Genomic DNA, 230,686 nt, shown 5'->3' with positions numbered 1-230,686 from the left:
AGGTGCCACCATTACGACATCCCAGCCATTCTTTACTTCTTCCTCTACCTCATTCGTTCCAATTGCATGCACTTCCATGTTCAAACCATTTTTCTCCGCTTCTTTTTTTAAAGCGTTTACAACAATTGCACTGGACATTCCTCCAGAACAGACAAACAAAACTTTCATTTATTAATCCTCCTATACTTATAATTTATTACCCTTCAAATGAAAGGAAGTTTCACTTTACTAACAAGCATATGAAGTAGTAAATGAATTTAGTTATAATGAAAGTAAATTTCATTAAAAATATTTTTCCTATTAAATTAATGTTTCAATGTGTAATTTTCTCTATTGCAAGGCCAACCTCACCTCAGATATTATTTTAAATAATCATATGATAGGGAGGCGTATAAATGATCGTTAAACGTTTATTAATGATATGTTGTATCGTCATCTTGTTCATCCCTTTCTCTTTCATTTCCCCTCACTCTACTTATGCTAAAGTAAATACTACGTACAAAAAACATGAATTACGTGCTGTATGGATCGCATCAGTTCTGAATATTGATTGGCCCACAAAAACTGGCTTACCTATTGAAAAGCAGAAACAAGAATTTATAAGATTATTAGACGATGTAAAAAGCACTGGTATGAATGCAGTTGTTGTACAAATTAAACCAACAGCTGATGCTTTCTATCCCTCAAATTACGGTCCTTGGTCTGAATACATTACGGGTACACAAGGAAAAGACCCCGGATACGATCCACTTGCATTTATGATTGAAGAAGCACACAAAAGAAATATAGAATTCCACGCATGGATTAATCCATACCGAATAACGATGAATCACACTGATATAAATCGATTATCAAATAATCACCCTGCAAGGCAACACCCCAATTGGGTTGTACCTTATGGCGGAAAGTTATATTACAATCCCGGTATTCCAGAAGTGAAAAAATTTATAACAGAAGGTGCTTTAGAAATCGTACAAAATTACGATATTGATGCGCTGCATATGGATGATTATTTTTACCCATATAAAGTAGCCGGTGAAGAATTTCCAGATCAGAAAACATACGAAACATATAATAACGGTAAATTTACAAATATAGAAGATTGGCGACGTAACAATGTAAATGAACTTGTAAAAGATTTAAATACTGCTATAAAACAAGAAAAATCATACGTAAAGTTTGGCATTAGTCCGTTCGGTGTATGGCGAAATATAGCTGACGATCCGACTGGTTCTAACACAACCGCAGGCCAAAGAAACTATGATGACCTTTATGCTGACACACGTGAGTGGATACAAAAAGGATATATTGACTACATTACACCGCAAATATATTGGAATATAGGTTTCACCCCAGCTGCATATGACATATTAGTAGATTGGTGGGTTAAAGAAACAAATAACAAACCGATTCACCTATACATCGGTCAAGCGGCCTATAAAATTAATAATAACTCCGTCCCTGCTTGGTCTGATCCAGAAGAATATCCAAGACAAATTACATTAAACCGGCTATATCCTGAAATAAAAGGTAGTATGCATTTTAGCTTAAAAGATATTAATAACAATCCACTTGGAGTTAAAGATAGACTCTCAAAAGACATATATATACATCCTGCATTAATCCCGCCTATGCCTTGGATTGATCATGATCCACCAAAACAACCGACATTAAAAGGTGCCATTCCAAGAAATGAAGGTATTGCAATCGGTATCATTGATAATAGAGATAATGATTCTGCTTATTACGCTATTTACCGCGCGAATGGGCAAAATGAAGTGGATATACAAAATCCTAAAAATTTACTTACTACTGTAAGAAAAACAAAACTTGGAGAAATTTATGTAGATAAAACCGTTATTTCTGGAGAAATGTATACGTATGTCGTAACTGCAGTTGATCGATTGCATAATGAAAGTGTGGCTTCTATTCATACTACCGTTAGAGCAAAATAAAATCTCATAACAAAAAGCGCCTTAAAGCTGTGATACTTAGCTTTTAAGGCGCTTTTTGTTATTTATTCTTAAACTTCTCAGTCGCTGCTCTCATCTTCACATTTAAATCGTGATCAATTGAGTCGCGAATATCTCGCTCTACTACTTCCATTTCTTTTTTGAAATTTTCCAAGTAGATTTTCAATTCTTCTTCCTTCTCTGGTCTTTGTGAAGGTGGTAATTGTACTACCAACGATAACATGGCCGTTAAATCTTTCATTAAGAACGTTTCAAGTTTATGTTGTTGTTCAAACATGCGTTGCTCTTGATAGTACGGAAGTGCATTTAATACTGAAATTGTAATATCATCAACCGTTCTTTGTAATGAAGGATTTATTGAGCGTTTATACGCTTGAATTGTATTTAATGCGTCTGGATAACGGTCATAAAAATACAATTTATAAAATGATAAGTCTGTCGGTTTTACTGTTTGCTGCGTTTCTTGTCTTAAGAAATCTTTCACTTTCATCGCAGCCACATCAATATCTTCATTCGTAAGCTTTTTCGTTGTTTTTGCCATTACATGCACTTTTTTCTGCTTTTCTTTCGGTAACATCGAGAAGACTTGTTCTCTCGTACGTTGACCAGATGTACAAAATAGAGTATTTAATGTATTTTGTTCTTTCTTCCCTTCGGTGCGAATCCAGCGATAAAACAGTGGGTGTTGTGTAAATTCTTGTAGAAACGGTATTGATTTATTTGATAACTTATCTAAAGAATCTTGCGCTTTTTTATATGGCTTCGTCCATGAAAAATACAGTTTCCGTCCGAAATATACGACTAAAACAACAACAGTAAATGCTATTAAAAGCAATGTACCGAGTAGTAATAGCACTGTTTGAATGAAACTCATTTGTTCACCTCCTCTAATAATCCGTTATTTCCTTGGACGCTGAATGAGTTTCTGCTTCATCTCATCATTAAATGTGTCTAGTTCAATAACAAACTTCTTACTTGACTCAATAATACGTTCTGACGATTTTTCAGATGCCTCAATTGCAGCGAACACATTTTGGAATGATTCACGTAATTTATCCATGCTAATAGCAGGATTCTCAAGCAATTTCGTCGTTTCTTCTGTATTTTGTTTTAACGCTTGAGAATTACTTAACACCATCGATTCAATTGCTTCATTCGTCGCATTTACGGCATCAATTGTTTTACGTTGATTCGTTAATGCTAGCTGAATAGCAGCTGAAACTGTTACAACGTTTTGCGTCATCGTAATGGCATTACGTATTGCCTCTGTTAATTTTTCATTATTTTTCTTAATGATGTCTACAGAAGCTATAGATTGTAATAATACACTTTTCGCTTGCTGCATATTACGTGTACGTACAAGTATCTTTTCTAATGCATCGTTAATTAACGGAATATCCCTTTGACGCTCTGGGTTTTGTTTTTCAGCTTCAAGCATGCCAGCAAGCTTTTTCCCTAAGTATACTTGTTTATCAAGAGCATGAATTTTATCGTGCGATTGTTCTTTTAACATTTCAAGACCAACTGTATCCTCTTGTAAGTTATCACGACCAATTAGGAGGGATCTAATAATTTCCTCGATTTGTTTATCTATAGATTGGTATTTATGCACGTATGTTTCAAGTGGATTTTTCTTGAATACTTTAAACATTATTTTCTTCATACCACTTGCTTTAAGTGAATTGGGATCAAGCTCTGATACCACTTTTCGTAATTCTAATAATGTATTTGGAATTTCTTCATTTTTCCCATTCATCATCGCTGTTACAGGGCGTTTTAAAGCTGATAACGTTTGTCCTGCTGCTTGTTGCTCTTTATCCCCTAAATCTCCTAGCTGAGACAATACTTTTGATAAATCAGTATTTTGCTCGCTATTTAACTTTTGTACATAAAGATCAGCTTCTTTATTTAGTTCCTCTAATTCTTCATCTTTTATAACTGTATCAACTACTACTTCTACATTATTATCTTTCACAATGGATACAGGTTCTTTTTTCTCGAGTTCAGTCAACAAAATCGCTCCTTTATTTATATGTGCGAATTTATATGCACTATATTTCATCAATTATATCGTATTTCATATACATTCTGACTGCTTGAAATCGATTTTTTTAGAAATGTCTGTTAATGCAGTCATTCCCTGTTTCTTACTATAAGTATACCTGTAATCAACATAATTTTCCTCAGACTTAAGACCTAGAGAACTACATGCTGAAGGCGGATTCTTCATATATTTCCTAAATAATTTACGTTCTTTCAATCGTGCTACACTCAATCTTTTGACATTCACCCGTTTTCAATGTGATAATTCTATTACGCTCACTTTTATTTATTTTTGCGAGCTACAAATGCTCCCTTTTGAAACGCTAATAACAACGTTTCAAACGTATCATCTTCTTCAATCATTTTTATAAACTCACCTAATTCACTCGCATGAGAAGTTGCATTATCAACAACAAGAAAACCTTTTGGTTGTAACATACGTTTTATATGCTCAAACCACCACATGTATTGCGTACGCTCTGAATCTAGGAAAATAAAATCAAATGAATGATCTAATTGCGAATCTAAAAATGCCCCGGCTTCTTGATTATGAATATCGATTCTTTGTAACAGGTTTGCCTTTTCAAAATTGACAAGTGCCTCTCCAACTCGTTCTGAAGAAAGCTCTACAGTCGTTACATTTCCATTTGTTTCTTCTACCGCATTAGCTAGCCACAATGTAGAATAACCATTAGAAGTTCCAATTTCTAAGATGTTTTTTGCATTACACCCTTTTACTAAAATTGATAAAAATTGCCCCATCTCACGAGAAACATTCCGTAATTTTTCTTCCCTTGTTTTTTTATTTCGATCATGCTCTTCTCCATATTGTTCAAGTTGCAATAATAATGAATCTACTGTATCCATTCTTTTCATCGCCTTTCCAAGCAATATGATGAAAAAGCTCTTGCTGCCCGTCTACTTTTTATTATATGCGAAACAAAAACCTTTTTCCTGTTATATGACAAAGATTTATAATTTTTTATAGCATATTGTTTCGTTTTTTGGTAAAGTTAATTTCTACGTGCAATTATTCCATTCATATTATTTCATATTAAAATTGCAGTTATTAAATTATATAAACCCCATTTAAATGAATCGGTATTTCAAATTCAATTAAGCGCCCTTTTCGGACGCATTTTCTTTGTTTATATATTTCCAGAAGAAAGGATGCTTACAAATGAACGTGATTAGCTTAGATGCTGCTCGAAAACGAAAGCAGCATAAAAAATTAATGATTACTATACCGATTATTACACGTATTTATGAAGAAGACGGGGAAATTAAATTTGAGGTAGCTGGCGAAAAAGATGTACCTCTTGAAATGTTAGAAAAATAATAAAAAACGCATTTCTGAAGAAATGCGCTTTTTTATATTTTTACATTTAAATGCATAAGTTTTTCAGGATTAACCATCATATAAAGATTTGAAATTTTCTCATCCTCAAATGCAAACGAAAGAACATAAGTTACTTTATTATTTATTGTAACTATAACTCCCGGTATACCATTTACCATTTTGAAATCAACGGTGTACTCTTCTGTCAATCGTTGTGCAATCCCAAAGAACAAACGTATAATTCGATCCGCAGAATAAATCGGATTAATCGCAGTCGTAACTTTACCACCACCATCAGCTTTGAGTATAGCATCTGTTTTTAATACTTCTAACATACCTTCCGCATCCCCACACTGTAATGATGATACAAACTTTTCAACATAAGAAGCCATTTTCTCCCTGCTTAATTTTGATTGCTTCGGTTTCTCCAAAATGCTTTTTCGTGCACGTTGAAAGATCTTCCTGCAGTTCACACTACTCTTATCAACAATTGAAGCTATTTCTTCGTATTCATAACTGAAAACCTCTCTTAATATGAAAACAATCCTTTCCACCTCAGATAGTTGTTGTAAAAGTAATAAATATGCGGTGGAAAGGGATTCTTTCATTATAAATGACTTTGATGGCTCATTACTCTCTTCTACAAGTGGCTCTGGTAACCACATCCCTACATACACGTTACGTTTATGCACTGCCGATCGTAATTTATCAATTGAACGATTTGTCGCCATCTTACATAAATATGCTTTCATATTTTCTATAGATTGAGGATTTTCTATATTATTTAGCGAGATGAATACATCCTGAACGATATCCTCAGCATCCATAACACTCCCAAGGATTCTGTATGCTAACGAAAATAATAATGGTTGATACGCTTCATATAACTGCTCCGTTTCCATGATGAACTGCCTCACTTTCATGTTGCTTTAAAATGTGTAACGCTGCACGTTTCCCGCTTACTACCGCAGCATCAGCTAATATTTCATCATGCCCTGCCCAATCTCCTGCAACATAAACACCTGGCATTTCAGGTATATTTGGGCCCGGTTTTTCAACACGGTCAATATGAGGAAAATCATGTACTACTATTATTTTCGGTAAATATTGCTGTGCAACAATTTCTCTTTTCCAATTTGGATGTAACAACTCCATCGTACTTTCCAACTGTTCTTTATCTTCATGAATATGATTCATCGCTAGCACTGGATTATGGTACTTAATTAGACTCACTGCAATTGATCCATCTTCACTTAACTTAGCTGCTCTTGATTGATTTGTGAAAAATATAGGTTGATCTAATCCTAATACAAATTGATGTGTAGGATTGGGTAATTGTCTCAAGCCAATATCTAATGCAGCAACAGTAACCGGTACCGATTGTTCACTCCATCTATGCAAACTTGTTCCTTCTGCACCTTTTATTATTTTACAAGCTTCTTTCGGCGGAGTCGTCACGATGACTGTATCTACTTCAAAAACCTCATCATCAACACAATGTATTCTTTGTTTATCTTCGTAATGCTCTATTTCCAAAACATGCTTTTTAGCCAAAAATTGCACCCCGACATCATTCGCTAAATCTCTTAATTTTGTTATTATCGTTTCCCAACCACCATCTACATAAAGCACTCCTTCTTTTATAGAAAGCTGTATTTGCTTTAGTACAGATGATGCTAATTGTATTGTAGGAGCAAACGTATATGTTGTTGTCCGGCATAGCGCATAAAATATATTGCGAACCATTGGATCTTTTATTTCATTTTCTGCCCATGTAGTTAGACTCATTTTTGGAACTTCTCCTACATCTAAATTTCCTAAACGAATCATAAGACGTGAGAATTGTACTTTTGCAGACCACGAAAGTAGTGGCGTTGATAAAATTGAGCGAAAATCTGTTGGGATGGTGAATATATCCCCTTTCCATATACCATGTGCTTTTGTAGATGGTATTCCACCTGGAAGATTCATACCGAGCTCATTAAAAGTTATAAACGCTGCCCCGCCTCTATATAAAGCATGTGCACCAAGATTCATGCAGATTCCATTTTTATTTATAGTCATCCCTCGGCCACCGAATTGACTGGACTTTTCTAATACAATTACTTTCCTTCCAGCTTTCGCTAAATATATAGATGCTGTTAATCCAGCAAGCCCACCGCCAACAATTGCTATATCAAATGTATTCATAATAAAATCCCTCCTTATCGTTCTACATACAAGACGAACGATTAAGGAGGGATGTGACATGAAAATAAATTTTTATTACCCTACTATATTTCATTACTTTTTAATTCGGTCATATTGCATACGAAATAACTCAATTGCAAACGGAATATCCTCTTCACTCTTTATATAATAACTAATCCATCCTGATTCAGGTAATACGTGATGTGGTTTTACCAATCCCTGCTTCACTAATTCATCTCGCTTTAACTTCGGAAATGGTAAATCAGCTAATTTATCACCATGAAGATGGCCAAGTTCTTTCTTACCATAATTTATTTCAATACCACCAAATCGATGCGGTTTTTCAGAAACACCCGCCCAGCTGAGTACTTCATTTCTAATCATTTCACTAAATGACATGAACATTCACTCCTTATAAATGATTGATGTAATTTTAAGTTAACATTTTCATTACTTTTTTCCATCAATCCAAAGTATGAATGGGAATACGAATATAGTTTAATCTTAATACCTTATTCTTTATGGAATAAGTGAATTTATTAAGCTATCGACAACAGCACAAAACAAAGACTAGACACATATCCTAATTTTGTAACCTAACTTACCTATAGAAAGGCGGGTAATACAATTGACTGCCAACATCGACTATACCTCCCCCTCAACTAATTTTACTTATGATGTAAATAAAAGTAATTTTTTTCGGAAAGATGCCCAAAATTATATAAATGTACTTGGCATTAAACAATTAAATACTTTAGAAAATACTTCTTTATTAGATATTTATTTAAGTACAGGAAATGTTGTAGAACCACATATTCATCAAAATGCAGCTGAACTTGTTTATTGTATTTCAGGGTCTGCTGTTGTTTCTTTACTTAATCCATTTACGAATCAAATATTAAACTTACCGATAAAACCGGGGCAAGTTGCCAACATTCCACAAGCGTGGTGGCATTATGAAATTGCTACAGCAGATAATACTCATTTATTAGCTATTTTCAATGCCCCAGCGCCAGAAGTTATTTTCGGTTCTGACATTTTAAGATTAACTCCGGCTCATATGATGGCCCATACTTACTGCCTCAATGAACAGCAATGGAAACAAGCGGTTTCTCCTATTCAATCAACTACTGTAATTGGTCCTCCGGCAAACTGCAATCAAAACCGTGAAATGAAAAATTATCCAACCCACCCCCTCACTCAACAGCCTAATCCCTATCGCCAAGATTCTTATTACTTTCCTCTGTACTGGGGTTATTAATTTGTGAATTTTCAAAACATTAATCATTTATCTCCTAGGAAAATACCGAGGAGATTTTTTTATTGTATCTTCTCTTCCTATTAATAATAGTAACAATTGATAGTGTACATACATATAATATTTATATATTAAATTGGAGGTGATAGTACTATGAGTAATTATAACTATCGAAAAAACTACTCTTATAATAAAAATAGTAGCTCTTCAGCATCCTCTCAATCTTCCAATTCCCAATCTTCCAATTCCCAATCGCAAAGAGACTTAGCCGAGCAAGGCTATGTAAAGAAAAAAGGATGTAACTGCAATAAAAATAAATAGTTTATTTTATGGATGAATTCTTTAAAGAATTCATCTTTTTTTGCTGATCAGGAATTTTTTAAATTACATAACTTATTCTTTAAATTAAGAAAGGGTACATTATACTTTTTTATACGAACTTAACAAAGAGTAATTTTTCAATTAATTTATTACTTATTTCCCCAAAAAATATAGTCCTTCCTAAATTTATTAGGAAGGACTATATACAAACCCCTGTTTAATTTCCTACTAAACATTGTAACAAATTAAACGATATTAATACCTGCACTTACAAATCCAGCAACTGCAGCTATTGGACTTGCTGCTGTTAATGAAACGTATAATAATACTTTATCCCCGGCTGCTACTGGAATAGCTTCAGCTATGATCCCTGATGCTGTAGAACCAATCGCTATTGCGGCAAATGCTGGTGTTAATAATAGAGGTGCGCCTTGTACTGTAAACGTATTACTTGCTGCAGGTGCAGTTAATATTTGTATCTGCACTTGAACAGGTGATAGTGGAGCTAATGCAGCTGTTGCACTAAAGAAACCTGCTAATGAAGTAATAGTTCCTGCTCGTGGTGCTACAAATGCATAATCACCTATACCTAATGCTAATGTGATACTTGTTCCACCAGTTAAAGCTACACCAGGCTGACTAAATCCAAATCCAAGAAGAGTTCCTGTATTAGCTATTAACGCGTTAACTAACGCAGATGGTGTTGTACCGGAAGCAAACGGAATAATAGCTCCGCCACCAGTCGCACCAGTTGCTCCTGTTAAGCCCGTTGCTCCTGTTGGGCCTGTTGCTCCTGTTGGACCTGTTGGACCTGTTGCTCCTGTTGGACCTGTCGCTCCTGTTGGACCTGTCGCTCCTGTTAAACCTGTTGCTCCTGTTAAACCTGTTGCTCCTGTTAAACCTGTTGCTCCTGTTAAACCTGTTAAACCTGTTGCTCCCGTTGGGCCTGTTGCTCCCGTTGGGCCTGTTGCTCCTGTTACTCCACCAGTACCTGCTGGACCTGTCGCTCCTGTTGGGCCTGTTGCTCCTGTTGCTCCCGTTGCTCCCGTTGCTCCCGTTGGACCTGCTCCGGTTCCTGCTGGACCTGTTGGACCTGTTGGACCTGTTGGACCTGTCGCCCCTGGAGTAGCATTGATTAATTGAATTAATAAATTAAAAGAAGTTGTAAAGTTGCAGAATCAACATTTGAGTTGCAGGATATAGGGATAAGATCTAAAGCGAAGAAGAATTGTGCAAGGGCGCTATAAAATTGTTGCAATAATGTTGACAATTGTCCTAAATTAGGTGCTGGAGATTGTAATAAAACTATAATACTTTGAGTTAATTGTTTCAAAAAATTAACTTCTGGAGAAGGTAATAAGGAATTTAAGAAAATTAAAAATTGATTAAATAAATCGAGTAACACTAATCTGTTTGCATTACTTGGATTTGCAAAAAATGCTGAAATAGCTGATACTAATGAATTTAGTAAAGTAATTAATTGACTTAATTGTTCTCTAGTAATAGGAACTGACTGTGGATTTTTACAACAATCTGCTGAAAAAACAATCGGATTGCAGTTATTATGATCAAAACAATCATTATGTTTCATTTATTTCCTCCTTACTTTTCTTATAGTTGAGTGTTTTCCTATTCTAAGTACTATAAAAGATGCGATTGAAAAAAGTAGTTAAGTTATATGTTTCTCTTAAAATAGGAAACATGAATTATAATCAAACTTGAAAACGTAATTTAATTATGTTCATGACTCACATATTAATTATATGTTTTTAATAATTGACTGCTTAGATTAAATACCTAAACTTAAGAGTTTATTTTATTTTTCCACGTTTATCTCTTAGGTCCAAAGACACATTTTAATTTGAATACAAAAACCGAATTTACGATTAACATATACTCCCCAAGTAACAACATCATTTTTTCATATAAATAAAGAACATTTCTTTACTAAAATTGGGCTCACCTTATAAAGGTGAAGCCGTTTCTATTATAAAAAACTCTCATACAATATAGTGGACAAGTTATTTTATACTTCGTTCTAATAAAATATTGTAAGGAGTGAAAATTAATTGCCTATCATTCAACCATTTATGGCATCTAGAAGATTTACATCTACACTAGGAGCCGGCACAGGTACAGGTGCAGCTTTTGCAATTGCTGCCACAGCTTGTTTAAACGATGCGGGTACTACTGCAACCGCTTTTCCGACTTTCACGTATTACAACTTATATGTGAACGGTATTCTTCAACCAAGCGTGAACTCCAGTGTTACTACTGGTCCTACTGGTGCTATTACAATTCCTGGTGGGGATGCATTAGACGGCGGAATTCCAATTACAATTGAATTTATCGTCACTTAATGTTAAACAATGTAATTCAGAACAAAAAAGACAGATTCCTTTTTTCATTAAGAATCTGTCTTTTTTAATTAATAATAATAAATTGTAAAATAATTGAAGAACCTTGCGATGGTGGTTGGTTATCCAATAAAGTTAGTTTACCAGTACTAACTTCATAGAGTGGTTGTGGTTGCAAAATTCCATTGATAAACAAATTTATATATGAAACCTCACTAGGTGATAGTATATTCGTTGTACCATATTGAGCTATGCCATCTGCATCTGTATATATAAGTTTCTCTCCATCTGAAAAAGTGTAATATAACAAATTAGTTGTAGTTATGGGGCCAATCCCCCCAGTAGGACCTGTTGCTCCCGTTTCTCCTGTTGCTCCCGTTGCTCCCGTTACACCCGTTTCTCCTGTTGCTCCCGTTGCTCCCGTTTCTCCTGTTGCTCCCGTTGTTCCTATTGCTCCCGTTGCTCCCGTTGCTCCTGTTGCTCCTGTTGCTCCTGTTGCTCCTGTTGTTCCTGTTGTTCCTGTTGTTCCTGTTGTTCCTGTTGTTCCTGTTGGAATATATATTGGTGGAAGAGCTGGAAATGTAGGACCAATATTCTCAGGTTCTATCTTACCTTTATTTATTGATAATTTATCATTCCGCTTCAATTTAATACCTCATTCCACATATTTTTAATTAACTTACATAAGTATGAGTCTATTATTAAGGAATACTTTCATAACTATTCTTTTTTCTTTCCAAATGATTCATACATTTATTAAACATTTTACCGTTGCTTTAACTACTACTATTAATATAATAAAATGATAGTTCCATTCCAAAAACACGAAACTTATTGCACTCTAATTTAAAAATGAGGTGATTTAAATTCAAGATAAAAATGAAAAAAGAATAGAAGAACTAGTATCAATGGCTCTTGAAATTATTCTTCCATACAGACTTACTGGACCTACCGGAAGTACTGGGTCAATAGTTACAACAAACTCTATGTTCGCTAATAATACATTAGGTGGTCCCATCTCTGTGATATTAGGTGTAACTAATATTCCTCTTTCTAATAACCAAAGCCTCGGTAATTTTACAGTTAACGCCTCAAACGATATATTTACAATCCCTGTAACCGGAAGATATTATTTAACCTATCAAGTTAATACGACCACTGCTCTACTCGCTGGAACAAGACTACTATTAAACGCTTCTACTCCACTTCCTGGTTCTATTTTTTCTCCCGCTATATCAACTTCAAATTATAACAATAATTTAATTACTAATTTAATTGCCGGTAATACAATTTCACTTCAATTATTCGGCGTATTATCCATCGTTAATTTGGTTGGAAGTGGTTCAACAGGTGCCTCTCTAACAATTATACGAATCGATTAAAAAATGATTCATTCTTTTTCTAATAAACATTATTAAATACTAAGTCTGTCATAATAAGAACCTCCCCATTATTTCATAAAAGTGATGGTGCATTAAAGAACAAATTGCACTATATTTATAGTAGAAACTATCTATACTAAATTTTCCGTATATATATTATCAATTTACACTGACTTCCACCGATGTTACATTAAATATGAAGATAGTTTCTCTTTTACGAACCATCTCAATACGTATTTGAGAAACATACTCCAATCCTATACGCGAGAGCAATACTATGTTGACACTCAGATGAGTGTCTTTTTTTGTGAGTGATAAAAAATAAAAACCATCTCTTATAGATGGTTTTATCTTTTATTACTATAAATGCACACTTATGCAGTTGGATAATAAATTGTCATGCTTAATCGAGTCAAAGATTCCCCTAAATTATGATAAGAGTGTGATCTATCGGCCTTAAAACGAATTGAATCTCCACTATTTAATGTATATTGACAGTTATTCACTTCTACTGTCAATTCACCTTCAAATACCGTAATAAATTCTTCTGCGCCTTCTTTATGCCCTTCTGAACTTAATTTCCCTTCTGTTTCTATTTCTACTGTATACATTTCAAAATGTCTATCATCTTGAAAAGGAAAAGAAGGATACACTTTATATTTTCCATTGTCTTCAGACAATGCTTGAATATCTTTTCTTAAGATCACTTTCGTATCAGGCTGAGGATTGTTGATTAAAGAGGTAAAAGAAACTTTCAAACCATTTGCAATCTTCCATATTGTTGTTAGTGTCGGGCTTGATTCTCCTCTTTCAATTTGTCCAATCATCGTTTTACTCACACCTGTTAATTGGGAAACTTTTTCCAAACTTATTTTTTCTTTTTCTCGTATAGTTTTTAAATTTTTCGCCAGTATAAGTTGAATTTCTTCCATAAAAAACACTCCCACACTATATACAATATAACGACCGTTATGTATAATAAAAAGCACTCGTTATATTGTTCTTTTCGGTCATTATAACACACACAAATAATTAGGGGGTTTTCAAATGCCTATATTTTCTTTTTTATTATTTGTTTTTATAAGTAGCTTCACACCCGGCCCTAACAATTTTTTAGCGATGACATACGCAAATCAACACGGATTAAAAAGGAGCATGAAGTTTTGCTTCGGAGTAGCTTTTGGTTTTTTCATCCTCACTTCTTTATGTAGTTTCTTTAATGTTGTACTACTTAATATCTTACCCATAATCGAATTCCCTTTAAAAATTTTAGGTGTAGCGTATATGTTATATTTAGCTATTAAAATACTTACTAGTAAAAGCAGTACGAATCCCGTTGAAAAAGATAATAAAAACTTATTCACTGTGGGGATTTCTCTTCAATTCGTTAATCCTAAAGGGATATTATTCGGACTGACTGTAGTATCGACTTTCATAATCCCTTACTACAATTCATATTCAAGTTTTATACTTTTTTCATTATTTTTAGGTGTAGTCGGTTTAATGAGTACATTTAGTTGGAGTTTATTTGGTTCAATATTCCAAAAATTATTAGTGAAACATAACCAATTATTTAACATCATTATGGCCGTTTTATTAGTTTTCAGTGCCGTTTCAATCGTTATACACTAATTCGATGCTCATTTTAGATTTTGCACTTTTTAATACCACTCTTCATCAATCAGACTACTTTATATACTAATCCATCCACATACCCTATATGTTTTAAAACTTTTAAGAGGAAACCTTCTAACAATAGGTTTCCTTCCATATCATATTAAATAAGAAGCAGGTTAAATACGGAGGTGATTTTGATTAAGACTACTTTAATTTCTCATTTTTACAATGAAGAATATTTACTTCCATGGTGGTTAATGCACCATACAAAGCTATTTGATCACGGCATTCTTATTAACCGTGGATCCACTGATCGGTCAGTTGAAATCTGTAAAATATTCGCTCCTAATTGGGAAATACGAAACTCAAAATCACTCGAATTTGATGCTTATTTAGTTGATCAAGAAGTTATGGAAATTGAAAGAGAACTTACAGGATGGAAAATGGTATTAAATACGACAGAATTCCTATGCTGTTATAATAAAGAACAATTTTTCAAATCACTTAACACTATGGGCGGCAATATGTTTTCAATAAGAATGATTATGATGATTGATGAACCGACTCATGGCTACACTAATCCAAGATATAGTTCTCCGCTTGTTAAACAACGTTATCACGGCATAATAATTCAACCTAATCCAAATCAACTATATCTTAACGGTAGATTAATTCACAATAATTCGCACGGGAACTATAGAGTCGGGAGACATGGTTCGCATTATCCTTATAGCATTTACATAGGACCTGCTTTTATTTTTAAATTTTTTTATAGTCCATGGAACGATGCAATGAAAAAACGAAAATTACAAATTGGGCCAACTCTTTCTCAACATAGTGTACGACGCGGATTAGGTTCTCATCACTTAACAACAATTGAAAAATTAGAAACAAAATACAAATTCTATGCAACTTTAACTACGGACCTCCGGTTATTCCCAGAATACCAAATTATATTTCCCGACCTTTATCCTTAATGTCATGAATATTTAGTTTCCACATCCATCCGTTTTTTTAATCTACCTACCCCAACTAACTACTTTTCTCTAGTAGAAATCTGAGCTGGGACTCTTGCTGCACGCAGATTCCTCTTATTTAATCTCGTATCACCAGCCTATAATCTTTCATACCATTTCATTAAGCACCTGATGTTGGATCAGAAATAAAAAATGGTAATTCCTTTGGGGAATTTTCAACTCTAGATTATATACCTTCTAAAACAAAGAACTCAAATAATAGAACCAAAACAAATGTTTTAAGTTATGGTTATGGTTATGGTTTTATTTTTACTTATTATTCACTTTAAAATCTTCTTATAATAATATTGAAAAATACGGTATAATATAAGTTACTGTTCTTCGGGAGGGTTATAATGTCTGATAAGTATAAAATTTTCATTCTTATTGTTGCCATATTTTTTTCTTTCTTTTCCTTAATAAAAGATTTCCGCAACACTTCAAAAAGTTTCTTTTGGGGTAGCTTTGTAATTCTTACAAGCTTCATAATACTTTTAACACTCGCTTTAGATTCAACTCAAATACTCCTATATTCAACGCAAATAGTGCTTGAGATTATTACAATACCACGTAAACTCTTTCTACCATCTGTCACTGAAGCCGCTAGTATTTACTAACAAAGCATTTTAATTTTCTTATGCATGCCAAAATATATTTTGGCAAATTTGACACACATTTATATCAAACAAGCATATTTTATTGTATAGTGACTATCTAATAATACAAATTTTTATAAGATTTTTTTATTTCCAATTAAAAATCTACAACATTCTAAAATAGTATGCACATAATATCCTCGATTCCTTTTTTCAACATGAAACTTGTCTCAGAGCGCCATTAACAGCGCTCTTTATCTTTAAATAAGGGCTATATTAAAAATTAACCCCTACAGTCACGATAGCAATTTATTATTCCCAAAATAAATTGCATTAATAATATAGAAATGAAATACCTATAAAAATTATTACTTTACTATTTCTTTAAACATGCTAGTGAGGTGATTTTGATAGATTATCCAAACAAAGATATGTTCATTAACTTTTCACTTTTAGATATTAACCGTATTATTCTCCCACATTCTCCTACTGGAGCTACGGGCGCTACTGGCTCCACTGGTTCTACCGGTTCCACTGGCGCTACTGGCTCTACTGGTCCCACTGGCTCTACCGGGCCTACTGGCTCTACCGGTTCTACTGGCTCTACCGGCCCTACTGCCTCCACTGGCTCTACCGGGCCTACTGGTCCCACTGGCTCTACCGGTTCCACTGGTTCTACCGGTTCCACTGGACCTACTGGCTCTACCGGTTCCACTGGACCTACTGGTTCTACCGGTTCCACTGGACCTACTGGTTCTACCGGTTCCACTGGACCTACTGGTTCTACTGGACATACCGGCTCTACCGGGCCTACCGGGGCGGCTAGTGTAGGATTAACAAACTATCTATATGTTTTTGATACTACTAACCAATCAATCGCAGTGGGAAGTAGTGTTACTTTTAACACAAATGGACCTATAACAGGAACTGCCCTTAGTCACATCACAGGTACTGGAAATATTATAATTAATACACTAGGAACATATGTAGCAGAGTTTCAATTACAAGCTTCTCGCGAAAACCAATACTCCTTTGCACTTAATGGTACACCAATTCCAGGTGGACGTTTTGGTACGGGGTCACCCCATACAATCAATCAAGGTACTGCTGCTTTTACCGTAACAATTGTTCCTTCAACATTGACTTTAATAAATAACACCTCTTCAGCAGGTACTATCACTCTCTCAAATAGTGATGGTGGCTCTTTAACAAATGTATCTGCAAGTATAAGTATTTTTCAGGTCGGATAATTAATTTGGTTAGAAAAGTGATTCATAAAATTTACAAATATAAAAAATGAGGCTTCTCTTTTCTAGAGAAACCTCATTTTTTATATTAAATTTTAAACTGACTCGTATACAAATCAAAATAAAACCCTTTATCTTCCATGAGAGATTCATGATTCCCTCTTTCTAAAATTCTTCCATCCTTTATAACAAGGATTTGATCTGCTTTTTCAATTGTTTTAAGTCGATGAGCGATCACAAAACTTGTGCGACCTCTCATTAAATTATTTAGTCCTGCTTGTATTTGTAATTCTGTTCTTGTGTCAATATTAGATGTCGCTTCATCGAGAATTAATATATCTGCATCTGCTAAGATTGCTCGTGCAATCGCAAGAAGTTGTTTTTGTCCTTGACTTAAATTCGATCCTTCTGAAGCAATTTCTGTTTCATATTGATTTGGCAAATGCTTAATAAAAGAATGTGCAGATGCTGCCTTAGCTGCAGTGATGACTTCTTCATCACTAGCATCTAAGCGTCCATAACGTATATTATCCATAATCGAACCTGCAAATAAATACGTATCCTGTAAAACTACTCCTATTTTACTTCGTAAAGAATTAATATCATAATCTTTTATATCTTTTCCATCAATATGAATTTGTCCTTGCTGTATATCGTAAAAACGAGTTAACAAATTAATGATTGTTGTTTTCCCTGATCCAGTCGGACCAACTAAAGCAATTGTCTCTCCTGGCTGCGCTTTAAGACTTACTTCTTTTAAAATCGTTTTATTTTCTGCGTAGCCAAATGAAACATTCTCAAGTACAACATGCCCTTGTAAATTTTGTACAACAAATGCGTCTTTTTTATTTTGAATTTCTGGTACCTCATCCATAATCTCAAAAACACGTTCTCCACCAGCAACTGCCGCTTGAATTGTATTCATTAAAGTCGCAAATTGACTTAGCGGTCTTGAGAATTGACGAGAATAATTAATAAAAGCCGCAATAACTCCTACTGTTGTCATTCCGTTTAAGACCATAACTGATCCAGTCCCAATGACAAGCCCCATACCTAAGTTATTAATAAAGTTCATACTTGGAAAAATAAAAGCTGAAAATGTATCAGCCTTCGTAGCTGAAACTCTTAGCTGTTCATTAATTTTATTGAAATTTTGTACAGTTTCTTTTTCTTTTCCGTACAACGTTGTAACATCCGCACCTGTAATTGCTTCCTCAATAAATCCATTTAATTCACCTAAATCTTTTTGACGCTTCGCAAAGTTTTTCCCACTATATGCAACTAGTTTTTTTGTAACGTAAAACATAATAGGTACTGTAATTAAAGTTACAATTGCTAAAATCCAATTTAAGGCGAACATCGCAATCGTTACACCTATAAAAGTTAATGCTGATGAAATAATTTGTACAACACTTTGTGTCAAAGCTTGGTTCAAATTATCTATATCATTTGTCACACGGCTCATTAAATCACCTTGAGAACGTACATCAAAGAAACGTAAAGAAAGCGTTTGGATTTTCTCAAAAATATCTTGTCGTATTTTTTGAATTGTTTTTAATGCAACGTTAATCATGACAAACGTTTGTAACCATGTTAAAAGTACCGTTACACCATAAATCGCGATAAGTAACATACACATTCTTGCTGTACCACTTAAATCTTTCGGTACAATATATTGATCTATAATGACTCCCATAAAATATGGACCTAATAATCCAAGTAATGTAGTAACAACTACTAGAAATATAACAAACATAAGAGCAGCTTTTTGATAGCCCATATAATTCCATATCCGCATTACAGTTCCTTGAGCATTTTTAGTTTTCCCCATCTTTGGCGTGTTTCTTCCACCTTTATTAGCAAATTGTCCTTGAAAATTACGCATGTTCTTCCCCACCTTCTTTATACAAATTACCACCTTGGGAAAGATAAATTTCCTGATAAACTTCACTTTGTTCTAACAATTGTTCATGTGTACCATTGCCAACTAATTCACCATTATCTAATACAAGTATTTTATCCGCATCCATTATGGAAGAAATTTTGGACGCAATTAATAAAGTCGTTGTGCCTTTATATTTTGTTTTTAAAGCTGTTTGAATGGTAGCCTCTGATTTCGCATCAACTGCTGATGTAGAATCATCTAATATTAGAATCGGTGGTTTTCTCACAAGTGCTCTTGCAATTGATACACGTTGTTTTTGTCCACCTGATAGATTTGTTGCACCTTGTGTTAAATTATATTGATAAGATTCTTCCAGCTTATTGATAAACTCAGTCGCACAAGCTGATGCAGCTGCTACTTCCAGCTCATCATGTGTTGCATCTTCTTTACCATACCGTAAATTCTCTTCTATACTACCTGAGAACAACAACGCCTTCTGAGGTACAAAGCCTATTGAAGCACGGAGTTTTTGCAAATCATATGTTTTAACATCTATTCCATCTATACATATTTCACCTTGATCCACATCATATAGACGTGGTAACAGTTTCGCTAAGGTTGATTTACCACTTCCAGTCGATCCAATAATCCCTACTTTTTCACCTTTTTGTATGCTAAACGAAATATCTTTCAAAACGTATTCATTATTTTTCGTATAGCTATAACTAACATTTTTAAATTCTATATTCCCCTCGATTTTCTCAGGTTCAATCGCATTCGCTTCGCTTATAATATCAACTTCAGTATTTAACACTTGCTTTACACGATCCGCAGATGGAAAAGCTCGCGCAATTTGAATAAATACCATGCTAATCGACATAAGTGACATTAAAATGATATTCAAGTAATTAATAAATGCCAAAATCGCTCCTACTTGAAGTGTTCCATTGAATACTTTTTCTCCACCAATCCATAATGTTGCGACAATCCCACCACTTACAACTAGCATAATGATTGGCATCATTAAAGAAATAAGTTGCACAGCTCGAATATTTATCTTCGTTAAATTTGTATTTACATTTCCAAATTGAGCGATTTCATATTTTTGTCTTACATACGCTTTTATAACACGCACACCAGATAAATTTTCTTGTAACTTTGTATTCACTTTATCTAATGCCTCTTGCACCTTTTTAAATGTACCACTTGCTTTACTTGCAATTAAAATAATTGCAAGTAATAAAATTGGAACAACTACAAGTAATATTGGAAATAACTCTCGCGCTGTTACAAAAACAATAATTATACTTCCGATAAATAAAAGTGGACCACGAACGAGAACACGTAATGTCATCGTCATTGCCGATTGAATAGAAGTGATATCATTCGTCACAATCGTTAATAATTTACCTGTTCCAAATGAATCACGATTATTACTAGAAAATGTTTCTATTTTCGCAAACACATCTTTTCTTATGTCTGTAGCGAAATTAACAGCTGCTTTTGTAGAATACATCATACACCCAAGCCCTCCAACTAAACCGAGTGCTGCTGCCCCTATCATAAGAAGCCCCATTTTTATTACATAATTTAAATCCCGATTTGCAATCCCAACATCAATGATATGTTGCATAATAGTCGGTTGAATTAAGTCCATCGCAACCTCAAGTACCATAAATAGCGGTCCAATAATAGCGAAGAACATGTATGGTTTTAAATACTGTAATAACTTACGAAATGATTTCATACATAATCTCCTTTTCCCATGAAATTACCACTGAATAATTCATATCCCTCCTTATTTAAGCGATATATTTTGTAATTTCTTCATTACTTCTATTATATTATGTAAATTAATATTTAACATCATTAAATGATAAGCATTAATGACTTTCTGGTCAATAAATGTGCTTTATAGTATGTAAATACAAAAACCGCATTCTTAATGAAAAGAATACGGTTTTTTATCTATATTTCTTCAATTGTAAATTCTAAAAACTCAGTCTCAAATCCCTTATTTTTAGAAGGACTACACGTGTAAAAACCTATTTTAACAGGCTCATTCCCTATATCCTCCATTAAATGAGTGATTCTTATTTGTTCCCATTGATGGCTCTTTTTCACATATATTGTATAATCACCACGTTTTCGAATAATTCGAAAACGAATTTGTTGCTTAGCTTCTTCAGTTGGATAATCTTGCGTTGACCAGTCAGAATATCCATTATTCGTTACGACAGCACCTAAGTGAGATGGCCCTTCAGGGATATATTCTAAAGATGTTTTTAGCCAACAGTTCTCCGAAATCATAACAAAAAGACTTGCTTGATTGAATTTTGAATTTGGATTCATACGTAACTGAACTTCAGCTTGAAAGTCTGTCATCATCTCATTATAAAATACATGACCATTCATTACTTCAAAACCATAATGTGTTTTAAGCCAAAAATCAGTTTCTGCTTTCGAACGGACAATAAACGCATGATTATCATTAATCTTATAGTATTCAGGTACATTCATTATAGTGAGTTGCTCAATACGTTCTGGTATATACGATATATTCATAGCTCCTCCATAATAAAGCATTTATATAGACATTTAAAACTCCGCTAATACTGGGAATTTATAACCTTTAAAATCTAACTCTTTATCACTTCGAACCATTAAATACTTACTAGACTGTAATTCTGTAAACTGTACATCCTCAATCCCTAATTGATCTGGAGAAAAATAAAATTCGATTTCCGTAAACCTTTCATTGATTTCTCCACATATTTCATCTAAAACCGGAAGTACTGGCGCAAATACTCCAAATAATTTCAACTTTTCATTGTCTACTTCATAAACGATTAAAGCATCTAGTTTCTCTGAATAATACAATTTCTCATTCCATTCCGAGTCATACATATTCAAATAAAATGAAGGATGGAAGTTTAAAGTTGAAAAATTATTTGAAAGTCTTTGGCCACTATCAATAGTTTCATGTATTAACTGTCTATTCTCTACATTATAGTAATCTAATTTTTTAAGTAGTGAATCGTTATTATTGTTTTTATCGTATGGTATAGTCATCAAATATTCCTGCACAACTTTAAATCCAAACGCTGTATATAGTTCCGGTTTTTCCGTAAACAATAATGCACATTCACATTTCTTATCGATTTCTTCTATCATTTTACCCATTAATTGTGTCATTAGCCCTTGTCTACGGAAATTAGGATGTGTCATTACTGATTGAATACCCGCCGCATTTATTTTTTCTCCATTAATTAATAATGGGAGTGAAAATGCCGCAACATTTGCAATCACTTTATCTTCTTGTAAAAATGATAAAGCTTTATATGTATCATCCCAATACCCTTTATCCGAAAAATCATTCAATGTTTGAGTTGTAATTTCAAACACTTCTTCAAATAAAGGAAATAACTGCTCTCTTTTCGGTTCTTCTATTAGAAGACTTGCCAATTTTTCAACATTCCCCATGTTGTACCTCCAAATGTTAAATTCCATTAAATTAGATATACTTATATGACCTACTCTTAAAAATAGAGGTCTTACCAATCAATATACTATCATAAAACATAAAAAAAAGTCTAATTAATTTTATGTTTTGACTATTTGAAAATAAGTCGAATAAAACAATATTAAGATTTTTGGATATTAATTAGTTTATTATATAAAAATAGCGCTTTCTAATTAGCTTTTACTAATAGAAATACACTATTTATAATAAAATATTTTTAGTCTTTTATCCCTTCAAGTCTTTCCTTCGTATTAATTTCTTCTCCACTTATACGCTTTTCAAAAGACTTTCTCCAACTACTTGAAAGTGCATTTACTTCTAATATCCTTTTTATCCCTTCAATATTTTGTTTTTCCTTGTGCATGATACGGTTAGCAAACGCTACTGAAACACCTTTTGGATCAGACTGTAGTCTTTTTAATGTATCGACTGATGATACCCATCCTTCTTTTAATACACGAAAATAAAATCCTGTATATCCTGTTTCTTGAAAATACAGTGGTAACTTTGGAATATTATATTTTTTTGCTAATTTAAAACAAGGTTGCCTTGGTTGTGTTACCTGTACGATTGCCTGTCCTAGCTCAAACGTATCACCAATACAAACATCCTCTTCGCGCATACCACTAACTGTTATATTTTCTCCGAAAGCCCCATATACAAGATCTTGATTCAATTCTTTTTCCCAGTATGGATAGTGATCACCAGTATAAACACAAACTGCTTTATCTACTCCTCCATGATGAACTAAGTCAGCTTGTCCATCCCCATTAAATTTTACAAAGGATAAATATACCGGTTCCTTTACTTGTTTCTTATTTATGCCTGTATGAATTACTTTTCCGCCGTATGTAACCTCTTTTGGTAATCCTATATTTAAAGATAATAATTGATATTTATTAGCCATTCTATTTCCTCCTTTAAAGGTGTTACATGTATTTTCTCTCGATTAATTTTTACAACCCTCTCTGTTATATAAAGATGATTATAAAACCTCTAAAATCATTGTTCAATTCAATTATTTATATAATAATGATAGGTATAACCTATCATTATACTTGAGGTGATTCCAATCGAATTACGACAACTTGAATACTTTTTAGCTGTTTCAAAACAATTACATTTCACAAAAGCAGCTTGAGAAATTAAATATTTCACAGCCTTCACTAAGTCAACAAATACGTGCATTAGAGCATGAAGTAGGAATGCCACTTTTCGATCGAATTGGTAAAAAAATATCTTTAACTGAAGCAGGGAAAATTTTATTATCACATTGTAAAACTATTTTTCATGAAGTCGAACAAGCTCGTTCAGCCATTCAAGACCTAAACGGATTACAGCAAGGTTCCTTAACAATAGGGGCTTTGTTAACCGTCGTAAATTATTTACTACCACCAGCTATTTTAAATTTCAATAATTTATATCCCAATATAGAGCTTTCTGTATTAGGGCTTCGTACAGGAGATATTCGTGAAAAATTATTACAAAACGAACTAGATATCGGAATTACATTTCTCCCGGTGCAAGATAAAGAAATCATCTCTATCCCTCTATACAAAAGCGACCTTACATTGGTCGTGCCCACTGGTCATCGATTAGCTGAACGTAATCATGTATCTATTGCTGAATTACAGAACTACTCTTTAATTCTTTTGCCTAAAAATTTCTTTTTAACCGAACTAATTACTTCTCATTGTCAAAAATTAAACTTTAAACCAAGACCAATTTTAGAAATTAGTACGATGGAATCTTTAATCCAAATGGTTTCCAAAGGAATGGGAATTACAGTGTTACCCAAACCATATATAGACTTTTTACAAAATAAAAACATTCAAGCTATTAGAATAGAAAACCCTACTCCAATAATTGAAATAGGGCTTATTTATAGAAAAGATAAATATATGTGTGCTGCCACTCGAGAATTTATTGAGCAACTAAAAAGTACAGTACGTTCTTTCCAAAACTAAACAAAAGAGATTATCCTATGAAACCGTTTCACAACGATCTAGTAGAATAATCTCTTTTCAAAACAAAGTAAACATTATATTAAACTCTTATAGATTTTAATGTACCTTTTTAGATATTGGAATATATTTTGTAAAATATGCACCAACTAGCAATAATACAATTGAAAATAACCAAGTAAAAGCACCGCCAAAATGAAACCAATATGCAAACATATTTAAGATTGCGAGTGAAAAAAAGCAAATAGAAGTTAACGCACTTTTCAATCCTTTTATCCCGGATTTTTTCTCTTTTGATAAGCAATATACATCGTAATGACAAGAAAAAAGATAAGAACAAATGGTAACATAACTTTTAGCATTGGTAATCCCTCCAGTGTAAATGTACTCTTTACATTACCATCTTATCCCATTTATCTTTTAGGCATCAATTTATTCTTATCTTCCCCCAAAAAGTCAGTATAAGTTTTATTTTTAAAGTTCACATTCACCTCAGAAAACGGCATACTTCCTCCAACTTTCAATGAGTACCAGTCGTTTAAAAGTGGTGATCCGAAACAAATCTTCATTGTACGATCATGTAAATCGAATAATACAGAATGTAAAGTTCCAAACCATTCTTCATAGTTATGTACAGTTAGTCCAACAGGATATTCTTCTTCTACTAACTCTTTTAAAGACTCTATGCTCACTTGTTCATATCTATTTAAATGCTCATGTAAAACGTGATATCTCTTTGTAGATTGTTCTAATCTCCTATTATTTAATTTCTGAATTGATGAACTAACTGCATGGTTTGTTGATACAATAAAAGCTTGATTGTCACCATCAATCGTTGTTGTGGATTTATGACCGTCAAATATTTCAATATGTGCTGCGTTTAAAGGATCAGCTACTATTAAATTAATATTACTAGCAATTGGTATTTCTTCTATTAGTGACTTAGCTTCCTGCACATTTTTACATTTCTCCAACAACAATCGAATTACCGCAAAACACTGTAAACCATTTACCATTGGCTTTCTTAAACCTGCAATGTTTCCTACTGGTTGACCACATGCTAAAAATGTAACAGATAATCCATGTTCGTTAACCCCTTCTGTTCGACCAAAATATTGAGTAGAAAAGCCACTATGTGCATACGCACCTTCAACATGCGTCGAGCAAAAACGCATATCATCTATTACTGGTGACAAATCATAATTTCTTAATACATAAGTGTGAGTTGAATCTGTCTTTTTAGGTAATACTACACAATGACTACAACCTGCTTTCAATAGTGTTTAATAGTAATACATCATATTTTTTGAAGGAATTTTTAATACTTCACAAAAACCTTCAATTTCTTCATTAATTCCAGAACAATATTGATTTAATATATTTCTAGATTCTGTCCAATGGTTATGCGATATTAAGTTTTCTTACTCTATAAATTGCGGAATAAGATAAGAATGTTGTTTCACAAATTCACCTTGTTGCTTACCAATTTCATAATGACTTCCTTTGAGCGATGAAAAATACCCCTTTACTTAATACATCAAATTCCCCCTCTTATTAAACATATCCATATCGTACCAAATGAATCCCATTCATTCTTGATGTTTTTACTACCTTACCTTAACTCCATGCCACTTTAAAACCTCCACTAATAATTATTTACTAAATAATTATTTTTTTGTTAATATTGCTACAGAAGCTTTATTTCAAAATAAAATAGTTTAATATCAAATGAGCAAAATACTATATTGAACTTACTCGTAAGCAATCATCTAATTTTTGAGATTAAGAAACTTATTTATCAAAGCAAAAGGAGAATTTATGTATGAGCAATTGCAAACCAATTGATGAATTAACTATTGAAGACCTAAAACAAAACCCCATTTGGGAATGGGCAATAGATGAAGAGGAAAACGAAGAACATGACGAAACATGGGTAAAACCAGCAGCAACTACTAATTTTACAGAGGAGTTAAACGGTTCAATCGTACTAGGCGAACTATTCTTACATAATGGTAAAAAATTCCCTATGATGTGTGAAATTGACATTGAAAATAACGAGGCAGTAATTCGTTCTGTTGTTTATTATAACGAAGCAGAAAATGAGTATATTGCTATAGAAGATATTGTGAAAACGGTCGAAATGCCGTTATCGATTATTATTAACCTTACAATTAATGCAGAATCCAAAACCTTACGCTTTGCTGCGCATAAAGTGGATATTTATAAAAATTCAATAACGACTAATTTAAATTAAAGTTGGTCGGAATATAGAAAAACATTATGAAATAAAAACAGGGAAATCATTAACGATTTCCCAATACTTTAAATTATATTAAAGTATCCCCTTTTCCACTAAAGTCTCTGCGATTTGAACTAAATTCCAAGCCGCACCTTTTAATAAATTATCGGAAACAATCCAGAGGTGGAATCCGTTTGGCGTATCAGGATCTTTACGTATTCTTCCGACAAATGTATCTATTTTCCCTTCTGCATATAATGGCATTGGATACAGCTGTTCACCAGGGTTATCCTGCAAAATAACACCTGGCGCATCCATTAATACTTCCTTAATTTCCGCAACGGTTGCTTCTTTTTCCAGTTCTATATAAACCGATTCTGAATGCCCTGATACGACTGGAACACGTACACAAGTAGCTGCCATTTTCAAGTTTTCATCTTCTAATATTTTCTTCGTTTCTTGAATCATCTTTACTTCTTCAAAAGTAAAATCATTGTCTGTAAATATATCTACTTGAGGCAGTACATTAAACGCTATTGGATAATGTTTTTTATCTTTTTTCGCCGGTAATATATCACTTTTCACTTCTTTACCAGCAAGCATAGACTTAGCCTGCTCTTGTAATTCATGAATCGCATGAATGCCAGAACCCGATACAGCTTGATATGTTGAAACGATAATTCTTTCTAAACCGAATGATTTTCGAATCGGCTGAAGTGCTGTTACCATCTGTAATGCTGAACAATTTGGAACTGCAATAATACCTTTATGCCGCTTTAAAGTGTGCGCATTCACTTCCGGAACAACGAGCGGTACACCTTGTGCCATTCGGTACTCACTTGTGTTATCAATTACAATCGCACCACTAGAAACTGCATGAGTTACAAATTGTCTAGATACTTCTCCCCCAGCACTAAAAAAGGCAATATCTACACCTTCAAAGCTAGTTGTTTTTGCCTCTTGTATAATTATCTCTCGTCCTTTGAATCTTACTTTCTTACCGGCGGATCGTTTTGATGAAAGCAATGTAACTTCAACTATATTAAACTTCATTTCATTCTCTAGCAGTTCAATAATTTTTTGCCCTACCGCACCTGTAGCCCCAACAACAGCTACATGATAGCCCTTTTTGATCATCTTTTCTCCTCCAATATCACTTGAATGAATATTTCCACAATTTTATTTTATACAGAATTTAATCATTTGGAAAATTAAAATACATGATATAATCATTCACAAATCATGATAATAAAAGAGGGATCGCTTATGGAAATGAGACATGTTAAAACATTTTGCGCCATTGTGAAGTATGGTAATTTTTCTAAAGCTGCTCATGCGCTAGGTTATGCGCAATCTACTGTTACAGCACATATGAAAGCTTTAGAGAACGATTTACATATTCCTCTTTTCGATCGGTTAGGGAAAAAAGTGCTACTTACAAAAGCAGGTAATCAATTTCATCCTTACGCATTAGAATTACTTGCAATATATGAAAAAGCGCAAGAAATCCCCCAAAATACAGATTATTTAAAAGGTACATTGAGTATTACATCAAACGAATCATTAGCAGTGTATCGTTTACCACAATTATTACGTACTTACAAACAGAAAAATCCGAAAGTAAATATCGTACTTGAAACAAACACAAATGAACAAGCATTACAAAAATTACGTGAAGGAGAAACAGACGCTATCTTCATAATTGGAGAAAGTATAGAACATAATGATTTTATTACGCGTACTTTTAGTAATGAAACATTTGGATGGATTTTACCAACTTATTCCGCTGCACATACAAAGCCATTCCAATTATTACAGGACACCCAGTTTATTTTTACAGAACAAAGCTGCGGCTATAGGCCAATGGTAGATCGTTTTTTACGTCAAAGTGGAAATATTCCAGCTAAAACATTTGAAACTTCCAGTGTTGAAGTAATTAAACAATCCGTTATGTGTGAGTTAGGCATTTCAATTCTTCCTTATATCGTTGTACAAGAAAGTTGCCAAAAAGAACAACTATGTTTTCAGCCTATCGAAACTCCAACCATTATTCAAAGTCATGTAATCTATCATAAATCTAGATGGATTTCCCCGGTATTACAGTCGTTCCTTTCCTTACTTGAACGAGACTAAAATATTAAGACGTACATATAAAAAGAGTAATTGCCTAATAAGCAATTACTCTCTTTCATTAATTAGTATACTATTTATTAGTCTGTCCCCCACCTGCAATTAATTTACTACCTGAATATGTACCTTTGTTCATAAACACTTGATTAATTAATTCTTTTTGCTCAGCTTCCGACATTACTCCTTTTCCTTCTCCTAAATTCCCACTTTGTAATTTCCAAATCTTATTGTGATCTGCATCAACTTTTTCATATTTTCCTTGTTTCCATCGTTCTAAAATTTCTACATATGTACTTCCCTGTACAAGATCATTACTCTTTACAATATCAATTAAGCTTTCAATCCGCTCTTGTGTAATAAAAATATAGCCCCACTTTTGATCAGCTTTCGCTTTTTGATGTGCCATTTCATGTAATGCTGTCTGTATGTTCTCATCTGTCCATTTAAAATTTTTATTAAAACCACTATTCGGCAATGAATAATTGCCATTTTCTAAAAGCTTTGCATCTTCTGCTTTTACGTTACTATCAGCTAATACTTCTACTGCTGGAGCAGCTGGTGATGCCTTTTTCGCAGCTGGTTTACTATTATTTAAATAATGCAGCATACCATACGTTAAACCTACTCCGATTACCGCCATACCAGCTAGAATACCTATTATTTTAAATAGTGTTTTCATCGCGCTTGTTTCCTCCCAAACATCTCTGTTCTTACTACCTAATTACTTCTTATATAAAAACTGTTACTTCATTCAAAATATCGCATCCCATCCCCTATCATATTATTTATATATACTTCCTCATATTGTATTTCTTTTTCTTTAAAATTGAAAGATTATTCTGTAAAGTGACGAAAATATTCTACAAATTTTTCCTTTATATTTATAAAAAAACAACGAGCGCGTTCTACAACACTCGTTGTTTTTACTTTATGCACGATTTTCTTTTAACCACTTCGTAATAGCATCTAACCTCGAAACATCAAAACGTCTTTCTTCACAAACATTTAAACTGTTTAAATTCTTTACAATTTCTATTTCATTCGATTTTACACTTTTCGCCTCAATTAATTTACAATACCCATCTGTAACAGAATTTAAATTTTCATAATAACACTGAAACGATTTTGATATATGTAAATGTTTTTCAAAGTTTCTCCTTCTTTTCGTTTCATCAGATACTTTCCGCTTTCTAAGTTCTTCATCGTTCGTATATAAATAAAAATATTGATCCGGAAAACCAATTTCCCTATTTATCATCTTTTTTTATAAAATTTTTCTATTAAAGATAATGGCTGATTAAATAGATCAAAATGAAAACACCAATTATAACTAAGTGCCTGATATATATCGCCATCAAGTATTACTAATTCATATTGCTCTGACTTCTGAACAGCTATATTCCAGCGCTCAACTTGTTTTTCAAAGTACCATGTTCTATGTTCGTTTTTTGGTCTTTCAAATAAAAAATTCACTTCAGGTATTATATAAGCACCATAATTCTTTTCTAATTCACGGCACGTGGTACTTTTACCAACAGCGCTTGCTCCCTCAAATGCTATTATCCCCATAGTTTCTCCCTCTTTCATTAACTAAAACTTCGTTGTTTCACTTTTCTTCCCCATAAATGTCTCCATAAAACAATCGAAGCGATAGTGAGCATAATTGTTGTAATGATACTACCTTCAATTCCGAACGAACCTCCATGGATGAATTCGGGGCCATTTGTTGTAGGTTTAAATAGCGGCGTTGAATATATGGTCATCCCGCTAACTGCAAAACCGTAGACGTTATATTGTGCCCAATTCCAAATGGAATGCCATGCGCAAATCCCCCACAGACTACTGTCTTTTAATACGTAAAAAGCTGCAAATATACCAACTAATATTATATTCGATATTGAAAGAATTGTAATACCTGGATTTAATAAATGAAGAAAACCAAATAAAAAAGAAGTCACAACAATCCCGATCCATATACGGCTTCTAACAGAAAAGACCGGAAATAACCACCCTCTAACAATAATTTCTTCTGTTGCACCTTGTATTAAAAAAGCAACTAAAGAACCTACAATCCCCAATATAGTGGTTACTGTAATTTGTTGTATTTGTAGTGTTATAACTCCTGCTAATAGGAGTAAACTTACTGGTATTGAAATGAAAACAAATCCTATTAATGCACCCCTCAAATATTTTCTTATCCATTGATTTCCCCAAAAACCAATGGATGAAAATGATCTTTTCTCTACAAATCTAATCCATAAAAACACAAAAAATATTGCGCTGCCAAACGTTAATATCATCTCAATGTCGCTATAGATCGCCTTCATAAAAGTTGTTTCTGCTTTCGGTAAAATCAGCATAAACAACATAAATAATTCACCTAAAGTTAAAAATATAATCGCGAGTATGACAGCAAAAACAGGATGAACTTTTCTTCTTCCTTCTTTTGCTGCTTCAATTATTTTAAATTGTTTATTTTGCAATATTCTATCCTCCTAATTATGTTACTCATTAGCAATATTAAAATAATATTTAGCCTTTTATTTAAACTTATTTTTTCATATAAATGATTTTCGTTTGGAATAAATCCAATTTAGGAATAATATATAAATAAAAGAGGTGCCTTTGTGCCTTTACTATTATCACCCATATTACTCAGTGGTATTACCAGCACTTGCTATTTCCCACCATTTGTTGTAAGATAGTAATTAAGGTCAATTTAACACTATATTTTCTTTGCATATTATCAAGTATCAATCAGGATTATTTTGTACTCCTTATGGGTTTTTGATAATATGTGAACTTTTATTTTTCATTCAAATAAGGCCGATCATATTGTAATCTTTTTAAAATTTAGGAGGCATTACCATGACATTAACAGGTAAAGTAAAATGGTTTAACAGCGAAAAAGGTTTCGGTTTCATCGAAGTTGCAGACGGTAACGACGTATTCGTTCACTTCTCAGCTATCACTGGCGACGGCTTCAAATCTCTTGACGAAGGTCAAGAAGTTAGCTTCGAAGTTGAAGACGGTAACCGTGGACCTCAAGCTAAAAACGTTGTAAAGCTATAATTCAAACAATAAAAAGGTTGTTACCAGCTCGGTTAACAACCTTTTTAATATATAACTAAAATTTTTTACATAAAAGGAGTGGTTACATGTATCGTAATCGAAAGAACGATGTAGCAGAAGTACCACCAGAACAAACCCCTGTTTGGGAATGTGAGGCAGAGGATTGTTTAGGATGGATGAGAAAGAACTTTTCATTTGAAGAAGAGCCTAAATGCCCTTTATGTAAAAGTAGCATGAAAAGCGGAGAACGTTTATTACCTAAATTAGGTTAATTTTTACTTAACCCCTCTTTTATAAGAGGGGTTTTTTATTATAAATTTATATCCTCTACATCCGTTCGAACTATAGAGTACAGTAGTGCATCATGTTGTTTATTACCTTGATGAATATATCCACGTAATAACCCTTCCTTATGAAAACCTATTTTAGATAACATTTTACAAGAAGTAACATTTTCAGGGTATGTAATAGCTCCAATTCTAAATAATCCCAAATCTTGAAATCCATAATGAATAATTTCTTGAGCCGCTTCTGAGGCATAACCATTCCCCCAATAACGAGGATGTAAGTCATATCCAATTTCAGATCGTTTACTCCACAGTTGTAGATTATTTAATCCAATTGTACCTATTAAAGTATTTGTTTCTTTTAATACAATCCCCCATCGTATTGCCTTTTTCTCAAAGTAATTTTTTGAAAAAGATTCAATCATACGTGAAGCTTGTCCAAACTCCGTAAAAGAATTCATACCGTAATAACATGTTACCTCATCCAATGAAAAAATTTCATATATTTTTTGACAATAAGATTGTTCTATTTCGACTAAACGTAAACGTTCTGTTTCTAATATAGGAAATGCCATAGGATCACTCCTTTCTTTCTACTCATTCATTATAGCAGAAAAAATATTTATAATTAGTAAAGTCCTTATTGTTCCATAAATCAAACATTTCTAATGACGCATTCCCTCTTTATTCTATATACACGAATTGGATACCTTCTAATTGCGACTCAATCACCACTCTATAATTTCCATAAATCAATTTTAAATTATCAAGAACTGTAAAGAAATTGTTTTTCATTTTCTCTTTCTAAACAAACACCCTATTCCATACATTTATAGTAAAATATAGTTAATGCATTATTTTATTGTGGAGGTGTAAATTTCCTATGTATATATTCATCGGCTTATCCCTCTTACTCATATTACTTATTTTTTTATTCGCAAAAAAATTCACACCAAACTCATTCATGATGACTAGCTTTAAAGGCAATAGCTTTAAGACATTTTCAATCGGTATTTTAATCGCTGCCATACTCTCACTTTCATATGGAACTTATCATGCAGTAACATTTCAACCTAGTTATTTAGATATTAAATTTAAAAATCAAAACTACACTGTTTTCGGTAATGTAGGCGAATTCGGTTATTTCTCCGAAGAATTATTAAAAAAAGATACAGAAGTTCAACTATATTTCGTCTCTTGGAAAACAAGGCAGTTAAAAAATCCGGTAATACTTATAGAATATCCTTCAGGAAAACAAGAAACATGGGAGCCAAATATCGTATCAATACCGATAAATAAATTACAAGAAAAACATGATATAAAAGATATTTATCAACTATCACCGTATTCATTTAAAGAGTCTGGAGAAATAACATTAACAATAAAAGAAAACAATGTAAAAAACAATAAAATTTCCATTCAAATAAAATAAATAAAAACTGTTCCTCCATTTTGCTGAAGGGACAGTTTTTATTTATTCTACAGTATTATTTATTTAATGTAGCCATTATTTCATTGGCTATATTCTTTCCATTTCCAATACACGCACCAATTCCGACACCGTAATATGAGGCACCAGCTACATATACATTTGGATAAAGATTCGTCATTTTTTCTTGCAATTCTTGAACCGCTTGATTATGTTCTAAATGATATTTCGGCATTAAACCTTTCCAATTTGTAACTTCGACTACTTCTGGTTCACTTTTAATTCCGAGACTCTTTTCAATATCATATAAAGCTACTCGTACTAATTCTTCTTCACTATAATTTTTGATTGTTTCATATACCGGATTGGTACTCTTATAAAACATTCTTACTAATAATTTTTGTTTACCCGATGTATGTTTCCACTTTCGACTTGTCCATGTACAAGCATCACAATGTAGATCACTGTTTTCCGTTACAATAAACCCTGTACCGTCAGTTGGTAGTTGTTCATCTAGTATGTCAAATCCTAAGTAAATACTTATAAGAGATGAGTTTTTAAATGTATTAAACTGCTCATTTAACTCATTAGACTGTAATAAAGTTTGTGCAATATCATGTGGAACTGCTAAAACAACATAATCAGCTTGTATTGTTTCATGATTTGAAAAAGAAATCTCATATCGATCTTCTTGTTTACTTACAGCCGTCGTTATAGCACCTTTTTTTACGACAGTTTCAGTCAGCACTTCTTCTAAGCGATTAATTATCGTAGATAGTCCACCTTTAAATGATACGAATTTTTTATTTCCTGCTGATTGAAATTGTTTTTTATTCTCTTCAAAACCTTTAATAATACTTCCATACTTATTTTTATAATCCAGTAAATACGGTAATGTAGATGCCATTGTAAGCTCATTCAATTTACCAGAATATACGCCTGAAAGCACAGGAGCAATTTGTCTTTCCACTAACTCTTTCCCTAAGAAACTTTCTAAAAATAGAGCAAGTGATGTATCTTTCGTAAACTCTTTATTTTTCGTTATGAAATCTTTTAAAGCTACGATTTTCCCTTTCGTTGAGACTAGCGTACTGCTAAACAACGACCGGGCGCTCATCGGTATCCCAAATATAGTATCAGAAGGAATCGGATGTAACATATTTTCAGAATATATGTAAGAAATACCCGTTTCATTGTATACCATTTCATCTTCTAAATTTAAATCTTTTACAAGTGGTATAACATATTCATTACGAGCAACGATTGAATCCGCTCCTGACTCCATAATGAAATCCTTTTCTTCCACACTATGGATTTTACCACCTAAATACTCTTCTTTCTCAATAAGAATTAAATTTAAATCGATATTATAATCCTTTTTTAACTTTTCTAAATAAAACATAGTAGAAAGTCCCGTTATACCTCCACCGATAACAACAACTGTTTTCATATGTGCTGCGCTCCTAACCGATACAATTAATAATCCCTTTTTATTATAACCAAAAGTCCTTATATTCGACTAGTAAGTTGCGCATTCTGTCAGAAATTAGACAATATATTTTCAAATTACCTAATAAAAAAGAACTATAACATATACAAACCCCGTCATAGTTCTCTTTATTTTAAAAACATAAAGTAATTGATTAATTTGTCTAGTTCTTGACTCAATGCCAATACTTTTTCATGTTGAATTCCATAATCCGATACTAAATATAAAAGTTCTTCTTTTTTTATTTCAATTACTTTTTCCAATTTCGCTAGTTCCATGTCGTTTTACATCTCTCCAAAAATAAAATGTATGTATTTCAGTATAGCCTACTTACATAATTAGTAAAAGTAAAATACGCATGTAAAATCTTACATATTTTAAAAAATAATATACTACTAACAAAAAAAGAAACTAGATTAAGCTTCCTTTTACAGATCATTAACGTTCATTAAGAATTAATAACATACCGGAATTTTTCTAATGTTATATCTTTATAATCTGGAGCTCTCTTTATATGATTAAAATAACTATATGAGAATTTAAATACATGACCAAAATCCCAATCGAATCCACTATAGTCTTTTATCCAAAATATATTTTCAGTTGGTAAAAAATTTGCACGTTTAGATTGAATTAAAGGTAATCGATCTATAGGTGAGTGTAAAGTTATTTCCGTATTCAGCTTGAGCTTTTGGCTAGCTCGTAGTACGTATACTAGTTTTAAAAGCGGACGTATCCCTCGTTGAAATAAATCTATATGCCCTAAATCGTACATTATATTAATGGCGTGGGAGTAAGTAAGCAAATGCCCAATTAAATCATGATGTGATTCCGCTCGATAAATACTATTAAATTTCGATAACTCATTTAAAATGAACTGAGATACTTGTGGTGGATTACTCAATTCACTTTGTATCTCATCTTCAAAACTTAATTGTTTTACTTCTTTCGTCGTATAACCAATCCACGATCTACCTGGAATTGTTTTTCGAAATGATAAAATAAGAGTAGTAATCCCTTCAATTGCTTGATTATCTCCCCATTTTTGTAGCTCCTTCATAGCTAATAAACTTAATGACGCATAAATGACGTTATGCCCGACCCAATGAAGTTCATCAATCGTTTGTTCTAAAGATTTTATAATCATATTCTCCGCAATTTGAAAATCTATTTCTTTTTTATCATCAATCATCTCACCAATTTTTTTCTTGCTTAGCATCATCCTTGTTTGCAAATACATATTACGAGCTGTTTCTTCCTCAATATTATTATCTTTCATAAAAAAATAACTAGCAATTGCAGCTGCTCCAAAATGCGCATGCCAAATGTCATTTGTTTCTTTTTTACATTGAGAAATAATTGAAAGGCCGCCTTTTAAAATACTTTTGTTTTCCATTTTCTTTCTCCCCTAATAAAAATCACTATATTTTCATCCTAAAGATGGTGTCAGTACAAATAAAATGTGATTTGATTCATCACTTTTATTCAAAAATCGATGCTTCACATTTGGTGGAATACGTACAACATCGCCTTCTTCTAAAAAATATTCTTTTCCCTCCAATTCTACGTACACTTCCCCTTTCATAATAACAGCAATCTCTTCCTTATCTTCATGGGAATAATGGCTTTCTGTTGTCTTTGCTCGTTTATTTAAATCCATCATTAGCATTTCAATACGTGCTTTCATAAAATCAGGTGTTAATACATCATATACAATGTGATCATTGTTTTCCCGATATATTTTTTTTCGGTCTTTTCTCTTAGAAATGAGCGAATCTGTATCAATATCGTTAATAAAAAGTGTAAACAGCGGTACATTTAATGCTTTTGCAATTAATTCCAAAACATTTAAAGAAGGATTAGCATGTCCTCTTTCAATTTGGCTAATTAACGACGTACTAATCCCTGCATACTCAGCGAATTCACGAATTGTCATATTATTTTTCTTACGATAACTTAATACCGTTTGTCCAAGTCTATCATGTATCATAGTAAAACTTCCTTTCGTCCATCATAATGCATGTTTCGTTCTCTTTGTGCTGACATACTAAACAAAGGCAAATAACCCTTTCCTATTATCTCCGGGACTTATATACTTACTTTTGTACATTATATCGTATTAAGTTTATTATAATAAACATTCTATCGGAGGGACAAACTTTGAAATCAACTATTCTTTCATATTGCATCTTATTTTTTGGTGTATTCGCCTTATCGACTTCAGCAATTTTTGTGAAATTGGCAGATGCTCCTGCGACAATCATTGCTTTTTACCGATTATTCTTTGCCACACTAATCCTGTTACCGTTATTACTATTTAATAAAAATAGTCGAAATGAGCTAAAAACTTTAACAAAAAAACAATGGGCACTTGGATTCGTATCTGGGCTATTTTTAGCTGCACATTATGTACTATGGTTTGAATCATTACAATATACTTCTGTAGCAAGCTCTACAGTTATCGTAACGTTACAACCTTTGTTCTCAATGATTGGTGGTTATTTTTTATTTAAGGAAAGGTTTACGAAAGGAGCGGTTATTGGTTGCCTCATCGCTATTTCAGGTAGTATCATCATTGGCTGGCAAGATTTCCAAATTAGTGGAGAAGCATTATATGGAGATGTTTTAGCATTTATCGCTGCCGGTATTATTACTGCTTATTTTTTCATTAGCCAACACGTTCGTAAAGATTTGTCACTTATACCATATTCGGTAATTAGTTATGGAAGTAGTGCTGGCTTTCTTGGCATATTTGCTTTCACGCAACAAGAATCTTTCATCCATTACTCTACACAAACTTGGTTGTGCTTTATTGGATTAGCTTTCATTGCTACGATTTTAGGCCAAACCATTTTTAATTGGTTATTAAAATGGATAAGTGCTACTGTAATCTCAATGAGTATTTTAGGAGAAACAATTGGAACTTGTATACTAGCGTACTTTATATTACATGAGACCATTTCTTTACAACAAGGACTAGGAATTACCGTTATTTTTATTGGGTTAGTATTATTTTTAATACAGCCAAATTCTAATAAAAAAGCATGACAGTATACTGTCATGCTTTTAACTATTCATTATGTACAATTAAACCATCCGGTCTAAAACGACTCATCATAATTTCATTAATAAACTTTCCATGAGCTTTCAAATTCCCTATCTTTACTCCCTCTTCTACAAATCCAAATTTTTCATATAAAGCTTTTGCTTTGGGATTCGTTTCTAACACACCTAGTTCTACTCTCTCTAACATTAACCAATTATCAGCCAAATCAAGCATCTTCATAAGAAGTGCTTTCCCAATTCCTTTATTATGATATTCACTGTCTACCCCAATGAATAAATCGCCTGAATGAGATCTTCGGCCCGGACTTTGTGTTAAACCTACAAACCCAACAACTTCTCCATCATATTCTGCAACAAATTCAAATTGATTTGGTGCTAAATTTCGAATTCTATTTTCCATAGCTTCTACACGCATGCTAGGTAAGAAAACCATATATGGTAAAACGTCATCCTGTATACATATACGATGAATTGCTCTAGCATCTTGTACTCCTACTGCTCTAACGTTAATCTCCATCTTTCTCTCCTCCATATAAATAACAATATATTTGTAGTGTATTCTAGAAACGTTCATGAATGGCCTTCTCATCCGTATTTCTTTATGTCATTTTTACATAATTATTTCGATATAATACTTAACTTCCAAAAAGATTGACAACTATATGGATATGGTTAACTTTTCACCTTGTTATATAAATCAAGTAAATTTTCAATTGGAATACCATTTAGTTTCATCCCGACTATATTACAATTTTCTATTTCAATATTTTTCAGATTACTGTTACTTATGGTGCTACCTTCCAAGTCACATTTATCGAATAAAATAGGTTCCTTCTCATCTCCGAGACTTGTATTTTTGAATTGTACTCCACCTAAAGTCACCAAATTAAATTTACTGCCAGAAAGATTTAAATCTGCATATGATGACCTTCTAAAATTTATATTTCTAAACTTTGATTGACTTACATTGCAATTACTCATATTCGTATTCATTATATTGCTACCAACAAATGAACTGTTTTTTAAATTCACTTGATAATACCCTGTATTTGCTAAATTACAGTTTTCGTATTGACTATTTTTCATATCTTTATTTGTAACTACACTCGCTTTGTTTGAGCTTGTTTTTATTCTTTTCACGTAACAATACTCATCTTCCGATTCAAAAATCATTTGGTAGCCCATCTTTTTATAAAAGTAATGATTATTAATTTGTCTACTAGATGTTTCGAGATCCCAAATCTTTATGTTTGGATATTCTTTTTCTATTAATTTCATAACATGTGATCCAATTCCTTTTCCTTGATAAACAGGATCTACAAAAATACGATCAATTCGACCGTAAGACTTACCAGAAATCGTAACTATTATCCCTCCAATTATTTCTTTATCCATTACAACTTTGAAAGAATCCAATTCTTCAATGGAATATTCCATCATTTCAACTGAAGAATATCCTGGCGGTTGAATGTTATAATCAATGACATCATCTTGGCCGTATAGCCATTGTTTTGCTTCTGCATCAAATGTTCTTTTCATTATTTCTGTTAATTTCTCAGCATCTAAAATTGTAGCTTTTTCTATAGATATTTTCGTCATTTTCGTTTTCCCCTTCATTATTACAAACCAACCATTTTTGTGAATGGCATAATTATCAATTCACTTTTGTTTTTAATGCTTTTCCCATTATTACATATGGAACATCATTTTTACTTGGATGAAATGGCTCCAATACATTTATCCAATCTAATCTTTCATATAACGAACGTGCTTTTTCATTGTTTATTTTTGTTGTTAAAACACTCGTTCTATTTGAAATCCCTTCTAGTAATTCATTATGTAATTTCGTTCCAAGACCTTTATTTTGATATTGTGGGTGAACTGCTAACTCTACAAATTCAAAACAATCTTGCAACCATTCGTCTACTTGCTCTGGATGTAACGCTTCTCTCATTAATTGATTATAGTACTGTCCCTCGATTGAGCGATAACCATAAGTAAAACCAACTACTTCATTTTCATCATTTATTGCTACTATACCTTTAAAACCTGTATATTCTATATGTCTTTTTATTCGTTCGATCATTTCATTGAAATTTGTTTTCTCAAATACTTTACAATACAATTTTGCCATATTCCCAATTAAGATCTCATCTTTTTCAATGCTTACGAATTTCACTTTATTCCCCCTATTAAAACATTTATGTCCTTATTTTTAAAAAAAACAAAGAAAATTAACACTAATCACTCTCTTTACTATTAAACTACAAATCACCCTATATTTTCCACAATTACTTAGTATTAATGAATAATAAAAAGAGACCATGTAATATAAACATGGTCTCTTCTTTTATTCATTTTCAATTTTATCCCGCTATTTGCCGGGCAGTAAGACCCCCACCTCAAAATTCAGCGAAAGCAAAGAAGTTAGGTGGGGGTCGGGCTAATAATCAGTGGGGGCTGAACAAAACCCCCACTGATTAAAGTTTCACTTTATATAATTAAAAATTAGATATTACTTAAGCCACTCGTTGCAAGTACTACTTAACTGCTGTAAATCTTCTATAAATTGACTCGCATGATATCCATCACAAACCGAATGATGTACTTGTAATGAAACTGGTAGCATAACCTTGTTTCCTTCGTTAAAATATTTCCCACAAGTTATAATTGGCAATAGAAAATTTTCATCATTATTAATATTAAGATTAAATCCAGTAAAACTAGTCCAAGGTATGCTAGAAATCGGAAATACATTAGGCGGAATATTTTCTTTCGTGAAAAGACCATGAACACTAGCATAGTATCTCATATCTTCTTCATAATTTTTATAGAAAATGCGGAAATCACTTGAATAATTCGTCCATATACTTGAAAAAGACTTATCATCTTTATGAAAGATTGTATAGCTAGGTATCATTTTTTCCCAATAGCCCAAAACTCCTTCTTCATTAAAACATGTTCGAAATTCTTTATGTTTATTTATTATTCTCGAAATTATATAAATAAAAGTCGGATAAAATTTAATTCCCTTTTGATGTACTTTCTCTATCAAAAGCGTAATATCAACATTTACTGTCATACTAAACGTACATTTTAATTTTAAATAATGTTCAAAATACTGCTCTCTATTCCAATTTTCTCTATCAATTACGTGAAACTTCATTTTAATAGCCTCCTAAAATTTTCTTTTTATTTTAGAAGGCTAATTTCCTTGCTTTCACCATAATTGTTCACTCCTAACAGTTTACCCTAATTGTTTATTTAATTATATACCATCTATAAGAATCAATTCACATATTTCTGGAAATCCATCCACATACTATAAATAAATCAAATGAAATTTGGAGGAATCATACATGAATAACAAAAATGTAAATAAAAAAGAAAATGTTATCGAAAACGCTATACCTATCCAAAATAATAATACTGCAAATCTTAATATCGAAGAACAAGCAATGAACGGCTTATACGGAATGCCAGAAACTTCCATTGAAGATGCTGATCATGCTGCACCGGATGATTTGACTTCAAAAAATTAATTACATTGAAAAAGCCAAGGAAAATATCCTTGGCTTTTCAACTATGCATCCACTTTTTGTATCTCTTCACTCTTTCTTGAAAGTTTCCCTGGCCAAAAAGCAAAGCGGCCTAAAACGACTGTGATTGCCGGTACAAGTAACGGTCTTACAATAAACGTATCTAGTAATACACCAATTGCTGTTACAATACCAAATTGAACAAGCACTTGAATTGGAAGTGTTCCTAACACAGCAAAAGTTCCTGCTAAAATTAAACCTGCAGATGTAATAACACTACCTGTTTGTATAACGCCATTTTTTACAGCATCCAAATGATTTTGTGTCTTTCTGTTTTTCCATATTTCTGAAACCATAAAGATATTATAATCTTCACCTAAAGCAACTAAAAATACGAATGCGTATAACGGTATCGCGCCTTGTATTGCTGGAGCTCCCATACCAAAATGAAGTAATATCCATCCTGCTCCTAATGCAGAGAAAAATGATAAAACGACAGTTACAATTAAATAAATCATCGCAACAATTGATCGTAAGTAAACAAGTAATAATAAAGCTATAATACTAATCATTACTGGAATGATAACTGCTTCATCACGTTCTGTGATTTGCTTTGTATCATATAATGACGCTGTTTCTCCGCCAATCCATAGTTGATTTTCTGCATTACTAACCCCAGCATCTTTTAATACTTTTTCTACACTGTTTTTCAATTTAGGGATTTGATCTAACGCTTCAATTGAGTATGGATTTTCAGCTAAAGAAACCTCATACATTTGTATTTGCTTATTTTCTGTGCCCACTTTTGGATCTTTCACAGTTTTTACGAATGAAAACTTCTCTAGTTCTTTTTTAATAGGAAGCTCTTTTCCTTTCGTATCAACAACAACTTTTACTGGCGCTAATTCACCAGCTGAGAAATGATCACTAATTAACTTAAACCCTTCGCGGGAAGGCATATCTTTTGGAAACGATTCTAATAAGTCATATGTGTATTGAATACGTGGTACAAATGAAGCCAATCCACCTAATACAAATACAGTGAGCATAATTATTGTCCATGGTCTTCGTACTACAACATCTCCAAGCTTTTTACTAAAGGCACCTTTTGATTTTTTAACTTTTACGACTTTCTTTTTCTTTCTCGCAAACTCCTCATTCATCGAAGTTGTTCTCGGTATAAATGGGAAGAATGCAGCTCTACCGAAAATTAATAATAATGCTGGTAAAATTGTTAAAGCAGCAATTCCCATTATGAATACAGCAACACTAAATGGTACTGCAAATCGATGAAAGGCACCATAATGAGCAAGTAACAATGTTCCTAATCCAAGTACAACAGTAAGCGCACTCATTATAATTGCTCCACCAGAAGCTTTAATTGCAAGTTGCAGCGCCTTATATTTACTTTCTTCTTCTAGCAAATACTCTCGATATCTTGAAATTAAAAATAAACAATAGTCCGTTCCAGCACCAAACAATAATACTGTCATAATTGATATTGCCTGAGCATCTACTTTAATCCACCCTTGATCAGCTAAAAAACCGAGTGTAGGACTAATAATACCGTATGCAAAGCCGACAACAAGTAAGGGTAAAATTGCTAAAATCGGTGAACGGTACAGTAAAATTAATAAAACTAATACGAGTAATACAGTAGCAATTAATAATTTCACATCTGCTTGACTAAATAAGCTAACTGCATCCGTTTGAATACCTACAGGTCCAGATAATCGAACATGTAAACCAGATTCACTTATTTTTTGTTTAAATGGATCTTCATCCACCTTACTATTCACTATTTTTCTAAACTCTTCAAGATTTCCTTTTAATATATCCGTACCAGCAGATTTATTAAAGAATACCGGTGTAACAAATGATGTACCATCCTTTGATGCACTTTTTGATAATACTTGCTCTGGAATTGTATCAAATGGTGGTAACGTTGATTGTTCTTTTAAAGGACTAGCTTTTAACTCCTTATAAACGTCTTGTATGAGTTTATAATCCTGTGAATGTAACCCACCATCTCTATACCATACTACTAACAACGGATTCCCTGCATTATTCGGAAACTCCTTTTTCATAAGTGCTTCCGCTTGCTGCGACATAGCTGTTTCAGGTAAATTTTTCGGATTCGGTTCTTTCGTACTGTTTACTTGTGGTAACGTAAATGAAAGTAATAATGTAATAAGAACCCACACCGATAAAGTGATCCATTGCGTATTTTCCCCTGCTACAAGCCTCCCTAGCATATGTAACGGGTGCTTTTTCATAAAAACCCACCTTCCTTTTTTCTTCCATTATTAATTATATATACCGGTCGGTTAATTAATCAAGAGTGATTGAAAATTATGTTATAATTATCTCAATCATAAATGTCAGGAGCGAATGTATTTGGAACAAAAACAACGTCCTCTCGGAAGGCCGCGTCAAAATAAAAATACAAAATCTACAAAAGAAACCATTTTAGAAGTGGCAACCCGCTTATTTCTTACACAAAATTATCAAGTCGTTTCTATGGATGAGGTCGCAAAAGTTTGTGGTGTTACGAAAGCAACTGTCTACTATTACTATTCAACAAAAGCCGATTTATTTACCGCTACTATGACCGAAATGATGGTACGTATACGCGAAAATATGTCTCAAATACTCTCTACAAACAAAACGTTAGAAGAAAGATTATTAGACTTCGCTAAAGTTTACTTACACGCAACGATGGATATTGATATGAAAAATTTTATGAAAGATGCAAAACTGTCGTTATCTGAAGAACAATTGAAAGAATTAAAAAATGCTGAAGATAATATGTATGAAGTACTAGAAAAAGCACTCGATAATGCGATGCACATCGGAGAAATTCCGAAAGGAAACGCTACATTTGCGGCTCATGCTTTCGTATCTTTATTATCAATTGGGAATTTTAAAGATGAAAATCACAATCCTATTCTTGCAAATATAGATGAATTAGCACAAGAAATCGTTTCTTTTTATTGGAACGGGTTAGGTCATTCATATTAAACTGATTTGCTTTAATAAAAGAGCATGTTTAATTTTTTCAAACATGCTCTTTTATAATTTATTTACTAATAACCATATTATACCTCAACGCTGTTTAACAAAAAATTTTACTTCAACTTTTACAAATTTTGAAGTTGAACATTTATATTTCCTTTACTTAATCCCCCATGGTAACAAACTATAGATTCAATATGTAAATTTAAATACTTCTTCAAAGACTGCTTTGCTTCCTTAATATTTATAGTTGTTGGGGCGTGAATTCCTCCTAACATCCCATTCACACTATACATAGAGTCTCCTGCAATAAGAATTTTACTTCGTTTCAAATATAAACTAATATGACCCGGAGTATGCCCTGGAGTATGAAGAATTAGTATTCCACCGCAATACGGAAGTTCTTGCCCGTCAATCACAGTATCACTCACTTTTCCTTTTGGTGGGTTCTCTACATTTCCATCTTTCAATAAAGGCAAATCTCCCTCAATATATGGCTTATCTAGTTCGTGCGCATAAACTTTAATATTACTTCCACAGCGCTGCAACAACTCCGGAAGACTACCTATATGATCAATATCCTGATGCGTCAAAATCACGACTTTTAACTTATCAAATGATAACCCAACCTTTTCCATCTCTACTTGTATATCTTCAATTTGTCCTGGGAAACTCGTATCTATTAATACTGCCATTTCATCATCCCATAAAAGAATTGGGTGAATAACAAACTCTTGAAATTCAAGTTGTAACATTTCTACCCCTTTAGCAATCTCCATACAGCCATTCTCCTTTATACTGAAGTTTGAAAATATGTACGAGTAAACTGAAAATATAAAGTGAAACTTTAATCAGTGGGGAGTTTGTTCATCCCCCACTGATTATTAGCCCTCACCAATCGAGCTTTTACGGGCAGCCCGACAAATAGCAGGATAAATCGTCTCTATCTTATAATATGTTTTATCATCCCAATAGAGAATGCCTCAAACCCTATAGATTCATAGTAAGATTGCAATTTTTCTACACACATAAGTTGGGGAATAACCTTGTTTTGTTCACAGTGCTGGATTAATCGTTTCACTATTTCTTTTCCGATGCCACTAGACTGATATTTTGGCAATACACCAACTCCACAAATAATGCCTGTTATGACTCCATCTGATATGACACGCCCCATCCCTACTAACCTCTTATCATCAAAAACATAAATTGCATACCAACTTTGCTTACACATTCGTTCTAACTCGTTAACCGTTAATTTAAGAGAATTCCATCCTAAAGATTCATATAACGCTAATAATCCATTGAAGTCTGTTGGGCGTTCAATTGTATAGCTTATACTATTATTCATGTGAATACTCCTTATTCTCTCGTTTGTTTGTATTTCGTAAAATTCCCTTTACACAAATCTGATCGATGTAAAAATAACTAGAACAAACTTCAATAAGAAAGATAGAATTCCTTCTCAATATAAAATAAAAAAGAAGTTATCTCACTTAAGATAACTTCTTTTATATAAGACTCTCATTATATTATCAACCAAAAAATATACAACTGCATACGATTAGCACAAACAAAACTAATAAACCATTTGAGAAATAACCCATTGAAAACTACCCCTTTATTAAATTATGTAAAAGATTTTATCATAAAATGATTTACAACTTAATAACTGAAAAAGACATTGTATTCATTAGTTATATATGTTTAGTAATATTTTATATTCGGGTATATTCTTCTTAACTTAAACCACTTCCCATTCCCTTATACTTAAGTTCTGATAACTTCAGAACAATACATAAAGAAGACCTCAACTTATTGACGTCTTCTTTTCAACTACACTAATAGCTAATTCACGTTTTTTTCGAATATATATATACCCTTTACTAACAGAGACATATATGAAATGTATTCCCACTACATAAACATCTATAATCTGATTATCAACATCCTTATAACCTTTAAATCTCATCCTCGGTTATTCTAATAGCTCTCTTGTTCGAAAAGATATTTTTAAAAATTCCTACTCCCACAATTAATAAACCTATACCAACTAATTTATTTATTTGTAATGGAATGCTCTCCATTCCAAATAATCCAAATGTATCAATACATAACGCAACAACCAATTGAGTAATAAGACTAATTAGCACCGTATATGCTGGACCTAAACTCTTTATTGCACCCATTATACAAATAATTAACCCGATGCCAAACAGTCCACTTACATAAAACAAATAATTTGCAGTATACACTTTAATGCTAATACTGTTTTCTGTAATGATATAAAATAGAATAGAACTAATGAGACCTATTCCAAGGACACATGTAGTCGTTAACCACTGTCCTACATTTTCATTTACTTTTGCATTAAAAACAGATTGTAAGCTAATTAATATTCCTGCTAATATAGCTAAACTAAATCCAATCAAAATCTTCCTCTCCCTTTAATTGCTCATATATATTATCTTTAGCGACTTCCTTCATTCTAGAAAAATCTTTAATGACAATAACTCCATTACTTTTTTCAATTAATTTTTCATTATAAAATCTTTGTAATACCCGAATTACGTGCCTATAACTTACCCCTATAAAGTCTGCAATACTCGTTACCGAAGTCGTATCCAAATCCCCTTTGTACATATTTCCGTTACTATCTGTTGAAATTGAAAGTAAATAACTAGCTACACGTACTTCTACAGGATAGAGTAAATTAAGAGCAGTAAAACGAGTCGATATTTTTAACGTGTTCGCAATGTTTTCAAGTAAGAATTTCATAAATATAGGATCATGTAATAACTTGTTTCTAATAACCGTATTAGAAATGGAAATCGCTACAACATCTGAACAAGCTTCAACGACATTATGTGCTTTGCTATTTTGAATTAATTCAATATCACCAACAATAGCCAATGGATTGATAAAGCGTAGAATTAGTTTCTTCCCTTCAGGTGTAATCGTATAAACTTTTACTTTACCTTTAACAACGAAATATAAACGATCCATTTCGTCATCTATATCGCAAATAAGCTCGCCTTTTTCAAATTGATTTAATTGAAAATAAGCTGTATCTATTTCTGAAAAAACCTCGAGTGTTTTATTGTTTTTCAAATAATGCATAATTAAACCTGATCTATCCTCCATATTCATTTCCCCTTTCATTTACATATTAAATACAACAATACCTATAATCATTACTATTGTTCCCACAATATGATATCTCTCCATCTGTATCTTTTTTATATGAAACAGTCCTTTCATTTCAATAACTGTTGCCGTTAACAATTGAGCAACCATTAGTGTGCCAGCTGTCAATGTAACTCCTAGTGAATATATCGCCATAGTTTCTGCACAAATAATGAATCCACCAAATGCACCCGCTGCTAAATATACTTTTTTCACACTCTTTAAATCCGTTACTTTCTCTTCTTTCTTTAACAAAAATACAGTTGTTGCAATAATGAATCCAATTAAATGGGTTATAATACTCGTCGACCATATACCGATATGTGAACTAAGTTTCGCATTAAAGGTTCCTTGATGTGTTATAAATATCCCCGCAAAAACAGCAAATAGAATACCTTTCAAAAAATCATCTCCTCATCTTTTATTTCTGACTTAATTAAAAGCTATAATCCTATAATGGTAAAAGGACAAATGTCACATCACTATGAAAATAACTTGGAATGAACAAAAAAACACACCTCAAAAATGCGAGATGTGTTTATTTTCATTATTTATATATAATGTTTTATAAATAATGAAAATTACGCTACATTAAAAGATTTCTTTTCATTACAAACTTTGCAAATAAGAAACGTACAAGCGGTCCCATAATAATTAATTGTAATGGATATGCCATTATGAAATTTTTAATAAAAATCGAAAAATAAATTGAAACAAATGAATCTCCTTGTAGTCCACCATGTAAATGCATCATAGCCATACCGAAAAATGACATAAAGAACACCATTCCGATTACCATAGTTGTCGCCATTGCAACGATAATATTTATTTTCTTAGATTTATCAAATGGCAACATGAATACAATTTTTTTCGCACAAGGCCCAACGATACATATTTCAATTAATAGCGCAATAATAAAGCCAATTAATAGTTCTAATGCAATCTCTTTAATATAAATTGGTCCTCCTGTTTCATTCATTAGTAAATTGTAAAACGTCATTACGATAACCATCCCAAGGCACATCATCATGCCAAATTGGAGGTTTTCCTTTCTTGTTGTTGGCAAAATTCATCATCCTTTCTCTTTGAGTCTTTGTCATTATATCGACATTGGAAACCCCTTCGTAAGTGAACATTTTGTGAACAAATTTAAAACGCTTTCATATATTTTCTTTCCTTTCTGCTTAAATTCTTACTTCTGCTTATAGAGGTTATATATATCGCAATGTTGAATTACTAAATTTAACATTGCCTTACATTATTACTAGGAGGATAACCATGAATGAAGCAGAATTTTACGCATATCACATCGTAACAAGGAAAAAAATGAATATCGGACAAATCATTCCTTTTAACAAAAATCAACACAATACTCTATATCACTTCTTTTTTGAAAGAGAACAATTAAATGCTTGTGGTGAAGATGGCATGAAAATTTTAAATAATCACTATAAAAATGACGAATTACATATAAATAATGAAAACGCTAAAGTAGTTATGAGTTATATCGATCAAACAATTAGAGCAGTTAGAGAAACAATTGTAGAAATGGTTAGACTACAAGAATTCCCTGAATACCCTTCCAGGTTATCTTGCTTATATGCTGCTAAAAGCTATGAGGATGCTTTGAAATGGAGAGCGCTATTTGATTCTTATAATCGAGAAGTTTTACAGATTGTTAAACTACGAGTGATCGGAAGTTCTTTTGAAGGTGACGGGAATCTTTTACCGAAAGAAGATGGAATTCCTTTTTCTCAAAAAATCGAACAAGCTAGAGAGTATTGGAAAGGAAATATTAGAAATGAGCTTCCTGAGCTACTGATTAATGGAGAAATTGAAGTGGTGGAAATTATTGATGACTTTTCCTCAATTCATATTTAATTTCTAACTAAATCATATAGGATGGAGATTACAATGAAGAAAAAAGTGTACTTCAATCATGATGGCGGTGTAGATGATTTAATTTCATTATTTTTATTACTTCAAATGGAAAACATTGAACTTACGGGGGTATCTGTTATCCCAGCAGACTGCTATTTAGAACCCGCAATGTCTGCCAGTCGTAAAATTATCGATCGCTTCGGCAATGGTAATATTGCAGTAGCCGCTTCAAACTCTCGCGGGCAAAACCCGTTTCCAAAAGACTGGCGGATGCATGCATTTTATGTAGATGCTTTACCAATTTTAAATGAGTCTGGAAAAGTTGTAACACCCATGGCGGCAAAACCCGCGCATCATCATTTAATAGAAACGCTTCTACAAACGGAAGGAAAAACAACTTTATTATTTACTGGGCCCCTAACTGACCTTGCTCGTGCATTATATGAAGCTCCGATAATCGAAGATAAAATTGAACTTCTCGTTTGGATGGGTGGTACATTTCTTACAGCAGGCAATGTACATGAACCAGAGCATGATGGAACAGCTGAGTGGAATTCGTTTTGGGACCCTAAAGCAGCGGCTCGTGTATGGGATGCAAAAATTAAAATCGACTTAGTGACACTAGAAAGTACAAACCAAGTTCCGTTAACTATAGACATACGTGAACAGTGGGCAAAAGAACGAAAGTATATTGGTATGGATTTCCTTGGTCAATGCTATGCAATGGTTCCCCCTCTCGTTCACTTCTCAACGAACTCTACCTACTATTTATGGGATGTACTAACTACCGCACTCGTGGGAAACACTAGCCTTGCAAAAACTGAAACAATTAATAGTATCGTTCATACATATGGACCAAGCCAAGGACGGACAGAGGAAACTGCTGATGGACGACCTGTAAATGTCGTTTATGATGTAAAACATGATGCTTTCTTCGAGTATATTACTGAATTAGCAAAGAAAGCTTCTATCTGAACCCTTATACAGTGATATAATTTCAGATAAGGAGCCCAATTTTAGAAATTGGTTGTGACTAGATGTCTAACTATTAAAAAGAGTATTGAATCAAATTTCAATACTCTTTTTGTGCAGAATAATGCTATTTGATTAGAGCTGTGTTTTACAGATTAACCATTTCATAACCATTGACAAAATACGTTATTGTTTCTAACTCATCTTCATTTAATTCCCTGTCTAGTTCTTGTTTATACGCTGCCTTTATCTTCTCTTCATCGCCTTTATGAGCTTCTGTATAAGTTCCTACTGTTTTTAACATACGAATCTCTTGTAAAAACTCCTCTCGATTTATCGCTTCCCCATGAGAAAGAATATATGTCTCAGCATCAAATTTTTCTAATTCATCTATTAATGCAAACGTTCTTTTCGTCGTATAGTTCCACTTCGAAGAAAAAATATCTGCATATATACAGTCTCCTAAAAACAATATCTTTTCTTCTTTTATATACATAACAACAGAATCATGTGCATGATCTCCGCCCACATGTTTTAACACGCATGTCACTTCACCAAGGTCTAATTCCATTTGATCCTGGAACGTTAAGGTTGGAGGAATAATGTTAATATTTCTCGCTTTTTCTTCAAACTCTTTCTTGATGCAATCCGCACAAAATTCAATTTCAGTACCCTCTTTTACGCGTGCGTCCAACGCTTCATCTGTCCATTCATAAGATACTATTGCCTGCATTTCTTTTTTCGTTTCAGCGTGCGAAATAGTTAATGCATTCCGTAATACAGATAATCCAAAAATATGATCCCAATGCCAATGCGTTAGTGCTACAAAATCAGGATTCGATACATTTTGTTCTTTTAACATTTTTAAAAATAATTGTGCATGTTCCTCTGAATTCCCTGCATCGATCATTAAAGTTTTTTCTTTTCCAACAACCATTCCTAATATAGGTCTATCTGTTTCAGAAACTGGTGTCATATACCAAAATGAGTTTCCTATTTTTTTAATTTGTTGCATAACCAATTCCCCTTTTCATTTTCTCACTTAAATTTAATATATAAATTATAACGAATCACTACTTTTTTCTCTATAATCAAACACAATTACTTGGACTAATCTAACTTTCCTTTTCGTAAGCTAAAAATAAGGGAATAGAATCGGAGTGTGATACTATGGAACGTTTATGGATCCCAATGATTGTAACATTTTTTTCGTTCGGTGGATTACTATTAGGAGGTGCTGTTGGAGTAGCAACACGCCAACTCATTGAAGAAAAGATGCATCGTTTATACGCATTATGTGGTGGTATTTTATTCGGGTTATTATCACTTGAAATTATTCCTGAAACATTTTCAAGCTACGAAATAATTGGGCCTATACTTGGTATAGCCATCGGTATTTTAATTATGAGCTTATTAGATAACTATTGTCACCATCCAATGATACATAAAAAAGATCAACAAGCATGGCAAACTTTCCTTTTTCTCTCTTTCGCTATATTTATTCATAATATACCGAGTGGATTTGCGTTAGGTACAGCTTTTATAAATCATAATGACTCTTCCATTCCGTTTTTAATAGCAATCATCGTTCACCATATTCCAGAAGGATTAGCTTTAATTATTCCATTTCTTTTTACAAAGCATAAATATATTTCATTTTTATTAACAACTTTATTACTTTCTCTTATTCTCGGTACTGGTACGGTTTTTGGAATTTTGATGGAAGGAAAAGCTCTTCATTTACAAGGAATCATTATGGGAAGTGCTATTGGTTCGCTTGGATATGTCACAATTCATGAAATGCTTTGGAAAGCTAAGAAACAGCTCTCTTTCCTTACATTTCTAATGTGGGCAACTAGTGGTTTTTTACTAATAACAGTGTTCACTTTATTCGCTGGTCATCATTAAAGTTGCTAAAGTGAAACTTTTGTGCCTCCCACACTGATTCTTAGATTACAAATAACCAGATAAATTTTCTTATTTGTATATTTTTCCTTTTTATCCAAAACATAATGTTATCTACCTATTATAAGGAGGAACAATTATGTTTGGGAAAACAGCCGGTGAAGCATTAGTTGATTTATTAATTGACTGGGGAGTAGAACACATATACGGTATGCCTGGAGATTCCATCAATTCTATCATTGAAGCTTTAAGAAAAAAACAAGATAAAATTAAATTCATTCAAGTTCGCCATGAAGAAGCTGGTGCATTAGCAGCGGCTGCCTATGCGAAATTAACAGGAAAACTTGGCGTTTGTATGGCAATTGCAGGACCTGGTGCTATTCATTTATTAAATGGTTTATATGATGCGAAACTCGATAAAGCCCCTGTTCTAGCAATTTCAGGTCAAGTAGAAACCGATTTACTTGGAACGGACTTTTTTCAAGAAGTAAATTTAGAAAGAATGTTTGATGATGTTGCGGTTTATAACCAGCGCATTATGTCAGCAGAGCAACTACCTGCCGTAGTGAATCAAGCAATTCGAATGGCTTATACGAAAAAAGGTGTATCCGTTCTTACAATTCCAGACGATGTCCCGAAATTCGAAGTGAAAAATGGTGCCCGTGTTACAAATACTTCTTTTACTTTACCTGAGTTATTTCCACAAGAAGAAGACTTAGAGACGGCGAAACTCGCAATAAATGCAGCGAAAAAGCCAGTGATTTTAGCTGGAAAAGGAACAAAACATGCGAGAGAATCTTTACTTGCATTGGCAGAACATATTGGTGCTCCAATCGTACTTACATTACCTGCTAAAGGAATTATTCCTGATGAGCATCCTCTTTGTATCGGTGGATTAGGATTAATCGGAACGAAACCTTCTTATGAAGCAATGAAGCATGCAGATACTTTAATTATGGTCGGTACTTCTTATCCTTTCACCGGCTTCTTACCTGAAAAAGCAAAAACAATTCATATCGATACAGATCCTGCCCAAATCGGGAAACGTTATGCGACAGATATTGGTTTAGCTGGTGATGCTGATAAAACATTACGATGGTTAATTGAAAATGTTGAAGAGCACACAGACCATTCCTTCTTAGAACATCACCAAGAAATGATGAAAAAGTGGGAAGAAAAATTACACGATCAAGAAGAAGAATCTTCCATTCCAATTAAACCACAACGCGTTTTGCATGCTCTGCAGCAAGTAGCACATGATGACGCAATTCTATCAGTCGATGTCGGAAATGTAACAGTATGGACCGCAAGGCACTTTCGTATGACAAACCAGCAATTTGTCATTTCTAGCTGGCTCGCAACACTTGGTTGCGGTTTACCTGGTGCTCTTGCTGGAAAAATTGCATTCCCGGATAAACAAGTATTTGCAGTTTGTGGTGATGGCGGATTTGGAATGACGATGAATGACTTCGTAACAGCTGTAAAATATAAATTACCAATCGTTGTCGTCGTATTAAACAATAATAAAATTGCGATGATTAAATTCGAGCAAGAAGTAATGGGTAATATCGAATTCGAAACAGACTTAACGAACCCAGATTTCGCAAAATATGCAGAGGCGTGTGGAGGTATTGGATACCGTGTTGAGAATTTAGATGAACTACTTCCCGCTTTCGAAAATGCAGTAAAACAAAATAAACCGTGTATTATTGATGTAGTTGTAGATGCTAACGAAGCACCAATGCCAGCAAAAATCACATTTGGTCAAGCCGCTGGTTATACGAAGCATACGATAAAAGAATTATTTGAAGAAGGTAAGATTGATTTACCTCCACTTTAAACGAAAAAAGATAGCTGAAAATAATTTGTCTTCAGCTATCTTTCTTTATTTTTGTATCTCTCTATAAAAAGAAAAGTCATTCATAGTTGGTTGTACTTGTTTCTCTACTTGCAATTCTCTACTTTCCCGCTCTGGCCTTCTCACATTTCCTAGCTTAATCGCATCTTGCATGCTATTACTAATTAGATTTCCAGCTAAAATTGTCATACTATAAAAAGCAATCGGTATAAGTACAATCCATGTATGAGTAGTTAAATGACGGAAGTTTTGACCAATTAGGCCGGTCCATTCTTTTGTCACACTATCTGCCTCTGTACCAAAGATAATTGTTCCACCAAAAAATAACTCTAACAAGCCAAGATGCAAGAGAAGTAATAAAGTACTCACAAATTGTTGAGCAACAAGTAAAAAAAATGATGGTAATACGTGTGGCCATACGTGATTTTTCACTCTATGCCATTTACTGCCCCCAAGCACAGTTGCTGCCATCATAAATTCTTCTCTTTTTATCCGACGGACTTCCTGCGCTGTATATAACATAATTGTTGGTACCGCTAAACATGTAAGGATAACCATTTGAAATATTACCCTTAAATGAAACGATTCTGGTACTGTCCCATTTTCAAACACTAAAACTTCCTTTAACACAAAAAAAGAAATCATAACCATAGGTACAATGCTGAACGGATCAAAAAAAGATGCTATAACTGGAAAAGAACGTTTGCTATACATACCAAGAAGCAAACCAATACCTCCTCCAACTATAACTCGTAGAATCGCTATAATTACGCTCGCACCAACTGTCCATTTCGCTCCTTCTATTATTAGCTGGAAAAGATCGCGTCCTTTCTCATCACTACCGAACCAAAATTTATTCGACGGTGAAAACGGAGCAGCCTCTAGTTCTCCTTTTTCGTTATACATCATCGTAAGTTCACGGATATTCCCATCGAAAAATAAAGTATTTCCAATACTAACAATCATAAGTACGCTTAAAAAAGTAACACCAAACCAAAATCTCACATCTCTTTTTACAACTTGCCACATGCTAAACACGCTCCTTTATTACATTTTGTAAAAACGTATGTAATAAACGAAATAGTATAAAAAGCGGTACGTATAATATAATTAAACTTACTGTAAATATTTCTAATTTCGAATTTTCTTTTACAAAAACAAACATACCGTACGTATTAAATATCCATTCAATAATATATAAATTTGATAACATAAATAAAATATTTGTTTTTGCATAATAGATTGTTGTTAACAAAACATTTCTTGAAATGTGATTTGTTAAAATATGTCGTAAACTAAGCCCTTTACTTTTAGCAAATATACTATAATCTTTCTCTAATTCTTCTCTGAAACGTAATAGTAGTAGCTTAATAAATAATAGTGTTGTAGGCAAAGTTAGACATATTATTGGCAATAGGCGAGCCCTTTCCTCCCCAATCCCCGCCAGTTTCACTGGCATAAAGCCTGTCTTTTGAAAGATTATTACGACTAGAAGTTGCGATAATAAAATTATTAAAATATCTGGGATGCTTTCAAGTACGACAAAAATCCCATTCCACATTCGTTGCTTTGATTGAGACCGTTGTAATACCCACACAACGAGAACATACGCAATAAGTAATGACAGTAAAAATGTCGAAATAAATACAAACATTGTCTCTAAATAATGAATCCATATTTGCGGAAATAATTTCCTCGAATCTCGAAATCCATATGTAATTTCCCAAGGTTGGAGTAACTTTCCTCCAATAAACACAATCGTGTTCCAAAAACCAATTAAATCAATTTGCAATCCCTTAAATAATCGAGGGAGCGCACCTAAACAGATTATACATAGAATTGCAGCTAATAATTGTAAACAAGTAATCCCACACCACTTAGCAGTTCGCATCAACATACCTATTACCCCTTTATACAAGAAGGAATATTCAGAAAAATAATTCTCTTCAACCACACCTTGAATTCGCTTTTTCCCACTTGGTAAAATAGCTGGGTATAAACACGTAACAAAAAATAATCAACCAAATACGATAAATCCCAAAAGTAATTTTTTTAAATTTTCATTTTGGGATATACCTAATCCCTTCTTTAAACTCCGTTATTAACATCTTCAAATTAACTTCTTTCCATTTTGTTCTACCATTTGGTAAACGAACTTTTTCTGGAATGAAGATCGTTTGAATCAAAATACCACTCATAATAAAAGTGAGTGTATTTACTAAAATGCTCCCGTAAATTCCAAAAGTCCAGTACACTATCGTTGCAATTCCTACACCAAACAAAGCATACAAACCATTTTCCATTTGATTAATACCCGCTGCTGCACCATATTGGTCTGATTCAACTACTCCCTGTATCATCGATTGTTCTGATGGAGAGAAAAATTGTATACATGCATTTTCCAAAAATAAAAATATAAAGACAAGTAAAATTATCCCGTAATAAAGCGAAATTAGGATTCCAATATTACAGAGAGAACAACATATGTTACTTACCATGCAAATACGTTGTCTATCAAATCGATCCACTACTGTCCCTACTAATAGAAAAAAGATTAATGCAGGTAATGCAATCATAATTTGTGTCATCGTTGCGTAAACTGGTTGTTTTCCGTATTGATCTAACAAGTAAAACATTAAAGAAATTCCAGCAATCATAGAACCGAGTCGCTCTAAAATATTTGCTAGAAAAAACGTGCATACACTTTGTTGCGAAATAACTGTAGCATTTCTTTCATAATTCGTATCCTTTCTCTCGACAAAACAGTATTACTTTAGTCATTTCTTGGAAGTTACATTGTATTTTTCGACCATTATCCAATCTTTTCCTTCTTTATAAAAAACATAAAAAAGAGCCCCTACTTTCAACACAAGGACTCTTTTCATAAACTATTTAGCTACCTCTTCTTTCGGCATTACCATACCTTTATAAAGTTGAACAGTTATCCAGTAATACATGAAATAAATGACTAAGAAGATCCCTATCGGCACCCATACTTTTACAAACGGGTCAACTAATATAAAGCTGAATAAGTTAAGCCCTACTAATACGTGGGAAATGCCAATGATCGCTGGGAAGATAAATAAATATGAAATTTCTTTATATATACTTTTCGTTAACATACTGCGTCTCACACCGATTTTTCGTAACATTTCATAACGGCGTACGTCGCGAGAAGCACCTGTTAATATTTTGAACATAAGGGAACTTGCCATCATTGCTAAAAAGGCAATTCCGAGGAAAAATCCCATAAACATTGTTCCGCTCATGAAGCTGTTCATAAACTGATAAATTGTCATTTTCGTAAATAAGTCTACTTTTGCACCTGTTGCTTTTTCAATTTGTTCTTTTTGTCTCTTGTCTATTTCGATTAATAACGGTTTATATTTTTTCATATCATCTACTTTTGCTAATGTTACAGTGTGTTCTGTTCCTTGAATCCCTTTATAATGCTCCTCATCTGCAATTCTTACCGGTTTTCCGTTAAATTGATTATGTGTAATTTGTATTTCTCTTACAACTGCATCTTCCCAATCTTTTGGCATGGGAGGAAACTTATTCGCTGCTTCGGGAGCTTCCAAAGCAGAATAGACAGGTTCAGTTAACGGTTCAGCAACACGTTTACGAGCAGGCTCTTTTAAAGTCTTTGTATCAAAGTGATCGGAAACAAGTGGTGGTTTCGCAGTTAAGTCGTTACGTAAATAATAAACCGCTTCTCCATCTACTTTATATTTGTACTTGCTTTCTTCAACAATTTCCATTTCTTTTAAAGCTGCTTTATCTTGATCATTCGGATCATGAATTACGACATCATATACACGAGAAAAGTCTGTCATAATACCTACATTTTTTTGGAACGCCATACCTGCCGTCATCGCACCTGCGCCTAATGCAATTAACATTGCTACAGTACCTAATACTCTCGATAAACTATTTACTCGAAAGCGTAGCTGTGCATATGTAAAACTATTTAGACCAGTTTCATTTCGTTTTTTATTCCCCTTAATTTTCATCACAAAAAATGGGAGTAATGAACTAAAGATAAAATATGTTCCAAGTGTTGTAACGATGGTTGCTATAATAAAACCTAATTCAGCATATATTTTTACATTGATCATAAAATAGTACCCTGTACTTACTAGTAATACACCAAGTACTGTCATTATTATAATGCGAGTTTTACTTTTCTTCACTTCATCTAGTGTTTCATCTTCACGAATTAACTCTAGTTCAGTTTTACGTAACAATCGGACACTGTTCATTACGCCAGTAATGAAAAATAGTATTAAGAAGAAAATAGCTGTGACTAAAATTGCTGGTGTGTATACAGATGCGTAACTACCTTTTGCTGAAATTTCCATTCCATTCATTAAAAAGTTCCCTGCTACACTTGCAAGTGACATCCCTACTAAAATACCGATAATAATACTTACAATCCCCATACCGAATGTTTCAATAAATAATAACTGTGCTACTTTTTTCTTTTTTGCACCAAGCATCATGTACATACCGAGTTCTTTTCTTCTTAATGTGAGCAAGAAAGAGTTGGCATATATAATATAAAATACAGTAATGAAAGATAATAGTATCGCACCTACCCAGAATACAAGTCTAATACTACTAATAAGACTATTATCTTTCGTAAATTCACTATTCATCGCCATCGTTTGGAACATGTAGAAAATACTAATACTAATAACGAGACCAATAAGTAAAACCATATAATCTTTTAACATCTTTTTCATACTATGACGTGATAATTTAAATAACATAGTTTCACCCCCTACTTAGACTCAGCAGCTGAGCCCATATGAGCAAGCACACCTAAAATGTCTTGATAGAAATTTTCCCGCGTTCCTTGACGATTTAATTCTTTATAAAGAAGACCATCTTGAATAAATAAAATACGCTCACAATAACTTGCACTAAATGCATCGTGTGTAACCATTAAAATACTTACATTGTGATTTTCATGTAAATCTTGCATCGCTTCTAATAAACTTTTTGCATTTTTACTATCAAGCGCTCCTGTTGGTTCATCTGCTAATACAATTGCTGGATTATGTACTAAAGCTCTTGCCGCCGCTGTTCTTTGCTTTTGTCCCCCAGAGACAGCCGTCGGATATTTTGTTAAAATTTCAGTGATTCCTAATTTCTTCGCAACGTCATTTACCTTTCCAGTAATCTCACTTGATGGTACGCCTTGCAAAGAAAGTGGTAAAGCTATATTTTCATAAATTGATAAGTTTTCTAGAAGATTAAAATCTTGAAAAATGAAACCTAATTTTTGAGAGCGAAAATCAGATAACGCATTGCCCTTCATAGAAGTAATATTTGTACCAGCTATCGTCACACTACCACCTGTCGCTTGATCCAATGTACTAATCACATTCAGTAAAGTTGTTTTTCCAGACCCAGAAGGTCCCATGATCCCGACAAATTCCCCTTCTTTAATACTTAATGACACACCCCTTAATGCTTTTGACTGATTCTCATTTCTTTTCCCATACGTTTTTTCTACACTTTCTACAGTAACTACATTTGTTGACATCTCTTTCACTCCATCCCTTTTGTATAAAATCAATTTCTCACATATTTCTTATCTTTTTGTCATGTAAATCCTTAATAATTTTTTAATTATTCATTCAATAAGAGTTACACCCGTAATATGAACCTATTTCCTACTTCATATTCTCATTTTTCTACAACTCGTTCCCTCGATTTCGCTTACATTTACCTTACATTTTTGTAAGATAAAAAAGAAAACACACTAATTTCTAATAGTGTGCTTTTTTACAATCAATATTTTCTATTCTTTATTTCTTCTTCAATAGTTGCCACAAATACATCTATCTCAACAACTTCTGACTTCTCTTCCGCATATTTACGTACATTTACAGCTCCGCTTTCCATTTCCTTATCCCCAATAACAAGAACATACGGTACTTTTTGCATTTGTGCTTCTCTTATTTTATATCCTAATTTTTCATCACGTGCATCCTGTTCAACACGAACTCCAGCTTGTGCTAATTTATGTGCAACCTCACTGCAATATTGTTCATGTACTGCATTTGAAACTGGAATTACTTTCACTTGAACTGGTGCCACCCATGCCGGGAACGCACCTCCAAAGTGCTCAATTAATATTGCTAAAAAGCGATCTAATGACCCTAAAACTGCCCTGTGAATAACAACTGGTCTTTTCTTATCATTATTTTCATCTATATAATTTAAATCAAATTTCTCTGGCATTTGGAAATCAAGCTGGATTGTTCCACACTGGTGACTTCTATTTAAAGCATCTTTAATATGAAAATCAATTTTCGGCCCGTAAAATGCACCGTCACCTTCATTTAGTCTATATTTATAATTTAGCGATTGTAATACATTTTCTAATACTGCTTCTGCTTGCTCCCATAATTTATCATCACCCATTGAATCTTCTGGACGAGTAGAAAGCTCTACTTCATATTCGAATCCAAAAGTTTTATATACGTAATCAATTTGCGCCATTACGGATTTAATTTCATCTTCAATTTGTTTTGGAGTTACAAATAAATGTGCATCATCTTGGCAGAAAGTACGTACTCTTAATAATCCGTTTAACGCACCACTAAATTCATGACGATGCACTTGACCAAATTCACACATACGAATCGGTAATTCACGATAAGAATGCAATTTATTTTTAAACATAAGCATGTGCCCTGGGCAGTTCATCGGTTTTAATGCAAAACTTTTATTATCTACTTCAGAGAAATACATATTATCTTTATAATGTCCCCAGTGCCCTGATCTCTCCCATACTTCTTGGTTCATCATGAACGGAGTGCGTACTTCTTGATAATTGTACTCTTTTTGAATTCCTCTTAAAAATGCTTCCAATTCGTTTCGAATCATTTGTCCTTTCGGTAAATAAAACGGCATCCCTGGAGCCTCTTCAGAAAACATAAATAACTCAAGCTCATTGCCTAACTTACGATGATTTCTTTTTGCTGCTTCTTCAACGAAATGTAAATACTCTTCTAATTCTTTTTGAGAAGAGTATGCAACACCATATATACGCTGAAGCACTTGGTTATTACTATCACCTCGCCAATATGCACCGGAAACGTGAGTTAATTGAAATGCTTTCAAATAACCTGTAGATGGTAAATGTGGTCCTCTACATAAATCTACAAATTCACCTTGTTTATATAGTGTTACACTTTCCCCACTAGGAATCGCTTCTAAAAGTTCTAATTTCAAACTATCATCTATTTCTTGAAACAGTTTAGCTGCTTCTTCTCGAGAAACCTCAACTCGTTCTATCTTTATATTTTCATTTATAATCTTTTTCATTTCTTTTTCGATTTTTCGTAAATCTTCTACGTTTACACTACTTGGAAGATCCATATCATAATAAAATCCATTTTCAATAACAGGCCCTACTCCAAGATTTATATCACCATACAATCTTTTTACAGCTTGCGCTAAAATATGTGCCGCAGAGTGTCTTGCAATTTCTACACCTTCATTTGAATCTATAGTAATGATTTCTACTTCCGCATTTTCTTCAATATTCCCGCGTAAATCATATAACCCATCATTTACTTTCCCCGCGACTGCTTTCTTTTTCAAACTACTGCTAATGGATCCCGCAATTTCTTCTAAAGTAATTCCTTTTCCAAATTCTTTCACGCTACCATCTGGAAATTTAATTTCAATCATTTGTTCTTTCATTTTTCATCTCTCCATTTCATAATAAAAAGCACACTCATCCCTAAAATAGGGACGAGCGTGCTTATACCCGTGGTTCCACCCAGATTCCCATTGTAAACAAACAATGGCTTCTTTTACGGTAACGTCGTTTATACGGCACTAGATACTTAATTTCCCCAGTGCAGCTCTAAGGTGGTAAGTTATTTTTCTGCGTTAGGAAGTTCTCAGCTTTCCTTCCTTCTCTGTATAACCGGGTAAAATAACTCGTGTCCTTTTCTTCGCTTCTTATGAAATTGAATGCAAAAAAGCATATTCATCCCAAAATATAGGGACGAATATGCTTATATCCGTGGTTCCACCCAGATTCCCATCACAAAAAACATAATGGCTTCTTTTGCGATAACGTCGCATACACGGCACTAGATACTTAATTTCCCTAGTGCAGCTCTAAGGTGGTAAGTTATTTTTCTGCGTTAGGAAGTTCTCAGCTTTCCTTCCTTCTCTGTATAACCGGGTAAAATAACTCGTGTCCTTTTCTTTGCTTTTTGTAAAACATCCATTTATTGTTATTTAATATATCTTATTCATTTTATTTTTGCAAGTGTTTAAAAAAATTATTTATTTAATTTAAAAAAGTGAAACCAAATTTTTTTGGTTTCACTTCACAATTTTACCAATCTTGTGGTTCGTAATTTAAGTCTGCAAATAGACGTCTTTTCTCTTTCTTCGTTAAATCCCTCCACTGTCCAACTGGTAAATTATTCAATTCGATATTCATAATTCTCGTACGTTTTAACGTGTATACTTGATAACCTAAAGCTTCACACATACGGCGAATTTGGCGATTTAGCCCTTGTGTTAAAATAATTTGGAACTCATATTTTGATAACTGTGTGATCTCACAAGGAAGTGTTTTTGTACCTAGAATTTTAACACCCGCTGCCATTTTCTCTAAGAAATCAGGAGTAATTGGCTTATCTACTGAAACGATATATTCTTTCTCATGTTTGTTTTCAGCACGTAAAATTTCATTAACAATATCACCATCATTCGTTAACAAAATTAAACCGTCTGAGTCTTTATCAAGACGTCCAATGTGACTAATTCGTAAAGGATGATTCACTAAATCGATAATATTACCTTTTACAGCTTTTTCACTCGTACATGTAATACCTACTGGTTTATTTAAAGCGATATATACGTGATCTCGAGCAATTCGAAGCTGCTCTCCATTTACTCGTACATCATCACCTGGGTTCACTTGGTCACCAATTTTTGCAACCTTACCGTTAATAATTACTCTTCTCTCATTAATTAGTTTATCCGCTCCACGTCGAGACGCTTTTCCAGCTTCACTAATAAATTTATTGATACGCAAATTAGGCACATCCTTTTCTAAAAAAATTTCAAGCTCACACTGCTTCTACCGTACAATACAAAAGGGTAAGCCTCCTATTATAACTTAAATATATTAACATGAAAGGGTATATAACGTCTTCTATTAATTACTTGTTTATAAGAAAATATCTTTATTATACATTCATTTATGCACTTTTTCAGCGTTTAATATACAAGCCATTCTTCCTTACATACAGCTTGTTTTCCTTTTATCTTTTCTATGTCTTCATGAATATTAGCTAGTTTATATAAATCTGGGAAAATCTCTTCCACATAATGTTGGTGCGCTATTTCATCTTTCCAATACGTTAACACTATGTAACGATTTTCATTTTTTAAAGACTTCCCAACTACTCCACCTAGCATTCCTTTTGCTTTTTCCATTCCTTTATTCCAAATTATTTCTTGCTTATGTAAAAAATGCTTTTCCTTTTCCAACTTTACATCACATATAGCAACTCTTACGAATGCTCCCTCTATTACAACGTCTTTCAAATGCATATCAGTTATATCATACAACGTTTGAAATAATTCAATTTCACATGAAAGAAGCGTATCCTCTTGATTACTATTTAAATAAATTGTATCGTGAGCACCATTCATAAAGGATTGATATGTACTTCTATCTTCCCATAAAGTAAATACACATGCCTCATCTTCATTCCATCCACCAAATTGTCCATGAAAACCATCTAGGTGCTGTATATCACGCCATTTTTCTTGCGCACTGGAAAACAATTCTTTTTTCTCTTCTTCCACCTTACAGTAGATTGTTTTTAGTAACATTTTTAATTCCCCCTTATGATCCGATCCATTTCCCACTCGCCATACTTTCTATTTTTCCATATACACAAACGTTAATTTTTTTGTTATCAACTCCATTACTTACTCGAAATTTGATGCCCTCCGTAAATGTTGTAAGTTGATTACCGGAATACTTACCGGGTAAAAATACATCTAAAATATAAAAATTAAAATCTCTTGCTTTGCTTTCTTATCCTGCTTATAGTTTACATAACATAATTATATATTACTGATTGTCTATATCATTCAATAAAACATCCTATTTTTTATACTTGGTAAACTATCCACTCATTTTCATAAGAAATACTATTTTATTCTATACGCATAATAATTTTAATTCAAACAATTCAGAATTAAAAACCAAAAAAGATAGGAAGTAAACAATCCTACAATATCATCTACTCCCTATCTCTTTGATCATCAATTATTTTTCAAATATAGAATACGTAATTTCTCCTGGATAATGTAATACAGTTACCTTCCGCTCTCCTTTTTTAAAACTAACAGTATGCCCGTTTTCCCCTAAGTTCTCCCATCCACTTGCCTTTGTAATAGGCATTACACTTATATATTTATAATCCTCTTCCTTATCATCGTTAATATGAATTGCTGACATTGGTACTGGAAAACCTTTAATTTTAGATTCTTTATTCATAAATATGAATGCAATTAAACCGACTAATAACATAGCCATTGAAATATTTGAAACTAGTTTTCTTCTATTCATTTTCACTAAAAACCCTCTTTTCTCACATATTACTTTCATCATTTTACTAACTTTAATTATTTATGTATTGAAAAGATATAATTTAAATCATTTCTAACCAATTTTCTCTACTTTAAACAACATTATTGTTATATATTATAATTATAAGTTTTTAAATTTTGGAGGCGTTACATATTGCAGAAATTACTTTTTGACTAAATGGACAGTTATTATTTCTATTTTCATCATTTTCGGTACGATTTTCTATGTTACTAATATTAAAAATAACAACGAAAAAGCAACTGTAGAAACAGCGGAGACAAAATCTTTCAAAACTAAATTACAACCTAAAATTAATGAATTGACTACTAATTATAATGAAATCATCGAAAAAGATTGGTTGCCTGTCTGGGAAGAGATTAACACGAATGGGGATTCAGTAGATCGAAATAAACTATTAGTTACAATGAATGCTGTTTCCAAGCAGTATGAAACAATTATGGACGAAATAGACACACTTAAAATTGAAGAAAACATAACAGATATAGATATACAAAAACAACTAATTCAATTCACAACCCAGTTTAAATCCGCATCAAACTTCATGAAAAATGCAGCAAATTTTATTATAGACGGAGCAAATAACTCTACTCCAACCAATGAAACTATTGAAAAAACAAAACATGCTTTAGGACTTGCAGATCAACATATTGTCATCGCTTTATCTACTTTAAATGAAGTTGAAGATAAATTAGGACTTGCAAAAAAATAAAACTATTTACTATTTTAAAATAAAAAATGATTGCAATTCACAATTTGTCTGTCTATAATATTTTTATTGATTTACAATCAATGTGTTTATAAATTTTATAATTCGGATGAACCATTCAGGAGAAGGTCTATTGATCTACCGACGGGGCAAAAAGTTGTTATACCAACTTTGAAACTCTCAGGTCTTGGTTACAAGTAGAACTGCATGGGGACGAATCTCTGGAGAGACTCCCTCTCGCTTTCATAGGGCGCGGAGGAAAACGAGCACCGAAGGAGCAAATCCGCTACTTTAGCGGATAATCTCTCAGGTAAAAGGACAGAGACAAGCGAAAGAAAATGCCGATTTGTATCGGTTTATTTTTCTATCCCTTGTTTCTCCAGAGACCATTTCATTTACTTGAAGTGGTTTTTATTTTTTTCTAAAAAAGGAGAATACAGATGGAGACAGTAAGTAAAGTGTTAGAACAAATCAATCACTATGTGTGGGGACTACCAACGTTGTTGTTACTCGTTGGAACTGGTGTCATTCTCACAGTGCGTTTAAAAGGTTTACAGTTTAGTAAACTATTATACGCTCACAAACTAGCATTTAAAAAATCAGAAGATACCTCTTCTTCTGGAGATATTAGTCACTTCCAAGCACTTATGACAGCTATGGCCGCAACGATTGGTATGGGAAATATCGCTGGTGTTGCAACAGCTGTGACAATCGGTGGTCCCGGTGCAATCTTTTGGATGTGGATTACTGCTTTGTTCGGGATGGCAACAAAGTATGCCGAAGCAATTCTTGCGGTGAAATACCGTGTTAGTAATGAAAATGGCGAATATTCGGGTGGACCAATGTACTATTTAGAACGTGGTTTAGGAAAGAAATGGCTTGCTGTTTTATTCGCCATATTCGGTACAACTGCTTCTTTCGGTATCGGTAATATGGTGCAATCTAACTCAGTTGCAGAGGCAATGCGAATTAATTTCTCTTTCCCCCCTGCTCTAACTGGTATATTAATGTCGTTTTTAATCGCTATTGTTATTTTAGGCGGAGTTAAAAAAATCGGGAAAGTGACAGGATATATCGTTCCTATTAAAGCTTTCTTTTATATCATTGCTGGCCTTATTATTATTTTCTATCACTACGATCAAATTCCAGAAGCATTTTCACTTATTTTTTCTGGTGCATTTACTGGTACTGCAGCTGCTGGTGGTTTTATCGGAGCAACAGTTGCATCAGCTATTCAAATCGGAATGGCGCGCGGTGTATTTGCGAACGAGGCTGGTTTAGGGAGTGCCCCTATTGCCGCGGCGGCTGCAAAAACAGATTCACCTGCAAAGCAAGCATTAGTTTCTATGACCGGTACTTTTCTAGATACGTTTATTGTATGTACAATTACAGGACTTGTATTAATTACAACAGGTGCATGGAAATCAGGTAAAACTGGCGTTGAAGCTACAACACTTGCATTCCAATCTGTATTCGGTACTGCTGGTAGTATGATTCTCGGTATCGCAATTATTTTATTTGCCTACTCTACTATTTTAGGCTGGTCGTATTATGGAGAAAAATGTGTAGCTTATTTATTCGGAGAAAGTGCTGTTAAATATTATAAAGCAATCTTTATCATCATGATTGCTATTGGTGCGAATTTAAAATTAGGCATCGTATGGACATTTGCGGATATTGCAAATGGACTTATGGCAATTCCAAACTTAATTGGTCTAATTGGATTAAGTAGTATTGTTGTCGCTGAAACGAATCGCTTTTTACAAGCAGAGAAATTAAAAGAAAATCATAAAAAACAGGCAAGTTAATCAATAATAAAGGAATGACTCATACATAATGAGCATTCCTTTTTTCATCCCCTCTTTTACTTAATTACTATCATTAAAAATATATTTATATCAATGTTTACTCCTTTTTATTCCTCCAAAAGTTTTTCACATAAATGTCATAAATCGTATGGTCTAACTATATAGTTGAAAAGGAATGCGACATTAAAGAGTCGCTGAAAAACTCATCCAAGAAAAGGGAGGAAAAATCTTTTGAAAAACAAAATCATTGTTTTCCTATCTGTTTTATCGTTTATTATTGGTGGTTTCTTCTTTAACACAAATACTTCAAGCGCTGAAACATCATCTACTGATTACGTTCCTAACCAATTAATCGTTAAGTTCAAGCAAAATGCATCTTTAAGTAATGTGCAATCTTTTCATAAATCTGTCGGAGCTAATGTCTTATCTAAAGATGATAAGTTAGGTTTTGAAGTCGTTCAATTTTCAAAAGGTACTGTAAAAGAAAAAATAAAGAGTTATAAAAATAATCCAGATGTAGAATATGCAGAACCGAATTATTACGTTCACGCCTTTTGGACTCCAAACGACCCATATTTTAAAAATCAATATGGACTGCAAAAAATTCAAGCTCCACAAGCTTGGGATAGCCAACGAAGTGATCCTGGTGTAAAAGTAGCTATTATTGATACAGGAGTTCAAGGCTCACACCCTGATTTGGCTTCGAAAGTTATTTACGGGCATGATTATGTTGATAACGACAATACATCTGATGATGGTAATGGTCATGGTACACATTGTGCTGGAATTACTGGAGCACTTACAAATAACAGTGTCGGAATTGCTGGTGTTGCCCCACAAACTTCAATTTATGCCGTCCGCGTATTAGATAATCAAGGAAGTGGTACTCTTGATGCTGTAGCGCAAGGTATTCGAGAAGCTGCTGATTCGGGTGCAAAAGTAATTAGTTTGAGTTTAGGAGCTTCAAATGGTGGTATTGCATTACAACAAGCCGTTCAATATGCATGGAATAAAGGCTCTGTTATAGTTGCAGCTGCTGGAAATGCTGGAAATACAAAAGCTAATTACCCTGCTTATTACAGCGAAGTGATTGCAGTTGCTTCTACAGATCAATCAGATAAGAAATCTTCATTTTCTACTTATGGTAGCTGGGTAGATGTTGCAGCACCAGGTTCAAATATATACTCCACTTATAAAGGAAGCTCGTATCAATCATTAAGTGGTACTTCTATGGCAACACCTCATGTTGCAGGAGTCGCTGCTCTTTTAGCAAATCAAGGATATAGCAATACACAAATTCGCCAAATTATTGAGTCAACTTCTGATAAAATTAGCGGTACAGGTACGTACTGGAAAAATGGTAGAGTCAATGCATATAAGGCTGTACAATACGCTAAGCAATTACAAGAAAATAAAGCTTCTTAAGAAATAAAGTAAAACTTTAATTAGTCGATCTACCATGAATGCGGAATAAAGTGAAACTTTAATCAGTGGGGGTTTTACGGACAGTTCATCCCCCACCTAACTTCTTTGCTTCCGCTGAATTTTGAGGTGGGGGTCTTACTTCCCGGCAAATAGCGGGGTAAAATAGAAGGAGAGACTTCTATAATTAAAGCCTCTCCTTCTTACAAACTATATTACTCTCCCTGCTTTTTAACCATATGTAAATACAATACAAAATCCATCATTGTCGACGAATGACCAAGTTGACGAATCATCGCTGTTATATTTCCTCTATGATATGTACCATGATTTACGACATGTTGTACTAACTCTAAAATTGAAGTTTCTAATGCCCCTGCATATGGGTTCTCAATAGCAAATACAACATTCACGTCTTGTATTGTAATTAAAAAGTCTTTATATTGATTGGCCATGTTTTCAAACATTTTTTCTAATTCATGTAACGATTTAGTTTCAATTTGTTTTCGTAAATCTTCTCGGTCTTGTATTGCTTCATTCATACTTTTACCATGCAATATGCGTAACCACACTTGATCTGTAATATAAATATGCACAAAAGTATCCTTAATGGATGGGAATACACTCTGTATCTGCTCATTAAAAATTGTCTCATAGTTTGGTAACTCTTTTAATCGATTGAATAATCTAGTATTAGCCCAAGCATGGTAATCACACTGTTTTAATATATAATCTTTCAATTTATATTACCTCCTTATTGTATGAAACGAATGGTTTGTTTCTTCATTTCCGATTCTCTATCAGCCTTTGCAATCCCTTTTCCTTTCATTTCATGTTTATTTATCGTTTTATATTTTACATACGTATGAAATTCCGTTTGAAATGGAAATGGTGTAATCCGAATTGTTTCCTCGTCCACCCATTCAGCTTGAATAAGTTTCTCCTCCTTACTATTAAACATTTCTGTTCCTTCAAAACCATCTTTAAATAAATCAATTTCATCTTTCTTTTTTACACCAGGCTTATTCATACATACGTATAAAGAAAGTTCATCACAAAACTTTAATAATCTATAATGTTTATCAAACATCGCAAACTGTTCCTTTGTTAACGTTTTCAAAATTCTTTTTTGTCGTTCTAATTCATGTTTATAAAATGACATCATCTCTTCATCTTCCTCGTTTAGTGGAAATGATAAAAAATGTTTACTGCAAAGCAATGCCCCGTATGGATTAGAATTTTCAATTTCATTCAAACCAATCGTATAAAAAACAAAACGTAATGGGCTTGGACAATCCATAAATGTATATGGAATATTTTTAGCATCATTCAAAATTGGTACTTTATCAAGCTCTATCCATCCTCTGTCATGCTCATATATTGCATCAACTGTTTCTTTTAAATATGTTTTACCTTCAAATAAGTCCTCTTTTATATGCTTTGCAATCTCTCCAGCTAAAAAACCATGATCATGTTGACGAATTAATATACTTTCCTTCTCATTTTTTTCACGAAAAATCATTCGTATACTCCCCCTCATCCTCATACTTAAGCTTTTTATATGCATCGATTCTTAATTAATCCCTAAATAATAGAAGGGATTCAGTCTCTTGCAACGAAATTAACATAATTATATAGTATTCTTTCTAATCATAGTGATAGCTTTATCTTTACTATCTATTATACTAAAACATTCATTCCAAAAATTTTTTTATGAGGTGAAAACATGAACAAAACAGAATTAATTAAAAACGTAGCACAATCAGCTGATATTTCTCAAAAGGACGCTTCTGCAGCTGTACAATCCGTATTTGACACAATTGCTAATGCATTACAATCTGGCGATAAAGTTCAATTAATCGGATTTGGAACTTTTGAAGTACGCGAAAGATCTGCTCGTACAGGACGTAATCCGCAAACTGGCGAAGAAATTCAAATCGCAGCTGGTAAAGTTCCTGCATTTAAAGCAGGTAAAGAATTAAAAGAAGCTGTTAAATAAACAAGAAACCAGCCATTTTATAGGCTGGTTTCTTGTTTTTATTTAAGCAATTGCTTTATATTCTCTGCATGGTACACTTCACAAATATAAAATACACATTTGCAGTTACTTACAATTTGATACTTTCTAGTTGGATACACATTCGCTGTAACAGAACATCCATCAAACAATTCGATAATATTTCCAGATGGCTGATATCCTTCATATAATACGTTTCTTCTTACTTCCATCTTTTCTATAAGGTTTTCAACAGGAATATTTCCACTCTCTAATTCACTCTTTATTGCGTCCGGTAAAAACGAAGTGTCTGCAAAAATTAGATTTTCAGATAAAACCTTACCTTTATAACTAACATTAGATACACGGTAAAGAAATGTTCCATCTTTATCAAAGAAATTCTTTGCTTCTTTCGGAATGTACTGTCTACCAAGTGCCTCTTGTTCAAGAACATCAAACTGAACTGTATCATTTAAAAGCTTTTCTAAAGCGTGAATGGATGATGTATCTCCAGAAAATAAAATATTTTTAATTGCTTGTATATTATAAGTGAATTCATTCTTTCTATTTTCCGCCACTAACATGAGGAACACCTCTTCTATAATTTTTTTATTTAAGATTTAAAAGTGCTACCGCGTCTAATTGCGTAATTTCAGTCACTTCCTTACTGAATATTGCAACAGAAGCCATATAATCTAAACTAGGCCTTACATCTTCCATCATTGTATTATCTGCCAACTCTTGCTTATCCTTAAAAACTAACAATCTTGGAGGATTATTTGGAGCTGATACTGTAATATGTACTGGTGGAATCAATAGTCCTTCGCCTGTCGCTTTCAGCACCGCTTCTTTTCGAGTCCAATATGTTAAAAAACCTTCTATTTTCTGTTCATTTGGTAGTTTCATAACTTGCGCTATTTCAATGTCTGTTAATACACCTTCTGCCATTTTCATAACATCTACATTTGGATTCATTTGTTCTACATCTATGCCAACAGGTGCAGATTTTGTAAATGCAACGACAACCCACTCACCTGAATGCGAAACAGATAATTGCGGCATACCTTCTGGTAATTGTGGTCTACCATGTTGCAATTTACATACTGAACACATTCGATCAATTGGTACTTGGACTGGTGACATAGAAAGTATCTTGCCGAGAACTAATCTACTAATTACGCAACCTATTATAAAACGAGCTCGATCTGCCGAATGATGATACGAATTTGCTTTCTCTCGCTCTATATTATTTAGTAAATTGTAATGCCATGATTGTAAATCCGAAATTCTTGCCCACCATATTTGACAATCATTCTCATTCAAAGTTGGAATAGAATCTACAACTTTACTTTCTATCATGTAAACTCTCCTTTATGCAACGAATATCAATTTTCATAAAAAACCATACGTATATTGTTATTCATTGACAAGTACTTTCTCTTTTTCTGATACTGATAATGTTTTTTCTTTCTTCTTTGACATTACCTCTTTATCGGAAATACGTAAAGAAAATAGTAGTGCTATGAGCAAAAATATTGCTGATCCAATTAATGCTGCTTGATATGGTAAAAAATCGGATTGAACGTTATTACTTCCAAAACCAGCTAGTATACTAGCTAAAACAGCTACTCCTATTGCTGAACCTAATCGATTTTGCACATTGAATATAGTAGTCGCTCTCCCCATAGAAGGCGGCGTGATATTGTTAAAGGCAGAAAATTGAACCGCACCGACAGATTGACCTAAGAAAATACCGATGCCAAACAATAATGCCCGGATTTGCCACGGATTCGTATCGTGATTTACAAAACTTAATAAAATAAAGATAACCGCGGTACAAATTAATCCAATAGAAATTACCTTTCGGGCTCCTAATTTCTTATATGACCATGGCACAATTTGTGAAGAAATCATTAATCCAATCGCCTCTGGAAATGTCGTAAGTCCTGATTCCAGCGCGGAAACTCCTATCACATTTTGATACATAAGTGGAAAAACAAATAACATTCCTAATAAACCAGCTGATGAAAATAATGATATAATGCTCATCTTTCTAAATACTGGTTCTTTTAATAAGCGTAAATCTAACATCGGTTGCTTTACTTTCAGTTCTACGATTATAAACAACGCAATGAATACAATCCCAGCTACCCCGGTACTCATAATTTCTGGAGAAATCCACCCTTTTGATGGTCCCTGGCTGAGTGCATATATGAGCATCGCAAATCCTGGTGCTGATAAAATAAAACCGAGAGAATCAAAGCGACCAGCTAATTTTTCAACATGCTCTGCTAAAAATAGAAGTCCAAATAGCAATGCAACGATTCCAAACGGTAGATTAATATAAAATGCCCAACGCCAAGACATTTGATCTACAAAGAAACCACCGATGATAGGACCAACTGCTGGTGCTACAGCAATTGGAAGTACAATGAACCGGGAAATCTTCGGTCTTTCCTCTGGTGAAAATGTTCGAAATAACATCGCCATTCCGACCGGTGTTAAAAGCCCTCCACCAGCACCTTGAATGATACGGAAAATATTCAATGAAGTAATATCGTTAGCCATTCCGCATAAAGCAGAAGCGATTGTAAATACGAAAAGAGCAATTAAAAATACTCTTTTCGTCCCAAAATGATCTCCTAACCAACCAGAAATCGGAAGGAAAACAGCTAAACTAACTAAATACCCAACATTAACCGTCCCCATTGCAGATGCAGGTACTTGTAGTTCTCTACTTATCGTTTGCAGTGCTACATTTACAATCGTTGCGTCCATCGCAGCCATAAACATCGCAGTTATATACACGATACTTACAACTACTTTTGGATTTAGTTTTGCTTTCATTATCGTTTTCCTGCTAATGTTTTTTCGCGAACCTGATTACTTTTTGGATTCAAATCTTTCCAGTTATATTCAACATATTCTAAGCAGCTCTGCCTACTAGCTTCTTCATATACGACATTCCAGCCAATAGGTACATCGAGAAAAGCAGGCCAGAGAGAATACTGGCCCTCCTCATTTATTAATACTTTATATGCGTAATTATCATTTTCAAATGGATTCGTCATACTCTACTTACCCCTTTCTTATTCTGCAAATATTTCGCTAATACTTGTCCAATTTCCGTGAGTGGACCTGGCTGACATAGATCTTTATGTCTACAATCAATATCGTGCTGCACAATTTGTCCGTCTAAATAATTTAGCCACGTATTTGGAGAAATAGGATCAAACCAATCTGGTATAACAGTAGATCTAAAGAATAAGATATCTCCGTTATAAACTTTCGGTACATATTTCCCTAACAACCCTACTGAATTTACATATGTTTCTTTCAAGTTCAATATAGTCTCTTCTTCAAGACTTGCTAATGCGCTTCCATCTTTACGAAGGATTTCAACTGCACTTTCCATTGTAAGTGGTTTACCATCCATGTTATCTGGGTCATATCCGCCTAAAGCAAGTAATGCTATTAACGCTTCCTCTTCAGTAGGCGCTTCCGTATTCGGTAAGAAGTGTCCAGGATAAGAATCAAGCATAACGAGTAATTCTACTTCTTCCCCTTCATTTTGTAGTTGCGCCGCCATTGCATGCACAACATTTCCTCCAAGCGACCAGCCTAGTAAACGATATGGTCCATGAGGCTGTACTTCACGAACGTGTTTCAAGTAATCCGCCGCCATCTCCTCTAAAGTTTTTGGAAGTTCTTCATTTTTAGCAATACCACGTGCTTGTACACCATAGATTGGATAATCTGTTCCTAAAGATTTCATAAGTCCTGCATAGCACCAACTTAATCCACCTGCTGGATGTACACAAAATAGTGGTAATTGATCCCCGCTTGCTCGTAATGGAAGCAACACATCAAGTGCACTTTGACCATTCCCCATCTCAAGTCTTTCAGCTAACCCTGCAACAGTCGGTGCTGCAAATAAAGTGCCAATGTTTAGTTCCACTCCAAGCGCCTCTTTAATGCGGCTCATAAGCTGCACTGCAAGGAGTGAATGCCCACCAAGATCAAAGAATCCGTCATCAATTCCAATTTGTGGTACACTTAGCACTTCTGTAAACAAGTCACATAACATTTCTTCTTGCGGTGTTCTTGGACCACGACTAGAAGATGATGCGATAAATTCTGGAGCTGGCAATGCCTTTCTATCTAATTTACCGTTTGGAGTTAAAGGTAACTCATTTACTACTACAAAAGCGTATGGAACCATATAATCTGGTAAACTACCACTAGCAAACTGACGCATTTCATTCGTATCAATCTCTTCTTCATTTGATGCGACGATATAAGAAACTAACCGTTTATCCCCTGGTTGATCTTCCCGTACAATAACGGCTACTTGCTCAACTTTAGGGTGCTTCATTATGACTGCTTCTATTTCTCCTAATTCAATTCGGAATCCACGAATTTTTATTTGATGATCTGCACGTCCTATATAATCTAGCGTCCCATCTTTACGCCAGCGAGCTAAGTCTCCTGTACGATACATTCTTGTACCTGGCTTGCCAAATGGATCTGCGATAAAGCGTTCAGCCGTTAATCCTGCTCTTCCTAAATATCCACGCGCAAGCCCTGCACCTGCAACATACATTTCTCCAACTACTCCAGGTGGCACTGGTTGTAAATAGTTGTCTAACACATACACTTTAAGGTCAGGTATACTGCACCCAATTAAACTATTTGCTCGTAAAGAGACGATAGTTTCATCTAATTCAATATAACTAACATGTACTGTCGTCTCCGTAATACCGTACATATTAATAAGCTTTGGTGCATTATGAGGATGTCGACTATACCAATCTTCTAAGCGACTTAGCTCAAGTGCTTCTCCTCCAAAAACAACATATCGTAAAGATAATTTTTGGCCAATCTCTTCATTTTCACGATCTGCTTGCATCAATTGATAGAACGCTGATGGAGTTTGATTTAAAACCGTAACCTTTTCTTTAACAAGAAGCTGTAAAAATTCTTTCGGCGAGCGACTTACAGTATGTGGCACTACAACTAAACGCCCTCCGTATAATAAAGGTCCCCAAATTTCCCAAACCGAGAAATCAAAAGCGTATGAATGGAACATCGTCCAAACATCGTTTCCGTCAAACTGGAACCAATGATCAGTTGCCCCTAAAAGTCTTACTACATTTTGATGAGGTATCATAACGCCTTTCGGTCTACCCGTTGAGCCTGATGTATAAATAACGTAAGCAATATGTGATGGAGATAATGGCTTAATTCGTTCCACTTCATCAATATTGTCTTCACTATATTTCTCAACTTCTGCTATTACTTTCACATCATCAACTAAAACTTTTAGTGCCTCGTCACATTCAATTTCCACTTCTGAATTCGTTAAAACACATGATGGTTTCGCATCGTGTAGCATAAATGAAATACGATCTGCTGGGTAATCTGGATCTAACGGAAGGTATCCAGCACCAGCTTTAAGAACAGCTAATAAGCTTACCACCATGTTTAATGATCTTGGCATCGCTAAAGCAACGAGTTGATCAGGACCAATCCCTTTTGCTACTAGGAATCGAGCTATTTTATTTGCTTTTCTATTTAACTCTTCATAAGTTAATTTCTTATCTTCAAAGACAACAGCAATAGAATTTGGATTTATATGAGACTGTTTTTCAAATAATTGTGGCAATGTCATTTCTGGTGCAATTTGAAAACCACCATTCCACTTTTCTAATACTGTATTTTTCTCTGCTAAAGTTAATATTTCTAATCTGCCAATGGATTGATCCGGATTTGTCGCCGCATCATCTAATAACAAAATGAATCGTTCTATTAGTTTTTGAACCGTTTCACGTTTATATAAATCGGTACTAAACTCTAGTAATCCATGTAAACCGTTCGGAGTACCATCAACCCCGTTACTCTCACTAATTTCAAATGTTAAATCAAATTTTGCAGAACCGACGCTTTGAATTTCAAGGCTCGCTTCTAAATCTGGTACATTAAACGTTGCTTCTGGTGTATTTTGAAAAGCTAACATAACTTGAAACAACGGGTGGCTGTTTCGAGTACGTACTGGATTTAACACTTCAACAAGCCTTTCAAATGGAACATCTTGATTTTCATAAGCTGTAAGATTTACCTGCTTCACTCTATTTAATAATTCTTTAAAACTTGGATCTCCTGAAGTATTTGTACGTAACACTAATGTATTTACAAATAAACCAACAATATCTGAAAGTACATCATCATTTCTTCCAGCAATCGGACTTCCAATTGGTATATCAGTGCCTGCACCTAATCTTGTAAATAGTGCACTAAGCCCTGCTTGTAACACCATAAACAAACTAACTCCATTTTTACGTGCAAGCTCTACTAACCTACTATGCATACCTTCATCTATATGAAAATGAATTGTTTCCCCGCGGTAACTCGTCTCAATTGGACGCTGGAAATCTGTAGGTAACTCCATTTGATCTGGTAAACCTTTAAGTTCTTCTTTCCAAAAATCTAATTGTGTTGAAATAAGACTCTCTGGTGTCGTTTCATCACCTAGCAATTGCTGTTGCCAAAGTGCATAATCTGCGTATTGAACTGGAAGTGTCTCCAGCTGAACTCTGTCACCTTGACATCGTGCCTTATACGCCGCTGTAAAATCTCTCGTTAACGGCTGTAATGACCAGCCATCACCTACAATATGATGTAATAGAATTAATAATACATGTTCGTTTTCACTCACTGTAAAAAGTTGCAAACGAACTGCCGGCTCAATATCGAGGTTAAAACTATATCTTACCGCCTCTGAAAGTACACTTTCTAATTCATCTTTACATGTTTTTGTTATAATCATTTCTAGATTTAAGTTTTCCATATCTAAAATTTTCTGATAGGAACTACCTAATACGTTAGGGAAAATTGTTCTAAGTGTTTCATGTTTCTCAACTACATCATAAAAAGCACCTTGTAATGCTTCCTCATTCAATATTCCATTCATGCGAATGACTAGCGGAATATTATAAGTAGGACTTGGACCTTCTAAACAATTTAAGAACCATAACCTGCGCTGTGCAAATGAAAGTGGAACTTCATTTGGCCTACTTGCTTTCTGAATAGCTGGTCTTGCACTTTTTGCATGGTTTAATTGTTTCGCCAGTTCGGCAACAGTTGGTGATTCAAATAGTTTCCCGATACCTAATTCCATACTTAACGTTTCACGAATTCTTGCCATTAAACGAGATGCAAGAAGGGAATGTCCACCCATTTCAAAGAAATTATCATCAATACTAATTCGAGAAACACCAAGTACTTCTGCAAATAAATCACATAATATTTCTTCTTTCGGATTTCTAGCAACCCTCTCATTGTTCATTCCATTAAAATCAGGCGCAGGTAATTTCTTTCTGTCAACCTTACCATTTGGCGTTAATGGTAATTCTTCTAGCACAACAAATGCCGATGGTATCATATAATTCGCTAAACTTTCTGAAACATAAGAACGAATTTCTGAAAGATTAATCGGTTCCTTTTCTTCTGCAATGATATATGCAATGATGCGTTTATCATTTGGGCGATCTTCTCGTACCATTACTACCGCTTGTTGAATATTTTCATGTCGTTGTAATACCGTTTCAATTTCAGCTAATTCAATTCGGAATCCACGAATTTTAATTTGATGATCTGCGCGACTAATGTACTCTAACGCACCATCACTACGCCATTTCACAAGATCTCCTGTACGGTACATGCGCTTCCCTGATTCTCCATAAGGATTTGCAACAAACCGTTCAGCTGTTAACTCAGGTTTTCCTAAATATCCGCTTGCAAGTCCTTCCCCTGCAATATATAATTCACCAATAACTCCAGATGGAACTGGTTGTAACCCTGCATCCAATACATACACTTCTGTATTGGAAATTGGCTTTCCAATAGGAGGTATACCCTTTTCACTTTCATCAATGTTCATGAAAGTAGACCAAATCGTCGTTTCAGTTGGTCCATATAAATTAGTTATTGAGCAACCTAATTCTTTTAATTTATTTGCTAAATGCGCTGGAAGAGCTTCACCACCAACAAGTATATTTAGCCCTTGTAGCTTCTCTGGATAATCAGTTACTAACGCCTGCCAAAGCGTCGGTGTAGCCTGCATAATGGTCACTCTTTCTTCTTGCAAAAGTGTCGTTAATGCAGAAGGCTCTTGTATGTCTTCTTTTTGCGCAATTGTTAAACTTGCACCACTAATAAGAGGTAAATAAATTTCTAGAGCAGAAATATCAAACGCAAAAGTTGTAACTGCTAATAAATGATCATTTTCATTTAACGAAAACTTTTGTTGCATAGCCATTAAAAAGTTACTTAAACCTCTCATAGGAACAATTACACCTTTTGGGTTTCCTGTTGAGCCTGAAGTATATATTGTATAGGCTGGGTTTAAAAGTGATACATCATTCTTACATGCTATATTCATACGAGAATATGTATATAACGCTAGTTTTGTTTCTTCGCCATCTAATACAATTTTTTTCATACCATTTTCTATAACTAACTTAGATGAAACAGATGAATGTGTTATGATACAAACTGGTTTTGCATCATCTACTATATAATTAACTCTTTCTGCTGGGTATTCTGGATCTATTGGTAAATATGCTGCACCAGCCTTTAAGACTGCTAGCATACTAACTACCATTTCTATTGATCTAGGGAATACTAAAGCTACAAACTGATTTGGTCGTATTCCTTCTTCTACTAAATAATGTGCTAGTTCATTCGCTCGTTCATTTAGCTCTTTATACGTAAGGTTTATACCGTCACAAGTAATCGCTAGTTTATTTGGATTTTTTTGCACTTGTTTTTCAAATGATATAGGTAGACTGATTAACTCATCATCTTCCTTCGTCTCATTCCATTCCAATAAAACTTTATGATTTTCTTCAGGCAGAGTAATGTTTATTTTTCCAATCGACTCGTTTTTCTCATAATTCTTTATTACTGATTCAAATAGATTCATAAATCTTTCTTTATGCAATGCTAGCTCCGCGCCATTATATACTTCGGGATTCGCATCAAAATGAATCATTAGCTCATTTTGATCAAAACGTTTATATACATTTATTGATAAATCATCTACAGGTCCTGCTGATAAGTTATGCGTAATACCACGATTTCCAGCAAAATTAAGCCCGTAATCAAAAGGCATGACATTCACTAACGGTCCAAACAACCTTTGATTTTCACCTAGTAACTTTAAGTCTCTTCTTAATTCCTCATGACGGTATTTATGATGACGACGTACATCTCGGATTTCTTTAGAAACTTGCTGCAATAATTCCGCAAGAGTTATATTTGGAGTTACAGTGAGACGCAGTGGTACTAAATTCATTACCATACTTGGTGTATGAATAGATACAGAACCTAGACGCCCCATCATCGGTAAACCTAAAACAATATCATTTTCACCTGTTAATTTATGCATATAAATACTTGTTACAGCGACAATGAATTCCGGCCAACTTGTTAACGAAATATTGATATCTTCTAGTAAAGTTTTCGTGCTAGAACTAGATAAATAAGCTGTTTCTCGTGAAAAGCCATTTGATGTTCTCGGTGCTCGTTCTGCCAAACTTACAACTTCTGGTTCATCTGCAAACTTTTCTAACCAAAAAGTACGATCTTCCTGAAATTGTTTAGACTCACGATACTCAATATCTTCTTGTACAACTTTTGTAAGAGAACCAAATGGCTTTTCATTCTTGTTTGTTTCTTCTATAAGTGATGTATACTCATTCGCTACCTTTTGGCTAAGAAGTGAAAAGCCATAGCCATCCATCACAATGTGATGGATGCGCTGATACCAAAAGAAACGATTATTTTCAACTTGAATAAGTGCTTCCGTAAATAAAATATCTTTTTTCAAATCGACGGGCATAGATAAATCATTTTTCATCCATACTTTAGCAGCTTCTTCAGGGTTTTCTTCTTTACGAACGTCAATAAAATGCATATAAAACTGTGATTCTTCAATAACTTGCCATGGGCCAATTTCATCCTCTTCGAAGCGAACATGAAGTGCTTCTGCTTCTATTACAACTTTACGTACAGCTAATTCGAAAATTTCTTGATGAATATTTCCGTTTATTTCTACATATTCCCCAGTATTATAAATTGGGTTAAGCGGATCTAATTGTTGCGCAAACCACATACCAGACTGCGCAGATGATAACGAATGACGAATCTTTTGACTGTTAGGCATTCTTTACTACCCCTTTATTATGTAGTCTATTTGTTACAGCACCTGTGCTGTTTGTGAAGATAGTAAACTGTACCAACCTGAAACAGTTGGACGTTCTGCTAAATCTGCAAAAGTGATTTCTTTCCCTTCACGACGCCACTTCTCTACTAAACTCATAATTCTGACCGAATCAAGCCCTCTATTTAATAAGTCCTCATCAATATCAATACTCTCTACTGGCTCACGAAGTAGTTGTGCAACTAGTTCATGCACTTCCTGTATAGTGATTCCTTCACTCTCATCACCTTTTACACTTTGTAAATCTTTTAACAGTAGGTTTGTTGATGTCGTTACTGCACATCTATTAGATGCATACTCCAATGCTTGTTTATGATGCTCTAGTGAAAAATCAGCAACTGCATCTGCTACAAAGAACGGTTCTATACCATCCATAAACGCTTCACAAGCTGTTAAAAGACAGCCAATATGCGCATAAATACCGCAAATAATAAGTTGATCTCTTCCATGTTCGTTTAAAATTTCTAATAGATTTGTCTTTTTAAATGCACTATATCTCCATTTTGTTAGGAATATATCATCTTCATCAGGAATAAGTTCATCAACAATTTTCTTTTTATCTGGTCCAGCAGGAATACCGTCACCCCAAAAGTCTTGTAATAAACCTCGTTGTTCTAACGTTTGCCCACCAGGTTGTGCTGTATAAACAACTGGTATACCAAGTTCCTTACATTTTTCTCTTATCATTTTAATATTTGAAATAAGTTCTACTTTTGGTGATTCTTTATCGCTATATGCATCAAGAAAATATTCTTGCATGTCATGAATTAAAAGTACTGCACGTTTCGGATCTGGTGTCCAATTCACTTTATTTTTTGGTAGTTCTGATTCAATTGGCATTTTATATACTGAAATAGATGGGATAGCCATCTAATCACTTCCTTCCGGTTTTTATTATTGTTTTACTGTAATAAGTTTTTCAGCAATGACTTTACGTAGTTCTTTTTTGCTGACTTTTCCGACTCCTGTTTGCGGGAATGATTCAATAAATTCAATTCGATCTGGAATTTTATAAGCCGCTATACCACGTTCTCTTAAAAACATTTTTAATTCACTTACAGTTGGAACTTGTCCGCGAGCTATAACAAAAGCACAGGTGCGTTCACCTAAATAATCGTCAGGCATAGATACAATTGCTACGTCATGAACCGCATCGTGTGCTAATAGATGATTTTCAACTTCTTCCGCAGCAACTTTCTCACCACCACGGTTAATTTGATCTTTATCTCTTCCTTCTACAATGATGTATCCTTGTTCATTTACTTTTACAAGATCTCCTGTACGATAAAATCCATCCTTTGTAAATGATCGTGCATTATGCTCTTCGGCTTTATAGTAACCACGAATTGTATATGGACCTCGTGTTAATAAACTACCTACTTCGCCAGGTTTTACATCGTTGTCATTTTCATCAACAACTCGTACTTCATCGAGTGCAGACATTGGTCTACCTTGTGTATGAATAATAATTTCTTCCGGATCGTCTAATCTTGTATAGTTCACTAATCCTTCCGCCATACCGAATACTTGCTGTAACGTACATCCAAATGTAGGGCGTATACGTTTTGCAACCTCAGCACTAAACTTAGCACCACCTACTTGAATAACCTCTAGGCTCGATAAATCGGCATTACGAGAAGATACAGCATCAAGCCAAATCATTGCTAATGGCGGAACGAGCGCTGTAATTGTAACTTTTTCTTTTTCGATAAGAGCAAATGCCTCATCTGGGCTACCACCAGTTGCCAATACCACTTTTCCACCCGCATAGAAAGTTCCAAATGTTCCTGGAGAACTCATTGGATAATTGTGTGCTACTGGAAGAACTGTCATATAGACGCTTTCTGCATTCAAATTACAAATTTCAGCGCTAACACGTAAACTATAAATATAGTCATCATGTGTTCTAGGAATTAATTTAGAAAGACCTGTTGTCCCTCCTGATAATTGGAGAAATGCAACATCACTTGGCTGAACTTCTGGCAATGAGATGGGATCCATATACAGATCATTTATGTTCACAAACTCTTCCTCTTCTCCCACTACAATTACATGTTGTAAAGTTGGCACTTTCTCTTTCACTTCTCTTGCTAGTTTTCGATAATCAAAACCGAGGGCCTTATCTGAAATAACATAAGCGCTCGCCTCACCAAACTCACAAAAATAACTAATTTCACTGCTTCGATGTGAAGGCAGTGCAAAGACAGGAAGCGCTCCAATTCGAAATAGTGCAAAACATATTTCGAAAAACTCGATAATGTTAGGTAACTGGATTACAACTCTGTCCTCTTTCTTTATTCCTAAATTCAGTAAACCTGCTGCTAAACGATCTACCTTTTTATCAAGTTCACTGTACGTTACATGCGTCTTACCGCTTACAACCGCGATTTGATCTCCATATTTCTCAGCTCGCTCTCTTAACACTCCTCCAAATGTTTCACCAAGCCAACACCCTTCTTCTCGATAACGATTGGCAAATTCTTTTGGCCATTCCGTATAACCTACTAGCATTCTTTCTTCCCCCTATTTTTCATTAAGTGAACTATCTCTTAACCCTAAAGCTTTTAGCATTGTTTGGAACTTAGCTGATGTTTCTGCTAACTCGTCTTCTGGTTTTGACTCAGCAACAACTCCAGCTCCTGCATATAAACGAAGTGTATTTTCTTGTACTTCAGCACAACGAATTGTAACAATCCATTCTCCATCTCCATTTAAATCGCTCCATCCTAGCATTCCTGTAAAGAACTCGCGGTCAAATGGCTCAATATGCTGTATAGCCTCTCTTGCCTTTTCCATCGGAGTTCCGCAAACTGCTGGCGTAGGATGAAGGGCAATTGCTAATTGTAAAGAAGAAGTATTTGGATCCTTAAGTTCACCTTTCACTTCTGTAGACAAATGCCACATCGCTTCACTATGAATAACTGATGGCTTTTCTGGAACATGTAATGTATGACAATACGGACGAAGTGCAGCGGCAACCGCTTCAACTACTACCGCATGTTCATGTAAATCTTTTGGAGAAGAAAGTAATTCCTCTGCTCTTCTTTTATCTTCTACTGGATCCTCACTACGTGGCCTCGAACCAGCTAACGGGTTAGAAATAACTTGCATACCATTACGTGAAACAAGTAATTCAGGGCTTGCTCCAATTAGCGTCTTACTGTTCTCTTTTTCACCTTTCGGTAAATTCACAGCAAATGTATAACCATGCTTATTATGCTCTGCTAATTCTCGCAGAAGTTTTTGCTTATCAATCTTTTCGGAAGATTTAACATCTAACGATCTAGATAGAACGATTTTCTTCAAATCACCGTCCTGTATTTTTTTAACTCCTTGCTTCACACCATTCATATAAACTTCAGGGTCTGGTACTGGCGTCATTTCAAATGTTACGTTCTCATTTGTTTCAAGCTGATTTGTTGTATCCAATTGTAAACGCTCAGAAATTCTACTATATTCTGGTACGATAAGTTGGACTTCTTTTCTACGATCAAATGGCAAAGCACCCACAACGATAGGATTTGGATTTCCAGCTTGTTTCGCATTACTTAATGTCGCTTGCACAAGCTCTGGGAAACTTTCAATTTCACGATGCTTTACTGTAGTAAACTCTCCTTCTGCTAATATCGTTCGAGTTGGTGAAGCGAAAAAGAATGAAGATTCAGTCTTATAATCTTCTAAAAGTTTTTCTGACAATTCCTTTACAGCTGTATGTTCATTCATAATATAATAACCTCCTGAATTTTTATTAAACTCCTAACGTAGCACCACCATCGACACATAAATTGTGCATTGTAATATGACTTGCTCTATCTGAAGCTAAAAATAACACTGCTTCAGCAACTTCTGAAGGTTGTGCAATTTTTTGTAATGGAATTCCGAGTCTATATGTATTTTGAGAACCAGCAATTATATTTTTAGCTCCATTCTCATCAGTCCATAGTAATCTTTGCATCTCAGTTTCAGTAGAACCTGGAGAAACTAAGTTGCAGCGTATATTGTATGCCGCAAGCTCTAGTCCTAAACATTTCATAAACATCGTCGTTGCAGCCTTTGACGCAGCATACGCAGCCATCTCCATTCTCGGCGTATTTGCCGCATTTGAACCGACTGTAACAATTGCCCCTGATTTTCTTAACATCATATTTTTACTTACCGCTCGGGACATATTGAAAACCCCTGTAGTATTTACAGAGAATGTTTTATTCCAATCTTCATCACTTAACGAATGAATTGCTCCCATACGTAAAACCCCTGCAACGTTTACTAAAATATCTATTGGCGCTATTTCATTTGCAATATGATTTACAATGTCTTCAACAGCAGCGCTATCACTCACATCTAAACGAAACGTTTTCATACGTGTTTTATTTAATTCATTTTGATTTAAGAGTACATTTAACCCCTCTTCATTTTGATCAACCGCAATAACTGTGGCTCCTCTTTCTAAAAACATTTTGGCAACGACACTGCCTATTCCTTGTGCTGCACCTGTTACTAAAACTGTTTTCCCATCAAATTCCCCTAAGTTCATTTTCTCTATCCTTTCACATAAACATTAATTTCATTAAGTAACACTAATAGTTATGATATTGATTTTCATTATCATTAGTGTTGTAAAAAATAATACACTTACTAAACTAATTGGTCAAGTGCGCATTACTTTAAAATCCATTTTATTGATAATGTTTTTCATTTACCATCTTACACCGAAATGATAATGCTTCTCAATAAACTTGTCAATCTTTTTTATTTTTCAGACAAAGCATTTTAATGCTTCTTAATAAAATCATATCTAAACGTATTAAATGTACTTATATTATAAATAAAATTCAAACTCCTCTTTTTAAAATTGAAGAAGATAAACTAGAGATACGTTCATTTACAATGCTTTATGAAAAACTCAAGTATATATTTTCTCAATATTTTTCTGAAAATATATCTTACAAATGCTAATGAATGTCTTCTTTATCATTTAAGATTTAATATATATTTCGAATACGATGTATCAATTTATCATATTCCAATATAATCCAAATAGGTATTCCACTCACTTTTACATCTATAAAAATCCCAAAAGTAATTTAACCTTGTTAAAATAACTCATAAAAAAAGCATCCCAATTAATAGAATAGGATGCTTTTTCGTAATCATAGTGTTATAGAAGATTTATATACTTATGCTACGCTGCGATACTCTTCTTCGTGTTCTTTTTTCTGTTTAGGTGCTTGAATTAAAATTGCGATAATGAATGACACGACACATAATACACCGATCACCATGAACGTTGGTTTGAATCCACCTAGAAGTGCACCGATAAAGGAACCTGCAAGCGCCCCAAATCCAAATCCTTGATACACAATTCCGTAGTTCTTACTATGGTTTTTCATACCGAAGAAATCGCCAACAATAGCTGGGAAAATAGTGATATTTCCACCAAAGCAAAACGCTACACTTGCTACACATACGAAGTAAATACCATAATTTAAATCTACAAAACTTAGAACTAAGACTGAACTCGCCATAACAACAAAAGTACCAGTAACGATTTTTAAACGACCAATTTTATCCGATAACGGTCCTAAAATAATACGACCTAATGTATTGAAGATTGCAACCATAGCCACCGCATTAGCTGCTGTTGCTGCGCTCAGTCCTACAAGTTGAACACCAATGTCTTTTACCATACCAATTAAGTATAAGCCACTCATACATGATGTAAATAACATTATAAATAATAAGTATACTTGTTTTGTGCCTAACATTTCTTTCGTTGTGTATTCCTTAGTTTTTGTTTCATGAACTGCTCCTTGATCTGCAGCTTGATGGATTAAACAAGCACCAATTACAATCATAGCTGTAACAATTAAACCCCAGTATATAAATGCTTGCGATACACCAACTGATTCAATCAACTGTGCGTTAACGTATTTAAAGATTAAGCTACCTGAACCATATGCAGAGACAGAAATACCAGCAATTAAACCTTTACGCTCTGGAAACCACTTTATTAAATTTGATAGTGAAGTGATATATGCTGTACCATCTGCATAACCTACAACAACTCCTGCTAGTACATAAAGCAATATCAATGAGGAAGCTTGTGAACTAAGTATTAATCCTAGTCCTAATGCTAGTCCAGCTATCATAATAAGTTTACGAAGTCCCCATTTTTCTTGCAATTTACTCGCGAATAAAGTTGAAAATGCTAAAGAAAGACTAGTAATTGAGAAAGTTATCGCAACAGTGTTAAGACTCCAACCGTATTTACTAACTAAAGGCTGATTGAATAAACTCCATGTATATATCGTTCCAAGCCCCATCTGTACTATAACTGTGCCAAAGACAACAAACCATGGATTAACAGTTGATTTTTTCATACCTTTCCGCCTCCTCTTTCTATTTCAATGCTATTCGCTAAATTTACTTTTTTTATGTTCATTTTGGTCACCTCTTTTGATTTAACACCTTCATTATATAAGATGTTTCCGCTTATGTAAGCACTTACAAGATAGAGCGTCAAAAACATGGAATCAGTTACAGAAAACGAAGGACGAAATACAAAAAACTACTGATTAAATACATAAGTAGCTTTTATAATGTTTAGCTTCAATACAACTTACAACTGTTTTATCATCTTCTTTTATAAAAATTATGTCTCATGTTATACAATTGCTAAATTAAAATTTTCCTTTACAAGTAGAAAAAATTTTTATACTTCGATGTACCTTATTTTTATAAAATCACAAATTTTTTCAATAAATAAAACTAAATATTCACTAATATATCTATCCGTGGTTTAATATATATAATAAAAAATATTTCTGTCTTTAAGGAGGTACTATGAAAGCAAACGTAGGGGATACTATACTTTTTCAACGAAACAATTTAAAGATTACAGGATCTGTACTAAAACTTTATACTGAATCGGTCTTAGTTGAAATTACAAATGTAAGCGGTGGTACTTTTGAATTTGATCGAACAATTGTAAATCATAAAAACTATAAAGTTTTAAATACAAATACATAAAACAACACAAAATAGCCCCTGCTCAACAGCAGGGGCTATTTTATATAAAAATATTTCACTAGTTTATATACCCTAAAACATTAACAATCTTACTCGCTTTTAAATTGTTAATATGATAATAAATTTCTAAACCTCTTCTCTCTGCTCGTAACACTTTACCCTTCATTTTTGATAAATGTTGTGAAACAGTAGATTGCGGAATATTCAGTAACTCTGTTAATTGTGTTACATTACAAGTTTTTCTCGTACTTAATTCATTTACAATTTGCAGTCGGATTGGATGCGCCATAATTTTTAAAATATCTACATCTTCTTCTGAAACTAAAGTTTTTCTCATTTCACTCGTATATGTTGTCATAAGACATTCCCCTTTTATATGAATTCCATATTCATAAGATCTATTTCCAAATTTTTTAAAACCCTTGATTAAAACTTTCATATAGAAATAAAAGGATTTTAAATTTTTGAAAACAGAACTTACACTCACTTTATTTATTTATTTGGTACATATACATAATACAATGTTAATATGTGCTCTATGTGAAGTTCGCATAAATTTGTGATGAAGATTTATTTAGCCACTCGCATCCTACTCATCTAATTACCCACTGCATAAAATCATCAGTTATTTTAACACATTTTAGGCGTTTGTATATACTATTTATAAAACAACTTTTATAAAGGGGAATTCATATGCCTACAACGTTACAAGAAGAAGTCGAAGAAGCACGGGAAACATATGTCAGTCGTATCATCTTAGTTGGAGGATCCGCTTTATTTTTAGTAGGCGGGGTTATCTCGGCAATTTCAGCCTTTAAAACTTATAATCGTTTGGAGAATACGCCGCCTTCTACAGATAATTCATAGATATTTTATAAAATAAAACGTCGCCTCCAATGAAGAGACGACGTTTTATTTTTCATACATATGACACTAAAAGTATCGGTAGATTCCCTACTCCATTTTCTAAGCTTACTTCACCACAAACCTAGTCTGACTACACCCATCCTTCTGCTTCGTTACTTCTAATACAGCCGGCATTGCGTTTTTCAGCTCTTGTACGTGTGAAATGACACCGATAAATCGGCCTGATTTTTGCAAGTCAATTAAGGCATCTACTGCTTTCGTTAATGATTCTTCATCTAATGAACCGAACCCTTCATCGATGAACATTGTTTCGATGGAAATACCACCTTCATATGCTTGAATTACATCTGCCATTCCTAGCGCTAAGCAAAGTGATGCGTTAAATTTCTCTCCGCCGGATAATGTTTTTACATCGCGCGTTTGGCCAGTGTATGCATCGTACACATCTAAGCCTAATCCACTTTGACGGTTTCTTTTTTCAACTCGTTCACTTCGTTTTAAATAAAATTGTCCATTTGATAATTTACGTAGTCGTTCGTTTGCGATTTGAACGATTTGTTCTAAATACTCAATTAAGATGTAACGTTCAAATGATATACGACTTTCGTTATCACCTTTCATTACTTCATATAAATCAACAAGTTCTTGGAAGGCTTTTTCTTCCTCGTGAATTTGTTCGTCAATACGTCTAATGTTTTCATGTAAATCAGAAATATATGTTACCGCATTTTGCGCACGTTGACGTTTTTCTTTAATTATATCGAGATTAATTTCTAGTTCTTTTATGTGTTCACCTAAAGATGTAATATCCATATACTCTTTATCTTTTAATTCTGAGTTTAACTCTTCAATTTGTTTTGCAAGCACTTCGAGAGATGAATAATAACCTTGAATTTCTTTTTGTAACATCTCCATCTGGGCATCGCTTAATTTGGCTTCTTTATACGTGAATTGATCTGTAAACCCGCTTTGTTCTAGCTCTCTCATAAAGCGTGCGAAAGTTTCTTCTTTCTTCAATTTTGCACTTTCAAATTGATTAGAAGCACCTTTCTGTTCTGCTTGAATACGTATATTTTCATTTTGCCAATGCTGATACGCTTCCTGCACTTTCTTCCATTCGTCCTCCATTAACCTAAGTTCCTGCATAGCTTGGTCCAACTGTGCTTTCCAAGCTTGTACTGTTTGTAAGTTTTCTGGAATATTTCGTTTATCATGTTCATATGACGTACGAAGTTGCATGCACTCCATTTCTGTACGGTGCTGCATTGTTTCTACTTCCCGTTTTTGTTTCTGAAGTTCTTCTATTTTTTCTTCTACGCTTTTCATGTTCACAGCAATCTGCTTACGTGTTTCTTCACTTGCTTTTAACGTATTCACGTCTGCTGCTAATTGTTTTCCTTTTTGAACAAGTGCACTATATGTTTCAGCTAATTTTTCCGAGTTGTAGCCGCGCTTCACAACTTCTTCTATCACTTGTTCATATTGTAGTCGATAGAAATTCCATTTCTCCTCTACTTGCACATGTAATTTTTCAGCTATGTTCTTCTTATCTCTTAAATCGTTTAACTCTTTTTCATCGATCGCATTACTTTGCTCTGTAGCTTTTTGCGGGTGATTCGTACTACCGCATACCGGACAAGATTCACCATCATGTAAATGAAGAGCTAATATACCAGCTTGTTCACTTAACCAGCGGCGCTCCATGTTTTCATATGCACGAACTGCCACTTGCATTTTATTATTTGCCGCCTCTTTTTCTTGCTCAAATTTTTGTTTTTCTTGCCAAACATCATATGCTTGCTTTAAAACTTTTGCATCTTCTCGCATATTCGTTAGTTCTTCTACTTTAGCTACATATTGCTCAAGTGCTTGTTCTAATTGCTGCAATTCATCAGACATTCCCTGTTTTTGACTTGTATGCTCTTCTAGTTGTTGATCCAACTTGTGCATACTTTCTTTTAATTTCCCTATTTGAATTTCGGCATTTTGTAAATTCAGCTTTCTCTCAGCTAATGATTCAATGATCGCTTGTAACTCTTCTAATCTTTGAACAAGTTTTTTAGCCTCTTCTCGTTCAAGTTCTTTATTCTTTACTACTTCATACTTCTCCTGAGCAAGCTCAAAACTATTCATTATCTGTTCTTGTTTGACGATTATCTGTTTTAACAAACTTTCAGCTTTCTGCTCATTTTGCATTGCTTCTTCATACCATTGTTCAAATGGTAATAAGCGCTTTGCTTGTTCCGCACGTTTAAAGGATTTTTCTTTCCTTTCAATTGCTGCACGGTTCTCTTGTAAAGTGTTATATTTCTCATTCTTTTGTTGTAAATCTATAAATTTCTCATTTACAGATTTTGCTGCATGAAAACGTGTTTCTGCATCCTTTAATTGCTTCGTTTGAACATCTTGTTCTACTTGTAATTGCTCAACCTCTGCCTTATACACTGTTGTTTCTTGTTCTAACGCTTCTACTACTTGATGCGTATTTACATGTTCTTGTGCCGCTAATGTCTCTAATAATGCTCCATCACGGATTGGTAATTTAAAAACATTACGGAAATAGAGCTCTCTCTCTTTTTGTTTTTCTTGTAAAACATCTTTCCATTGTTTTCTCTTTTGATCAAGTAACTCACGCATTAATTTATAACGATCCGTTTTAAAAATACGACGTAAAATCTCTTCTTTGTTTTCCGTCTCAGATGTTAATAGTTTTCGGAATTCACCTTGTGGTAACATAACAATTTGACTAAATTGATGTTTACTTAACCCAATTAAATCTTCCACTTTTTTGTTTACGTCTGTTACATGAAAACGATCGACGGCTGGAACGTTTTCTCCATCAATAACTTCATATAATTCTACTGCATGTCCTGTAATGGTCTTATTCCCTTGTTTTTTATGTCCAAGTTGTCTTTTTATTTCATAGCGTTTCCCTTTTAATTGAAAGGTTAGTTCTACACTTGTATAAACATCATCATCAGCAAATTGACTTCGAAGCATGCTCGTATCACTACGTTCTTCTCCACTAGCCTCACCATATAACACATAACAAATCGCATCAAAAATCGTTGTTTTTCCAGCTCCCGTATTCCCAGAAATAGCGAAAATACGATGTTCTCCAAGATCTTCAAAATCGATTACTTCTTTCTGTTTATATGGCCCGAATGCTGTCATAATAAGCTGAATCGGTCTCATCCTCGTTCACCTTCCCGTTCTTGCACTGTTTGTAATACATCTATAAATAGGCGTTCTTTCTCTTCTGATAAATCTAACCCTTTCATTTCTTTATAGAAAGCCTTTAAAAGAGATAAATCATCCGTTTTATGTCTTGAAACCGTTACTTCATTTGTATCTGTGAGTTCTCGCCTTTGCATCGCTCTTTCAACGTGCATTGCATTTGGATATACAGATCGTATTTTCTCCATTGGCTGTAAGACAGGGTTTTCGTCTAATAATTTTACAAATACGTAATCTTCACTTACTGGGTGCTGTAATAATTCATCTATTTTCGCTTCTACTGTTCGCATTTTACGACGTGGTGAAAGTAACCTTTTTTCAATTGCTACTTCACCAGTTTCATTCAGTTCTACAATGTAATAACCTTTTTTATGTTTCTCTTCAGAAATTGAATAGGCAAGTGGTGAACCTGAATATCTAATGGTCTCATTACGTACGAAATGCGCTTGATGTAAATGTCCAAGCGCTGTGTAATGAAACTTATCAAAATAATGACTATTTACATATTCAGCACCACCAATTGAAAGTGGTCGTTCTGCATCACTTGTATTCTCCTCCGCTTCTCCTGAAGAAGTTACAAATGCATGTCCAACAAATACATGTCTAGCTTCTTTATCCATTGTTTCAGAGAGCTCATTCATAAAAATGCGCATCGCATCATCATGAGAACGTACGTCTTCATTTTTCAACACGTGTCTAACTATGCTTGGGTCTGCATACGGTATTAGATGGAAGTGAACCTCTCCATATTCATCATTTAGTACAACAGGTTCATACGGGAATTGAAATTGGCCTGCAATATGTAATCCCTGTTTTTTCATTAAACTACTCCCAAAATGGATACGATCCGGACTATCATGATTACCAGCTACTGCAATAACTGGTGTTTGTAAATCAATAACTATTTTTTGCAGCACATCATTTAATAAGTCTACTGCTTCTGTAGGTGGAATTGCTCGGTCATATAAATCACCTGCAATAATTACAGCATCTGGTTTTTCTACTTCAACAGCCTGTACAAACTGATCTAATACAATCTTTTGGTCTTCAGTCATATACACGCCATGAACAAGCTTACCTAAATGCCAATCCGCTGTATGAAATAACTTCATATTTTTCTACTCCTTTTAATTTACTGATTTTAGTGAAACGAGTTGATAGTTTATTGTAGTTTTTCCGTTCTCCCACTCTAGCTTCAATATCGTTGCACTTCCAATTCTTTCTTCATTTGATTTATATAAAGGCAATATTTCTTGAATTGTAAATAAGTGATAACCATCCAATATTAATTGAAATATATTTTCTTCAATATGTAATCTTACTTCTTTTTCATTTGAAATAATTTTTGTGTGCATCTCAAATTTCATGATAGATACAACCCCTTTTTATAATCTCTACATTTTAATAGTATAGTGGCTATGCAAGATTGACAAGTACATACACAGCAAAGTACACACTTTTCTATTGTTATATGTTTTATGTATTTTATATAAAGTACGGTATGTGAAATTTTATATTTTCTCCAAAATAAAAATGCCTATTGTGACATCTTTATTTTTGTATAAAGTCTTTCATTACATAATATAAAACGGTAATTAAAACGATTGCGACGAAAAATGAGAACACTGCGACAATGTACCCATCTTTATTTAATAAAATACAGAATGAAATAGATATTATAAAAATCGGAAATACGAGACGTACTTTATCCTTCACTTCTTCTGTCGTATCTGTATGATGAAAATACTGCGTTATCCCTATCATTAAAGAAGACAAAATAATAACCGACAATAGTAAAGGTCCTGGCATTCCGATTTCTCCTTTCTCTATTTCTAATTCAGTGTAAAATTTTTTATTACAATTGTACGATTCATTTTTTCTTCAAACACTCTTTTTAGAATTGATAATGAACAATTCACACCTATATAATAGCGCTTTTATCATAATAACTTCAAATAATTACACTTACAGTAATGTTGTAATATTCCCCCTCAGTCTCTGAAATCCTGCAAAGATAACTCGTCAAAATATGCGGTGACCAAATTAATATTTACCGTCAACTTTTGACAAAATTTATAAAGGACATTTCAGTACATATCAAGAATTAAGAAATAAGAAGATATGTAAGGGAGGATGCATTATGACTGAACACGTTTTATTTTCTGTTAGTGAAAACGGCGTTGCAACAATTACTTTAAACCGTCCAAAAGCACTTAATTCTTTATCTTATGACATGTTACAACCTATCGGACAAAAACTTAAAGAGTGGGAACACGATGAGCGTATTGCACTTATCGTGTTAAAAGGAGCTGGCACAAAAGGTTTTTGTGCAGGTGGCGACATTAAAACTCTTTATGAAGCGCGTTCCAATGAAGTGGCATTGCAACATGCAGAACGTTTTTTTGAAGAAGAGTATGAAATTGATACATATATTTATCAATATACAAAACCGATTATTGCTTGTTTAGATGGAATTGTAATGGGCGGTGGTGTCGGTCTTACAAATGGTGCGAAGTATCGCATTGTAACTGAACGTACGAAATGGGCAATGCCAGAGATGAATATCGGCTTCTTCCCAGACGTCGGAGCTGCATATTTCTTAAATAAAGCACCTGGATATACAGGACGCTTCGTTGCTTTAACAGCATCTATTTTAAAAGCTTCTGACGTATTATTTATTAATGCTGCTGATTACTTTATGACATCTGATTCATTACCAGAGTTTCTTACTGAACTTGAAAGTGTAAATTGGCATAAAGAAGATGATGTACATACTAATTTAAAAGAAGTTATTCATACATTTGCAACTGCTCCAAACTTAGAAAGCGAGCTGACTCCTTCATTAGAAGTAATCAATTCACATTTTGCTTTCGATACAATTGAAGAAATCATCCATTCATTGGAGAAAGATCAAAGTTCCTTTGCTCTAAAAACAAAAGAAACACTGTTATCAAAATCCCCTATTTCACTCAAAGTAACATTAAAACAGTTTATTGATGGACAAGATAAATCCGTTGAAGAATGCTTCGCTACGGACCTTATACTTGCTAAAAATTTCATGAGACATGAAGATTTCTTCGAAGGAGTACGCTCCGTTGTCGTTGATAAAGATCAAAATCCGAATTATAAATATAAACAGTTAAGTGACGTTTCAGAAGAAGATGTGAATCGTTTCTTTAACTTACTTAATGCATAAAATGAAACTGTAATGCGTGGGTGTTTTGTTCATCCCCCACCTAACTTCTTTGCTTCAGCTAAATCTTGTGCGGTGGAAATCTTACTACCCGCAAATAGCGGGATAAAATCGAGGCTATATAGTAGTGAAATTACAGCTACTATATAGCCTTTTTTATTTAATAATTTTTAATAAAATTTAATTTTATTAAATCCATTTTTGTGCTACACTGATTTTAATCAAATATTCTAAAAATAAAAAGGAGGGGCGGCTATGATAGAAAATTATCTTCTTTTCATCATTATGTCTATTTGCCTTATCATTTTACCTGGTCCAGATACAGCAATGGCTACGAAAAACACATTGGTTGCTGGTAAAGTCGGTGGAGTGAAAACAGTGTTTGGTACATGTATTGCACTATTAATTCATACTTTAGCTGCTATAATTGGTCTTTCTGCACTTATTGTAAAGTCAGCTCTTTTATTTTCTATTTTCAAGTACGTTGGGGCTCTCTATTTAATATATATCGGTATTAAAGCCCTTTTAGCAGTAAGAAATAAAGAAGGCATAGATACAAATGATATATCTTTAAATAATGAAAACAAACATACTTCTTGCTTTCGCCAAGGATTTCTAACGAATTTATTAAATCCTAAGATAGCAGTCTTCTTTTTAACTTTTTTACCGCAATTTTTAAATCCAAATCATAATACATTTATTCAACTTCTTGTAATGGGCCTTACTTACCTCGTTTTAACTGCCATTTGGTTTGCGTTTTATATATTGTTAATTGATAAAATTAGTGCTTTTATGAAAAAACCGAAGACGCAACGTTATATTCAAGGGCTAACAGGAATCGTCCTAATTGGATTTGGTGTTAAACTAGCTTTTGAAAAAAGTAATTGATAAAAACGAAAAACACCACTATTAATAGTGGTGTTTTTCATTTCACAACTAATCTGACAGTCTACTCTTTATTAAAACCAGCGCTCAGTTACAACTTTTTTACGTGTATAGAATTGAACGCCATCTGTACCATTTGTACCTAAATCACCAAAGAATGAAGCTTTATTTCCTGCAAATGCGAAGAATGCCATTGGTGCTGGAACATTTACATTTACACCAATCATACCAGCATCGATGTTATCACGGAACGTTTGTGCATGTTTACCATTTGACGTATAAATAACCGCACCATTTGCAAATTTAGATTGATTTGTTAGTTTAATACCTTCTTCTAAATCTTTAACACGTACAATGCTTAATACTGGAGCAAAAATTTCATCTTGCCAAATTTTCATTTCTTGATTCACGCCATCAAAGATTGTCGCACCTACAAAATAACCTTCTCCAACTTCTTCATTAATTTTACGGCCATCTACTAATAAAGTTGCCCCATCTGCTACACCACTATTAATATAGCCTAAAACGCGCTCTTTATGAGATTCACGAATTAATGGTCCAACATAGTTATCTTCGCTAAAGCCATCGCCTACTTTTAATTTTTTCGTTTCTGCTACTAATACATCAATGAATTCATCAGCAATTTCATCCACTACTGCTACTACTGAGCATGCCATGCAGCGCTCTCCACTACTTGCAAATGCAGATCCAATTACACCTTGTACTGTTTTCTCAAGATTGCAATCTGGCATTACAATCGCATGGTTTTTCGCACCTGCTAACGCTTGTACACGTTTTCCGTGTTTCGTACCTGTTTCATATACGTAACGAGCTACTGGCTCAGAACCGACGAACGAAACAGCTTGAATATCTTTATTTTCTAAAATGCTATTTACAACATCTTTTCCGCCTTGTACTAAATTTAATACGCCTTTTGGGAAACCTGCTTCATAGAATAATTCTACAAGTCGCTCCGCTAAAAGTGGCGTTCTTTCCGATGTTTTTAATACGAATGTATTACCGCAAGCAATTGCAAGTGGGAACATCCATAACGGAATCATCATCGGGAAGTTAAACGGCGTAATACCAGCAACAACTCCGATTGGGTAGCGCCAAATTGATCCATCAATTCCGCTAGCAATATTCGGCAGCGCTTGACCCATCATTAGATTTGGTGTAGATGTTGCAAGTTCTACCGCTTCAATACCACGCTGTACTTCACCTGTTGCATCCGTTAGCGTCTTACCATTCTCTAGCGTAATGATTTTCGCAAGCTCATCTTTGTTTTCTTGTAATAGCTGTAAATATTTATATAAATTTCTTGAACGATTCGGAACTGGTACTTTAGACCACATTTCGAATGCTGCTTTTGCCGCTTCAACAGCTTTTTCAACATCTTCTTTTGGAGATAGTGGAACGTAAGCGATAATTTTTCCAGTCGCTGGATTTGGAACTGCTTCTACTTCCGTACCTGTCGATTCAACCCACTCACCGTTAATGTGATTTTTTACTCGTTTAATTTCAGTTGTAATCATTGTATTCTCTCCTTTGTATAATTTATTTTTGATTAGAAATTAATTGCTCGCTAACTTTCTTATATAAAGCAGCCATATCGTTTTCACCATATCCAGCTTGACTCGCTTCGTCATATACGTTTAATAACATTTCGCTTACCGGTAAATGGAGTTCGCTTTCCTTAGCTAAGTCAACTGCAAATCCTAAATCTTTCTTCAATAAGTTCACAGTAAATCCTGGCTCGTAGTTTTCAGGTGCTATAAAACTTTTAAAATTACGTTCATAAATTCTACTTTGACCGTAACTTACATTTAAAATATCAAACATTTTATCTAAATCCATATTGTTCTTTTTTGCTAATGTTAAAGCTTCACTCACACCAGCTGTATAAAAACCAATTAATAAGTTATTAATTAACTTAACAGTTGTACCACTATCAATCTGCTCACTAACGTGGAAAATATTCGCGCCTAGTACGCCCATGATAGATTCCGTTTTCTCATATACCTTTTTTGATCCACCAACCATAAACGTTAATGTACGGTTTTCGGCTCCGATTACTCCACCACTCACAGGTGCTGCTAAAAAGTCTACTTTCTTTTCCTTTGCAGCTTCCTCTAATTGTTTGTTTAACTGCGGCGATACCGTACTTGTATCAATGAAAACTACATTCGAGTGACCATTTTCAAATAATCCTTCTGCTCCAAAATATACCGCTTCAACAGCGCGAGGTGAAGGTAAACTTGTAAAAACTACATCACATGTTTCTGCTAGTTTTAAGATTGATAGACCGATAATTCCGCCTTCTTTTTCAAAGGACGCTTCAGCCTCTTTATTTAAGTCCACGCCATATACTGTGTAACCTGATTTAACTAGATTTTTTGACATCGGAAGACCCATGTTACCTAAACCGATAAAACCAATCTTTTTCATATCGCTTTCCTCCTATTTACACAATATATTTCCCACGATTTATAATAGCTTTCGCAATTTCTCTCTTCTTCGTAAATACGTTCGTGTATAAAGGTACTAATAATTGACGGATTTCAGCTAAAATCACATGTCTATCTTGTTCTTCTGTGACAGCCGCTGAAAGTACAGAAATCGCCGCTTCTTCTACTTTACGATATCCTTCTTCACAAATAACATCCGTTATTTGTTGCTTCGTACGTTCTTTTTCCTCACCATTTTTACTTACTGCTTTTCTCGTACGTAAAAACGCTGATTCCATGACGTACACGTCCGTCAACATATTTGATATTACACGTGAATATTCTTGTTCTTGGTCGATTTTTAGACTTGGAGTTTTAGAGAGCGTTTTCAAAGATTGTTTCAACAATTTTTTCGCTAATAAAATGTAACGATGGTTTCTTTCGACATTTGCTACATCACTTTCTACTTCAGTATCTTCTAATGGTTCGATTTGCTTCATTAACATTTTGGCAACTGTTAATCTATTAATTTCGTTCGTTCCTTCAAAAATACGACTAATTCTAGCATCACGATATAATCGTTCTACCTCATACTCTTGCATATAACCGTAACCACCATGAATTTGTACAGCTTCATCTACAATATAAGCAAGTGTTTCAGAAGCATTTACTTTATTTAGTGCACATTCAATTGCAAATTGAGACATTTTTTTCATAAGATCTTCATCGCTCTCATGAATTGCTTCATCAATTACACCTGCTGTACGGTAAGCTGCACTTTCTGCTCCATATGTAGCAATGATCATATTTGCAATTTTCTCTTGAATCATCGTAAAGTCTACTAATTCCATTTGGAACTGTTTTCGCTCTTTTCCATATTGAACTGACAAACCAATTGCTTGTTTTGCTGTTCCAATATTTCCAAAAGCAAGTTTAAGTCTAGCAAAGTTAAGAATATTAAGAGCTACGTGATGCCCTTTCCCAACTTCCCCTAAAACATTTTCAACAGGGATGACAACATCTTCTAAAATAAGAGTCGCCGTTGAAGAACCTTTAATACCCATTTTCTTTTCTTCTAACCCAATGGATACACCTTCACATGTTCTTTCGACAATAAATGCTGTCATTCCTTTATTTGTCTTCGCAAAAACAACGTATACATCTGCCATATGAGCATTTGTAATCCATTGCTTCTCACCATTTAACTTCCAAGCTGTTCCCTCTTCATTCAATACTGCGCTCGTTTTTGCACTTAATGCATCCGAACCAGCATTTGGCTCAGTTAAAGCATAAGCCCCAATCCATTCTCCCGATGCGATTTTTGGTAAATATTTTTCTTTCTGTTCTTTCGTTCCGTAATATATGTAAGGCAATGTACCGACACCAGCGTGTATATTAAATGAAACGCTAAATGCACCAGCGTAACCCATTTTCTCTGCTACAAGACCTGAGACAGCCTTTCCTAACTCGAACCCGCCATAATCTTCTGGTACCTCAATGCCTAATAATCCAAGTTCCCCAGCTTTCTCAAATAATTGACGAGAAACTTTATAGTTATGTTGTTCAATATTCTCCATTTGTGGAACAATTTCTTGTTTAACGAATTGTTCTGTCGTTTTTGCGATTAAATCTTCATCACCTGAAAAATCTTCTGGTGTAAAGTAAGTATGATTTATATCTTTATTGAGTGAAAAAAATTCATCCCATGGTAACTTCGTTTGCTCCATATGTATCCCCCTATCATTCGGCCTTCATAGCTTTTTGCTTATGCTCGTCTACGATGAGTGGAATATCTTTTTTGAAAATAGAAGGCGATGATTTTTCACATCAAGCATTTTATTTTGCCAAAGATGTATTTTCATCGCCTTCACTGCTTTATCTATTGATCTTCTGATAATACTGTTTTTGCAATACCAGTATCTAACTCTTCAAAGTCATGATATGAAATTGTTTCGTATAATTCACTTCTCGTTTGCATATTAGAAAGTGCATCTTTTTGAGAACCTGTTTCTTTAATTAAAGTAAACACATTTTCATACGCTTTCGCTGCAACGCGAAGTGAAGTTACAGGATAAATAACCATTTGGAAGCCCATGTTCGCAAATTCCTCTGCACTATAATATGGAGTTTTTCCGAATTCAGTCATATTCGCAAGTAAAGGTGCATTTACCTTACTATTAAATAGACGGAATTCTTCCTCTGATTGAAGCGCTTCAGGGAAAATTGCATCTGCACCTGCTTTTACATATGCATTTGCTCTTTCAATTGCTTCATCTAATCCTTCAACGCCGCGAGCATCAGTACGTGCTACAATGTATAAGCTCGGTGCAACTTCTTTAATCGCTTTAATTTTTTGAACCAATTCTTCTGTAGTAACAAGTTTCTTACCATTTAAATGTCCACATTTTTTTGGTAATTGTTGATCTTCAATTTGGACAGCTGCTACTTTCGCTTCCACCATTTCTACAGCTGTTCTCGCTACATTTAGTACACCACCAAATCCTGTATCAATGTCAACAAGAACAGGTAAGTCTGTAGCTCTTACTAAATCTCTTGCTCTCTCAGCCACTTCAGTAGACGTCACGATACCTAAATCTGGTAAACCTTTACTTGCAGTATAAGCAGCTCCGGATAAATAAAGAGCTGAAAAACCTGTATTTTTTGCAACTAAAGCCGCCATTGCATCATGAGCACCTGGAATTTGCAAAATTTCATTTGCTTCTACTAAAGCTCGGAATCGATTCGCAAGCTCCTCTTGTGTTGACTGCTTTTTCACAACCCAAGCCATTCTAAATTCCCCCTATTATTAAATTAAGAATAGATCTACAAATTCGTTTACATTCATATTTTCTAGTTTTTCTTCATTTAAACAAACTTCATGAATTTCTTCTTGTTGCTTACTAGAATAATGACCTGCCATATTTGCAGTGAATTTTTGAATAACTTTTGGAATTGCTTCGTCTCTACGGAAACGGTGACCAAGTGGATATTCACATTCCACATTTTCTGTTACTGTGCCATCCTTAAAGTGAACTTGAACAGCGTTGGCGATTGAGCGCTTGTTCGGATCAAGGTAATCTAAACTGTACTGTTTGTTTTCAACAACAACCATCTTATTACGTAATTCGTCTACACGTGGATCGTTTGCTACTGCATCTTCATAATCGTCTGCAACGATATCTCCTTTTAATAAACCAATTGCGGTAATGTATTGTAAGCAATGATCACGATCAGCTGGGTTATTTAATGGACCTTCTTTATCAATAATACGAATTGCTGATTCATGAGTTGTAATTGTAATACGGTCAATTTCACCTAATCTTTCTTTAATTTCCGGATGCAACTTCACTGCACATTCTGCAGCTGTTTGTGCATGGAATTCTGCTGGATATGATACTTTAAATAATACATTTTCCATTACATAAGACTCTAGTGGTCTAGCTAATTTTAATTCTTGTTTGTTAAATAATACATCTTGGAATCCCCATCCTGGTGCAGATAATGCTGTTGGATAACCCATTTCACCTTTTAGAGCAGTCATTGCAAGATGAACACCGCGGCTTGTTGCATCACCTGCTGCCCATGATTTACGTGAGCCAGTATTCGGAGCATGACGATATGTACGAAGACTAGAATTATCAATCCATGCATGTGATAATGCATTAAAGATTTCTTCACGTGTTCCGCCAAGCATTTTTGCAACTACGGCAGTTGTAGCTACTTTTACATACAATACATGGTCAAGACCAACGCGGTTTAAGCTATTTTCTAAAGCAAGCACGCCTTGAATTTCATGTGCTTTAATCATCATTTCTAGTACTTCACGTACTTTTAAAGCTTCTTTTCCTTCTGAAATACGAACGCGACTAATATAATCTGCGACCGCTAATATTCCGCCTAAGTTATCAGATGGATGTCCCCACTCTGCTGCAAGCCAAGTATCGTTATAATCTAACCAACGGATCATACATCCGATATTAAATGCACCTTTTACTGGATCTAGTACATAAGACGTACCTGGTACACGTGTACCATTTGGCACGATTGTTCCTGGCACAACTGGTCCTAGTAATTTTGTACATTCTGGATATTGCAGTGCTAAAATTCCACACCCAAGTGTATCAAGTAATACGTAACGAGCTGTACTGAATGCTTCTGCACTAGTAACCTCTTTATTCAATACATAATCCGTAATCTCTTCTAATAATGCATCTTTTTGCTTAATTTCATTTGTTTTAATCATGCTATCCTTCCCTTTCTGTCGAAAATTCGTTATTATTAATGATGGGTGTCGGTCAAACACCCATCTGGCGGGCGGCGCTAACAACTCCCCAGTTGTTCTTATTTACTAAGTACATGTCGCTCGCCAATATAATTTACACGTGGACGGAACAAACGATTATTTGCATGTTGCTCAATAACGTGCGCACATAATCCTACTGTTCTAGAGCTAAAGAAGATTGGTGTATAAAGTTGAATTGGAATACCTAACATCCAATATACTGGAGCTGCATAATAATCAAGATTTGGATAAATTCCTTTTTCCTTCTCCATAATCTTTTCTCCAGCTTCACACATTTCATATAGTGTATAATCACCTTTTACATCGCATAACTGTTTTAAAGCTTCCTTCATCATAAGTGCTCTTGGATCCATTTTCTTCATATAAACACGGTGTCCAAAGCCCATAATTTTTTCTTTGTTATATAGTTTCTTCTGTAATAACTCTTCAAATTTCTCAACATTACCAGCTTCTAAAAGCATGTACATAACCGCTTCATTTGCACCGCCATGTAAACTTCCTTTTAAAGATGCAACTGCCCCTGTTAAAGCACCATATAAATCTGATTGTGTTGATGCAATAACGCGAGCTGTAAATGTAGAGTTTGGCATTTCATGTTCACTATATAAAACAAGGGAACGATCAAAGATCTTTTCCTCAAGTTCAGTTGGTTTTTTTCCAGTTAACATATAGAAGAAATTCGCACTATAAGATAATTCTTTAAGAGGTTCGATTGGCTCCTCATTATTTAAAATATGATAGCTATTCGCTACAATGTTTGGCACTTTACTTAACAGCTTGTACCCTCGGCTTTTATTCACTTCTAACGAACGGTTTTCGATATCATTATCGTAACCAGCTAATGCCGACACACCTGTACGTAATCCATCCATAGGATGCGTCTCTTTAGGCAATGCCTTTAGTACGTTGAATACACCTTCTGGTACTGCATATTCTTCTTTTAATTTCTTTTCAAGTGTTGCTTTTTCATCCTCATTCGGTAGGTGTTCCTCCAATAAAAGGTGCACAATGTCTAAATACTCTTTTGTTTTTGAGAGTTCGATTAAGTCATACCCTTGAATTACAATTTCACCTTTTACTGTGTCAAGAAACGATATCTTCGTCTCCGCTGCCACTATACCATCTAATCCCGGGGAAAATTTTTCTTCAGCTTTCATCATTATTTCCTCCAATCCTAATAGATCTTCGTGCACATAACTGTAAGCCTTTACAATATTGTGAAACTACATTTCTATTTCAATGTATCAGAGTTTTTAGAAGATTTCAATTTATTTTATAATGATAAGTTTCCTACACTTTTCTTACTGTAACAATACAATTTTTTGAAAATAATTCTTATGTTTTATAAAGAAAGAATAGACTTCTTTACGTATTTTTAAAAACAAGATATAAAGATTCTTCATATAACACCGCCAAATATACTATTATTCTAATTTTATTTGCGAAATAGAAAAAACGAGCTGTACACAAATACAGCTCGTTACTATATGATATTTATTTCACTATCTCTTAAATATAATTTTTATATAAAATTTATTCATTTTTAATAAAGTTATTATTTTACATAATTAAATTGAATTTCTTCCATTTCCTCATGATAACTTACAAATAAATCATAGTTTTGAAAATACCAAAGATCATCAGAATCTACAAAAAATATAATACCTTCCTTCTCAACTGACACTATTTCCCCATCTGGTTTCTCTGCAACAACCCCTAAAGAATATCCGGGCTGAATTGAACTACCCCCTCCATACCTTACAGTAAAACGTACAGATTCACCGTGCTTTATACGTAATTCTTCCTGGAACCATTGTAGAGCTTTACGATCAATTGAAATTTCCATCTTTATTCCTCCAGTTTACGCAAACTCTTTTTTTCCTAATCGCTGTTTTACAAAGAAGACGAAAATAATTAAGGCTATTAATGCTGAAATTGCACTCCCTGAAAATAAAATACGATAACCAAACATTTGTGAAACCACTCCAAGTAAAATAGCACCTAACCCGATTCCTAAATCAAACGCTGTAAAAAATGAAGCGTTCGCAACTCCTCTCTTACTCGGATCAACAATTGTAAGCATTGCCGCTTGCAAAGCTGGCTGCGCTGAACCAAATCCAATACCGTATAATGTTGCTGCGATAATTACACCTATCAAACCATTCGAAATAGTTAAAACAACTATAGCTAAAATAGTAATACATAATGCTGGGAGTATGATGAATACTTCTCCATATCTATCTAATAGTTTTCCTGAAATTGGTCTTACAATTGTTAATGCAATTGCATATACAAGAAAGAAAGTTCCCGGATTCACATGAATTGATGATGCAAATAACGGTAAAAATGTTGTTATTCCTCCATATGCAAACGATAAAAAGAATACTACAATCGTGATTGTTAATACGGATTTCTCAAATAGCTGAATTTTCCCTTTTTCTTTTTGTGGCGTAAATGGCATCTTCGTTATTAGTGATAATACGACTGCCATAAAAGATAACAACGTCGCTAATAAAAATAGACCATTAAATGAATAATTTTGCACAACCCATAATCCAATCATAGGTCCGATGGCCATTGCAATTGTCATCGCCATCCCGTACCAGCCCATTCCTTCTCCACGGCGTGAATCTGGAATAATATCAGTTATCGCTGTTCCAACAGCTGTTGTAGAAACAGCCCATGTTACTCCGTGAATAACACGTAAAACAGCTAAAAGGACAATAGTCGATGCTATATTATAGGAATACATCGTTAATCCAAAAAAGATGAGTCCGAAAATAATAAAGGATCTTCTACCATATTGATCTAGCATTCCTCCAATAATCGGTCGTATTACTACAGCAGCTATTGTAAACATCCCCATCATGAGTCCAACTTGCGATTCATTGCCACCTATCTCTTTAATAAAGAGCGGTAGCGTTGGAACAAGTAAATAAAATCCTGTAAATAAAAATAACATTGCGAAAGTCATTTGAATAAATGATTTCGTCCATAATCGTTCCATAAAAATACCTCCATACACTCGTAAAATATTACGATTAACAACCTCATTGTACATTTTATTGATCTCTTTTCCCTCCGCAAATAGACGTATCTTTTCATATTAAATAGTCCACCATCAGCTTACATTAGTCTTAAGACTTTGTACGCATGTTTTAAACGAAAGTCCTATATATGTACCTTTATAAGCGTGAAAAGAATATACTAATTTATTAACACAACTTAGGAGTGAATATTTTATGTGGGTATTATTAAGAGTAACTGCCGTAGTTCCTTCGACTCCTGGGATACATGTTCCTGCAGTTCATACAGCTAGCTCCGATGTAGGAATTGAACTTCCCGCCACTTGGCAACAATATCAAATTCCCGGTCAAGTTACCCCCTCATTTTGGCATCATGGTACACACCCCAGTAGTACTACCATTTATAGCCATAGTTATCCTCCACTACCTCCGACTCAAGTCTTTTATCATTTCCCTTCAATTTATTTTCAAAATTTTTATGGTACGTTTAACATTTAATAGCTATCACTGTATTACCCCTACATTTTGATAAAGCGAACCTTTAATCCAGTTTCAACATAAAAAAGTCGAATTCCTTAAATAAGAAATCCGACTTTTTAATTGTTTTCCAAACTAATGTAACCGTTAAAGAAAGACATTTATTAAAGATTTGAATATAATTCCCACTTGTTTAATGCTTTATGTAATCCATCACAGTTAGTCCCTTTCCGGGATAACCCACACGTACAATCATTTCTCTCTTTACGTTACATTCCACATAAACTACATTCACTCTTTTTCTTCTATCTAGCCCTTAACATAAAATTTTCTATAGCAAAATAAAAAAAGCACTTAAGATTGTAAATTCCCACAAATCTTAAGTGCTTTTTTGAAAACTTTTCTATAAATTTTTCTTATTGTCCATTATTGGCAGGAACCTCTCCTGCATTTCCACCATTATTTGATTGTCCTGTTGCAGGTGGGGTCGGAGTTCCTTGACCTCCATCATTATTCGCTGGAGGTGTCGTTCCTTGGCCTCCTCCGCTATTTGCTGGAGGTGTCGTTCCTTGGCTTCCTCCGTTATTCGCTGGAGGTGTCGTTCCTTGACCTCCTCCGTTATTCGCTGGAGGTGTCGTTCCTTGACCATTTCCGTTATTTTGTTCATTTTGTTTCTTTTCTTCTTCTAGTTTCTTTTGCTCTTCTAGTTTCTTTTGTTCTTCTTGCTTCTTAAGTTCCTCTTGTTGCTTTTGTTCTTCTTGTTTTTTCAGTTCTTCTTGTTTCTTTAATTCTTCTTGCTTTTTCTCTTCTTCAGTTTTTTGCTGTTGATTTTGTTTTGGTTGCTCCGTTGTATCCGGCACGCTAGTATTTGGCGATGAATCACGTTTTTCACCTTTTATACGTAGCTCACTACCTTCTTGAATAACGCTACTTGGCATTTTAAAGCGTGATTTATCTGTAGCCATTTCGCTCATCATTTCTTTAAAGATCAACTGTGCAATTTTCGTATTTTTACTACTAATATACTCGTCTTTACCATCTTTCATATACCCAGTCCATACTGCCATCGTATATTGCGGTGTATATCCAGCAAACCAGCTATCACGAGTTGCACTTTCTGGAATTTTATATTGAGCTAATTGTTTTGATGAGTAGTTTGTCGTACCCGTTTTACCAGCTACATCTAAAGATGCTACATTTGCAGATGTACCAGTACCTGATGTAACTACAGAACGAAGCATATCTGTAATCATATATGCTGTAGAATCTGTCATAACTTGTTTTGGTTTTTGTCCAAAACTTTGTGACTTACCATCTGGATAAACGACTTTCTTAACAAAATGCGGTTTCGTATATTTACCCTCATTACCAAATGCTGCATAAGCGCCCGCTATTTCAGTTGGTGATACTTCATTTGTACCAATCGCTGTTGATTCAGTCGGTGCTGCATTAAATGTAATGCCTAATTTCTCAGAGAAGTCTTTTGATTTATTAATTCCGACTTCTTTCGCAGTCTTAATTGCTGGGATATTTCGTGACTTTTCTAATGCTACACGCATTGTAATTGGACCCATGTGACTTCTATCTGAATTTCGTACTTCTTGTCCCGTTGAATACTTAAATGGAGAGTCATCAATTTGATGGTACGTAGCCCATTTTAAATATTCAATTGCAGGAGCGTAGTCGAAAATCGGCTTCATCGTTGAACCAGCTGCACGATCTAATTCAATTGCCATATTGTGCCCTTTAAATACAGCTTTATTTTCTCCACGGCCACTACCTATAGCACGAACTTCTCCTGTTTTCGTATCCATAAATGTAAATGCACCTTGGAATTTATCGTTCGGATAATCAATGATATTATTATTTAAAATATTATCAGCAAGTTTCTGTGCTTTCGGATCTAACGTTGTATAAATTTCTAAACCGTCAGAACCGATATTAGCATCTGGCAATTCTTTTTCTACTTCTTTCACAACTGCATCCATAAATGCAGGATATGGCATTGTTTGTAGTTGAGTTGCAGGCTTGAGTCCCTTTTCTACGTCAACTTTTGATGCTTCTTCCATTTCCTGTTTTGTTATATATCCATGTCGATTCATTAAGTTTAGAACAACATTTCTTCTTTCTGTTGCTTTTTGAACATTTTCTTTTTTCGTTGGATCATAGTTATTCGGTGCTTTCGGTAAACCTGCAAGCATCGCAACTTCTGGTAATGTTAAGTCCTTCAATTCTTTACCATAGTAGTTTTGTGCTGCTGTTGCGATCCCATATGAACGGTTTCCTAAGTTAATTTTATTTAAGTACATCTCTAATATCTCATGTTTTGAATACTGTTGTTCTAGCTTATAAGCTAAATATATTTCTTGCGCCTTACGCTTTGGTGTTTTGTCCATTGATAAGAAGTAGTTTTTAATAACTTGCTGTGTTATCGTACTTCCACCTTGAGAACCATAATCTCCTTTAAGACTTACTAGAACAGCACGGGCAGTACCTTTAAAATCTACTCCGCTATGCTCATAAAAACGTGAATCTTCTGTCGCTAAAAATGCATTTTCTACTAATTTAGGTATTTGCTCATACGTAACATTCGTCCTTTTTTCTTTTCCATATTCATATACCAAATCCCCGTTTTTATCATAAATTTTTGAGGATAACGGATTAACAAGTTTTGCTTTCTCAAGTTTTGGTGCATCCTTAATCATTACAAAAAAGGTAGCAACCCCCGCCACTAAACCAACAATACCAAGTAATAAACAAGTAATTAAAAACTTGCGAAAGAATGATGTTTTACCTTTTGGTTTTTGTGTTTTAGAAGCTGGCTGTTTTTTCTTTTTAACTTGTCGTCGTTCCTCTCGAGAACGATAATTTTCTGACATGTTACTTTCTCCTGCCTTTCAATTCTCCCGTTGATTTACTTAAAAATATTGAGGTCACTTTCTAAAATGAATTTGATTAAGAAAGTATATTGACCTGGAGCATTCAATATTTTCCCAATTCACAGATTATAATTTTTAGAATACTTCTTATACAAACTATTTTCACTTCTATTTTTCCTAATAACGCTGCCCCTTTAAGCATAGAATGTAAAAAGTGAATTTTTAATACCTCGTATAAATAATATACCTTTTTTTCAAATGGTCAATATTTTCTTATTTATAAATCAAAGGTGAAATAAAAATAGCACAACGATATGTACTTCGTGTGAACTTCCTTATAATTACGTATAACAAACATTTAATATATTGCATATAAGTATAATACCTCTTAAATTATAAGGATTTCAACTTCACAACCTCAACATCTACAAGAAATTATTAAAAATAAAAAGTGAGGAGTTGCGTAATGATGAAGCTATCTCCCGTGATTTCAAAAAATATAGTTGCTGTTGGCTATAATCCTTTTTCTATGATTTTGCGAATCCAATTAAAGAATGGTATGTACGATTTCTTTAATGTACCAGAAAGTATTTATATTGGCCTATTACATGCACAATCTAAAAGTTATTACCATAAAACTTATATTAAAAATTCTTTCCGCCACACAAAAATTTAAACTTAACACCCACAAAAAAAGGAGGTTAATCCTCCTTTTTTTAAAAATATTTCACAGATGAATTATCTTCGATTCCTCTTATTAATTTCATCATATGCTTGAATTTGTTTTTTCAAACGCCGATCAGCTTTTTTATCATGCACTACAAGAATTGCGTGTATAACTCCTGGAACCCAAAATATTAATGTTAATATGAAATTTATGATTGCCTGAATTGGTTTTCCACAAAATAATACAGCAACAGGTGGAAGAAAAATTGCTAATAAATACATCATCCCTTGAAAACTCCTTATTTTGTATTTTATATATCACTTTTCAAAATATACGCAAAAAAACCTACTACCATTTTAATCTTAACCTGCCTCTAAAATCAATGTATCTCCTTCTATTTATATAAGTATTTCAGACTTTTCATTGTTTTCTAGCCTATTTTCTTCCTCTATTGCAGTTATTCCAATTGCAGAAATTAACGTTCCTATCGCTTGTATCCAAATACCAATGAGTGCAATGATTCTCTCATCCTTCTTATCAAAAATACTATCTTTATTTTCTTTCTCATCTTTCAATACATTTAAAACACCTTGATACGCTTGTAATCCAGCCCCTAAACTTTGCATGGAGTTACCTAGTATAATAATTTTCTGTAATACATTTATATCCACCAAAGCTGCTTCTACCCCTAAAAAGGCACCAATCGATTGTAAACTGTTCCCTGTAATGATAAGATAATCATTTTCTTTCAATTGTTCATTTATATTAAAATATATTCCTATTACATTTGATATATTTCCTAATGCTAATAACTCAATTCCTATTTGATCAAGTAATTTACTTTGATTCTCTCTTTTTTCTTCCCCATCATCATAATTGCTCGCAATGATTTGTAATATATACCCGAGGGCTTGTAATGAGCTTCCTACAATAACAAGTTCCGATTCAACTTTCTCTTCTCCCATAAATCCTCTTGTCGTTCCAATAGCAGCTGTAAGATTCCCCCTACTTGAAACCATGCCCCTGTCAATTTTAAACTGCTTGGATTCATTTTTATCACCTATTCAAATATTTTCTAAAGCTTTCAAAACAAACAAATCTCACCCTTAATCTTTTATTTTATTTTTCAGATGTAATTTTGTGAATGATCTAATGTGCTACTAATATAAAAAGCACCTTAAAGGTGCTTTTTATACGCATGCTGGGCATGTCAATGAATCTCCATTTTTATCTATTGTTATATTCAATATATATTCAATTGCGTTATGTGACCAAGTTTCAGGTGTAGGCGATTCATTTATATATTGTGGCGCACATGACTTCAGCATTGGAGTACTAATACTCCCCCCAGGATCTAAAGCAACTACAGCCATGCCATGGGGTAATTCCAGGGCCATAGATTTAGTGATACCTTCAATTGCAAATTTCGAGGCACAATATGGCGCAAGCTCAGCTTCACCTTCTCTCCCCCAACTAGAACTCATATTAATGATAATTCCTTCTTTCCTAGCTACCATTGCGGGAACAAACGCTCTTATTACATTTACTACACCATTCACGTTTACATTCATTACATTTTCGAATTCTTGAGCCGTAATTTTCCAAAGTTGTGCATTTTGATTTAAAATCGATGCATTATTTATTATCAGATCGGGAGCCGTATGTCTATTAAATATATAATTTGCCCAGTTATTAACTTGCTGAGAATCTGAAACATCAATTACTTGGAAATCATGTATTTTACTGTACTGTTTTTTTAGTTCTTCAATTTTATCTTTTGAACGTCCACAACCATATATGTTCCACCCTAATTCATGAAATCGATCAACCATCGCACGTCCTAACCCTTGTGTCACACCTGTAATAATTACAGATTTACTAATTTCTTTTCGCTTCATTTCTCTCATCCTCCTTCCCTATATCTTACTCTCTTCATTTTTATTCAGCGATTTACTATAGTATCAACTCAACTCATACTTTAGTAATGGTTTTGATATTGCATACATAAGTAAAAAAAGTAACCATCATGGTTACTTTTTTCTATATATCTAAAAATTCATTGTTTATTTCATTATTGTTTTTACATTTCAACTTCTCTTTTCCACATTTCTCACACCGGTAAATATAAACTACACCTAATGTACCTTTTTTAAAATCCTCATTATCCTGCATCTTAATAAAAATATATTTATGTTTACAATGCGATTCACCCAAATAATTTTTAAACCACTTTTTCAACACAACACATTCCACCTTTATGATAGAACCTTTATTTAGCTGCTTTATTATATACTTTTATTTAAATGTTCAATCTCATCTTGCAATTTTTTAAATTGCTCAAAATGCATGGTAATAGATTGGCTACTACCATAATCAACATTTTGTTTCACTAATATAACACCCGTATCATGAAAAAGCGCTTCAAGTTCTTTCCTAATAGACACTTTCGCAATATGGGCTGTTTTAATTGCAGATAAAATTGCAATTTCATTAAACTTTAATTTTATTTCATTTGGACAAAATGCGTCTTCAACTAATATAACTTCATTACTATAAATTAATGCAACAAGATTACTTGATTTGGCATCTGTTAAATCAACTTTTTTCATAATATCTTTCATTACATTTTGCCTCCTTTATTTTCATATATATCAATTATACAAATTTTTTAAAAAAATTACTCAACTTTATTATATTAATTTTAACACACTTTTATTGAAATCTACGCTCCAAACGTTTTACTATTCCACAATTTTTATTGTATGAACCATCTGGACTATAACTCCATATAGTAATGTTAACAACTTATTATAAAGTAGGTGAAAATTATGCCATCAGTTGTAGGAAATTTAGTTGTACAAAATAGCAATGGATCATTTAACTTAGGTGATTTCTACAACGTATCTCCGAAAGAAAATACGAAAGCTTATAATGGTTCCGGCGCATCAAACGTTGGTTTTGTTGTTAATACTTTTAGCGGTGTTAGCGCGACCAATACATTTGATTCTGACCTTGCAGATCAAAACCAAGTGGGTACAGCCTAATCTTATGTTCAACTTTCTGTATAGAAAATTTTAATTTGTCTATACTATAATCAGGCTGTTTGACAGCTCTTGTTGATTTTGGAGTACCCTATCTTTTTCTCCCTTTCCCTGGGGCTCAGCAGCTAGCACGAAGCTAGCTGCTTTTTCTTGTATTATTTGTCTCATAAATCAGAAATAAAAGAAGCTGCCATTTAATATTCAGCTTCTTTTACGTTATTTCAATAATATCCATAGCGTTAAATACGTAAGTTTTATAAAAGGCGTCTGTACAAATTACAATTTGTTTTACCGGATTGATATGTACAACAGTCATGTAGCTTGTTAGTATGTAACCATCTTCAAAATATGTTACCAATATTTCTTTCTCAGACAGTAATGACGTTAATAATTTATCAGAAATTCTCTCTTTTGCTTCATTTGTTAAAAGCGGTTTTTGTACTTTTAATTTCTCTCCAATAATCTTTCTCATATTTAAAAGTTGTTCGGACATTACTGTAAACGGAACCCACTCTCTTTCTTCTTTTTGTATCTTTACATCGTTCATTTTTTATCTCCTTGATCATTTATACATTTATTTAGCCATACTATCCCTTAGTTATTTTTAATACTTACTAAACTCGGATTTACTTCTAAACTATAATTAGGTTACCTCTTAAAAGAACATTCGTTCCTATTATACACGAACTTACGTTCTTTTGAGAAGAGCCATACTTATTATTTCTTAACAAAAAACATAATTTTATTTATCTCCATACTTTTTTCCTTTATCAAATAAACTTCTCATTTCTTATATAACATGCATATAACAACTAAAAGGCGACTTCACCCAAAGTGAAATCGCCTTTTTCTAAAAAATATTTCAAAGCTTATTTTTCTATCCTAACTAATGTTCTTTCTGGAATACATAATTCATCTATATTAAAATGATTTATTTTTAAGTTCAATTCCCCTACTCGTTCCTTATCTTCATCACCAACCCAACAACTAAATAATTCAAAATAGTCTCCATCTTCCAAATAACCTTCCATAATCTTGCATAAAGTTAAAAGTTTTTCTTTCGCTTCTTTTTTCCCTTTACATTTTGCCACTCGACAAGTTCAATTCCCCAACTAGTTGAAACCTCATATGTGTAATTTGTTTGGAATTGATAATCTTGTACAATTTCAAGCATACTTTCATCTGAAAAACACGGTCCAAAAACAATTAGATTATTAGAATCCGGATCCGTTAACGGAATTTCTACATTACAGCCTATGTAACTTGCTAAACTCATTTTATACTCCTCCAGTATTCGTATAAAAAATACTTCATAGTATATTTATTTACTTAAATATAAAATCCCTGCCTAAACGAAAAAGTTTTAAATTTTTATCGTTTATTAACCATCTATAACTGAAAACATATACTATGATGAACGAACTCACAAAGCATAAGAAAAGAGAGCATTTACAACACTCTCTTTTCTTACATACTCTATGGAACTTTACAAAACTGAATCAATGATTTTTATTATTATATTTTATTACATATACTTAGGTTGTACTATTATATGTAACTCTCTCTCTGTATCCGCTTTTTTCGGATGACGAAAATAATTAAGTTCGTACTTTAACACTTTATACTCAACCATCCCGATTTTAATCCCTTTCGTTTCTTTTAATATAGCTAATAAATCACTTACATTTTCATCATATGACTCAAAAATTTTCGCGCCGCCCTCTCCTTGAAAGATTACTTTCATATATTCTCCACCACCTTAATTTATTGATGTGGTAAATGACGCGTTTAAAACGATTCATTCTTTATCCTAAAATTTTCATATGAAAAAGAACATCCTTTCCAATCGAATGCTCAGCTTTTTACTAATTATCCATGTTAAATATTTATTCAAAAACATTATATGTATTATTTTTTAAATTATGTTCGATATCTATTATTAAAGAGTAAATATATGTAATAAACTTGCATAATGAAAACCGTAGAATATCCACTTTCGTTGAAATAATTATAATCCATAATTTTCCATTGTAATTCTTAATATTTAAATGTAATATTGTATTGTCTTACTATCTATTTATAACTCACACACTAATTAGAAAAAGGGAACTCTATATGAGTTCCCTTTTCTAATTATGATTACAGTCATTATTTCTTTTCTAGAAATTTAAATGTATCTTTAAATTCTTTATTATTCACTTTAATATCAGCGTCTTTCAATAAATCATTGACTACTCGTTGTTTCCATTTACCTGTCGTATCTTGTAGTCTTTGTTGTTCTATATCTTTACGAATTTTATCCTTTACTTCATCAAATGGCTTCAATTCTTTTTTATCCGTCACTTTAATAATATGGTAACCGTAAGTTGTTTTAACCGGCTCACTTACTTGGCCTGCATCTAATTTATACGCAGCTTCCTCAAATTCTTTCACTGTTTGTCCAGGGGCAAAACCAGATATTTCCCCGCCCTGTTCCTTTGAACCAGTATCTTCTGAATACTGTTTTGCTAAGGCAGCAAAATCTTCACCATTATTTACTTTCTCCTTTATTTCTTTAGCCGTTTTTTCATCTTTCACTAAAATGTGACTTACTTTCATTTCTGGTTTATAGTTATCTTTCACATCTTTATCTGTAACTGTTGCTTTAATTGCTTTCTCAAATGCAATTTCTGGCTTCATTTTTTCTTTTAATTCATCTTCATTTTTCAACCCAAGTTGTTCTAAAGTCGATTTAAAGTTTTCACCCATTTTATCTTTTGCTTCTTCTACTTTCTTTTTTGCTTCCTCATCTGAAACTTTATATTTATCTAGCAATGCCTTACTTAACATCATTTGATATAAAGTACTTTCTCCATATTGTTGTCGTAATTCTTTACTTAATTCTTTCTCTGTAACATTTCCTACTTTTGATGTTACTACGTTGTCTGAGGAACCACATGCAGATAATGCTAGCATCATGCATGAAATAATTGTTCCAATAAATATTTTCTTCTTTTTCAATTCAAATACCTCACTTTTATCATTATGCAAATTAACTATACACAGTCATTGTGAAAACAGTGTGTTTTCTACATGTAATTCATTTCATATGAGTAGACTATGTATCATGTATTTTCACTTTTAAATATAAAGAGTCTTCTTACTATGTATAGTAAGAAGACTCTTTATATGCTCCCCAAAAAATATAGCTTCTATAGTTACTTAATAATTACATGTTTTTCAGGTATCCAACTATTCTGCCCGATATCTACCGCATTTCCCACTCTACCCCACACTCGAAAAGATGTCGATCCATCTATATTTCCTTTATAATTCATACATTCAGGCTCTTCATAATAATTTACTCCGTAACCGACAGGATATTTCGAAGTTGCATAAAACCATTTCACATTAAAATGTTTTAAATATGCCCACTGCTTATCGTTCCCTAAACAAATCATATCTTGCTCACCGCCTCCCCAATAACCTGTTAAGATTAAATATGGAATTTTCTGAGTGAGTGTACCTGTAAATTGAGGATTCATGGGGTTTTCATATAAATTTATTCCGTATCCATCAGGATATTTCGAAACTGCAATACCAATGCCATTCGGTTGCTGTGTATACACTATGTTAGATTGATTTGCTTTGTTGGAATCTATAAACCAAGAAAGTGACTTATTTCCTACTAACCGATTCAGATCACATTTCCCAATCCCAGGAACATTCCCTGAATCCGTATATTGCCACATATCGCATGGATATGCTGGCTTATTCCCTCCATAACGAGGGATCCATACGAAATCAGCTTCAATATTACGTGCTCCAAATGATAAATACGTGTGATGCCCTACATATAATCCTACTTTTTCCGCACCTAAACGGCGTAATTCATCAATAAATGCCTGTGTCCCGCCTTGCATATCTACCATCGTTTGAACTTCTATGTCCGCTACCCAAAACTTAGCAGATTGATCACCACGATTCCAAAAATCTTGTGCCTCTTTCTTTGCATCAGCAATAGATATAAAACGGCAAAAAGCATAATTACCGAATGGGATACTATGCTTTTTCATTTCACTAACATAATTTTGATACATAAAATCCACCGTATTAGAGCCATCTTGAACTCTAGCAATCACTAAATCTAGCTGAGATGCTGCAATATCCCAATTAATAGTTCCATTCCATTTTGAAATATCTACAATATACCCCATACATTCCAGCTCCTTTTGAATGTCCTATTCATAGCTTGTTTTATTGTAAGCCTCCTCTCTCTAAAACTAGCTATCTATAATATAAATAAAAAGAATCTTTACTGTTTTTCAAAAAATATTCTCATATTCGAAATATACCCTACTATTCATTTATTATGTAATCTCGTCCTATCAATTAAGGTATTAATCATTTTTACGGATATTAGAAAAAATTCCCCTATATTATTAAATTAAAACTTCCAATATCAATTCCCTTTCAGCTAATATAAATCATTTCTCATTTTCTATATATTCTTAAATCAAAATTACTATCTTTCCATGAAATTTGAGATTTAGAAAAATTTTAATTAATTGAAGATTATTCCTGTTAACCTACAATTGTCCAACCTGAACACTATTGGTGCATAAAAAAGACATTTTCTATTACTAAAAATGTTTTTTTATAGTCTAATAAAACAATTTTGGTGTTAAATCTTTATTTTGTAATTGTGTATTTTCACTGTTCATAACACAACTTGTAGAAAATAATATTGGGCTATCACAAACCTCATCATTCATTACATCACGAAATACATTGGCAGCAACACCTGTAAACGTTTGACATAAGTTAGAAATATCGTCATTGAAAAACTGAATGACTTCCGCAGTGAAAACCGGAAAGACAACATTCGGTCCGCCAGGGAACTGAGGCTGTACCACAACTTGTTCAAAATAAGGATTATTTTCTAGTGCTACTTGAAATAAATGAGCTATTTCAAATGCATCTAGTGGACAAGGAAATGGATTTACAATTTCATTCTCATTATTCGTTACAATAACTGTCACACTTACATTCCCAAATTGTACAAAAGATTTTAAAAACGTTGCTAACGCTCTCGCTTTTTCATTACTTAACGCATGCACTAAAATAATATAATTACCACCAACAGGAATAAGCGGCCCAACTGTAACAGTTGGATCAGCACCTATTGAATTTTTTAATTCATTAAAATATGTGATCCAAGGTGGCGAAAGCTGAACTTGTACATTTTCTTCCAATATTTTATACTACCTCCTTATACAATTCTTACTAACATAATATGTAACAAACTAAAAAATGCATTAGTTATATTAATTAAACATTTTATTTCACATTCTCAATTTCCCCTTTACATCTTTAAGCACTTTTACTACTATGAAATTCTTTATTATAAGCAAATCCACTGAAATTTCATATTATACTAATACGACTCTATATCCTTTAAATTATAATACTCAATATTAGGAGCTGATTTCATGGAAAAAAAACCTATCGTTTTCAAAATCCCACCAAATTCAAAACTAAAAGTTACATTTTTCGGTCCTTGTAACGAAGTAATTACAAATGTCTCTATAATTAATCAACTATGCACCCCTAAATGTCAAACTATCACGCAATATCCAGACTTTAAGAAATATGTAACTGAAGTACGATCGTTATCCCGTTGTTAGTCCGCATAATGCACGATTTTCACAACTTCGTTACCTAAAATAACTGAAAAAGAAAATAACTGCATTCCTAGACTAAAATTACTCATTTTATGATATTCCATTGATAATTCATTGATTTTTTACACGTTTTTATTAAAAGGACATATATTATCGTATGGAGATTATCCACTCATAAAACCTATCTTTCTTTGGAGCGTACTTTTTATGTATGCTCTTTTTTTATGTAATCGTCCCCCTTCTAACTTGACCAACAATATATTAAAATTCTTTATGTACTTAAGGAGGTCAAATATGTTTAAGCTGCATCCAATACTACTCATCTTAGGATTGATTTTATTTTTATATAGTGTAATCACCTTTATGTTATTCTTTTCAGTGTATTAGCATTACCTACACAAATCTATGTCCAATATGTAATTTCTATATAGTAAAGAAAAAACGTAATAATACGATATTTTATGTATTCCGTCTTTCTTGTTCTATAAGAAAACTAGTAAACTTACTAACACTGAGCTTTCACAAGCTTGTTACTTATTTACATATTATTTTGTTCATTATCTGAAGAAGGTTGAAGCCTCTACAAATTAAACTATACTTTACCTATTTACTTATATATTTTAGAAAGACAATAATAATCCCCCACCATTTGGTAAGGGGATTAACTAAACTTACTAAAAAACATTTAATGATCTGTTTTATTTAATTGGAGAAGGAAATCTTGCTGCTTCAAAATGTGCCCCATCTTCTAAAGGACTTAAAACCCCATCTATACTACTTTGTGCATAAACCTCAACTTCATCCCCTGCATTCAATTGAACAATCGTCGAAACACTTACGACATTTCCAAAACTTATTGGACCAAAAAAGTCATTATCTATAGCTATCGCTGCGTTTCCATTCACACGAATTTCTACACGCGCTCTATAATTTAAAGTTGGATCGTTTGGAAAAAAACCAATCGTTCCAATAATAGAATATACTCCTTTAGTCTTCGGCATAAAAATAGATGTTGCTGGATTATACTCATTCGCTAAATCAAATTGTTCATTTTGAAATAACACTTTCACAAAAGTATTAGCAGGAACATTTTGATTCACAGTATTTCTAGCTCTAAATGCCGATGCTCTAACAAGATTGTCCTTGTTATCATGACACTTACTAGTGTTCTTACAACAATCATGATGCTTATCTTTATACTCCTTACAATACTTACAGTAGTAATAACAAGACATACGAATTCCCCTTTCAAACTTATTACTATATATTATGTAAGATTGATTTATAAGGTTTGGACTAGCTATTTTTATTATTCATAAGGGCGCTATTAATCTGCACCCTTATTTATATATACCACTTCATTCCTTACTAGTTATAAGTTGTACACAGTTCCATATGGAATAGTAAGAAAAGAACTTCCGTACGGTGTAACATGATGTACTGGGTAAAAATACTCTACGGATGAGTAATATGGTTGTACTCCTTGCTGCTGCATTTGCATTTGTTGTTGCATTTGCAATGCTTGTTGAATAGCTTGGACTGTACTTTGTGCTCCACTATACGTTATAGATGTACCATATGCTGGTCGCATGCCAGCTTCAGAATTAAAATATGAATAAAACATGATTTTCAACTCACTTCCGTATAATTTATTACAAATTATATTATGATTCTTTATTTCAGTGGGTACTATAAAGCTAGTCCGCTCGCTTATATTCAAATGACAAAATAAAAAAGTAGCTGCTAGACTACTTTGAATTCTTCTTATCACCAAATAAAATGATATACATATTCTCCTGTTACACGCTCATTAATTCCCGCAACCCTAACGAACCTCAGTAAATCCGCTCCTTGAAGAAAATATACCGAAATCGTAACCGGTACTTGTGACCACATGAATTGATAAAGCTCATTCATTCTCTGATTCGTCGTAACGATTAAATCATTTACAGGTCCATGATTCCATGCAGAGGTTTGAACTGAAGTGAAAGAAAGGTCTTTCCCATTAACCACTATTCTTGATACGCTTTGAGTTATGTCCACAATAATCCCCTCCAACATTACAAAAATTGGACCTTTTTTAGTTCATATTATTATAAATATTCTTGACTGTAATAAATGTTTAAGGCAAATCCCTAATAAAGTGAAACTTTAATCAATGGGGGTCTTACTGCCCGTTAATGCGGGATAAAAATTTTTAAATAATATCCCTTAACTCCCATTACAATCATATAATTTCTAACCTTATTCAATTTTTGTAATTAATATAAAAAGGCATCTTAATTAGATGCCTTTTACTTATCTTTCACTACAATTCTACTATTAAAATAGCAACGCCAAATCCAATACATACCAATCCTATTAACATGAATAGCAATCGGAATCCCCATAAATCACTGATTATTTCTATAATATGCACCAGCACAATAATAATAAAGTGAAACTTTAATCAGTGGGGGTTTTGTTTATCCCCACTGATTATTAGTTGAACTAATCGGGCTTTTACGGGCAGTTGATCCCCCACCTAACTTCTTTGCTCCCGCTGAATTTTGAGGTGGAGGTCTTACTGCCCGTTAATGCGGGATAAAATCTTTAAATCCACTGAAACCATGTTCCTTTGTCTCTCTGATTCCATCAATTACAGTCAGACAAACAATAAAAACACCTAAACTAATTAATATAAAACTTAATACAAGCATTCATATATCCTCTTTTTCTTTTATCTCGCATTAACGAACACTTCCACTTTAAAATTCAGTACATACGAGGACGTAAGGTGAAAAATTAACTACCCGTAAAACCTGATTAGTGCATGCTAATAATTAGAGGAAGGTGGTTCTCTCTTTACTTTATATTATCATGAAAGGATATGAGCTTCGGAGTTATTTCTTTATAAAATAAAAAATAGCTAATTCAATACTTAAAAAGTTAAAAGAGCATCAGATTGACTAGTATGTAGATGGTTAAATGAATGTAAAATACTTTTAAATTATCTACTCTTTTTTAGCTCGGAAGTAACTCTCATCTCGTCCCACCTTTATACACCACTTTCTTAATCACACTGAACGCAATATTCAATTGATGAGTTTGTCATTTCGTTACCTCCCAATTAACGCCTTTGTTCAATGTAGTAATTTTCTTGTATAATAAAAGTTAATTGCTCTAGAAGGGACTGAATTATGCGCAGATATCAATATTTTTAATCTACCTATTCTTACAACATAACGGAGGTAAAAGTATTGATTACTGAACTACACACACAACGATTATACTTAAGGCAAATGAAAGCATCTGATTCATTAAGTATGTTTAAAATATGGTCTGATCCTGATGTTACTAAATTCATGAATATAAGTAATTTCACTGATGAAAACCAAGCAAAAGATATGATTCAATTCCTTAACGAACTCGCTCAAAATAATAAAGCTATACGTTTTACTATTATTGAAAAAGAATCTAATCACATTATCGGTTCATGTGGCTATAATTCCTTAGATTTTGAAAACTCAAAGACTGAGATTGGCTATGATATTTCAAAAACATTTTGGGGTAAAGGATATGCACCTGAAGCAATATCCTCTTTATTAGATTATGCTTTTACACATCTAAAACTATATCGTGTTGAAGCAAAAGTTGAACCTGCAAATGTAAATTCCATAAAAGTATTAGAAAAATTAAACTTTACTTTTGAAGGGACTCTGAGAAAAAGCGAAAAATCAGCTGGAAAGCTTATCGATTTAAATATCTATTCGAAATTAATAAGCGATTAATTTTAGTCACTCTGCCCATACTCTATCAAAGTGTGGGCTTCTTTAGTTTCTGTATAAAATTCAAAAGTTTGACACAATCCTGGAAAAAGCTTATAAAGAAAAGTGAGGTTCCGCTATTTTCACACTTAGTAGCGTAGTCATGTTACATACAATTTAAAATATAGCTTTATGAGTGTGAACGAACTACAAAACTAAAAAACAAATAATAAGTTTGCAACCTGTTTGCAAATACGAATTTTGCATATAAATTCGTGTGATATTGAAAGGAGTTTTACTTATGAAAGAGATTAAAACAGAACAAGAATTTAAAGACATCATCGCAAGCGAGGAGCCAGTAGTTGTTAAGTTCTTTACTACATGGTGCCCGGATTGCGTACGTATGGACAACTTTATCGGAGATGTAATGGAAGAGTTCAATAAATTTGAATGGTATTCTATCAATAAAGATGAGTTTCCAAGTATCGCTGAAGAGTATCAAGTAATGGGTATTCCAAGTTTACTTGTATACCAAAATGGTGAGAAGCTAGGCCACTTACATAGTGCTAATGCAAAAACTGAAGAGCAAGTTACTGAGTTTTTAGAAGCATACTAAGATGAAAGCCCTCTGGAAAATATTTTTCAGAGGGTTTTCATCTGTTTTCACAATTATCTTTTGACGTTTTTCATCGTTTAATGAATTATACCTTGTCATTATAAGAATAATACATAGTAAGAAAAGTATTCGTTTCTTCATCCATCTATCCTCCTATCTCTTTAGTAAATAAACTCCAATTCGGTTTACCCCCTGACTTTGTACTTTTCAACATATTTTTCCTTCACGAAACTTTGTTATCCCCTTCTTAAAAAGCTATAAAACGTCAACAATGTTTGTATAGACCCACACGACTTTCATTTGATACTCTATTTATAGAAAGAAATTCCTTTAAAGAAAGGTGAGTGATTAAAATGGATACTCTTTCTCATAAAGAAGCTGATAAAGGTGCTATTGTCAGCATTATGGCCTACATATTTTTATCCTCTATGAAAATCATCATCAGTTATATTACCCTCTCTAGCGCATTACGTGCTGACGGTTTAAATAACTTAACGGATATCGGTGCTTCTTTAGCGATATTAATTGGTCTAAAAATATCTCGTAAACCTCGTGACCCAGATCATCCGTATGGGCATTCGCGGGCCGAACAAATCGCATCACTTGTTGCGTCCTTCATTATGGCAACAGTCGGATTAGAAGTTGTTATTAGTGCCATTCAATCTTTCTTAAATCCGAAGCAAGCAGCACCTAATGTACTCGCTGCATGGGTTGCTTTATTTTCTGCTGTCGTTATGTACTGCGTGTATTTGTATACGAAAAAAATTGCAGCACGAACAAAAAGTAAATCATTAGAAGCCGCTGCAAAGGATAATTTATCAGATGCACTCGTAAGTATTGGTACTGTAGTAGGTATTGTCGGTTCTCAGTTCCAAATGCCTATTTTAGACCCTATTGCCGCTTTAATTGTTGGTCTTATTATTTGTAAAACTGCATGGGAGATTTTCGTAGAATCTTCTCATATGCTAACAGATGGAATTGATCCTGATAAAATGGAGGAATACGCTGATGCTATTGAGCATATTGGCGGTGTGGAAAACATTGTAGATATTCGAGCACGTATGTACGGGAATCAAACGTACGTTGATATTACAATTGAAGTAGATGCTCGTATGGATGTTGGAGAAAGTCACTGTATTACTGACAATATCGAGGCTATGCTTCGCAAAAAGTTTGGAATTTACCATGCACACATTCATGTTGAGCCAATGAAAAAAGAACCTATTATGACATAGGTTCTTTTTTTATGAACGTTTTATGAAATATAACACATAAAACGAGCCAGCTACCGCCAGCTGCCCATCCTGCTAATATGTCAGATGGATAGTGCACGCCAAGATATATTCGGCTAACTGAAATAGATAATACAACAAAGCTTGCTATAAGAATAATTAATAATTTTTTATGCAACGAAATACGATCTTCAGTAATTGTGACGTATGCAATAAATCCTAAAAAAGCAGTAGCATTCATCGTATGACCGCTCGGAAAACTATATCCAGTTGCAGTAACAAGCTGCGTAACATCAGGTCTTGCTCGTTCGTACCATAGTTTAAGCAGACTGTTTAAATAACGAGATCCGTAGTAATTAATTGTTAGAAGCAATGCACTAAGCAACTTTTTTCTAACGAGAAAATACATTACAAGAATAATGAGCAATGGGAAAAATATCCTTTTAGAACCGATAAAAGACACCCAAGTAAAATAGGTCGTCAAATAATCGTTTCGAAAGCTTTGAATAAAATGTGCGACTATATTGTCAAAATTCTCAATACAAGCGGTATGATACGAAAGTGATAATACGACAAAACAAATGAGTAACGTAAAACTTAGCAAGTATAAATGTCGATATCGTTTCACATACATAACCTCACTATGCAAAAAAATGGAGCGGTTGTTTTAGTTTTCCTCTCCATTTCTTTTTTATGCATAGTTTATTAAAAAATATAATTATTAATTTTTTGCTTCATCTCAGGGATATCTTCTCTTGTTACGGTAAAACGAATCACCTTCTCATCAAGATCAAGCGCCTCAGCGAATAATCCAGCTAAGCCACGGGATTTTCTATCTACTTCCATAATAATTTCTAGTCGATCGTATGCACGTGGCAAGATTAATAATTCTAATTCATCTAATTTCCCATAATACTCTCCAGAAACTGGAATAAACTCGAATTCTTGTGCGAATGGAATTTGCTTACGTAATCGATGCGGTAATTCTTCACATTCTATATGACGTGCTTTAAACCCTAATTCATTTACACTATCTAAAACACTACTTAATAATGCATTGGGTAACACTTGAACGTAGTCGCGGTCACTTGGGTCTATACTACGTTTAATATCAAGACCTGTATGAATCCAAACCGTTTTCATACCAAGTGTAAGTGGTGCTTCAATTGGCATTGGAAAAGAAAATGGAATTTCAACTTTTTCATTCGGTTCTATAGAAAATGGTTCTGTTAAGCGTACTCGCTCTAAATCATACGTTGCTGTTACTTTTTTATCATCCACTTCTCGTACATACGACGTCGATAATGTTAAGTAAATGCTTTCAATTTGTTGGCTAACTGAACCTCCAGTTATATGAACCTTTCCAACTATTTCTTCCCCAACAATATACTCATCTTTTTCAAGAACAGTATCTACCTTTGCACTTCCAATACCAACGCTTGCTAAAAACTTTTGAAACATGGAGTCTCCATCCTTTCTAAAGCAGAAGCTACATCTTGTTTTAAATCTTGTACATTCTCATAGTACGGCGTTTTTATTTGTAACATTCGCATAAGCATTTCGCGATTATAATTTTCCAAAGTTAATTCTTCGTACCATGGTTTTTCCTGGTTTTCATTAGATTCATATCCTGCATATAATAAAAATAACGAGAAATGACCGAGTGCATAAAAGTCGCTACGAAAGTGGACTTCTCGCATCAAAGCTTGTTCACCTTCGTAAGTTGTAGCTCTCTCATCACCCTCACCTTTCCATTTAGCCAATCCAAAATCAATAATACTAATTTGATTTTCTTTCATTAATATGTTTGGAATGCGTAAATCTCGGTGAATAATGCCTTCACTATGAAACACCGATACAATTTCTAATATTTCATATAAAATCTCAAAAACTTCACGTTCTGTATATACATACCCATCTATGAAAATATAATCTTCAAAATTTTTACCAGGCATGTACTCCATCACAAAGAAGCTCTTTTTCTCCCATATGAAATGATCATACAGACTAGGAATTGCATGATGATTTAATGTTTGTAAAATCATTTTCTCTTGTTCAAATGATTTTCTACCAGACTCATACCTTTGTTTACTTTGTCTTAATTGTTTTAAGACTTTATATCTATTTATTTGTAAATCATTAACGACATATGTAACCCCATAACTGCCCATTCCAATTACTGATTCAATTTTATAACGTTCTGCAACAATTGTATTTTTTCGCAGTGGTCTATCAAATAAAGCTAGTACACGACGCCATTTCATCAGCTACTTGAAAAGAAGCTACGGCTTTTACGTTTTCTTTTATAATGTTGATGTCCATAACCAGATGAACGTCGTTTATAATCGCTACTTGAATAAGAGCGCCCTCTACGACGATAATCACTACTTGAATACGAACGATATTTTTTCTTTCCTAATAAAGAATCAATAATTTTTTTGAACATCCCTTCACCTCTTGAATAAAATTTCCTTTTAATTATACCAATAATTATTGACTATATTTGTGACAGGTTTGTAAAGAGTAAAAAACGACGAGTTATGCCCGTCGTTACTTTCATTCATCCTCTTCATCAAAAACTTCATCAATCATGCATTTCTCTAATAAATACTCAAATGTAATATCTGCGAGATCTTCAATTTCTTCTCGTTTCGGGACGTACCCTCTTTCAATTAGTTGCTCATAAAAAAACTCCGCAATCTCTTCCGTATCAATCACGACTTCAATTTCCTTCATGAGCATCACTCCTTTATTTCTGTTTTATGAAAAAATCTCAAAATTATGTATATGAGATTAGAAAAATAGATTTTATTTTTTTATAGGTCATAAGCTTTGGACGAGATGCATACGATTGTAGTACAAGCTATTCAAAGGGGGAAATAATAATGGAAAATCAATATGAAGTAGGACAAACAAAAGAAGAGTTCATGCATGAAGATCAATGGGCAGACTCTCTTATAAAGTGGCTTTTTATTTTTTTAATAATTGTAGGCATACCTTATACTGCATATGTTGTTGTTCAATTTATTCTCTCTTTCTAGTTAACTATTTTTTCTCTGTCAATTTAACTAAATAATTATGAACAACATCCATTACAATTTTATATTCTTCATCTTTAAATGTATCGAACAATAATTGATAATCGTTATAAATATCAAGTAATCCATCAATGATTTCTTGACGATTCGTCTTAACACTCACTTTTTTCGAGTTGTTAATTGACTTTAACTTTCCTAAATCTAATTTATTCATACCTGCTTTATCTTGTTTCATTTTCTTCAAAATTGCATTTGCCGTTTGAGCATTGGCAAGTAACGTTAAATCTGACTCATCCGCTTCTAACCATTCACCATCCGTAATCCGTGACAATTCATAAATTGTATCTTCCCATGCGTCATTCTTATATCTCCATACTTCTGTACGAAAACCAACAATACGGAAAACATCTTTATCATATCCAGTTACTTGCACAAGATCACCAAACGTGAAATTATAATTTAATTCAATCCACTCCGTATCGCCCTTTTTCATATCTTGCTCTGTAACGTGCTGCAATGTTTGCTCTACGTAAAACCCATCGTGATTATTGACTTCGTATACATAAACTCCATCTAAAACCTTCATATTTGTGATTTTCCCAACGGTTCCATATAGCGTAATCACGACTATGTCCCCTACGTTGTATTTAGGTTGTTTTTTTCTTGCCATCTCTATCTCTCCTTTTTTTGACGTCGTGATTTTGATATCAGTATATGCAACCTACATAAAAACGCTTATCACAGAAGCTTATATTCATAAATTTTTTCAATAAAAAATATAATCTTATAAAATTTACGTTACACTCAAAAAAACTAGTAACTAGACTAGCTTCAATTCAACAAATTTCGTATAAAAAACATACAGAATACTTCACTTTAAAAAAGTAACGTATTCTGTATGTTTTCAAATAGTTTTTATCTATCTTGTATGTATAAATCCCAGGCTTCATCAAATATAGACATACTTTCTAGCATTCCGCTCAACTCTAGGTATGAACTAATTTCATCATAGTCTTCAGATTGCTTTGGAAAACTTAAGTCATCATACATCGCCTCTGCTAAATCTGAAATTTCATTTCTAAATAAAGCTGCACGATGCTTCATCATATAATGGTAAAATGTCTTTTTCAAAAATATTCCCTACCTTTCTAACTTGGGTACATTATACAAGGCAAAAAAGAAAAAAACCAGCATAAAAGCTGGTTAAAAGTCGAAATAATTTCTTTTTAATAGACGCGGTCTTCCCATTAATTCTTCATATGTTAGTTGTTTTGGTAAATCTTTCGTATAAATTAAAAATAACTGATCTTCAATTTCTTTTACTGTATGGTCTGATTGATAGTCCATCCCGCACGAGGAACAAGAAATACATGGTGTCTTTTGGATTTCAATGGCTTTCGTACCATCTGGTAATTCCCAATATACAGTATTCAAGCTTTCTTTCGCTTCTGTACTGTCACACCACATACAATTCATACTGCATCACCCTCAGTTTTTTTGTCGTTTTCTTCTAATTTAGCCATTTGCGCTTGATATTTTTTATCTTTTAATTGATCGCGCTTATCACGTTTATCTTTTAAAGATGCATGAGTATCATTATCTTCGTAGTCTTTACGACGGTTCATACGCTGTAAGTCGTCTGGAACGAGGTTAAATTTCTTATCGCTCATAAGACCTGCGATACCAACATCTGAACGTTTTTCTTCGTAGTTCGGATAAATCTCTTTAAAGTATCCTTCCGCTCTTCCTGGAATATAGCTCTCTGGCTCTGGATACGTCGTAATAACACCTTCAAAGTTACGAAGTACAACTTTATCTGCACTTTGTGAGATTAAATAGTTTGGTTGAAGTGCAATTTTACCGCCTCCACCTGGCGCATCAACAACAAATGTCGGAACAGCATAACCAGATGTGTGTCCACGTAAACCTTCAATAATTTCAAGACCTTTAGATACTGGTGCACGGAAGTGACCGATACCTTCAGATAAGTCACATTGATAAATGTAGTATGGACGTACACGGATTTTTACTAAGTCATGCATAAGTTTTTTCATAATTGGAACGCTGTCGTTAATACCAGCTAAAATTACTGCTTGGTTTCCGACTGGAACACCAGCATTCGCTAACATTTCACATGCCTTTTTCGATTCTTCAGTAATTTCAATAGATGTATTGAAATGTGTATTTAACCATACTGGATGGTATTTTTTAATAATGTTACATAAATTTTCTGTAATACGTTGCGGGAATACTACTGGTGCTCTCGTTCCGATACGAATAATCTCAACATGCGGAATCTCTCGTAAATTTTTTAATACATATTCTAAAATTTTATCGTTAATTAGAAGTCCATCACCACCGGAGATTAATACATCTCGTACTTGTGGTGTTTCACTAATATAAGCAATCGCATCATCTAATTGTTTCTTCGGTACACCCATTCCAATTTGTCCACTAAAACGACGGCGTGTACAGTAACGACAATACATAGAACATTGATTTGTTACTAAGAATAGTACACGGTCCGGATAACGATGTGTTAGCCCTGTAACTGGTGAATCTTCGTCTTCGTGAAGCGGATCTTCTAAATCATATTTTGTTTTATATAACTCTTCCGAAATCGGTACTGATTGCATCCGAATCGGACAGCGTGGATCATCAGGATTCATTAGCCAAGCATAGTACGGTGTAATGTTTAACGGGATCGTTTTCGTTGAAATTTTAACGCCCTCTTCTTCTTCAGGTGTTAAGTTAATCACTTTCCTTAAGTCATCTAACGTTTTGATCGTATTCGTTAATTGCCAAACCCAATCATTCCATTGCTCTTCAGTAACATCTTTCCATAATTCGATATCCTTCCAGTGACGATTTGGTTTGTATACATCATGTAACATTGCTATTCCCCCTTTTTATACGCTCATCCTTTATATAAGCAATAGTTATGCCAACTTTACATTGTTGATAAGTAAATGTGCGGAAAACCCTATTACATAAGCGAAAAAATTTTTTTAAGCGTTGTATGAAATCAATACTTAACATCATATTCATTACTTTTTATATATGTAAATGCTCTTTTATTCGTGCAAACACACAAAAACCGCCGATTATTCGGCGGTTTTGTCGTACTTGCTCAGTTTATATTGAAGCGTTTGACGAGGGATACCTAACATTTTTGCGGCTTGTAATATATTCCCTTCCGTTTCAATCAACGCTTGATCTATTAATTCTTTTTCTGTTTGATGAAGTGCTTCTCTAAGTGGCATTATACCTTTTTTCTTCGAAAACTTCTCTTTCCGAAATGTACGTGGTAAACAATTGGCTGTTAATGTATTCCCTTCTGCAATAATAACAGCATGCTCAATCGTATGTTTTAACTCCCGGACATTTCCAGGCCACTGATAAGCTTGCAGTCTATCTTTTGCTTCCTCATCAATTTGAAGTACACCTTTTTTATAACTTTTATTATATTCTTTCAAAAAATAAGATGCTAATAATAATACATCCTCAGTTCTTTCACGAAGCGGTGGGATATATAATGAAAATACGTTTAAGCGATAATATAAATCAGTACGAATTTTATTCTCTCGTAAACATATTTCTGGAGGCTGGTTCATTGCGGTAATAACACGAACATCTACTTTTCTCGTCTTATTATCACCAATTCTTCTAATGACTCCATCTTCTAACACTCGTAACATTTTTGCCTGCAAATCAAGAGGCATCGAATTCAGTTCATCTAAAAATAATGTACCACCATCAACAAGTTCAAATAGCCCAGCTCTTTCAATCGCTCCTGTATAGCTTCCTTTTGTCGTTCCAAACAATAAACTTTCTAATAACGATTCTGGTAAAGCTGCACAGTTTTGTGCAATAAATGGCTTGTTTTTTCTTTTAGAAGCTTCATGAATTGCTTGTACGAACAGTTCTTTTCCTGTCCCTGTTTCACCATATATTAAAACATTTGCGTCTGTTGGTGCCACTTTTTGTGCTAACTCTTTCGTCTGTTTAAACCGCGTATCATTTGTCACTATCGTCTCAAATGCAGCATGCTTTTTAATCAATTTTTTTCTAGATGACCGCTTTATTTTCGACTGTAAATCAACAATTGTGTCAGTAAGTTTTTGAATTGTAGAGTAATCCTTTGCAATTTCAACAGCTCCAGCAATATTCCCATCTATAAAAATAGGTAACGTCGTATTTACTGTACAAACATCTTCACCATTTAAATTTTGATAATGCTGTACTTGATGTACGATAGGTTTTTTTGTATCTAATACTTTCATCAATGTACTCGTTTCCCTTGATAAAGACGGGAACACTTCTAACAAATGCTTCCCTAACACTTTTTCAATCTTGGATCCATCGTGTTTTGCAGCTACAGAGTTATAAAATATTGTAATTCCATTTTCATCTACAGCGTGTATAGCCTCATCAATACTGCCCAAAATCGCTTCAATGACTTCTTGTGTCGAAACTGCTAGCAATGTCATCCCCCCTTTTGCCGAAAATTCAGCAATTACATGCCGAATTTTCGGCATACCTATGTGCGATTGTAAGCATGACGATTCCGTTCTATAATTTTGATTAATTTTATATTTTAATTAGTACGGCTTTTTCGAACACCCAGCTCCACCTAACTGTTTTGCTTTACAGCCGAATTTTGAGGCGGAAGTTTTACTGCTTTCGAATAGCTAGATAGATCTTTCACCCATATATTCATATCTTCCAACTTATCGAAAATGTAGCAATTATTCGCCAGTCTTCCTGTATACGTATAACCTAATTGATGAAAGGCAGCATTCATTCCGAAAGAAAGCGATCGAGCAATTGTATAGGAGCAGAAAATAGATCTTTCTCGAAGCTCTTCCTCTAATTTAATTAGTAAACTTTTCATAAATCCATGTTTACGATATTCAGGTAAAGTAGCACAATTCGTTAATTCTGCATTCCCTTCTTTTATATTCATTTCTGCAGATGCTGTACTAATAATTTTTCCCTCATATTCATATACGTAGTAAATTGTATCGTCTTCTTTCATCGTCTGTAATACATAACTCGCTTCATTTAAAGGTGTCGGATACACTTCAAATACTTTTCCGAATACAGTTGCTAATTCTTCTACATCTTCTTCAGTCGTTTTTCTCAGCAAAAATTTCTCTGGAACTACTTTTTCTTTTATTTCTTTTCCTTTTACACCGCTTAATATAGTATCTTCCTCAGTCCAATGCATACTATTTCGTCTTTCATCATTATTATATTTCACAAAAAAGTATGCATCGTGTCCTTGAAAATAATGAGGTATCGTTGCTTCCAACAAAAAACCGAAAGAGAGCCATGTTGAAACATGCTCTCCCTTTCCTTTAATAATACATTTAGTGAAAGAATGTTCCTCTGCTAGTTCGTCAATTGTCTGTATAATACTTTCAACATTTCCTGTATAGTGATCTACCCGAATACGCTTATTAAAATAATCTAAAACGCCTTCTACTGTATAACAATTCGTCTGTTCTCTAAAAGATTCATAGTATTTCATTTTTTCACCTCACACCAATCTAGTAATGTACATGCAATAATTTTTGCGGCAGCTATCATTTTATCAACTTCTATATATTCGTTTGGATAGTGTGCTACTTTCGTCTCTCCTGGACCAAATACTATTGTTGGTACGTTTGCAATTTGTGTAAATAAACCTCCATCAGTCCCCCACGGAGATGCTTCAATAATTGGTTCGTTCCCTTCGATTTCAACAAAGTTGTGATGAAGTGTTGTAATGAGTTCATGATTCTCTTCTAATTCACCAGGAACCCATCTCGCTCCAAACCACTCTACTTCTACTGGATTTTCAACAAACCAATTGTCCACATCATTTAATTCAACAATCCAATTCTCAAACTCTTCTTTTGCCGCCTCTATAGTCTCATTCGGCGCAACACCGCATCTTCCTTCTAAAATTAATTCATCTGGAACAGAACTTGGCCAACTCCCTCCTTCAATTTTCCCAATGTTAATTGGAATTGGAATTGGAATCCCTTTAAATAACGGATCTGTAATTCGACTATTTCTTTTCTCCTCTAGCTTTCTTACATGTTCTATAACAAACATACTTTTTTCAATTGCACTAACCCCTTCATAACGTGTTCCACCGTGTGCTGCTTTCCCTTTTACACGTAGACGAAACCACATGGAACCTTGTTGTTTCGGGAAAAACTTCATATTAGTAGGCTCTGGAATAATGACACCATCTGCCTTATATCCTCGTAATATAGTTGCTAATGTCCCTGCTCCGCCACTTTCCTCTTCTATTACACTTTGAAAATAGATGTCTCCTTTTAATTCAATGCTAGATTCAATAATCGCTTCCATCGCAAGCATGAGTGCGACATTTCCCCCTTTCATATCCGTCGTTCCACGGCCATATATACGATTTCCTATTCTCTCACCACTATAAGGATGATGTTCCCACTGATTCACATCCCCTTCTGGAACTACATCAATATGCCCATTTAATATCATAGATTTCCCGTCGCCACTTCCTTTTAAAGTTGCTACAATATTTGGGCTATCTGAAAAACTTGTACGGGGTGATACAAAATAAGGATGATCTTTCATTTTAGAAAAAGAAGGCTCCCATATATCGAGGTCTAAACCTAATTCACGTAATTTTTCAATCACAATTGCCTGCGCACCACTTTCATCACCAGATACGCTCTTTTCTTGAATTAATCGTTTTAAAAATTTCACACTTTCCTCTTCATGGCTCTCAATATAATCACAAACTTGCTTTTTTAATTGCTCCATATATTACATCTCCCTTCATTCAATTACTAGTAAGTTAGAACTAATTTGAAAATCAGCTTCTGTATGTCGTTTTACATCTTCTACTGTGTATGGGCTCATTAATTCTTGTAATATAAGTCCACTCGGAGTTACCTCCATGACCGCCATATCAGTAATAATTAAATCTACACATTTCTTTGAGGTTAATGGCAATGTACACTCTGAAACAATTTTTGCATTACCGTACTTATCAACATGATTCATCACAACAACGACCCGCTTCGCTTTTTGTGCTAAATCCATTGCTCCACCAATACCTGGAACACGTTTTCCAGGTACAATCCAGTTAGCTAAATCACCGTTTTCACTTACCTGTAATGAACCAAGAATCGTTATATCTAGCAAACCTTTCCGAATCATACCAAACGCTGTGCAGCTATCGAAATAACTCGCTCCTGTTATAAGAGAAGTTGGTAAGCCTGCTGCGTTACACAAATTTTCATCTTCATTCCCTTTACTTGGCGTTGGTCCCATGCCGACGATTCCATTTTCCGCATGAAACATAACATTTATATCGTCAGGCAAATGATTTGGTACAAGCGATGGTATGCCAATACCTAAATTTACAATCATGCCATTTTGTATTTCTTTCGCCGCTCGCCTAGCAATCTTATCCCTAACTTCTACGCCCATACCCATTTCCAGTTCACTCCTTCCGACGGTACAATATAATTTACGAAAACTCCTGGAACGACAATTTCCTCTGGATCTAAACTTCCTAGCGGGACTATTTCTTCTGCTTCTACAATTGTTATATCCCCAGCCATAGCTACGTGAGGATTCATATTTCGTGCACTTTTGTCAAAAACAAGGTTACCAAACGGATCTGCCTTTTTCGCATATACAATTGAAACTTCAGCAGTTAATGCTGTTTCAACTAAATATGTCTTACCATTCATTTCAACTGTTCGTTTTCCCTCTTCCACAATCGTATCAACACCTACATCAACTAAAACACCACCAAGACCAACGCCACCAGCACGAATGCGCTCTGCTAATGTTCCCTGCGGAGAAAACTCAATTTGTAATCTTCCCTCGTTTAGTTGCCTTCCTGCATTTGGATTGGAGCCAATGTGAGAAGTAATTAGTGATTTAACTCTTTCATTTGTAACAAGACGACCGATACCTACATCAGGAAATCCAGTGTCATTTCCAACCAAATTTAAATTTGTAACGCCTTTTTCTAAAATTGCCTGTATTAAAGATGGAGGGGATCCAATCCCTCCAAATCCCCCAAACATTAATGTCATATCATCATGGAACAAAGAAATTACTTCCTCAATTTCTTTTAATTTACCGAATGTATTTGTAATAGTTGTCATGCGATACTATGCCCTCCTTTTTGCATCATCTCTTCCACACTTTTAGAGAAAATTGAAAGTAATTCATCTAACTCGGAATATGTAGTTGTCATTGGCGGTGCTACAAGCAGTGCACTATCTTCTTTTCCTGCTTGCCCTGAAACTGCTTGGTATAAAAGCAGGCCATTTTTAGCTGCAACCGAAATAAGCTCCGACGCTTTTGTAAACGGTTGCAATTCTACTCCAATCAGCAACCCTTTTCCTCGCACATCAGCAATGATTGTCGATTGTTGTTGAACTTTCTGTAAGCCTTTTATTAAATACTCTCCCTTTTCTGCTGTTTTTTCAGGGAGATTATGTTTCTCCATATATTCAATAACAGCTAAAGCCGTTGCTGCAGACAATGGATTTGCACTTAACGTATGACCGCTCATTACTGAACGTGATCCACGTAATATTGGTTCCATAACACGATCACTTACAACTGTCGCTGCCATCGGTGTATATCCCGCTCCTAACCCTTTACCAAGTGTCATAATATCAGGTTCTACACCCCAATGCTCCATCGCAAACCATGCTCCCGTACGACCAAGCCCAGTCATTACTTCATCCGCAATAAATACAATATCGTAATGGTTGCAAATATCTTTAACGACTTTATAATAGTCTTTTGGCGGAACAACCGCGCCTCCAGCTGCTCCGATAATCGGCTCAGCAATAAAAGCAGCAATATGCTCTGCACCAATTCTTTCAATTGATCTTTCTAATTCAGTCGCACATGCCAGCTGACAAGTTGGATATACCTTTTGAACAGGACACCTGAAACAATATGGAGCTGGTATAGTTGGATAATCTTCCAAAATAGATACGAAACGTTGTCTACGTAGTGGGTGACCAGACATCGATAACGCACCCATCGTAATACCGTGATAACTCATCCATCTTGATAAAATTTTATGTTTCCCTTGAATACCTCGCTCTTGAAAATGCTGAATTGCAATTTTCATAGCTGTTTCATTTGCTTCCGTACCACTATTTACAAAGAAACTCCAGTTCAAATCTCCTACACTTAAATCACTTAACTTCTTCGCTAATTTTTCAGCTGGTTCACTCGTAAACTGTGATCTATAAACAAAAGCAATCTCCTCAGCTTGCTTTTTAATAACGTCTGCAATCTCCTTTACGCCATGCCCAATACCTGCCGTAATTGCTCCTGACGAACCATCAAAATATTTATTACCATTTTGATCATACAAATAAACACCTTTTCCATGTGAAATCATTGGATACGGCTGACCAACAAGTGGTTTAATTAAGTAATCGCGCATAGCGCTCCCCATTTCTCCAATTTGTATATATATATGAAGAAAATTGACGTTTCTTTCATAAAAAAGAATCCTCTGCAAAAGCAGTGAATTTATCAAAAAACTATTATAAAATATACAAATGAGTGCTTAAAAATACCTATAAAACAGAAAATTCAGAACTCAAAACGAAGACCAACCCTTTTCTATACGCCCAAGTAACCCTCCCTTTTATATGAAATGACTACATCACCAAATGTTTTTATAGCATAATGCCACCTGCCCTCAAATGCCGACATTCTGTACACTTCGACGGAACTCCCGTTAAACTCCTTCCTATTATCCTACTTTAAATTGCATATTTTAAAACAAATTTCGACAACGCTACACCTTTCTAATCAGTTCAGATTCATATTTAATATGTGAATTTTTCATTTTTAAACTATAAAAAAAGAACCGATTAACCACATTAATCAGTTCGTCATGACGCTCTCTTATGGGTTAATACTGTCAATTGCTAAAATAAATAGAAAAATCAAGTTTACAAATTCATCCTACAGCCTATAACACAAAACCTTTTCATAACTTCATTCACAATTACTATCAGGATATCCCTATCCCGAAGTGGCATCCCTTTCCTCAGATTCAAACTACCTTTCCTTTATAATTTATGTAGGACAATTATCACTTTGTATGTGTATTTGCCTATAATTTAAAAAAACCCTAGTTTTCTAGCGATTGCTGGACATGTATTCAATATGTTATTGAAATGCACTTTCAATTTGGCATTTATTTTACTTTCGTGCAATCATATGTACTGCTTTACTCTGCGAAATACTCGTAAGCACAAGCACCTCTTTATGACAACATATTTGTTGTAAATTTTTAATTTTCCCCTTTATAAAATCATTTTTTCGCATAACCGCTTTCTTGCTTCGCATATAATTTTAATGATGACAAAGGAGGAATGTTCATGTCTCAATCTGAAATTGAAAAATATGGACAAGAAGTTACGCAATACGAACAGCTCGCACGTTACTATCAGTTTCGTGATCCTAAAAAATATATAGAATTATATATGAAATATTGCGATGCACTTTCAAAACTTGTACAGGCGCATGAAACAAGGGATTCACAAGAAGCTACTTTACCGTCACATATAAGAATTTTTCATGCCGATCCAAATATACCGGCGGTTGACATTTTAGTAAACGGACAAAAAGTTATTAAAAATATTTCATTTAAGCAATTCAGCCCTTATTTATCATTAGTACAAGGTAAATACCGTATAGATATTGTCCCTGTCGGAAATGAAACTCCAATCTTTTCAGCATTGGTACCAATAATGGGAAATCATACTTATACTCTTGCTGCAATAAATAGTGATAATCACCTACAATTACAACCTATACTTGATAATACACATTTACCAGCTGGTCAAGCCAAAATACGCTTTGCACATTTCTCTCCAGATACCCCTGTTGTAAATATCGATTTAAAAGATGGAGATCATTTATTTGAAAATGTACTCTTTAAACAGATAACAGATTTTTTGCAAGTTAGCCCCGGTACAGCGGATATTGAAATTTCACTCGCAGATAATAAAAACGTTTTATTGACTATACCGAAATTCAATGTTGAACCAAATGTTATTTATACAATTTCAATAGTAGGTTATTCAACTAAAGATCCTAAATTAGAAGCCGTTATACTCACAAATTAAAACAGTCTACACCATTCATTTGGTGTAGACTGTTTATTTTTGAAATGCAATTTGAAATTCTGTCCAATCGTTATCTGATCGACACATAATGGACCCATTATGTTTTTCCACAATTTGTTTACATACAAATAAGCCAATACCAGTTCCTAACTTTTTAGTAGTTACAAACGGTTCAAAAATCGTTTCTACATTTTCAGTTGGAATCATTGGTCCATTATTTTTTATCACAATTCGAATAGCTTGATCTTCTTCAAATACATCAATGATAATTTTTCGTTCTTCTTTCATTGATTCAAGAGCATCAATTGAATTCATTAATATGTTTAAAAATACTTGTCTTACTTCACTTCGATAACCAACAAGCGGAATTGGATACGGTAAATTCTTTTCAATTGCAACATTCGCATTGACCAAACTCGGATATAAGAATTGTATAATGTCTTGAAACAAGTCATTAAGCCAAAACCGTTCCGATTCATTCCACATTTCTTTTTTCGATACGAGTAAAAATTGCGAAATACGAAAATTTAATTGATCTAATTCATGCGAAATAATATCTAAATACGATAAACTCGGATGATCTGCCTTTAATAGTTTGACAAATCCCATAATGGAAGTAAGCGGATTACGAAATTCATGTACAAAACTAGCTGACATTTGCCCTAAAATCGTCAGCCTTTCTTTATGTGTTTCATTAATATATTGCTGTTTTTCCTCTAAATTCTTCGATATAATTTCCGAGTATTTTAAAACAGTATAATAAATTAATTTGTCAAAACAAGTATGTATTTTTGCCATAATTGGTTTCAATTCACGAGCGCTAACATCTAATTCACACATCGCTTCGAAAAGTTCATTTCTTCCCACGTTTGCGTTATAAACAAAATCTCCAATATTCGCATCTGCTCCAGCACGTTCAATAGCAATTTTCTCGCATAACGGTTGAAGATAATTTATATCTTTATCTTCCATAGTAAGTTCGATAATCAACTCTAGTAAATCCTCTCCATTTTGAACTACTTCTAGTTTAAATGGATCTTTTTCGGAAATTATCATTTTGTTTTTCCAGTTCTCTACGAATTGGTGCCTATTGTTTTTCAAGTGTGAACAAAATATTTCTTTAATATCCTTATCGATTGGAAAAACCTCCATTCCCTCCATTTCCATACGACGAATACCCTTTATATTTTGAATATTAACACAAAAAAGATGATTCGTTAATAGATTTTTGTCACATTTTGTTAATTTCTGTTGATAAAATTATTTTTTTCTTTCTTATTTAACTAATTGTATGCAAATACCCTTTTTCCTTCACACATTTTCATTATTTCCGTAGTCAACACGACTTTTTTTGCATCATTTTTAATTCTTGCGTACAATAGAAAATGAAAGGTGTGAAAAATATGGTAAATAAAAATGTGGAAGATTATCTCCAAGAAGGCATTTACGGCCAAAAGCAAAACAAACCAGAAGAACGTAATATGTATTTAACTACATTACGTGAGCGTGTAGAAATCGCTTTAACGATCGGTCAAGTAATGCAAAGTAATGTATACTCTGAAGTGGCGGGTAGCATGCGCTCTTCTCAATCATTACAACTCCTCCTAAATGGTGGCATTGCTTACCCACATTTATCAAAATACATTAAATTAGCAAACGAAAAAATGTTCCTTTTACAATTGTTCAAAATAAAGATACAAAAACACCAATCGGTTTAGTATTAACTCATGCTACTGCTGTAGATAAAGAACAAATTTATGTAGAAGATACTATTTTCAAACAAGAAATGAAGTAAAAGTTACACTTAATTAAATAGTTACTAGAAGCGTAAAAAACGAGTATGGAATCGTAAACATTTCCTACTCGTTTTTTTAGCGCAAAGTCTAAGTTTTTCTAATTTATTTTTTAATACATACTAATTTCATTTCTGTCATTTCTTCTATTGCATATTTAATTCCTTCGCGCCCCGTGCCACTTTCTTTCACACCACCATAAGGCATATGATCTACTCTGAACGTTGGAATATCATTAATCATGACACCACCAACCTCTAACTCATCGATTGCACGCATTGCTTTAAATAAATTATTTGTAAATACTCCTGCCTGTAAGCCGTAACGCGAATTATTTACTTGCTCAATCGCTTCATCAAATTCTTTAAATGTATTTACTGTCATGAGTGGACCGAATACTTCTTGGCACTGCACAGATACATGATCTGGAACATTTGTTAATACAGTCGGTTCAAAAATTCTTGCATCCCGCTTCTTACCACCGCATAAAACAGTTGCTCCTTCCTTGATTGCTTCTTGAACCCACATATCAATTCGCTCTACATCTTTTTTTGAAATTAAAGCTGATACATCCGTTTCCTCAAGCAGTGGATCACCAACAACAACTGATTCCATCGCTTTCTTTAGCTTCGAGAGAAATTCATGCATTTTCGTTTCATGTACAAAAACACGTTGTACGGAAATACAAACTTGCCCATTATTAACAAATGCTCCCCATTTTACACGTTCAATTATTTCATCTGTTAACTCTACATCTTCATCAATAATAACAGCAGCATTTGAGCCTAGTTCTAACGTAACTCGTTTGAGCCCAGCCTTTTGTTTTATTCCGATTCCAACTTTTGGACTTCCGGTAAAAGTAATAGCAGCAACGTAATCATTTTTGACGATTGCCTCACCAACCGTAGCGCCAGGGCCAGAAATGATATTTAAAGCTCCATTTGGCAATCCTGCCTCTTCAAATAACTCAACTAATGCATAAGATGATAATGGCGTTTGATCAGCTGGCTTTAATACAACTGTATTTCCAGCAGCAATTGCTGGTCCAACTTTATGCGCTACTAAATTTAACGGGAAATTAAATGGTGTAATAGCCCCTATAACCCCAATCGGCTTTCGGATTGTATATGCAATACGCCCATCCGCACCAGGTGCGGCATCTAATGGCAATGTCTCACCATATATACGCTTCGCTTCTTCAGCTGCAAATTTGTACGTTTGAACAGTACGATCTACTTCTCCCCTTGCAGCACGTATTGGTTTTGCAGCTTCTTTTGCAATAATCTCTGCAAATTCTTCTCTTCTTTCATCCATTTTTTGTGCAACTTTCTCTAAAATAGTCGCACGATCATATGCAGATAATTTATTCATTTTTATCATTGCATTTTTTGCAGAAGTAACAGCCTCTTTTACATCTTCTTCCGTTCCTTGTGCAATTTCCGCTAATGTTTCTTCAGAATATGGTGCGTATAATGGTTTATACGTGTTTACAGATTTCCAATCTCCATTTATATATAAATGCTTTTTCATACTTCTTCTCCTTCCAAATATATGTATACAACAATACTTCACCTAGTGAAAGGTCTGACTTATGTCATTGTATCATAGCCCCTATCCCTCAAAAAACATTATGCTCAAAAAAACTCTGCTATTTAGCAGAGTTTACGAGCTAATTTGCTCTTGTAATGAAATTTGTTTTTCATCTTCTAAAATAACAATCGATTCTACTATCTTTGTAACTTCCAATCTTTTTATATAGTGTCCATCTAATTCTTTCACACAAAACTTATAATTTTCAATTTCAATGGAATCCTCTTCAGCAATCTCTATATTCTTCGTTAAAATCCAACCACCAATTGTATCAACACCATCATCATCAATCCCTAAACCAAATAACGTATTCACTTCACTAACAAGTACTTTTCCCTCTAGTATCGTCTTCGTTTCACTAACTTGTTGAATTTCTGGCTGCTCATCCGTATCAAACTCATCCTGAATATCTCCAACAATTTCTTCCAGAATATCTTCAACAGTAACAAGTCCAGATGTCCCACCATATTCATCTATCAATATAGCAATATGTGTTCTTTCTTTTTGCATTTTTAAAAACAAATTATGAATTGGGATAGAATCGATAACTAAAATAATTGGTCTCATATATTGCTCTACTGTCTTTTTATTAACAGCTTTATGTTGTACAAACTCAGTAAAAATATCTTTAAAATTCACAAAACCTATTACGTGGTCTTTATCGCCATCAACTACTGGATACCTTGTATATTTTTCACGAGACATTTTTTGCAAAGCTTCTTCAGCAGGCATTTCTTTACTTATAATATTCATTTCAGTTCGAGGTACCATTATTTCTTTTGCAATCCGATCATCAAATTCAAAAATTTTATTTACATATTTATATTCAGATTGATTAATTTCACCATTTTTATAACTCTCTGAAACTAACAACCGTAATTCTTCTTCTGAATGAACCTCATCATGCCCCTTCGGCGGTTTCAACCCTAGCAGCTTCGTAATGATTCGAGCTGAACCATTTAATATCCAAATAAATGGGAATGCAATACGATAAAAGAAAATTAACGGCTTAGAAACAAGCAAACTTACTTGTTCAGATTTTTGAATTGCAAATGTTTTTGGGGCCAATTCCCCTATTACAACATGTAAAAAAGTAATTAACAAAAATACTAAAATTACAGCAAAAATGTCTGCTAGTTGAGTAGAGATATTCCAATTTGCAAAAAGCGTATCAAACATTTGCTTTAACGCAGGTTTACCAAACCACCCAATTCCTAAAGCTGTAACAGTAATTCCTAGCTGACAAGCAGATAAATATTCGTCTAAGTTTGTAATGACTGTTTTCACCGATGTTGCACGATTATTTCCTTCTGCAATTAAATAGTCAATTCGTGAACTTCTCACTTTAACAATTGCAAATTCTGCTGCAACGAAAAATGCCGTTAAGGCAATTAAAACAATCACTATACTTATACTATATATGTCCAAATACTTTTCCTTACTTACATTGTAAGCAAGGAAGCCACCTCCTACTTAATTTTATTCAAGTGAAGTAAGCATTCTAATACTCTAACAAAATTCTACATTAGCAACCACCTTTTTATATATTATATGCATACATAAAAAAGATATTTATCATTATGATAATCTAATTCATTTACACTAGTCAAATTATTCTAAATGTTACGATAAAACATTTTTATTTAAACGAACTATTCTTCTCAACTCAATTTCGTGAAAAAACACTTTCTTTGCCGATTCCACACTTCTTTTGTCGCACTTGAAGGGAACTTACTTCATAGCTCGAAATCATTCAACAGGATATATATAGGAGGGATTATTTTGGAATATAAAACACCATTTATCGCAAAAAAATTAGGTGTTAGCCCAAAGGCTGTTGTCCGGATCGCGCAACAATTAAATCTTACGATAGAAAAAAACAAATATGGCCACTTTATTTTCACACAAGATGATGTCGATCAAATGTTAGAACACCATCTATTTCAAATAGAACAGTCTCAAAATCCTCAACCTACTCAAAAGACTTCCTCAAATGAGGTTGAAGAATTAAAAACTCAAGTCAATACAATTGTTCAAAACATATCATCGAATGATTTTGAACAATTAGCTGATCAATTAAACACTATGACGAGAAGACTCGATCGAATGGAAGAACAAATGCAAGATAAAGCAAATGATGTCGTCACGTACCAACTTTTACAACACCGTCGTGAAATGGAGGAAATGTTAGAACGAATTCAAAAATTAGAAGCTGCCCTAACGAAAGAAGAACCCATTTATATTACTCCTGATTCAAAACCAACATACGAACGAGAAAAGAAACCGAAGCGCCGCAAAATGATTTTTAGTATATTTGGATTATAATTTTTAGACCCTTATTAAAATAATAAGGGTCTTTTTTAATGAAGAGTTATATCTTATAAAAATATTATTCTCTTTATTATACATATTCACTTCGTTTTATTTCGTTAACATAATATTTTTACTGTATTCTGCAATTAATGCCTGTGCATGAGCATTCCCTTGAATCACATCACGAAATTCTTTTAAAGAATACAAATGCGTAACCCCTTTTCGAGCATGAATTCTTACTGGTACACCTTGTAAAGTATCATGAAACTGAAATGGATTATCTATCGGTTCAATTGGAAAACCGAGTGTAAGTAAATACATATACATTCTTTTTGTTACTGCTGCAATGTACCATTCAGCTTTTGTTTCTAACGCATGTATAAATAAAATAGCTGTTAGCCTTTTGAAATGTCCTCTCCCACGAGACGTTTTCGAAATACTTAACTTGCCTATTTCATACACATTCTTCAAATCTTTTACTAAATCATTTTTAGAAAACGGATAGAAAAACTCAGAATTTGATTGTTCAGGTACCGTATACTTAATACATTCTACTGTACCAATAGGATGTTCATCTTCTATTAATAAAAATCGTGATGGATTTAAATTACGTTCTACGAACATTAAGTTTCTTTCTTCACAAAAATCTCCCCATAGTTGCTCGAACCCAAAATGTTCTTCCTTTGTTTGAACACGCTGGAACATATTTAACCGCCTTTCCCATCGTCGCTCTGTTTTTGATAACGCTTTCACTATCTATCATATAAGAACAAATCTTCGTATGCAACTAAAAATATTTATTACTTATTATATTCTGCAAAATGAATTAGATTCCAATTTAATCGACTTTTATCCCGCGCTCACATTCCTTTTAATAACACATTCGTATCACTTTTCAAATCTAACTTACAATATGTTTCTTTCCATACAGCATATAATTCTTCTTAATCTAAAAAAATCCTTTATGAAAAAGGATTTCTTTTACTTCTCAATGCTTTTTAACCACTTTTCAAAAATTTGTACCATCCCATGTTTTCCAGCTAATTTCTCTTCCCCTTGTTTCGTCTTATATGGATATAACTGTAAGAAAACACCACATCCAGACTCAATTTTTTTACTATGCATATGGCTTCCTGGATATACACAAATGACTTCATAAATTGACCTTCGATAATAGACTCGCTTTCCATCCTGTTCTTCTACATACTTTATAGACCAATACTTATACATTTGCTCAGTTGCTTTCGTATTTCCGACGTGCTGAAAAATATTGTACATTGGACTATACTTCACTTCAATAATAATAGAAGATTTATATACGTATTTCCCATCTTCTTTTACATAACAGTCTAAGCGAATATCTGGCTTCTTCGTATCCTCACCATTGTAAAAATTACTCCCTTTATTTAATGCAATAAGAGGATGTGTTTCAATTAAGTCATTAAATGCGACATGCACCTTTAAATCATCTCGTTGTAAAACTACTGTCGTTCCATCTTGTAATCCATCTACATAAAAATGTTCTTGTATTTGTTCACGAATGGAATTTCTAGCCTCAAAACCAATTTGCTCTAAAATTGAAATAACGATAAAAAAAGCGTAATATTCATACACTAAAAACGTTGGCTTATAAACAAATAATAACGATGGAGATTGATCCGTATACTGCGGGAGTACTTCTAAATGATGTAGTAATTGTTGATGTGGTATCGGTAGATCATGTAAGTTCATGTTACTTGTTTCAGTAACTTCCCTCCAAAACGAGGAGTGCATTAACATTTGAAAGTATTGTACATTTTCATGAACAATGTGCGCCAATATTTTATATTCTTGTATTTTCATTGAGCTCTTTCGTAAATCGGCTTCTTTTAGTAAATGTATATTTTTATATTTTTGCTTCTCTCTATCGGTTACTGATCCATTACGCTCAATTGTTTGTATAATTGTTTTTACGGCTTGAAACTCTTCTGATTTTTTCTTTTTTTCTCTTTCTAATATTTCAATTGTTTGACGTAAAAAACTTTTAGCTTCAATTAAATAGTGATAAAATTGCATCGATTTATATTTAAGAAATGCATTTTCCTTACTATTTTTTTGTTCTATAAACTTACGATTATAATGTTTTGCATAAGGTTTTCTTTCTGCCACTATGGTTCCTTTTCTTGTTGGCTTTCTCTCTTTTCCTTCCCATTTATATACATTTATAAATTTTGAGCTTGATTCTATTTTCTTAAAGATTTGCTTTATCATCTTCATTTTTTGGGGTAACTTTCTAAGCAACACTAAATAAGAAGAATCCTCAATATCGCTAAGTGCAGAGAAAGTCTTTTTATAATAACCTCTATCCAAAATCAACTCATTTAAAATTGACTTCACATAGTCTTGAATCATTTCAAATTGATCATCAAAAAAGTTTTTCGGTACGATTTGAAAAGCACCATAATACGTTGTATCTTCTATACGAACTTCAAAATGGTATAAACCACAGCGCCATGGATAAAAGAATTCTGTTTTCCCATGTTCATATATTAATACTCTTTGTTTTTTTTCATTTATTTCATATTGAGCCTCTTTTATATTTTTCTGTCCCTCATATACTTTATTCCATATAAAAGTAATATTCATTGGGATTTCATAATTGTACTGCAATCTAATCGGTTTTAATTCTTGTACTTTATAAATGCATTGAACTAATGCTGTAGTAGATGTACAAAGACGATTTAATAAAATATAATCTCCTTTCCCCTCATTTCCAATGATTAACTTTAATACAAAAGGGAGCGTTTCATTCGTATCAACGATTTTTGTTTCGTAACGCCCTTCATTTTGCATATCCATACAGCTCCAGTTCCCTACGTTTTTCTCGTATATATGCTAAAGAGTGTTCAAATGTAGATACTCTGTTTGCAAGTGCAGATTGCAAAAGAGGTACTAAGGTCGCTCCCCTTTTTGCTTCTTCAGAAAGTAAAGAACCAACCATCATTTCGGTCCCTCTGATTTTCGTCAATACACGCTGCTTTATTTGTAAATCAAACCCTTCTTCTCTACTGATCATATAGGTATGGTTATTTTGGAACGGTATATTTTGCAAATAAGTCGCAATTGCGTTTGCACATCGGAAAGAAATTCCCTTAGACGCATCATGTGATGACAATACGACATGCAACTTATCTAATAGCTCTAATTCTTCTTCAGAAAACACTTCAATCATCGCTTTATTTCTCATCCAATTTATCCGAAATTCTCCCGCTGTTACTTTCAAAGGTGGGTGTAATACGACTTTCCCCAGTTCCATGCCCATCTCACAAAACGGAATTTTTTGTAACGTTATTAAGTTCGTTCGGTCTAATAATCGATCGGAGAGCTCTTTCGTTGTTTCATCAAAATTCACAGTACCTACAAATATAATATTTTCTCCAATTTCAATTGTTGATGGAATTGAATTCTCAATGTCCTGAACACCCTCATACAAGTTTAAAATACGATTTTTTGTTTCAAGTTGAAGAACAGATAAAAATGGAGTAAACCAATGCTCAATATGTGACATGTTCATTTCATCAAAAACGATTATATACAGTTGATTGGGATTTTCTTTCGCCTTCATTAACGTCCTAACTAACTTCGTTTCACTTTCAATAAAAGTACCATTTGGATGAAGGTAACCAAGTAAATCATGTGGTTCTTGATACGATGGTGAAATTGGAATCCAAACCAATTCTTCCCCATACTGTAATCCTAATGCTTCTGCATAAGTTTGCACAAAACGTGATTTCCCAACGCCCGGTATACCACCAAGAATCGTTAACATATTTGTTTTTACACTTATATGGAAATTATAAATATCCGTTGCATCCAAATATAGCCCTTTATTATGCACCATACTTTGTACATACTGTAAAAAGGACGATTCACGCTCATCCCATTCCCATTCATCTTTTTGCACTTTTATATCCTCTACTTCAACTAGCTTACCTTCTTCATGCATTCGTTTTTTTAATTGCTCATACACATGATCACTTACAAAATATAATTGATCTTCTACCGCTATTTCTACATACTTCGTCCAGTCACTGCAGTTTATATATTTACATTCACGTTTCTGTTCAAAATATGCGATTGAGCTAATTGATGACTTTAAGGATATGTTTCCATACAGTCTTCCATCGTGCCACAATAATTCGGGAGGCTCAAAGTCCTTCGGAAATTTAGGCATTAGGAATGATAAATAACCGTTGCTAAGTTTTCGTTCTAAAGATTCTCTTTTTTTATTATTTGTAACTTTAGGTGCCGGAATCATTTTATAGCTGCTTGCTATTTCTTTCGGTTCTTCTGTACATATTAACTCCACGTATACATTTCCTCTTTCATAATAAAGACGAAACATCACTAATTGCTTTTCTAATTTCCTCTTCTTTAATTCCAAAAAGATTTTTTCATTCTTTTTATTACTACATAATCCTTCAAATACATAGGGTTCATTTGCAAATTGTTCCTGTAAAGTGAATGGTATTGGCGATAAGCATTGTACAAAGAAATTCTCTCCACTCTTCTCTTTTTCAGCTTTTGTAAATTTCCCTAAAAATCTCATATAGTACATTCGTTTTATAAAACTTGGCTGAAGAGCTTTATGTAATTTCACCTTAGTCACCTTCTTTTTTCATACTATTCTTAGTGTATGAAAGAAACGAAAAACTAGAAATAAAAAACCTGACGTTATCCGCCAGGTTCAAAATTAAAACGTATATTAATGAGAAGGAAATGCTTTTTTCTCTTGTAAAATTGCATTATGAGCAATTTTCATTTTAGCAAGTACGTAACGTAATCGATCTTCAGCGTTTTCATCTTTACTTTTTTGCAATTCCGCCAAATTTTCAACAGAACTTGCTAAATTCTCAATGACTCCTCTCAGTTCAGGATGATGATTAAAAAAAGATTCTTGCACTAATACTTTCCTTAACTCACTAGCTAAATCAATTATTCTAGACAACTGTTCTTTTTCTTCCATTCTCATCCCTCCTGAATATCTTATGTAGTAAATATTCTCTAAACAAAGAAAAAAGCCCTTTAAATGAAAAGGACTTTTTACATTTTTATATTTCCAGTTAATAACATATACAGTGATGTGATAGCCGCAATAATAATTGCCCACATCACATATTTCTCTGCACCTGCAAAGCAACGGTTCCCTTGTTCTTTTCTTGCAAACGTGTAAACAATAATTCCAATTCCATACACAATTGAAACTAGTAGTAAATTCTTTAAACCAGCTGCATAAAGAAGCCATACAGAGTAAATAGAAGCAATTAAAGCTAACGCTCCATTTTTTAATTTAGCGTCTTTTAGCTCGTTTGTAATGACTAATTTAAATTGGAATAATGCTGATAATAAATATGGTAATAAAATTGATGTTGATGCAATGAAATACATAATTTGATATGTTGATTCTGAAAACAGAACGATGATAAATATAATTTGGGCAACACCATTTGAAATCCATAATGCCATGTGCGGTGTTTGCTTTTTATTTGTCTTCGTAAAGACTTTCGGAAATACGCCATCTTTTCCGGCTACATGAGAAATTTCAGAAACAAGTAAAAACCAGCCAATTAATGTACCGACAAGTGAAGCAACTAACCCAATGTTAATCGCAACTGCACCCCATGAACCAACAACATGCTCTAATACATGTCCCATTGACGGAGTTTCTAGCACAGAAAGTTCGCTTCTTGTCATCGCTCCCATTGACAGAACAGAAATTAAAATATATATGGACATTACTAAAATAAGTCCCATTACTGTTGCCTTACCAACATCTCGGCTATTCTTCGCTCTTCCGGATAATACAACCGCTCCTTCAACTCCAATGAAAACCCAAAGTGTTACAAGCATTGTATTTTTCACTTGACCAAGTATAGCGGAAAGTGAGAAGGTTCCTTCTCCCCAAAAATCATGTGTAAATGTGTCCCAGCGAAAGGCTGTTACCATTACAACAATAAATAAAACGATTGGAACTAACTTCCCTATTGTTGCGATAACATTCATAATAGAAGCTTCACGGATTCCAAATAAAATTAGAAAATGAAGTGTCCATAATAAAAGTGATGCCCCAACGATAGATGCAACATTATTTCCTCCTTTGAAAATTGGAAAGAAATAACCTAATGTACTAAACAGTAACATAATTGTTGCGACATTACCTAAGATTCCTGCTAGCCAATATCCCCAAGCACTATTAAATCCAATATATTCACCGAAACCAGCACGTGCATAACTATAAATTCCACCTTCAAGTTCCGGTTTTTGTCTTGCTAACGTTTGATATACGAGCGCAAGTGGAATCATTCCCATCGCTGTAATACACCAGCCAATTATTATTGCACCACTGTTTGCTCCTACTGCTAAATCATGCGGTAAACTAAAAACACCGCCACCAACCATTGTTCCAACCACTAATGCGATTAACGGAAAAAATCCTAACTTCTTTTCTATTTGTACCACCCCATCTGTCATTCTAGGTGTTATGTTCGTTCAACTATTAAAGTCACCTTTTTCTCTAATAGACGTTTCTCTTATATTTTTTCAGGAAAACATTACTTATTCTAAAAGAAAATGAACAAAAATGGAATACTTTTTTGAAAAAATGTATAAGTATGCACAAAAAAAACCGCTCATTTTGTAATGAACGGTCATTTAAAACATATAAATTTGTATATTTCTTGTAAATTTAACGAAGTAAATTCTCTTTTTCTAAAAATTGTTTTGCGACTTCTTCACTACTTTTACCATTTACGTTAACTTCATAATTCATTTTTCGCATTTCTTCATCTGTAATCTTTCCAGATAATTTATTTAATACCTTTTCAAGTTCAGGATATTTCTGTAACGTTTCTTTTCTTAATAATGGCGCTCCTTGATAAGGTGGGAATAACCCTTTATCATCTTTTAACACTTTCAGTCCGTATTGCTCCAATTCACTATCTGTTGAATATGCATCAATTACGTTAACATCTCCAGATTGAATTGCGCTATAACGCAGCTTCGGCTCCATCGTTTTAACATTCGAGAACTTATAGTTATATAATTTTTGCATTCCTTTATAACCATCTTCACGATCAGCAAATTCCAATGTAAACCCTACTTTGGCTTCCTGCACAACATTCCCTAAATCAGAAATTGTATTTATATTCTTTTGATCTGCTATTTTTTTCGGCATGGCTAGTGCATATGTATTGTTATACTCCATTGGCTTCAACATAACCATATTATATTTCTTTTCCATTCCAATGCGAGCCTGATCATATACTTCATCACGATTTGTGCTCTTTGGTTCTTCTTTCACGAAAGTAGATAAAGCTGTTCCTGAAAATTCTGGGTATATATCTACTTCCCCGGATTTCAACGCTTCAAATACAAATGCTGTTTTTCCAAGACCTGGTTTTAATTGTACGTTTAAATCGGTATCTTGTTCAATAAGCTGCTTATACATTTGAATTAAAATTTCAGGTTCTGATCCAAGTTTGCCCGCAATAACAATATCTTTCTTTTCTGTACTCCAAAGAAATGGAGAAGCAATCATTATACAAACAATACATATCGTCAATATAACACGCTTAGAAGAGCGTTTCGGTCGTTCAAGTATGCGAAGTACTATATCAAAGAATAAAGCGAGTAACGCGGCTGGTACGGCCCCTAAAATGATAAGTGCATGATCATTTCGATCTATGCCTAATAATATAAGCTTACCGAGCCCACCAGCACCAATGAGAGCTGCTAATGTAGCCGTTCCAACAATTAATACCATCGCTGTACGAATACCGGCCATAATGATAGGCAATGCAAGAGGAAGTTCTACCTTCCACAATCTTCTCCAACTATTCATCCCCATAGCTTTCGCGGCTTCTATTAGAGATTCATCTAATTCCCTTATTCCTGTATATGTATTTCGTAAAATAGGTAATAGTGCATACACAACTAATGCAATAATCGCTGGAAGTTTTCCGATTCCTACTAACGGAATTAATAGTCCGAGTAATGCAAGTGATGGCACTGTCTGCATTACTGCAGAAGTTCCTATTATAAATTCAGCCATTCGTTCTTTTCTTGTTAATAAAATGCCAAGTGGCACCGCTATAATTACTGCAAAAAATAATGAAATAAGCGATATTTGTAAATGCTCACTTAATGCAGTTAGTAATTCTATTTTTCGTTCTTGGAACGTTTGTATAAAATTAGTCACTGTTTAGCCTCTTTCCTTCATTTGTTCAACAATGTAATTGACGATATGACGACTTGTTAACGCTCCAATATATTGACCGTTTTCTTCAACTGGAACGATCTCCTCATCACGCACACGAACTAACGCTTCTTGTAAAGAAGAATGTAATGATAGTGCCTGCCCTTCTAATTGCACACTTTGATCAAGCGGCAATACATCTGCTACACTTTTCTCCTCATACCAAGTTCGTCCACGATTTCCAATGAACTCCTCTACAAATTCATTTTTCGGATTATGTATAATTCCTTCTGGTGTATCTAGTTGAACAACTTTTCCTTCTTTCATAATACAAATGCGATCTCCAAGTGATAATGCTTCTTGCATATCATGTGTTACGAACACGATTGTTTTTTGAATCTTTTTTTGCAACTGTACAATATCCTTCTGAAGCTGTTCCCTACTTAATGGATCTAACGCACTAAATGGTTCATCCATAAGAACGATTTTCGGGTTTGCGGCTAATGCTCGCACGACACCGACACGTTGTTTTTGTCCTCCTGACAATTCATCAGGCATACGATCTCGATATATATCCGGATCTAATCCAACCATATGTAACAAGTCATCGACGCGTGCTTTTATTTCCTTTTTGCTAAATTGCCTCATTTCAGGAACAACTGCAATATTTTCAGCGATTGTCATATGAGGAAACAATGCAATCTGTTGCAACACATATCCTATATCCCAACGTAATTCGTTTATATTATATTGTTGAATATCTTTTCCATCGATTAAAATCGATCCTTCAGTCGTTTCGATTAAACGATTAATCATCTTCATTGTCGTTGTTTTCCCGCAACCACTCGGACCGATGAGAACGAAAAATTCTCCCTTTTTAATTTCTAAATGCAATGAATCCACTGCTTTCGTGCCATCTTCATACGATTTTGACACATGATTAAATTGAATCACAAACACAACTCCTTTACTGTTGTTTCCTTTATTTTGATGGAATATGGCATTCATTTCAAATGATACGCTTTTAAATTAAAAAAGAGCTCGCATTTGAGCTCTAACGGTCGAACAATATTGTTTTCATAATAGCAGCATATTCGCGAACATACATTTTTCTCTTAGAACGCATTGGCGTTTCAGCAGCTAGTGCCTCCATCTTCATGCCTAAACGCTTTGCAATTATTTTCGTTCGATATAAATGATACGTATTACTTACAACTACTGCATGTTTCACATTATATAAATCCATACTAAACTTTAAGTTTTCATACGTATTTGTAGATTGATCTTCTATTAAAATACGACTCTCATCTATACCGTGTACCATTAAATAGTTTCTCATGCTGTGAGCTTCCGGTATATCTTCATCTTCTCCTTGACCACCTGAAACAATTACTTTCGATTCAGGATGGGAAAATAAATACTCCAACGCTACATCCAAACGATTTTGAAGAGATAAAGACGGTCTATCTCCAAATAACTTTGCACCCAGTATAAGAACGTACGGAGAGTGATAGCTCAACTTTTCACGAGCAACTTTGTTCATTCTAAACGTCATATAAATGATATATAGTGGCGGTAATAATAAAATGATAAGAAAGATCCATTTGTTCATAAATAAGTTTGCACTCCCTTTCTTTTTATTATACAGAAAAAGAAAGGGCGGCAGAAGTGTTTTTTTAAACGATTGATTTATTAGAAACATTCGCCGCTACTTTACGTTGTGATAGTACATAATAAATAGCGATTCCTAATGAGAAGATCAATATGCAGCTTAATACGTAAAACGGAAGCATTACTCCGGCTTTAGATACACCCGCTGTAAACAGCATTAATAATACAATTCGTATTCCAGTACCAATTAGGCGAAATAAGCTGTCTACACGTCCCATTACTTCGTTTGGAATTTCCTCCATCATCAATACATTTCTCGCCACTCTTGTACCCGCATTTCCAACTGCATGAAAAATTGCAAGTCCATATAAGAAAATTACGGAAGGTTCAATAATCATTACGGTAATTGAAATTACATAAATGAACATCGTCATAACGATTGAAACTTCTGTTTTTACATATTTCATTATGAGTGGAATACAGATTCCTGCAACAACCGCTCCAACACCGTACATCATCCCCTCTATTGCGTATACAGAGGCATTGGCTTTAAGTATATCCGAAATATAAACTGGTATTAAATAATTTGCCATCATAACACCTATAAACGGCATATAAGTGGCCAGTAAGAACCAAAAGAGCTTAGGACGTTTTTTCATAAAGTGAATTCCTTTAAATAATTGCTTCTTAAATGTTATTTTTCTTTTCACTTCTTTTTTCTTTACGTACGGTATACATAAGAAAAGAAAAAATGCTCCAGCAAAAGTTAACATGTCTACTAACAAAATCCACTTCAAAGATACAATTTCAATTAAGAAGCTCGCGGCCGCTCCAGAAATAACTTGTGTTAACTGTCCTTGTATTTCCATCGTTCCACTTAAACTTTTATAATGTTCCGCTTGAAATATCTCTTGGTTGAACGCAAATATTGTAGGATAAAATAATAAATAGTAGAATGATCCGGCTATATAAATAAGAATATAGTGAATAGAATGATAAGGTTGCCCCGCAAATCCCCATATAACCATTATTCCAATTACGGCAATTCCGATTCCTTCGTTACATAGCAATAAAGATTTTCTTGAAAAACGATCAATACTTTGCCCAATGAATGGTGTTAATAAAAACATAATGAGGGTTGCAATGATAGAAACATAACCAAACGTTGTCTCTCCTCCACTCTCTTTAATTAACAGCCACGGAATCGTTATCATAACAATTCCGGAACCAATAGCAGATAGACTATTGGCCCCTAGAATGTAATACAAGCGAGAATCATGATAAAGTGAGGACATATCACTCCACTCCTAGTTGCTTTTTCACCTCTTTATATACGCTCATATATGCTTTTAATTCTTTAACTACATCATGAATTAATGGTTTGGCATCTTCCCCAAGTTCACCATCTTGCACATGTAATCCATCAAGCACAACTTGTTTTGGAATGGCATTTGCATAAACACCTCTAGCGACCGTTCGCATGCTGTTTAATGCATTTATTCCACCTTTACCGCCACCAGCAACCGCTAACAACGCAACTGGTTTATGAATAAATTCACTACTACTTAAGTAATCTAAAGAGTTTTTCAGCGCACCGCTCATCGCATTATGATATTCTGGTGTACATAATACAACCCCATCCGCAGCTTTCACTAACATTTTCAATTTTTTTACTGCCTCTAAATCACGTTGTGACTCTTCTCCATTGTATAAAGGTAACTCCTCAATTGCTAAATCATATAATTCCCCTTCAAATTGATCCGCAATATATTTTGCCACCACGCGAGTTCTACCAAATTTTCTTGGTGTACCGTTAATAACGACTAGTTTCATGATTATTTCTCCCCTTTGTTTTCAAGTTCTACTTATATATTATCAGAAATTTCTATACAAAACACAATATAAAGAGTTAACTTGTTTCATAAAATAGTATGATAAACAAAAAAGAACTCATACTTTCGTATGAGTTTCGCACAATTACTTTGTTTCATCTCTCAGACTCAATGTACCTAAACTTTCATTTACTTCAAAATGATTATATGCTTTTCCTGCTAATTTTTTCCGTTCTTCTGGTAATTCTATATATTTCATTACGTTTTCAATTATTTTTTCGTACGGAGTAAATACAATTCCCGGCCACTCTACCTCATCTTCTGGATTACTATTTTCGGAAATAATAAATTTCTTATTTGCGACTGCATAAGACACGCGAGGTGTTTCAAGAATTCCTGATAAGTAAAAATGAATATTTAATATAATTTTAGCTCTAGCAATCAATTCATTTCTAACAATTCCCCACGCATTATTTTTAAAAACTATATTTAAATTCGGGGCAATCGCTTTTAGATGATCAAAAATAGCTTGCCGCCTCGGATTAAGAGCACCTATAAACAGAATATCAATATCTTCAGTAATCTCATCTTCAAATGCATCTTTTTTTATTTCCAAAGTTGGAGCATAGCTCATTTCTACATGTTTTATTTCTTTTCCTACCCCTTTTTGTTTTAGCCATTCTATATTTTGTTTACTATAATCCCAAATCACTCTATCTTTTAATAATATTAAATAAAGGGGGTGCGCATATGGACTTCCTTCGTATAGCTGTTCTAAATTATAAATAATTGCATCTTTCGGAAGAAGATTCGGGTTATATGCGTATGTATGTGCTCCAAAAACAACTGTATTCTTTACATTTTCCAGTATTGTTTCTGATATAATTACTGTATTTCCCTCCTGCTCCAACCGCCACTTTAAAGCTCGCGCAACATCTATGAAACTACCGTATGTCTTTGGGCATATAAAAAGACAATAATCATATTCTTTATTCAAATAAGCTTCCATTAATTTCAAATTATTTTTATATAAATCTACATCCGGATGTTTAAGTACCAACTCATTTGCATGTTTTCTTGCTACTTTATATAATCCAGCATAATAAGCAGCGATGCATCTCCTTAATTCGATTCTTTCCCGGTCCTCATCTAATACATCCATGTTTAAAAGAAGATTTGCGATACAATACGCTTTTAAATGATCACGATCATAATAATAGTCTAGTAGTGGCATCAATTCTTCATACGTATTTCCATGCACCGATTCTCCTAGTTCAATCGCCCATCGCATTAATTCCATGATTACTCCACTACTCCTTTAACCGAAAATGTATTTAATAAAATTTCGCATTATTCTCTACTACATTTGCTATATGAAATGGAATCTCTTCTTTAATCGATTCCAAATACTTTTGCGACACGGCCCCTAAATGTTTTTTATGAGGTATATAGAAAGCACTAATAGAAATTTCATAATCAAATAAGTAATCATACACATGATAATCTACAAATAGAAGATCATCCTTTGGAAAAGGAATTTCCTTCCCTTGCAGAGCATACATCAAAGCAATATTGTTTTGAGATCGTAATCGATACAACCTTGCAAGTTGATATAATGGTTCAGCCCGAGTTGGTCTATATTCCCACGCTTTTTGAAAATAAAAAACAGCTAATGCTAAATATTGCTCTTCTTGCCCTTTAACATTCTCTTTTTCATCAGCATCTGTCACTTCATTTTGTTTATTTGCTGAACGATTTGCTAACTGCTCATAACAAAATCCTATTCGCAATAACGAATAGAATACCTCTTCAACCCATCCCCCTGCTTCCACTCGCTTTTTATACCATTTAATCGAATCTTCAAATTGACTTAAATGAAAATAAGTCTGCGCTAAATAAAATAAATATCTTATATGCAAATCCGGCGTTGTTTCTGGGTCGTTTATTCCTTGTAATAACAACCTCTCATCTCTTTCAAATTTATCAGCTTTACTCCCGCCATCTCCAGGGTCATTCACGACAAGAGTCTCTAACCGATCTACCCTCGTATTGTAATTCACTCCAACTTTTGAACGATCTATATCCCAATACTCATGAGTAACACCGACAGATTTCCATGGTAAAGAAGCTTTCAAAAGACGTGTAAGCCAATATTTAATATGAACATCATATTGCAATGTAAGATAATGATCTTCCGTTAAGCTCTTTTTATCGAAATTCGGATCAACCTCTAAAATCATATCTGCATCTAATATTAATAAATAATCCGCTTCTGGATATGTTTTTTGCGCTAATGAAACAGCTAAGCTTCTGTTATAACCAAAGTTTTTAAACGGCTCATGATGAACCGTTCCAGGTATCTTATTTTCCTTACACCAATTTTCAATAATTTCAGGCGTATTATCCGTCGATCCAGTATCACAAATAGAAACAAAATCTACAATTGATTTTGTTGCATTTAAACATCTTTCCATAATTCTAGACTCATTTTTGACGATCATACAAAGACATAACTTTTTTTCTTCCTTTACAGACTTCACTTGCTCATTTCCCATTTAACCACCTCATATTTTATTAACACTCTCTTCTTATATGTAACAACATTTCTTAGCTATACTGATGACATAAGCACCCTTTTACTATTTATGAAAACTTCATTTTATTTATTCTTACTTTTATGTTGGGACATATTTCATACTTCGCTTTATATTTGATACAATCAATACAAAAAAATATAATATGGGAATCCGTACATTTCAAAGTCTAAGAGGAGGTTATATTTTGTTGGATTACATTTGGCTAGATGACAAATCAACAATTTTAGAACAACTACCAAGCAACTTTAAATCTGCAGCTATATTGCTACATCCTTTTGTCCAAATGCCTTTAGGATGGGAAAAGTCCGTGAGAAAAAGCCCATATGAGCACATCTATCCTAGCGCTGAAGAAATCATTCATAATGGGAAATCCGTTTCTTGAAAGGAAATGATGTCTTATAGTGGATTACATTCATACGCAGAATTAGCAATGGCCATGTTGACTTCCATTAGTGCCTTTACAGAAGAATATAAAAGAGAGGATTTAGCTGAAAAGCTACATTCAAACTTTAAAAAAGATCTTTATTATCCAACAGAAGATTATACGTCTATATTTTTATTACATAAATTACTTAAACTCCTCGGTTCTAAAGGTGCAAAAAATCTATATTTCTCTGAACCAATTCTTGATACAAACGGATTATTAAAGGTAAATAATACTACTCCATTAGATATTTGGGACATTAGCAATAATGAGTTAATTATTACTGGCGAAGACAATGAGTATGCGTTTATGAGTATATTTGATTCCTTTATAACTTTATTATTAGCTAAAGAAGAAAATATAGAATATATTGTTCAATCAATGAATGTTGAAGCTGTCATTTGTGACAAAAAAACGATGATTGATTGGTATTTTTAAATTAGTAATTTCTTAAACTATAAAAAAGAAACTTGCGCTTATGCACAAGTTTCTTTTCAAAAACATCCTTATTTTTTTACAACTTCATGTCCACCGAACTGATTACGTAGTGCTGAAACTACTTTTCCATGGAATGTATCATCTTCCTGAGAACGATAGCGCATAAATAATGACATAGCGATAACTGGTGCTGCAGCTTGAAGTTCAAGTGCAGTTTCAACAGTCCATTTTCCTTCTCCTGAAGAGTTCATTACACCTTTAATGCCATCTAGTTTTGGATCTTCTGCAAATGCTTTTTCAGTTAAGTCCATTAACCAACCACGGATAACTGATCCGTTCGCCCATACTTTTGCAACATCTTCATAATTGAAATCAAAGTCACTCTTATCTAGTACTTCAAATCCTTCAGCGATTGCTTGCATCATGCCGTACTCAATACCGTTATGAACCATTTTTAAGAAATGACCACTACCAACACGGCCAGCATAAGAATAGCCATTTTCTACTGCTAAATCTTTAAATAAAGGTTCTAATTGGTCGTAAATTTCTTTTTCTCCACCAACCATTAAGCAAGCACCGTATCTAGCTCCTTCTACACCGCCTGATGTACCGATATCTACATAATGTAATCCGAAGCTTTTTGCTTCTTCAGCACGGCGTAACGTATCTTTATAGAATGAATTTCCGCCTTCAATAACGATATCACCTTCATCTAATAACGGATATACATCTTTTAGTACTGACTCTACAACTTCTCCTGCAGGCACCATTACCCAAATTGTACGAGGAGCTTCTAGTTCAGCGATCATTTCTTTTAATGTATGACGTGCAGTAATTCCTAGTTTTCCTGCCTTTTCAACAAGCTCTTTATTTACATCGTATACAACTACTTCATGCTTGTCTTCATGTAAGTGTTCAGCTAATGGGAATCCCATTTTTCCTAATCCAATTAAACCTAGTTTCATATTAATCAATCTCCTATTCTATACAAATATATTTAATATCGAAATTAGCCCAAGTGCTACTACAGATAATATAGTCTCCATTGCAGTCCATGTTAATAATGTTTCTTTCACAGTCATTCCGAAATACTCTTTAATCATCCAAAATCCTGAATCATTCACGTGTGATAAAATTAATGATCCTGCACCTGTTGCAAGTGCTAATAATTCAACATTTACACCTGGTGTACTTGCTGCAATCGGTGCAACAATACCAGCTGCTGTCATCATAGAAACAGTTGCCGATCCAGTTGCGATTCGGATTAGTGCCGCAATTCCCCACCCTAATAATATCGGTGAAATATGCGATTCTTTCGCCATATCTGCAATTGTCGTTCCAATTCCAGAATCTAATAGTACTTTATTAAATGCGCCGCCTGCACCAATCACTAACAATATGTTTGCAATTGGCCCAAGGCAATCATTTGTAAATTGTAATACTTTATCTTTTGAGAAACCTTTTGCATATCCAAGACTAAAGAAAGAGTAAATAGTTGCAATTAATAAAGCCACAATCGGATCTCCAGTAAAGTGTAATACTTGTGCTAGTTGACTCGTTTTATTTAATGCAACTTCCGCTATTGATGCACCAAGCATAAGAAATACTGGAAGTAAAATTGTAAACAATGTATTCCCAAAGCTAGGAAGCTCTTTTTTATTATCTTTTTCAACAAATTGCTCCGCTATATCTAACGGTACTTCCTTATGTATACGAGCTCCAATCCATTTCCCGTAAAGTGGACCTGATATGATTGCAGTTGGAAGTCCGACAATTAATGCATATAAAATTGTCTTCCCTACATCTGCTTTAAAAATACCAACTGCCGCCATTGCCGCTGGGTGCGGTGGAACAAGTCCGTGTACGACTGACAGTCCTGCTACTAGCGGAATACCAATTGTAATAAGCGATACCCCAGTTTCTAACGCAATTGTAAATACTAACGGAATTAATAGTACAAATCCAACTTGGAAAAATACCGGAATCCCTACTAAAAATGCAACGAACATCATCGCCCAGTGAACTCGTTTCTTCCCAAAACGATTAATTAATGTGTTAGCGATACGTTCAGCACCACCAGATTCGGCCATCATTTTTCCAAGCATCGTTCCTAGTGCTAAAACTATTGCTAAAAATCCTAACGTATTACCAAGCCCTAGTTTAATAGAATCAATAATTCCTGGATCTTTTGGTGAAGTTCCAATTAAAGGCATTCCCATTGCTAATCCTACACCAATTGCTGTTAAAATTAATGCGACAAATGGATGCCATTTTACTACCGTAATAAGTAAAAGTAGTATGACAACTGCCGCTAGTACGATCCCAACTACCATTTCTCCCAATCCCCCTATTGTTTACGTTGGAAAGCAGCTATACAATCAAATTCTTCTTTCAAGCGATTGTAAAGTCGTTCATACATATAAAACATTTCTAAATATATAGCCGTATTTTCTTTATTCGGTACATGGTGATGAACAATATCAATCCAATCCTTTACCTCTTCAAGAGAATCAATTTTTCCTACAGCATATAAAGCAACTGCCGCTGCCCCAAGCGCAGATGCTTCATGACTTTCAGGTACAAGCAATTCTTTCCCCATCATATCGGACAACATTTGTCTCCAAAATGCAGATTTCGCAAACCCTCCTGAAACTCGTATTTCAGTAAGTGGCCCTGTACAATCTCTAATTGCGAGTGCTACTGAATATACACTCATACAAACACCTTCCATCACTGCACGTATAAAATGTTCTCGCTTATGTTGAAGATTGATTCCAAAGAATGTACCACGAGCATTTGCATTCCAGTAAGGTGCGCGTTCTCCAGATAAGAAAGGTAAGAACAATAGCCCATCCGCTCCAGCTGGTACGCTTTCTGCATATTTAATTAATAAATCATAAGGATCAATTCCGAGCTTTCTTGCTACTTCTTGCTCTGGACTACCAAATTCATCACGTAACCATCTCAGTAATATTCCGCCGTTATTCGTTGGACCACCGATTACCCAGTGCTCATCTGTTAATGCGTAACAAAACGTTCTCCCTTTCTCATCTGTATTTATATTTGATGAGATTGTTCGAACCGCACCACTCGTTCCAATGGTAATTGCAGCCGCACCCGGCGATATCGCCCCAACTCCTACATTTGCAAGAACCCCATCACTTGCTCCTATGACAATTGGTGTCTCTGCACTTATCCCCATCTTCTGTGCTAATTCTGGCTTCATACCTGATAAAATATATGTAGTTGGTACAGGGGTTGATAATTGTTCTGGTGACATATGTAACATAGTTAAAACATCTTCATCCCAGTTTAATGTTTCTAAATTAAATAACCCCGTAGCAGAAGCAATCGAATAATCAACTACGTAGCGTGAAAATAATTGGTAAATCACATACTCTTTAATGGAAATGAATTTATAAGCACTTGTATATAACTCTGGTTCCTCTTCTTTCATCCATAACAATTTAGAAAGTGGTGACATCGGATGAATTGGTGTACCTGTACGTCTATAAATTTCATGCCCATTCATTTGTTGTAATAATTTTTCTGATTGCTTCGTACTTCGATTATCTGCCCAAATGATAGAACGCGTTAATGGCGCACCATTTTCATCTACTGCAATTAATGCGTGCATAGCTGTACTAATACCGATTGAAGAAATATCTTCTGGTAATACATTACCCTTTTCAATGGCAACGCTTACACTTTTGTATACAGCGGCACATATTACATCAGGATCTTGCTCAGCCCATCCGACGTTCGGTTGAATAATTGGGTAATCGATTGCATGTGATGCAATGACTTTTCCTTTTTCTGTGAACACAACCGTTTTCGTACTTGTGGTACCGATATCAATCCCGATTACTCTCCCCCTTGTTTCCATGCGAATCTTCCCTTCATTTCTAGCAAAATACGATTTAGTAAACCGTTTACATGAATTAGTATATAAAATATTTTTTCATTTATCAAGTTATAAAAAGAAAATTTTTTTCATACAAAAAAATAAATCTACTCATTCCATTTCACTTATGCACTAAATTTAGCTACTCCTTGCGGTAAAATTACGTTATATTCGTTACGCAATACACTCTTTCCTCTCATTAACAACACATACATAGTCCTCCACACGTTCTACTCATTTGCATGAAGAAAGAGTTGAAAAGCAATATTCATTTTTAGCGGTCACGTAATATCGCTATCAAGCCAAGAAAAGTAACTACCCGCAGAATGAAAATTCTGTGCATTTTGCTCTTGTTTATTGTTTTAAGTTCACTAGTCCTTTTGTCTTGATAAAAATAGAGCGCGGCCCCTACTATTACTTTTTTATCTTGTAAATATATCTTGCATACTATAAAATCCAACAGTATTTTTATTTTTCAGAAAAATAAAACAATAATATAGAATTTATTGTATAATGTTGTAAAAAGATGTCGGAGGGATTTAATGTTAAATACAATATCTCAATTCACAATTAAGCTTTCATCAATTCTTTTATCACTCTTACTATTATTAAATTTACCTTATTTATTTATCACTCAACAAGGATTTACCTTTCAACCAATTTATTTTTTTAATCAGATCGTTACCATGTTAAAACAGGTCTTCTCCCCTGAATCATTAGTGATTATAGGATCCGACCCGAAGTTTGGCCATTTCAAAAAAACACCATTATTTCCAACTGTTTTAGAACCTTACCTATATTCATTTACTATATTATTTTCAGCCTTTTTTCTTGCTCTCTTTTTATCATCTAGCATGGCATTTTTTTATTTTTTAGCAAAAGATTATATAAAAAAATGGATAAACCGAATTGTGTTCATATTAGAAGCTGTCCCTGATATGATGATGATGATTTGTTTGCAAATATTTTTCATATGGGTACTTCAGAAATTCGGGGAATCTCCTGTCACTATTATTTCTTTTAATGAAAATCGAGCTTATTTACTCCCTATTTTATCATTAGCTGTCTTACCTACATTACAAATGTTTCGGATGATGGTGTTATACATAAAAGAAGAACAAGGAAAACATTACGTAGAGGTTGCATATGGAAAAGGCCTTTCATCAAGTTATATACTATGCATTCATTTATTCAAAAATATATCTATCCACTTCTTCCACCATTTAAAAACGATTTTTGTTTTCTTACTTTCTAATTTATTCATTTTAGAATTTGTTTTTAATATGGAAGGCATTATTCAATTTTTATTTAATAAGGCGTTTGTTTCACCTCCAGCTGCATTTATCATACTTGTTATGATTATTTTACCGTTTTACGCCATTTTCCAAATAATCTCATTCATGATGAATAGATGGAAAAAGCAATTGAAAGGAGTATCATTATGAAATCTATTTGGAAATCAAAACGCTTTTTAATCGGCTTTACTTATTTATTCATACTTATTTCAGCTAGTTTTATTTATAGTTGGTTCTTTAAAGATAACATCCCAAAACCTCCTCAGTTACTTTACAATGAAAATAACGAATTACTTGGAAAGGCTCCCTTTCCGCCATCGTTAATTCCACCTTTTGGATCTGATCGTTTTGGAGAGTCTGTTTTCTTACAAATTGTAGAAGGAGCAAAATTCACTATTTTATTAGCCGTGGCAATTAGCTTCTTTCGAATTTTATGCGGAACATGTATAGGAATCCTCTTAAGTTTATTTGCTCCAAAACTCAAGGGATTTTTCCAGTCATGCTCAGAAGTTTTTTATTATATTCCAACTCTATTTATCGCATTCATACTCATCACGCCCGTTAATATTGTAATCACATCAAATGCTGATGGGGTAGATCCAAATGTTTCATTTACGTTTTATCAAGTACTCGTACTTATTTTCGTCGCTCTACCTACACTTTCTTTATACATATCCTCAGAAGTTGATGAATTTATGAAACGAGATTACATCTTAAGTTCACAATTACTGGGTGCTAGCCGTTTTCATATTATCAAAAAACACTTACGAGTCTTATTACTTGACCGCTTATTTGTATTATTTATGGAACATATCGTCCAAACACTCATACTCGTTATCCATTTAGCGTTGCTTAACATTGTAATTGGCGGGATACAAATGCGTGAACTCTATGACGGAGTGCTCAAACCTGTTTCTCTATCTAATGATTGGGCAGGCCTTATTGGATTAAATCGTAATGAAATGAATCTTTCATGGTGGATTATTTTTTATACTCTCGCTTCATTCTTTATTACGATTCTATTTATTAAGCTTATGACCATCGGGATTCAAGATGCACTGAAAGCAAGAGATTCGCAAATTGCAGCAATTCAAACCGTTCCAGATCATAAAAAATTTGTTAAACATAAAGATTCTTTTTCGTTTGCAAATAAAGTGAACCTTTAATCATTCCTCGTTAATCGGCATTGGTATTGGTATTAGTGGAATATAAAGAAGATGATCCCTATTGAATACAGGGATCATCTTTTTATGCCGTCTAACTTTTTTACATGTCCTTTGCTAGACTCATGCTTTTTATATTTAAAGTGAATTATTTGCAATTACAATTATACTGTTTAAAATCAATTACCATGCGCCCTTGAATTCTACCTTGTTCCATTTCTTCGAATACATTTTGTACTTTATCTAGAGAACAAGTTTGAACAACCGGCACTACTTTTCCTTCTGCCCCGAACATAAATGCCTCTTCTAAGTCCTTACGAGTACCGACTAGAGAACCAACTACTTCAATTCCATCCAGTACAAGTCGTGGAATGTTTAAATCCATAGTTTCTACTGGTAGCCCTACTGCAACTACTTTACCGCAAGCACGTACTGCATCAACTGCTGAGTTAAAGGCTACTTTAGAGACTGCTGTTACTACAGCCGCATAAGCGCCACCAAACTCCTCCTGAACAATTTTATCAGCAGGACCTTGAGAAATTGGATTGATAGTCATATCAGCACCAACTTCTTTCGCTAAGGCTAATTTGTCGTCATTAATGTCTACTGCGATTACCTTTGCACCAAATACATTTTTAGCATATTGGATAGCTAAGTTACCTAATCCACCGCAGCCATAGATTACAATAGGTTGACCAGGTTTAATATCTGATACTTTAATAGCTTTATATGTAGTTACACCAGCACATGTAATGGATGATGCTTGAGCAGGATCTAATCCTTCTGGTACTTTCACTGCATAATCAGCTGTAACGATACATTGTTCAGCCATACCACCATCTACTGAATAACCAGCGTTTTTAACTTCACGGCAAAATGTTTCTCTACCAGTTACGCAATATTCACAACGTCCACAAGATTGGAACATCCATGCAATACTTACACGATCACCTATGTTTAGTGAAGTAACATCATCAGCTATTTTCGTAACAATACCTACACCCTCATGACCAAGAATACGGCCATCAGTGTTACCAAAATCATGATTCGCAACGTGTAAATCAGTGTGGCAAACTCCACAATACTCTACATCTACTAACGCTTCGCCTGAGCGTAACGGACGTAATTCTTTTTCAATCACTTCGATGTTTGCTTTGCTGTTTTTATTAACCACTACCGCTTTCATATGTGATCTCCCCTTTAGTGTTTTAGCGTTTTAATGAGTTTATCTCACAACTACTTTCCTCACTACTTTGGCTAGTTATTGTACCAAATTTAAGTGTTCAATCATCATTACATCTTCATCATAACATGACACTTCATAAACAGTTTGTGAAATTATGAACAATACTTGAATTATTACACAAATCGGTCTTTATTTTAAATTTTAAAAAATGAGAGTTTATCACTGACTATAAGTAAGTCATACATTTCTAAAAGAAAAGAAAAGAAAATAAATTAACAAACTTCTCATTGATAAAAAAAGCTCTTCACTCAATATTTTCTACATTTAAACACTTAGTTTCACAGTAATAGCCTTTGCCACCAACATAAACTTTTTCTATTTTATTTTTGCTATTGGTTGCTAATTTAACTAATATTTCAGAAGGCGAGTGTAAAGAATAACCTTGTTCAAATACATAAACTTCTTTTTGCAAGTAGTGCTGTTCATAAAGGTAGCAAGCTAATGCACCGTTTGAAGTTCCAGTCGCTGCTTCTTCATTGATATCGTATAGTGGAGCAAAATTTCTGCATATAATTCGATTGTCATTAAAAGTGTATAGATGCATCCCGACAACATTATAATACTTGCTGATTTCTTTAATTTTTTCAAAGTTAGGTTGCAGTGTATGTAATTGTGTTTCGCTTTTTATAGGAATTAAAATATCTTTTAAGCCCGTGGAGACAATTTGAATTGGGTAATTATTGCCTATATCTTTAATGTCAAAACAGTCGATGAACTCGTTTGGAGATACAACATCATAGAATATCGGTTTGTTTTGTTCCATGAATATAATGTCATCTTTTATGGTAATAGCAAGAACACCGCTGTTCGTTTCAATCGTATAGCGATTCTTGAAAATTTTATTTAAATGCATCAGTATCGTGAAAGAGCCGATTGTGGCATGACCACATAAATCAACTTCTTCTTTTGGTGTAAAATACTCAAATTTATAATCAGCAATTTCAGATTCTGATATAAATGCGGTTTCCGCATAGCCCAGTCGTTTGGCTATTTCCATTTTTTGAGTAGTAGTCAATGTATTCTCTATAAATACCACTCCTGCTTTATTTCCACCTTTATTATCCTTGCTAAATGCACTTGCAACATAAACGGATATTTTCATAAGACACCTTCCTCGCTTATAGTAAATTGTAATATAGAAAGCACTACGTATAAATGTCATTGGATAAATTATCAATAAAACAAGAGACAAACTATTTTTTTAGCATCTGAACTCTCCAAAAATAGTTTGTCTACAGTCTGAAAGCTCTTCATTTGAAGAGCTTTTTTTATATTCGCTTCATCGAAATCGTTTCACGTATACTTTGTAAATTTTTTAGCGTTTCCTCTTGTCGCTGCAACGACAACCCTACATACAAAGTATCTAATAAGCTTAACTGTGCTAATCGTGATGAACTTGCTTCTGTGCGGAACTCAGTCTCACGTGTTGATGTATATAACGTTATATCAGCAAGTTGACTTAATGCTGATTTCTTATAGCTCGTAATCGCAATAATTTTGGCCCCTCTTGCTTTCGCTACTTCTAATGCTTCAAGTAATCCTTTATTGCTACCAGAGTGAGAAATGCCAATAACAACTGAATTTTTCGAGAGTAAACCTGCTCCCATAATTTGAAAATGCGAATCAGTATGAGCGATACAAGAAATACCCGTTCTCATAAACTTATGATACGCATCCATCGCAATAATACCAGAGCCACCATTTCCATAAAACTCAATTCGACTTGCTTCTTGCAAGGCTCGTACAGCCTGCTCAAGTGCTGTTTCATTTAGCAAATGTAAAGTATCTTGCAGTCCTGTAATATGCGAATGAAAAACTTTTTTAGCAACAGTTACCATACTATCTTCTGCTGATACCTCTTCATGAATATTTTGCATTGGTGTATGTACAATTTCACGGGCTAATGTAATCTTTAAATCTTGAAAACCTTGCAAACCAAGGTGTTTACATAAGCGGAATATCGTAGCTTCGGAACTATTCGTAACTTCAGCTAATTCTGTAATAGATTTATGTACAACATCTTGTGGATGTTTCAAAATATGTTCGGCAATACTTCGCAATTTCGGTGATAAACCATTTAACGAAGCCTGAATCTTTCCAATCCCACTTCTTGTACCAGGCATAGCATATCCTCCCCTTCCATCGTAGCTTTATCCTGTAAAAATCGATTAGTTTAACTAATTATCAGTGGGGATGGTCCCCCACTGATTAGAGTTTCACTTTATTGTACCTAATTATTGAAAGAAGAAAAACCTATATTAGGGATTACTATAAATTTTAATTGCTCCTATGTATTCTGTCATACGATATAACAGAATTATTCATACTTATGAATAATTCTCCCCATGTTTCACTGCGTATAATGCGGCTTGCGTACGATCATCCACTTCCAATTTAGCTAAAACGTTTGAAACGTGTGTTTTCACAGTTTGTTCTGTAATATGAAGTTCTGCTGCAATCTCCTTGTTGCTTCTTCCTTTCGCAATTTCACGAAGTACCTCTTGCTCTCTTTTCGTTAACATTGAAAAAGGATTTTCTATTTCCTTCTTTACTGTGGAACGCCCCATTAATGCAGGTGTTACTTTCGGGTGAAAATTTGCATTTCCTTGATGTACTGCAATAATAGAAGCGACAAGTTGCTCAGGTTGTACTTCTTTTAATTGATAACCATCTGCTCCAGCTTCAAGTGCTGGTATAACATAATCTTGCTCTGAAAAACTACTTAATATAAGTATCTTTATCGTCTCATCGTATTGCTTTAGACGTTTTGTCGCCTCAATTCCATCCATTTTCGGCATTGATACATCCATTAGTACGACATCTGGTTTTTCTTTTTGCACGAAATGTAATGCCTCTTCGCCATTTTCCGCTTCCCCAATAATTTCAAATTCTTCTCTCGTTTTCAAAAAGAATACAAGTCCTCTTCGAACGATATGATGATCCTCAACTAATAGCAATTTAATTTTCAACCTTATTCTCCCCTTCAAATCGGCAATTGAATTTCTATTTTTGTACCCTTTCTCAGCTCTGTTATAATTTGAAACGATCCCTTCATTAACTGAATACGTTCCTTCATACTTTTCAGGCCAAGTGCTGACTCCCTTACTTGCTCTTGTATAAACCCTATTCCATTATCTTCTATGTAAAAATATAACTGGTTATTTTCTATTTTTAAAAGAACATATACCTTTTCACACGAAGCATGCTTTTTACAATTATGTAGCGCCTCTTGGCTAATACGCCATAAAACTTCTTCTATTTCATCCCCAATTGAAACCATCCCATCAATTCGAACTTCCACTTGAACTCCTAACAACTTCCCGTAATTTTGAATTGCTTCTGCTAATCCTTTCTCTAATCCTTCAGGTCTTAATTGCCAAATTAATAGCGTCATCTCTTGTAATGCTTCTTGTGATAATTCTCCAATATAACTTAACATCTCTTGCAATTCTCTATCTTGCGTCATATTCAAAGTACCTTTTGCTGTTAGCATAATAGAAAATAACAATTGTTTTACTGAATCATGTAAATCACGTGCAAGTCGATTTCTTTCCGCTACCACAACATATTTACGTTCTTTCTCAACTAATTGAATACGTTGTATTGTCGTTCCAATTTGAAATGCAATTGATTCTAATAACGCTAACTCTTCCTCTGAAAAATGAGTCTTATGAGGGGCAGCCACATTTAGTAGACCGAATTTTTCTGATCCAGACCTAAGCGGAATTGTCGCATGATGTGTAACATCTTCTGTCTCTCCCCAATTACATTCAATTGCATCTTCTATTCGCTTACATTCAATAATATTAGTCGCTTTTTCCAATCTCCCATTCACAAAACGTTCTACACACCAACAGTTTCCTTCACACATCGGCTTCTTCTCTTGCCAAGTAAGAGCCTCTGGTAAATTTTCGTCTACAAGCATGCTGTGCTTCCCACTTTCATCAATAAAGAATATCCACCCTGTTTGTAAATTCATAACTTGTAACAATGTATGTAACACTTTTTCTAACATATCCTGTAAGTTTGTTGCTTCATTTAATAATTCAGCAATTTCTTTTAATGCTTCTAAACGATGCATCTCTTTTTCTTCAAAGTTCATTCTCATCACCAACTACAATTATAACATTAAGAAATTTCTAAATTCTATAAATAAAAAAGAGCTAAATTCCTTCAGCTCTTTTTCCTCAATCATTTTATTATTTTTTCAAACTTTAGCAGCGAAACTACACCCCTTGTTGAAATTATTCTTCTTTAGCTGTCCGATAAAGATTGTCCACCATGAATATGCTGTAAACTTTCAGTAGTAACAACCATATTCGCTGCCGGCATTTGCACTTGATTCTTATGGAATATAGACATTAATTCAAATTTTACTTGTCTAGAAGTTTCAAAATAATCTTCTGGCTTTATTAAACCTGTAATACAAAATTCATAGCCAACATATTTCAGGTTAGGATTTAAGTCTGTAACACCGACGTATTTAAATGGTTCAACAGCCTCATCCTCTACTCTATAAAGAGTTTGATCCAATTTTTCATTGCATATAACACATACTTCTTCTAACAATTCCTTCACTCTTGTTGGATCTTCCTGATAACTTACCGTGATGCGTTCAATTACACGCATCCATCCTTTATTAAAATTTTGTATCGTTCTAATCTCTCCGTGTGGGATGGTAAGTAATTTTCCTGACCATTCACGTATTTGCATAAAACGAATACTAATCTCTTCAATAGTTCCTGAATTTGTTCCGTTAAAAGTTACAAAATCGCCAACCCGAAACTCTTTGTCCGCTAATCTTGCAAAGCCTAATATAACATCTTTTAACATCTGTTGTGCAGCAAAACCGATGACAACTCCAGCTATCCCTGCACCTGCAATAATACTTTTTATATCTACAAATTGGCTAATTAAATATATGATAAGACTGATGATAATGATATATCTAAAAATAGATCGAATTACACTTTGAATCGTCTGCTCTACCTCTTCATCAAAAAAGCTTGATTTCCTAAAAAACCAATCAATAATACGGTTTATTACAAACGAAATAATGATTAAAACTAAAGCAAATAGCAAAAATCTTAAAAGTAAAAACTCCCTTACATAATTAAAAAATTCTTCAGTATACGTTAATAAGCTCATTTAACCACTTCCTTACTAATAAAAAATTCATAATCATCTAATTTTTTTAGGGAAATCTATTATCCTAATTAAAAATGCCACTACCCTTACTATGTATTTTGACTCTATTACTAATTCACTTTAAACAGTATGTCTAGATGTTCTTTTTCCTCTTCCTTTAAATATACCCTTTTTAATAATTTAAGGGGAGTTAATAGTGAATTTTTTAATATCAAAACTTTATTCTACTCATTACGATTTCAACGAATTAATTAAGTACAAAAAAGAGCTGAATTCATCAGCTCTTTTATTCGATATTAATTGTTGTCTTACTGTTTTTTTCTTCTTCCAATTTTGGTAATTCAATTGTCAGTACGCCATCTTTATAATTTGCTCTAACATTTTCTCCCTCAACTTGTTTAAAACTAAAGCGTCGAGTTACAGAACCTATAGAACGCTCCTTACGAATATATGTGCCGTTCTCATTTTTTTCTTCTACTTCATTATGATTCGTTGCTTGAATCGTTAATACATCTTGTTCAAAATCAACTTGAATGTTTTCTTTTTGAAAACCTGGTAAATCTGCTTTCACAGTATATTTATCAGATTGTTCATGAACATCTACTTTAAAGGTATCCATGTTCATCGGTTTAAAAAAAGCATCTGTCATCCCTTCTAATAAAGAAGGCCCAAAATCAAAAATACCATTTTGACGTTTTGTTATCTCTGGAAATAAATTACGCATATTTTTTTCCTCCTTATTATTTATGAATGAAAAATTATCTCTTTCTGTCTTTATTATAGCATTTGGTCAAAAAAGGTCAAAGTTTTCATTTGACCTTTTTTGATGTATATTTTACCAAATATAACACATGCGATATTTGACATCTCTCGTCCTTATAAAGAGGAATATATTTATATCATAACGAATAGTTTATATGCTTTTATTTTTCCTTACGGAGGTTACATACAATGGGGTATATCGAAGAACTTAGAGAAGTTGTCGGATCAAGGCCACTCAATTTAGCAGGCGTTGCGGTAGCTGTTTTCAATGAACAAGGACAAATATTACTACAACAAAGGCGAAATGGCATGTGGGGTGTCCCAGGAGGTTTTGTGGAACTTGGTGAATCAACAGAAGAAGCTGGAAGACGAGAAGTACTTGAAGAAACAGGAATTGAAATTGGTACACTTCAGCTAGTAAGTGTGTTTTCAGGTAAAGAATTTTTTGTGAAATTACCGAACGGAGATGAATTTTACCCTATAACAATCGCTTACCTTTGCAAAGATATTACAGGTGGCTTGCTAAGAGCTGATGGAGTCGAATCATTACATGTACAGTTTTTTAATTTAAATGAGCTACCACAAAATATTAGTCCATTCATAAAAAAATTAATTGAGCAAAATGTCGTCTCGGTTTAAACGCAAAAAAGAGACCTTTTTAAAGGCCTCTTTTTCATTTCACTTCTGCATGTAAACAAGATTTAAAATGTCCAAGTGCAAATTCATGCCCTTGCGCATTAAAAGATGCAACTGCCTTTTCATAAACAACAATTTTAAATCCTTTATTATACGCATCTACTGCTGTATGAAGAACGCAAATATCAGTACAAACACCTACAAGATGAACTTCTTCTATTCCTCTTTCTCTTAACTTCATCTCTAAATCTGTTCCAGCAAACGCACTGTATCGCGTTTTATCCATATAATATACATTCTCAGCATTTTTATATGTTTCGTATACTTCTTGTAACTCACCGAATAAGTCTCTACCATTTGTACCTGCTATATTATGAGGAGGGAATAATTTCGCTTCGGGATGATATTCATCATTTTCTTCATGTTTATCAATTGCAAACACTACGTAATCTCCATTTTCAATATATTGCTTCGTTATATGTACAATTTCCTGTTCGATTTCTTGACCTGGTTTTCCGCAAGTTAAAGCGCCTTTTTCCGCTACAAAATCATATGTATAATCAATATTAATAAGAGCTCGTTTCATAACTACTATCTCCCCTTCTCCTGTTTCACAGTAAACAATAGAAAATTTGTTATTACGACATCGTATGTACTATTCGACATTTCAAATGAAATACCTACATTTTTCTTGTAAAACTTATCTTAATCAAAGTTTATCATAAAACAGGCACACAATGACAAAACATATACTTCCCATTAACAAGTCATAAGTTTGATAATTAAACGTAAGTTGATTAACATCTTGTATAGTAAACCAAATTACTGACATGATTATACTAATCAAGAAGATACGAACATATCGATTCATACCTTCAACCTCTTTCTCCATCATAGTAGTAACAAGTGATTCCTTACTGCTTAATCGTACTAGAAAACGAAATAAATTATTCCCTATTACACCATTCCATCCAAACAAAAAAGCACACTACTTTTTTGAGTAATGTACTTTTTATTCTGATTAAGACGCAGGCTTTGTCTCAAATGTTGCTTGATTAAAACTAATAACCTTTCCTTTCGGGTCATTGTTTTCATACTGAACTGCAGTAATTGTATGACTACCTGTTTCCAGCGTCTTTTCTTTTAATTGTACTGTTGTCTGTGTTGTACTAGTTACTTGATGTTTATCTGTATACATTTGATCTACAAATATGAATGTTTCTTTATCACTTTGAAAATTAGAAAGTTCTAATTCAACTTGCTGAATTAAAGTATCCTTTTTGATGAATACAGTCGGTATATTTCCATTTTCAGAAGTACCATCTGGAGTAATAACTTTTACTTTCCCTTCTCCAATTGACATTGCGCCTTCAGGAAATACAACCATATTCTCATCACTTGCGTTTACAACTTGTTCTTCCTGTTTTGATTGCGCGTCCTCTTTTTCCTGTGGAGCACCGCAACCTACTAATAACAATACAGACAATCCAGTGATTATGAATTTTTTCAAAATTCATCCCCCCTGTCATTTGATTATAATTTATTATACAAAAATAACTTTTAAATTTTAAGACAACTTTTAAAACTTTTATGAACATATAGAAGCTTGCTCACGATTAATGTATCATACTTTCCTTAATAGAACATTAATTTTTTTATGAAATAAATAGTAATTCCTTCTTATTTATCATTTTAGCCCAACAAATCGATATAATACCCTCCAAAATAAAAAGACATTGATATGTCCAATGTCTTTTTATTTTGCACTTTAAAAACAAATGTTGTGATTTCTTCTACTTCTTTTCTTGGAAGTTTTTTTGGCTTATCTTTCGGAAATCCGAGTGAAATAACCATATTTATTTGTTTTTCAGGCTCAATTTGTAAATATTGACGCAGTTCATCTTGAGCTAGCAATACTGGCCCTGTCATTGGACAAGTACCAAGTCCCTTTGCATGTGCAGCTAACATTAAGTTTTGTGCCGCTAAACAGCTACTCTTAATCCCTTCTTCTTCCCAAACTGAATCTGGAACAAAAGCAATGGGATCAAATATCTTTTCACGAAACTTTGATTCATATGGTGTTGCCAAGCATACGATTAATACTGGTGCCTCAGAGAAAGCTGTCGCATATGGTCCGAAAGAACGCGTAAGTAATTTCCCTGCTTTCTCTGCTCCATTGTCTGTTGCTTTTGCCGCAAGTTTATGTAAAGCATCCCATGTCATTTGTTCAATTTCTTTAATCTTCTCTCGGTTCATAATGACCAAGAATTCCCACGTTTGTGAGTTCGTATCGCTCGGTGCATAACGAGCACAATCAATTATTTCTTTTATATCATTAGTAGACACTTCTTGTTCTGTGAACTTTCTAACACTTCGTCTTCCGTGAATTACTTCTTTAAAATCTTCATAATTCATACATTAAATCCCCTTTTTACAGCGTTTTCAAATCTTGTCCTACGCTTGAATTATATCATGAAAAAAGCTGGAGGAATACCAGCTTTTTTCTTCAATATTAGTTCATAACTTTAAACAATCTAATACTTTCTTCATATGCCACTTGGAGTTTCTTTGTAATTGGTCCTCTTTCGCCGTTTCCAAACTGTTCATCACCAATTTGAACGACTGGGAATATTTCAAGCGGCGTCGCTGTAAAGAAGCACTCATCAGCCTCATATACTTCTTGTAATGAAAACTCTCGTTCCTCTACTTCGATATGTAACTCTTTCGCTAATGTAATAACATAGTGCCGCGTAATGCCCTGTAGAATGAAATTGTCAGCCGGATGTGTAATCAATTTATTATTTTTCACCATAAAGAAATTCGAATGACACCCTTCAGTCACAATGCCATCTCGTACTAATATTGCTTCTTGATACCCTTGTTCATTTATTTTATTTTTAATCATGATATTTGGTAAAAGATTTAATGATTTTATATGGCAAAACTTCCACCTGATGTCCTCTTCTACCGTTACCTTAATCCCAGCCTTCATTGAAGCAACTGGTCTTGGGAACGAAACAAGATTTGCAAAATATGTCGGTTGTAAATCTGATTCATATACATGATTGCGTGGTTGTGCGCCTCTTGATATTTGTAAATATACATTCCCATCTTCTTGAAATTGATTTTTTTCAATCATTTGATGTAACTCTTCCACTAATTCTTCCTTCGTAAATGGTGGAATTAGTTTTATTTCTGCCATAGAGTTAAAGAATCGTTCCAAATGTAAATCTAATAAATGAGGTTTGCCATCGTATAGTCTAAATACTTCATAAATACCATCACCAAATTGGAAGCCGCGCTCTTCTAATGCGACCATCGGCTGTTCTTCCTTCGTATTAATCATTCTCCCATTAAACAAGATCCACTCTTTATGAGTAGCTTTCATTCTTCCCCACTCCTTTATCACATGATTGATTTTATTGTACAACTTATGTCACCCTTGAAGAAGGAATTTTCTGTATTTTAACAAACAAAAAATACATCACTTCGTAAAAGTGATGTATTTTATCATTTATTTAAGGAAATATTTTTCAATATCATCTAACATAAGGTTCGCAGCTTTAATACCGCCTGCTGTATTCCAGATTACTTCATCTACTTGGAATACTTTATTATTTTTAGAAGCCTGTAGTTGCTTAAAGAGTGGATCTTCTGTCCATTCCTTTGCTAACGAATTTCCTTCATTATTCTTATCTGCATCTTTATCAGACGTGAAATAGAATAAGTAGTCTCCGTCCATATTTGGAATTTGCTCTTTTGTAATTCCTTTTATCGCAAAATCATCTTTATCTTGTAATGGTGGTCGTTTAAATCCAATATCATTTAAAACAACTCCCGAGAATGAGTTTTTTTGATAAATACGAACATCACCTGGTACGAAACGAATAATAGAAACTTTAGAATTCAATTTATCGCCTAACTTCTCTTTCATTCCTTCAATACGTTTTTTATAATCATCAAGAGCTTTTTGCCCTTCTTTTTCTTTATTTACAGCTTTTGTATAAAGCGTAAAGTTTTCTTTCCAATCACCGCGTAATGTTTCTGCATAAACAGTTGGTGCGATTTCTTTTAGCTGATCATATATTTTTTCGTGACGCATTTTATTTCCGATAATTAAATCTGGCTTAAGCTTCATTACTGCTTCTAAATTAATATCACGTTCAGTTCCTACAACTTCCGTATTTTTTAACTCTTTCGCTACATGAGGGTACCATTCATCACCAGCACGTGGTTTCGTAGTCCCCACTGGCGTTACGCCCACAGCTAGGAGAGCCTCTGCACCTTCATTTGTTAAAACAACAACTTTTTTAGGTGTACCATTTACTGTCGTTTCGCCCATTGCATGCTTTACCGTATATGAATCTTTTGCTTTAGCTGATATATCATTTTCTTTTTTCTCTTCTTTACTACATCCTGCAATTACAACCATGAGTATCATAATGCAGAACATAATTAGTTTTTTAGTATGTATCATATGTCCTCCCTAGATGAAATCGATTATCATTAACAATTAAAGATTAATGTATACTACATACATTGTCAATGTATATCAGAAAACTTTTTTAATATATACCATTTCGATTCTATTGGCTTTTCTAATGTTTCTTTTTAACACATAGTGTATAAGTATGAAAATTTATGTTGTTATTACAATGCGTATCTGAGTTATACATAACAAAGATACGCATCCATATTGCATTATCATTTTAATTCCTAATATTGAGTATACTTAATATACGATGGATCATTATATACCCACTGATTTCCACCAAGGTTTAACCAACCATTTTCATTTATATATACTAAATAAGATTCTGGAGGATTTAATTGACGGATAACTGTAGATGTAGTTGATGGACCACTTCTTAAATTTACATTCATCCCTTGTATATATGCAACCCCAATCGGACTTCCATCACTATTGCTTGTCTTTACAAAATTAATGTAAGAAGGATCATTATACACCCATTGTCCATTCCCCAAATCTAACCATCCGTTACTTTCCTGATATACAACGTAAGATTCTGGAGAATTTAATTGACGAATAACTGAGGAAGAAGTTGATGGACCATTTCTTAAATTTACATTTTTCCCAAGGATATAAGCGATTCCCTTCGTTTGAGGTGTCGGTTGTGGGTTAGGAGGTTGTGGATTTGGAGCTACTCCAAAAATAGCCGCTATTCCATTTGCATACGCTTGACTTAGATCTTCAATAAATTGTGAATTCTTTAATAAATTTGCATCAAACGTTGTATCAATAAAGGCAGTCTCAGTTAAAATTGCATCCATTGCGGTTTCTCTTAATACCGCATAATTTTCTTTTTTTGCTCCTCGATCACGAAGACCGTATTTTGTTAATACAGGATTTACTGCTGTATGCATCTTTTGTTGCTTTGCATATGCAGTGCTGCTGTTGGATAACGCATTATAAATATAGCTTTCAAAACCTGTACCCCCGCCGCTATTAATATGAAATGAAATAAAATAATCCGCACCAAAAGCATTAGCAATATTAGCACGTTCCGATAAGGAAATAAACACGTCACTATCACGTGTCATTTTAATTGTAATTGGGTAATTTACCGTTAAAATATCTCGAACGCGTCTAGCAATTTGAAGCGTTAAGTTTTTTTCTACTAAGCCATTACCAACAGCACCAGAATCATATCCACCGTGCCCTGCGTCTATAACAAGTTTCATTTTACTACCCCGCCCCTTTCTTGTAATATGTTAGCATTGCTACTCGTCCTATTTTATGTGAAATGTACAAGTTCTGTTACAATCACAAATAAAAAAACCGCCTTATGTAAGGCGGTTTCTATCATCTTGCTTTAACCAATTTAAAATAAATATATACGATTGATAGTGAATATAACGTATGCAAAATAAAATAAATAAAAGTACTATTCCAACACCACTATAAAGTAAACCGAACTTTAAAAAAACATTCACAAGTGGTGGAAAGTTCATTATATTTTGTAATGTACTAAGCATACAAAATATAATGAAAAAGACAGGGACGTATTGTAATTCATACGGCTTTCTTTTCTTACTCATTCTTTTCCGAATGATTATATGACATAGTTCTGCTACTATAAAGCACCCTCCAATTAATACAAGACCAGAAGTCATTGTCATACATCCACCTGCCTTATATTTATTGTATCGCATAAATAATCATCGTTATATTTTCTTCACATACGCTCCATCTTCTGAAGTAAAGCCAAAACTCTCTATGAAAGAATGCGCTTTTTCTGTCAATTCCTCTTGTAGCACTTTTATTTCTTTCACATTTCTTTGTTTCATCATTTCTTCAAATGTAAAATACGTATTTGTACCATAACCATAACCTTGGTAATCAAAATGAATAATTAGCTGTGATAAAACAGCTCGTTCCTCTTGAACACTATAATCTATTACACCAATATATGTATCATCAACTTTCACACAATACTGTACCTTTTTCTCACCTAAACTATGCGATTTAAACATTTCTTTAACAACGCTTTCATTTTCTACAGTAACTTTCTCAAACGAAATCATATGTTGTCCATCCTTTTACTATTATTGTATCAATAATACTTCCTATTTATGAAAAAAACCTTAAGACCGTATGCGATCTTAAGGTTTTTCTAATTACACTAAGCTATACGCACGTTTTGTTTCTTCATGGAACTTATTCGTATCGTATTTATGCTCAACATAAATTTGGTGCCATACCATAAACGCAAGTACAGTCCAAATTTTACGGCTATAATCGCCTTTATCTGCACAATGTGCTTCCAGTAAGTTTAATACATACTGTTTGTCGATTAAATGCTCTGTTTTACTCTCGTTTATAATATTGATAGCCCAATCATGCATTTCGTCTTTTAACCAGTGACGAATTGGTACTGGGAATCCAAGTTTTTTACGATCTAATACGTGATCTGGAACGATTCCGCGTGCTGCTTCACGTAAAATAGCTTTCGTAGTTCCGTTAGCAATCTTAAGTTCAGTTGGAATTTTAGATGCAACATCGAATACTTCTTTATCTAAGAACGGTACACGAAGTTCTAATGAGTTTGCCATTGTCATTTTATCAGCTTTTAATAAAATGTCACCGCGTAACCATGTGAACATGTCAATGTACTGCATTTTACTTACATCATCATAATCTTTAATCTCGTTATACAATGGTTTCGTGATATCCATATAGTTAACACTTTCATTGTAATACTTCATTAATTCAGCTTTTTCTTCTTCACGGAAGATTTTCGCATTTCCATAGTAACGCTCTTCAATTGGTGTACATCCACGCTCTAGGAAGCTCTTACCTTTAAATCCTTCTTTAAGAGCACCACTCAATGCTTTTAGAACGCTCTTACCTGGGCTAGGAATGTAAGAGAACATTTTTAGTGAGTTTGGCTCACGGTAAATGTTATAACCACCAAATAGCTCGTCTGCGCCTTCACCTGAAAGAACAACTGTTACATGTTTACGTGCTTCTTTAGCAACGAAGTACAATGGTACAGCTGCTGGATCAGCTAAAGGATCATCCATATGCCAAATGATTTTTGGAAACTCATCCATAAATTCTTTCGCTGAAATGAATACGTTATGGTTTTTAACGCCTAATTTCTCAGCAGTTTCTTTTGCAACATCAACTTCACTGAAACCACGTTGCTCAAAACCAACAGAGAATGTTAAAAGATTTGGATTCATTTCTCTTGCGATAGAAGCGATGATAGATGAATCGATACCACCAGATAAGAATGAACCTACTGGTACATCACTACGCATATGCACTTTTACTGAATCATATAGTACATCACGAATTGCTTGGATATGCTCCTCTTTCGTTGCACCTGAAGCATTGAAATAAGGTTTCCAGTAGCGATGGATTTCCATCTCTTTACCGATTTCTTTTACGAAATAATGACCAGGCTCGATTTTATTAACATCAATTGTTAATGTTTCTGGCTCTGGGCCATATTGGTACGTAAAATAATGTTGTAGTGACGTTGGATTAACGCCTTTATCTTCCATCACATGCATAATACTTTTCTTCTCAGATGCGAAAAATGTAGTATCACCTTGCTGTGCGATGTATAGAGGTTTAATACCGAAGTGGTCACGTGCACCGAAAAGTTTCTTCTCTTCACGATCCCAAATCATAAATGCAAACATACCACGAAGGTAGTCTACACATTTTTCTTTCATATGTGCATACAATGCAATGATAACTTCTGTATCAGATTGCGTTGCAAACGTTGCACCTTTTTCAAGTAACATTTCACGTAATTCTACATAGTTGTAAATTTCACCATTAAAAATAATTACATATCGATCATTTTCATAAGTTAGCGGCTGATGTCCTGCCTCTAAGTCAATGATACTTAAACGGCGGAAGCCAAATTGTACATGTTCATCACGAAAATATCCTTCGTCATCTGGACCACGGTGGAAAATCATCGTGTTCATATTTTCAAATTGATGTTTTTCTGTTTCTGAAAACTCTCTAGGGTTTTCACATAAACATCCTACAAAACCACACATACTTCTTACCCTCTTTCGGTTTTCATTCTGTTTCTATACTACTATATCAACCCTATTTATACTAGCATAATCAACTGAATATGGCGACCAAAAACTATAAAAAAATCACTCCATTTCACATTTTTAACAATTTTTTATGAAAACATGAAAACTAGGCACTCACCTTTCTCCGCTTTTGTCATATGATATTGCAAATTGATTTCTAGGAGGGAATACCATGAGTGAAGAAAAAAAAGATTCTTCTCGCCCACCGGTTCGTAATTACTTAAAGCAAATTGATGATTTCTTCGAGCAAACACCTCTTCGCAATGTAATCGCTGATTTAAATCATTTTTTCCAAAAAGGAAACCGTTTATTAACATTCCCTGTAGATTTATATGAAGTTGGTGAAGAACTCGTTGTTACAGCTGAACTACCAGGTATACAAAAAGAGCAAATCCAAATTGAAATACAAAGTGAATACTTAAAAGTTTCTGTAAAAGAAGAGATACTCGAAGAGGAAGAAGAAGAAACATCCCATAACTATTATCGCCGAGAACGTTCCATTTCAGAAGCATCAAGATTAATTAAGTTGCCGTATTCAATTAATAAAAAAGCAGCAAAAGCTTCTTATCAAAACGGCGTATTAGAAATTCGGGCGCCGAAACTTCCCCAACAACATGATATTTTATCCATAGACTAATGCAAAAAAAATAAGGGTGCTTTGCACCCTTATTTTTAATCCACTAATCGCTTCATATCACGTATAATGTCTTCGTATGGCGTATTACTAATGCCACTATACTTTTTCATTACTTTTCCGTTTTGATCAATTAAATAAAATGATGTACCATGCATGACCTGACCGTTCTCCGGCTTATCTACAAGTGATTGGAAATTATCTTTTGAAAACTTTGTAATATCTTCTAACGAATATCCCGTTAATAAATTCCAGTTACTAGTATCCTCTGTAAACTTTTGAATAAAAGCTTTCAGATTTTCTGGTTTATCAAGGTCTGGATCTACACTAAATGAAACAAACTGAACGTCTATCTTCTCTTCTTTTGCCATCTTTTGCAGCTTGGCCATATTTGCAGTCATTGGTGGACAAACTGTTTGACAATTTGTGAACATAAAATCTGCAACCCAAACTTTCCCTTTTAAATCTTTTGTACCAAATTGCTTTCCATCTTGATTTGTAAATTGGAAAGTTTCTAAATCCCAATTTAATGGTTTACGAAGCTTTGAACCTGATCCACTACATCCAGCAAGTACAAAGAGACAAAATACAACCATAAGACCAATTATTTTTTGATAACGCTTCATTTATAAACCTCTTTTCTCTATCCTAAATTTAAATAGGTTATGTTTATAATAACAAAAGTTAACACTACGAGAAAATTGTTTACTACATTTGTTCACGAAATCGTACGAATTTACGTATGTTACTTCTTTATTTCAAGCGAATTACTAGACAAAATATATTTTTTTACTATTATTTCTATAAATAGAAGTGATAAAACTAATTTTATTGTTACTTTTGTAAATATCTTTCCCTATTTTTTAACAATTCCTTAAACATTAATCCATGTTTTACACTGTATTCCTTAACAACATTTCGGTACAATACAAATACAACGATTTTAAATGAGGTGATGTTCATGGCAAAGCGCTATGAAAATATGGATAATGTTAGTACAAAAAAATCAATTCGCTCTTTTTTACGCTGGCGTAAAGAACGAAAGCAAAACAAAAAAGATTTTTCTTTCTTAGTAGAACAATCACCCGTTAAACAAAGTGCATTTTTGCAAAGTAATGTAAAAAAAACGACTGTCACATGGATTGGGCATTCTACTTTTCTTATCCAAACGAATGGACTTAATATATTAACAGATCCAGTTTGGGCCAATAAATTAAAGCTAGTTCCAAGACTTACAGAACCTGGACTCTCTATAGAAGCACTACCTAAAATTGATATTGTCCTTATTTCACATGGTCATTATGATCATTTAGATTTTTCAACTCTTCGTCAGTTGAATGATGATGTTCTATACCTTGTACCTATCGGATTAAAAAAATTATTTACTCGTAAGAAATTTAAACATGTAGAAGAGTATAAATGGTGGGAAAGTACGATAATTAACGAAGTTTCTTTTCACTTCGTACCTGCTCAGCACTGGACGAGAAGATTCTTATTTGATATGAATACGTCTCACTGGGGGGGATGGATTATTGATAATGAAACGACTATGGAAACCATATATTTTTGTGGCGACAGTGGCTATTTCCAAGGTTTCAAAGAAATTGGTGAACGCTTTTTAATTGATATTGCTCTTATGCCCATTGGCGCTTATGAACCAGAATGGTTTATGAAAGTATCTCATGTTTCACCTGAAGAGGCCGTGCAAGCTTATTTAGATTTAAGCGCTACGCATTTTATACCAATGCATTACGGAGCTTTCGCACTCGCCGATGAAACACCTCGTGAAGCAATAACTAGACTTCGAAATAATTGGAATTTGCGCATGTTACCGTGGGAACAACTGCATGTACTCTTTTTAGGTCAAACTTTTATTTATAGTAACGCAACAAATGATAAGCAAATAAACGAAAAAATTGAAACTTTACATGTGTAACGTAACGACTGATTTTCTATATCCAACATATAATATAGAAAATCCTATAATGAAACTTTAATCAGTGGGAGTTTCTTTATCCCCACTGATTATTAACCTTCACCAATCGGGCTTTTACGGACAGCCCGCCACCTAACCTCTTTGCTCCAGCTAAATTTTGAGGTGGGAGTTTTACTGTCCGCAAATAGCGGGATAAAGGGTGTTTTCTATGAATGAATATTTACAGACTCGCTATATCATTAGCGGTAGTGCCTGTATAGCTCTTCTTATTTCTTACTTTCTATTTACATAAAAAAGCTACTTGAAATATATTTTCAAGTAGCTTTTTTATTACTCTGCTAAATACATAAATCCGATTGCACCCGGACCTGTATGAGTACTAATTATAGGCGTTGTATAGAAAATTTCTGATTGAGCAAACCCACTCACTTTTTCAACCGCCACTTTCATACTTTCAGCTAAAGGAATTGCTTTCGCATGCGGAATTGCAACAGCCTTTACAACTTTTCCAGCTGTATCTTGCTCAAATAACTTAGCTAATGTTTTTACAATTTGGCCTTGGCTACGAACTTTCGTTACAGGATTATAAACACCGTCTTCAAGACTAGCAATTGGCTTTATATTAAGCAGCGAACCGATAAACGCTTTTCCTTTACCGATACGTCCACCCTTCACTAAGTTTTCTAATGTATCTACTACTACATATAAACGAGTATTCTTTCTTACTTCATCTACACGTTTTAAAATTTCTTCTAGTGAGCGCCCTTCATTTGCCATTTTTGCAGCTTCAATTACTTGATATGCTAAAGCATGTGTTATAAATTGAGAATCAACAACTGTTACTTTTGTATCGGTCATTGATGCAGCACTATTTGCTGTTGCTACAGTACCACTCATTCCACTTGTCATATGAATGGAAAGTACTTCACTTCCATCTTCACCTAACTTGTCATACATTTCTACAAATGTACCCATTGCTGGTTGCGATGTTTTTGGTAATTCCTCTGATTTAAGCATTTCTTCAATAAATTCATCTGGTTGTAGATCAACGCGATCTAAATATGTTTGTCCATTTACAGAGATTGATAATGGTAGAACATGAATGTCATACTTCTCGATTACTTCTTGTGATAAATCTGCCGTTGAATCTGTTACAATTTTAATTTTTTGCATATTATATTCTTCCCTTTCCAATACGCTCTCCTTGTTATTATACTAGTATTCCCATTGCTTTCAACAATTTGGAACGAAATTTCATCAAATTAATTATATTTTTATATCTAAAATGAAAAAGACAGAGCTCCTAACCCTGTCTCTACTCTATATCATGCATTTTTTTCAAGAGTATTTGTTTTATATACATTTAAATAATCATTCCACTTCAAACAATTTTGTAAATATTCACGGAAAGAATATGAAAATCTTGGATGTTTTTGTTTTTGAATTTTTGCAATAAATAATTGAAGACGAGACTGAATTAGAAACGATAATGGATGCTGCGCCTGTAGGACAGGGATTTCGAATATTTTAATACAATCCCCTGTTGAATGAGTGAAATAAAAACTTTTCGTAATCACAATATCAATCCTCTTTTTCATTGGATTTTTGAACTTCCTCTACTTTGCGTTGTAACACGTTGTTTAAAGTGGAGTAAAATCAGACTTATATGATTTCTGTAGTCCTTATGGCTAGAAGATTTATACTCTATTCATCTCCACCTAATCCATCTTCCCATCCTAAATATCTCCGAGACGGGAATCTCATTATCCATCAATTGTTTAATACATTTAGTATAAGCTTATAAAAGCGCAAAGTTTGTCTAAATTTTGGAGATTCTATAATTTTTTTCTTCTATATATTGTATACGTTTATAGCTATAGTATAACCAATAAATAAAAAAGTGCCTTTATAACGAGGCACTTTTCGACTGCATTTCTTCTCTTTTCTTTTTCCTCTTACTAACAACCTTTGATAAAGCAATACTTACTTCATAAATACAAATAAGCGGCACCGCAACTAAACTATGAGATAAAAAGTCAGGCGGTGATATACAAGATGCAATGATAATCAGTGCTACGTAAGCATATCTTCTTATTTTTATTAAAAATTCCGCCGTAAGTATTCCAATACTAGTTAAAAACATTACAACGACTGGTAATTCAAAAATCACAGCAAATGGAACTGTTAAATTAAGTACAAAATGAAAATACTTTTCTGTCGTAAACATCGTATTAAACATTTCATTACCTATCGTAGTTAAAAAGTGAAATAGAAATGGCATTACAATAAAGTATCCAAAACATAAACCTGCAATAAATAATATAGACAATACCGGTATATACATTATTGTCATCTTTTGTTCATTTGGATGTAAACCCGGTTTTACAAATAACCAAATTTGTATAGCAGCAAAAGGAATTGTACAAACGATAGCAAATACTGTAGCAATCGAGAAAAAAATCCATAATACATCACTTGGACCGAGAACAGTTAATTTCATTGGTAAATCTTTTACAAGCCAAAAATAAATATCCTTTGTAAAAGTAAATCCGATAATTAAAAATAGTACAAAGGATAACACCGTATATATTACTCTTTTTCGAAGCTCAACAATATGTTCTACTACGCTCATTTCCCGATCTTCCAACTCGTTCACCACACTTTATTTATCCATTACAAGGAAAATACATTACATTTTTTCTTTCTTTTCCTTTTCTTGAAATGCGTCATCTGTCAATTCTTTCGTTGATTTTTTAAACTCTTTTAACGTTTCCCCTAAAGCCTTCCCGATTTCCGGCAATTTTTTAGGTCCAAATAAAATGAGTACTGCTACTAAAATTAAAATTAACCCTGGAAAGCCAATATTTGAAAACATTTCCCCATCCCCTTTATTAGTAGTTTCCTTGTCCTACTATTACATAATTTCATTTTGTCAAAAAAGTTTGAAAACGTCAACAAATCCATTGCCTTTTGTCAAAAAAATTCAAAAATATAATCAATTATACAAATTTCATTTTCTATTGCCCTTGTGTATGATATGGTAAGGGAAATGACATATTATTTCATGATAGTAGAAAGGATTTGCATTATGACTGAAAAAATGACACGAATGACCCAATTTGTAAAAGAAGAAATTGCAAATGCAATTACACATGGTATCGGTGCCATTTTAAGCATCCCTGCCTTAATCATATTGATTATTCATGCTTCTAAGCACGGTACCGCATCAGCTGTAGTTGCATTTACTGTTTATGGTGTAAGCATGTTTTTACTGTACTTGTTTTCAACATTGCTACACAGCATCCATCATCCTAAAGTTGAAAAAATATTTACTATTTTAGATCATTCAGCCATTTACTTATTGATTGCTGGCACGTATACTCCTTTTCTACTTATTACACTTCGTGGCCCATTAGGATGGACGTTACTTGCTATTATATGGACACTTGCAATCGGAGGTATCGTCTTCAAAATTTTCTTTGTACGTCGCTTTATAAAGGCATCAACTTTATGTTACATCATTATGGGCTGGCTCATAATCGTTGCCATTAAACCACTTTATGAAAATCTAACTGGACATGGTTTTTCACTACTTTTAGCGGGCGGAATCTTATATTCTGTCGGAGCTATATTCTTCCTTTGGGAAAAGCTACCTTTCAACCATGCCATATGGCACCTGTTCGTTTTAGGTGGTAGTGCGATGATGTTCTTTTGTGTACTCTTTTATGTCTTACCTACAGCATAATAAAAAAGGTTTCAGCTTACTATAAGCTGAAACCTTTTTTATTACTTATGTAATTGTGATGCGATAACTTCCTGTGTATGCTTCGTTAATTCTTTAATATCCATATTCGCATAATCTTCAGGTGTAATCGGCTTAGAAATTGTTACTGTTGCATGAGCTGGCTTCATACGATTTCCATTCGCTTCAAACATCTTATATGTACCATCTAACGTTACAGGTAAAATTGCTACACCTGACTTTACTGCAAGATGAAAACTACCAGCCTTAAACTCTCCAACTTCGCCACCCTTACTTCTTGTCCCTTCTGGGAAAATTACGATAGAATGTCCATTCTTTAATAGCTCGATTCCATCTTTAATTGCTTTAAGAGATTGACGACGATCGCTACGATCCATAAATACACAATTCATGAGTTCCATCCAAGTTGGTACAACTGGGAACTTTTTAATTTCTGCTTTTGACACGAATCCAATTGGTTTATTTAAGTAACCTAGTAAAACAGGGATATCCATATTACTTTGGTGATTACTTACAACTAGTACTGGCTTGTCTTTCGGAACATTTTCAAGCCCTTTAACTTCTACTGTCCCTCCAGCTACACGTACCATTTTCTTACCAAACCAATTTGTCGTTTTGTACACAGCATTATCTTTTTCTTTTGGCGCCATCGTATTTACTTGTCTTTTAAGACGCCACATTCTCGGTGTAATCGCAATTACGATTAAAATTAAATAAAAGATTTTAAAAAACGTTTGAATCATACAGAACCCCCACCTATTATCATTCCGACCTTCATTATACTAGACAAACGAAGGAAAAAGAAGAAAAAAAGTCCAAACATCAAGTGTTTGGACTTTTTAAGGCATTCTATATTAGAAACGTTTTGCTAATTCACGAGCATTAGCAATTGCTGCTTCTTTAATTTCTTGTGCTTTTTCAGGGTTTGCATTCATACCTTCAACTGCAATATATTCAGTTTCATTTACTCCGACAAATCCTAATACAGTTTTTAAGTGATTGCGACCGAAGTCTACAGCTGCGTATGCTCCTTCAGAATATACGCCACCTGTTGCTTGAATGTGAAGTGCTTTTTTACCTTCTAATAAGCCAACTGGACCATTTTCAGTATATTTGAATGTTTTACCTGCGATTGCTACGTTATCTAAGTATGCTTTTACTACTGGTGGATAGCTAAAGTTCCACATTGGAGTTACGAATACATAACGATCTGCATGCATAAATGTTTCTAAGTTTGTGTTCATTGCTGCTACTTTTTGTTGTTGAACTTCAGTTAAAGTTTCAAAGCCTTCACCTGCTGCAAATTTCCCCCAAGCAGCAAATACATCTGCATCGATTGCTGGTACAGTAGTATTGAATAGATCAATTGTTACAACTTCGTCTTGTGGATGCTCGTTTTTATAAGCCTCGATGAAAGCTTCCCCTACTGCCATTCCGAAAGAACCTTCTGCTGAATTTGGATTTGCTGTGATAAATAGTACTTTTGTCATTGTATTCTCTCCCTTTTTCTCTTTATCTTTAATTCAAGATTTATTTTTTAAAAGTTAATAACTTACCTTATGTAAGTATAATACAAAAAGTTTTAATCAATGTCAATAAAAAATAGCTACTTTTTTTCGTAAGTTAATGATTTATTTTGTTTCTTTAAAATTTAGTATGCAGATATTAAGACTCCTCATACAAAAAGGCTATCTCTATAATTTATAGAGATAGCCTTTTATTACATATTATTTTTGAAAAACATGTTTCACTTTTTCAGCTGGAATGTTACTTCCACCTCTACCTTTTACATCTTCAATCATCATTGTAATGACCATATCTGGTGAATTTAAATCAAATGCAGCGAACCAGCCTAGTTCTTTTCCTTCGGCCTCTTTGGATACTTTTAATTCCGCTGTACCTGTTTTTCCAGCAAGAGTCATTCCATCAATTTTAGCAATTTTCCCTGTACCATCCGGATCATTAATTACTTTCGTCATAGCAGTTTTTAATATATCCTGATTTCCTTTAGAAATTACATTTTCTTTCCAAGCTTTTGGTTGTTTATCTGTTTTAATAATATACGGTGATGGAATCGTTCCATTATTTACAATTGGCGCATACGTTAAAGCTAAATGAAGAGGAGTCATTAATACTTGCCCTTGTCCATATCCTGTATCTGCCATTTGAATATCATTTTTAATACCGTCATTTGCAATTTTAGAAGCAGGGAATCCATATTCAATTGGTAATTTTTCATCGAATCCGAATTTTTTCGCTTCACTCATAAACTTGTCTTTTCCAATTTTCAATGCTTCTTGTGCGAAGTAAATATTATCCGAGTATTTCATCGCCTTATCAAAATCAATCGGATTTGCATCTTTCACACGCGTTACATAATAATTACCCCAAGAAGAATCTTTTGTCCATTTTAATCCTTCAATTTTTAACTCTTCTTTTGGATCGATCGTTTTCGTTTCAAGACCAATTGCAGCTGTAATTGGTTTAAATACAGAACCTGGTACCGATAATTGTGTAAAGCGATTCGTCATCGGCTTTTTCGGATCATTATTCCAAGCTTCGCGTTGTGCTTTTGATGTTCCTCGTGCAATTAAATTCGGATCATATGCTGGACTACTTACTAGTGCAATTGTTTCTCCACTTTTCGGATTAATTGCTGCACTTGAACCAGCTTCGCCCTTCATTTCATTGTACGTTTTTTCTTGAACAGCACTATCAATAGTTAAAGTTACGTTTTCTCCATCAACAGCATCTGTTTTTGCCAAGTTTTTAATTTCTTTTCCTTGTGCATCTTCTACAAAGACACGGCCACCTTTTTTACCGCGTAGCTTTTCCTCTAATACTTGCTCTAAACCAGCTTTACCAACTGGATCATCAGCTTGATAGCCTTTCTTTTGAAGCGTTTTTAAATCTTCAGCATTTACCTTTCCGATATAACCAGTTAGATGAGCTGCCGCTTCCCCTAATGGATATGTACGAACATTTACAGGTTTTGTTGAAACACCTGCTAAATCAATATACGTATTTTGCGTTGCCCCTTCGGGCAAAATTCCAATTGGTACGAGATACCCTGGTTTTACCCATTTAGCAGCTAATTTTTGATCAATTTCTTCTACAGTCATATTTAACAACTTCGCTACTGTCTCTTTCGTTTGCGGAGCAGTATCGTCTAATTTTTCTGGAACTATTCCAATTTCAGAAGCTTTCCCATTCGTTGCAAGACCTTTTCCATTACGATCGTATATTTCACCACGTTTTGGCTGTGTTGTCTGCATACGCACTTTACTATCTTTCGTCATGCCTGGGAAAATAAAATCAGGAGTCCAATCTATTTTCCAAGATTCTTTATCTCCATCTTTTTCTTTCACCATTTTTGCTTCATGACCAAATGTAATTTTACCACCAACTGTATCCATGCTTACTTTAAAAGGAACAGGGCCTTCATCTTTTTTATCTTCTTTTACTTCCCCTGTTTCTACCTTTAAGTCTTTCACTTCGATACCAGAATAAATCTTTTCATATTTCTCAGTAAACTCTTTCTTTGAAATATCTTTTTTTGCATTTTTTGATAGTTGATCATACATATCTGCAAATTTTTGTTTATTCCACGCTTTTACATATGTATCAAACGCTTCTTGTGGTTTTTCTTCTTTACCACATCCAACTAACATGAATGTTAAGCAAAGAAAAAGAATCCCCCATATCTTTCTCAATCGATTCTCCTCCTCTTTCTATATTAGTACTTTTGAAAATTTTAGCATTTTTACATGCTACCTATCATTATAGCACTATCGAATCTCATCTATAAACTTATATTGGTGAATATAAATAAAAAGATTGATGCGAATTCTCACATCAATCTTTTTTATTATTGTTGTTTCTCATATACATGGTAATAATACGTATACGGGTTTTTTTCATCCGTTAAACCTTTTTCCACAAAAATCTCTTTCCAATTTGTCATATCCATTTCTGGGAAGAATGTATCTCCTTCAAATGCATAATGGATTTTTGTTATATACAATTTGTCTACATAAGGTAAAAAGAGATCATAAATTTGCGCCCCACCAAAAATAAAAATCTCTTCTTCATTTTTACATAGTTCAAATACTTCTTCTACAGAATGAACAACTTCACATCCTTCAACGTGATATCCTTCATTACGAGTTACAATAATATTCCGTCTTCCAGGCAGCGGTCTACCAATCGCTTCATAGTTCTTTCTTCCCATAATAAGCGGGTGACCCATCGTTGTTTTCTTCACGTATTGTAATTCACTCGGTAAACGCCAAGGTAAATTATTATCTTTACCAATTACTCTATTTTCGTCCATTGCGACCATAAATGAAACAATCATTTTTTTCATCTCCTCTACAATTATACTGCAACCGGTGCTTTAATTGCTGGATGCGGATCGTATCCTTCAATCGTTAAATCTTCCATTTCAAAATCGAAAACAGATTTCACATCTGGATTTAATGTAAGTTTTGGGAACGGACGTGGTTCACGTGCCAATTGCTTTTCTACTTGTTCAAAATGATTTGTATAAATGTGTGCATCTCCAATTGTATGAACAAATTCTCCTACTTCAAGACCACATTCATGTGCAATTAAATGTGTTAGTAGTGAATAACTTGCAATGTTAAATGGAATTCCAAGGAATATGTCACCACTTCTTTGATATAGCTGACAAGAAAGTTTTCCGTCCGCTACATAAAACTGGAATAATGTATGACAAGGCGGTAATGCCATACTCGGTACGTCTTCAGGATTCCAAGCAGAAACGATTAAACGACGTGAGTCTGGTGTTTTTTTAATCATTTCAATTACATCTTTTAATTGATCAAGTGTCTCACCGGCTGTCGTTTTCCAAGCACGCCACTGTTTACCGTATACGTCTCCTAAATAACCATATTTATTTGAGAAATCATCATCTTCTAAAACGTTCTTTTTAAACAATTCCATTTGCTCATCGTACTGTACTTTAAATTCTTCATCTTGTTGTGAGCGAAGACCGAAATCGGTCATATCAGGCCCAGTATACTCGTCACTTTCCACCCAGCTCTTAAATGCCCATTCATTCCAAATATTATTATTATGCTGCAATAAATAGCGAATATTTGTATCACCTTTCATAAACCAAAGCAGTTCACTTGCTACAAGGCGAAATGGTACTCTTTTTGTCGTTAATAAAGGAAATCCTTTACTCAAATCAAAACGCATTTGATATCCAAATACAGATACAGTTCCTGTCCCTGTACGATCTTCTTTCTTCGTACCATGTTCCATTACATGGCGGCATAAATTTAAGTATTCATTTTCAGCATGTTTCATATGTAGGAAAACCTTCTTTCAATCGTATATGCAATTTATCATAACATGAAAAATGGTAAAGTTAATAATCCTAATTAATAAAATTTCTTGCACTAATTCTTACAAAATTATTAACTTTCCAAATTTAAAAAGGTTTTCATTTTCTATTACCGAAAGTATAGTGCGGTAGAACAAAATTTATATTTGGAGGTTAGAAGTATGTCTAAAATTGGAACGCCTGTTATGACTTCTTTACAAACAACGGTTGAAAAAATGATGAAGGATTTAAATGTTCCTGGTGCTGCTGTCGCTGTAATAAAAGACGGTGAAGTTATTATTTCAGAAGGTTTCGGCTATCGTAATATAGAAACAAAAGAGGCTGTTACACCGCATACTCGATTCGCAATCGGTTCTTCAACGAAAGCTTTTGGCACACTTTCATTAAGTTTGTTAGCACAACAACAAAAATTTAATTGGGATAGTCCTGTCCAGTCTTATATACCTAACTTCTCTTTATCTGAAGTACTTGCTAGCTCACAAGTTACCGGACGAGATTTAGCTTCTCATCGAACCGGTGTAAGCCGTCATGAGGCTCTTTGGTATAGCTCTTCCTTATCTCGAAAAAATCTCGTTGAAAAAATAAAACATTTACCACTTGATGCGCCGTTCCGAACAGCGTTTCTATATAACAACTTAATGTATGCAACAATTAGCTACATTGTTGAAAACATTACAAATCAAACGTGGGAGCAATACACTACAGAACATATTTTAGAACCTTTAAATATGAGACATACAAACTTCTCTGTTAACGATTCACAAACTACAGATGATTACGCTTTACCTTACATTGAAAATGACGGTGAAATAAAAGCAGTTCCATTCCGTAACATCGATACAGTTGGCGCTGCTGGGTGTATTAATTCCACAATTGAAGATATGGCAAATTGGGTACTTCTCCACTTAAATGAAGGAAAATTTGGAGATCATGAATTAATCTCCTCTGAATTATTACAACAAATGTATACACCACACAATTCAATTCCAGACCAACCGGTTTTATCACTCCCTGAATCTCCATTAAATAGTTACGGTCTTGGTTGGTTTATTAGCGCTTACCGTGGTAATAAGGTAATTCATCATGGCGGTAATATTGATGGGTTTTCAGCACTTGTTTCATTCATACCAACAGAAAACATAGGCCTTGTCATTTTAACGAATGCTGGAGGAACATTACTTCCTACTTATCTCGCTAATCAAATTTATGACGAACTACTTGAATTAGAATCCATTGATTGGCATAAACGTGCTGTAGAAGATACTGAGAAAATGAAGGAAATGATGAAAGAAGCAACTGAATCGCTTCCTGAACAAATTAAAGGGACTACACCTTCTCACAAGTTAGAGGATTATACTGGTACTTTTGAACATCCTGCATACGGAACATTACAAGTATACAAACAAGATGATTCGTTATTTGTACAATTTATGGAGATGGAGGTTCAATTGCACCATCATCACTACGACATCTTCTCTGCAAAAATTGACTTATTCCAAATGAAAATGAGTTTATTATTCGCTTATGAAATGAATGTGAGTGGTGAATTCCCATCTCTTCAGTTACATGTGCCAGCTATGTTAAGTACTCAGCCGCTTACATTTAAGAAAATTAAATAAGTATTTTGATGGTAAAAAATAAAGGTAGGTGCGAATCACACCTACCTTTTCTATTTCATATCAATCTTATCTGGTTGAAACCAAATCGGCTTCGATAATTCAAAGTTTTTATGATCTTCCAATACAATATGAAGACGCTCTAACGTATCATCCAACATATGCGGTGCTGCTCGTAATGTCCAGACAACTGATGAGAAAACTGTCATGCCAACGTACACCGCATATAATTTCCAGAACTCCTCTGGTATTCTCTCATTAAAGTATCCTTCTATTTGTCCGATTGAATATGGAATACTAATGTCTCTTGCAAATAATGCAATTTTTACGAAATCATGCAGTGGGTCGCCCCAGTCATAACCATTGAAATCAACTACACCTACATATTTCCCATCCCGTACAATTATATTTTCTAAATGAAAATCATCGTGTTGAAATCGATTTGGGCGATCCTTTACATACATTTCATTTTCATCTATAAACTTAATAATTTTATCATCATTTTCAATTTTAATTCCGCATGTTTTATACGCCTCTAAATATTTCCTATGTTTTTTCATTGCTCTTTCATACCACGGAAGTATATTCTTAGGAGCTTCAAGTGTATGCATTTTCACTAAATCTTTTCCTGCCTCTATGCCAATATCATATTGTTCTTTTGGTGAATACGTAGACAATAGTCTCTTCGCATCTTCCCCTTCTAAATATGAAAAAATACTATAGCATACACCTTCTGCTTCCAATATACCTATTTCAATTGGCCTTTGTGCCTGTACGTTACGTTTTACCATTTCATTTAAAATTTGAAACTCTATTTTCTTTCTTTCATACTCTTTTATATCGCCTGTCCGAAATAAATATTTTTCATTATTTGCATTCGTAATTACATATTTCTTATCTGGAGAGAAACCTTTAGAAATTTCTTCAATATTCGCTGCATCTTTTACAATTTGTATATTGTTTTGCTGCGCTGTAATTATCTTCATATCTATTCCCCTTACATTTCTGCATTTGGTGTATAGGCTACTTCTACAATAAACCCATTCGGATCGTAAAAATCAATCGTATAGTACCCTTCTGAATAATGATTCATTTCAATTGGACCACGTATTACCTTCACTTTCGTACTAGAAAGAAAATCTGCTACTTCATCAACTACTTCTCTATGAATAGCTTGATAACAAATATGTCTAGGCCCTAACGTCCTTACGATTTCCTCATCTACTTCTTTAAAGTATATTTCACTTTCTCCCGTGCTATATGCTACTTCATTTAACTTTCTCCATCCAATTATGAAAAACAACTTATTATAAAAAGAAATGGACTCCTCTAAATTTGCTACCCAAAATTCAATATGATGAATGCCTGCTCGCAGTGTATTCATATTAAGAATACGCTCCTTGTACTACTTCCACAATTTCCATCGGCTTATGAACCATGTAATCTGGTGCATCTTTTTTCACTGTTTCAATGACATCATATCCCCAAGATACCCAAATTACGTTCACTCCAGCCTTTTTACACGCTGCTACATCTCGCTGTTCATCACCAACGTATAACATATCTTTCTCTGTTATTTTTTTCGATTTTAAAAATCTTTTTATCATTTTATCTTTACCAAACAGATTTTTAGAACAATACACTTCTTGTATATTTTCTATATCATTCTTGTGTAAAAATGCCCGAATATGCTCTTCTGAGTTAGATGATATAACCGCAATACCGTATCCTTTTTTATATAGTTCATCTAATACATCCTTCATCCCATGAAATAAAACAAGATCCTTTATAGCAGGCTGATATAATTTATAAAACTCCAACGCTAATATCGGTAATTTATACAGTGGTACATCGAGTTGTTTACATCTCTCTGGCATCGTTAATTTACGTAAATGTTCAATTTCTTCTTCCTTTACCGTTTTATATCCGTGCTTTTCAGCAATTTGATTATAAATTGGTACAAATATATTTTGCGAATCTACTAATGTGCCATCAAAGTCAAAAACAATGTATTTTTGCATCTCCATACTCCTTTTACTTCTTTTTTCTAAACCTATGTTATTCAACAACATAGTTGTCTGTCCCTTCTATAAACATAAAAAAGAACAAGATTTTCTCTTGTTCTTTTTAAGACAACCATTTCGGCGGTACATTCGTATTCCAATAAATATTTCCTAACTCATGATGTCCAGAGTATCCATCATCAAAACGGTGATAATGGAAATTAAAATAATAACCATCTTGCGGCGGATGATCTCTTCTTACATGGAAACGCAATAAATCATTTCCTGATTTCGTATCATAGACGTGAAAAATCTTTTCATTATTTCCACCAGCTGGTTTTTGAGAAATCGCTAATGATTGTAGTGAGTCTTCTGGTACATCACTAGCAAGCTCAGCAATTGCCTCTTCAATTTTCGGTAATATTACATCTTTAAATTCATCTTCAATTACTGGACCAATTTTAGTACCAAACTTTTGCATCGACTGCTTCTCTGCTTCTTGCATTGCATAAGTAATAAAAGTATCGGTGGTTAACCTGTCATTCGTTTCTTCATATGTATAGGACGTGCTCTCCAAACTTTGTTGCCCAGCTGTGCTCGTAGGCTTGTCCGCAGCTTTGGCATTATCAAGCAATATGGAAGGAGGCGTCACTAAACCAAATGTAAATACGGTAATTAATGCGACTAAGGTTTTTCTAAACCAATTTGGCATTTATGTTCCCTCCCCTTTCACTCATTATTTTTTATATAACGGTGGTTTCTTCTATTATACAAAATGATTATAATTTTTGCACTTTACAATTTTGTTAACGTTCACATATTTTTCACTTGAATATGAAATTGTAAGATTTCATACAATATTAATACCACAATATTGAGGAGGCACTTAAATGACTTTAGATGTCATGTATTCCGCCGCAAGCATACTCGTTTTAGTATATTTTATTTATCAATGTGTTACAGACTAGAAAAAGAGCCGTCAATGGCTCTTTTTTAATGGTAAAAATACAATCCATACAATTAAGAAAATAAAAACAAAGCCACCAATCACAGCTGGCAATAAATAAAACTGGGCAAGTATAACTATTCCATACAAGAGTATTGCTGGTAGTAGTAAATAACGATCTGCCTTCCACCTTAGCAAAAGTAATTTTCCTTCTTCACAATATAAATGAAGAAACATTTTTTTCGTAAATTCATTCCAATAATCACGCGCATAGCGAGAAATTGCAACTACAGCAAATACAAGAACAATAGCTGCAATCCACCTTGGAGTCATGATTATACTTGCAGTACTCATACATACAATTTGAATATAAAATATTCGTGCAGTACTTGTACGGAAAAATTCTTTCAAAAAAGATTCGACAATACGAGAATCTGCTTTTTTCCTAATAGTCTTTTAGAACGCGGAAACATCCACGGTTTTTTATTCGAGCTACTCGGTTTAGCCGCATGACCACCAACTTGCATAATTCCGCTCGTCCAGCGCATGCTTTCCTCTTTTTCTTTCTCGATTTCTTTAAAAAAGAACTTTTTATAATTCATTTTCTCTTTTACTAATACACTACTTAAGAAAATTACTAGACCGATAAATAGAATTGAATAATATAGATTTTTATAAATAAAAAATAAACTAATTCCAAAAAAGGACAAGCTCATAGAAAATACTACATTTTTTACAATCCATAAAACCCATCGTTTCCCCACCTGTACATGAATAAATCTTGTTAACAACGACAACATAAATCGAAATATAGTAAAGAATACCCAAAATAATACGACTTGTATCTCTGTTACTCCGATACTTTTCATCAACACTGGTAACATAATAACGACTACTATTACATTCGTTATCGCTATTCGAACAAATGTGTACATCATGCCATACTGGACTAATTTTCGCATATGTGTTGCATACGAAATTAAAAATAAACTATCCGCTTGCTCAAAAAATGAACGAACTCCTCTCGGATATGTTACTAGATAAAATGCGAGTAATCCTAATCCGAAATAAATCGTCTCTTCCATTGATAATTCATTTATCCATAGTGACCTATAATAGATTCCCATAAATATAAGTGTTGGAATAATAATATATAACGCGACTGTCCAATCTGTTACCGAACATATAGACTTCCGCTGGAGCTCATGACATAATCTTTTATAAAATTGTTGTTTAATCATGTTGTTCACGCCTTACAATTATATCAAAGCAGTCTAGTAATGAGCTATCCGGCATTTCCGCTAACATTTGAATAGATTCTAAATGTCCATCTGCGACTAATGTACCTTGTGAAATGAGTAAAAATCTTTCACAAATTTTTTCAGCAGTATCCAATACGTGCGTACAAAGTAAAATTCCTGCTCCGCGCTCTTTTTCTTTATATAAATAACTTAAAAACTCTTTCGTAGCTACTGGATCTAAACCGATAAAGGGTTCGTCAATTATATAAAAATCTGGCTCAGTTAAAAACGCCAATATTAGCATCGATTTTTGTTTCATACCTTTTGAAAACTTTGATAAATATTCATGTTTATGCTTATCCATTCGAAAAGTATGTAATAATTGTCCCGCTCTTTCTTCCCAGCTTCCCATTTCACTTCCACGAGCTGCCATTAATAATTCAATATGTTCCCAGAGCGTCAAGTAATCATAGTATGTTGGATGTTCTGGTACGTATGCATACGGATTTTTCTTTTCACCGAATGATATTTCACCGTCCATATTTACAAGTAATCCGAGCATCGTTTTTATCGTCGTACTCTTCCCAGCACCATTTGCTCCAATAAGAGCAACTAGTTCACCTTTTTCGATAGAAAAAGCTATATCACGAATTGTTTTTTCGCCTATTTCATATCCAGCTGAGCGGATATTTACTTCTAACATGCATTTCCCCTCTTTCCATTTCCAATACAATCAAGGAAAAGAATAACATATAACTATCTATATATCATTATAAAATATTTATTTTTATAGCAGGAAAAAACATTTTTTAACAGAATACTAAATGTTTGATTACATTTTATTGGAGTGGATAATATGTCTTTTCAAATTCGTGAAGCAACGATAGATGATATAGACGCACTTTGTTCTTTAACGAAAGAATTAAAAGGTTCCTCTATTTCCTATGAAGATATGAACAATCGATTACAATTCGTACAAATGAGTCCGTTTGATTTTCTATATGTTTACGAGGAAGAAGAAGCTATATTTGGATTACTTGGATTTCGTATACGTGAAAATTTAGAAGATGTAACACGTTATGGAGAGATTTCAATTATTAGCGTTGATTCTAACATACGACGTAAAGGCATTGGACAAGTGTTGATGGATTATGCAGAACAATTAGCAAAGAAACACAATTGCATTGGCACATGGCTAGTTAGTGGAACAAAAAGAGTAGAAGCTCATCCTTTTTACAAAAAATTAGGATATGAAGTAAATGGCTACCGATTTGTAAAACATTTTTAAACTACTTATAAATTGAAGGGACTATAACTATGACAAACATTAAAGCAATTTTCATTGATCGTGACGGTACAATTGGTGGTGACACTACAATACATTATCCAGGATCTTTTACATTATTTCCATTCACAAAAACATCCTTGCAAAAACTAAAAGCTAAAAATATAAAAATTTTCTCTTTCACAAATCAACCTGGGATTGCAGATGGAATAGCAACTGTAGCCGATTTTGTACAAGAATTAGAAGACTTCGGTTTTGATGATATTTATGTATGTCCTCATAAACACGGTGATGGTTGTGAATGCCGTAAACCAAGTATAGGCATGCTGCTTAAAGCAGCAAAAAAACACAGGCTTGATTTAACACAATGTGCTGTAGTTGGTGATCGCTGGACTGATATTGTTGCAGGAGCAAAAGTAAATGCGACTACGATTCTAGTCCGAACAGGCGCTGGGTATGATGCTTTGCATACGTACCGAGACAAATGGGCACATATTGAACCAAACTACATTGCAGATAACTTTGAAGATGCAACAAACTGGGTTTTAAATCAACTATAATACAAATGAAGATTTTGATTCACTCGAAATAATTTAAAACATAGTTAAAATATCCTTTTTGGAAAATAATTGTCTTCCACAAAACGGATCACCTCAAAAGGTAGCAAGTTACCTTTTGATACGCAAACATTGCAATTCAGATTGTATTTTTTATTACTAACAGCAATTAACGTAAAGAAGGAATAGCTTAGTGGCTATCCCTTCTTTATTGACTTCTATTATTTACATTTGTTATTTGTTTTTATTGAGTATTCTCATCGTTTTTATACTCCAGAATATCCCCTGGCTGACACTCCAAAGCTTTACATATCGCTTCTAATGTTGAAAAACGAACCGCTTTTGCTTTCCCATTTTTCAAAATAGAAAGATTCGCCATCGTAATTCCAACCTTCTCCGAAAGCTCCGTTACACTCATCTTTCGTTTTGCTAACATGACGTCAATATTAATAATAATTGTCATATCTGCCACCTCAGACTGTCAAATCATTTTCTGATTTTATGTTAATTGCCTCTTGTAGAAGGCGTTGGAGGATAGCAGCAAAAACGGCGATAACGAGCGAAGCAAAAATGATAATAAGTCCCACTAATCCAATAGGAGGGTCCATTTTCTTCGCTATAAAATGAAAAAGTGGCGAACTTAATACATACAAACCACTGATTGTAATTGCACAGCGCTTTATATTCTTTAACGCCTTTACTGATAATTCCGAGAACGCTGTGTTCTCATCAATGTACTGTAAAAGATTGAAAGCCTGATAAAGAGCAACGTAAAAAGGCACAGCTGCTCCATACATCACAATGAAAACAAGATATTTCATCGGGGCAATATTAGGATACAAATTTGCTGCGAAATTCGCCATTTCCGGCACTAAAAATATGCATAAGGCAAGCACTGCAATTCCAGCAAGAAAAATAATTACTTTTAAGAACGTTGTTGAACTTCGTTTAAGATTCATTTATAATACCTCACTTATTTAATGACAACATAATTTTACCACATCATTTATTGTTTAACAATAAATAAATATCGTTTTTTCATTATTGTCATACTTTTTAATTTCGGCAAAAATAAAAAAGAATTTCTCATTACAAAGAAATTCTTTTTCTTGAAAATGTCTCTTTCAACTTAATTTTTTAAAACGTTAATTCGTAATGGAAATAACGATTATCTCTCAAATAACCATTTTCAGCGTATAATCGTTGTGCTGATAAATTATCAATCTCTGTTTGTAATTTTACACCTTTTGCTCCATTTTCTAATGCGTATTCTTTAGCAGCTTCTAATAATTTTTTACCTGTTCCGGCTCCACGCTTCGTCGCTTGTACAAATAAATCATTTAAAATCCATAATTCTTTCATTGAAATGGAAGAAAATGATGGATATAGTTGTGTGAACCCAATATATTCGCCGTCTTCAACTGCTACGAAAATAACGGACTCTTTTCTCTCAATTCGGTTTCGTAAAAATACTTTTGCCCCTTCTAAATCAGAATCCTGCCTATAAAACATGCGATAGTTATTAAAAACTGATGCTATTCCATCTAAATCTGCAATTGTTGCCTCATATATTCTCATTTTACTCCATTCCCCTTCCAATACTGTCTCATTATATCCGTTGCCCATTTAGGCTGGTGTATTTCTTCTTTCGGCATAAACTCTTTCATTATTGGTTTTATATCCAATATAGGAGTGCCATCAATAGCATCTAACCCCTCAACAATAATTGATTTACCTTCTCTTTGGATCACCTTTACAATTGTTACACCTATACGATTCGGACGATTTTTCCCGCGCTGTGCAAAAATACCTACTTCAGGATAATCCCTATTATTTCTAGGATGTCTAGCAAAATACTGAATTTGCTCGTCAGTTACCTTATGAAAATAAAAAACAACTTCAATATGAGAAAAATCTTCAATACCTTGTATACTTTCTTCTGCATACATTTCAGTTAAAATTATACGGGATCTTACTTCTCCCCACTCATCATCTTTTATTTCCTTTCTTTCATTATGTACAAATGCGATTGGTTGAACTGAAAACATACGCATTCCCCCTTATATGTAACCACTTACATTATAAAATATTTTCTGAATGTTTTCCAGATATACGAATTAAGTTTACATAATATAATTATAATCTATTTATCTAACGCTACCTTAACTGCTTCAATTGCATGTATATGAGTCGTATCAAATATCGGGACAGATACGTTTTCTTGCTTTATTAATAATCCTATTTCTGTACAGCCTAATATGATTCCCTGTGCCCCTTTTTGCACTAACTCTTCAATGACTCTTTTATAATATTCTCTAGATTGAGATACTATTTTTCCTAAACATAATTCTGTATATATTACTTCGTTTACTTTTTCTCTATTTGTTCCTGATGGTACTATTACTTTTATATCATGCTCTTCAATACGTGACTTATAGAAATCTTGCTCCATTGTATATTTAGTTCCAAGCAGACCAACCTTTTGAATGTCTTTTCTTTTAATTTCTTTTGCAGTTGCATCGGCAATATGTAAGACTGGAATATCAATTTTCTCCTTTATTTTTCCAACTACCTTATGCATTGTATTTGTACAAATGATTATAAAGTCTGCTCCTCCCTTCTGTAATGAATACGCCGCATTCGCTAAAACTTCACCTGCTCCATTCCAATCTCCTCTAGACTGGAATCTTTCAATCTCTTCAAAGTCCACACTATTAATCAAACATTTTGCTGAATGTAGCCCTCCTAATCTCTCTTTTATTTCTTCATTAATAATTCGATAATATTCAGAAGTTGATTCCCAACTCATACCACCTATAAGACCTATTGTTTTCATACAAACACCTACCTAAACTATTTTTATAAAACTAATAACAATGTTTTATTATGTATATTATATACAATAAAACAAGACTTTAAGTTTGGAATATAAAGTCTTGTTTTAACGGAAATATGGAAATAATAAAGAATAATTCTACTTTCATTTCCAAGGAAATTTTTATAGAATATTCTGAAATTAACAATCTGATGTTTTTATAAATTCTTTATACTTATAATTAAAACACTCTCGATACAGCTCTTTGATTTCATCATATGATGGAACACGTGGGTTATTAGCTGGGCTACCACTTTCAATTGCATCTGATGCCATTTTAGAAATAGCATTTTCAAATTCAATTTCATCGATTCCGTATTCTTTTAAATTTGGAATACGAAGATCAAAGCAAAGTTTTTTTATTTCCCCAAGCGTGTAGTCTGCTACTTCCTCATCAGAATTCGAATACAAATCCTTATTTAAGTTACGTCCAATTTTTGCTAACCTTTTCACTGCACTTGTTTTTGTAAACTCTAACACTGTAGGTAATAGTATAGCATTTGATATTCCATGCGGTACATGAAATAATGCTCCCACAGGCCTTGACATTCCATGAACTAATGTAACTGATGCATTAGAAAATGCAATTCCAGCTTGTAAGGAAGCAATCATCATCGCTTCTCTTGCCTCCATATTACGTCCATCTTCATATGCTATACGTAAATATTTCATAATACTTTCAATAGCTGAAAGAGCAAGTACATCTGTAAGTGGTTGTGAAAATTTAGAAATATAAGCTTCAATCGCATGACATAACGCATCTATTCCTGTTGCTGCCGTAATTTGTGGTGGTAACGAACTTGTCAAAACTGGATCTATAATTGCTACTTTCGGTATAAAACTAGGATGCTTCATCATCATTTTTACATCTGTTTTTTTATTCGTAATTACTGCTACACTTGTAACTTCCGATCCAGTACCAGAAGTTGTTGGAATTGCAATAAGTGGTAGTGGATTGTTTTCTATTTTAATATCCTTTTGGACATAATCCTCAACTTCTCCACCATTTGTATATAAAACCGCTACTGCTTTCGCAGCATCAATACAACTTCCACCACCAATACCGATAATAAAATCACACTTTTCCTCTTTACAAAGAAATAACGCTTCTAACACGTGTACATTTGTAGGCTCAGCATCCACTTTATTATATGTACTAACAGTAATACCTTTCTTATTTAGTTGTTGTATACACTTTTCAACATATCCTAATTTCTCCATAATTGTATCAGTAACTATAAAAGCTCTTTTCCCTAACTTTTTTGATTGTTCCCCCAGTTTTTCAAGCGAATTCCTTCCATATAATACCGACTTTGGCATACGAAACTCAGAAACTTCTTGCAAGTACTCCACCCCTTCTTATCCTAATTAATATTTTATGATATAAATTATCGATTTGATGAATCTTTACGATTCGAATTTTTAATAGAGTCCTGTTAAAGTATAGAACGCGATAACTAAAAATACAGCAACCGTTTTCAAAATAGTAATAGCAAATATATCTTTATATGACTGTTTATGTGTTAATCCTGTTACTGTAAGAATAGTAATAATAGCCCCGTTATGCGGTAGTGTATCCATTCCTCCTGATGCCATTGATACGATACGGTGCATAACTTCTAATGGAATATCAAATTGATTGGCCGCTGCAATAAATTTATCTCCCATTGCACTTAATACTATTCCCATACCTCCTGATGCAGAGCCTGTAATTCCAGCTAAAATATTCGTCGTTACTGCACCATTCACTAACGGATTTGTGAAAGTAGCAGAGATACCATCTCTCATAATTGCGAAGCCTGGAAGTGCTGCAATGACACCACCGAATCCAAACTCAGCTCCTGTATTCATCGTTGCAAGTAGCGCTCCACCAATACTTGTATTCAATCCAGCTTGGAAATCTGTTACTACTCGCTTCCAATATAATAATAACGTTGTTAAGATCCCTATAATAAGTGCCAATTCTACAGACCAAATTCCTACTACTGCACTTAATTCTACTTTTCCAAATGCTTTCATACCAATTGCAGAAAAATCAAAACCGCTTGGATACCACTTCGGGATCATAATAGTAAACACTTTATTCATTACACCTACTAAAATAAGTGGTATAAATGCAATAAGTTGTTGTGCTCTTGTGATTTCAATGTTATTAATTAATGGCATATTTTTTTGTTCTAATTGCAAAGATGCTGCCATTTCAGTATTTCCATCATTAAAACCAAAATATCCTTCACCTGCTGCTTTTGCCTTCTTACGTCTACTCTCTAAATATAGTAAACCTAATGTAAGAACAAAAATTGCTCCTACAATCCCAAGTATCGGTGCAGCATAAATATCCGTTTTAAAAAATGTTGTAGGTATTACATTTTGAATTTGTGGTGATCCAGGTAGTGCATCCATTGTAAACGTTACTGCTCCAAGAACAATCGTTCCAGGGATTAAACGTTTTGGAATATTAGCTTGTCGAAACAACTTAGCTGCGAACGGATAAACAGCAAACACTACTACATACACACTAACACCACTATACGTTAAAATAGCCCCCATTAATACAATCGCTAATATAGTACGTTTTTCACCAACTAACTCAATAATCGTTTTTGCGATAGAATCTGCAATTCCTGACATTTCCACTACTTTTCCAAATATTGCTCCTAATAAAAACACAGGAAAATATAACTTTATAAAACCAACCATTTTCTCCATAAAGATATTAGAAAAGAAAGGTAATACATAACTAGGTTCTGTCAAAAATACTGCAAATAATGCAAATATCGGTGCGAATAAAATAACAGAAAAGCCTCTGTATGCTACGAACATAAGTAAACTTAGTGCTAATAATATAATAACTAACTCCAATTTTACCCCTCCATTAAACAGAATATTCTAAATTTTTATGATAAACTTCTACTAATCTTTTAATTCTGACATACCTCCTCTTATTCATACAATTTTTTCATGCTAAAAATGTCTAATTATAAATATTCGATTACATATGAAAAATCCCTTTAAACAGAAACGAATTCCTCATCATACGTTATAAAGGGATTGCTAGCATCTATATTTACTAATTTATTAAACTTTTTTCTACACAAAAATGATACAGTTCTTCAACATCTTTCACTATGTAAGTCGCACTAACTTCAGTCAGTTCTTTCTCACAGCCATAGCCATATAAAACACCAATTGAAGCAATTCCATTCTGATTCGCACCTATTATATCGTGCTTTCTATCACCAATCATAACAATTCCTTCTTTATTAAGTTCATTTGTTTCTAAAATATGAACAATAATCTCTTCTTTTTTTATTCTTGTACCATCTAAATCAAATAGAAAGGTTTTATACATGTTTCATTCCCCACTCATTTTACTTTATAAGTAACCGATAACATCTTTTTCCTACTTCTCTCTCTATTATACTATCATTATTCACTTTTCTGAAAAATCACTTTTCCTATGTCACATACTTTCAGTTACAAAATACGATAGATATGATAAAGTAAAAAAGTTACAATTATTTTAATAGAAACTGGTGAAACAAATGTCAATTACTCTAATTTTTATAATGGTTTTCACAATTGTGATCCATGCAGTTGAAACAAGCTCTTATAGTATTCGATTAGCGGGGGTTCGTTTAAAGAAAATTGCTGTTGCATTATCCGTCGTAGGAATCGTATTACTCATTGCAAGAACTTCAAACTTACTACAAGCTTTTTTACTTGGCGGGATTGTCGACGAAGCAAAAGGAGATGCTTCTATTGATTTAGAGTATATTATACGTCTTGTACTATTATCTGCTTCTATCGGTACATTTCTTGCGATTATACTGTATCCAACTTTGACAAAACTATTTGGATATGTCATTCAAAACTTTGAAACAGACGGTTCTTTCATTCGAATGATGAAAACGAATAACATTCAAAAATTAAAGTACACAAAAAAATATGTCCGCTTTCCAAAGTTAGAAATGATTCATAGACTGCGTATCGGTGGTATTCCAAAGCGTATAATGCTTATTAACATGTTCGCTACTGCAATTTATACAGCGGGGGTCCTTTCCGCACTATATGCTTCTTTTTTAATTCCAGCTTTCGCAACAAAAGCCACTACAGCTTCTGGTCTTATTAATGGTTTTGCTACTATTTTATTAACAGTGCTACTAGATCCACGTATTGCTCTTTTAACAGAACGAGCTCTTCAATCAGAAGAAGGTGCTGAAGCAATGAGTAAAATGTATGCTTGGCTAATGATTTCTAGACTTTTTGGTACATTACTAGCTCAACTGTTATTTATACCAGGTGCTTACTGGATCACATGGATTATAAAACTTATGAATTAATTCACTCTCTAAAAAAAAGCAGGTGAGATAACAAATGACTATACAAACAGAGCAAGATGTCATTCACTTAATAGAAAACGACGACTGGATGATGAATGTATTACAAATGGCAAAATCACTAGAGCTACCTGATTGGTGGATTTGTGCCGGATTTGTTCGTTCTAAAATTTGGGATACTTTACATAGCTATAATGTCAGAACAGCTACGCCCGATGTCGATGTTATTTATTATGATCGTTTACATAAAGATGAGATAGATGAAAAATCATTAGAAACGAAATTAATGAATATGGATGCCACTATCCCTTGGTCAGTAAAAAATCAAGCTCGTATGCATATAATGAATAACATGCCGCCATATTCTTCTTCTGGTGATGCTATTTCTAAATTTCCTGAAACAGCAACCGCTTTAGGAGTTACGCTTGACGAACAAAATAGGGTCATTTTAACAGCTCCATGCGGAATAAATGATGTACTTTCACTACAAGTGAAACCGACAGCTCATTTTCTTGAAACAAAAGAACGTATACATATGTACAAAAATAGAGTTATAAAAAAGAATTGGCAAAGTAAGTGGCCTAACATCACAATCACATATCCAGAAATTTAGAAAGGGTGCCTCTCATTTATAGAAGCACCCTTTTCTTCATTTCAAAAAACGTATGACTGTTTCTGCAAATCTATCTGCTTCCTCATAATGAGGTGAATGACCGCTCTCTTCAAATACGATATACTTGCCGTTTCGGGCATCTTTATTAAATGTTTTAATTTGTTCTTCACACGTTACTACATCATGTTTTCCTACTATTAATAACATTAGATTTTGTACATCTTTTATTTTTGATAATAATGATGTATGACATGCTCCCTCTAATTTTAATCTATCAAAGTGCATTTTGGAGCGATTTGAAAATATTTCCCACTCTTCATCACTGTATAAACTCTCGTCTGTCCTATCTTCCTTATTATTGTAAATCTCCATTCTTTTTTCTTCTAATTCAGCGCTTAATCTTATATAAGCTTCTAACAATTCTTCTGGACTAGCATCGCTAGATGAATAAGCAAGAGACTCTTCTGCTACTTCTTCTTTTCCATACTTTTTTAATAAATGCCCTGTCTTTTGCAACAAAGCTCTACTTGTTAATGCAAAATCAAAAGTTGGTCCTTCAAATATTATTTTCTCTATTGAACTTGGATATATCGAAGCATAAAGCAATGCTACATATCCACCGAAAGAATGTCCAATTATAGACCACTTCTCAATTTGCAATACTTTTTTTAATTCCTCACAGTCTTCAATCAAATCATTTAATCCAAAGGCTTCGTCTTCAGTAATTTCTTCTGAACGACAAACACCTCTTTGATCTATCATAATCACATATAAGAAATTTTTTAATCTTTCCGCTTGATGAAATGAAAAATCATAGCAGCTCTCTCCTGGTCCACCATGCAAATATAAGACTGGTTTATCTTGAGGATTTCCATGCGTTTCAACGTATAGCTTTTTCCCTCTAATATTCATGTATTTCCCTGCTTCTATCAAATTTGCCTTTATGATCATCACCTTCTTTTTTACTAAATATTATAACATTTAACATTAAATAATCCCTATTACATTTAAGAAGACGATAATTATTGCAAGTGGTGCTACAAATCGAAGTAAAAATGCCCAAAAAGTAAATACTTTCTTTCCAGAATTTCCACCTACAAAAAACTCTGCTTCTAGTACCTTCTTCTCCATTTTGAATGAAACGAAAATACTAATAAATAGTGCTCCAAGTGGCATTAATATATTACTAGATAAAAAGTCTACTGCATCAAAAATATTTTTCCCAAAAATCGTAATATCACTCCATACTCCAAATGATAACGCAGATGGTATACCTACTAAGAAAATACAGAAACCGATCATCCATGATAATTTCGTTCTTCTTTTTTGTTCACCATTTGCTAATGCCGAAACAACTGTCTCTAATAGAGAAAATGCCGATGTTAATGTCGCAAATGTAAATAGGGCAAGAAATACTGTTAAGAAAATTCCACCGAATGGAATTTGACTAAATACAGATGGTAATACGATAAATAGCAATCCAGGCCCTTCTGTCGGCTCCATTCCTAATGAAAATACCGCCGGAAAAATAGCAAGACCTGCAAATAATGAAACAAATAAATTCAATCCAACAATTGTTATTGCTGATTTTGGTAAACTTTCTTTTTTATTTAAATAGGAACTATAAGTAACCATAATTGAAATCCCAATACTAATCGCAAAGAATGATTGCCCCATTGCGAACAAAATACTTTCCGAAGTAATCTTTGAGAAATCTGGTTGTAAGAAAAACTTCACACCTTTCATTGCGTTATCAAGTGTTAATGAACGAATGATAAGAGCGACAAATAAAACGAACAATGCTGGCAACATATATTTACTTGCTTTTTCAATTCCGTTTTGTACACCTTTTGATACAACCCATATCGTAATGAACATAAAAGCAAAATGTCCCATAATAGCCCAAGCGGGATTCCCAATTGTTTCAGTAAATAATGCACCGTAATTTTGTCCTGGAGTAATAAGTTGACCAGTTATTCCTCTGAATAAATAAATTAATACCCATCCACCTACAACACTATAAAACGAAAGTAGTATAAAACACGTTCCAACACCAAGGCGTCCAATCCAGTGCCATCCTGTATTTGGTGCAATGCTTTTAAATGCTCCAACTGCTTGTTTCTGCGTACTGCGTCCAATCATAAATTCAGCTATAAGTAGCGGTAGTCCAATTAATACAGTAAATAATATAAAGATTAAAAAGAACGCTCCTCCCCCGCTCTTCCCAGCAATATAAGGAAACTTCCATATCGCGCCAAGTCCAATTGCTGATCCTGCTGCTGCCATTATAAAACCTAATTTCGAAGTCCATTGCTCCGTCTGTTTCATCTCATTTTCCTCCTAATTAAATCTTTTTATATAAATAATTAAATTTTATAGCCCTATCCAAATAAACCCCCATTTCTTCTTCCATATAATAAAAAAATGGCCTAGCATCTCTATATAAAGAGACGCTAAGCCATTTACTTAACGCGGTACCACCCTTATTGATTCCATTATGAATCCACCTTAGTAGTAATCGTTTGATTACAAACCTAATATCGAAGGTTAACCGTTAAGATTTACTAAGAATGTGATTCCGTTCCACCTTACTGCTCCTAGGCGAGTTCAGGATGTCATTTGACTATGTCGCACCAACCCATAGCTCTCTGTACAAATACATGACCTTACTACTCCTATTCAACACATTTTAATATTTAGAATATATTTTCTTTTGAAATTAATATGAAGTATATCGGTTATATTTGTAACTGTCAAGGGGGGATATTTTTTTTTTTCGAAATGGTTCATATTTTAACTCACTTTTACTAGGCTTATTAGCAAAAGAAAGAGTCTATATTTTCACCTTTTCAAACGAACTATAAAAAAAGAATCTTCGCGATAATCGCGAAGATTCTTTTTACGGTATAAGACGAGTACAATCTCTCGGAAAAGCACTAGCCTCTCGTACATTTGTTAATTCTAAAAGTTTATATACAACCCTTTCTAACCCAATTCCAAAACCTCCATGTGGTGGACAACCATATCGAAATGTATTTAAATAAGATTGAAATTTCTCTGGATGTAATCCTTTTTCTTTAAACGAAGCGAGTAACATTTCATAATTATGAATTCGCTGTGCCCCTGACGTTATTTCTAACCCCTTATATAATAAGTCGAATGAATCGGTAATAGATGGATTCTCTTTATTCGGCATCGTATACATCGGTCTCGCTTCTTTCGGATAGTGTGTAATGAAAACAAATTCACTATTATATATTTCCTTCACATATTTCCCTAGTAACTTTTCACCTTCTGTATCTAAATCCCCTACAGGAGATTCTTTACGATACTTATTTTTCAAGATTTCTTGTGCTTCTAACAATGGAATTTTAGGAATTTCAGTAATAACAGGTACTTCTATTTGTAATAATTGTAGTTCTTTATCACATTTTTTTGCTACTTGTTGAAACATATATTGTAAAACATCCGTTTCTAGTTGCATCACTTCATAAAAATCATGAATAAAACCAAGCTCTACGTCTAACGATATATATTCATTCAAATGACGAGAAGAGTTGTGATGTTCCGCTCTATATACAGGTGCAATTTCAAAAACACGTTCTAACCCACCTGCGACCATCATTTGTTTGTAGAACTGTGGTGATTGTGCTAAATAAGCTTCTTTTTGGAAGTATGGAAGCTTAAAAACATTCGCTCCTCCTTCTGCCCCTTGCGAAACAATTTTTGGAGTAAATATACGTGTGAAATCGTTCTCTATTAGAAATTCACTAAAGCTCTGAACGAATGTAGATTTCACTTTAAAAATCGCTGCGGTTCGCTCATGCCTTAATGATATTACCCGCTCATTAAGTAGTTGATCTAAGCCAACTTGTAACTTCTTTTTATTTATTTCAAATGGAAGTGGCTCTGCACCGTTTATTACTTTCACTTCATGAGCAAGTACTTCAACACCCAATTCTGTTTTCGATGTCTCGACTATTTCACCAATTACGTGGACGACACTTTCTACATCAACTTTATATCCAGCCAATTCATTTTCTAATACACATTGAATTACTCCTGTTCTGTCCCGTAATAATAAAAAACTAACATTTCCAAGATGCCGAATTTTTTTTACCCATCCTTGAAGTAATACAACCTTTCCACTTTGTTCCGTACATTCTTTTGTGAGTGAACGCTTCATTATTGAATTCATTATTTTTCCCTCCAGTAATTTTATATTTATTTACGTTATTGTTGTCATCGTCATCATCCACGGTCACTCACCCCCTTTCAAAGAATACAAAAATCCGCCCCTATAAATAGGGACGGATTTTTTCCGCGGTACCACCCAAATTGTCATACTGACCATCTTAGCCCTGATAACGGTAGGTACCGTTTGCTTTTACTAATAATCACGTTCAAAGCAACACTCACAGGTGTCTTTCCATCATGCGGTATCGCAACCTTCCCAGCAACCGGCTGCTCTCTGTAGACCTTTGCACCATGTACTTTTCCTGATCATCACTTTTTATATTTACAGAGTATTCTAACTCCTCACTTTGTAAAATGCAAGACTTTTTTGAAACATTCTGATTTTCTAACTCCTAACTGCTTCTAAAACGTGAAAAGTTAATTTTGTAATACATATTCTTATGTATCAAATCTGAAATTACACATCTAATATTTTTCCAATTTTTACATAAAAATCGTATTTTTCACGCAGATTAATAAACAAATTTAAAGCGAGGTGTGTATATGCAAAAAGCAATTAGTTTCTTTCTCCTATTGTTTTGCCTAATTGTAGTAAACGAAACATACGCCTATTCACCAAAATCTTTACCAATCTCTCAAAACTCTGATCAATGGCAAGTGAATATTGATAAACCGAAAAAAACAAACAAGAATATGCTTCAGGCTAAAAAAGATGAATTTCAAACATATCATTTTTCAGTAAAGAATGTCGGGAATAGTGAGGTATATAACGTAAACGTCGAAGTATTCCGCAACGAACCAAATAAGAAAACGAAATATGAACTCTTTTCCCTAAAGGAAAGTCGTTTAGCAAGTGGAAAAACTGGATTTGAACACGCTAATTTACCTGTTGCTACAAAAGCGGATGAGGTTGATGTTATTATTACATGGCAAGAACACCCATTCCGATCGATGCGAAATGGTCAAAAAGTTGAATCTAGAAAATTTAAAGAGTATTTTGTTTTTAAAGAAGCTAAAAAGTAAATGGGATACGGATATATTCACACTATCATTGATATAGCTTTATTTACTAGTACCAGTTCGTAAGCAAATTAAAAAGTCGTGGCTTATAATGCCACGACTTTTTATATTAATTCGTACTAATGCCTCTCGCTGCCCAAATACGATCGATATCAGCAGCATGTTGTCCGCCATATAAAAGAGCATCTGCTTGCTTAATCGCTTTTGCTCCATCACTGAATTTAGAGTTTGGTGTTAATGACCAGTGTGATTGTAAAATGATTTTTGTTGCTACATCACGGCCAAAAGCTTGTGCCATTTCGTATTGACCTTGGGCCCAAATTTCACCATCATCATGCACTTCATTCGTTATATCTTTCGGATATATTTTATTCGTATCTAATCGGCGTAAGCATGTTGGATCTGAACTAGAGTAAGCTGTCGCATCCCATTCTCCAACACATGCTTTTCCGTATCCTATAGTCGATACTGCATCTTCATATGTAGCACCTAAGAAGTCGCCAAATCCTTCTCCCATCGCTCCGCCTTCTGCTGAACTACCAAAGCCAGGAACTTGGTTATCTTGAATCGAATGCCCATACTCATGTGCGATAATACCAGCATCTTCTGCATCATCAACACCGCCAGTACCGAAAGTTAAAGCTTTTGTTGATGGAGAATAGAATGAATTATCATCAGTTGTACCATTAACATTCACTTTTATCGAACGGTTATTAATATTTTTAAAACCTAACCCTTGAATGTAACGCTGTAATGTATCGATATGATAATACGACATCACATCTTCAAAGCTATCATTTGCACGTGTATAGTTAAATTGTAAATTCGTAGATTTTGTTTTCGCTTTTGAAGAAATCGTTACATATTCTCCAATTAAAAATCCTGTTCCATCTAAACCTTTTAACGTAACAGTTTTCAGTTGGTTCGTTAGAGCTGTTGAATCTGCATCGTTATTATCTTTTAAGCCTACTTTACTACCGCTAGATACGACTGGGTTAGGTAAAAATACTTTTCCTGACCCTTCAGCTTTTCGGTTTATATCAACCTTTTTAATTAACTTTCCATTTTCTGCATCAATAAATGTTTCCCATGCACCAAATGGATTATTAGAATGGACTACAACTTTATATACTGGACGAGCCATTCCTTCTTCAACAATATATCCGAATTCTTTCTCTGTAGGAGCCCATAAGTTTTGCTCACTTGCTTCTCCAACATACGCCATTGATTTTTGTATTGCATCTTTTTCACTAATTTTTGTCGTTACTTCCTTCACACCTGTAACAGGCTGATAATCAGAAACAGCGAGTACTCCCTTTCCTTCTCCGTTAAGAGTAACTGTAATTTGTTTTGAAAATACAGGCGCACCGTTAACAACTTGTTGGAACCTAACATATGAAGCTACTGACGTTTCTGTTGTAGAAATATATTGCAAGTCTGAAAGGTCTGTCTTCAATCCATACTGCGCAGCATTTTCTTTTAAATATTCAGTTGCTTTTTTCTGTGGCGAATAAGCTTCTAACTTTACTTGCTGTTGTTTTTCCAATGCCGAAACCGTAGAAATCGTCCCCATTACTAACGGCACAGTCATTGCCATTGCCACCATTTTTTTATTAAACATAGAACCACTCCCCCTAATAAAGTAGCTCAACCTTATCCCGTTACCACTCAGCAATCATTCTCCACAAAATGGAGGGATAAAAATTGAATCTAGGAGTAATTCTCTATGGACAATTCTATTACCTTTCCATTTGGGGTAAGTGAAATTTTCTCAATATTTATGTGTAAAGTGAAAACAATACTGTAGAAATATATTTCTACAGTATTGTTTTCCAGAGTGTTGGGAAACCCTTTAGGGTTCCCCACACTCTGGAATCATTTTGATTTTAGCGAATAAAAACAACATAAAATAATAGAGTTTCAAAAAAATAGCCCTCCACCAGACCTTTTTTGGTCAGATGGAGGGCTATTTTTTTCATGTTTTGACAAGTTGCGGTAAGATAAGCCTGCATTTGGACAGACTTCAGCCCCCGAAATCGAGCATATCGATAGCCATGTAGTTCTTTGGCGTCCGCAAAGCTTCGCTCTATAGTTGAACAGCGTACTTTGTACAACTTTTTCCCTGTAACTGTTAGTTTGTTTTTTCTAGCGATATCCTTATATTTCTCCCATATATGATGAGTGATAACTTTTTGTTTTTGTTTCTTTGAAAAACATACCTCACGTAGCGGACAAACAGCGCAGTCTTCTGGGTTGGATTTATAGTGACGATATCCTTCACGATCCGTTGTCGCATACTCTAAAATACACCCCATCGGACAAGCAAATGCATTCATTTCTTCTACATATTTAAATTGGCTTTTTGGTACTTCTTTATTTCGTTTTCCAAATCGACGATACCCCATCACCATAAATATATTTCTCTCCGATAATTTCTTACAGATATACCCTGTAAAATAGCCTGCATCAAGAGCTACAGCTTCCACTTTAAATCCGAATTTATCAATTTGAGCTTGTAGACGTGCTAAATATGGCTCGGAATCTGCCATATTTCCAGCCGTTACATAAGTATCTGTAATAATATTGTACTTCGCATCAGTCGTACGATGGTCTAAGAAATGAAAACCGTTCGGTTTTCCATCTCTCATTAAAAATCCACTATCTGGATCCGTAGTACTTATACGAGTTTTTTTAGTGGGAGTATCACTTTCCTTTCTAGGTTTTAATTCTTTTTTTCGTGTACCTCACGATCTTCAATTACCGCAGCTTCTAGTTCATCTATATAAAACTTTGCCTTTTCTTTTTTATATTTATGTACAAACTTATTTTTATTAGCATTGGCCTTAATGTGCGTAGAATCTGTCATCAGCGCACGTCCTCCCACCATCCGGTGCTCTGTCGCTTGCCTCACGATCTCATCAAAAATTTCTTCGAAAATATTTGTATGAATAAAGCGAGTACGACGATTCCAACTGATTGTAGAATGATCTGGAATAGTATCTGATAGAGAAAACCCTAAAAACCAACGGTAGGCGATATTCGTTTTAATCTCTTTTTCCAATTGACGCTCCGAACGAATACCGTAAAAATATCCAATAAACATCATTTTAAATAAAACGATAGGATGGATTGACGGACGTCCATTGTTTTCACAGTAATAAGGGCGTAACTTCTCTTCAATAAAATCAAAACTAATTGTCGCTTCGATCGCACGAAGGAAATGATCTTGTGGAACCAACTCTTCTACAGAAACAGATACACGTTCATCACGATGATTTTTTAAAGCACCCATCATAAAAAATCTCTCCTTTACCTCTTTTTATCAGTGTTGACACATAAAAAGAGGTTCAGACACAAAAACAGGCTGTGGAGAAGACTTTCTCCACAGCCTGAAAACAATACTGTAGAAATATATTTCTACAGTATTGTTTTCGGTACGCTATGAAAAAAGACAATTGTTAGTGATTCTATCGAATGTATAGTCAAATAAATTCTAATCATACAAAAAAGGAAGTTGGAATCATTCCAACTTCCTTTTTTCTTTAATTAGCCGCACTTAATTTAATTCTAAGTTTTGTCTCACCTAAAGAAAGTTCATCGTCTTCGTTCGTTAAGTGACCAAATGTAAATTGTTTAACGAGTAAGTTTTCTTCCAATAAATCTTTATGGTTCGTTAACGTTCGTTGTAGTTCTTCTTCTGTATCGAGAATAACATCGACTCGTAAATTAACTGGTAAATTCAACAGCTTACGATATTCTTGAACCGCACGAATGAATTCACGCGCTACTCCTTCTTGTAACAATTCTTCCGTTACATTCGTATCTAACATAACTGTATATTGTCCGTTAGTCGTATTAGAGAATCCTGATTTTGCAACTTTCTCAACTAACACATCTTCAGTAGTTACAACTACTTCTTCTCCTGATGTTGCTTCATAAACTGCTCTTTCTGTAGATACAAAGTGTTGTACTTCTTCTTGTGATAATTGTTTTAGCCAGCCATTTAATTCATTCACATTTTTACCAAACTTCGGCCCCGCTGTTTTAAAATTCAGCTTTAATTGATAGGATGTGTATTTTGTTTCATCGAGTTCAACATGGAACGCTTTTACATTTAACTCATCCATAACAATATCACGATAAGATTCCCAATCCATATCATTCTCATTATGCTCAAGTAATACAAGTTCCGCTAACGGCTGTTTTACTTTTAAAGAATGCTGGTTACGGTTACTTCTTCCAAGTTCAACAACTTGTAAAACAGCATCCATCTCTGCTTCTAATTTCGGCTGAAGTAGTGATTCATTTACAACTGGATAATCGGCTAAATGAACGCTACTTCCTTCTAAATTTAGATGAATATCTTCCGCGACAAACGGTGTAAATGGTGCAATTAATTTACTAATTGTTACAAGCACTTCATGAAGTGTCTCATACGCAGCTGCTTTCTCAGCGTTCATACCAGATTCCCAGAAACGATTACGTGAGCGTCTTACATACCAGTTACTCACTTCATCTACAAGTGCTGCAATTTCACGAGCTGCATTCGTAAATTGATAATCATCAAGTGCTGTTCTCACTTTTTTCGTTGTACTATGCAATCTTGATAATACCCATTCGTCTAATTTCGTACGCTTTACATCATACGTTTCTTTCGGGTTATACTCATCTAAATTTGCATATAAAACGTAGAAGCTATACACATTGACTAATGTATCTACAAATTTAGATTTCGCTTCCAGTACAGTTCTTTCAGAAAAACGCTTCGCATTCCACGGAGCACTATCAACAAGTAAAGCCCATCTTAGCGCATCTGCACCAAACTTATCTACTAAATCAACTGGATCTAGTGCATTCCCTTTACTTTTAGACATTTTCTGTCCCTCTTCATCTAAAACATGCCCTAGTGATAACACTCGTTTATACGGTACTTTTCCTGTATACAGTGCTGATACTGCTAATAAACTATAAAACCAGCCGCGTGTTTGATCAATTCCTTCTGCAATTACATCTGCTGGAAACTGTTCTTCAAATAACTCTTTATTTTCAAATGGGTAATGATATTGTGCAAATGGCATGGAACCACTATCAAACCAAACATCAATTACTTCTGGTGTACGATCCATTGTGCTTCCGCATTTCCCGCAGCAGACTTGCACTTCATCTACATAAGGCTTATGCAATTCCAAATCTTCCGGAGTTTCTTTCGTACTATGCTTTCTTAATTCGGCAATGCTTTTCGGTGCGAACTGATTATCACAACTTTCACATTCCCATACATTCAATGGCGTTCCCCAATATCTATTTCGGCTAATATTCCAGTCCACCATATTTTCTAAAAACTTACCAAAACGTCCATGTTTCATATGATCCGGATACCAAATAACAGAATCATTATTTTGTAAAAATGTATCTTTAATTGCAGTTGTTCGGATTAACCAACTTTCTCCTGCATAATAAAGTAGTGGTGAATCACAGCGCCAGCAATGCGGATAGCTATGTTCATATTTTTCTTTATGATATAGTAAACCTTCCTTCGCTAAATAACGAACGATATCCACGTCACAATCTTTTACAAATTTTCCTTTCAAAAATGGTACTGCTTCTGTATACTCACCTTTTTCATCTACAACGTGCAAGAATGACAATCCTTCACTTTGAACGACTCTATAGTCGTCCTCTCCATATGCTGGAGCAATATGAACAAGTCCTGTACCACTATCTGCCGTTACAAAATCTGCTGCGATAACGCGGTAACCATTTGTAACTTCTTTCATTGGAAATGGCGCTGTATAAGATGTGTTTAATAATTCTTCGCCTTTATGAACAGATAATACTTCATAGTTCTCTTTTAATACTTCTTGTACACGTTCTTTCGCAACAATGTATACATGACCTTCTTGTTTTGCTTTAACATATTCCATATTTGGATGTACAGCAAGCGCAACGTTTGCTGGAAGTGTCCAAGGCGTTGTTGTCCAGCCTAAGAAATACTCATTTTCACTATCTTTCACTTTAAACTTCACAGTTGCACTTAAATCTTTTACTGTTTTATACCCTTGTGCAACCTCGTGTGAGCTCAATGAGGTTTGGCAGCTTGGGCAGTATGGTGAAACTCTATGTCCTTTATATAACAATCCTTTTTCATGGATTGTCCCCAAAATATGCCATACACTTTCGATATATGGATTCTTTAAAGTTACATATGGATCATCCATATCTACCCAATAACCAATACTTTCAGTGAATTCACGCCACTGCTTTTCATATGTGAAAACACTCTCTTTACACTTCTTAATAAACGGCTCAATTCCGTACTCTTCGATTTCATGTTTACCAGAAATACCGAGTTGCTTCTCAACACCTAGTTCTACAGGTAAACCGTGTGTATCCCATCCTGCTTTTCTTACTACTTTATAACCAGCCATCGTTTTATATCTTGCTACTAAATCTTTAATTGCCCGACCAAGTGCATGGCCGACGTGTGGTAAACCGTTCGCCGTTGGTGGTCCTTCATAAAACACAAACGATTGCGCGCCTTCTCGATTCTGAATTGATTGTTCAAAAATGCTTTGTTCGTTCCACTGCTTACGAATGCGTGTTTCTCTCCCTACAGCTGACTCTTTTACATCTACTTTCTTCATCTACAATCACTCCTTTGAATGTTTTAAAAGCACACAAAAAAACCGCCCCTATGAAGTAGGGACGGGTTTACCCGCGTTACCACCCTAATTCTATTAGCTTTTCACTAATAGCGCTTAGCAACGTACTATCATACGTGTTCTTTGTAACGGTAGACATCCGTCCGGGCTTACTCACTTTCAGCCTCGGCTCCTCGGAGATGATTTTCAAATAACGTCTGCCCACCGGCTTTCAGCAATATACCGGTTCTCTGGAGAACAGTTCACTATTTTACTCTTTCTCGTCTTCAGATTTGTATACTTTGTTAAAAGTTATTTTATGCCATTTGGCAACTAATTGTCAACTAATTCAAAATATATTCTTATCCCCTACTCTTATACAGTTACTTTTCAAATTCTCGCAACGCTGCTAAATTTTCATCATCCTCAATAAGTTCAGCAAAGAATCCCGATTCATCCTCACGAAGGACAATTTCAAGCTCTTCCTTCGCATCTTCATTTCTATTCAACTGTGCTAAATAACAAGCACGATCGTATCTCGCTAACAAATTACTCGCATCAATTTTTAATGCTTCATTTGCTATTTTCTCTGCCTTTAGTGTTTGGCCGGCACCATGATAAGAAGATGCTAAAGAAAGAATCATTGCTGTTTCATTTGGATGATGTATAGAAGCATTTTCTAATACTTGAATTGCCTCTTCAAACTTTTCTTGACTTTGATACATTTCTCCTAAAGCAAGAAATGCTCTACTTACAAACGGTGTTTGCTCTGTTAATTGTAAGATAATCTTTTCTGCTTTTCTTTCTTCCCCTGCTTTAAATAATACTTGTGCTTGCAGAAGAAGAGTATCATAATCATCTGGTAGTTCTCGAACCATTTGCTTCGTTAATTCCAAAGCATCTCTTAACATATCTTCTTCCTCGCACTCAACGAAAAGATTTACAAGTTGCTTCGCTACTTCATAATCCCATTTATTTTCTAGTGACGTGTGCAGAATCTCTATTGCTTCTATATTCATCTCTACATTCTCATAAAATAGCGCAAATCGCTGTGCTGCCATACTATTTTTCGGATTTAACTTTAAAGAGATTTCATATAAATCAATTATCATAGTAACCATTGAAATTTCTTTCGCACGATTTTTCATACGATAAAAAGCTCTCGTAATGATAGATCGTTTCGGCTGTTCATGCAGCTGGCGTTCAATCCATATTTCCGTAACCGCAGCTGCAGCATACATGAATGCTGTACTTCTTTCTGCTTTTTTCACCTTTAATGTATGAAGAAAATCTCGTATGTTAGACAATTTTTTATGTTGCTCTACCGCTTTTACATAAACATCAAATATACGTTCATTATCAAAATCTTTTTGTATTACTTTCATTGCAACTTCAATTGCTTTTACATTTCTTTTTTTCACTAATACTTTTGCATAATGATATAGAACTTCTATATGCTCACCATCTAATTGTAGCGCGTATTCAATCTGTGCTTGTTCTTTATCTATTTCATTCATCGCACCATGCACATATGCAATCGCATCTAAACGCCATATTTCAGGTACTTCGTCCGCTAATCGTTCTAGTTCAGTCAACAATTCTTCCTGAAGATTCATATCTACTGAAAGCTGTGCCAAATATTCCATATTAATATGCAACGGCTCTTCTTTCATCGCCTGAACCATATGACTTTGTTCTTTAGAACGGTTTTCTTCTTTTTCGTATATTTCCGCAAGCTGTAAATGTACACCAACGAAATTCCCATCAAACTCTAAACATGTTTCATACGCTTGTTTTGCTTCCGTCAATTGCCCTAATGCCATAAGTGTTTCACCAATTCGGTAATACGGTAATGCCGTTTCCTTTTGTTCTATCGCCTTATTATATCTTTTCATCGCTTGGCCGTACTGTCCAATAGATTCATATAAAATACCTGCATAACAACCGTATTCACTTACTTCATTTCTTTCTTTGTGTAACGTTCTTAAAAACGCTATACCTCGTTGTACAAATTCCGTTCCTTTAATCCGATTCACATATTCATCTAACGCACTTGCTACATTATAATCACTTTTCTTTATACCATTTTCTAACTTAGATAGCGCTACTTTAAATCCTTCTTCATTTCCACCAAGTTCAAGTTCAGCATCCCATAAAACCATTCCTGCATTCATGAGGAAATCTTGGCTCTTTTCAATTTGCTTCTCAAGACCAAGAATATATTCTTTTGCTTCCTTGTATTGTTCTCTTGCCATATAAACTTGTGTAAGTCCGAAGTGAGAATAAACATCATCATTTTCTTCTAAAGCACGCTTATACAATACTTCTGCTTCTTCCAAGCTATCATTTTGAAAATGATAGTCACCTAATTTTACGTAAAGAGGTGCTTTATCATCACAATTCTCAATACCGTTTAATAAAATTTCTTTCGTACTTTCCTCATCCTTCAAATCAGATTCGTATATTTCCGAAAGTTTCGTATAAATGTAAGGTGCATTACTATCCAAATGAATCGCTACTTTAAGCCCTTTTATTGCTAAATATAATTTTCCTAGTTGATGTGCACATCTCGCTCGTTCATACCATACATGTGCTTCATATTTATACTCTTTTAACAAGTCATTAAAGATTTCATATGCTTCTTCATATCTTTCTAAATCTATTAATATTAAACCGTGATTCGTTAAAGTGAATCTTTCAGGACTACGCTCTAACGCAACTTGAGAGTATTGCAATGCTTTTTCAGATTGATCAATATACATATAGGATAAAGCGAGAAAACTCCAAGCAATCGGCTGATCTGCATCTAATTGTAATGATGAACGAAAGCTTGAAATCGCTTCTATATAACTTTCCTGCTCAAAAGCATATCTTCCATTTATCAAATGATATAATGCACGATTATTTTTCTTCTCAACGCTTGTCAGCATTTGCTCGGCTTTCTCTACTTCCTGAAGACGAATAAAACACTGTGCACCATGCAATTTAACAAAGTCCGAGTTCGGAAACTTTTCCATTAACTTATCGATACAATATAAAATAAATTCTTTATCTACTTCAACATCTAAGTGCTTTATCGTATATAACCACGTATTTGGATTATCGCTCGTTTCTTTTAAAAATTGTACTAAGTTACTAATTCCCTCTTTGTCATGTTCATCTAAATGATCCGTAAGAGAAAAAATAGATTTAAAATAACGATTTTCTTCCTCACTTAGAAACGCTAGTTGCGCCTTCTTTTCTTTCGGAACAAACGTGATTGCTAAACAGCCTGTATAACGATATTTTTCTTGTAATTTACTATATTCCACAAGCACTGGTTCTATAAAGTTTGGATCTTGAACATAGAAAGCTTGCAATGTATCATCATATCCAGATAGAACTTGTACGTGTGAAGCATGCTCAATATCTATACTTAATAAAACAGGAATTCCTTCGTCAATCAGTCTCTTATAATTCTCTTCATTCCCTTTAAAATAACGATACTCATAACCTAATTCTTCTAAATAAGAAACAGTATCTGAAAACTTCGATCCTGTCATATCAAAAATAAACTCTGCTATTTCATCTTGTGTACGTTTCTCTCCCCATATACGCAACATCATCTCTAAACTTGTCGGAACGCAATAATTATCCTTTTGTACAATAGGAACTATCGGCAAGTGAGCTTTTTTCCATCCGGATTTTTTTCTAAATTATGATATAAAGATTCTTTTAAACTCTTTTCTTCTTTTAATAGCTTTTGTAAATCTGCAAACTTATTCATTTTGTACAACGCTTCTGCACGTAAATGTACAAAGTAAGTGTTATAAGCATGATATGGCAGCTGAGTATTTATGTTATCTATTACCGCTAACATTTCTTCATATTGCTCTAAATCTAATAAATACTTTACCTTCTCAAAATGAAAATATGGTACTTGTGGAAACTTTACAATCGCATCATCAATTAACTGTATTGCACGTTTTTGTTCCCCTTTATTCGCATACAATTGTGATAATAAATAGGTAGATAACTCTTCACAATCTTCATGCTGTATGCCAACAATAAATTGTTCTTCCGCTTTCTCCCATTCACCTGTATGCATATAAACGTAGCCCCATTTATCAAAGACTGCACGTGTACTGTACTCCTCTGCTTTTTGCATATACATTAGCGCTTCTTCGTTTCGTTTCATTTCTAAAAGACATCGTACTAACGTAAAATATGTTTTCGCTAAAAAATCTGCATCTATTTCTTCTTTACCTAACTCTTCTAAAGAAGATTTTAACAACTGCTCTGCTTCAAGAATTTTTCGCTCATCAATTAACTCATCACAATATAAAGAGAGCGTTCTCATATTTGGGAATTTTTTATAAGCGTAGCGAATGAGAAATGAACTGTATTGGTGCATAAGCCCTTCATCAGTAAGGCGAATTAATATATCAAACTCCTTATGTGAAGGAATATTGGCAAGCCAATTCTTCACATAGGATAAAGTATTCGTTTCTTTTATATATGCAATTTCATTATTTATTTCCTGTAATCCGTCTACAAATCTCTTATCTTTCAAACACGCTTCTAACTGCTTAAAATCTAGCATGCATTCACCTCGAATTTATATTTAAACTGCTACTTGCTTAGATTTTACACACCATATAGTATGTATTCAACTAAAATCTCTTATAATGGATGGTATTAATTAATATTATTCAAATTTATAACAAAATATAGTAAAAACGATTGCTTTTCTCTGTATTTTGTTTGATTATATGGAATAACGTAACATGCGGTTTTAATCTTGTAGAAGCTGAAATTAGTACATAAAATTATATCGACCAATTCTTAACATATATCAGCGATTATATGTCGAATATCGATTTATCGACATTAAACGACAACCCTTATATATCCTACCCTTTAACATACTATGTCACCAAATGTAATTTTCATATTCGGAGCGTACACTAAAGAAGAATGCGCATGAAATATTTTAAAAAATCGTAGTTCAGCTTCATATTGAGCTAGCGCATTATCATATGTTAATCCTTTGGATATTAAACGTTCTATAAATTGCTGCTTATCACCTGGATTCCCTGCAATCCCCTCTTCTTTTAATGAATGATACAAACTTTGTTTATCATTATGGTGCATATTAGAATCTAAAAAGTTCACTTTATCACTTACTCTACACTCAATATTTTTAACACCTAATTCACTTAAATACATCGGTATTTTCATACCAATATTTCCATCTTTTCCACTTCTCTGCGTGTCACTTTCAAATAAATTCTGCAAAATGCCTAGCTGGATAATTTCCGATTGGTTCTCTCCATCCAAAGTGTATGAAGACATATTTGATATCCAATGTGGTTCAAAACAGATTATTTTCCCGCCACTTTTAACTGAATGAATCATTTTTTGTAGCATCGTTTTTGGTGAACTCATATGTAATAAGAAGGCATGACAAATTGCTATATCGTATGTATCGTTCAATTCAATTTCTATAGCATCTCCTTCAAGAAATTCTGAATCATACGGAAGTAAACGAAACAACTCCCTCGCTTCAGCTAATAATGTTTCTCCACTATCAATACCTGTATACTTTGAACCTTCTGGGAGTAATGGCATTAATACTAACCCTAAATAACCATATCCACAACCGTAATCAACGATATGTACAGGCTTAGTAATCTTCCAAACTGTATCTACTAAAAAGCTTACATAATCGTCATTATAATATAAATCTCTCGTGTTTTTTAAATATGTTAGTTTATTGTTCCAATCATACGTTTCCAACATCTAACGCCTCCTTTTATATACAAAACTAAAGTTCTCTATATAATAGCCGTATTCCTACACTTTTCTTAAAATTTCAAAGCAAAAAAGCTAGTGTATTTTTAATAATTCACTAGCTTTTTATTTGGAAGAAAAATTTAACAAGTACAATCACAATCAAAACAATCCGTACAGTCTAAATCGTCACAATCTACTTTTCTCTTTCTTTTGTTTCTCTTAAGATAATAATACAGTAGCCCAAACAATAGTATACAAATAACAAAAGCTATTATTGCTTCTGTATACTTATTTTGAATCATAAAACCAATTCCACTTCCACCTGAAATAAAAATTAGAATTAAGTAAATCCAGAACATCTATGTAAATACCTCCATTACTATATATCTTAAGATAATATCCATATAACACTAGATGAAATGAATAATCCCATACCATTACCGCTTAATACACCAGTAGTTATTCTTAGCAAATTTGAGCTACTTCTCCATTTCCACTTTTGGGTGAACCCATCGATAAGTAAAGGAATTTGAGCGAAAAATGATAGTATGATTGCCAAAAGAAGTGAAGGTGTCATATAAAAATAAATTGGAAACATTAAAATACCAATAAGCATGCCTGTACAACGCGCACATAAAGGTATGTACTTTTGTAGTTTAAGAAAACTCCTATCTAACCTTCTATGACAAGGAATTTGTAAAATAAAAGTTCGAATCAATATGAATCACCCTCTCTAATAAGATTTTAATTGATTTTGCAAAAAAATTATATATCCAATAAAAAAACAAACCAGGTTTATACTAGACCCAGTTTGTCAGTTTACTACTATGTTACATCTCCTCAGGTGCCTCCACCCCAAGTAAACGTAATCCTTCTTCTAATACAACCGTCACAGCATAAACCAATGCGAGTCTGCTGTCTTTTTCTTCGCTCTCTTCTAATATACGAACATTACCGTAATATTTATTGAATGATTGTGCTACATCTAATACATATTTCGAAATAATAGATGGCTCATTTTTATTGAAAGCTGCTTCAATTACTTGAGGGAATTTATTAAGTAATTTTACGACACTCCAGCTATGATCATCTTTTAAAGCAAACGTACATGTTTCAAATTCTACACTTTCTTTTCTTAAAATAGAGCACGCACGTGCATGTGTGTACTGTACGTAAGGTCCTGTTTCTCCTTCAAATTTCAGCATATTTTCTAATGAGAATTCGATATTGTGCATACGCTCATTTTTTAAATCGTGGAAGATGACTGCACCAACACCGACTTGCTTTGCTACTTCTTCTTTCTGTTTTAAGTTTGGGTTTTTCTCTTCAATATTTTGTTTTGCAAGTTCGATTGCTTCCTCAAGTACTTCTTCGAGTAAAATAACTCTTCCTTTACGTGTGGACATTTTCTTACCGTCTTTTAAAATGAACCCAAACGGTACATGTTCCATGCCATCAACCCAAGTGTAGCCGAGCTTTTTTAATACAGTAAAAAACTGATTGAAGTGTAAGCTTTGTTCTGGACCAACAACATATAGCGCTTTATCAAACCCATAAGTGTTTTGACGATATAAAGCTGCCGTTAAGTCACGCGTTGCATAAATCGTCGCACCATCTGATTTTCTAATTAAGCAAGGCGGCATTCCTTCTTCTTCTAAATTAACGACTAATGCGCCTTCTGATTCTTCAAGCAACTCATGCTCTTCTAAAATCCCAATAAAATCTTCCATTAAATTATTATAAAATGCTTCTCCCTGAAAATTAGTAAATTCTACGCCGAGAAGTTCATAAATGCGAGAAAATTCTTTAAGGGACTCATGACGGAACCAATTCCAAAGCTCTACCGCTTCTTCATCACCTTCTTCTAATTTCTTAAACCAAGCACGTCCTTCTTCTTCTAGTTCTTCGTCGTCTTTTACCTCTTCATGGAATTGAACATATAACTTAAATAGCTCACGTATTGGATCTTCTTTAACTACTGCTTCATTTCCCCATTTTTTATAAGCCGTAATTAACTTTCCAAACTGTGTTCCCCAATCTCCTATATAATTAATCCCTACAACTTCATAGCCACATTTTTCAGCAATATGTTTCAGCGAATTTCCTATCATTGTAGAACGTAAATGCCCCATCGAAAAAGGTTTCGCGATATTAGGAGAGGAATAATCAATTACTACTGTTTTTTCACAGCCAAAGTGGTTTTGACCGAACTCTTCTTTCTCCGCTAAAACCGTTTTTAATACTGCATCACTTACAGTTTCACGATTGAAAAATACATTTACATAAGGACCAACGGCTTCTACTTTCGTAAAAAACGGATCATTTAATTTCTCAGCAACTTCCTTTGCGATAATAGCTGGTGCTTTTTTATATTGCTTCGCTAATGAAAAGCATGGGAACGCTGCATCTCCAAATTCATCTTGTTTCGGTGTTTCAATTAAATCTAAAATTTGTTTTTGCGTTAATTCATTCGTGAAAATATTAGATAAACTTTCCGCAAACTGCATTTTATAATCCATGATTTAACCTCCTTATTTTTTAAAACACAAAAAACTCGTCTCTAGAAAAGAGACGAGTTTTAACCCGTGGTACCACCCTTGTTGTTCGTTACGAACCACTTTCCCGTTTATAACGAGGACAGGGGGCCTCGGCTTTCTCTACTATTCGTTCAAGAAGCATCTCCGAAGTGCGCTTCATCTTTTTCTTTCGTACTAGGCTCACACCATCCCTAGCTCGCTTTCCTTCTAAAAAAGACTACTCTCTTCATCACAGACAGTATATTTAATTAATTATTGCTTATTATACATCTTTTCAAACAATTAGCAAGGGTCAATTACACCAAAGTGAAACTTAGCACTTTTTCTTTTGTATACGTGAAAATTGTGTTTTTCAAATCTAGAACTACGGAAATGATCTTTTAATACGACACGTTTTCTCGCCACTCGCTTCGCCTCCGCAATTGTTTCATCAGTAATATCATGATACAAAGCGAAGTGTTTTAATCCTTTAATTCCGTCAGATTCTATGACAGTTTCTTCAAACATCGGATCAAGGTAAACGACATCGTAACTATTATCTTCACATTGCGCTAAAAATGAAAAATGCTCCGTTTGCTTTACTTGGATT

214 protein-coding genes, 14 pseudogenes, 1 riboswitch and 6 other annotated features (2 of these 235 only partly in view) are annotated in these 230,686 nt (G+C 33.9%); of the genes and pseudogenes, 54 read left to right on the top strand and 174 right to left on the bottom strand.

The annotated features are described in order from the left end of the window. Window positions 1-168 carry the 5' portion of a PTS sugar transporter subunit IIB gene (locus JFU02_RS31440; RefSeq protein WP_201072119.1) on the bottom strand. It extends 138 nt beyond the left edge of the window, so 168 of the gene's 306 nt are visible here — the first part of the coding sequence; it begins with the start codon at window positions 166-168; the stop codon falls past the left edge of the window. A gap of 227 nt (window positions 169-395) precedes the next feature. Here JFU02_RS31440 and JFU02_RS31435 point away from each other — a divergent pair, with 227 nt between their 5' ends. Further along, entirely contained in the window at window positions 396-1,955 is a 1,560-nt protein-coding gene (locus JFU02_RS31435) for a glycoside hydrolase family 10-like protein (protein ID WP_061665832.1), read from the top strand. A gap of 58 nt (window positions 1,956-2,013) precedes the next feature. Here JFU02_RS31435 and JFU02_RS31430 read toward each other — a convergent pair whose 3' ends face one another. The 3 genes from JFU02_RS31430 to JFU02_RS31420 form a co-directional block, all read right to left on the bottom strand. Further along, a complete protein-coding gene (locus JFU02_RS31430) occupies window positions 2,014-2,847 on the bottom strand; it encodes a DUF3974 domain-containing protein (RefSeq protein ID WP_000008363.1) in 834 nt (277 codons plus the stop codon). 24 nt (window positions 2,848-2,871) lie between these two features. Continuing rightward, window positions 2,872-3,984, bottom strand: coding sequence for a toxic anion resistance protein (locus JFU02_RS31425; protein ID WP_000137407.1), 1,113 nt, complete (start codon window positions 3,982-3,984; stop codon window positions 2,872-2,874). A gap of 314 nt (window positions 3,985-4,298) precedes the next feature. After that, complete coding sequence (locus tag JFU02_RS31420; RefSeq protein ID WP_042973306.1) at window positions 4,299-4,892, bottom strand: O-methyltransferase; 594 nt, start codon at window positions 4,890-4,892, stop codon at window positions 4,299-4,301. Window positions 4,893-5,196: 304 nt separating this feature from the next. Here JFU02_RS31420 and JFU02_RS31415 point away from each other — a divergent pair, with 304 nt between their 5' ends. Next, entirely contained in the window at window positions 5,197-5,355 is a 159-nt protein-coding gene (locus JFU02_RS31415; RefSeq protein WP_001100984.1) for a hypothetical protein, read from the top strand. A 32-nt stretch (window positions 5,356-5,387) separates the two neighbouring features. Here JFU02_RS31415 and JFU02_RS31410 read toward each other — a convergent pair whose 3' ends face one another. From JFU02_RS31410 to JFU02_RS31400, 3 genes are all read right to left on the bottom strand, one after another. Next, window positions 5,388-6,257, bottom strand: a complete 870-nt coding sequence (locus tag JFU02_RS31410; protein WP_201072117.1) for a sigma-70 family RNA polymerase sigma factor — start codon at window positions 6,255-6,257, stop codon at window positions 5,388-5,390. Then, window positions 6,235-7,545 (bottom strand): phytoene desaturase family protein, encoded by a 1,311-nt coding sequence (locus tag JFU02_RS31405; RefSeq protein WP_001091193.1) that lies wholly within the window; start codon window positions 7,543-7,545, stop codon window positions 6,235-6,237. Before JFU02_RS31405 ends, JFU02_RS31410 begins: the two co-directional genes overlap by 23 nt. A 93-nt stretch (window positions 7,546-7,638) precedes the next feature. Next, entirely contained in the window at window positions 7,639-7,944 is a 306-nt protein-coding gene (locus JFU02_RS31400; protein ID WP_000010317.1) for a luciferase domain-containing protein, read from the bottom strand. 229 nt (window positions 7,945-8,173) lie between these two features. On the opposite strand from JFU02_RS31400, the gene JFU02_RS31395 reads away from it, so the two are divergent. Further along, a complete protein-coding gene (locus JFU02_RS31395) occupies window positions 8,174-8,806 on the top strand; it encodes a cupin domain-containing protein (RefSeq protein ID WP_000126319.1) in 633 nt (210 codons plus the stop codon). Window positions 8,807-9,369: 563 nt separating this feature from the next. Here the strand turns inward: JFU02_RS31395 and JFU02_RS31390 are convergent. Next, window positions 9,370-10,715: pseudogene (locus tag JFU02_RS31390) on the bottom strand (exosporium glycoprotein BclB-related protein). Window positions 10,716-11,193: 478 nt separating this feature from the next. On the opposite strand from JFU02_RS31390, the gene JFU02_RS31385 reads away from it, so the two are divergent. Beyond that, on the top strand, window positions 11,194-11,484 hold the full coding sequence (locus JFU02_RS31385) for a DUF4183 domain-containing protein (protein WP_001121647.1): 291 nt from the start codon (window positions 11,194-11,196) through the stop codon (window positions 11,482-11,484). 64 nt (window positions 11,485-11,548) lie between these two features. On the opposite strand, the gene JFU02_RS31380 is transcribed toward JFU02_RS31385, so the two are convergent. Continuing rightward, the gene (locus tag JFU02_RS31380; protein WP_201072115.1) at window positions 11,549-12,127 is read right to left on the bottom strand and encodes a DUF4183 domain-containing protein; all 579 of its coding nucleotides are present in this window, start codon (window positions 12,125-12,127) and stop codon (window positions 11,549-11,551) included. A gap of 220 nt (window positions 12,128-12,347) precedes the next feature. Here JFU02_RS31380 and JFU02_RS31375 point away from each other — a divergent pair, with 220 nt between their 5' ends. Then, on the top strand, window positions 12,348-12,863 hold the full coding sequence (locus JFU02_RS31375; protein ID WP_042972465.1) for a BclA C-terminal domain-containing protein: 516 nt from the start codon (window positions 12,348-12,350) through the stop codon (window positions 12,861-12,863). Between the two features lie 374 nt (window positions 12,864-13,237). Here JFU02_RS31375 and JFU02_RS31370 read toward each other — a convergent pair whose 3' ends face one another. Continuing rightward, window positions 13,238-13,852: a helix-turn-helix domain-containing protein gene (locus JFU02_RS31370; protein ID WP_116365417.1), complete on the bottom strand. Its 615-nt coding sequence runs from the start codon at window positions 13,850-13,852 to the stop codon at window positions 13,238-13,240. Between the two features lie 58 nt (window positions 13,853-13,910). On the opposite strand from JFU02_RS31370, the gene JFU02_RS31365 reads away from it, so the two are divergent. From JFU02_RS31365 to JFU02_RS32865, 4 genes are all read left to right on the top strand, one after another. Next, entirely contained in the window at window positions 13,911-14,495 is a 585-nt protein-coding gene (locus tag JFU02_RS31365) for a LysE family transporter (protein WP_001121283.1), read from the top strand. A gap of 179 nt (window positions 14,496-14,674) precedes the next feature. Then, window positions 14,675-15,457, top strand: a complete 783-nt coding sequence (locus tag JFU02_RS31360) for a glycosyltransferase family 2 protein (protein WP_000598278.1) — start codon at window positions 14,675-14,677, stop codon at window positions 15,455-15,457. A 395-nt stretch (window positions 15,458-15,852) separates the two neighbouring features. Then, window positions 15,853-16,113 (top strand): hypothetical protein, encoded by a 261-nt coding sequence (locus JFU02_RS31355; protein WP_001281128.1) that lies wholly within the window; start codon window positions 15,853-15,855, stop codon window positions 16,111-16,113. A gap of 386 nt (window positions 16,114-16,499) precedes the next feature. Next, the gene (locus JFU02_RS32865; RefSeq protein ID WP_481748756.1) at window positions 16,500-17,342 is read left to right on the top strand and encodes a collagen-like protein; all 843 of its coding nucleotides are present in this window, start codon (window positions 16,500-16,502) and stop codon (window positions 17,340-17,342) included. Window positions 17,343-17,427: 85 nt separating this feature from the next. On the opposite strand, the gene JFU02_RS31345 is transcribed toward JFU02_RS32865, so the two are convergent. The 5 genes from JFU02_RS31345 to JFU02_RS31325 all read right to left on the bottom strand — a co-directional run bounded on the left by JFU02_RS31345 (window position 17,428) and on the right by JFU02_RS31325 (window position 23,654). Continuing rightward, complete coding sequence (locus JFU02_RS31345) at window positions 17,428-19,224, bottom strand: ABC transporter ATP-binding protein (RefSeq protein WP_061666752.1); 1,797 nt, start codon at window positions 19,222-19,224, stop codon at window positions 17,428-17,430. After that, on the bottom strand, window positions 19,217-20,971 hold the full coding sequence (locus tag JFU02_RS31340) for an ABC transporter ATP-binding protein (RefSeq protein WP_061666753.1): 1,755 nt from the start codon (window positions 20,969-20,971) through the stop codon (window positions 19,217-19,219). The genes JFU02_RS31345 and JFU02_RS31340 overlap by 8 nt, the downstream gene beginning before the upstream one ends. 221 nt (window positions 20,972-21,192) lie before the next feature. Further along, entirely contained in the window at window positions 21,193-21,789 is a 597-nt protein-coding gene (locus tag JFU02_RS31335) for a DUF1349 domain-containing protein (protein WP_201072113.1), read from the bottom strand. A gap of 33 nt (window positions 21,790-21,822) precedes the next feature. Further along, window positions 21,823-22,707, bottom strand: coding sequence for a GNAT family N-acetyltransferase (locus JFU02_RS31330; protein ID WP_061666755.1), 885 nt, complete (start codon window positions 22,705-22,707; stop codon window positions 21,823-21,825). A 257-nt stretch (window positions 22,708-22,964) separates the two neighbouring features. Then, window positions 22,965-23,654: an MOSC domain-containing protein gene (locus JFU02_RS31325; RefSeq protein ID WP_001284790.1), complete on the bottom strand. Its 690-nt coding sequence runs from the start codon at window positions 23,652-23,654 to the stop codon at window positions 22,965-22,967. A 156-nt stretch (window positions 23,655-23,810) separates the two neighbouring features. Here JFU02_RS31325 and JFU02_RS31320 point away from each other — a divergent pair. After that, a pseudogene (locus JFU02_RS31320) lies at window positions 23,811-24,714 on the top strand (LysR family transcriptional regulator). Between the two features lie 96 nt (window positions 24,715-24,810). Here the strand turns inward: JFU02_RS31320 and JFU02_RS31315 are convergent. Next, window positions 24,811-25,073, bottom strand: a pseudogene (locus JFU02_RS31315) (hypothetical protein). A gap of 51 nt (window positions 25,074-25,124) precedes the next feature. Next, a pseudogene (locus JFU02_RS31310) lies at window positions 25,125-26,198 on the bottom strand (C45 family autoproteolytic acyltransferase/hydolase). 335 nt (window positions 26,199-26,533) lie between these two features. Between JFU02_RS31310 and JFU02_RS31305 the strand changes: the two are divergent. Beyond that, window positions 26,534-26,965: a hypothetical protein gene (locus tag JFU02_RS31305; RefSeq protein ID WP_061666757.1), complete on the top strand. Its 432-nt coding sequence runs from the start codon at window positions 26,534-26,536 to the stop codon at window positions 26,963-26,965. Window positions 26,966-27,043: 78 nt separating this feature from the next. On the opposite strand, the gene JFU02_RS31300 is transcribed toward JFU02_RS31305, so the two are convergent. After that, window positions 27,044-28,087 (bottom strand): aspartate-semialdehyde dehydrogenase, encoded by a 1,044-nt coding sequence (locus JFU02_RS31300; protein WP_098867660.1) that lies wholly within the window; start codon window positions 28,085-28,087, stop codon window positions 27,044-27,046. A 129-nt stretch (window positions 28,088-28,216) separates the two neighbouring features. Between JFU02_RS31300 and JFU02_RS31295 the strand changes: the two genes are divergently transcribed. Further along, window positions 28,217-29,083 (top strand): LysR family transcriptional regulator, encoded by an 867-nt coding sequence (locus JFU02_RS31295; protein ID WP_098867659.1) that lies wholly within the window; start codon window positions 28,217-28,219, stop codon window positions 29,081-29,083. A gap of 70 nt (window positions 29,084-29,153) precedes the next feature. Here the strand turns inward: JFU02_RS31295 and JFU02_RS31290 are convergent, their stop codons facing one another. The 3 genes and pseudogenes from JFU02_RS31290 to JFU02_RS31280 all read right to left on the bottom strand — a co-directional run bounded on the left by JFU02_RS31290 (window position 29,154) and on the right by JFU02_RS31280 (window position 31,563). After that, on the bottom strand, window positions 29,154-29,759 hold the full coding sequence (locus JFU02_RS31290; protein ID WP_000853593.1) for a PRK06770 family protein: 606 nt from the start codon (window positions 29,757-29,759) through the stop codon (window positions 29,154-29,156). Window positions 29,760-30,008: 249 nt separating this feature from the next. Next, window positions 30,009-30,667 (bottom strand): annotated as a pseudogene (locus JFU02_RS31285) (chloramphenicol acetyltransferase). Further along, window positions 30,667-31,563 (bottom strand): CPBP family intramembrane glutamic endopeptidase, encoded by an 897-nt coding sequence (locus JFU02_RS31280; RefSeq protein WP_201072110.1) that lies wholly within the window; start codon window positions 31,561-31,563, stop codon window positions 30,667-30,669. The pseudogene JFU02_RS31285 and the gene JFU02_RS31280 overlap by 1 nt, the downstream one beginning before the upstream one ends. A gap of 385 nt (window positions 31,564-31,948) precedes the next feature. Here JFU02_RS31280 and cspD point away from each other — a divergent pair, with 385 nt between their 5' ends. Both cspD and JFU02_RS31270 read left to right on the top strand, forming a co-directional pair. Next, complete coding sequence (gene cspD / locus JFU02_RS31275; RefSeq protein ID WP_000176365.1) at window positions 31,949-32,152, top strand: cold-shock protein CspD; 204 nt, start codon at window positions 31,949-31,951, stop codon at window positions 32,150-32,152. 86 nt (window positions 32,153-32,238) lie between these two features. Then, window positions 32,239-32,424 (top strand): cold-shock protein, encoded by a 186-nt coding sequence (locus tag JFU02_RS31270; RefSeq protein WP_000286198.1) that lies wholly within the window; start codon window positions 32,239-32,241, stop codon window positions 32,422-32,424. A 38-nt stretch (window positions 32,425-32,462) separates the two neighbouring features. On the opposite strand, the gene JFU02_RS31265 is transcribed toward JFU02_RS31270, so the two are convergent. After that, window positions 32,463-33,014, bottom strand: coding sequence for a GNAT family N-acetyltransferase (locus JFU02_RS31265; protein ID WP_000885376.1), 552 nt, complete (start codon window positions 33,012-33,014; stop codon window positions 32,463-32,465). 308 nt (window positions 33,015-33,322) lie between these two features. Here JFU02_RS31265 and JFU02_RS31260 point away from each other — a divergent pair, with 308 nt between their 5' ends. Beyond that, window positions 33,323-33,871: a hypothetical protein gene (locus JFU02_RS31260; RefSeq protein ID WP_000275235.1), complete on the top strand. Its 549-nt coding sequence runs from the start codon at window positions 33,323-33,325 to the stop codon at window positions 33,869-33,871. A gap of 55 nt (window positions 33,872-33,926) precedes the next feature. Here the strand turns inward: JFU02_RS31260 and JFU02_RS31255 are convergent, their stop codons facing one another. The 4 genes from JFU02_RS31255 to JFU02_RS31240 all read right to left on the bottom strand — a co-directional run bounded on the left by JFU02_RS31255 (window position 33,927) and on the right by JFU02_RS31240 (window position 37,347). After that, on the bottom strand, window positions 33,927-35,318 hold the full coding sequence (locus tag JFU02_RS31255; RefSeq protein ID WP_201072108.1) for a protoporphyrinogen oxidase: 1,392 nt from the start codon (window positions 35,316-35,318) through the stop codon (window positions 33,927-33,929). Between the two features lie 167 nt (window positions 35,319-35,485). After that, entirely contained in the window at window positions 35,486-35,635 is a 150-nt protein-coding gene (locus JFU02_RS31250) for an aspartyl-phosphate phosphatase Spo0E family protein (protein WP_000417698.1), read from the bottom strand. Between the two features lie 170 nt (window positions 35,636-35,805). Continuing rightward, entirely contained in the window at window positions 35,806-36,753 is a 948-nt protein-coding gene (locus JFU02_RS31245) for a hypothetical protein (RefSeq protein ID WP_097889073.1), read from the bottom strand. A gap of 33 nt (window positions 36,754-36,786) precedes the next feature. Continuing rightward, entirely contained in the window at window positions 36,787-37,347 is a 561-nt protein-coding gene (locus JFU02_RS31240) for a helix-turn-helix domain-containing protein (protein ID WP_061666761.1), read from the bottom strand. A gap of 170 nt (window positions 37,348-37,517) precedes the next feature. Here JFU02_RS31240 and JFU02_RS31235 point away from each other — a divergent pair, with 170 nt between their 5' ends. Further along, the gene (locus tag JFU02_RS31235) at window positions 37,518-38,405 is read left to right on the top strand and encodes a DMT family transporter (protein ID WP_000843093.1); all 888 of its coding nucleotides are present in this window, start codon (window positions 37,518-37,520) and stop codon (window positions 38,403-38,405) included. A gap of 22 nt (window positions 38,406-38,427) precedes the next feature. Here JFU02_RS31235 and JFU02_RS31230 read toward each other — a convergent pair whose 3' ends face one another. The 4 genes from JFU02_RS31230 to catA all read right to left on the bottom strand — a co-directional run bounded on the left by JFU02_RS31230 (window position 38,428) and on the right by catA (window position 41,589). Further along, window positions 38,428-38,940, bottom strand: coding sequence for a GNAT family N-acetyltransferase (locus tag JFU02_RS31230; protein WP_000405230.1), 513 nt, complete (start codon window positions 38,938-38,940; stop codon window positions 38,428-38,430). A 155-nt stretch (window positions 38,941-39,095) separates the two neighbouring features. Next, on the bottom strand, window positions 39,096-40,040 hold the full coding sequence (locus tag JFU02_RS31225; protein WP_003306999.1) for a GNAT family N-acetyltransferase: 945 nt from the start codon (window positions 40,038-40,040) through the stop codon (window positions 39,096-39,098). Window positions 40,041-40,077: 37 nt separating this feature from the next. Continuing rightward, the gene (locus JFU02_RS31220; protein ID WP_000673967.1) at window positions 40,078-40,602 is read right to left on the bottom strand and encodes a GNAT family N-acetyltransferase; all 525 of its coding nucleotides are present in this window, start codon (window positions 40,600-40,602) and stop codon (window positions 40,078-40,080) included. 336 nt (window positions 40,603-40,938) lie between these two features. Continuing rightward, on the bottom strand, window positions 40,939-41,589 hold the full coding sequence (gene catA / locus JFU02_RS31215; RefSeq protein ID WP_000668563.1) for a type A chloramphenicol O-acetyltransferase: 651 nt from the start codon (window positions 41,587-41,589) through the stop codon (window positions 40,939-40,941). Window positions 41,590-41,782: 193 nt separating this feature from the next. Between catA and JFU02_RS31210 the strand changes: the two genes are divergently transcribed. Continuing rightward, on the top strand, window positions 41,783-41,965 hold the full coding sequence (locus JFU02_RS31210; RefSeq protein ID WP_001060697.1) for a DUF4021 domain-containing protein: 183 nt from the start codon (window positions 41,783-41,785) through the stop codon (window positions 41,963-41,965). A gap of 41 nt (window positions 41,966-42,006) precedes the next feature. On the opposite strand, the gene JFU02_RS31205 is transcribed toward JFU02_RS31210, so the two are convergent. Further along, entirely contained in the window at window positions 42,007-44,238 is a 2,232-nt protein-coding gene (locus JFU02_RS31205; protein ID WP_098013684.1) for an MMPL family transporter, read from the bottom strand. A gap of 121 nt (window positions 44,239-44,359) precedes the next feature. On the opposite strand from JFU02_RS31205, the gene JFU02_RS31200 reads away from it, so the two are divergent. After that, the gene (locus JFU02_RS31200) at window positions 44,360-44,983 is read left to right on the top strand and encodes a TetR/AcrR family transcriptional regulator (protein WP_061667013.1); all 624 of its coding nucleotides are present in this window, start codon (window positions 44,360-44,362) and stop codon (window positions 44,981-44,983) included. A 119-nt stretch (window positions 44,984-45,102) separates the two neighbouring features. Here the strand turns inward: JFU02_RS31200 and JFU02_RS31195 are convergent, their stop codons facing one another. The 6 genes from JFU02_RS31195 to JFU02_RS31170 all read right to left on the bottom strand — a co-directional run bounded on the left by JFU02_RS31195 (window position 45,103) and on the right by JFU02_RS31170 (window position 49,229). Then, the gene (locus tag JFU02_RS31195) at window positions 45,103-45,756 is read right to left on the bottom strand and encodes an MBL fold metallo-hydrolase (RefSeq protein ID WP_097960584.1); all 654 of its coding nucleotides are present in this window, start codon (window positions 45,754-45,756) and stop codon (window positions 45,103-45,105) included. A 164-nt stretch (window positions 45,757-45,920) separates the two neighbouring features. Further along, window positions 45,921-46,328 carry a GNAT family N-acetyltransferase gene (locus JFU02_RS31190; protein ID WP_001065768.1) on the bottom strand — a complete coding sequence of 136 codons (408 nt, stop codon included), beginning with the start codon at window positions 46,326-46,328 and terminating at the stop codon, window positions 45,921-45,923. Window positions 46,329-46,938: 610 nt separating this feature from the next. Next, window positions 46,939-47,409, bottom strand: coding sequence for a DMT family transporter (locus tag JFU02_RS31185; RefSeq protein WP_061667012.1), 471 nt, complete (start codon window positions 47,407-47,409; stop codon window positions 46,939-46,941). Beyond that, complete coding sequence (locus tag JFU02_RS31180; RefSeq protein WP_000390192.1) at window positions 47,396-48,121, bottom strand: Crp/Fnr family transcriptional regulator; 726 nt, start codon at window positions 48,119-48,121, stop codon at window positions 47,396-47,398. Before JFU02_RS31180 ends, JFU02_RS31185 begins: the two co-directional genes overlap by 14 nt. Window positions 48,122-48,139: 18 nt before the next feature. Then, window positions 48,140-48,565 carry a DMT family transporter gene (locus JFU02_RS31175; RefSeq protein WP_201072106.1) on the bottom strand — a complete coding sequence of 142 codons (426 nt, stop codon included), beginning with the start codon at window positions 48,563-48,565 and terminating at the stop codon, window positions 48,140-48,142. Window positions 48,566-48,749: 184 nt separating this feature from the next. Next, on the bottom strand, window positions 48,750-49,229 hold the full coding sequence (locus tag JFU02_RS31170; RefSeq protein WP_042972454.1) for a DUF2798 domain-containing protein: 480 nt from the start codon (window positions 49,227-49,229) through the stop codon (window positions 48,750-48,752). A gap of 212 nt (window positions 49,230-49,441) precedes the next feature. Between JFU02_RS31170 and JFU02_RS31165 the strand changes: the two genes are divergently transcribed. Together JFU02_RS31165 and JFU02_RS31160 are read left to right on the top strand one after the other, a co-directional pair. Beyond that, a complete protein-coding gene (locus JFU02_RS31165) occupies window positions 49,442-50,044 on the top strand; it encodes a DUF2441 domain-containing protein (RefSeq protein WP_001001052.1) in 603 nt (200 codons plus the stop codon). A gap of 21 nt (window positions 50,045-50,065) precedes the next feature. Then, on the top strand, window positions 50,066-51,019 hold the full coding sequence (locus tag JFU02_RS31160; RefSeq protein ID WP_140337729.1) for a nucleoside hydrolase: 954 nt from the start codon (window positions 50,066-50,068) through the stop codon (window positions 51,017-51,019). A 145-nt stretch (window positions 51,020-51,164) separates the two neighbouring features. Here JFU02_RS31160 and JFU02_RS31155 read toward each other — a convergent pair whose 3' ends face one another. Then, window positions 51,165-52,031: an MBL fold metallo-hydrolase gene (locus tag JFU02_RS31155; protein ID WP_086406121.1), complete on the bottom strand. Its 867-nt coding sequence runs from the start codon at window positions 52,029-52,031 to the stop codon at window positions 51,165-51,167. Window positions 52,032-52,186: 155 nt separating this feature from the next. Here JFU02_RS31155 and JFU02_RS31150 point away from each other — a divergent pair, with 155 nt between their 5' ends. Both JFU02_RS31150 and JFU02_RS31145 read left to right on the top strand, forming a co-directional pair. Next, a complete protein-coding gene (locus JFU02_RS31150; RefSeq protein ID WP_086406120.1) occupies window positions 52,187-52,924 on the top strand; it encodes a ZIP family metal transporter in 738 nt (245 codons plus the stop codon). Window positions 52,925-53,060: 136 nt separating this feature from the next. Next, window positions 53,061-54,761 (top strand): pyruvate oxidase, encoded by a 1,701-nt coding sequence (locus tag JFU02_RS31145; protein WP_201072104.1) that lies wholly within the window; start codon window positions 53,061-53,063, stop codon window positions 54,759-54,761. Window positions 54,762-54,806: 45 nt separating this feature from the next. Here JFU02_RS31145 and JFU02_RS31140 read toward each other — a convergent pair whose 3' ends face one another. The 9 genes and pseudogenes from JFU02_RS31140 to JFU02_RS31100 form a co-directional block, all read right to left on the bottom strand. Further along, a complete protein-coding gene (locus JFU02_RS31140) occupies window positions 54,807-55,808 on the bottom strand; it encodes an ABC transporter permease subunit (protein WP_086406118.1) in 1,002 nt (333 codons plus the stop codon). A gap of 1 nt (window position 55,809) precedes the next feature. Beyond that, window positions 55,810-56,676 carry an ABC transporter permease subunit gene (locus JFU02_RS31135; RefSeq protein ID WP_140337727.1) on the bottom strand — a complete coding sequence of 289 codons (867 nt, stop codon included), beginning with the start codon at window positions 56,674-56,676 and terminating at the stop codon, window positions 55,810-55,812. Between the two features lie 123 nt (window positions 56,677-56,799). Continuing rightward, window positions 56,800-57,516, bottom strand: a pseudogene (locus JFU02_RS31130) (MFS transporter); the annotation flags it as partial. Window positions 57,517-57,667: 151 nt separating this feature from the next. Beyond that, a complete protein-coding gene (locus JFU02_RS31125) occupies window positions 57,668-59,551 on the bottom strand; it encodes an FtsX-like permease family protein (RefSeq protein WP_086406117.1) in 1,884 nt (627 codons plus the stop codon). A gap of 11 nt (window positions 59,552-59,562) precedes the next feature. Then, window positions 59,563-60,330 carry an ABC transporter ATP-binding protein gene (locus JFU02_RS31120; RefSeq protein ID WP_000106426.1) on the bottom strand — a complete coding sequence of 256 codons (768 nt, stop codon included), beginning with the start codon at window positions 60,328-60,330 and terminating at the stop codon, window positions 59,563-59,565. 248 nt (window positions 60,331-60,578) lie between these two features. After that, window positions 60,579-62,501, bottom strand: coding sequence for a threonine--tRNA ligase (gene thrS / locus JFU02_RS31115; protein WP_201072102.1), 1,923 nt, complete (start codon window positions 62,499-62,501; stop codon window positions 60,579-60,581). 44 nt (window positions 62,502-62,545) lie between these two features. After that, window positions 62,546-62,768 (bottom strand) — a binding site (T-box leader). Window positions 62,769-62,804: 36 nt separating this feature from the next. Beyond that, window positions 62,805-63,028 (bottom strand) — a binding site (T-box leader). A 122-nt stretch (window positions 63,029-63,150) separates the two neighbouring features. Beyond that, window positions 63,151-63,858: a 23S rRNA pseudouridine(2604) synthase RluF gene (rluF, locus tag JFU02_RS31110; RefSeq protein ID WP_001222160.1), complete on the bottom strand. Its 708-nt coding sequence runs from the start codon at window positions 63,856-63,858 to the stop codon at window positions 63,151-63,153. Window positions 63,859-64,043: 185 nt separating this feature from the next. Then, window positions 64,044-64,664, bottom strand: a complete 621-nt coding sequence (locus JFU02_RS31105; RefSeq protein ID WP_061667004.1) for a YdbC family protein — start codon at window positions 64,662-64,664, stop codon at window positions 64,044-64,046. A gap of 442 nt (window positions 64,665-65,106) precedes the next feature. Continuing rightward, window positions 65,107-65,451 (bottom strand): hypothetical protein, encoded by a 345-nt coding sequence (locus JFU02_RS31100; RefSeq protein ID WP_003306988.1) that lies wholly within the window; start codon window positions 65,449-65,451, stop codon window positions 65,107-65,109. A 148-nt stretch (window positions 65,452-65,599) separates the two neighbouring features. Here JFU02_RS31100 and JFU02_RS31095 point away from each other — a divergent pair, with 148 nt between their 5' ends. The 3 genes from JFU02_RS31095 to JFU02_RS31085 all read left to right on the top strand — a co-directional run bounded on the left by JFU02_RS31095 (window position 65,600) and on the right by JFU02_RS31085 (window position 69,390). Further along, window positions 65,600-66,160 carry a hypothetical protein gene (locus tag JFU02_RS31095; protein ID WP_003306986.1) on the top strand — a complete coding sequence of 187 codons (561 nt, stop codon included), beginning with the start codon at window positions 65,600-65,602 and terminating at the stop codon, window positions 66,158-66,160. A 208-nt stretch (window positions 66,161-66,368) separates the two neighbouring features. Then, a riboswitch (glycine riboswitch) is annotated at window positions 66,369-66,489 on the top strand. Between the two features lie 108 nt (window positions 66,490-66,597). Then, complete coding sequence (locus JFU02_RS31090) at window positions 66,598-67,965, top strand: alanine/glycine:cation symporter family protein (RefSeq protein WP_061667002.1); 1,368 nt, start codon at window positions 66,598-66,600, stop codon at window positions 67,963-67,965. A 231-nt stretch (window positions 67,966-68,196) separates the two neighbouring features. Further along, a complete protein-coding gene (locus tag JFU02_RS31085; RefSeq protein WP_201072100.1) occupies window positions 68,197-69,390 on the top strand; it encodes a S8 family peptidase in 1,194 nt (397 codons plus the stop codon). 212 nt (window positions 69,391-69,602) lie between these two features. Here the strand turns inward: JFU02_RS31085 and JFU02_RS31080 are convergent, their stop codons facing one another. Beyond that, window positions 69,603-70,127 carry a DinB family protein gene (locus JFU02_RS31080; RefSeq protein WP_061667001.1) on the bottom strand — a complete coding sequence of 175 codons (525 nt, stop codon included), beginning with the start codon at window positions 70,125-70,127 and terminating at the stop codon, window positions 69,603-69,605. A gap of 14 nt (window positions 70,128-70,141) precedes the next feature. Further along, the gene (locus JFU02_RS31075) at window positions 70,142-70,909 is read right to left on the bottom strand and encodes a DUF3891 family protein (protein WP_000577300.1); all 768 of its coding nucleotides are present in this window, start codon (window positions 70,907-70,909) and stop codon (window positions 70,142-70,144) included. 204 nt (window positions 70,910-71,113) lie between these two features. Between JFU02_RS31075 and JFU02_RS31070 the strand changes: the two genes are divergently transcribed. Next, complete coding sequence (locus JFU02_RS31070) at window positions 71,114-71,386, top strand: HU family DNA-binding protein (protein ID WP_001043905.1); 273 nt, start codon at window positions 71,114-71,116, stop codon at window positions 71,384-71,386. A gap of 38 nt (window positions 71,387-71,424) precedes the next feature. Here JFU02_RS31070 and JFU02_RS31065 read toward each other — a convergent pair whose 3' ends face one another. The 10 genes from JFU02_RS31065 to JFU02_RS31020 all read right to left on the bottom strand — a co-directional run bounded on the left by JFU02_RS31065 (window position 71,425) and on the right by JFU02_RS31020 (window position 88,045). Further along, a complete protein-coding gene (locus tag JFU02_RS31065; RefSeq protein ID WP_000959121.1) occupies window positions 71,425-71,967 on the bottom strand; it encodes a hypothetical protein in 543 nt (180 codons plus the stop codon). A 25-nt stretch (window positions 71,968-71,992) separates the two neighbouring features. Then, window positions 71,993-72,742, bottom strand: a complete 750-nt coding sequence (sfp, locus tag JFU02_RS31060) for a 4'-phosphopantetheinyl transferase Sfp (RefSeq protein WP_000573013.1) — start codon at window positions 72,740-72,742, stop codon at window positions 71,993-71,995. A gap of 57 nt (window positions 72,743-72,799) precedes the next feature. After that, on the bottom strand, window positions 72,800-74,230 hold the full coding sequence (locus tag JFU02_RS31055) for an MDR family MFS transporter (protein WP_061667000.1): 1,431 nt from the start codon (window positions 74,228-74,230) through the stop codon (window positions 72,800-72,802). Beyond that, window positions 74,230-74,454, bottom strand: coding sequence for an MbtH family protein (locus JFU02_RS31050; protein ID WP_061666999.1), 225 nt, complete (start codon window positions 74,452-74,454; stop codon window positions 74,230-74,232). Before JFU02_RS31050 ends, JFU02_RS31055 begins: the two co-directional genes overlap by 1 nt. Beyond that, window positions 74,451-81,608, bottom strand: a complete 7,158-nt coding sequence (locus JFU02_RS31045) for an amino acid adenylation domain-containing protein (protein ID WP_086406115.1) — start codon at window positions 81,606-81,608, stop codon at window positions 74,451-74,453. Before JFU02_RS31045 ends, JFU02_RS31050 begins: the two co-directional genes overlap by 4 nt. 33 nt (window positions 81,609-81,641) lie before the next feature. Further along, window positions 81,642-82,535, bottom strand: a complete 894-nt coding sequence (locus tag JFU02_RS31040; RefSeq protein WP_098867658.1) for an isochorismatase family protein — start codon at window positions 82,533-82,535, stop codon at window positions 81,642-81,644. A gap of 24 nt (window positions 82,536-82,559) precedes the next feature. Continuing rightward, on the bottom strand, window positions 82,560-84,176 hold the full coding sequence (locus JFU02_RS31035) for a (2,3-dihydroxybenzoyl)adenylate synthase (protein WP_061666997.1): 1,617 nt from the start codon (window positions 84,174-84,176) through the stop codon (window positions 82,560-82,562). A gap of 12 nt (window positions 84,177-84,188) precedes the next feature. Then, window positions 84,189-85,388, bottom strand: a complete 1,200-nt coding sequence (gene dhbC, locus JFU02_RS31030; RefSeq protein ID WP_001002142.1) for an isochorismate synthase DhbC — start codon at window positions 85,386-85,388, stop codon at window positions 84,189-84,191. A gap of 25 nt (window positions 85,389-85,413) precedes the next feature. Beyond that, window positions 85,414-86,199, bottom strand: a complete 786-nt coding sequence (dhbA, locus tag JFU02_RS31025; protein ID WP_001048426.1) for a 2,3-dihydro-2,3-dihydroxybenzoate dehydrogenase — start codon at window positions 86,197-86,199, stop codon at window positions 85,414-85,416. A gap of 643 nt (window positions 86,200-86,842) precedes the next feature. Further along, a complete protein-coding gene (locus tag JFU02_RS31020; RefSeq protein WP_201072098.1) occupies window positions 86,843-88,045 on the bottom strand; it encodes an L-lactate MFS transporter in 1,203 nt (400 codons plus the stop codon). A gap of 463 nt (window positions 88,046-88,508) precedes the next feature. On the opposite strand from JFU02_RS31020, the gene JFU02_RS31015 reads away from it, so the two are divergent. Further along, on the top strand, window positions 88,509-88,694 hold the full coding sequence (locus JFU02_RS31015) for a YkvS family protein (protein ID WP_000646793.1): 186 nt from the start codon (window positions 88,509-88,511) through the stop codon (window positions 88,692-88,694). 58 nt (window positions 88,695-88,752) lie between these two features. Here the strand turns inward: JFU02_RS31015 and JFU02_RS31010 are convergent, their stop codons facing one another. After that, window positions 88,753-89,052, bottom strand: coding sequence for an ArsR/SmtB family transcription factor (locus tag JFU02_RS31010; RefSeq protein WP_000214801.1), 300 nt, complete (start codon window positions 89,050-89,052; stop codon window positions 88,753-88,755). A gap of 335 nt (window positions 89,053-89,387) precedes the next feature. Between JFU02_RS31010 and JFU02_RS31005 the strand changes: the two genes are divergently transcribed. Then, the gene (locus tag JFU02_RS31005) at window positions 89,388-89,561 is read left to right on the top strand and encodes a hypothetical protein (protein WP_001143355.1); all 174 of its coding nucleotides are present in this window, start codon (window positions 89,388-89,390) and stop codon (window positions 89,559-89,561) included. 105 nt (window positions 89,562-89,666) lie between these two features. Here JFU02_RS31005 and JFU02_RS31000 read toward each other — a convergent pair whose 3' ends face one another. The 4 genes from JFU02_RS31000 to JFU02_RS30985 all read right to left on the bottom strand — a co-directional run bounded on the left by JFU02_RS31000 (window position 89,667) and on the right by JFU02_RS30985 (window position 94,607). Beyond that, entirely contained in the window at window positions 89,667-92,756 is a 3,090-nt protein-coding gene (locus tag JFU02_RS31000) for an AAA family ATPase (protein ID WP_061667579.1), read from the bottom strand. Continuing rightward, the gene (locus JFU02_RS30995) at window positions 92,753-93,910 is read right to left on the bottom strand and encodes an exonuclease SbcCD subunit D (protein ID WP_000765159.1); all 1,158 of its coding nucleotides are present in this window, start codon (window positions 93,908-93,910) and stop codon (window positions 92,753-92,755) included. The genes JFU02_RS31000 and JFU02_RS30995 overlap by 4 nt, the downstream gene beginning before the upstream one ends. Window positions 93,911-93,925: 15 nt before the next feature. Beyond that, a complete protein-coding gene (locus tag JFU02_RS30990) occupies window positions 93,926-94,165 on the bottom strand; it encodes a DUF2584 family protein (RefSeq protein WP_000667344.1) in 240 nt (79 codons plus the stop codon). A 184-nt stretch (window positions 94,166-94,349) separates the two neighbouring features. Next, a complete protein-coding gene (locus tag JFU02_RS30985; RefSeq protein WP_001119409.1) occupies window positions 94,350-94,607 on the bottom strand; it encodes a hypothetical protein in 258 nt (85 codons plus the stop codon). Between the two features lie 331 nt (window positions 94,608-94,938). On the opposite strand from JFU02_RS30985, the gene JFU02_RS30980 reads away from it, so the two are divergent. Both JFU02_RS30980 and JFU02_RS30975 read left to right on the top strand, forming a co-directional pair. Continuing rightward, window positions 94,939-95,994 (top strand): enoyl-CoA hydratase/isomerase family protein, encoded by a 1,056-nt coding sequence (locus tag JFU02_RS30980; RefSeq protein WP_061667580.1) that lies wholly within the window; start codon window positions 94,939-94,941, stop codon window positions 95,992-95,994. 252 nt (window positions 95,995-96,246) lie between these two features. Beyond that, window positions 96,247-96,879, top strand: a complete 633-nt coding sequence (locus JFU02_RS30975) for a LysE family translocator (protein ID WP_061667581.1) — start codon at window positions 96,247-96,249, stop codon at window positions 96,877-96,879. Between the two features lie 71 nt (window positions 96,880-96,950). Here JFU02_RS30975 and JFU02_RS30970 read toward each other — a convergent pair whose 3' ends face one another. From JFU02_RS30970 to JFU02_RS30935, 8 genes are all read right to left on the bottom strand, one after another. Next, window positions 96,951-98,411, bottom strand: coding sequence for a CoA-acylating methylmalonate-semialdehyde dehydrogenase (locus tag JFU02_RS30970; RefSeq protein ID WP_061667582.1), 1,461 nt, complete (start codon window positions 98,409-98,411; stop codon window positions 96,951-96,953). 22 nt (window positions 98,412-98,433) lie between these two features. Next, window positions 98,434-99,324: an NAD(P)-dependent oxidoreductase gene (locus JFU02_RS30965; protein WP_061667583.1), complete on the bottom strand. Its 891-nt coding sequence runs from the start codon at window positions 99,322-99,324 to the stop codon at window positions 98,434-98,436. A 16-nt stretch (window positions 99,325-99,340) separates the two neighbouring features. After that, a complete protein-coding gene (locus tag JFU02_RS30960) occupies window positions 99,341-101,050 on the bottom strand; it encodes an acyl-CoA dehydrogenase family protein (protein WP_098867576.1) in 1,710 nt (569 codons plus the stop codon). A gap of 152 nt (window positions 101,051-101,202) precedes the next feature. After that, window positions 101,203-102,111, bottom strand: coding sequence for a methylisocitrate lyase (gene prpB, locus JFU02_RS30955; RefSeq protein ID WP_000312640.1), 909 nt, complete (start codon window positions 102,109-102,111; stop codon window positions 101,203-101,205). A gap of 18 nt (window positions 102,112-102,129) precedes the next feature. Beyond that, window positions 102,130-103,566: a 2-methylcitrate dehydratase gene (prpD, locus tag JFU02_RS30950; protein WP_000598124.1), complete on the bottom strand. Its 1,437-nt coding sequence runs from the start codon at window positions 103,564-103,566 to the stop codon at window positions 102,130-102,132. Window positions 103,567-103,664: 98 nt separating this feature from the next. After that, complete coding sequence (mmgD, locus tag JFU02_RS30945) at window positions 103,665-104,786, bottom strand: citrate synthase (protein WP_001987369.1); 1,122 nt, start codon at window positions 104,784-104,786, stop codon at window positions 103,665-103,667. A gap of 395 nt (window positions 104,787-105,181) precedes the next feature. Beyond that, window positions 105,182-105,472, bottom strand: a complete 291-nt coding sequence (locus tag JFU02_RS30940) for a HesB/YadR/YfhF family protein (RefSeq protein WP_061667586.1) — start codon at window positions 105,470-105,472, stop codon at window positions 105,182-105,184. A gap of 15 nt (window positions 105,473-105,487) precedes the next feature. Continuing rightward, window positions 105,488-106,633 (bottom strand): MFS transporter, encoded by a 1,146-nt coding sequence (locus JFU02_RS30935; RefSeq protein WP_042973301.1) that lies wholly within the window; start codon window positions 106,631-106,633, stop codon window positions 105,488-105,490. A gap of 235 nt (window positions 106,634-106,868) precedes the next feature. On the opposite strand from JFU02_RS30935, the gene JFU02_RS30930 reads away from it, so the two are divergent. Continuing rightward, window positions 106,869-107,150: a hypothetical protein gene (locus JFU02_RS30930; RefSeq protein WP_061667587.1), complete on the top strand. Its 282-nt coding sequence runs from the start codon at window positions 106,869-106,871 to the stop codon at window positions 107,148-107,150. 395 nt (window positions 107,151-107,545) lie between these two features. Here JFU02_RS30930 and JFU02_RS30925 read toward each other — a convergent pair whose 3' ends face one another. After that, a complete protein-coding gene (locus JFU02_RS30925) occupies window positions 107,546-110,008 on the bottom strand; it encodes a transglycosylase domain-containing protein (protein WP_201072096.1) in 2,463 nt (820 codons plus the stop codon). A 466-nt stretch (window positions 110,009-110,474) separates the two neighbouring features. On the opposite strand from JFU02_RS30925, the gene JFU02_RS30920 reads away from it, so the two are divergent. Further along, window positions 110,475-110,684 (top strand): KTSC domain-containing protein, encoded by a 210-nt coding sequence (locus tag JFU02_RS30920; protein ID WP_000977079.1) that lies wholly within the window; start codon window positions 110,475-110,477, stop codon window positions 110,682-110,684. Window positions 110,685-110,746: 62 nt separating this feature from the next. Here the strand turns inward: JFU02_RS30920 and JFU02_RS30915 are convergent, their stop codons facing one another. From JFU02_RS30915 to JFU02_RS30895, 5 genes and pseudogenes are all read right to left on the bottom strand, one after another. Continuing rightward, window positions 110,747-110,959, bottom strand: a complete 213-nt coding sequence (locus JFU02_RS30915) for a YqaE/Pmp3 family membrane protein (protein ID WP_000990219.1) — start codon at window positions 110,957-110,959, stop codon at window positions 110,747-110,749. A 114-nt stretch (window positions 110,960-111,073) separates the two neighbouring features. Next, a pseudogene (locus tag JFU02_RS30910) lies at window positions 111,074-111,726 on the bottom strand (DUF6944 family repetitive protein). A 139-nt stretch (window positions 111,727-111,865) separates the two neighbouring features. After that, window positions 111,866-112,573 carry an SDR family oxidoreductase gene (locus tag JFU02_RS30905; protein ID WP_061665737.1) on the bottom strand — a complete coding sequence of 236 codons (708 nt, stop codon included), beginning with the start codon at window positions 112,571-112,573 and terminating at the stop codon, window positions 111,866-111,868. A gap of 142 nt (window positions 112,574-112,715) precedes the next feature. After that, window positions 112,716-112,916, bottom strand: coding sequence for a hypothetical protein (locus JFU02_RS30900; RefSeq protein WP_000915144.1), 201 nt, complete (start codon window positions 112,914-112,916; stop codon window positions 112,716-112,718). Between the two features lie 44 nt (window positions 112,917-112,960). Continuing rightward, window positions 112,961-113,296 carry a hypothetical protein gene (locus tag JFU02_RS30895; protein WP_000651906.1) on the bottom strand — a complete coding sequence of 112 codons (336 nt, stop codon included), beginning with the start codon at window positions 113,294-113,296 and terminating at the stop codon, window positions 112,961-112,963. A gap of 207 nt (window positions 113,297-113,503) precedes the next feature. Between JFU02_RS30895 and gerPF the strand changes: the two genes are divergently transcribed. Continuing rightward, window positions 113,504-113,719, top strand: a complete 216-nt coding sequence (gene gerPF / locus JFU02_RS30890; protein ID WP_001141569.1) for a spore germination protein GerPF — start codon at window positions 113,504-113,506, stop codon at window positions 113,717-113,719. A 208-nt stretch (window positions 113,720-113,927) separates the two neighbouring features. Here gerPF and JFU02_RS30885 read toward each other — a convergent pair whose 3' ends face one another. From JFU02_RS30885 to JFU02_RS30860, 7 genes are all read right to left on the bottom strand, one after another. Beyond that, entirely contained in the window at window positions 113,928-114,263 is a 336-nt protein-coding gene (locus JFU02_RS30885; RefSeq protein ID WP_001999741.1) for a YolD-like family protein, read from the bottom strand. 322 nt (window positions 114,264-114,585) lie between these two features. Beyond that, window positions 114,586-114,735, bottom strand: coding sequence for a hypothetical protein (locus JFU02_RS32860; RefSeq protein ID WP_194807957.1), 150 nt, complete (start codon window positions 114,733-114,735; stop codon window positions 114,586-114,588). A 26-nt stretch (window positions 114,736-114,761) separates the two neighbouring features. After that, window positions 114,762-114,992: a KH domain-containing protein gene (locus tag JFU02_RS32855; RefSeq protein ID WP_061665736.1), complete on the bottom strand. Its 231-nt coding sequence runs from the start codon at window positions 114,990-114,992 to the stop codon at window positions 114,762-114,764. A gap of 249 nt (window positions 114,993-115,241) precedes the next feature. Further along, window positions 115,242-115,460, bottom strand: coding sequence for a hypothetical protein (locus tag JFU02_RS30875; protein ID WP_000864279.1), 219 nt, complete (start codon window positions 115,458-115,460; stop codon window positions 115,242-115,244). Window positions 115,461-115,864: 404 nt separating this feature from the next. After that, a complete protein-coding gene (locus JFU02_RS30870) occupies window positions 115,865-116,716 on the bottom strand; it encodes a peptidylprolyl isomerase PrsA (protein ID WP_061665994.1) in 852 nt (283 codons plus the stop codon). Window positions 116,717-116,913: 197 nt separating this feature from the next. Continuing rightward, the gene (locus JFU02_RS30865) at window positions 116,914-117,912 is read right to left on the bottom strand and encodes a glycoside hydrolase family 25 protein (RefSeq protein WP_000540651.1); all 999 of its coding nucleotides are present in this window, start codon (window positions 117,910-117,912) and stop codon (window positions 116,914-116,916) included. Between the two features lie 447 nt (window positions 117,913-118,359). Then, complete coding sequence (locus tag JFU02_RS30860; RefSeq protein ID WP_061665993.1) at window positions 118,360-118,950, bottom strand: hypothetical protein; 591 nt, start codon at window positions 118,948-118,950, stop codon at window positions 118,360-118,362. A gap of 237 nt (window positions 118,951-119,187) precedes the next feature. Here JFU02_RS30860 and JFU02_RS30855 point away from each other — a divergent pair, with 237 nt between their 5' ends. Next, window positions 119,188-119,382: a hypothetical protein gene (locus JFU02_RS30855; RefSeq protein ID WP_000412557.1), complete on the top strand. Its 195-nt coding sequence runs from the start codon at window positions 119,188-119,190 to the stop codon at window positions 119,380-119,382. 695 nt (window positions 119,383-120,077) lie between these two features. On the opposite strand, the gene JFU02_RS30850 is transcribed toward JFU02_RS30855, so the two are convergent. From JFU02_RS30850 to JFU02_RS30835, 4 genes and pseudogenes are all read right to left on the bottom strand, one after another. Then, window positions 120,078-120,614: a C1q-like domain-containing protein gene (locus tag JFU02_RS30850; protein WP_042972451.1), complete on the bottom strand. Its 537-nt coding sequence runs from the start codon at window positions 120,612-120,614 to the stop codon at window positions 120,078-120,080. A gap of 137 nt (window positions 120,615-120,751) precedes the next feature. Further along, window positions 120,752-121,003 carry a DUF3947 family protein gene (locus tag JFU02_RS30845; RefSeq protein ID WP_086406107.1) on the bottom strand — a complete coding sequence of 84 codons (252 nt, stop codon included), beginning with the start codon at window positions 121,001-121,003 and terminating at the stop codon, window positions 120,752-120,754. A 143-nt stretch (window positions 121,004-121,146) separates the two neighbouring features. Continuing rightward, window positions 121,147-121,422, bottom strand: coding sequence for a hypothetical protein (locus JFU02_RS30840; protein WP_140337723.1), 276 nt, complete (start codon window positions 121,420-121,422; stop codon window positions 121,147-121,149). 888 nt (window positions 121,423-122,310) lie between these two features. Continuing rightward, a pseudogene (locus tag JFU02_RS30835) lies at window positions 122,311-122,414 on the bottom strand (2TM domain-containing protein); the annotation flags it as partial. 204 nt (window positions 122,415-122,618) lie between these two features. On the opposite strand from JFU02_RS30835, the gene JFU02_RS30830 reads away from it, so the two are divergent. From JFU02_RS30830 to JFU02_RS30820, 3 genes are all read left to right on the top strand, one after another. Next, entirely contained in the window at window positions 122,619-123,149 is a 531-nt protein-coding gene (locus tag JFU02_RS30830) for a GNAT family N-acetyltransferase (RefSeq protein WP_000627267.1), read from the top strand. Between the two features lie 277 nt (window positions 123,150-123,426). Continuing rightward, window positions 123,427-123,741, top strand: coding sequence for a thioredoxin family protein (locus tag JFU02_RS30825; protein WP_000658787.1), 315 nt, complete (start codon window positions 123,427-123,429; stop codon window positions 123,739-123,741). 353 nt (window positions 123,742-124,094) lie between these two features. Continuing rightward, window positions 124,095-124,976, top strand: a complete 882-nt coding sequence (locus JFU02_RS30820; protein WP_000380385.1) for a cation diffusion facilitator family transporter — start codon at window positions 124,095-124,097, stop codon at window positions 124,974-124,976. Here JFU02_RS30820 and JFU02_RS30815 read toward each other — a convergent pair. The 5 genes from JFU02_RS30815 to JFU02_RS30795 all read right to left on the bottom strand — a co-directional run bounded on the left by JFU02_RS30815 (window position 124,966) and on the right by JFU02_RS30795 (window position 127,709). Continuing rightward, a complete protein-coding gene (locus JFU02_RS30815; RefSeq protein ID WP_002082842.1) occupies window positions 124,966-125,601 on the bottom strand; it encodes a phosphatase PAP2 family protein in 636 nt (211 codons plus the stop codon). The two genes, JFU02_RS30820 and JFU02_RS30815, sit on opposite strands and share 11 nt — an antisense overlap. Before the next feature lie 77 nt (window positions 125,602-125,678). Further along, window positions 125,679-126,434 (bottom strand): sporulation protein, encoded by a 756-nt coding sequence (locus JFU02_RS30810; protein WP_000486616.1) that lies wholly within the window; start codon window positions 126,432-126,434, stop codon window positions 125,679-125,681. Continuing rightward, complete coding sequence (locus JFU02_RS30805; RefSeq protein WP_061665990.1) at window positions 126,416-127,237, bottom strand: serine/threonine protein kinase; 822 nt, start codon at window positions 127,235-127,237, stop codon at window positions 126,416-126,418. Before JFU02_RS30805 ends, JFU02_RS30810 begins: the two co-directional genes overlap by 19 nt. Continuing rightward, a complete protein-coding gene (locus JFU02_RS30800) occupies window positions 127,237-127,419 on the bottom strand; it encodes a hypothetical protein (RefSeq protein ID WP_000473371.1) in 183 nt (60 codons plus the stop codon). The genes JFU02_RS30805 and JFU02_RS30800 overlap by 1 nt, the downstream gene beginning before the upstream one ends. Window positions 127,420-127,529: 110 nt before the next feature. After that, a complete protein-coding gene (locus JFU02_RS30795; RefSeq protein ID WP_000658451.1) occupies window positions 127,530-127,709 on the bottom strand; it encodes a YozD family protein in 180 nt (59 codons plus the stop codon). 149 nt (window positions 127,710-127,858) lie between these two features. Between JFU02_RS30795 and JFU02_RS30790 the strand changes: the two genes are divergently transcribed. Beyond that, window positions 127,859-128,014 (top strand): DUF3930 family protein, encoded by a 156-nt coding sequence (locus tag JFU02_RS30790; RefSeq protein WP_000431485.1) that lies wholly within the window; start codon window positions 127,859-127,861, stop codon window positions 128,012-128,014. A 4-nt stretch (window positions 128,015-128,018) separates the two neighbouring features. Here the strand turns inward: JFU02_RS30790 and JFU02_RS30785 are convergent, their stop codons facing one another. The 10 genes from JFU02_RS30785 to JFU02_RS30740 form a co-directional block, all read right to left on the bottom strand. Further along, window positions 128,019-128,681: a hypothetical protein gene (locus tag JFU02_RS30785; protein ID WP_000101499.1), complete on the bottom strand. Its 663-nt coding sequence runs from the start codon at window positions 128,679-128,681 to the stop codon at window positions 128,019-128,021. A 245-nt stretch (window positions 128,682-128,926) separates the two neighbouring features. After that, a complete protein-coding gene (locus tag JFU02_RS30780; RefSeq protein ID WP_000750717.1) occupies window positions 128,927-129,142 on the bottom strand; it encodes a YozE family protein in 216 nt (71 codons plus the stop codon). A gap of 72 nt (window positions 129,143-129,214) precedes the next feature. Beyond that, on the bottom strand, window positions 129,215-129,487 hold the full coding sequence (locus tag JFU02_RS30775; RefSeq protein ID WP_000995766.1) for a YokU family protein: 273 nt from the start codon (window positions 129,485-129,487) through the stop codon (window positions 129,215-129,217). Then, a complete protein-coding gene (gene kamA, locus JFU02_RS30770) occupies window positions 129,484-130,905 on the bottom strand; it encodes a lysine 2,3-aminomutase (protein ID WP_201072094.1) in 1,422 nt (473 codons plus the stop codon). The genes JFU02_RS30775 and kamA overlap by 4 nt, the downstream gene beginning before the upstream one ends. Before the next feature lie 210 nt (window positions 130,906-131,115). Further along, window positions 131,116-132,501: an arginine utilization transcriptional regulator RocR gene (gene rocR, locus JFU02_RS30765; RefSeq protein ID WP_086406105.1), complete on the bottom strand. Its 1,386-nt coding sequence runs from the start codon at window positions 132,499-132,501 to the stop codon at window positions 131,116-131,118. 143 nt (window positions 132,502-132,644) lie between these two features. Then, window positions 132,645-133,544: a putative beta-lysine N-acetyltransferase gene (gene ablB, locus JFU02_RS30760; protein WP_000878590.1), complete on the bottom strand. Its 900-nt coding sequence runs from the start codon at window positions 133,542-133,544 to the stop codon at window positions 132,645-132,647. Then, entirely contained in the window at window positions 133,541-134,809 is a 1,269-nt protein-coding gene (locus JFU02_RS30755) for a peptidase (protein ID WP_000436693.1), read from the bottom strand. Before JFU02_RS30755 ends, ablB begins: the two co-directional genes overlap by 4 nt. 15 nt (window positions 134,810-134,824) lie before the next feature. Further along, window positions 134,825-135,487: a CoA transferase subunit B gene (locus JFU02_RS30750; protein ID WP_000525278.1), complete on the bottom strand. Its 663-nt coding sequence runs from the start codon at window positions 135,485-135,487 to the stop codon at window positions 134,825-134,827. Next, window positions 135,472-136,170 (bottom strand): acetate CoA-transferase subunit alpha, encoded by a 699-nt coding sequence (gene atoD / locus JFU02_RS30745; protein ID WP_000208110.1) that lies wholly within the window; start codon window positions 136,168-136,170, stop codon window positions 135,472-135,474. Before atoD ends, JFU02_RS30750 begins: the two co-directional genes overlap by 16 nt. Further along, entirely contained in the window at window positions 136,167-137,477 is a 1,311-nt protein-coding gene (locus JFU02_RS30740; RefSeq protein ID WP_001205885.1) for an aspartate aminotransferase family protein, read from the bottom strand. The genes atoD and JFU02_RS30740 overlap by 4 nt, the downstream gene beginning before the upstream one ends. Before the next feature lie 949 nt (window positions 137,478-138,426). On the opposite strand from JFU02_RS30740, the gene JFU02_RS30735 reads away from it, so the two are divergent. Continuing rightward, on the top strand, window positions 138,427-139,176 hold the full coding sequence (locus tag JFU02_RS30735) for a DUF4397 domain-containing protein (protein ID WP_086406103.1): 750 nt from the start codon (window positions 138,427-138,429) through the stop codon (window positions 139,174-139,176). Window positions 139,177-139,209: 33 nt separating this feature from the next. Here the strand turns inward: JFU02_RS30735 and JFU02_RS30730 are convergent, their stop codons facing one another. Further along, window positions 139,210-140,343 carry a BA2291 family sporulation histidine kinase gene (locus JFU02_RS30730; protein WP_346656162.1) on the bottom strand — a complete coding sequence of 378 codons (1,134 nt, stop codon included), beginning with the start codon at window positions 140,341-140,343 and terminating at the stop codon, window positions 139,210-139,212. A gap of 236 nt (window positions 140,344-140,579) precedes the next feature. On the opposite strand from JFU02_RS30730, the pseudogene JFU02_RS30725 reads away from it, so the two are divergent. Further along, a pseudogene (locus tag JFU02_RS30725) lies at window positions 140,580-140,971 on the top strand (YueI family protein). A 103-nt stretch (window positions 140,972-141,074) separates the two neighbouring features. Here the strand turns inward: JFU02_RS30725 and JFU02_RS30720 are convergent. Next, complete coding sequence (locus JFU02_RS30720) at window positions 141,075-142,499, bottom strand: aldehyde dehydrogenase family protein (protein ID WP_061665987.1); 1,425 nt, start codon at window positions 142,497-142,499, stop codon at window positions 141,075-141,077. Between the two features lie 132 nt (window positions 142,500-142,631). Next, window positions 142,632-143,987, bottom strand: a complete 1,356-nt coding sequence (locus JFU02_RS30715) for a hemolysin family protein (RefSeq protein WP_000356248.1) — start codon at window positions 143,985-143,987, stop codon at window positions 142,632-142,634. 354 nt (window positions 143,988-144,341) lie between these two features. Here JFU02_RS30715 and racA point away from each other — a divergent pair, with 354 nt between their 5' ends. Next, complete coding sequence (gene racA, locus JFU02_RS30710; RefSeq protein ID WP_000456014.1) at window positions 144,342-144,884, top strand: chromosome-anchoring protein RacA; 543 nt, start codon at window positions 144,342-144,344, stop codon at window positions 144,882-144,884. A gap of 96 nt (window positions 144,885-144,980) precedes the next feature. On the opposite strand, the gene JFU02_RS30705 is transcribed toward racA, so the two are convergent. From JFU02_RS30705 to JFU02_RS30650, 12 genes are all read right to left on the bottom strand, one after another. Continuing rightward, entirely contained in the window at window positions 144,981-145,577 is a 597-nt protein-coding gene (locus JFU02_RS30705) for a hypothetical protein (protein WP_000487795.1), read from the bottom strand. A gap of 276 nt (window positions 145,578-145,853) precedes the next feature. Beyond that, window positions 145,854-147,704, bottom strand: a complete 1,851-nt coding sequence (locus tag JFU02_RS30700; protein WP_201072187.1) for a hypothetical protein — start codon at window positions 147,702-147,704, stop codon at window positions 145,854-145,856. Continuing rightward, a complete protein-coding gene (locus JFU02_RS30695; protein WP_000766193.1) occupies window positions 147,694-149,511 on the bottom strand; it encodes an AAA family ATPase in 1,818 nt (605 codons plus the stop codon). Before JFU02_RS30695 ends, JFU02_RS30700 begins: the two co-directional genes overlap by 11 nt. A 105-nt stretch (window positions 149,512-149,616) precedes the next feature. Beyond that, window positions 149,617-149,877, bottom strand: a complete 261-nt coding sequence (locus tag JFU02_RS30690) for a hypothetical protein (RefSeq protein WP_000391447.1) — start codon at window positions 149,875-149,877, stop codon at window positions 149,617-149,619. 77 nt (window positions 149,878-149,954) lie between these two features. Continuing rightward, the gene (locus JFU02_RS30685; RefSeq protein WP_061665986.1) at window positions 149,955-151,382 is read right to left on the bottom strand and encodes a basic amino acid/polyamine antiporter; all 1,428 of its coding nucleotides are present in this window, start codon (window positions 151,380-151,382) and stop codon (window positions 149,955-149,957) included. 214 nt (window positions 151,383-151,596) lie between these two features. After that, complete coding sequence (locus JFU02_RS30680; protein ID WP_000181016.1) at window positions 151,597-153,108, bottom strand: ABC transporter permease/substrate-binding protein; 1,512 nt, start codon at window positions 153,106-153,108, stop codon at window positions 151,597-151,599. Window positions 153,109-153,111: 3 nt separating this feature from the next. Continuing rightward, window positions 153,112-154,059 (bottom strand): ABC transporter ATP-binding protein, encoded by a 948-nt coding sequence (locus JFU02_RS30675; RefSeq protein WP_000614072.1) that lies wholly within the window; start codon window positions 154,057-154,059, stop codon window positions 153,112-153,114. Between the two features lie 100 nt (window positions 154,060-154,159). Next, window positions 154,160-154,717, bottom strand: a complete 558-nt coding sequence (locus JFU02_RS30670; protein WP_061665995.1) for a YdcF family protein — start codon at window positions 154,715-154,717, stop codon at window positions 154,160-154,162. A 64-nt stretch (window positions 154,718-154,781) separates the two neighbouring features. After that, entirely contained in the window at window positions 154,782-156,011 is a 1,230-nt protein-coding gene (locus JFU02_RS30665; protein ID WP_061665985.1) for an MFS transporter, read from the bottom strand. A gap of 1 nt (window position 156,012) precedes the next feature. Then, window positions 156,013-156,549 (bottom strand): NADPH-dependent FMN reductase, encoded by a 537-nt coding sequence (locus JFU02_RS30660; protein ID WP_000780353.1) that lies wholly within the window; start codon window positions 156,547-156,549, stop codon window positions 156,013-156,015. Window positions 156,550-156,693: 144 nt separating this feature from the next. Beyond that, window positions 156,694-157,848, bottom strand: coding sequence for a CgeB family protein (locus JFU02_RS30655; protein ID WP_000422322.1), 1,155 nt, complete (start codon window positions 157,846-157,848; stop codon window positions 156,694-156,696). Window positions 157,849-157,882: 34 nt separating this feature from the next. Then, window positions 157,883-159,103, bottom strand: coding sequence for a glycosyltransferase (locus JFU02_RS30650; RefSeq protein WP_000526229.1), 1,221 nt, complete (start codon window positions 159,101-159,103; stop codon window positions 157,883-157,885). Window positions 159,104-159,242: 139 nt separating this feature from the next. On the opposite strand from JFU02_RS30650, the pseudogene JFU02_RS30645 reads away from it, so the two are divergent. After that, a pseudogene (locus tag JFU02_RS30645) lies at window positions 159,243-160,007 on the top strand (DUF2711 family protein). Between the two features lie 68 nt (window positions 160,008-160,075). Here the strand turns inward: JFU02_RS30645 and gnd are convergent. Genes gnd through gntK form a run of 3 tightly spaced genes read right to left on the bottom strand, consistent with a single transcriptional unit; the run spans window position 160,076 to window position 163,893 of the window. Further along, the gene (gene gnd, locus JFU02_RS30640) at window positions 160,076-160,972 is read right to left on the bottom strand and encodes a phosphogluconate dehydrogenase (NAD(+)-dependent, decarboxylating) (protein WP_000765982.1); all 897 of its coding nucleotides are present in this window, start codon (window positions 160,970-160,972) and stop codon (window positions 160,076-160,078) included. 18 nt (window positions 160,973-160,990) lie between these two features. After that, a complete protein-coding gene (locus JFU02_RS30635) occupies window positions 160,991-162,340 on the bottom strand; it encodes a GntP family permease (RefSeq protein ID WP_116365477.1) in 1,350 nt (449 codons plus the stop codon). A gap of 14 nt (window positions 162,341-162,354) precedes the next feature. Further along, complete coding sequence (gene gntK / locus JFU02_RS30630; RefSeq protein WP_000449999.1) at window positions 162,355-163,893, bottom strand: gluconokinase; 1,539 nt, start codon at window positions 163,891-163,893, stop codon at window positions 162,355-162,357. A gap of 560 nt (window positions 163,894-164,453) precedes the next feature. Between gntK and JFU02_RS30625 the strand changes: the two genes are divergently transcribed. Both JFU02_RS30625 and JFU02_RS30620 read left to right on the top strand, forming a co-directional pair. Next, window positions 164,454-165,356, top strand: coding sequence for an ABC transporter permease subunit (locus JFU02_RS30625; protein ID WP_000935303.1), 903 nt, complete (start codon window positions 164,454-164,456; stop codon window positions 165,354-165,356). Further along, window positions 165,353-166,372: an ABC transporter permease gene (locus JFU02_RS30620; protein WP_061665981.1), complete on the top strand. Its 1,020-nt coding sequence runs from the start codon at window positions 165,353-165,355 to the stop codon at window positions 166,370-166,372. Before JFU02_RS30625 ends, JFU02_RS30620 begins: the two co-directional genes overlap by 4 nt. A 145-nt stretch (window positions 166,373-166,517) precedes the next feature. Here JFU02_RS30620 and adhP read toward each other — a convergent pair whose 3' ends face one another. From adhP to JFU02_RS30585, 7 genes are all read right to left on the bottom strand, one after another. Continuing rightward, window positions 166,518-167,555, bottom strand: coding sequence for an alcohol dehydrogenase AdhP (gene adhP / locus JFU02_RS30615; protein ID WP_201072091.1), 1,038 nt, complete (start codon window positions 167,553-167,555; stop codon window positions 166,518-166,520). A 304-nt stretch (window positions 167,556-167,859) separates the two neighbouring features. Next, window positions 167,860-168,717 (bottom strand): PhzF family phenazine biosynthesis protein, encoded by an 858-nt coding sequence (locus JFU02_RS30610; protein WP_061665980.1) that lies wholly within the window; start codon window positions 168,715-168,717, stop codon window positions 167,860-167,862. 166 nt (window positions 168,718-168,883) lie between these two features. Then, window positions 168,884-169,738 (bottom strand): MurR/RpiR family transcriptional regulator, encoded by an 855-nt coding sequence (locus JFU02_RS30605; protein ID WP_001119645.1) that lies wholly within the window; start codon window positions 169,736-169,738, stop codon window positions 168,884-168,886. A gap of 204 nt (window positions 169,739-169,942) precedes the next feature. Next, the gene (gene casR / locus JFU02_RS30600) at window positions 169,943-170,584 is read right to left on the bottom strand and encodes a two-component system response regulator CasR (RefSeq protein ID WP_000694624.1); all 642 of its coding nucleotides are present in this window, start codon (window positions 170,582-170,584) and stop codon (window positions 169,943-169,945) included. A 14-nt stretch (window positions 170,585-170,598) separates the two neighbouring features. Beyond that, window positions 170,599-171,717: a two-component system sensor histidine kinase CasK gene (gene casK, locus JFU02_RS30595; RefSeq protein WP_061665979.1), complete on the bottom strand. Its 1,119-nt coding sequence runs from the start codon at window positions 171,715-171,717 to the stop codon at window positions 170,599-170,601. A gap of 152 nt (window positions 171,718-171,869) precedes the next feature. Further along, a complete protein-coding gene (locus JFU02_RS30590) occupies window positions 171,870-172,763 on the bottom strand; it encodes a mechanosensitive ion channel family protein (RefSeq protein ID WP_097960468.1) in 894 nt (297 codons plus the stop codon). A 286-nt stretch (window positions 172,764-173,049) separates the two neighbouring features. Beyond that, entirely contained in the window at window positions 173,050-173,487 is a 438-nt protein-coding gene (locus JFU02_RS30585; RefSeq protein WP_001245058.1) for an Hsp20/alpha crystallin family protein, read from the bottom strand. 227 nt (window positions 173,488-173,714) lie between these two features. Here JFU02_RS30585 and JFU02_RS30580 point away from each other — a divergent pair, with 227 nt between their 5' ends. After that, the gene (locus tag JFU02_RS30580) at window positions 173,715-174,164 is read left to right on the top strand and encodes an NUDIX hydrolase (RefSeq protein ID WP_000540505.1); all 450 of its coding nucleotides are present in this window, start codon (window positions 173,715-173,717) and stop codon (window positions 174,162-174,164) included. 34 nt (window positions 174,165-174,198) lie between these two features. Here JFU02_RS30580 and JFU02_RS30575 read toward each other — a convergent pair whose 3' ends face one another. The 9 genes and pseudogenes from JFU02_RS30575 to asnB form a co-directional block, all read right to left on the bottom strand. After that, window positions 174,199-174,747, bottom strand: coding sequence for a cysteine hydrolase family protein (locus JFU02_RS30575; protein WP_000816791.1), 549 nt, complete (start codon window positions 174,745-174,747; stop codon window positions 174,199-174,201). Between the two features lie 435 nt (window positions 174,748-175,182). Further along, a complete protein-coding gene (locus JFU02_RS30570) occupies window positions 175,183-175,671 on the bottom strand; it encodes a putative periplasmic lipoprotein (protein WP_000713494.1) in 489 nt (162 codons plus the stop codon). Between the two features lie 260 nt (window positions 175,672-175,931). Further along, a pseudogene (locus JFU02_RS30565) lies at window positions 175,932-176,576 on the bottom strand (nitroreductase family protein); the annotation flags it as partial. Window positions 176,577-176,673: 97 nt separating this feature from the next. Beyond that, window positions 176,674-177,549 (bottom strand): D-amino-acid transaminase, encoded by an 876-nt coding sequence (gene dat / locus JFU02_RS30560; protein WP_000648395.1) that lies wholly within the window; start codon window positions 177,547-177,549, stop codon window positions 176,674-176,676. A gap of 126 nt (window positions 177,550-177,675) precedes the next feature. Continuing rightward, window positions 177,676-178,638, bottom strand: a complete 963-nt coding sequence (locus JFU02_RS30555) for an ABC transporter substrate-binding protein (RefSeq protein WP_000581983.1) — start codon at window positions 178,636-178,638, stop codon at window positions 177,676-177,678. A 239-nt stretch (window positions 178,639-178,877) separates the two neighbouring features. Continuing rightward, window positions 178,878-179,864: an N-acetylmuramoyl-L-alanine amidase gene (locus tag JFU02_RS30550; RefSeq protein WP_097960466.1), complete on the bottom strand. Its 987-nt coding sequence runs from the start codon at window positions 179,862-179,864 to the stop codon at window positions 178,878-178,880. A gap of 102 nt (window positions 179,865-179,966) precedes the next feature. Further along, window positions 179,967-180,296: a hypothetical protein gene (locus JFU02_RS30545; RefSeq protein ID WP_000200463.1), complete on the bottom strand. Its 330-nt coding sequence runs from the start codon at window positions 180,294-180,296 to the stop codon at window positions 179,967-179,969. A 51-nt stretch (window positions 180,297-180,347) separates the two neighbouring features. Next, the gene (locus JFU02_RS30540; protein ID WP_000622687.1) at window positions 180,348-180,707 is read right to left on the bottom strand and encodes a GNAT family N-acetyltransferase; all 360 of its coding nucleotides are present in this window, start codon (window positions 180,705-180,707) and stop codon (window positions 180,348-180,350) included. Window positions 180,708-180,800: 93 nt separating this feature from the next. Then, a complete protein-coding gene (asnB, locus tag JFU02_RS30535) occupies window positions 180,801-182,702 on the bottom strand; it encodes an asparagine synthase (glutamine-hydrolyzing) (RefSeq protein WP_000333814.1) in 1,902 nt (633 codons plus the stop codon). 217 nt (window positions 182,703-182,919) lie between these two features. Between asnB and JFU02_RS30530 the strand changes: the two genes are divergently transcribed. Continuing rightward, on the top strand, window positions 182,920-183,384 hold the full coding sequence (locus JFU02_RS30530; protein ID WP_001288084.1) for an Hsp20/alpha crystallin family protein: 465 nt from the start codon (window positions 182,920-182,922) through the stop codon (window positions 183,382-183,384). A gap of 35 nt (window positions 183,385-183,419) precedes the next feature. Here JFU02_RS30530 and JFU02_RS30525 read toward each other — a convergent pair whose 3' ends face one another. Further along, window positions 183,420-184,007, bottom strand: coding sequence for an SCO family protein (locus JFU02_RS30525; protein WP_000833341.1), 588 nt, complete (start codon window positions 184,005-184,007; stop codon window positions 183,420-183,422). Window positions 184,008-184,342: 335 nt separating this feature from the next. On the opposite strand from JFU02_RS30525, the gene JFU02_RS30520 reads away from it, so the two are divergent. Beyond that, the gene (locus tag JFU02_RS30520) at window positions 184,343-185,317 is read left to right on the top strand and encodes an MBL fold metallo-hydrolase (protein WP_001129638.1); all 975 of its coding nucleotides are present in this window, start codon (window positions 184,343-184,345) and stop codon (window positions 185,315-185,317) included. A 330-nt stretch (window positions 185,318-185,647) separates the two neighbouring features. On the opposite strand, the gene JFU02_RS30515 is transcribed toward JFU02_RS30520, so the two are convergent. From JFU02_RS30515 to JFU02_RS30500, 4 genes are all read right to left on the bottom strand, one after another. Further along, window positions 185,648-186,490 carry a DegV family protein gene (locus tag JFU02_RS30515; RefSeq protein ID WP_042973291.1) on the bottom strand — a complete coding sequence of 281 codons (843 nt, stop codon included), beginning with the start codon at window positions 186,488-186,490 and terminating at the stop codon, window positions 185,648-185,650. A gap of 152 nt (window positions 186,491-186,642) precedes the next feature. Beyond that, complete coding sequence (locus JFU02_RS30510) at window positions 186,643-186,894, bottom strand: DUF2535 family protein (RefSeq protein ID WP_000629012.1); 252 nt, start codon at window positions 186,892-186,894, stop codon at window positions 186,643-186,645. Between the two features lie 329 nt (window positions 186,895-187,223). Further along, a complete protein-coding gene (tatC, locus tag JFU02_RS30505; protein ID WP_000117643.1) occupies window positions 187,224-187,949 on the bottom strand; it encodes a twin-arginine translocase subunit TatC in 726 nt (241 codons plus the stop codon). A gap of 57 nt (window positions 187,950-188,006) precedes the next feature. After that, window positions 188,007-188,192 carry a twin-arginine translocase TatA/TatE family subunit gene (locus JFU02_RS30500; protein WP_000492443.1) on the bottom strand — a complete coding sequence of 62 codons (186 nt, stop codon included), beginning with the start codon at window positions 188,190-188,192 and terminating at the stop codon, window positions 188,007-188,009. A gap of 213 nt (window positions 188,193-188,405) precedes the next feature. Here JFU02_RS30500 and trhA point away from each other — a divergent pair, with 213 nt between their 5' ends. Beyond that, window positions 188,406-189,062, top strand: a complete 657-nt coding sequence (gene trhA / locus JFU02_RS30495; RefSeq protein ID WP_000136889.1) for a PAQR family membrane homeostasis protein TrhA — start codon at window positions 188,406-188,408, stop codon at window positions 189,060-189,062. A 41-nt stretch (window positions 189,063-189,103) separates the two neighbouring features. Here trhA and JFU02_RS30490 read toward each other — a convergent pair whose 3' ends face one another. From JFU02_RS30490 to JFU02_RS30470, 5 genes are all read right to left on the bottom strand, one after another. Next, on the bottom strand, window positions 189,104-189,823 hold the full coding sequence (locus JFU02_RS30490; protein ID WP_000616579.1) for a lysophospholipid acyltransferase family protein: 720 nt from the start codon (window positions 189,821-189,823) through the stop codon (window positions 189,104-189,106). A 111-nt stretch (window positions 189,824-189,934) separates the two neighbouring features. Then, window positions 189,935-190,570, bottom strand: coding sequence for an FMN-dependent NADH-azoreductase (locus JFU02_RS30485; RefSeq protein WP_061665975.1), 636 nt, complete (start codon window positions 190,568-190,570; stop codon window positions 189,935-189,937). Window positions 190,571-190,807: 237 nt separating this feature from the next. Beyond that, window positions 190,808-192,793, bottom strand: a complete 1,986-nt coding sequence (gene pbpC, locus JFU02_RS30480; RefSeq protein ID WP_097888585.1) for a penicillin-binding protein 3 — start codon at window positions 192,791-192,793, stop codon at window positions 190,808-190,810. Between the two features lie 155 nt (window positions 192,794-192,948). After that, window positions 192,949-193,437: a dihydrofolate reductase gene (locus tag JFU02_RS30475; RefSeq protein ID WP_000637207.1), complete on the bottom strand. Its 489-nt coding sequence runs from the start codon at window positions 193,435-193,437 to the stop codon at window positions 192,949-192,951. 20 nt (window positions 193,438-193,457) lie between these two features. Then, on the bottom strand, window positions 193,458-194,414 hold the full coding sequence (locus JFU02_RS30470; protein WP_000679600.1) for a thymidylate synthase: 957 nt from the start codon (window positions 194,412-194,414) through the stop codon (window positions 193,458-193,460). A 198-nt stretch (window positions 194,415-194,612) separates the two neighbouring features. Between JFU02_RS30470 and JFU02_RS30465 the strand changes: the two genes are divergently transcribed. Next, complete coding sequence (locus tag JFU02_RS30465) at window positions 194,613-196,070, top strand: serine hydrolase (protein ID WP_000034532.1); 1,458 nt, start codon at window positions 194,613-194,615, stop codon at window positions 196,068-196,070. Between the two features lie 50 nt (window positions 196,071-196,120). On the opposite strand, the gene JFU02_RS30460 is transcribed toward JFU02_RS30465, so the two are convergent. The 6 genes and pseudogenes from JFU02_RS30460 to JFU02_RS30435 all read right to left on the bottom strand — a co-directional run bounded on the left by JFU02_RS30460 (window position 196,121) and on the right by JFU02_RS30435 (window position 200,960). Next, a complete protein-coding gene (locus tag JFU02_RS30460) occupies window positions 196,121-197,053 on the bottom strand; it encodes an aminoglycoside phosphotransferase family protein (protein WP_201072078.1) in 933 nt (310 codons plus the stop codon). Between the two features lie 11 nt (window positions 197,054-197,064). Then, on the bottom strand, window positions 197,065-197,451 hold the full coding sequence (locus JFU02_RS30455) for a VOC family protein (RefSeq protein ID WP_001094661.1): 387 nt from the start codon (window positions 197,449-197,451) through the stop codon (window positions 197,065-197,067). 1 nt (window position 197,452) lies between these two features. After that, on the bottom strand, window positions 197,453-198,088 hold the full coding sequence (locus JFU02_RS30450) for an HAD family hydrolase (RefSeq protein ID WP_042973285.1): 636 nt from the start codon (window positions 198,086-198,088) through the stop codon (window positions 197,453-197,455). 106 nt (window positions 198,089-198,194) lie between these two features. Next, window positions 198,195-198,782: a YpjP family protein gene (locus JFU02_RS30445; protein WP_001134421.1), complete on the bottom strand. Its 588-nt coding sequence runs from the start codon at window positions 198,780-198,782 to the stop codon at window positions 198,195-198,197. 267 nt (window positions 198,783-199,049) lie between these two features. Then, a pseudogene (locus JFU02_RS30440) lies at window positions 199,050-200,257 on the bottom strand (ABC transporter permease). Continuing rightward, complete coding sequence (locus JFU02_RS30435; protein ID WP_000895248.1) at window positions 200,250-200,960, bottom strand: ABC transporter ATP-binding protein; 711 nt, start codon at window positions 200,958-200,960, stop codon at window positions 200,250-200,252. The pseudogene JFU02_RS30440 and the gene JFU02_RS30435 overlap by 8 nt, the downstream one beginning before the upstream one ends. A gap of 153 nt (window positions 200,961-201,113) precedes the next feature. Between JFU02_RS30435 and JFU02_RS30430 the strand changes: the two genes are divergently transcribed. Together JFU02_RS30430 and JFU02_RS30425 are read left to right on the top strand one after the other, a co-directional pair. Continuing rightward, complete coding sequence (locus JFU02_RS30430) at window positions 201,114-201,545, top strand: GNAT family N-acetyltransferase (protein ID WP_000009776.1); 432 nt, start codon at window positions 201,114-201,116, stop codon at window positions 201,543-201,545. A 29-nt stretch (window positions 201,546-201,574) separates the two neighbouring features. Then, window positions 201,575-202,102, top strand: a complete 528-nt coding sequence (locus JFU02_RS30425) for an HAD-IIIA family hydrolase (protein WP_000181779.1) — start codon at window positions 201,575-201,577, stop codon at window positions 202,100-202,102. Between the two features lie 241 nt (window positions 202,103-202,343). Here the strand turns inward: JFU02_RS30425 and JFU02_RS30420 are convergent, their stop codons facing one another. From JFU02_RS30420 to JFU02_RS30385, 8 genes and pseudogenes are all read right to left on the bottom strand, one after another. After that, window positions 202,344-202,562 (bottom strand): helix-turn-helix domain-containing protein, encoded by a 219-nt coding sequence (locus JFU02_RS30420; RefSeq protein WP_000152534.1) that lies wholly within the window; start codon window positions 202,560-202,562, stop codon window positions 202,344-202,346. A gap of 10 nt (window positions 202,563-202,572) precedes the next feature. Continuing rightward, window positions 202,573-203,058, bottom strand: coding sequence for a DUF2975 domain-containing protein (locus JFU02_RS30415; protein ID WP_001050147.1), 486 nt, complete (start codon window positions 203,056-203,058; stop codon window positions 202,573-202,575). 178 nt (window positions 203,059-203,236) lie between these two features. After that, on the bottom strand, window positions 203,237-203,677 hold the full coding sequence (locus JFU02_RS30410) for a GNAT family N-acetyltransferase (RefSeq protein WP_001223851.1): 441 nt from the start codon (window positions 203,675-203,677) through the stop codon (window positions 203,237-203,239). Then, the gene (locus tag JFU02_RS30405) at window positions 203,674-204,147 is read right to left on the bottom strand and encodes an SAM-dependent methyltransferase (protein ID WP_000493249.1); all 474 of its coding nucleotides are present in this window, start codon (window positions 204,145-204,147) and stop codon (window positions 203,674-203,676) included. Before JFU02_RS30405 ends, JFU02_RS30410 begins: the two co-directional genes overlap by 4 nt. Before the next feature lie 95 nt (window positions 204,148-204,242). Beyond that, window positions 204,243-204,935, bottom strand: coding sequence for an aspartate/glutamate racemase family protein (locus JFU02_RS30400; protein WP_000848577.1), 693 nt, complete (start codon window positions 204,933-204,935; stop codon window positions 204,243-204,245). 180 nt (window positions 204,936-205,115) lie between these two features. Beyond that, window positions 205,116-206,318 (bottom strand): iron-containing alcohol dehydrogenase, encoded by a 1,203-nt coding sequence (locus JFU02_RS30395; protein WP_001158666.1) that lies wholly within the window; start codon window positions 206,316-206,318, stop codon window positions 205,116-205,118. Window positions 206,319-206,396: 78 nt separating this feature from the next. Further along, on the bottom strand, window positions 206,397-207,836 hold the full coding sequence (locus JFU02_RS30390; protein ID WP_000424325.1) for a GntP family permease: 1,440 nt from the start codon (window positions 207,834-207,836) through the stop codon (window positions 206,397-206,399). A 208-nt stretch (window positions 207,837-208,044) separates the two neighbouring features. After that, a pseudogene (locus tag JFU02_RS30385) lies at window positions 208,045-208,305 on the bottom strand (HAD hydrolase-like protein); the annotation flags it as partial. A gap of 214 nt (window positions 208,306-208,519) precedes the next feature. On the opposite strand from JFU02_RS30385, the gene JFU02_RS30380 reads away from it, so the two are divergent. Both JFU02_RS30380 and JFU02_RS30375 read left to right on the top strand, forming a co-directional pair. Further along, window positions 208,520-209,317: a lipid II flippase Amj family protein gene (locus JFU02_RS30380; protein WP_000028919.1), complete on the top strand. Its 798-nt coding sequence runs from the start codon at window positions 208,520-208,522 to the stop codon at window positions 209,315-209,317. A gap of 34 nt (window positions 209,318-209,351) precedes the next feature. After that, window positions 209,352-209,927 (top strand): nucleotidyltransferase family protein, encoded by a 576-nt coding sequence (locus JFU02_RS30375; protein WP_000155292.1) that lies wholly within the window; start codon window positions 209,352-209,354, stop codon window positions 209,925-209,927. Window positions 209,928-209,963: 36 nt separating this feature from the next. On the opposite strand, the gene JFU02_RS30370 is transcribed toward JFU02_RS30375, so the two are convergent. The 3 genes from JFU02_RS30370 to aspS all read right to left on the bottom strand — a co-directional run bounded on the left by JFU02_RS30370 (window position 209,964) and on the right by aspS (window position 214,125). Beyond that, window positions 209,964-210,839, bottom strand: coding sequence for an alpha/beta fold hydrolase (locus JFU02_RS30370; protein WP_001026105.1), 876 nt, complete (start codon window positions 210,837-210,839; stop codon window positions 209,964-209,966). A gap of 75 nt (window positions 210,840-210,914) precedes the next feature. Next, window positions 210,915-212,255, bottom strand: a complete 1,341-nt coding sequence (locus JFU02_RS30365) for a sodium-dependent transporter (RefSeq protein ID WP_097888582.1) — start codon at window positions 212,253-212,255, stop codon at window positions 210,915-210,917. Between the two features lie 115 nt (window positions 212,256-212,370). Further along, window positions 212,371-212,619: a binding site (T-box leader), on the bottom strand. 207 nt (window positions 212,620-212,826) lie between these two features. Beyond that, window positions 212,827-214,125, bottom strand: coding sequence for an aspartate--tRNA(Asn) ligase (aspS, locus tag JFU02_RS30360; RefSeq protein WP_001084711.1), 1,299 nt, complete (start codon window positions 214,123-214,125; stop codon window positions 212,827-212,829). 105 nt (window positions 214,126-214,230) lie between these two features. After that, window positions 214,231-214,443 (bottom strand) — a binding site (T-box leader). A 224-nt stretch (window positions 214,444-214,667) separates the two neighbouring features. Here aspS and JFU02_RS30355 point away from each other — a divergent pair. Continuing rightward, on the top strand, window positions 214,668-215,147 hold the full coding sequence (locus tag JFU02_RS30355; protein ID WP_086406086.1) for a hypothetical protein: 480 nt from the start codon (window positions 214,668-214,670) through the stop codon (window positions 215,145-215,147). Window positions 215,148-215,253: 106 nt separating this feature from the next. On the opposite strand, the gene JFU02_RS30350 is transcribed toward JFU02_RS30355, so the two are convergent. From JFU02_RS30350 to JFU02_RS30310, 9 genes and pseudogenes are all read right to left on the bottom strand, one after another. Continuing rightward, window positions 215,254-216,765 (bottom strand): M36 family metallopeptidase, encoded by a 1,512-nt coding sequence (locus JFU02_RS30350; RefSeq protein ID WP_201072070.1) that lies wholly within the window; start codon window positions 216,763-216,765, stop codon window positions 215,254-215,256. 265 nt (window positions 216,766-217,030) lie between these two features. Beyond that, window positions 217,031-218,439, bottom strand: a protein-coding gene (locus tag JFU02_RS30345; RefSeq protein ID WP_097821175.1) for an IS1182-like element ISBth7 family transposase whose coding sequence is annotated in 2 segments (ribosomal slippage) — window positions 217,031-217,881 and window positions 217,881-218,439 — 1,410 coding nt in all. Because the reading frame shifts where the segments join, the coding sequence is not laid out codon by codon here. A gap of 247 nt (window positions 218,440-218,686) precedes the next feature. Further along, a complete protein-coding gene (gene ileS / locus JFU02_RS30340; protein WP_000754893.1) occupies window positions 218,687-221,788 on the bottom strand; it encodes an isoleucine--tRNA ligase in 3,102 nt (1,033 codons plus the stop codon). A 54-nt stretch (window positions 221,789-221,842) separates the two neighbouring features. Further along, window positions 221,843-222,082: a binding site (T-box leader), on the bottom strand. An 86-nt stretch (window positions 222,083-222,168) separates the two neighbouring features. Further along, window positions 222,169-226,367 (bottom strand): annotated as a pseudogene (locus tag JFU02_RS30335) (tetratricopeptide repeat protein). Between the two features lie 317 nt (window positions 226,368-226,684). Beyond that, on the bottom strand, window positions 226,685-227,566 hold the full coding sequence (locus JFU02_RS30330) for a class I SAM-dependent methyltransferase (protein ID WP_086406082.1): 882 nt from the start codon (window positions 227,564-227,566) through the stop codon (window positions 226,685-226,687). A gap of 134 nt (window positions 227,567-227,700) precedes the next feature. Next, window positions 227,701-227,919: a hypothetical protein gene (locus JFU02_RS30325; RefSeq protein WP_000498602.1), complete on the bottom strand. Its 219-nt coding sequence runs from the start codon at window positions 227,917-227,919 to the stop codon at window positions 227,701-227,703. 29 nt (window positions 227,920-227,948) lie between these two features. After that, window positions 227,949-228,278, bottom strand: coding sequence for a DUF2085 domain-containing protein (locus JFU02_RS30320; protein ID WP_000621479.1), 330 nt, complete (start codon window positions 228,276-228,278; stop codon window positions 227,949-227,951). Between the two features lie 112 nt (window positions 228,279-228,390). Further along, entirely contained in the window at window positions 228,391-230,079 is a 1,689-nt protein-coding gene (argS, locus tag JFU02_RS30315; RefSeq protein WP_097888580.1) for an arginine--tRNA ligase, read from the bottom strand. 45 nt (window positions 230,080-230,124) lie between these two features. Beyond that, window positions 230,125-230,339, bottom strand: a binding site (T-box leader). A 40-nt stretch (window positions 230,340-230,379) separates the two neighbouring features. Further along, window positions 230,380-230,686, bottom strand: partial view of a class I SAM-dependent methyltransferase gene (locus tag JFU02_RS30310; RefSeq protein WP_201072068.1) — the end only. The gene runs 470 nt beyond the window's last position; 307 of the gene's 777 nt are visible here — the last part of the coding sequence; its start codon lies off the right edge, out of view; the stop codon is at window positions 230,380-230,382.

Source organism: Bacillus sp. TH13, from assembly GCF_016651175.1.
GTDB lineage: Bacteria > Bacillota > Bacilli > Bacillales > Bacillaceae_G > Bacillus_A > Bacillus_A thuringiensis_S.
The sequence above is the reverse complement of the archived record's forward strand: the minus strand, read 5'-3'. Positions and strand labels throughout refer to the sequence as shown.

Bases quoted from the DNA above. Each gene is read 5' to 3' on its own strand.
- JFU02_RS31435 (WP_061665832.1), top strand. From the start codon at position 396: ATGATCGTTAAACGTTTATTAATGATATGTTGTATCGTCATCTTGTTC.
- JFU02_RS31430 (WP_000008363.1), bottom strand. From the start codon at position 2,847: ATGAGTTTCATTCAAACAGTGCTATTACTACTCGGTACATTGCTTTTA.
- JFU02_RS31420 (WP_042973306.1), bottom strand. From the start codon at position 4,892: ATGAAAAGAATGGATACAGTAGATTCATTATTATTGCAACTTGAACAA.
- JFU02_RS31415 (WP_001100984.1), top strand. From the start codon at position 5,197: ATGAACGTGATTAGCTTAGATGCTGCTCGAAAACGAAAGCAGCATAAA.
- JFU02_RS31410 (WP_201072117.1), bottom strand. From the start codon at position 6,257: ATGGAAACGGAGCAGTTATATGAAGCGTATCAACCATTATTATTTTCG.
- JFU02_RS31405 (WP_001091193.1), bottom strand. From the start codon at position 7,545: ATGAATACATTTGATATAGCAATTGTTGGCGGTGGGCTTGCTGGATTA.
- JFU02_RS31400 (WP_000010317.1), bottom strand. From the start codon at position 7,944: ATGTCATTTAGTGAAATGATTAGAAATGAAGTACTCAGCTGGGCGGGT.
- JFU02_RS31365 (WP_001121283.1), top strand. From the start codon at position 13,911: ATGCCTATATTTTCTTTTTTATTATTTGTTTTTATAAGTAGCTTCACA.
- JFU02_RS31355 (WP_001281128.1), top strand. From the start codon at position 15,853: ATGTCTGATAAGTATAAAATTTTCATTCTTATTGTTGCCATATTTTTT.
- JFU02_RS31345 (WP_061666752.1), bottom strand. From the start codon at position 19,224: ATGCGTAATTTTCAAGGACAATTTGCTAATAAAGGTGGAAGAAACACG.
- JFU02_RS31340 (WP_061666753.1), bottom strand. From the start codon at position 20,971: ATGAAATCATTTCGTAAGTTATTACAGTATTTAAAACCATACATGTTC.
- JFU02_RS31335 (WP_201072113.1), bottom strand. From the start codon at position 21,789: ATGAATATATCGTATATACCAGAACGTATTGAGCAACTCACTATAATG.
- JFU02_RS31330 (WP_061666755.1), bottom strand. From the start codon at position 22,707: ATGGGGAATGTTGAAAAATTGGCAAGTCTTCTAATAGAAGAACCGAAA.
- JFU02_RS31325 (WP_001284790.1), bottom strand. From the start codon at position 23,654: ATGGCTAATAAATATCAATTATTATCTTTAAATATAGGATTACCAAAA.
- JFU02_RS31305 (WP_061666757.1), top strand. From the start codon at position 26,534: ATGAGCAATTGCAAACCAATTGATGAATTAACTATTGAAGACCTAAAA.
- JFU02_RS31300 (WP_098867660.1), bottom strand. From the start codon at position 28,087: ATGATCAAAAAGGGCTATCATGTAGCTGTTGTTGGGGCTACAGGTGCG.
- JFU02_RS31295 (WP_098867659.1), top strand. From the start codon at position 28,217: ATGGAAATGAGACATGTTAAAACATTTTGCGCCATTGTGAAGTATGGT.
- JFU02_RS31290 (WP_000853593.1), bottom strand. From the start codon at position 29,759: ATGAAAACACTATTTAAAATAATAGGTATTCTAGCTGGTATGGCGGTA.
- cspD (WP_000176365.1), top strand. From the start codon at position 31,949: ATGACATTAACAGGTAAAGTAAAATGGTTTAACAGCGAAAAAGGTTTC.
- JFU02_RS31270 (WP_000286198.1), top strand. From the start codon at position 32,239: ATGTATCGTAATCGAAAGAACGATGTAGCAGAAGTACCACCAGAACAA.
- JFU02_RS31265 (WP_000885376.1), bottom strand. From the start codon at position 33,014: ATGGCATTTCCTATATTAGAAACAGAACGTTTACGTTTAGTCGAAATA.
- JFU02_RS31260 (WP_000275235.1), top strand. From the start codon at position 33,323: ATGTATATATTCATCGGCTTATCCCTCTTACTCATATTACTTATTTTT.
- JFU02_RS31255 (WP_201072108.1), bottom strand. From the start codon at position 35,318: ATGAAAACAGTTGTTGTTATCGGTGGAGGTATAACGGGACTTTCTACT.
- JFU02_RS31250 (WP_000417698.1), bottom strand. From the start codon at position 35,635: ATGGAACTAGCGAAATTGGAAAAAGTAATTGAAATAAAAAAAGAAGAA.
- JFU02_RS31245 (WP_097889073.1), bottom strand. From the start codon at position 36,753: ATGGAAAACAAAAGTATTTTAAAAGGCGGCCTTTCAATTATTTCTCAA.
- JFU02_RS31240 (WP_061666761.1), bottom strand. From the start codon at position 37,347: ATGATACATGATAGACTTGGACAAACGGTATTAAGTTATCGTAAGAAA.
- JFU02_RS31230 (WP_000405230.1), bottom strand. From the start codon at position 38,940: ATGGAGATTAACGTTAGAGCAGTAGGAGTACAAGATGCTAGAGCAATT.
- JFU02_RS31225 (WP_003306999.1), bottom strand. From the start codon at position 40,040: ATGAAGGGGAAAACGAAAATGACGAAAATATCTATAGAAAAAGCTACA.
- catA (WP_000668563.1), bottom strand. From the start codon at position 41,589: ATGAAGTTTCACGTAATTGATAGAGAAAATTGGAATAGAGAGCAGTAT.
- JFU02_RS31210 (WP_001060697.1), top strand. From the start codon at position 41,783: ATGAATAACAAAAATGTAAATAAAAAAGAAAATGTTATCGAAAACGCT.
- JFU02_RS31205 (WP_098013684.1), bottom strand. From the start codon at position 44,238: ATGAAAAAGCACCCGTTACATATGCTAGGGAGGCTTGTAGCAGGGGAA.
- JFU02_RS31195 (WP_097960584.1), bottom strand. From the start codon at position 45,756: ATGGAGATTGCTAAAGGGGTAGAAATGTTACAACTTGAATTTCAAGAG.
- JFU02_RS31190 (WP_001065768.1), bottom strand. From the start codon at position 46,328: ATGAATAATAGTATAAGCTATACAATTGAACGCCCAACAGACTTCAAT.
- JFU02_RS31180 (WP_000390192.1), bottom strand. From the start codon at position 48,121: ATGGAGGATAGATCAGGTTTAATTATGCATTATTTGAAAAACAATAAA.
- JFU02_RS31165 (WP_001001052.1), top strand. From the start codon at position 49,442: ATGAATGAAGCAGAATTTTACGCATATCACATCGTAACAAGGAAAAAA.
- JFU02_RS31160 (WP_140337729.1), top strand. From the start codon at position 50,066: ATGGAGATTACAATGAAGAAAAAAGTGTACTTCAATCATGATGGCGGT.
- JFU02_RS31155 (WP_086406121.1), bottom strand. From the start codon at position 52,031: ATGCAACAAATTAAAAAAATAGGAAACTCATTTTGGTATATGACACCA.
- JFU02_RS31150 (WP_086406120.1), top strand. From the start codon at position 52,187: ATGGAACGTTTATGGATCCCAATGATTGTAACATTTTTTTCGTTCGGT.
- JFU02_RS31145 (WP_201072104.1), top strand. From the start codon at position 53,061: ATGTTTGGGAAAACAGCCGGTGAAGCATTAGTTGATTTATTAATTGAC.
- JFU02_RS31140 (WP_086406118.1), bottom strand. From the start codon at position 55,808: ATGTGGCAAGTTGTAAAAAGAGATGTGAGATTTTGGTTTGGTGTTACT.
- JFU02_RS31135 (WP_140337727.1), bottom strand. From the start codon at position 56,676: ATGTTGATGCGAACTGCTAAGTGGTGTGGGATTACTTGTTTACAATTA.
- JFU02_RS31125 (WP_086406117.1), bottom strand. From the start codon at position 59,551: ATGTTATTTAAATTATCACGTCATAGTATGAAAAAGATGTTAAAAGAT.
- JFU02_RS31120 (WP_000106426.1), bottom strand. From the start codon at position 60,330: ATGTCAACAAATGTAGTTACTGTAGAAAGTGTAGAAAAAACGTATGGG.
- thrS (WP_201072102.1), bottom strand. From the start codon at position 62,501: ATGAAAGAACAAATGATTGAAATTAAATTTCCAGATGGTAGCGTGAAA.
- JFU02_RS31105 (WP_061667004.1), bottom strand. From the start codon at position 64,664: ATGTTACTAAAAACAATCTACTGTAAGGTGGAAGAAGAGAAAAAAGAA.
- JFU02_RS31100 (WP_003306988.1), bottom strand. From the start codon at position 65,451: ATGATGAAAGTAATATGTGAGAAAAGAGGGTTTTTAGTGAAAATGAAT.
- JFU02_RS31090 (WP_061667002.1), top strand. From the start codon at position 66,598: ATGGAGACAGTAAGTAAAGTGTTAGAACAAATCAATCACTATGTGTGG.
- JFU02_RS31075 (WP_000577300.1), bottom strand. From the start codon at position 70,909: ATGATTTTTCGTGAAAAAAATGAGAAGGAAAGTATATTAATTCGTCAA.
- JFU02_RS31070 (WP_001043905.1), top strand. From the start codon at position 71,114: ATGAACAAAACAGAATTAATTAAAAACGTAGCACAATCAGCTGATATT.
- JFU02_RS31065 (WP_000959121.1), bottom strand. From the start codon at position 71,967: ATGTTAGTGGCGGAAAATAGAAAGAATGAATTCACTTATAATATACAA.
- sfp (WP_000573013.1), bottom strand. From the start codon at position 72,742: ATGATAGAAAGTAAAGTTGTAGATTCTATTCCAACTTTGAATGAGAAT.
- JFU02_RS31055 (WP_061667000.1), bottom strand. From the start codon at position 74,230: ATGAAAGCAAAACTAAATCCAAAAGTAGTTGTAAGTATCGTGTATATA.
- JFU02_RS31050 (WP_061666999.1), bottom strand. From the start codon at position 74,454: ATGACGAATCCATTTGAAAATGATAATTACGCATATAAAGTATTAATA.
- JFU02_RS31045 (WP_086406115.1), bottom strand. From the start codon at position 81,608: ATGCCTAACAGTCAAAAGATTCGTCATTCGTTATCATCTGCGCAGTCT.
- JFU02_RS31040 (WP_098867658.1), bottom strand. From the start codon at position 82,535: ATGGCTATCCCATCTATTTCAGTATATAAAATGCCAATTGAATCAGAA.
- JFU02_RS31035 (WP_061666997.1), bottom strand. From the start codon at position 84,176: ATGCTAGTAGGTTATACGGAATGGCCAAAAGAATTTGCCAATCGTTAT.
- dhbC (WP_001002142.1), bottom strand. From the start codon at position 85,388: ATGAATGAACATACAGCTGTAAAGGAATTGTCAGAAAAACTTTTAGAA.
- dhbA (WP_001048426.1), bottom strand. From the start codon at position 86,199: ATGAACTTAGGGGAATTTGATGGGAAAACAGTTTTAGTAACAGGTGCA.
- JFU02_RS31020 (WP_201072098.1), bottom strand. From the start codon at position 88,045: ATGAAAAAATCAACTGTTAATCCATGGTTTGTTGTCTTTGGCACAGTT.
- JFU02_RS31015 (WP_000646793.1), top strand. From the start codon at position 88,509: ATGAAAGCAAACGTAGGGGATACTATACTTTTTCAACGAAACAATTTA.
- JFU02_RS31010 (WP_000214801.1), bottom strand. From the start codon at position 89,052: ATGACAACATATACGAGTGAAATGAGAAAAACTTTAGTTTCAGAAGAA.
- JFU02_RS31005 (WP_001143355.1), top strand. From the start codon at position 89,388: ATGCCTACAACGTTACAAGAAGAAGTCGAAGAAGCACGGGAAACATAT.
- JFU02_RS31000 (WP_061667579.1), bottom strand. From the start codon at position 92,756: ATGAGACCGATTCAGCTTATTATGACAGCATTCGGGCCATATAAACAG.
- JFU02_RS30995 (WP_000765159.1), bottom strand. From the start codon at position 93,910: ATGAAGTTATTTCATACAGCGGATTGGCATTTAGGTAAGCTTGTTCAT.
- JFU02_RS30990 (WP_000667344.1), bottom strand. From the start codon at position 94,165: ATGAAATTTGAGATGCACACAAAAATTATTTCAAATGAAAAAGAAGTA.
- JFU02_RS30985 (WP_001119409.1), bottom strand. From the start codon at position 94,607: ATGCCAGGACCTTTACTATTGTCGGTTATTATTTTGTCTTCTTTAATG.
- JFU02_RS30980 (WP_061667580.1), top strand. From the start codon at position 94,939: ATGACTGAACACGTTTTATTTTCTGTTAGTGAAAACGGCGTTGCAACA.
- JFU02_RS30975 (WP_061667581.1), top strand. From the start codon at position 96,247: ATGATAGAAAATTATCTTCTTTTCATCATTATGTCTATTTGCCTTATC.
- JFU02_RS30970 (WP_061667582.1), bottom strand. From the start codon at position 98,411: ATGATTACAACTGAAATTAAACGAGTAAAAAATCACATTAACGGTGAG.
- JFU02_RS30965 (WP_061667583.1), bottom strand. From the start codon at position 99,324: ATGAAAAAGATTGGTTTTATCGGTTTAGGTAACATGGGTCTTCCGATG.
- JFU02_RS30960 (WP_098867576.1), bottom strand. From the start codon at position 101,050: ATGGAGCAAACGAAGTTACCATGGGATGAATTTTTTTCACTCAATAAA.
- prpB (WP_000312640.1), bottom strand. From the start codon at position 102,111: ATGGCTTGGGTTGTGAAAAAGCAGTCAACACAAGAGGAGCTTGCGAAT.
- prpD (WP_000598124.1), bottom strand. From the start codon at position 103,566: ATGATTAAAACAAATGAAATTAAGCAAAAAGATGCATTATTAGAAGAG.
- mmgD (WP_001987369.1), bottom strand. From the start codon at position 104,786: ATGATGAAAGCTGAAGAAAAATTTTCCCCGGGATTAGATGGTATAGTG.
- JFU02_RS30940 (WP_061667586.1), bottom strand. From the start codon at position 105,472: ATGGAAATTTCAATTGATCGTAAAGCTCTACAATGGTTCCAGGAAGAA.
- JFU02_RS30935 (WP_042973301.1), bottom strand. From the start codon at position 106,633: ATGGAACGATTATGGACGAAATCATTTATTCAAATGACTTTCGCAATG.
- JFU02_RS30930 (WP_061667587.1), top strand. From the start codon at position 106,869: ATGTGGGTATTATTAAGAGTAACTGCCGTAGTTCCTTCGACTCCTGGG.
- JFU02_RS30925 (WP_201072096.1), bottom strand. From the start codon at position 110,008: ATGTCAGAAAATTATCGTTCTCGAGAGGAACGACGACAAGTTAAAAAG.
- JFU02_RS30920 (WP_000977079.1), top strand. From the start codon at position 110,475: ATGATGAAGCTATCTCCCGTGATTTCAAAAAATATAGTTGCTGTTGGC.
- JFU02_RS30915 (WP_000990219.1), bottom strand. From the start codon at position 110,959: ATGATGTATTTATTAGCAATTTTTCTTCCACCTGTTGCTGTATTATTT.
- JFU02_RS30905 (WP_061665737.1), bottom strand. From the start codon at position 112,573: ATGAAGCGAAAAGAAATTAGTAAATCTGTAATTATTACAGGTGTGACA.
- JFU02_RS30895 (WP_000651906.1), bottom strand. From the start codon at position 113,296: ATGAAAGATATTATGAAAAAAGTTGATTTAACAGATGCCAAATCAAGT.
- gerPF (WP_001141569.1), top strand. From the start codon at position 113,504: ATGCCATCAGTTGTAGGAAATTTAGTTGTACAAAATAGCAATGGATCA.
- JFU02_RS30885 (WP_001999741.1), bottom strand. From the start codon at position 114,263: ATGAACGATGTAAAGATACAAAAAGAAGAAAGAGAGTGGGTTCCGTTT.
- JFU02_RS32855 (WP_061665736.1), bottom strand. From the start codon at position 114,992: ATGAGTTTAGCAAGTTACATAGGCTGTAATGTAGAAATTCCGTTAACG.
- JFU02_RS30875 (WP_000864279.1), bottom strand. From the start codon at position 115,460: ATGAAAGTAATCTTTCAAGGAGAGGGCGGCGCGAAAATTTTTGAGTCA.
- JFU02_RS30865 (WP_000540651.1), bottom strand. From the start codon at position 117,912: ATGGGGTATATTGTAGATATTTCAAAATGGAATGGAACTATTAATTGG.
- JFU02_RS30855 (WP_000412557.1), top strand. From the start codon at position 119,188: ATGGAAAAAAAACCTATCGTTTTCAAAATCCCACCAAATTCAAAACTA.
- JFU02_RS30850 (WP_042972451.1), bottom strand. From the start codon at position 120,614: ATGTCTTGTTATTACTACTGTAAGTATTGTAAGGAGTATAAAGATAAG.
- JFU02_RS30845 (WP_086406107.1), bottom strand. From the start codon at position 121,003: ATGTTTTATTCATATTTTAATTCTGAAGCTGGCATGCGACCAGCATAT.
- JFU02_RS30825 (WP_000658787.1), top strand. From the start codon at position 123,427: ATGAAAGAGATTAAAACAGAACAAGAATTTAAAGACATCATCGCAAGC.
- JFU02_RS30820 (WP_000380385.1), top strand. From the start codon at position 124,095: ATGGATACTCTTTCTCATAAAGAAGCTGATAAAGGTGCTATTGTCAGC.
- JFU02_RS30810 (WP_000486616.1), bottom strand. From the start codon at position 126,434: ATGTTTCAAAAGTTTTTAGCAAGCGTTGGTATTGGAAGTGCAAAGGTA.
- JFU02_RS30805 (WP_061665990.1), bottom strand. From the start codon at position 127,237: ATGAAATGGCGTCGTGTACTAGCTTTATTTGATAGACCACTGCGAAAA.
- JFU02_RS30800 (WP_000473371.1), bottom strand. From the start codon at position 127,419: ATGTTCAAAAAAATTATTGATTCTTTATTAGGAAAGAAAAAATATCGT.
- JFU02_RS30795 (WP_000658451.1), bottom strand. From the start codon at position 127,709: ATGAAGGAAATTGAAGTCGTGATTGATACGGAAGAGATTGCGGAGTTT.
- JFU02_RS30790 (WP_000431485.1), top strand. From the start codon at position 127,859: ATGGAAAATCAATATGAAGTAGGACAAACAAAAGAAGAGTTCATGCAT.
- JFU02_RS30785 (WP_000101499.1), bottom strand. From the start codon at position 128,681: ATGGCAAGAAAAAAACAACCTAAATACAACGTAGGGGACATAGTCGTG.
- JFU02_RS30775 (WP_000995766.1), bottom strand. From the start codon at position 129,487: ATGAATTGTATGTGGTGTGACAGTACAGAAGCGAAAGAAAGCTTGAAT.
- kamA (WP_201072094.1), bottom strand. From the start codon at position 130,905: ATGTTACATGATGTATACAAACCAAATCGTCACTGGAAGGATATCGAA.
- rocR (WP_086406105.1), bottom strand. From the start codon at position 132,501: ATGACATTGCTAGCAGTTTCGACACAAGAAGTCATTGAAGCGATTTTG.
- ablB (WP_000878590.1), bottom strand. From the start codon at position 133,544: ATGAAATACTATGAATCTTTTAGAGAACAGACGAATTGTTATACAGTA.
- JFU02_RS30755 (WP_000436693.1), bottom strand. From the start codon at position 134,809: ATGGAGCAATTAAAAAAGCAAGTTTGTGATTATATTGAGAGCCATGAA.
- JFU02_RS30750 (WP_000525278.1), bottom strand. From the start codon at position 135,487: ATGGGTATGGGCGTAGAAGTTAGGGATAAGATTGCTAGGCGAGCGGCG.
- atoD (WP_000208110.1), bottom strand. From the start codon at position 136,170: ATGACAACTATTACAAATACATTCGGTAAATTAAAAGAAATTGAGGAA.
- JFU02_RS30740 (WP_001205885.1), bottom strand. From the start codon at position 137,477: ATGCGCGATTACTTAATTAAACCACTTGTTGGTCAGCCGTATCCAATG.
- JFU02_RS30735 (WP_086406103.1), top strand. From the start codon at position 138,427: ATGTCTCAATCTGAAATTGAAAAATATGGACAAGAAGTTACGCAATAC.
- JFU02_RS30730 (WP_346656162.1), bottom strand. From the start codon at position 140,343: ATGGAAATGGAGGGAATGGAGGTTTTTCCAATCGATAAGGATATTAAA.
- JFU02_RS30720 (WP_061665987.1), bottom strand. From the start codon at position 142,499: ATGAAAAAGCATTTATATATAAATGGAGATTGGAAATCTGTAAACACG.
- JFU02_RS30705 (WP_000487795.1), bottom strand. From the start codon at position 145,577: ATGTTCCAGCGTGTTCAAACAAAGGAAGAACATTTTGGGTTCGAGCAA.
- JFU02_RS30700 (WP_201072187.1), bottom strand. From the start codon at position 147,704: ATGCAAAATGAAGGGCGTTACGAAACAAAAATCGTTGATACGAATGAA.
- JFU02_RS30690 (WP_000391447.1), bottom strand. From the start codon at position 149,877: ATGGAAGAAAAAGAACAGTTGTCTAGAATAATTGATTTAGCTAGTGAG.
- JFU02_RS30685 (WP_061665986.1), bottom strand. From the start codon at position 151,382: ATGACAGATGGGGTGGTACAAATAGAAAAGAAGTTAGGATTTTTTCCG.
- JFU02_RS30670 (WP_061665995.1), bottom strand. From the start codon at position 154,717: ATGAACAAATGGATCTTTCTTATCATTTTATTATTACCGCCACTATAT.
- JFU02_RS30665 (WP_061665985.1), bottom strand. From the start codon at position 156,011: ATGTCCTCACTTTATCATGATTCTCGCTTGTATTACATTCTAGGGGCC.
- JFU02_RS30660 (WP_000780353.1), bottom strand. From the start codon at position 156,549: ATGAAACTAGTCGTTATTAACGGTACACCAAGAAAATTTGGTAGAACT.
- JFU02_RS30655 (WP_000422322.1), bottom strand. From the start codon at position 157,848: ATGGAATTAATGCGATGGGCGATTGAACTAGGAGAATCGGTGCATGGA.
- JFU02_RS30650 (WP_000526229.1), bottom strand. From the start codon at position 159,103: ATGGGAAATGAGCAAGTGAAGTCTGTAAAGGAAGAAAAAAAGTTATGT.
- gnd (WP_000765982.1), bottom strand. From the start codon at position 160,972: ATGAAACTAGGTTTAATTGGATTAGGAAAAATGGGATTCCCATTAGCT.
- JFU02_RS30635 (WP_116365477.1), bottom strand. From the start codon at position 162,340: ATGGTAGTTGGGATCGTACTAGCGGCAGTTGTCATACTACTTTTACTT.
- gntK (WP_000449999.1), bottom strand. From the start codon at position 163,893: ATGGAAACAAGGGGGAGAGTAATCGGGATTGATATCGGTACCACAAGT.
- JFU02_RS30625 (WP_000935303.1), top strand. From the start codon at position 164,454: ATGTTAAATACAATATCTCAATTCACAATTAAGCTTTCATCAATTCTT.
- JFU02_RS30620 (WP_061665981.1), top strand. From the start codon at position 165,353: ATGAAATCTATTTGGAAATCAAAACGCTTTTTAATCGGCTTTACTTAT.
- adhP (WP_201072091.1), bottom strand. From the start codon at position 167,555: ATGAAAGCGGTAGTGGTTAATAAAAACAGCAAAGCAAACATCGAAGTG.
- JFU02_RS30610 (WP_061665980.1), bottom strand. From the start codon at position 168,717: ATGAAAATATCCGTTTATGTTGCAAGTGCATTTAGCAAGGATAATAAA.
- JFU02_RS30605 (WP_001119645.1), bottom strand. From the start codon at position 169,738: ATGCCTGGTACAAGAAGTGGGATTGGAAAGATTCAGGCTTCGTTAAAT.
- casK (WP_061665979.1), bottom strand. From the start codon at position 171,717: ATGAACTTTGAAGAAAAAGAGATGCATCGTTTAGAAGCATTAAAAGAA.
- JFU02_RS30590 (WP_097960468.1), bottom strand. From the start codon at position 172,763: ATGAGCTTATTAACGTATACTGAAGAATTTTTTAATTATGTAAGGGAG.
- JFU02_RS30585 (WP_001245058.1), bottom strand. From the start codon at position 173,487: ATGCGTAATTTATTTCCAGAGATAACAAAACGTCAAAATGGTATTTTT.
- JFU02_RS30580 (WP_000540505.1), top strand. From the start codon at position 173,715: ATGGGGTATATCGAAGAACTTAGAGAAGTTGTCGGATCAAGGCCACTC.
- JFU02_RS30575 (WP_000816791.1), bottom strand. From the start codon at position 174,747: ATGAAACGAGCTCTTATTAATATTGATTATACATATGATTTTGTAGCG.
- dat (WP_000648395.1), bottom strand. From the start codon at position 177,549: ATGAAAGCTACTCATAAAGAGTGGATCTTGTTTAATGGGAGAATGATT.
- JFU02_RS30555 (WP_000581983.1), bottom strand. From the start codon at position 178,638: ATGATACATACTAAAAAACTAATTATGTTCTGCATTATGATACTCATG.
- JFU02_RS30550 (WP_097960466.1), bottom strand. From the start codon at position 179,864: ATGAAACTTGTTATAGACGCAGGGCACGGTGGATATGATTCTGGTGCT.
- JFU02_RS30545 (WP_000200463.1), bottom strand. From the start codon at position 180,296: ATGACTTCTGGTCTTGTATTAATTGGAGGGTGCTTTATAGTAGCAGAA.
- JFU02_RS30540 (WP_000622687.1), bottom strand. From the start codon at position 180,707: ATGATTTCGTTTGAGAAAGTTACTGTAGAAAATGAAAGCGTTGTTAAA.
- asnB (WP_000333814.1), bottom strand. From the start codon at position 182,702: ATGTGTGGTTTTGTAGGATGTTTATGTGAAAACCCTAGAGAGTTTTCA.
- JFU02_RS30530 (WP_001288084.1), top strand. From the start codon at position 182,920: ATGAGTGAAGAAAAAAAAGATTCTTCTCGCCCACCGGTTCGTAATTAC.
- JFU02_RS30525 (WP_000833341.1), bottom strand. From the start codon at position 184,007: ATGAAGCGTTATCAAAAAATAATTGGTCTTATGGTTGTATTTTGTCTC.
- JFU02_RS30520 (WP_001129638.1), top strand. From the start codon at position 184,343: ATGGCAAAGCGCTATGAAAATATGGATAATGTTAGTACAAAAAAATCA.
- JFU02_RS30515 (WP_042973291.1), bottom strand. From the start codon at position 186,490: ATGCAAAAAATTAAAATTGTAACAGATTCAACGGCAGATTTATCACAA.
- tatC (WP_000117643.1), bottom strand. From the start codon at position 187,949: ATGAGCGTAGTAGAACATATTGTTGAGCTTCGAAAAAGAGTAATATAT.
- JFU02_RS30500 (WP_000492443.1), bottom strand. From the start codon at position 188,192: ATGTTTTCAAATATTGGCTTTCCAGGGTTAATTTTAATTTTAGTAGCA.
- trhA (WP_000136889.1), top strand. From the start codon at position 188,406: ATGACTGAAAAAATGACACGAATGACCCAATTTGTAAAAGAAGAAATT.
- JFU02_RS30490 (WP_000616579.1), bottom strand. From the start codon at position 189,823: ATGATTCAAACGTTTTTTAAAATCTTTTATTTAATTTTAATCGTAATT.
- JFU02_RS30485 (WP_061665975.1), bottom strand. From the start codon at position 190,570: ATGACAAAAGTACTATTTATCACAGCAAATCCAAATTCAGCAGAAGGT.
- JFU02_RS30475 (WP_000637207.1), bottom strand. From the start codon at position 193,437: ATGATTGTTTCATTTATGGTCGCAATGGACGAAAATAGAGTAATTGGT.
- JFU02_RS30470 (WP_000679600.1), bottom strand. From the start codon at position 194,414: ATGAAACATGCTGAAAATGAATACTTAAATTTATGCCGCCATGTAATG.
- JFU02_RS30465 (WP_000034532.1), top strand. From the start codon at position 194,613: ATGTCTAAAATTGGAACGCCTGTTATGACTTCTTTACAAACAACGGTT.
- JFU02_RS30460 (WP_201072078.1), bottom strand. From the start codon at position 197,053: ATGAAGATAATTACAGCGCAGCAAAACAATATACAAATTGTAAAAGAT.
- JFU02_RS30455 (WP_001094661.1), bottom strand. From the start codon at position 197,451: ATGAATACACTGCGAGCAGGCATTCATCATATTGAATTTTGGGTAGCA.
- JFU02_RS30450 (WP_042973285.1), bottom strand. From the start codon at position 198,088: ATGCAAAAATACATTGTTTTTGACTTTGATGGCACATTAGTAGATTCG.
- JFU02_RS30445 (WP_001134421.1), bottom strand. From the start codon at position 198,782: ATGCCAAATTGGTTTAGAAAAACCTTAGTCGCATTAATTACCGTATTT.
- JFU02_RS30435 (WP_000895248.1), bottom strand. From the start codon at position 200,960: ATGTTAGAAGTAAATATCCGCTCAGCTGGATATGAAATAGGCGAAAAA.
- JFU02_RS30430 (WP_000009776.1), top strand. From the start codon at position 201,114: ATGTCTTTTCAAATTCGTGAAGCAACGATAGATGATATAGACGCACTT.
- JFU02_RS30425 (WP_000181779.1), top strand. From the start codon at position 201,575: ATGACAAACATTAAAGCAATTTTCATTGATCGTGACGGTACAATTGGT.
- JFU02_RS30420 (WP_000152534.1), bottom strand. From the start codon at position 202,562: ATGACAATTATTATTAATATTGACGTCATGTTAGCAAAACGAAAGATG.
- JFU02_RS30415 (WP_001050147.1), bottom strand. From the start codon at position 203,058: ATGAATCTTAAACGAAGTTCAACAACGTTCTTAAAAGTAATTATTTTT.
- JFU02_RS30410 (WP_001223851.1), bottom strand. From the start codon at position 203,677: ATGAGAATATATGAGGCAACAATTGCAGATTTAGATGGAATAGCATCA.
- JFU02_RS30405 (WP_000493249.1), bottom strand. From the start codon at position 204,147: ATGTTTTCAGTTCAACCAATCGCATTTGTACATAATGAAAGAAAGGAA.
- JFU02_RS30400 (WP_000848577.1), bottom strand. From the start codon at position 204,935: ATGAAAACAATAGGTCTTATAGGTGGTATGAGTTGGGAATCAACTTCT.
- JFU02_RS30380 (WP_000028919.1), top strand. From the start codon at position 208,520: ATGTCAATTACTCTAATTTTTATAATGGTTTTCACAATTGTGATCCAT.
- JFU02_RS30375 (WP_000155292.1), top strand. From the start codon at position 209,352: ATGACTATACAAACAGAGCAAGATGTCATTCACTTAATAGAAAACGAC.
- JFU02_RS30370 (WP_001026105.1), bottom strand. From the start codon at position 210,839: ATGAATATTAGAGGGAAAAAGCTATACGTTGAAACGCATGGAAATCCT.
- JFU02_RS30365 (WP_097888582.1), bottom strand. From the start codon at position 212,255: ATGAAACAGACGGAGCAATGGACTTCGAAATTAGGTTTTATAATGGCA.
- aspS (WP_001084711.1), bottom strand. From the start codon at position 214,125: ATGAATTCAATAATGAAGCGTTCACTCACAAAAGAATGTACGGAACAA.
- JFU02_RS30355 (WP_086406086.1), top strand. From the start codon at position 214,668: ATGCAAAAAGCAATTAGTTTCTTTCTCCTATTGTTTTGCCTAATTGTA.
- JFU02_RS30350 (WP_201072070.1), bottom strand. From the start codon at position 216,765: ATGTTTAATAAAAAAATGGTGGCAATGGCAATGACTGTGCCGTTAGTA.
- ileS (WP_000754893.1), bottom strand. From the start codon at position 221,788: ATGAAGAAAGTAGATGTAAAAGAGTCAGCTGTAGGGAGAGAAACACGC.
- JFU02_RS30330 (WP_086406082.1), bottom strand. From the start codon at position 227,566: ATGTTGGAAACGTATGATTGGAACAATAAACTAACATATTTAAAAAAC.
- JFU02_RS30325 (WP_000498602.1), bottom strand. From the start codon at position 227,919: ATGTTCTGGATTTACTTAATTCTAATTTTTATTTCAGGTGGAAGTGGA.
- argS (WP_097888580.1), bottom strand. From the start codon at position 230,079: ATGGATTATAAAATGCAGTTTGCGGAAAGTTTATCTAATATTTTCACG.